218 protein-coding genes, 4 tRNA genes and 2 pseudogenes are annotated in these 228,303 nt (G+C 58.9%); 99 read left to right on the top strand and 125 right to left on the bottom strand.

Annotated features, from left to right (window positions below):
• Positions 1-473: 473 nt before the first annotated feature.
• Together MCUTH_RS01880 and MCUTH_RS01885 are read right to left on the bottom strand one after the other, a co-directional pair.
• On the bottom strand, positions 474-1,628 hold the full coding sequence (locus MCUTH_RS01880) for a cofactor-independent phosphoglycerate mutase (protein WP_066954730.1): 1,155 nt from the start codon (positions 1,626-1,628) through the stop codon (positions 474-476).
• An 84-nt stretch (positions 1,629-1,712) separates the two neighbouring features.
• Entirely contained in the window at positions 1,713-2,642 is a 930-nt protein-coding gene (locus MCUTH_RS01885; RefSeq protein ID WP_066955429.1) for an NAD-dependent epimerase/dehydratase family protein, read from the bottom strand.
• 474 nt (positions 2,643-3,116) lie between these two features.
• Between MCUTH_RS01885 and MCUTH_RS11685 the strand changes: the two genes are divergently transcribed.
• The 7 genes from MCUTH_RS11685 to MCUTH_RS01920 all read left to right on the top strand — a co-directional run bounded on the left by MCUTH_RS11685 (position 3,117) and on the right by MCUTH_RS01920 (position 8,852).
• Positions 3,117-4,190, top strand: coding sequence for a DUF368 domain-containing protein (locus MCUTH_RS11685; protein WP_066954734.1), 1,074 nt, complete (start codon positions 3,117-3,119; stop codon positions 4,188-4,190).
• Positions 4,191-4,254: 64 nt separating this feature from the next.
• Positions 4,255-5,127, top strand: coding sequence for a methanogenesis marker 12 protein (locus tag MCUTH_RS01895; RefSeq protein WP_066954737.1), 873 nt, complete (start codon positions 4,255-4,257; stop codon positions 5,125-5,127).
• A gap of 70 nt (positions 5,128-5,197) precedes the next feature.
• A complete protein-coding gene (hxlB, locus tag MCUTH_RS01900) occupies positions 5,198-5,815 on the top strand; it encodes a 6-phospho-3-hexuloisomerase (RefSeq protein WP_066954739.1) in 618 nt (205 codons plus the stop codon).
• A 165-nt stretch (positions 5,816-5,980) separates the two neighbouring features.
• Entirely contained in the window at positions 5,981-6,526 is a 546-nt protein-coding gene (locus MCUTH_RS01905) for a pyruvate ferredoxin oxidoreductase subunit gamma (RefSeq protein WP_066954741.1), read from the top strand.
• Positions 6,526-6,786 (top strand): 4Fe-4S binding protein, encoded by a 261-nt coding sequence (locus MCUTH_RS01910; RefSeq protein ID WP_066954744.1) that lies wholly within the window; start codon positions 6,526-6,528, stop codon positions 6,784-6,786. Before MCUTH_RS01905 ends, MCUTH_RS01910 begins: the two co-directional genes overlap by 1 nt.
• Positions 6,786-7,940, top strand: a complete 1,155-nt coding sequence (porA, locus tag MCUTH_RS01915; protein WP_066954748.1) for a pyruvate ferredoxin oxidoreductase — start codon at positions 6,786-6,788, stop codon at positions 7,938-7,940. Before MCUTH_RS01910 ends, porA begins: the two co-directional genes overlap by 1 nt.
• Entirely contained in the window at positions 7,941-8,852 is a 912-nt protein-coding gene (locus MCUTH_RS01920) for a thiamine pyrophosphate-dependent enzyme (RefSeq protein WP_066954751.1), read from the top strand. It begins immediately after the preceding gene.
• Here MCUTH_RS01920 and MCUTH_RS01925 read toward each other — a convergent pair.
• The 15 genes from MCUTH_RS01925 to MCUTH_RS01995 all read right to left on the bottom strand — a co-directional run bounded on the left by MCUTH_RS01925 (position 8,827) and on the right by MCUTH_RS01995 (position 20,233).
• Positions 8,827-9,402 carry a LysE family translocator gene (locus MCUTH_RS01925; RefSeq protein WP_066954754.1) on the bottom strand — a complete coding sequence of 192 codons (576 nt, stop codon included), beginning with the start codon at positions 9,400-9,402 and terminating at the stop codon, positions 8,827-8,829. The genes MCUTH_RS01920 and MCUTH_RS01925 overlap by 26 nt on opposite strands.
• Positions 9,399-10,013: a DUF5803 family protein gene (locus tag MCUTH_RS01930; RefSeq protein ID WP_083524722.1), complete on the bottom strand. Its 615-nt coding sequence runs from the start codon at positions 10,011-10,013 to the stop codon at positions 9,399-9,401. The genes MCUTH_RS01925 and MCUTH_RS01930 overlap by 4 nt, the downstream gene beginning before the upstream one ends.
• Complete coding sequence (gene thrC, locus MCUTH_RS01935; RefSeq protein WP_066954757.1) at positions 9,953-11,158, bottom strand: threonine synthase; 1,206 nt, start codon at positions 11,156-11,158, stop codon at positions 9,953-9,955. Before thrC ends, MCUTH_RS01930 begins: the two co-directional genes overlap by 61 nt.
• A 72-nt stretch (positions 11,159-11,230) precedes the next feature.
• Entirely contained in the window at positions 11,231-11,974 is a 744-nt protein-coding gene (locus MCUTH_RS01940) for a metal-dependent hydrolase (protein WP_066954761.1), read from the bottom strand.
• A gap of 9 nt (positions 11,975-11,983) precedes the next feature.
• Entirely contained in the window at positions 11,984-12,781 is a 798-nt protein-coding gene (locus MCUTH_RS01945) for a nitrilase-related carbon-nitrogen hydrolase (protein WP_066954765.1), read from the bottom strand.
• Positions 12,778-12,987, bottom strand: a complete 210-nt coding sequence (locus MCUTH_RS01950) for a hypothetical protein (protein ID WP_066954768.1) — start codon at positions 12,985-12,987, stop codon at positions 12,778-12,780. The genes MCUTH_RS01945 and MCUTH_RS01950 overlap by 4 nt, the downstream gene beginning before the upstream one ends.
• A complete protein-coding gene (locus MCUTH_RS01955) occupies positions 12,984-13,637 on the bottom strand; it encodes a MarC family protein (protein WP_066954771.1) in 654 nt (217 codons plus the stop codon). The genes MCUTH_RS01950 and MCUTH_RS01955 overlap by 4 nt, the downstream gene beginning before the upstream one ends.
• Positions 13,638-13,916: 279 nt before the next feature.
• Positions 13,917-14,366, bottom strand: a complete 450-nt coding sequence (ndk, locus tag MCUTH_RS01960) for a nucleoside-diphosphate kinase (RefSeq protein ID WP_066955434.1) — start codon at positions 14,364-14,366, stop codon at positions 13,917-13,919.
• Between the two features lie 5 nt (positions 14,367-14,371).
• On the bottom strand, positions 14,372-14,563 hold the full coding sequence (locus MCUTH_RS01965) for a 50S ribosomal protein L24e (protein WP_066954774.1): 192 nt from the start codon (positions 14,561-14,563) through the stop codon (positions 14,372-14,374).
• 2 nt (positions 14,564-14,565) lie between these two features.
• Positions 14,566-14,775: a 30S ribosomal protein S28e gene (locus MCUTH_RS01970; RefSeq protein WP_066954776.1), complete on the bottom strand. Its 210-nt coding sequence runs from the start codon at positions 14,773-14,775 to the stop codon at positions 14,566-14,568.
• Between the two features lie 7 nt (positions 14,776-14,782).
• On the bottom strand, positions 14,783-15,151 hold the full coding sequence (gene rpl7ae, locus MCUTH_RS01975; RefSeq protein ID WP_066954779.1) for a 50S ribosomal protein L7Ae: 369 nt from the start codon (positions 15,149-15,151) through the stop codon (positions 14,783-14,785).
• Between the two features lie 183 nt (positions 15,152-15,334).
• Positions 15,335-17,335, bottom strand: coding sequence for a DUF2298 domain-containing protein (locus tag MCUTH_RS01980; protein ID WP_066954782.1), 2,001 nt, complete (start codon positions 17,333-17,335; stop codon positions 15,335-15,337).
• Positions 17,325-18,305, bottom strand: coding sequence for a lysylphosphatidylglycerol synthase transmembrane domain-containing protein (locus tag MCUTH_RS01985; RefSeq protein ID WP_066954785.1), 981 nt, complete (start codon positions 18,303-18,305; stop codon positions 17,325-17,327). Before MCUTH_RS01985 ends, MCUTH_RS01980 begins: the two co-directional genes overlap by 11 nt.
• Positions 18,289-19,008 (bottom strand): dolichyl-phosphate beta-glucosyltransferase, encoded by a 720-nt coding sequence (locus MCUTH_RS01990; protein WP_066954788.1) that lies wholly within the window; start codon positions 19,006-19,008, stop codon positions 18,289-18,291. Before MCUTH_RS01990 ends, MCUTH_RS01985 begins: the two co-directional genes overlap by 17 nt.
• Complete coding sequence (locus MCUTH_RS01995; protein WP_066954791.1) at positions 19,001-20,233, bottom strand: NAD(P)/FAD-dependent oxidoreductase; 1,233 nt, start codon at positions 20,231-20,233, stop codon at positions 19,001-19,003. The genes MCUTH_RS01990 and MCUTH_RS01995 overlap by 8 nt, the downstream gene beginning before the upstream one ends.
• Before the next feature lie 111 nt (positions 20,234-20,344).
• Here MCUTH_RS01995 and MCUTH_RS02000 point away from each other — a divergent pair, with 111 nt between their 5' ends.
• Positions 20,345-21,511 carry a tubulin/FtsZ family protein gene (locus tag MCUTH_RS02000; protein WP_066954794.1) on the top strand — a complete coding sequence of 389 codons (1,167 nt, stop codon included), beginning with the start codon at positions 20,345-20,347 and terminating at the stop codon, positions 21,509-21,511.
• 8 nt (positions 21,512-21,519) lie between these two features.
• The gene (locus tag MCUTH_RS02005) at positions 21,520-22,626 is read left to right on the top strand and encodes a hypothetical protein (protein ID WP_066954797.1); all 1,107 of its coding nucleotides are present in this window, start codon (positions 21,520-21,522) and stop codon (positions 22,624-22,626) included.
• Between the two features lie 479 nt (positions 22,627-23,105).
• On the opposite strand, the gene MCUTH_RS02010 is transcribed toward MCUTH_RS02005, so the two are convergent.
• From MCUTH_RS02010 to tuf, 3 genes are read right to left on the bottom strand one after another with little or no spacing between them, the layout of a single operon-like run.
• The gene (locus MCUTH_RS02010; protein WP_066954800.1) at positions 23,106-24,785 is read right to left on the bottom strand and encodes a flippase activity-associated protein Agl23; all 1,680 of its coding nucleotides are present in this window, start codon (positions 24,783-24,785) and stop codon (positions 23,106-23,108) included.
• 12 nt (positions 24,786-24,797) lie between these two features.
• Complete coding sequence (gene rpsJ, locus MCUTH_RS02015) at positions 24,798-25,106, bottom strand: 30S ribosomal protein S10 (RefSeq protein ID WP_066954803.1); 309 nt, start codon at positions 25,104-25,106, stop codon at positions 24,798-24,800.
• A 31-nt stretch (positions 25,107-25,137) separates the two neighbouring features.
• On the bottom strand, positions 25,138-26,415 hold the full coding sequence (tuf, locus tag MCUTH_RS02020; protein ID WP_066954806.1) for a translation elongation factor EF-1 subunit alpha: 1,278 nt from the start codon (positions 26,413-26,415) through the stop codon (positions 25,138-25,140).
• 178 nt (positions 26,416-26,593) lie between these two features.
• On the opposite strand from tuf, the gene MCUTH_RS02025 reads away from it, so the two are divergent.
• A complete protein-coding gene (locus MCUTH_RS02025) occupies positions 26,594-26,896 on the top strand; it encodes a hypothetical protein (RefSeq protein ID WP_066954809.1) in 303 nt (100 codons plus the stop codon).
• A gap of 93 nt (positions 26,897-26,989) precedes the next feature.
• On the opposite strand, the gene MCUTH_RS02030 is transcribed toward MCUTH_RS02025, so the two are convergent.
• From MCUTH_RS02030 to MCUTH_RS02040, 3 genes are read right to left on the bottom strand one after another with little or no spacing between them, the layout of a single operon-like run.
• Entirely contained in the window at positions 26,990-27,868 is an 879-nt protein-coding gene (locus MCUTH_RS02030) for a 4Fe-4S binding protein (RefSeq protein WP_083524739.1), read from the bottom strand.
• 40 nt (positions 27,869-27,908) lie between these two features.
• The gene (gene cobS, locus MCUTH_RS02035; RefSeq protein ID WP_066954815.1) at positions 27,909-28,619 is read right to left on the bottom strand and encodes an adenosylcobinamide-GDP ribazoletransferase; all 711 of its coding nucleotides are present in this window, start codon (positions 28,617-28,619) and stop codon (positions 27,909-27,911) included.
• Positions 28,616-29,050 carry a phosphatidylglycerophosphatase A gene (locus MCUTH_RS02040; RefSeq protein ID WP_066954817.1) on the bottom strand — a complete coding sequence of 145 codons (435 nt, stop codon included), beginning with the start codon at positions 29,048-29,050 and terminating at the stop codon, positions 28,616-28,618. The genes cobS and MCUTH_RS02040 overlap by 4 nt, the downstream gene beginning before the upstream one ends.
• A gap of 406 nt (positions 29,051-29,456) precedes the next feature.
• Here MCUTH_RS02040 and cobT point away from each other — a divergent pair, with 406 nt between their 5' ends.
• From cobT to MCUTH_RS02065, 5 genes are all read left to right on the top strand, one after another.
• Positions 29,457-30,473 carry a nicotinate mononucleotide-dependent phosphoribosyltransferase CobT gene (cobT, locus tag MCUTH_RS02045; protein WP_066954821.1) on the top strand — a complete coding sequence of 339 codons (1,017 nt, stop codon included), beginning with the start codon at positions 29,457-29,459 and terminating at the stop codon, positions 30,471-30,473.
• A 36-nt stretch (positions 30,474-30,509) separates the two neighbouring features.
• Positions 30,510-31,064, top strand: coding sequence for a GMP synthase subunit A (locus tag MCUTH_RS02050; protein WP_066954823.1), 555 nt, complete (start codon positions 30,510-30,512; stop codon positions 31,062-31,064).
• The gene (locus MCUTH_RS02055; protein ID WP_066954826.1) at positions 31,052-31,594 is read left to right on the top strand and encodes a YkgJ family cysteine cluster protein; all 543 of its coding nucleotides are present in this window, start codon (positions 31,052-31,054) and stop codon (positions 31,592-31,594) included. The genes MCUTH_RS02050 and MCUTH_RS02055 overlap by 13 nt, the downstream gene beginning before the upstream one ends.
• Positions 31,587-32,783 (top strand): TraB/GumN family protein, encoded by a 1,197-nt coding sequence (locus MCUTH_RS02060; protein ID WP_066954829.1) that lies wholly within the window; start codon positions 31,587-31,589, stop codon positions 32,781-32,783. Before MCUTH_RS02055 ends, MCUTH_RS02060 begins: the two co-directional genes overlap by 8 nt.
• 76 nt (positions 32,784-32,859) lie before the next feature.
• Entirely contained in the window at positions 32,860-33,390 is a 531-nt protein-coding gene (locus MCUTH_RS02065; protein WP_066954832.1) for a nitroreductase family protein, read from the top strand.
• A 43-nt stretch (positions 33,391-33,433) separates the two neighbouring features.
• Here the strand turns inward: MCUTH_RS02065 and MCUTH_RS02070 are convergent, their stop codons facing one another.
• The gene (locus MCUTH_RS02070) at positions 33,434-33,922 is read right to left on the bottom strand and encodes a DUF2115 domain-containing protein (RefSeq protein WP_224732750.1); all 489 of its coding nucleotides are present in this window, start codon (positions 33,920-33,922) and stop codon (positions 33,434-33,436) included.
• 209 nt (positions 33,923-34,131) lie between these two features.
• On the opposite strand from MCUTH_RS02070, the gene MCUTH_RS02075 reads away from it, so the two are divergent.
• The gene (locus MCUTH_RS02075) at positions 34,132-35,325 is read left to right on the top strand and encodes an ammonium transporter (protein ID WP_066954837.1); all 1,194 of its coding nucleotides are present in this window, start codon (positions 34,132-34,134) and stop codon (positions 35,323-35,325) included.
• 13 nt (positions 35,326-35,338) lie between these two features.
• A complete protein-coding gene (locus MCUTH_RS02080; RefSeq protein ID WP_066954839.1) occupies positions 35,339-35,677 on the top strand; it encodes a P-II family nitrogen regulator in 339 nt (112 codons plus the stop codon).
• A 359-nt stretch (positions 35,678-36,036) separates the two neighbouring features.
• On the opposite strand, the gene MCUTH_RS02085 is transcribed toward MCUTH_RS02080, so the two are convergent.
• Entirely contained in the window at positions 36,037-36,999 is a 963-nt protein-coding gene (locus MCUTH_RS02085) for a TIGR03557 family F420-dependent LLM class oxidoreductase (protein ID WP_066954842.1), read from the bottom strand.
• A 157-nt stretch (positions 37,000-37,156) separates the two neighbouring features.
• On the opposite strand from MCUTH_RS02085, the gene hxlA reads away from it, so the two are divergent.
• The 4 genes from hxlA to MCUTH_RS02105 all read left to right on the top strand — a co-directional run bounded on the left by hxlA (position 37,157) and on the right by MCUTH_RS02105 (position 40,287).
• Positions 37,157-38,446, top strand: a complete 1,290-nt coding sequence (gene hxlA, locus MCUTH_RS02090) for a 3-hexulose-6-phosphate synthase (RefSeq protein WP_066954845.1) — start codon at positions 37,157-37,159, stop codon at positions 38,444-38,446.
• Positions 38,447-38,535: 89 nt separating this feature from the next.
• The gene (locus MCUTH_RS02095; protein WP_066954848.1) at positions 38,536-39,231 is read left to right on the top strand and encodes a DUF1538 domain-containing protein; all 696 of its coding nucleotides are present in this window, start codon (positions 38,536-38,538) and stop codon (positions 39,229-39,231) included.
• Positions 39,228-39,953 carry a DUF1538 domain-containing protein gene (locus MCUTH_RS02100; protein WP_066954851.1) on the top strand — a complete coding sequence of 242 codons (726 nt, stop codon included), beginning with the start codon at positions 39,228-39,230 and terminating at the stop codon, positions 39,951-39,953. The genes MCUTH_RS02095 and MCUTH_RS02100 overlap by 4 nt, the downstream gene beginning before the upstream one ends.
• Before the next feature lies 1 nt (position 39,954).
• Complete coding sequence (locus MCUTH_RS02105; RefSeq protein ID WP_066954854.1) at positions 39,955-40,287, top strand: P-II family nitrogen regulator; 333 nt, start codon at positions 39,955-39,957, stop codon at positions 40,285-40,287.
• Between the two features lie 30 nt (positions 40,288-40,317).
• Here MCUTH_RS02105 and MCUTH_RS02110 read toward each other — a convergent pair whose 3' ends face one another.
• The 10 genes from MCUTH_RS02110 to MCUTH_RS02155 form a co-directional block, all read right to left on the bottom strand.
• Positions 40,318-40,749 carry an ACT domain-containing protein gene (locus MCUTH_RS02110; RefSeq protein ID WP_066954855.1) on the bottom strand — a complete coding sequence of 144 codons (432 nt, stop codon included), beginning with the start codon at positions 40,747-40,749 and terminating at the stop codon, positions 40,318-40,320.
• A complete protein-coding gene (locus tag MCUTH_RS02115) occupies positions 40,749-42,050 on the bottom strand; it encodes a phenylacetate--CoA ligase family protein (protein ID WP_066954858.1) in 1,302 nt (433 codons plus the stop codon). Before MCUTH_RS02115 ends, MCUTH_RS02110 begins: the two co-directional genes overlap by 1 nt.
• Positions 42,050-43,339, bottom strand: a complete 1,290-nt coding sequence (locus MCUTH_RS02120; RefSeq protein WP_066954861.1) for a phenylacetate--CoA ligase family protein — start codon at positions 43,337-43,339, stop codon at positions 42,050-42,052. Before MCUTH_RS02120 ends, MCUTH_RS02115 begins: the two co-directional genes overlap by 1 nt.
• 174 nt (positions 43,340-43,513) lie before the next feature.
• Complete coding sequence (wtpA, locus tag MCUTH_RS02125) at positions 43,514-44,548, bottom strand: tungstate ABC transporter substrate-binding protein WtpA (protein ID WP_066954864.1); 1,035 nt, start codon at positions 44,546-44,548, stop codon at positions 43,514-43,516.
• The gene (locus MCUTH_RS02130) at positions 44,545-45,108 is read right to left on the bottom strand and encodes a molybdopterin-dependent oxidoreductase (protein ID WP_066954867.1); all 564 of its coding nucleotides are present in this window, start codon (positions 45,106-45,108) and stop codon (positions 44,545-44,547) included. Before MCUTH_RS02130 ends, wtpA begins: the two co-directional genes overlap by 4 nt.
• Positions 45,105-45,938 carry an argininosuccinate synthase gene (locus tag MCUTH_RS02135; protein ID WP_066955437.1) on the bottom strand — a complete coding sequence of 278 codons (834 nt, stop codon included), beginning with the start codon at positions 45,936-45,938 and terminating at the stop codon, positions 45,105-45,107. The genes MCUTH_RS02130 and MCUTH_RS02135 overlap by 4 nt, the downstream gene beginning before the upstream one ends.
• Positions 45,939-45,943: 5 nt before the next feature.
• Complete coding sequence (locus tag MCUTH_RS02140) at positions 45,944-47,140, bottom strand: purple acid phosphatase family protein (protein ID WP_083524724.1); 1,197 nt, start codon at positions 47,138-47,140, stop codon at positions 45,944-45,946.
• Positions 47,137-49,665, bottom strand: a complete 2,529-nt coding sequence (locus tag MCUTH_RS02145) for a PEGA domain-containing protein (protein ID WP_066954873.1) — start codon at positions 49,663-49,665, stop codon at positions 47,137-47,139. Before MCUTH_RS02145 ends, MCUTH_RS02140 begins: the two co-directional genes overlap by 4 nt.
• Before the next feature lie 33 nt (positions 49,666-49,698).
• Positions 49,699-50,811, bottom strand: a complete 1,113-nt coding sequence (locus tag MCUTH_RS02150) for a hypothetical protein (RefSeq protein WP_150468692.1) — start codon at positions 50,809-50,811, stop codon at positions 49,699-49,701.
• A 12-nt stretch (positions 50,812-50,823) separates the two neighbouring features.
• Positions 50,824-53,457: a PT domain-containing protein gene (locus MCUTH_RS02155; RefSeq protein ID WP_150468691.1), complete on the bottom strand. Its 2,634-nt coding sequence runs from the start codon at positions 53,455-53,457 to the stop codon at positions 50,824-50,826.
• 364 nt (positions 53,458-53,821) lie between these two features.
• On the opposite strand from MCUTH_RS02155, the gene cas1 reads away from it, so the two are divergent.
• The gene (cas1, locus tag MCUTH_RS02160; RefSeq protein ID WP_066954882.1) at positions 53,822-54,757 is read left to right on the top strand and encodes a CRISPR-associated endonuclease Cas1; all 936 of its coding nucleotides are present in this window, start codon (positions 53,822-53,824) and stop codon (positions 54,755-54,757) included.
• Here the strand turns inward: cas1 and MCUTH_RS02165 are convergent.
• The 5 genes from MCUTH_RS02165 to MCUTH_RS02185 all read right to left on the bottom strand — a co-directional run bounded on the left by MCUTH_RS02165 (position 54,739) and on the right by MCUTH_RS02185 (position 61,470).
• Entirely contained in the window at positions 54,739-55,029 is a 291-nt protein-coding gene (locus MCUTH_RS02165) for an acylphosphatase (RefSeq protein ID WP_066954885.1), read from the bottom strand. The two genes, cas1 and MCUTH_RS02165, sit on opposite strands and share 19 nt — an antisense overlap.
• Positions 55,026-58,592 (bottom strand): hypothetical protein, encoded by a 3,567-nt coding sequence (locus MCUTH_RS02170; RefSeq protein WP_066954888.1) that lies wholly within the window; start codon positions 58,590-58,592, stop codon positions 55,026-55,028. The genes MCUTH_RS02165 and MCUTH_RS02170 overlap by 4 nt, the downstream gene beginning before the upstream one ends.
• Positions 58,593-58,805: 213 nt before the next feature.
• A complete protein-coding gene (gene glmM / locus MCUTH_RS02175; RefSeq protein ID WP_066954891.1) occupies positions 58,806-60,164 on the bottom strand; it encodes a phosphoglucosamine mutase in 1,359 nt (452 codons plus the stop codon).
• A gap of 5 nt (positions 60,165-60,169) precedes the next feature.
• A complete protein-coding gene (gene mobB / locus MCUTH_RS02180; protein ID WP_066954894.1) occupies positions 60,170-60,925 on the bottom strand; it encodes a molybdopterin-guanine dinucleotide biosynthesis protein B in 756 nt (251 codons plus the stop codon).
• The gene (locus tag MCUTH_RS02185; protein WP_066954897.1) at positions 60,922-61,470 is read right to left on the bottom strand and encodes a DUF5806 family protein; all 549 of its coding nucleotides are present in this window, start codon (positions 61,468-61,470) and stop codon (positions 60,922-60,924) included. Before MCUTH_RS02185 ends, mobB begins: the two co-directional genes overlap by 4 nt.
• Before the next feature lie 1,332 nt (positions 61,471-62,802).
• On the opposite strand from MCUTH_RS02185, the gene xerA reads away from it, so the two are divergent.
• The 6 genes from xerA (at position 62,803) to MCUTH_RS02215 (ending at position 69,256) form a co-directional block, all read left to right on the top strand.
• Positions 62,803-63,750 (top strand): site-specific tyrosine recombinase/integron integrase, encoded by a 948-nt coding sequence (gene xerA, locus MCUTH_RS02190; RefSeq protein WP_066954900.1) that lies wholly within the window; start codon positions 62,803-62,805, stop codon positions 63,748-63,750.
• Positions 63,751-63,930: 180 nt separating this feature from the next.
• Positions 63,931-64,872, top strand: a complete 942-nt coding sequence (locus MCUTH_RS02195; protein WP_066954903.1) for an SDR family oxidoreductase — start codon at positions 63,931-63,933, stop codon at positions 64,870-64,872.
• A 129-nt stretch (positions 64,873-65,001) separates the two neighbouring features.
• On the top strand, positions 65,002-65,445 hold the full coding sequence (locus MCUTH_RS02200; protein ID WP_066954907.1) for a tetratricopeptide repeat protein: 444 nt from the start codon (positions 65,002-65,004) through the stop codon (positions 65,443-65,445).
• A 280-nt stretch (positions 65,446-65,725) separates the two neighbouring features.
• The gene (locus MCUTH_RS02205; RefSeq protein ID WP_066954909.1) at positions 65,726-67,078 is read left to right on the top strand and encodes a mannose-1-phosphate guanylyltransferase/mannose-6-phosphate isomerase; all 1,353 of its coding nucleotides are present in this window, start codon (positions 65,726-65,728) and stop codon (positions 67,076-67,078) included.
• A gap of 120 nt (positions 67,079-67,198) precedes the next feature.
• Positions 67,199-67,271: transfer RNA gene (locus MCUTH_RS02210), tRNA-Gln, on the top strand.
• A gap of 512 nt (positions 67,272-67,783) precedes the next feature.
• On the top strand, positions 67,784-69,256 hold the full coding sequence (locus MCUTH_RS02215; protein ID WP_161937562.1) for a lipopolysaccharide biosynthesis protein: 1,473 nt from the start codon (positions 67,784-67,786) through the stop codon (positions 69,254-69,256).
• A 211-nt stretch (positions 69,257-69,467) separates the two neighbouring features.
• Here the strand turns inward: MCUTH_RS02215 and MCUTH_RS02220 are convergent, their stop codons facing one another.
• Positions 69,468-70,457, bottom strand: coding sequence for a GNAT family N-acetyltransferase (locus tag MCUTH_RS02220; RefSeq protein WP_066954914.1), 990 nt, complete (start codon positions 70,455-70,457; stop codon positions 69,468-69,470).
• Positions 70,458-70,983: 526 nt separating this feature from the next.
• Here MCUTH_RS02220 and eno point away from each other — a divergent pair.
• Positions 70,984-72,291 carry a phosphopyruvate hydratase gene (gene eno / locus MCUTH_RS02225; RefSeq protein ID WP_150468690.1) on the top strand — a complete coding sequence of 436 codons (1,308 nt, stop codon included), beginning with the start codon at positions 70,984-70,986 and terminating at the stop codon, positions 72,289-72,291.
• A 105-nt stretch (positions 72,292-72,396) separates the two neighbouring features.
• Positions 72,397-73,584 carry a cation:proton antiporter gene (locus MCUTH_RS02230; protein ID WP_066954917.1) on the top strand — a complete coding sequence of 396 codons (1,188 nt, stop codon included), beginning with the start codon at positions 72,397-72,399 and terminating at the stop codon, positions 73,582-73,584.
• A 66-nt stretch (positions 73,585-73,650) separates the two neighbouring features.
• On the opposite strand, the gene MCUTH_RS02235 is transcribed toward MCUTH_RS02230, so the two are convergent.
• The 13 genes from MCUTH_RS02235 to MCUTH_RS02295 all read right to left on the bottom strand — a co-directional run bounded on the left by MCUTH_RS02235 (position 73,651) and on the right by MCUTH_RS02295 (position 89,058).
• Entirely contained in the window at positions 73,651-74,106 is a 456-nt protein-coding gene (locus MCUTH_RS02235) for a ferritin-like domain-containing protein (RefSeq protein ID WP_066954920.1), read from the bottom strand.
• 557 nt (positions 74,107-74,663) lie between these two features.
• Positions 74,664-76,499, bottom strand: a complete 1,836-nt coding sequence (locus tag MCUTH_RS02240) for a threonine--tRNA ligase (RefSeq protein ID WP_066954923.1) — start codon at positions 76,497-76,499, stop codon at positions 74,664-74,666.
• A 125-nt stretch (positions 76,500-76,624) separates the two neighbouring features.
• Positions 76,625-77,194 (bottom strand): dCTP deaminase, encoded by a 570-nt coding sequence (gene dcd / locus MCUTH_RS02245; protein ID WP_066954926.1) that lies wholly within the window; start codon positions 77,192-77,194, stop codon positions 76,625-76,627.
• A gap of 22 nt (positions 77,195-77,216) precedes the next feature.
• Entirely contained in the window at positions 77,217-77,915 is a 699-nt protein-coding gene (locus MCUTH_RS02250; RefSeq protein ID WP_066954929.1) for an RNA methyltransferase, read from the bottom strand.
• Positions 77,916-77,918: 3 nt separating this feature from the next.
• Positions 77,919-78,611 (bottom strand): phosphoglycerol geranylgeranyltransferase, encoded by a 693-nt coding sequence (locus tag MCUTH_RS02255; RefSeq protein ID WP_066954932.1) that lies wholly within the window; start codon positions 78,609-78,611, stop codon positions 77,919-77,921.
• Positions 78,612-78,615: 4 nt separating this feature from the next.
• A complete protein-coding gene (locus tag MCUTH_RS02260; protein ID WP_066954935.1) occupies positions 78,616-81,411 on the bottom strand; it encodes a DNA topoisomerase I in 2,796 nt (931 codons plus the stop codon).
• A gap of 6 nt (positions 81,412-81,417) precedes the next feature.
• Positions 81,418-82,833 carry an Asp-tRNA(Asn)/Glu-tRNA(Gln) amidotransferase subunit GatB gene (gatB, locus tag MCUTH_RS02265; RefSeq protein WP_066954936.1) on the bottom strand — a complete coding sequence of 472 codons (1,416 nt, stop codon included), beginning with the start codon at positions 82,831-82,833 and terminating at the stop codon, positions 81,418-81,420.
• Positions 82,830-84,131, bottom strand: coding sequence for an Asp-tRNA(Asn)/Glu-tRNA(Gln) amidotransferase subunit GatA (gene gatA, locus MCUTH_RS02270; protein ID WP_066954939.1), 1,302 nt, complete (start codon positions 84,129-84,131; stop codon positions 82,830-82,832). The genes gatB and gatA overlap by 4 nt, the downstream gene beginning before the upstream one ends.
• Positions 84,132-84,401: an Asp-tRNA(Asn)/Glu-tRNA(Gln) amidotransferase subunit GatC gene (gene gatC, locus MCUTH_RS02275; protein WP_066954941.1), complete on the bottom strand. Its 270-nt coding sequence runs from the start codon at positions 84,399-84,401 to the stop codon at positions 84,132-84,134.
• Entirely contained in the window at positions 84,391-85,398 is a 1,008-nt protein-coding gene (locus MCUTH_RS02280) for an asparagine synthase C-terminal domain-containing protein (RefSeq protein WP_066954943.1), read from the bottom strand. The genes gatC and MCUTH_RS02280 overlap by 11 nt, the downstream gene beginning before the upstream one ends.
• Positions 85,399-85,998: 600 nt before the next feature.
• Positions 85,999-87,339, bottom strand: coding sequence for an adenylosuccinate lyase (gene purB, locus MCUTH_RS02285; RefSeq protein WP_066954946.1), 1,341 nt, complete (start codon positions 87,337-87,339; stop codon positions 85,999-86,001).
• A gap of 355 nt (positions 87,340-87,694) precedes the next feature.
• On the bottom strand, positions 87,695-88,750 hold the full coding sequence (gene corA, locus MCUTH_RS02290; RefSeq protein ID WP_066954949.1) for a magnesium/cobalt transporter CorA: 1,056 nt from the start codon (positions 88,748-88,750) through the stop codon (positions 87,695-87,697).
• A 47-nt stretch (positions 88,751-88,797) separates the two neighbouring features.
• On the bottom strand, positions 88,798-89,058 hold the full coding sequence (locus MCUTH_RS02295; RefSeq protein ID WP_066954952.1) for a DUF5654 family protein: 261 nt from the start codon (positions 89,056-89,058) through the stop codon (positions 88,798-88,800).
• Between the two features lie 198 nt (positions 89,059-89,256).
• On the opposite strand from MCUTH_RS02295, the gene MCUTH_RS02300 reads away from it, so the two are divergent.
• The 5 genes from MCUTH_RS02300 (at position 89,257) to MCUTH_RS02320 (ending at position 94,852) form a co-directional block, all read left to right on the top strand.
• Positions 89,257-91,269, top strand: a complete 2,013-nt coding sequence (locus tag MCUTH_RS02300) for an ATP-dependent DNA helicase (RefSeq protein WP_066954955.1) — start codon at positions 89,257-89,259, stop codon at positions 91,267-91,269.
• Positions 91,257-91,727: a methylated-DNA--[protein]-cysteine S-methyltransferase gene (locus MCUTH_RS02305; RefSeq protein ID WP_066954958.1), complete on the top strand. Its 471-nt coding sequence runs from the start codon at positions 91,257-91,259 to the stop codon at positions 91,725-91,727. Before MCUTH_RS02300 ends, MCUTH_RS02305 begins: the two co-directional genes overlap by 13 nt.
• Positions 91,728-91,747: 20 nt before the next feature.
• Positions 91,748-92,659, top strand: a complete 912-nt coding sequence (locus MCUTH_RS02310; protein ID WP_066954961.1) for a ketopantoate reductase family protein — start codon at positions 91,748-91,750, stop codon at positions 92,657-92,659.
• A gap of 12 nt (positions 92,660-92,671) precedes the next feature.
• Positions 92,672-93,301 carry a molybdenum cofactor guanylyltransferase gene (gene mobA / locus MCUTH_RS02315; RefSeq protein ID WP_066954964.1) on the top strand — a complete coding sequence of 210 codons (630 nt, stop codon included), beginning with the start codon at positions 92,672-92,674 and terminating at the stop codon, positions 93,299-93,301.
• Positions 93,302-93,832: 531 nt separating this feature from the next.
• Entirely contained in the window at positions 93,833-94,852 is a 1,020-nt protein-coding gene (locus tag MCUTH_RS02320; RefSeq protein WP_224732749.1) for a WD40 repeat domain-containing protein, read from the top strand.
• A 38-nt stretch (positions 94,853-94,890) separates the two neighbouring features.
• Here MCUTH_RS02320 and MCUTH_RS02325 read toward each other — a convergent pair whose 3' ends face one another.
• The gene (locus MCUTH_RS02325; protein WP_066954970.1) at positions 94,891-95,655 is read right to left on the bottom strand and encodes a dihydroorotate dehydrogenase electron transfer subunit; all 765 of its coding nucleotides are present in this window, start codon (positions 95,653-95,655) and stop codon (positions 94,891-94,893) included.
• The gene (locus tag MCUTH_RS02330) at positions 95,648-96,535 is read right to left on the bottom strand and encodes a dihydroorotate dehydrogenase (RefSeq protein WP_066954973.1); all 888 of its coding nucleotides are present in this window, start codon (positions 96,533-96,535) and stop codon (positions 95,648-95,650) included. Before MCUTH_RS02330 ends, MCUTH_RS02325 begins: the two co-directional genes overlap by 8 nt.
• 201 nt (positions 96,536-96,736) lie before the next feature.
• On the opposite strand from MCUTH_RS02330, the gene MCUTH_RS02335 reads away from it, so the two are divergent.
• Together MCUTH_RS02335 and MCUTH_RS02340 are read left to right on the top strand one after the other, a co-directional pair.
• Positions 96,737-97,603: a malate dehydrogenase gene (locus MCUTH_RS02335; protein WP_066955442.1), complete on the top strand. Its 867-nt coding sequence runs from the start codon at positions 96,737-96,739 to the stop codon at positions 97,601-97,603.
• A gap of 4 nt (positions 97,604-97,607) precedes the next feature.
• Positions 97,608-100,043 carry a DNA-directed DNA polymerase gene (locus MCUTH_RS02340; protein ID WP_066954976.1) on the top strand — a complete coding sequence of 812 codons (2,436 nt, stop codon included), beginning with the start codon at positions 97,608-97,610 and terminating at the stop codon, positions 100,041-100,043.
• Between the two features lie 18 nt (positions 100,044-100,061).
• Here MCUTH_RS02340 and MCUTH_RS02345 read toward each other — a convergent pair whose 3' ends face one another.
• The gene (locus tag MCUTH_RS02345; RefSeq protein WP_066954979.1) at positions 100,062-100,475 is read right to left on the bottom strand and encodes a hypothetical protein; all 414 of its coding nucleotides are present in this window, start codon (positions 100,473-100,475) and stop codon (positions 100,062-100,064) included.
• 179 nt (positions 100,476-100,654) lie between these two features.
• Between MCUTH_RS02345 and MCUTH_RS02350 the strand changes: the two genes are divergently transcribed.
• Together MCUTH_RS02350 and MCUTH_RS02355 are read left to right on the top strand one after the other, a co-directional pair.
• Complete coding sequence (locus MCUTH_RS02350; protein ID WP_066954982.1) at positions 100,655-101,290, top strand: hypothetical protein; 636 nt, start codon at positions 100,655-100,657, stop codon at positions 101,288-101,290.
• Between the two features lie 133 nt (positions 101,291-101,423).
• Complete coding sequence (locus MCUTH_RS02355; RefSeq protein ID WP_066954984.1) at positions 101,424-102,404, top strand: bactofilin family protein; 981 nt, start codon at positions 101,424-101,426, stop codon at positions 102,402-102,404.
• A gap of 683 nt (positions 102,405-103,087) precedes the next feature.
• On the opposite strand, the gene MCUTH_RS02360 is transcribed toward MCUTH_RS02355, so the two are convergent.
• The 3 genes from MCUTH_RS02360 to iorA all read right to left on the bottom strand — a co-directional run bounded on the left by MCUTH_RS02360 (position 103,088) and on the right by iorA (position 107,054).
• On the bottom strand, positions 103,088-104,602 hold the full coding sequence (locus tag MCUTH_RS02360; protein ID WP_224732748.1) for a small ribosomal subunit Rsm22 family protein: 1,515 nt from the start codon (positions 104,600-104,602) through the stop codon (positions 103,088-103,090).
• Positions 104,603-104,691: 89 nt separating this feature from the next.
• Positions 104,692-105,288 (bottom strand): indolepyruvate oxidoreductase subunit beta, encoded by a 597-nt coding sequence (locus tag MCUTH_RS02365; protein WP_066954987.1) that lies wholly within the window; start codon positions 105,286-105,288, stop codon positions 104,692-104,694.
• Positions 105,285-107,054, bottom strand: a complete 1,770-nt coding sequence (iorA, locus tag MCUTH_RS02370; RefSeq protein ID WP_066954989.1) for an indolepyruvate ferredoxin oxidoreductase subunit alpha — start codon at positions 107,052-107,054, stop codon at positions 105,285-105,287. Before iorA ends, MCUTH_RS02365 begins: the two co-directional genes overlap by 4 nt.
• A gap of 106 nt (positions 107,055-107,160) precedes the next feature.
• Between iorA and MCUTH_RS02375 the strand changes: the two genes are divergently transcribed.
• From MCUTH_RS02375 to MCUTH_RS02390, 4 genes are all read left to right on the top strand, one after another.
• Positions 107,161-107,233, top strand: a tRNA-Ile gene (locus MCUTH_RS02375).
• A gap of 201 nt (positions 107,234-107,434) precedes the next feature.
• A tRNA-Ile gene (locus MCUTH_RS02380) sits at positions 107,435-107,507 on the top strand.
• A gap of 445 nt (positions 107,508-107,952) precedes the next feature.
• On the top strand, positions 107,953-108,885 hold the full coding sequence (locus MCUTH_RS02385; protein ID WP_066954992.1) for an ABC transporter ATP-binding protein: 933 nt from the start codon (positions 107,953-107,955) through the stop codon (positions 108,883-108,885).
• On the top strand, positions 108,882-109,583 hold the full coding sequence (locus MCUTH_RS02390) for an ABC transporter permease (RefSeq protein WP_066954994.1): 702 nt from the start codon (positions 108,882-108,884) through the stop codon (positions 109,581-109,583). Before MCUTH_RS02385 ends, MCUTH_RS02390 begins: the two co-directional genes overlap by 4 nt.
• A gap of 18 nt (positions 109,584-109,601) precedes the next feature.
• On the opposite strand, the gene MCUTH_RS02395 is transcribed toward MCUTH_RS02390, so the two are convergent.
• Both MCUTH_RS02395 and serS read right to left on the bottom strand, forming a co-directional pair.
• Positions 109,602-110,846 (bottom strand): serine hydrolase domain-containing protein, encoded by a 1,245-nt coding sequence (locus MCUTH_RS02395; RefSeq protein ID WP_083524726.1) that lies wholly within the window; start codon positions 110,844-110,846, stop codon positions 109,602-109,604.
• A 193-nt stretch (positions 110,847-111,039) separates the two neighbouring features.
• The gene (serS, locus tag MCUTH_RS02400; protein ID WP_066954996.1) at positions 111,040-112,317 is read right to left on the bottom strand and encodes a serine--tRNA ligase; all 1,278 of its coding nucleotides are present in this window, start codon (positions 112,315-112,317) and stop codon (positions 111,040-111,042) included.
• Positions 112,318-112,481: 164 nt separating this feature from the next.
• On the opposite strand from serS, the gene MCUTH_RS02405 reads away from it, so the two are divergent.
• Positions 112,482-112,934 carry a hypothetical protein gene (locus MCUTH_RS02405; RefSeq protein ID WP_066954998.1) on the top strand — a complete coding sequence of 151 codons (453 nt, stop codon included), beginning with the start codon at positions 112,482-112,484 and terminating at the stop codon, positions 112,932-112,934.
• A gap of 114 nt (positions 112,935-113,048) precedes the next feature.
• Here the strand turns inward: MCUTH_RS02405 and MCUTH_RS02410 are convergent, their stop codons facing one another.
• From MCUTH_RS02410 to MCUTH_RS02435, 6 genes are all read right to left on the bottom strand, one after another.
• Positions 113,049-113,573 (bottom strand): hypothetical protein, encoded by a 525-nt coding sequence (locus MCUTH_RS02410; protein WP_066955001.1) that lies wholly within the window; start codon positions 113,571-113,573, stop codon positions 113,049-113,051.
• 50 nt (positions 113,574-113,623) lie between these two features.
• The gene (locus MCUTH_RS02415) at positions 113,624-114,433 is read right to left on the bottom strand and encodes a metal ABC transporter permease (protein ID WP_066955005.1); all 810 of its coding nucleotides are present in this window, start codon (positions 114,431-114,433) and stop codon (positions 113,624-113,626) included.
• A 2-nt stretch (positions 114,434-114,435) separates the two neighbouring features.
• The gene (locus MCUTH_RS02420) at positions 114,436-115,206 is read right to left on the bottom strand and encodes a metal ABC transporter ATP-binding protein (RefSeq protein ID WP_066955008.1); all 771 of its coding nucleotides are present in this window, start codon (positions 115,204-115,206) and stop codon (positions 114,436-114,438) included.
• Entirely contained in the window at positions 115,203-116,105 is a 903-nt protein-coding gene (locus MCUTH_RS02425; protein ID WP_066955011.1) for a metal ABC transporter solute-binding protein, Zn/Mn family, read from the bottom strand. The genes MCUTH_RS02420 and MCUTH_RS02425 overlap by 4 nt, the downstream gene beginning before the upstream one ends.
• Positions 116,106-116,169: 64 nt before the next feature.
• Positions 116,170-116,610, bottom strand: a complete 441-nt coding sequence (locus MCUTH_RS02430) for a metal-dependent transcriptional regulator (protein WP_066955014.1) — start codon at positions 116,608-116,610, stop codon at positions 116,170-116,172.
• Positions 116,611-116,653: 43 nt separating this feature from the next.
• Positions 116,654-117,898 carry a tRNA (N(6)-L-threonylcarbamoyladenosine(37)-C(2))-methylthiotransferase gene (locus tag MCUTH_RS02435; protein WP_066955016.1) on the bottom strand — a complete coding sequence of 415 codons (1,245 nt, stop codon included), beginning with the start codon at positions 117,896-117,898 and terminating at the stop codon, positions 116,654-116,656.
• A 108-nt stretch (positions 117,899-118,006) separates the two neighbouring features.
• Between MCUTH_RS02435 and nadX the strand changes: the two genes are divergently transcribed.
• From nadX to nadC, 3 genes are read left to right on the top strand one after another with little or no spacing between them, the layout of a single operon-like run.
• Complete coding sequence (gene nadX / locus MCUTH_RS02440; protein WP_066955019.1) at positions 118,007-118,765, top strand: aspartate dehydrogenase; 759 nt, start codon at positions 118,007-118,009, stop codon at positions 118,763-118,765.
• 2 nt (positions 118,766-118,767) lie between these two features.
• Positions 118,768-119,661 (top strand): quinolinate synthase NadA, encoded by an 894-nt coding sequence (gene nadA, locus MCUTH_RS02445; RefSeq protein ID WP_066955023.1) that lies wholly within the window; start codon positions 118,768-118,770, stop codon positions 119,659-119,661.
• A 4-nt stretch (positions 119,662-119,665) separates the two neighbouring features.
• Positions 119,666-120,520 (top strand): carboxylating nicotinate-nucleotide diphosphorylase, encoded by an 855-nt coding sequence (gene nadC / locus MCUTH_RS02450; RefSeq protein ID WP_066955027.1) that lies wholly within the window; start codon positions 119,666-119,668, stop codon positions 120,518-120,520.
• Here the strand turns inward: nadC and MCUTH_RS02455 are convergent.
• Together MCUTH_RS02455 and MCUTH_RS02460 are read right to left on the bottom strand one after the other, a co-directional pair.
• Entirely contained in the window at positions 120,459-121,370 is a 912-nt protein-coding gene (locus MCUTH_RS02455) for an MEDS domain-containing protein (RefSeq protein ID WP_066955030.1), read from the bottom strand. The genes nadC and MCUTH_RS02455 overlap by 62 nt on opposite strands.
• A gap of 260 nt (positions 121,371-121,630) precedes the next feature.
• A complete protein-coding gene (locus MCUTH_RS02460; protein WP_066955033.1) occupies positions 121,631-122,056 on the bottom strand; it encodes a hypothetical protein in 426 nt (141 codons plus the stop codon).
• A 186-nt stretch (positions 122,057-122,242) separates the two neighbouring features.
• On the opposite strand from MCUTH_RS02460, the gene MCUTH_RS02465 reads away from it, so the two are divergent.
• The 3 genes and pseudogenes from MCUTH_RS02465 to budA all read left to right on the top strand — a co-directional run bounded on the left by MCUTH_RS02465 (position 122,243) and on the right by budA (position 124,333).
• The gene (locus MCUTH_RS02465) at positions 122,243-122,704 is read left to right on the top strand and encodes a HEAT repeat domain-containing protein (protein WP_224732746.1); all 462 of its coding nucleotides are present in this window, start codon (positions 122,243-122,245) and stop codon (positions 122,702-122,704) included.
• Between the two features lie 363 nt (positions 122,705-123,067).
• Positions 123,068-123,490 (top strand): nucleoside deaminase, encoded by a 423-nt coding sequence (locus MCUTH_RS02470; protein ID WP_201784928.1) that lies wholly within the window; start codon positions 123,068-123,070, stop codon positions 123,488-123,490.
• A gap of 193 nt (positions 123,491-123,683) precedes the next feature.
• Positions 123,684-124,333 (top strand): annotated as a pseudogene (gene budA / locus MCUTH_RS02475) (acetolactate decarboxylase).
• A gap of 3 nt (positions 124,334-124,336) precedes the next feature.
• On the opposite strand, the gene MCUTH_RS02480 reads toward budA, so the two are convergent.
• The 4 genes from MCUTH_RS02480 to MCUTH_RS02495 form a co-directional block, all read right to left on the bottom strand.
• Entirely contained in the window at positions 124,337-124,786 is a 450-nt protein-coding gene (locus MCUTH_RS02480; RefSeq protein WP_066955042.1) for a universal stress protein, read from the bottom strand.
• A gap of 5 nt (positions 124,787-124,791) precedes the next feature.
• Positions 124,792-126,114, bottom strand: a complete 1,323-nt coding sequence (locus tag MCUTH_RS02485) for an ArsB/NhaD family transporter (protein WP_066955045.1) — start codon at positions 126,112-126,114, stop codon at positions 124,792-124,794.
• An 11-nt stretch (positions 126,115-126,125) separates the two neighbouring features.
• The gene (locus tag MCUTH_RS02490; RefSeq protein ID WP_066955048.1) at positions 126,126-126,668 is read right to left on the bottom strand and encodes a universal stress protein; all 543 of its coding nucleotides are present in this window, start codon (positions 126,666-126,668) and stop codon (positions 126,126-126,128) included.
• A gap of 135 nt (positions 126,669-126,803) precedes the next feature.
• Positions 126,804-127,331: an archaemetzincin family Zn-dependent metalloprotease gene (locus MCUTH_RS02495; RefSeq protein WP_066955051.1), complete on the bottom strand. Its 528-nt coding sequence runs from the start codon at positions 127,329-127,331 to the stop codon at positions 126,804-126,806.
• Positions 127,332-127,348: 17 nt separating this feature from the next.
• Between MCUTH_RS02495 and MCUTH_RS02500 the strand changes: the two genes are divergently transcribed.
• Complete coding sequence (locus tag MCUTH_RS02500) at positions 127,349-127,753, top strand: UPF0146 family protein (protein WP_066955053.1); 405 nt, start codon at positions 127,349-127,351, stop codon at positions 127,751-127,753.
• Here the strand turns inward: MCUTH_RS02500 and MCUTH_RS02505 are convergent.
• Positions 127,750-129,114: a replication factor C large subunit gene (locus MCUTH_RS02505; protein ID WP_066955056.1), complete on the bottom strand. Its 1,365-nt coding sequence runs from the start codon at positions 129,112-129,114 to the stop codon at positions 127,750-127,752. The genes MCUTH_RS02500 and MCUTH_RS02505 overlap by 4 nt on opposite strands.
• 229 nt (positions 129,115-129,343) lie before the next feature.
• On the opposite strand from MCUTH_RS02505, the gene MCUTH_RS02515 reads away from it, so the two are divergent.
• The 3 genes from MCUTH_RS02515 to MCUTH_RS02525 all read left to right on the top strand — a co-directional run bounded on the left by MCUTH_RS02515 (position 129,344) and on the right by MCUTH_RS02525 (position 131,499).
• Entirely contained in the window at positions 129,344-130,354 is a 1,011-nt protein-coding gene (locus tag MCUTH_RS02515) for a methanogenesis marker 2 protein (protein ID WP_066955061.1), read from the top strand.
• Entirely contained in the window at positions 130,345-131,106 is a 762-nt protein-coding gene (gene mtxX / locus MCUTH_RS02520; RefSeq protein ID WP_066955064.1) for a methanogenesis marker protein Mmp4/MtxX, read from the top strand. Before MCUTH_RS02515 ends, mtxX begins: the two co-directional genes overlap by 10 nt.
• Positions 131,107-131,292: 186 nt before the next feature.
• Positions 131,293-131,499, top strand: coding sequence for a histone family protein (locus MCUTH_RS02525; RefSeq protein WP_066955067.1), 207 nt, complete (start codon positions 131,293-131,295; stop codon positions 131,497-131,499).
• A gap of 379 nt (positions 131,500-131,878) precedes the next feature.
• Here the strand turns inward: MCUTH_RS02525 and hisB are convergent, their stop codons facing one another.
• The 17 genes from hisB to MCUTH_RS02610 form a co-directional block, all read right to left on the bottom strand.
• A complete protein-coding gene (hisB, locus tag MCUTH_RS02530; protein ID WP_066955070.1) occupies positions 131,879-132,460 on the bottom strand; it encodes an imidazoleglycerol-phosphate dehydratase HisB in 582 nt (193 codons plus the stop codon).
• Positions 132,447-133,166 carry a 1-(5-phosphoribosyl)-5-[(5-phosphoribosylamino)methylideneamino]imidazole-4-carboxamide isomerase gene (hisA, locus tag MCUTH_RS02535; RefSeq protein ID WP_066955073.1) on the bottom strand — a complete coding sequence of 240 codons (720 nt, stop codon included), beginning with the start codon at positions 133,164-133,166 and terminating at the stop codon, positions 132,447-132,449. Before hisA ends, hisB begins: the two co-directional genes overlap by 14 nt.
• Positions 133,167-133,170: 4 nt before the next feature.
• Entirely contained in the window at positions 133,171-134,070 is a 900-nt protein-coding gene (hisG, locus tag MCUTH_RS02540; RefSeq protein WP_066955075.1) for an ATP phosphoribosyltransferase, read from the bottom strand.
• A 30-nt stretch (positions 134,071-134,100) separates the two neighbouring features.
• Positions 134,101-135,303, bottom strand: coding sequence for a methionine adenosyltransferase (locus tag MCUTH_RS02545; protein WP_066955078.1), 1,203 nt, complete (start codon positions 135,301-135,303; stop codon positions 134,101-134,103).
• 60 nt (positions 135,304-135,363) lie between these two features.
• Positions 135,364-136,176 carry a DNA integrity scanning protein DisA nucleotide-binding domain protein gene (locus MCUTH_RS02550; RefSeq protein WP_066955081.1) on the bottom strand — a complete coding sequence of 271 codons (813 nt, stop codon included), beginning with the start codon at positions 136,174-136,176 and terminating at the stop codon, positions 135,364-135,366.
• Positions 136,173-137,039 (bottom strand): succinate--CoA ligase subunit alpha, encoded by an 867-nt coding sequence (gene sucD, locus MCUTH_RS02555; RefSeq protein ID WP_066955084.1) that lies wholly within the window; start codon positions 137,037-137,039, stop codon positions 136,173-136,175. The genes MCUTH_RS02550 and sucD overlap by 4 nt, the downstream gene beginning before the upstream one ends.
• A complete protein-coding gene (locus MCUTH_RS02560; RefSeq protein ID WP_066955087.1) occupies positions 137,036-138,121 on the bottom strand; it encodes a succinate--CoA ligase subunit beta in 1,086 nt (361 codons plus the stop codon). Before MCUTH_RS02560 ends, sucD begins: the two co-directional genes overlap by 4 nt.
• The gene (locus MCUTH_RS02565) at positions 138,118-138,657 is read right to left on the bottom strand and encodes a 2-oxoacid:ferredoxin oxidoreductase subunit gamma (RefSeq protein ID WP_066955089.1); all 540 of its coding nucleotides are present in this window, start codon (positions 138,655-138,657) and stop codon (positions 138,118-138,120) included. The genes MCUTH_RS02560 and MCUTH_RS02565 overlap by 4 nt, the downstream gene beginning before the upstream one ends.
• Positions 138,654-139,442 carry a thiamine pyrophosphate-dependent enzyme gene (locus MCUTH_RS02570; RefSeq protein ID WP_066955092.1) on the bottom strand — a complete coding sequence of 263 codons (789 nt, stop codon included), beginning with the start codon at positions 139,440-139,442 and terminating at the stop codon, positions 138,654-138,656. The genes MCUTH_RS02565 and MCUTH_RS02570 overlap by 4 nt, the downstream gene beginning before the upstream one ends.
• Positions 139,439-140,539, bottom strand: a complete 1,101-nt coding sequence (locus tag MCUTH_RS02575) for a 2-oxoacid:acceptor oxidoreductase subunit alpha (protein WP_066955096.1) — start codon at positions 140,537-140,539, stop codon at positions 139,439-139,441. The genes MCUTH_RS02570 and MCUTH_RS02575 overlap by 4 nt, the downstream gene beginning before the upstream one ends.
• Positions 140,536-140,808 carry a 4Fe-4S dicluster domain-containing protein gene (locus MCUTH_RS02580; RefSeq protein WP_066955099.1) on the bottom strand — a complete coding sequence of 91 codons (273 nt, stop codon included), beginning with the start codon at positions 140,806-140,808 and terminating at the stop codon, positions 140,536-140,538. Before MCUTH_RS02580 ends, MCUTH_RS02575 begins: the two co-directional genes overlap by 4 nt.
• A gap of 11 nt (positions 140,809-140,819) precedes the next feature.
• Positions 140,820-141,365 carry a FumA C-terminus/TtdB family hydratase beta subunit gene (locus MCUTH_RS02585; RefSeq protein WP_066955102.1) on the bottom strand — a complete coding sequence of 182 codons (546 nt, stop codon included), beginning with the start codon at positions 141,363-141,365 and terminating at the stop codon, positions 140,820-140,822.
• Entirely contained in the window at positions 141,362-142,198 is an 837-nt protein-coding gene (locus MCUTH_RS02590) for a fumarate hydratase (protein WP_083524729.1), read from the bottom strand. The genes MCUTH_RS02585 and MCUTH_RS02590 overlap by 4 nt, the downstream gene beginning before the upstream one ends.
• 95 nt (positions 142,199-142,293) lie before the next feature.
• Positions 142,294-142,806: a 50S ribosomal protein L16 gene (locus tag MCUTH_RS02595; RefSeq protein WP_066955105.1), complete on the bottom strand. Its 513-nt coding sequence runs from the start codon at positions 142,804-142,806 to the stop codon at positions 142,294-142,296.
• A gap of 61 nt (positions 142,807-142,867) precedes the next feature.
• The gene (locus MCUTH_RS02600) at positions 142,868-143,629 is read right to left on the bottom strand and encodes an ABC transporter ATP-binding protein (RefSeq protein WP_066955108.1); all 762 of its coding nucleotides are present in this window, start codon (positions 143,627-143,629) and stop codon (positions 142,868-142,870) included.
• 1 nt (position 143,630) lies between these two features.
• Positions 143,631-144,407, bottom strand: coding sequence for an ABC transporter permease (locus tag MCUTH_RS02605; protein WP_066955111.1), 777 nt, complete (start codon positions 144,405-144,407; stop codon positions 143,631-143,633).
• Between the two features lie 135 nt (positions 144,408-144,542).
• Positions 144,543-145,523, bottom strand: coding sequence for an ABC transporter substrate-binding protein (locus MCUTH_RS02610; RefSeq protein WP_066955114.1), 981 nt, complete (start codon positions 145,521-145,523; stop codon positions 144,543-144,545).
• 687 nt (positions 145,524-146,210) lie between these two features.
• Between MCUTH_RS02610 and argH the strand changes: the two genes are divergently transcribed.
• From argH to MCUTH_RS02670, 13 genes are all read left to right on the top strand, one after another.
• Entirely contained in the window at positions 146,211-147,689 is a 1,479-nt protein-coding gene (gene argH, locus MCUTH_RS02615; RefSeq protein WP_066955117.1) for an argininosuccinate lyase, read from the top strand.
• Complete coding sequence (gene gatD, locus MCUTH_RS02620; RefSeq protein ID WP_066955120.1) at positions 147,689-148,918, top strand: Glu-tRNA(Gln) amidotransferase subunit GatD; 1,230 nt, start codon at positions 147,689-147,691, stop codon at positions 148,916-148,918. The genes argH and gatD overlap by 1 nt, the downstream gene beginning before the upstream one ends.
• Positions 148,918-150,777, top strand: coding sequence for a Glu-tRNA(Gln) amidotransferase subunit GatE (gene gatE, locus MCUTH_RS02625; protein ID WP_066955123.1), 1,860 nt, complete (start codon positions 148,918-148,920; stop codon positions 150,775-150,777). Before gatD ends, gatE begins: the two co-directional genes overlap by 1 nt.
• 90 nt (positions 150,778-150,867) lie before the next feature.
• Positions 150,868-151,179, top strand: a complete 312-nt coding sequence (locus MCUTH_RS11270; RefSeq protein ID WP_083524730.1) for a DUF5350 domain-containing protein — start codon at positions 150,868-150,870, stop codon at positions 151,177-151,179.
• 56 nt (positions 151,180-151,235) lie between these two features.
• On the top strand, positions 151,236-151,592 hold the full coding sequence (locus MCUTH_RS02630; RefSeq protein WP_066955125.1) for a hypothetical protein: 357 nt from the start codon (positions 151,236-151,238) through the stop codon (positions 151,590-151,592).
• Positions 151,579-152,106 (top strand): nitroreductase family protein, encoded by a 528-nt coding sequence (locus MCUTH_RS02635; protein ID WP_066955128.1) that lies wholly within the window; start codon positions 151,579-151,581, stop codon positions 152,104-152,106. The genes MCUTH_RS02630 and MCUTH_RS02635 overlap by 14 nt, the downstream gene beginning before the upstream one ends.
• Before the next feature lie 19 nt (positions 152,107-152,125).
• Complete coding sequence (locus MCUTH_RS02640) at positions 152,126-152,464, top strand: DUF555 domain-containing protein (RefSeq protein ID WP_066955131.1); 339 nt, start codon at positions 152,126-152,128, stop codon at positions 152,462-152,464.
• Positions 152,461-153,351, top strand: coding sequence for a carbohydrate kinase family protein (locus MCUTH_RS02645; RefSeq protein ID WP_066955134.1), 891 nt, complete (start codon positions 152,461-152,463; stop codon positions 153,349-153,351). Before MCUTH_RS02640 ends, MCUTH_RS02645 begins: the two co-directional genes overlap by 4 nt.
• Positions 153,352-153,434: 83 nt before the next feature.
• Positions 153,435-155,174, top strand: a complete 1,740-nt coding sequence (locus tag MCUTH_RS02650) for a DUF2070 family protein (protein WP_066955136.1) — start codon at positions 153,435-153,437, stop codon at positions 155,172-155,174.
• Between the two features lie 46 nt (positions 155,175-155,220).
• Positions 155,221-156,399: an aminotransferase-like domain-containing protein gene (locus MCUTH_RS02655; protein ID WP_066955139.1), complete on the top strand. Its 1,179-nt coding sequence runs from the start codon at positions 155,221-155,223 to the stop codon at positions 156,397-156,399.
• Between the two features lie 241 nt (positions 156,400-156,640).
• Positions 156,641-156,725, top strand: a tRNA-Leu gene (locus tag MCUTH_RS02660).
• 650 nt (positions 156,726-157,375) lie between these two features.
• Positions 157,376-158,239 carry an alpha/beta fold hydrolase gene (locus tag MCUTH_RS02665; protein WP_201784931.1) on the top strand — a complete coding sequence of 288 codons (864 nt, stop codon included), beginning with the start codon at positions 157,376-157,378 and terminating at the stop codon, positions 158,237-158,239.
• 963 nt (positions 158,240-159,202) lie between these two features.
• Complete coding sequence (locus MCUTH_RS02670; protein ID WP_161937563.1) at positions 159,203-162,721, top strand: tetratricopeptide repeat protein; 3,519 nt, start codon at positions 159,203-159,205, stop codon at positions 162,719-162,721.
• A gap of 687 nt (positions 162,722-163,408) precedes the next feature.
• Here MCUTH_RS02670 and MCUTH_RS02675 read toward each other — a convergent pair.
• Positions 163,409-163,963, bottom strand: a complete 555-nt coding sequence (locus MCUTH_RS02675) for a flavodoxin family protein (protein WP_066955148.1) — start codon at positions 163,961-163,963, stop codon at positions 163,409-163,411.
• Between the two features lie 59 nt (positions 163,964-164,022).
• Here MCUTH_RS02675 and MCUTH_RS02680 point away from each other — a divergent pair, with 59 nt between their 5' ends.
• The 3 genes from MCUTH_RS02680 (at position 164,023) to MCUTH_RS02690 (ending at position 167,598) form a co-directional block, all read left to right on the top strand.
• A complete protein-coding gene (locus MCUTH_RS02680) occupies positions 164,023-164,400 on the top strand; it encodes a RidA family protein (protein ID WP_066955150.1) in 378 nt (125 codons plus the stop codon).
• 228 nt (positions 164,401-164,628) lie between these two features.
• Complete coding sequence (locus MCUTH_RS02685) at positions 164,629-166,971, top strand: PAS domain S-box protein (protein ID WP_066955152.1); 2,343 nt, start codon at positions 164,629-164,631, stop codon at positions 166,969-166,971.
• Positions 166,972-167,151: 180 nt separating this feature from the next.
• Positions 167,152-167,598, top strand: a complete 447-nt coding sequence (locus MCUTH_RS02690; protein WP_169795891.1) for a DUF3887 domain-containing protein — start codon at positions 167,152-167,154, stop codon at positions 167,596-167,598.
• A gap of 69 nt (positions 167,599-167,667) precedes the next feature.
• On the opposite strand, the gene MCUTH_RS02695 is transcribed toward MCUTH_RS02690, so the two are convergent.
• Positions 167,668-169,791, bottom strand: a complete 2,124-nt coding sequence (locus MCUTH_RS02695) for a catalase (protein WP_066955155.1) — start codon at positions 169,789-169,791, stop codon at positions 167,668-167,670.
• Between the two features lie 401 nt (positions 169,792-170,192).
• On the opposite strand from MCUTH_RS02695, the gene MCUTH_RS02700 reads away from it, so the two are divergent.
• Entirely contained in the window at positions 170,193-171,266 is a 1,074-nt protein-coding gene (locus tag MCUTH_RS02700) for an NAD(P)-dependent alcohol dehydrogenase (protein ID WP_066955158.1), read from the top strand.
• A gap of 28 nt (positions 171,267-171,294) precedes the next feature.
• On the opposite strand, the gene MCUTH_RS02705 is transcribed toward MCUTH_RS02700, so the two are convergent.
• Both MCUTH_RS02705 and MCUTH_RS02710 read right to left on the bottom strand, forming a co-directional pair.
• Positions 171,295-172,125, bottom strand: coding sequence for a class I SAM-dependent methyltransferase (locus MCUTH_RS02705; protein ID WP_083524731.1), 831 nt, complete (start codon positions 172,123-172,125; stop codon positions 171,295-171,297).
• Positions 172,126-172,323: 198 nt separating this feature from the next.
• Positions 172,324-172,785, bottom strand: a complete 462-nt coding sequence (locus tag MCUTH_RS02710) for a hypothetical protein (RefSeq protein ID WP_066955164.1) — start codon at positions 172,783-172,785, stop codon at positions 172,324-172,326.
• Between the two features lie 180 nt (positions 172,786-172,965).
• Here MCUTH_RS02710 and MCUTH_RS02715 point away from each other — a divergent pair, with 180 nt between their 5' ends.
• On the top strand, positions 172,966-173,835 hold the full coding sequence (locus MCUTH_RS02715; RefSeq protein ID WP_066955167.1) for an alpha/beta fold hydrolase: 870 nt from the start codon (positions 172,966-172,968) through the stop codon (positions 173,833-173,835).
• Between the two features lie 15 nt (positions 173,836-173,850).
• On the opposite strand, the gene MCUTH_RS02720 is transcribed toward MCUTH_RS02715, so the two are convergent.
• On the bottom strand, positions 173,851-175,044 hold the full coding sequence (locus MCUTH_RS02720) for a M24 family metallopeptidase (protein WP_066955169.1): 1,194 nt from the start codon (positions 175,042-175,044) through the stop codon (positions 173,851-173,853).
• 85 nt (positions 175,045-175,129) lie between these two features.
• Between MCUTH_RS02720 and MCUTH_RS02725 the strand changes: the two genes are divergently transcribed.
• Positions 175,130-175,879: a class I SAM-dependent methyltransferase gene (locus MCUTH_RS02725; RefSeq protein ID WP_066955172.1), complete on the top strand. Its 750-nt coding sequence runs from the start codon at positions 175,130-175,132 to the stop codon at positions 175,877-175,879.
• A 12-nt stretch (positions 175,880-175,891) separates the two neighbouring features.
• Here the strand turns inward: MCUTH_RS02725 and rsgA are convergent, their stop codons facing one another.
• Entirely contained in the window at positions 175,892-176,986 is a 1,095-nt protein-coding gene (gene rsgA / locus MCUTH_RS02730) for a ribosome small subunit-dependent GTPase A (protein WP_066955175.1), read from the bottom strand.
• Between the two features lie 117 nt (positions 176,987-177,103).
• Between rsgA and MCUTH_RS12030 the strand changes: the two genes are divergently transcribed.
• A complete protein-coding gene (locus tag MCUTH_RS12030) occupies positions 177,104-177,235 on the top strand; it encodes a hypothetical protein (RefSeq protein WP_263478103.1) in 132 nt (43 codons plus the stop codon).
• A gap of 37 nt (positions 177,236-177,272) precedes the next feature.
• On the opposite strand, the gene MCUTH_RS02735 is transcribed toward MCUTH_RS12030, so the two are convergent.
• From MCUTH_RS02735 to MCUTH_RS02750, 4 genes are all read right to left on the bottom strand, one after another.
• Positions 177,273-179,003 carry a histidine kinase N-terminal 7TM domain-containing protein gene (locus tag MCUTH_RS02735; protein ID WP_066955178.1) on the bottom strand — a complete coding sequence of 577 codons (1,731 nt, stop codon included), beginning with the start codon at positions 179,001-179,003 and terminating at the stop codon, positions 177,273-177,275.
• Between the two features lie 482 nt (positions 179,004-179,485).
• Entirely contained in the window at positions 179,486-180,097 is a 612-nt protein-coding gene (locus tag MCUTH_RS02740; protein ID WP_066955181.1) for a DUF998 domain-containing protein, read from the bottom strand.
• A gap of 63 nt (positions 180,098-180,160) precedes the next feature.
• Complete coding sequence (locus MCUTH_RS02745) at positions 180,161-181,318, bottom strand: TIGR04083 family peptide-modifying radical SAM enzyme (RefSeq protein ID WP_066955183.1); 1,158 nt, start codon at positions 181,316-181,318, stop codon at positions 180,161-180,163.
• A gap of 216 nt (positions 181,319-181,534) precedes the next feature.
• A complete protein-coding gene (locus tag MCUTH_RS02750) occupies positions 181,535-182,500 on the bottom strand; it encodes a hypothetical protein (protein WP_066955186.1) in 966 nt (321 codons plus the stop codon).
• 276 nt (positions 182,501-182,776) lie between these two features.
• On the opposite strand from MCUTH_RS02750, the gene MCUTH_RS02755 reads away from it, so the two are divergent.
• Complete coding sequence (locus MCUTH_RS02755) at positions 182,777-183,205, top strand: pyridoxamine 5'-phosphate oxidase family protein (RefSeq protein ID WP_066955189.1); 429 nt, start codon at positions 182,777-182,779, stop codon at positions 183,203-183,205.
• 26 nt (positions 183,206-183,231) lie between these two features.
• Here the strand turns inward: MCUTH_RS02755 and MCUTH_RS11925 are convergent, their stop codons facing one another.
• The 4 genes and pseudogenes from MCUTH_RS11925 to MCUTH_RS02770 form a co-directional block, all read right to left on the bottom strand.
• Positions 183,232-183,474 (bottom strand): hypothetical protein, encoded by a 243-nt coding sequence (locus tag MCUTH_RS11925; protein WP_066955192.1) that lies wholly within the window; start codon positions 183,472-183,474, stop codon positions 183,232-183,234.
• Positions 183,475-183,525: 51 nt separating this feature from the next.
• Positions 183,526-183,726 (bottom strand): annotated as a pseudogene (locus MCUTH_RS12120) (hypothetical protein); the annotation flags it as partial.
• Positions 183,630-184,313 (bottom strand): PAS domain-containing protein, encoded by a 684-nt coding sequence (locus MCUTH_RS02765; RefSeq protein WP_066955195.1) that lies wholly within the window; start codon positions 184,311-184,313, stop codon positions 183,630-183,632. The pseudogene MCUTH_RS12120 and the gene MCUTH_RS02765, both read right to left, overlap by 97 nt.
• A 100-nt stretch (positions 184,314-184,413) precedes the next feature.
• On the bottom strand, positions 184,414-185,127 hold the full coding sequence (locus tag MCUTH_RS02770; RefSeq protein ID WP_066955198.1) for a DNA alkylation repair protein: 714 nt from the start codon (positions 185,125-185,127) through the stop codon (positions 184,414-184,416).
• A 203-nt stretch (positions 185,128-185,330) separates the two neighbouring features.
• On the opposite strand from MCUTH_RS02770, the gene MCUTH_RS02775 reads away from it, so the two are divergent.
• Genes MCUTH_RS02775 through MCUTH_RS02785 form a run of 3 tightly spaced genes read left to right on the top strand, consistent with a single transcriptional unit; the run spans position 185,331 to position 188,528 of the window.
• Positions 185,331-186,875 carry a radical SAM/SPASM domain-containing protein gene (locus tag MCUTH_RS02775; RefSeq protein ID WP_083524734.1) on the top strand — a complete coding sequence of 515 codons (1,545 nt, stop codon included), beginning with the start codon at positions 185,331-185,333 and terminating at the stop codon, positions 186,873-186,875.
• Positions 186,862-187,350: a siroheme decarboxylase subunit beta gene (ahbB, locus tag MCUTH_RS02780; RefSeq protein WP_066955201.1), complete on the top strand. Its 489-nt coding sequence runs from the start codon at positions 186,862-186,864 to the stop codon at positions 187,348-187,350. The genes MCUTH_RS02775 and ahbB overlap by 14 nt, the downstream gene beginning before the upstream one ends.
• Complete coding sequence (locus tag MCUTH_RS02785; protein WP_066955204.1) at positions 187,347-188,528, top strand: radical SAM/SPASM domain-containing protein; 1,182 nt, start codon at positions 187,347-187,349, stop codon at positions 188,526-188,528. Before ahbB ends, MCUTH_RS02785 begins: the two co-directional genes overlap by 4 nt.
• An 18-nt stretch (positions 188,529-188,546) precedes the next feature.
• Here MCUTH_RS02785 and MCUTH_RS11795 read toward each other — a convergent pair whose 3' ends face one another.
• On the bottom strand, positions 188,547-188,702 hold the full coding sequence (locus MCUTH_RS11795) for a hypothetical protein (protein ID WP_169795890.1): 156 nt from the start codon (positions 188,700-188,702) through the stop codon (positions 188,547-188,549).
• Complete coding sequence (locus MCUTH_RS02790) at positions 188,674-189,984, bottom strand: condensation protein (protein ID WP_224732745.1); 1,311 nt, start codon at positions 189,982-189,984, stop codon at positions 188,674-188,676. The genes MCUTH_RS11795 and MCUTH_RS02790 overlap by 29 nt, the downstream gene beginning before the upstream one ends.
• Before the next feature lie 136 nt (positions 189,985-190,120).
• Between MCUTH_RS02790 and MCUTH_RS02795 the strand changes: the two genes are divergently transcribed.
• A complete protein-coding gene (locus MCUTH_RS02795) occupies positions 190,121-191,071 on the top strand; it encodes a 4Fe-4S binding protein (RefSeq protein WP_066955459.1) in 951 nt (316 codons plus the stop codon).
• On the opposite strand, the gene MCUTH_RS02800 is transcribed toward MCUTH_RS02795, so the two are convergent.
• Complete coding sequence (locus MCUTH_RS02800) at positions 191,040-191,633, bottom strand: DNA-3-methyladenine glycosylase (RefSeq protein WP_066955207.1); 594 nt, start codon at positions 191,631-191,633, stop codon at positions 191,040-191,042. The two genes, MCUTH_RS02795 and MCUTH_RS02800, sit on opposite strands and share 32 nt — an antisense overlap.
• A gap of 334 nt (positions 191,634-191,967) precedes the next feature.
• Between MCUTH_RS02800 and MCUTH_RS02805 the strand changes: the two genes are divergently transcribed.
• Complete coding sequence (locus MCUTH_RS02805; RefSeq protein ID WP_066955211.1) at positions 191,968-192,369, top strand: cupin domain-containing protein; 402 nt, start codon at positions 191,968-191,970, stop codon at positions 192,367-192,369.
• 28 nt (positions 192,370-192,397) lie between these two features.
• Here the strand turns inward: MCUTH_RS02805 and MCUTH_RS02810 are convergent, their stop codons facing one another.
• Positions 192,398-192,661, bottom strand: a complete 264-nt coding sequence (locus MCUTH_RS02810) for a hypothetical protein (protein ID WP_066955214.1) — start codon at positions 192,659-192,661, stop codon at positions 192,398-192,400.
• A 66-nt stretch (positions 192,662-192,727) separates the two neighbouring features.
• Entirely contained in the window at positions 192,728-193,825 is a 1,098-nt protein-coding gene (locus tag MCUTH_RS02815; protein ID WP_224732744.1) for an AI-2E family transporter, read from the bottom strand.
• 166 nt (positions 193,826-193,991) lie between these two features.
• Here MCUTH_RS02815 and MCUTH_RS02820 point away from each other — a divergent pair, with 166 nt between their 5' ends.
• The gene (locus MCUTH_RS02820) at positions 193,992-195,794 is read left to right on the top strand and encodes a potassium/proton antiporter (RefSeq protein ID WP_150468687.1); all 1,803 of its coding nucleotides are present in this window, start codon (positions 193,992-193,994) and stop codon (positions 195,792-195,794) included.
• A gap of 120 nt (positions 195,795-195,914) precedes the next feature.
• Here MCUTH_RS02820 and MCUTH_RS02825 read toward each other — a convergent pair whose 3' ends face one another.
• Positions 195,915-198,866, bottom strand: coding sequence for a PAS domain S-box protein (locus tag MCUTH_RS02825; protein WP_066955220.1), 2,952 nt, complete (start codon positions 198,864-198,866; stop codon positions 195,915-195,917).
• 671 nt (positions 198,867-199,537) lie between these two features.
• Between MCUTH_RS02825 and MCUTH_RS02835 the strand changes: the two genes are divergently transcribed.
• Positions 199,538-200,305 carry a dienelactone hydrolase family protein gene (locus MCUTH_RS02835; RefSeq protein WP_066955226.1) on the top strand — a complete coding sequence of 256 codons (768 nt, stop codon included), beginning with the start codon at positions 199,538-199,540 and terminating at the stop codon, positions 200,303-200,305.
• Positions 200,306-200,440: 135 nt separating this feature from the next.
• Here MCUTH_RS02835 and MCUTH_RS02840 read toward each other — a convergent pair whose 3' ends face one another.
• Positions 200,441-201,217 carry a DUF169 domain-containing protein gene (locus tag MCUTH_RS02840; RefSeq protein ID WP_066955236.1) on the bottom strand — a complete coding sequence of 259 codons (777 nt, stop codon included), beginning with the start codon at positions 201,215-201,217 and terminating at the stop codon, positions 200,441-200,443.
• A 137-nt stretch (positions 201,218-201,354) separates the two neighbouring features.
• On the opposite strand from MCUTH_RS02840, the gene MCUTH_RS02845 reads away from it, so the two are divergent.
• From MCUTH_RS02845 to npdG, 10 genes are all read left to right on the top strand, one after another.
• Positions 201,355-201,801, top strand: a complete 447-nt coding sequence (locus MCUTH_RS02845) for a transcriptional regulator (RefSeq protein WP_066955239.1) — start codon at positions 201,355-201,357, stop codon at positions 201,799-201,801.
• The gene (locus MCUTH_RS02850; protein ID WP_224732743.1) at positions 201,798-202,376 is read left to right on the top strand and encodes a DUF1673 family protein; all 579 of its coding nucleotides are present in this window, start codon (positions 201,798-201,800) and stop codon (positions 202,374-202,376) included. Before MCUTH_RS02845 ends, MCUTH_RS02850 begins: the two co-directional genes overlap by 4 nt.
• Positions 202,373-203,098 carry a DUF1673 family protein gene (locus MCUTH_RS02855; RefSeq protein WP_066955245.1) on the top strand — a complete coding sequence of 242 codons (726 nt, stop codon included), beginning with the start codon at positions 202,373-202,375 and terminating at the stop codon, positions 203,096-203,098. The genes MCUTH_RS02850 and MCUTH_RS02855 overlap by 4 nt, the downstream gene beginning before the upstream one ends.
• Positions 203,098-203,841, top strand: coding sequence for a DUF1673 family protein (locus MCUTH_RS02860; RefSeq protein WP_066955248.1), 744 nt, complete (start codon positions 203,098-203,100; stop codon positions 203,839-203,841). The genes MCUTH_RS02855 and MCUTH_RS02860 overlap by 1 nt, the downstream gene beginning before the upstream one ends.
• A gap of 93 nt (positions 203,842-203,934) precedes the next feature.
• A complete protein-coding gene (locus MCUTH_RS02865; RefSeq protein WP_066955251.1) occupies positions 203,935-204,744 on the top strand; it encodes an ABC transporter ATP-binding protein in 810 nt (269 codons plus the stop codon).
• A 118-nt stretch (positions 204,745-204,862) separates the two neighbouring features.
• A complete protein-coding gene (locus MCUTH_RS02870) occupies positions 204,863-205,879 on the top strand; it encodes a TIGR03557 family F420-dependent LLM class oxidoreductase (protein WP_066955254.1) in 1,017 nt (338 codons plus the stop codon).
• 109 nt (positions 205,880-205,988) lie between these two features.
• The gene (locus MCUTH_RS02875) at positions 205,989-207,119 is read left to right on the top strand and encodes a glycoside hydrolase family protein (RefSeq protein ID WP_066955462.1); all 1,131 of its coding nucleotides are present in this window, start codon (positions 205,989-205,991) and stop codon (positions 207,117-207,119) included.
• A 134-nt stretch (positions 207,120-207,253) separates the two neighbouring features.
• Complete coding sequence (locus MCUTH_RS02880; protein WP_066955465.1) at positions 207,254-207,673, top strand: pyridoxamine 5-phosphate oxidase; 420 nt, start codon at positions 207,254-207,256, stop codon at positions 207,671-207,673.
• Between the two features lie 673 nt (positions 207,674-208,346).
• Complete coding sequence (locus MCUTH_RS12125) at positions 208,347-208,562, top strand: zinc ribbon domain-containing protein (RefSeq protein ID WP_083524735.1); 216 nt, start codon at positions 208,347-208,349, stop codon at positions 208,560-208,562.
• Positions 208,563-208,582: 20 nt separating this feature from the next.
• Positions 208,583-209,260, top strand: a complete 678-nt coding sequence (npdG, locus tag MCUTH_RS02885) for an NADPH-dependent F420 reductase (protein ID WP_066955257.1) — start codon at positions 208,583-208,585, stop codon at positions 209,258-209,260.
• 134 nt (positions 209,261-209,394) lie between these two features.
• Here the strand turns inward: npdG and pfkA are convergent, their stop codons facing one another.
• The 5 genes from pfkA to MCUTH_RS02910 form a co-directional block, all read right to left on the bottom strand.
• On the bottom strand, positions 209,395-210,366 hold the full coding sequence (gene pfkA / locus MCUTH_RS02890; protein WP_066955260.1) for a 6-phosphofructokinase: 972 nt from the start codon (positions 210,364-210,366) through the stop codon (positions 209,395-209,397).
• Complete coding sequence (locus tag MCUTH_RS02895; RefSeq protein WP_066955263.1) at positions 210,363-211,574, bottom strand: phosphoglycerate kinase; 1,212 nt, start codon at positions 211,572-211,574, stop codon at positions 210,363-210,365. The genes pfkA and MCUTH_RS02895 overlap by 4 nt, the downstream gene beginning before the upstream one ends.
• Before the next feature lie 216 nt (positions 211,575-211,790).
• Positions 211,791-212,147 carry a PRC-barrel domain-containing protein gene (locus MCUTH_RS02900; RefSeq protein WP_066955266.1) on the bottom strand — a complete coding sequence of 119 codons (357 nt, stop codon included), beginning with the start codon at positions 212,145-212,147 and terminating at the stop codon, positions 211,791-211,793.
• 152 nt (positions 212,148-212,299) lie between these two features.
• A complete protein-coding gene (locus MCUTH_RS02905) occupies positions 212,300-213,877 on the bottom strand; it encodes an aldehyde dehydrogenase family protein (RefSeq protein WP_066955270.1) in 1,578 nt (525 codons plus the stop codon).
• 4 nt (positions 213,878-213,881) lie between these two features.
• Positions 213,882-215,201, bottom strand: a complete 1,320-nt coding sequence (locus MCUTH_RS02910; RefSeq protein ID WP_066955273.1) for an acetyl ornithine aminotransferase family protein — start codon at positions 215,199-215,201, stop codon at positions 213,882-213,884.
• Between the two features lie 94 nt (positions 215,202-215,295).
• Here MCUTH_RS02910 and MCUTH_RS02915 point away from each other — a divergent pair, with 94 nt between their 5' ends.
• Both MCUTH_RS02915 and polX read left to right on the top strand, forming a co-directional pair.
• Positions 215,296-217,035, top strand: coding sequence for an ATP-dependent DNA ligase (locus tag MCUTH_RS02915; protein ID WP_066955277.1), 1,740 nt, complete (start codon positions 215,296-215,298; stop codon positions 217,033-217,035).
• A 4-nt stretch (positions 217,036-217,039) separates the two neighbouring features.
• On the top strand, positions 217,040-218,767 hold the full coding sequence (gene polX, locus MCUTH_RS02920; protein WP_066955280.1) for a DNA polymerase/3'-5' exonuclease PolX: 1,728 nt from the start codon (positions 217,040-217,042) through the stop codon (positions 218,765-218,767).
• On the opposite strand, the gene MCUTH_RS02925 is transcribed toward polX, so the two are convergent.
• From MCUTH_RS02925 to MCUTH_RS02935, 3 genes are all read right to left on the bottom strand, one after another.
• On the bottom strand, positions 218,768-219,223 hold the full coding sequence (locus MCUTH_RS02925; protein WP_066955283.1) for an FKBP-type peptidyl-prolyl cis-trans isomerase: 456 nt from the start codon (positions 219,221-219,223) through the stop codon (positions 218,768-218,770).
• Positions 219,224-219,339: 116 nt separating this feature from the next.
• Positions 219,340-219,945 carry an FkbM family methyltransferase gene (locus tag MCUTH_RS02930; RefSeq protein ID WP_066955286.1) on the bottom strand — a complete coding sequence of 202 codons (606 nt, stop codon included), beginning with the start codon at positions 219,943-219,945 and terminating at the stop codon, positions 219,340-219,342.
• A 934-nt stretch (positions 219,946-220,879) separates the two neighbouring features.
• Complete coding sequence (locus MCUTH_RS02935; protein WP_066955289.1) at positions 220,880-222,472, bottom strand: DEAD/DEAH box helicase; 1,593 nt, start codon at positions 222,470-222,472, stop codon at positions 220,880-220,882.
• 73 nt (positions 222,473-222,545) lie between these two features.
• Between MCUTH_RS02935 and MCUTH_RS02940 the strand changes: the two genes are divergently transcribed.
• Positions 222,546-223,268, top strand: coding sequence for a uracil-DNA glycosylase family protein (locus tag MCUTH_RS02940; RefSeq protein ID WP_066955292.1), 723 nt, complete (start codon positions 222,546-222,548; stop codon positions 223,266-223,268).
• A gap of 5 nt (positions 223,269-223,273) precedes the next feature.
• Here MCUTH_RS02940 and MCUTH_RS02945 read toward each other — a convergent pair whose 3' ends face one another.
• On the bottom strand, positions 223,274-223,954 hold the full coding sequence (locus MCUTH_RS02945; protein WP_066955295.1) for an Hsp20/alpha crystallin family protein: 681 nt from the start codon (positions 223,952-223,954) through the stop codon (positions 223,274-223,276).
• A gap of 252 nt (positions 223,955-224,206) precedes the next feature.
• Between MCUTH_RS02945 and MCUTH_RS02950 the strand changes: the two genes are divergently transcribed.
• A complete protein-coding gene (locus MCUTH_RS02950; protein ID WP_066955298.1) occupies positions 224,207-224,668 on the top strand; it encodes a peroxiredoxin in 462 nt (153 codons plus the stop codon).
• Between the two features lie 84 nt (positions 224,669-224,752).
• On the opposite strand, the gene MCUTH_RS02955 is transcribed toward MCUTH_RS02950, so the two are convergent.
• From MCUTH_RS02955 to MCUTH_RS11690, 3 genes are read right to left on the bottom strand one after another with little or no spacing between them, the layout of a single operon-like run.
• Entirely contained in the window at positions 224,753-225,013 is a 261-nt protein-coding gene (locus tag MCUTH_RS02955) for a type II toxin-antitoxin system RelE family toxin (RefSeq protein ID WP_066955302.1), read from the bottom strand.
• Positions 225,013-225,246: a DUF7557 family protein gene (locus tag MCUTH_RS02960; protein ID WP_066955305.1), complete on the bottom strand. Its 234-nt coding sequence runs from the start codon at positions 225,244-225,246 to the stop codon at positions 225,013-225,015. The genes MCUTH_RS02955 and MCUTH_RS02960 overlap by 1 nt, the downstream gene beginning before the upstream one ends.
• Before the next feature lie 8 nt (positions 225,247-225,254).
• The gene (locus MCUTH_RS11690; protein WP_161937564.1) at positions 225,255-225,407 is read right to left on the bottom strand and encodes a hypothetical protein; all 153 of its coding nucleotides are present in this window, start codon (positions 225,405-225,407) and stop codon (positions 225,255-225,257) included.
• Positions 225,408-225,942: 535 nt separating this feature from the next.
• Here MCUTH_RS11690 and MCUTH_RS11800 point away from each other — a divergent pair.
• The 3 genes from MCUTH_RS11800 (at position 225,943) to MCUTH_RS02965 (ending at position 228,301) form a co-directional block, all read left to right on the top strand.
• Positions 225,943-226,098, top strand: coding sequence for a hypothetical protein (locus MCUTH_RS11800; RefSeq protein WP_169795892.1), 156 nt, complete (start codon positions 225,943-225,945; stop codon positions 226,096-226,098).
• A gap of 500 nt (positions 226,099-226,598) precedes the next feature.
• Positions 226,599-226,946 carry an HNH endonuclease gene (locus MCUTH_RS12130; RefSeq protein WP_224732751.1) on the top strand — a complete coding sequence of 116 codons (348 nt, stop codon included), beginning with the start codon at positions 226,599-226,601 and terminating at the stop codon, positions 226,944-226,946.
• 131 nt (positions 226,947-227,077) lie between these two features.
• On the top strand, positions 227,078-228,301 hold the full coding sequence (locus MCUTH_RS02965; RefSeq protein ID WP_066955308.1) for a hypothetical protein: 1,224 nt from the start codon (positions 227,078-227,080) through the stop codon (positions 228,299-228,301).
• Positions 228,302-228,303: the final 2 nt, after the last annotated feature.

Here is a 228,303-nt window from a genome sequence, read left to right on the forward strand (position 1 = left end):
ATAGCCATTCGTCGACACTAACTCTGCTCCTTGTTGTTGGTTTCGTCATTAACACAAGGAGCAACGGTTTTATAGATCTTTCCCCTCAGATGGAGCCGACCCTCGACTAGAGGGTTTCAACAGAGCCGGAAAAACCATAATCGTGGGCGCATCTCAACTCTGAGAAGTCCTGCGTTCCCCTGCCTTTCATCCCTCCCGGACGCTTGCCTCGATGTTTTTTGCCGGCGCAAAACAGCACCGTCTCCTGGTCCCCGAGCACCTCCGCCGCAGCCCGGTCACATCCCCATGTTGGAACCCCCGATGGCGTAGACCATCGGACCGAGCGAACTCATGCCCGAACAGGCAGCGCCGGCCTCCCCCAGGTGCTGCATGGCTACCTTGTCCCTCTTGAATCCCCGTATCACACCTGATGGGCGGTTGACGAGGAGATTACATACAAAAATGGTATGGGGTTCGGGTGATTGCAGGGAAGTTTACTTTGAGAAGAGCCGAGTAAGGAAGTCCGTCGCCTGCATGAGTCCAAACGATCCCTCCCGTGCCTCGTTTTCAGAGAATCTCGAGACTTCGTCTCTTCCTTTCCCGAGCACCGCAAAAGGTACCGGATCTCTGGTATGGGTCTTGTATCGTATCGGTGTGGGGTGATCGGGAAGGACCGCAACGGTCGTGTCGGGCCGGTCGAGGATGATCCCGATCGCTTCGTCGAGCCGCTCAATCGCCCGCACCTTCTCCTCCACGCTTCCCATATGCCCTGCTTCGTCAGGGGCCTCAACGTGCATGTAGACGAAGTCAAGGCGGTCAAGGGCATCGACTGCGTATCGGGCCTTGGCCTCATAATCCGTATCGAGGAACCCGGTGGCGCCGGGGACGTGGATCACCTCCATTCCGGCAAGATGGGCGATCCCGCAGAGGAGATCGACTGCTGATATCATCCCGCCGGTAAGGCCGTACTTCTCATGGAAGGGTGTAAGCGACGGCCTCCTCCCGCCGCTCCACGGCCAGATCTCGGTGGCCGGTGCCTTCCCCTCCCGCAGGCGGCGCAGGTTGACCGGGTGGTCGGCAAAGATCGCCCGTGACCGCTCCATGCAGTCGAGGAGGATGTCGGCGTCGCCCCCCCTTGGGAGGTAATCTTCGATGGATCTACCGACGATATCGTGGGGGGCGGTGGTAACGGAGCCGCACGCTCCCGGGACCACCATCAGGTTCCGGTAACCGACCCCCGGGTAGACTCTGACACCCTCAAGCTGAGCGTCAAGGTCCCGGAGGAGTTCAGCACCCTCGGCGCTGGATATATGCCCGGCGTTGAAGTCCACCATCATGCCATCCAGGATCGTGACCAGATTGCACCGGTAGGCCATCTCTCCATTCTCGAGTTCGATCCCCATGCTGGCCGCTTCGAGCGGTCCCCTCGCGGTGTAGGATATGCGGGGGTCGTAGCCCAGAATGGAGAGGTTCGCGACGTCACTGCCCGGCTCGAATTCATCCGGCACGGTTCGGAGCATTCCAGATCGGCCTTCCCGGGCGATCCTGTCCATATTCGGTGTATCTGCATATTCAAGGGGCGTTTTACCCCCCAGTTCGGCAAGCGGCTCATCCGCCATGCCATCCCCGAGAATGACTATGTATTTCATGTAAATCCCTTATGCATCTCTGATGGTGCCTGAAATGTAGATTTGGCTGTTATTGAAGTAGATTGATTGGGTTGTCGCCCTCCCCTACCCGAGCATGGCGCGGACCGCTGTGCGCACGCTCTCTTCTGATGTAGTGTTGCACTTCCAGCCAAGAGCCTTGAGTTTCTCGACCGAGAGTTGCATCCTCGGCACATCGCCTACCCAGCCGCGAGCGCCGCCGGTGAACCGGTACCGAACACCGGAGAGACCCATCTCCTCTACAACGATATCAGCGATGGTGACGACGTCGATCCAGTCTTCTGAGCCGATGTTGAAGATGTTGACCGGGTCATGCGAGTGCTCGATCCCGAACTGGACGGCGCGGACGCACTCTCTGACCTCCAGGTAAGACTTAGTCTGTCTCCCGTCGCCGAGGATCTCGAGTTCCTGCGGGTTCTCGCGGAGTTTCCTGATGAAGTCGGAGATGACCCCATGCCCGCTCCTCTCACCGATGATGTTTGCAAACCGGTAGATCCACGACGTCATCTCAAACGAGTGACAGTATGCGGATATGAGCGCTTCGCAGGCAAGTTTCGTCGCGCCATAGACGGATATCGGTTCAAGAGGTGTGTAGGTCTCCGGTGTCGGGATGACAGCGGCATCCCCGTAAACGGTTGAGGTCGAGGTGAAGACCAGTTCCGGAACATCGTATGCCCGCATTGCCTCGAGCACCCGGTACGTGGCGATGACGTTGTTTCGCAACTGCGAGTCCGGGGTTACGGCGCTCTGACGCACATCGGGATCTGCAGCGATGTGGTAGACCCGGTCGGCTCCGTGGAAGCGCTCTTGCCAGCCATCATCGAGCAGGTTCTGCTTGATGAAGGTGACCTTTCCGCTTGCTGCGTGGTGTGCGAGGTTCTTCTCGGTGCCTGCGCTACAGTCGTCGATGACCAGTACGTCGTTCCCCGCCGCGACCAGAGCATCGACGACGTGGGAACCGATGAAGCCGGCACCACCCGTTACGATACAGAACATCATAGAATAGTATCTCTCCCATGCTATAGGGTTACTGGATGAGACCACTCATCCATCAGCGTTCGGTCGGTCGGCCGAATCGGAGAGCGAAGCCTCGAAGCCTGGTTGCCGTGAGTCCTGCAGGAAGGTGAAAGGAGCAGGGAGCGGTGATGGGATGTGGTGTGTCTTACTCTCTTCTCCTCCTCCTTTCGCAGCGAAAAGCGCCTCTCATGCGGGAACGCCGAACTCCTGTGAGTGGGGAAAGGTTAATGCTCGCGGATGAGTCATTCTACGTGAGTCATTCTACGATTTGGCGTCTCTCAATGGGAGCATATTTGTCGTGAGTCCATCTATATAGGTTTGATAAGGAGTAGTTGAATTGAGAGTGGTACACATCCTGAATGAGATCGGGCGTTCTTTGGCTGCCTTGGGCGCACAACTCTCCGTCAGTTGTAGTGATAATATTGCCTGCATAAAATCCCGGGGAGTTGGGTCATGAACCGGGGACAGGGCCTCCGGGAATATGCCGGGATCTACCTGCGCGGTCTCGCGATGGGGGCCTGCGATGTCATCCCTGGAGTGTCAGGTGGGACGATCGCTCTTATTACAGGAATTTATGAGCGGCTGGTCGGGGCCATCGGGAGTATCGACCCTGCCTCGGTAAAGCACCTCTTTCGAGGCGATTTTAGATCTTTCCGGGCCGATATCGAGAAGATTGACATCCCGTTCCTCATCGTTCTCCTTGCCGGCATCGGCACTGCATTCCTTCTGATGTCCGGGGTGATCCTTACCCTCCTCTCCGACTACCCGGTAGCAACCTACTCCTTCTTCCTTGGCCTGATCCTCGCTTCTGCGGTGGCTATATTCCTCGAGATCCGTTCTCCGAATGCAGCCACCGTCGCTTACCTCATCGTCGGGACTGGCGCCGGCTACCTCCTCGGGGGCCTCGGTCACCTTGATATAGGTCACTCCCTCCCGATCCTCTTCTTCACCGGAATGGTGGCGCTCTGCGCCATGGTCCTCCCCGGGATCTCAGGGGCTTACATGACCCTCGTCCTCAACCAGTACGAGTTCATGCTTGCGGCGCTCCGGTCATTCTCGCTCCCCGAGATCATCTCCTATATCGCCGGCTACCTCCTCGGGGGCCTCGGTCACCTTGATATAGGTCACTCCCTCCCGATCCTCTTCTTCACCGGAATGGTGGCGCTCTGCGCCATGGTCCTCCCCGGGATCTCAGGGGCTTACATGACCCTCGTCCTCAACCAGTACGAGTTCATGCTTGCGGCGCTCCGGTCATTCTCGCTCCCCGAGATCATCTCCTATATCGCCGGCGGTGTTGTGGGGCTCCTCCTCTTCACCAAAGCCCTCAAGTACCTCCTTGCAACCTATCCGGGGGCGATGCTTGCGCTGCTTACGGGGCTGATGCTCGGTTCGGCGAGGATGCTCTGGGATAAAGGGGCTGCGGCCGGTGATATGCTGACCGGTGGCTGGGTCTTCTTCCTCGTCGGTCTCGTCATCGTCGGCGCGGTGGAGTTCGCAAAGAGACGGTATCAGGCCAGGACGGCCTGATTCCTGTCTCAATGTACCGGACGATCCAGTAACTTACTTTCACCCAGAGGTGTAACGGAATATAATGTTCATTGGCATCGACCACGGCACTACTGCGATGCGTTTCTCCAGCGGAAGTGCGGAATTTAAGATCTCTCGCGAGGAGGCCCGGAATTTCTCGGTCGAAGACCTTGAGCGTCTCGCCCCCCTCGACGAGATCGAGGGTATCGCCGTCTGCTACTCAATGGGCGATGGTATCTCGGCCATCACCGATATCAGGAAGGTTCGCAACCGTGGCGTCGTATCTCAGGAGGGGGCCGGCAAGCACATCGGCGGCGGGACCCGGGTCTACGACGCGATCAAAGAGAGCGGTCTACCGGCCATCGTCATTCCCGGGCTTCACCGTGGGTCGCCGACCGATCCGCGGTTTAAGGTATACTCCCACCAGGCGAGCCCGGAAAAGATCGGGATCCTGTATGAGGTTGTTCACAATCTCGGTGAAGATGTCGTGGTCTGCGACGCGAGTTCGAACACCGTCACCCTTCTTGTGACCGGCGGCCGGATCACCGGCGCGTTCGATGCCTGCATCTTTGCGCCCGGCACGCAGCACGGTCCTCTTGACGTGGATGCTATCCGGCGGATTGATCATGGCGACTCCACCGCAAACGACGCCTTCCTCCATGCGGGCGTGGACCATACGATGCCTCCGGATCTACGGGTGGAGACGATGGCCATGTTTGCCGCAATGGAATGCGCCGCGATGCTTCTCCTAAACCCCGGGGCGAAAGTCGCTCTCGCGGGCTCCATGGCGCCCGCCATTGCGCCTGGTGTGGAAGCCCTCCTCTCCCGAAAGGTAACCGTCTATGACGAGTGGTGTGCGGCCCGGGGGCTCGCCCGGATCGCTCGCGATGTCTTCTCGGGTGCGACCGGGATCCTCGGACTCGCGGTGGAGCGGTGAACCCTTCCGGCTTCGTATTCCTTTATATGGTGCAGGGGTATAGTGAAATAACGGAGGATCCGCACGAAGCATGCCGCTCGACTGCCCCAGTATCGCTGATCTTATGCTCATGATGACGTCGCGCCTCGAAGAGGCGGCACGCTCTATAGATGAGGAGGGCGCAAACCAGTTCCTCAATGAGATTCTCAGCGCGAAACGGATATACCTCGCTGGCGCCGGCCGTTCCGGCCTCGTGGCACGGGCGTTCGCCCAGCGTTTGATGCACCTTGGGTTTGAGAGTTATGTCATCGGTGAGACGATCACACCCGCGTTTGGGCCGGAGGATGTCCTTGTCGCGGTCTCAGGCTCAGGGGAGACGCAGTCGGTTGTGGATGCCTGCGAGACCGCGAGAGAGATTGGGGGAAGGATCTGTCTTATCACATCAACACCCAACTCACATATCGGGCGCATAGCTGACTGCATCGTCGAGATCGGGAGTGATCGGTTCAAAAACCCGGATATCCCACGGGATTTTGAGATCCGTCAACTCACCGGGCAGTACCGATCGATATCGGGGTCGTTTGCCCCGCTTGGGACGCTCTTTGAGATAGCGGCGCTGGTATTCTCCGACGCAGTCGTATCAGCCCTGATGGAAGTGCGGCACTGTACCCCTGAGGATCTCAAGAGCCGGCTTGCGAATGTCCAGTGAACTGGGTTTACCTCGATATCTCCCCTGCACAGACTCCTGCCACCGGCAAAAGTTATGGTGTCTGCGAGGCAACGGATGTTTCAAGATGCCCACGACTCCGACGGGTCCAGATGGGTGTCAGTTTATTTATATTATTAATCATTAACATTTAAAGGGGGTTTTTGTTTGAGAGAGTTACGCATTCATGGCAGAGGGGGTCAGGGTTCCGTGACCGCCGCTGAACTCATTGCTTTTGCGGCATTCGAGGGCGGCATGTATGCCCAGGCATTCCCGGCCTTTGGCGTAGAGCGACGAGGTGCCCCTGTTCAGGCATTCGTCCGCTTCAGTGATAAAAAAATCCGGCTGCGCAGCCAGATATACGAGCCTGACTACATCATTGTGCAGGACCCAACCCTGATTGGAGATGTTGATGTCTTTATGGGCATGAAATCAGGGGGTGTCGCTATCATCAACACTGAGAAAACCGATTTCGATTCCCGGGTCCCGGAAGGCGTGAAGGTTTATACCATCGATGCGACGACCATTGCTCTCGAGGAACTGGGCGTGCCCATCACCAATACAACCCTGATGGGCGCTTTCGCCGCGGCCACCGGTGAGATCAAGTTCGAATCCCTTGAACATGCACTGCACAATCGGTTCTCAGGGAGTATGGCCGATAAGAATGTCCGAGCAGCAGAGCGCGCGTACCGCCAGCTCGGGGGTGCTGCATAATGGCGCTGCGGGTCGGGTGTGTCGCGGCTCCAGGCCGGGCGACTGAGAATAAGACCGGTGCATGGCGGGTCTTCAAACCGGTGTTTGAGCCTGAGAAGTGCTCGAGATGCGGGATGTGCGCTATGGTGTGCCCGGAAGGGTGCGTCCGCGAGACGGAAGAAGGCACATTTGAACCAGATCTCGACTACTGTAAGGGATGCGGCATTTGCGCGGAGATCTGTCCGAAGAAAAGCATCCGGATGGAGAAGGAGGAGAAATAATGCTGGAGTTTATGGAAGGGTCACATGCGGTGGCCGAGATCGTGAAACGTTGCCGCCCGCAGGTGATCGCAGCCTACCCGATCACACCGCAGACGCACATCGTCGAAGATCTTGCACAGATGGTGGCGAACTGTGAGCTCGATGCCGAGTACATCACGGTCGAGAGTGAGTTTTCAGCTCTCTCTGCCTGTCTTGGTGCAAGCGCTGCAGGTTCACGGGTCTACTCGGCAACGACCTCCCAGGGGCTTGCCCTGATGTTTGAGGTCTGCTTTAACGTGGCCGGTATGCGCCAGCCGGTCGTGATGACCATTGCAAATCGGTCCCTTGGTGCGCCGCTCTCGATCTGGAACGATCAGCAGGATTCGATTGCCCTGCGTGACTCCGGATGGATGCAGTTCTACGCGGAGGACAACCAGGAGACGGTCGATCTCCATATGATCGCGTACCGTGTCTGTGAAGACCATGACATCCTCCTCCCGGCGTTTGTCTGCTTTGATGGGTTCATCCTCTCGCATACCTACGAGCCGGTCGCTATGCCATCCCAGGAAGAGGTCGATGCCTACCTGCCTGCGTTCACCCCATACCAGAGGCTTGACGCTGCAAACCCGCTGAGTTTTGGGATGTATGCAACACCCGAGTACTACATGGAGTTCCGCTACGAGATCGACCGGGCGATGCAGCGGGCCAAGCAGGCGATCATCAGGGCCGGACGCGAGTTCGGTGAGCACTTCGGCAGGGACTACTCTGCTCTCGTCGAGGGTTACCGCCTCGATGACGCCGATACCGCGCTCGTCGCCATGGGCTCTATCTGTGGCACTGTAAAGGATGCTATCGACGAGATGCGCGAACAAGGACGAAAGGTCGGGCTCTTAAAGATCCGGACGTTCCGGCCGTTCCCGGCCCCTGAGATCGCGGCTGCCTTAAGCGGCGTCTCGACGGTGGCGGTGCTCGACAAGAACATCTCGCTAGGTAACGGCGGTGCGGTCGGCACCGAGGTGAAGGCGGCTCTCTATGGTTCTGGTGCGGCCGTCTACGACTACATCATTGCTCTCGGTGGACGTGACGTTCGGAAACGCGATATCGCTGCGATCGTCGACCTTGCTGAGAAGGGGAAAGGAGATATGTTCTATGGACTACGGACGGAGGTGCTCTGAATGGCCGAGGTAGAAGGAGGGGGATGTGAACTCTTCTCGGCAGGGCACCGGGCGTGCGCAGGATGCGGTCCGGCGCTTGCGGCCCGGCTCATCCTCAAGGCAACCGGGAAGAATGTCATCGTCGTCGCCGCGACGGGATGCATGGAGGTCTTCTCGACGCCCTACCCGGAGACCGCGTGGGGCGTTCCCTGGATCCACTCGCTCTTTGAGAACCCTGCGGCGGTTGCATCGGGCATCGAGGCTGCGCTGAAGAAGCAGGGCCGCAACGAGAAGGTCGTCTGCATCTGCGGCGATGGGTCCACGCTCGACATCGGGATGCTCTGTATCAGCGGAGCCTTCGAGCACGGTCATGACATCACCTACATCTGCTATGACAACGAGGCCTACATGAATACGGGTATCCAGCGTTCGGGCGCGACGCCGTATGGGGCGAGCACCACAACGAGCCCGGCCGGGTCGTGTTCGCTTGGCAACCCGCGTCCGAAGAAGGATATGCCCGCGATCCTCGCCGCTCATGGTGCGCCGTATGTCGCGACTGCATCGATCGCCTATCCGAACGACTTCGTTCAGAAGGTTGAGCGTGCTATCAACACCCCCGGTCCCTGCTACATCCAGGTGCACACACCCTGTTGCACAGGCTGGGGCTTTGAATCCGGCGAGACGCTTGCCATGGCCAAGCTCGCCATCGATACCGGTCTCTGGGTGAACTACGAGATGGTCAACGGCGTGGTCGAGAAGGCAAAGAAGGTGAGGCGCAAGCCGGTCGAGGAGTACCTCGCGAAACAGAAGCGTTTCCGGCACCTCTTCAAGCCATCACGACGTGACGACGTGATCGCGCAGATCCAGGCGATCGCCGATACCAACGCCGAGCGGTTCGGGATCGACATCAAGCGGAAAGAATCGTCAGAATAAAGTACAGCCCGAAGATAACCATGGCGAGTCCGCTCGCCTGCACTACTTTTTTGTAATGGCGGCCGAGCACGTTTGCTCCCCGTGAGACTGCAATGGCAAGGAGCCCGAGCCAGAGAATATCCGCACCGATGTGTCCGAGATAGAACTCGACGAACGACGGATGAAGTGCAAGAAATCCGACACCGAACGTGAGCCACCAGACCCACCAGTAGGGGTTGCCGAGTGTGCAGGCCATTCCGAAGACGACCGGTGCCCCGGTCTCCTCCTTCGCGACGACGTTCTCATTTGCATGGAGGAACTGCCCGACCCCGAGCGCGATGAGTACCCCTGACCCGAGAAGGGCAATGAGGTTGATATGCGGGATATCGCGCACGCCATAGGCTACGGCTGCGACCATAAGGGCTTCAGGAATGCCGTGCCCCGCAATAAGCCCCGCAACGAACGGCGCCGGTCGCCGCGCGCCAAGGCCGAGGACCGAGGCGGTCATGGGGCCGGGGGACGCGGCCCCGGAGATGCCTATCAGGAACGATGCGGCAATGACATCGATCATCCCTCTCTCCTCCACGATGATATGACGAGGGGGAGGAGCAGGACGAGCGCGATCGTGAGCCATATGGTGCCGAAGGTGGTGAGCAGGATCTCGCGTTCGGGGGAGTAGAAGCGAACCTCTGCAACCGCGATCTGATCCCAGGATACCTCCGTGGTGCCGTTTGGCCCGGATGAGATGGTGCCTCCCGGACTGATCATGCCAATGAGCGGATTTCTGACATCAAACCCTTCCGGGAGGCTGATAGTTATGGCATACGGCTTATCGAGCGCCGCAACAAGGTAGTTGTCCCTCACGGGAGCCCGGTAGGTAATGGTGTAGTTCCCTTCAGGGAAGGTGATGACACCCCGACCTGCGTCCTGGTACTCGACCGGGCCATCCGGACCGAGCACCTTCAGATCCTCGACCTGGAGCGGCACCCGCTCTCCGAGGACTCCCGGACTCCATAGTGTGTGCTCGCTTCCCGTGACCACGATCGAGGCTTCATAGGCAGTGCCGCCCGGGAGTACCCGGAAGGTGGCTTCCTCTGCCGCTGCCGGGGCGCAGATCAGTATCAGCGCAAGACAGAGAGTAGCGAGTGCAGGTCTGCGTCGATCTCGATGGGGGGCTCGCATTGTCGTATCACTGTTTCAGGATCTTTTAAGAGATGACCGGTCACCACACAAACGATCCGCTCATCCTTATCGATCAGTCCTTCTTCGGCGAGTTTCCTTACTCCGGCGACTGAGGCTGCGGAGGCGGGTTCGACCCCGATCCCCTCTTTTCTTGCAAGGTCGCGCTGCATGGCAAGGATCTCCTCATCGGTCACGGCCGCTGCCGTTCCACCGGTCGCCCGGATGGCGACGAGCGCTTTTTCTGCGTTCACCGGGGCCCCGATCCGTATTGCGGTCGCAACGGTCTCGGGCGCGGTCTCAGGGACCAGCACATCGAGGTTCTGCTGTATTGCTCTCACCACCGGTTGTGATCCGGCCGCCTGGATTCCGGTCATCATCGGCAGCCGGTCGATGAACCCGAGGGCTTCAAGTTCCTTAAGTCCTTTGTAGACAGCGGAGATGTTCCCTGCATTTCCGACGGGGAGGACCAGCCGGTCGGGCACCTCGCCGCCGAGTTGATCGATCGCTTCAAACCCGATTGTCTTCTGCCCCTCCAGTCGGTAGGGGTTGACCGAGTTTAAGAGGTAGATGCCCTGGCTGATACAGAGTTCGTGTACCATCTCGAGCGCCTTATCAAAGTTGCCGCGGATGGATATGACCCGGGCACCGTGCATCAGGGCCTGGGCGATCTTGCCGAGGGCCACTTTTCCCGCGGGCAGGAGGACGACACAGGGTATGCCACCCTTTGCCGCGTAGGCAGCAAGGCTTGCAGAGGTGTTCCCGGTACTTGCGCAGGCGACGGTCGACATCCCGAGTTCCCAGGCCATACTGACACCTACGGTCATCCCCCGGTCTTTAAACGAGCCGGTCGGGTTCATTCCCTCGTGTTTGGCGTAGAGTTCGGGGAGGCCAAGTTCCTTTCCTATATTCTTTAGGTGATAGAGCGGTGTGCCGCCTTCCTGAAGGGTTATCGGCTCGCCCTGAACCGGGAGGAGTTCACGATAGCGCCAGACTGAGATGGGGCGCCGGTTCCACTCGCTCCTAGAGACATCAATGCTGTCCAGGTCATACTCAACGGTCAGGAGGTGTCCGCAACGGTTGCACGTATAGATTATCTGGTCTGATGTGTAGGTTGCACCACAATGAACGCAGACGAGATGGTACATAAAAAATCGTTGATCGCCCAAATACGTATAGGTATGGTTCCTTGCCCTGGGCCGGGCCGCGCACGAATCTCCTCATCGGCGTCGTTGCGGCCGGACGCGGCTTACGAGTATGAAGAAGAGCCAGAGAATTGAGGTGGCGGCGAGCGCAAGATACCAGAGATCCTCCGGTGATGCGGTGGTCACGAGCGGCGCGATGAGTATCCCGACCGCCGTCAGGGCAAGTACGATGGTGAAGGCTGCTGGGCGAACCTCCAGGTTCCCCTGTGTCTTGACGTGGCCCGCTATCCGCCGCCGGGAGAAGGGGTAGAGCCAGGCAACACCGCCCGGGGTGCAGGTGTCCTCCATGAGGTGGAGGATGCACCCTGCAAAGAACGCGCATCCAAAGGCTGGAAGGAACCTCGGGGATACACCCAGCCAGGTGAAGATGAGGAGCAGGTATACGGTGAGGATGAGAGATGTCAGCCCGACACCTGGGAGCGAGTGGAGCAGTCCCCGGTGCCGATGATGGTAACTCTTCCGCAGGATCAGCGAGAATATCAGGGACAGTGGGTAATAAATGAGGTACCTGATGGTATAGCCGAAGATTGGAAGTACAACCGCAAAGCCGTTTAGAATCTGTCCTTTCTTCCCTCTCACCCCGCCGATCCGGCCGTTAAATATTGCCGCATCGGCGGCGTCGGCGTCCGGTGCAAGCGATCCGATGAAGACGCCGAAGAGGAGGACGGCGATCAGAACTGGGTCGATGGTGGTGACGAGAGGGGCGATAAGGAGCCCTGCCGTCGCGAGACTGAGCGATACGTGCTGATCACCCCGCATTGAATATCTCTACAGTTTTGAGAGCAGTCTCTGATAAAGGTCACTTTTGCGGTCTGAAAGTGAAGGAAGGCTTAATCGGGATTCATGAACCTTTGTCGGGTCGATCCTCGCCATGAGAAGTTCTTCTCCCTCCCCTCCGCGGGCTATGACTGTGCCGTCTGGATCTGTGGCGAGCGATCTGCCGCAGTAGGTCCCATCTGGACCTTGGGCTGTGTTGACCCCGGCCACGTAGTAACGGTTTTCGAGAGCCCGTGCAGGGAGCAGGATCTCCCAGTGGTGAATCCGGCAGCAAGGCCATGCGGCGGGGACCAGGACACACTCGACTCCGGCGAGTGCATAAATGCGGAAGAGTTCGGGGAAACGAAGGTCATAGCAGACGGCAAGTCCAAAGGTCGTCCCGTCAACGACGAAGGTCGCGATATGGTCGCCCGCCGTGTAGTTGCAGTCCTCCCTTCCGGGAGAAAAGAGGTGAATCTTTGCGTAGGTTGCAAGGATATCCCCGTCTGGACCGAGCACCACGACGGTATTCTTGGGACGGTCTCCCTGCCCAGTCTCGATGATGGATCCGACAATTGCTATGCCGTTTTTCTCGGCGATCTCGCCAAACGTGGTGGTGAGCGGCCCGCCCAGGGGCTCTCCAGCCTCGTTCGGGATCTTTGGGGACCACCCGGTCACGAACTGCTCGGGAAAGCAGATGAGCGACGCTCCGGCTGTTGCGGCCTCTTTGGCCATCCTGTCGACGACCCCTAGCATTGCAGGCCTGTTCTCACGACCACCGGCAACCTGGGCAAGCGCTATCTCTGTCATCGCTGCGGCGACTCTACCTCCAGGCTCCGGCTGGAGAGAACAAGCATTGTGGCCCCGATGACGACGAGAGCGGCGAGTATCACCATGATGTACGGGGTAAAGGGGATAGGGACTGCAAACGTCTGTGCTCCGATGAGGGCCCCCGCTATGATAATGCAGGTACTGACGAGGACCACCCCGGGAAGTATTAGGTCATGATACTTCATATGGTACCTCCAGATAGTATGGGGAACGCGGTTTTGAGTCCTATAATGATGAACTGGACCGCAATTGCGATGAGTAGCATACCCATCAGCCGGTTGACTGCACGGTACTCCCGCTGGCCGATGCGCCGGACGATATCGTCAGAGCGCTGCATCATGGCGTAGGTGAGTCCGATTGCCGTGACGGCGGCGAGTATCACGATTGCAATGGCAGCAGCTCCCATCACTATTGCCTCGTTCATCAGTACGATCACGGATGTGATGGCCCCGGGTCCCGCGATCATCGGGATAGCGAGCGGCATGATTGCAATATCGTCTGCATCCTGCCTCTCGTACTTCTCGGTTGCTGTCATCTTCGTCCGTGAGGTCTTTGCATAGACCATGTCCATGCCGATGCCGAAGAGGAGGAGACCACCGGCGATGCGGAATGCCTCGATGGTGATCCCAAAGAGTTGCAGTATCCAGCCGCCGGCGACGGCGAAGAGCAACAGAATGATCAGGGCGAACCGGTTTGCCTCACCTGCGATCTTGAGTCTTGCAACCTTATCCAGCGTCCCGGTGAGAGAGACGAAGATCAGGGTGGCTGCGAGCGGGTTCACTACGATGATGATCGAAGAGAAACTCAGCAGCGCAAAACTCAGGAGATCTGCCATTGATGATCAGGTATGCGGCGGATTCGATATTATCTGTTGTGGTTTAGCAGAAGGATGGTTGCTCTTTATTTTATCCGCGGAAATCGGCTTTGGCAAGGATTTTTCCACCGGCAGGCTCTAGCGTGCAGGGTTGCCGGTGCGACAAGCAATGCTTGCGGTTTGGGTGCGGTGGGACGATGGAGTTCCTGCTGGCATCTGGGTATTGCCCCATGCGCCGCTGCCCGACCGGACGCTCGTGAAAAAGGTTGTTTTTCCGCCGGCATTCGGCGGTTTCACTCTTTACTCGTAGAGAACGGATTCGTCGATCCGGGAGTAATCGATCAGCTCATCGGGAGCGAAGTGAATACCAAGCTCGCGGGCGGCGCTCTCGGGGGAGTCGGATGCGTGGATCACGTTCCGTCCGATATCAAGGGCGAAGTCACCCCGGATGGAGCCCGGTGCAGCCTCGGCAGGATTTGTGGCGCCGATCATCCTGCGGACGACCGCAACAGCATCTTTCCCTTCCCAGGCCATCAGGAAACAGGGTCCGCTCATTATGTAGGATGCAAGACCCGGGAAGAAGGGTTTCTCCAGGTGTTCCCGGTACTGCTCAATCACTCTCTCCTTGGAGAGACGTTCGAGTTTTGCCCCTACGAGTTTGAGCCCCTTTGCCTCAAACCGGGAGATGAACTCCCCGATAAGTCCGCGCTGGACACCGTCGGGTTTGACCATCACAAAGGTGCGATCCATGCTGATCACTCTTTGCCACGTGCCTTGCGTCCCGCTGCGGTCCACTCGACACGGCGGGGCACCCGGCCGAGCCGGTAATTGTTCTGGCACTTTGTGCTGCAGAAGTAGTAAACGGTCCCGTCTTTGCGGACAAACATCTTACCGGTACCGGGCTCGAGGGGCTCTCCACAGAAACTGCAGATGTATTTGTCGACCATGGTTACCGCCTCGAGAGTTTCTTGGCCTCACGTTCGGTCTCAAGCAGCGAGAGGATGTCACCTTCCCTGATGGGGCCCATGGTGTTGCGGGTGATGATCCGCCCCTTGTTCGGGCCATCGAGGACCCGGCACTTGACCTGCTTGGCTTCGCCATGCATGCCGGTCGTGCCGATGATCTCGATAACTTCTGCGGGCGTTCCGTCGTCTACCATAATTTACTCACTCTCTCAGCGCAGCAATCTGCTTTGCTATCTCTTCGACGAGGTCCTTTGCCTTGCCCGGCTTGACGATGGCGGCCGCAGCTGAGCCGACCTCAAGGCCGCTCGCGGAGCCGATATCGTTCTGCTTTGAAATGTAGACAAAGGGAATCTGTTTCTCTTCGCAGAGAAGCGGCAGATGCATCACAATTTCTTCGGGCTCAACATCGGCTCCGATGAGAACCAACTGGGCAATGTTTCGCTCGACTGCTTTTGTTGCCTCGTTGGATCCCTTCTTCACCTTACCGGTATCTCTTGCGATCTCAAGGGCCTCAAGGGCCTTATTCTGGATCTCTTCCGGAACTTCAAATTTTACGTATGCCTTTGCCATAACTCACCTCTTTCAGGGGCAGTTCCATGCTGCTCCATCATCATTCATCAGTAGCGTAGCTGATCGAATGCGCTCTATTATGTCACTAGGAAGAGTGATAAAGGTTTGTTATCATGCTCCTCCGAGAGAGGGAACTGTTTGACCATTTTCATGCCTGCCTCCCCGGCATGCAGGCCAGCGCTGTTAGGCGGGAATTCGGTAGATCTGGACACCCTGGGCATCATAGATGAGTTCAAGCGTCTCCGTTGGGATCGAGACGTTGTAGCGGTCGTGCTCCTCAGCACCCACATATAGGAGCGTGGCATTGTATGCCCGCGCAAGGTCGAGGGTCCGTGACGGCTCTTCGTAGATTGCCTGCACGTCAGCGCTCCGCTCGGGTATGCGTCCCTCATCTCCCCGCCACATGTACTCGTGGAACGGCATACCAATGATGGTCGGGATACCGGTAAACGACGATACCCGTGAGTAGTAGGTGTAGTCCCCCCCCTCCGCCTCGATGATGACGTGGTCCCCGGGAAGTTCCCGGAGAAACGCGATCGCCGCCGCATCCCCTGGGTGAGAGCTCTCAAGATACGCTGCCCCATCAAGTGTGTGGCTCCCGTAGCCGAAGTCGACGTTGATTGCAAAGGGTGCAATGAGTAGGATTCCCGCCGCGAGGACTGGTAGTACCCTATCTATCCTTGCGGGCATGCGCCGCTTGGTCTCAATATTCTCGAGCCACTTCCCGATGATGACGGAACTGGCCGTGCCAAGAAGAATCCAGGCAGGAAGGTAGAACTTAAAGACCGTGTTCATGCGGAAGTAGGTCTCCCCCATATTGTCCACAAGGTAGACGAGCTCGGGGAGAATGATGATCACGAGCCCGAGGATGGCAAGGGTATCGGCGGTCGAAAACTCGCGGCGGGCGAGGAGGTAGATGAGCGGGACGGCAGCGATGGCCGCAGCCGGGTAGCCGGCCAGGACGAACGGCACCGCGACGAGGAGAAGGTAGGGGCGCTGCTTGATCTCCGGTGCGCAATAGGCGACCAGCACCGCAAGGAAGAGGCCGTGGATCAGAAGGAACTCTACGGGTTCGGATGGTGTCGGGACGATCGCGATCCCCCCAATGCCGGGGCTGTTGAGTTGCAGATAGAACGGGAGGTAGGAGAGGATCGCGAGCGGCGGCACCGCCGCAAGCATCATCCAGGATCTCTCCCTGTCCCATGCAAGGTTCCCATAGCGCCACCAGACAAGGAGGCCGAAGACCAGCGTGACCGGTGCATAGACAAGTACATCCCAGGAATTGATCCCCGGCATGGAGCCGAGGGAGAGAGCGGCAAGCCCGCAGAGGAGTGCACGCCCCCGCATCGAGAGGGTCCCCCACCGCATATAGGCAAAGACCAGGAGGAAGAGCAGGAACCCCTGGTTGAAGATACTCATAACGTGCGGGTGCACATCGCCCCAGAGCATTGAGAAGATCGGGTACTCGTTGATGGTGTTTGTGATCGTCCGTGTGCTCATCCAGAGGACGTCGAACCACGTGTCTCCGATCAGGATGTGATAGATCGCGGAAGGGTTCGGGATGAAGAGAGCAAGCACCGGAAGCCACTGGTGGCGATCGAGGAGAAGGTGCCCTAGGGCGTAGAGCGAGACGACGGCGAGGCCAAGTACCGTCGGAAGGGCGAGGTTGAACGTGACCGTCGACGGCACCCCGGCCGTAAGCCCAAGCGCCCCGGTCATCCAGTAGCCGATGTAATAATAGACATCCAGCGTCCCTCCGGCATACCAGGGATCGAGCGGCGGCACGACCGGCTCGCGCATGATCGACGCGAGGATTGCGTGGTCCATGAACTTCTCGGCATAGGAGATGGTCGGGTTGATCCAGCGCACTTCAAGCATGAAGAGGAACGGGACCAGGAAGAGAAGGTCCCATGAAAGCCCTGATCGCAGGCGCTCCTGCGTGTAGAATCGCCGTGCTCCAGCGTAGACGATCACAGCGACGAACGGAAGAAGGGCAAGAATAATTGGAAGGCCTAACAGGCAGCAGTACCAGGAGACAAACGTGAAGAGGAGGACCGACGCCGGATACGCAGCGGCGGCCGCGAGGTTGCCAAGGGTGCGGTCAAGGATCGGCCAGATGGCAAGTTGGAGCAGTTTGATTACGGCAAGCCAGAGCAGCACATGAACGAAAAATTCACCCGCCAAACGTATCCTCCTTCTCAATCTCGCGGTTGAAGGCTTTCTTTAAGAGGTCCATCGACCAGTCGCCGAAGTAATAGATCGATCCGACGCCCCCTATAAGCGTGACCAGATTCTTGATCAGGTGGTCGATGACCGCGATCAACGTCGCCGTGACTGCCGGTGTTCCTGCAAGTCCGAAGGTTAGTGCGAGAGCGAGTTCGTACGTCCCCACCCCGCCCGGAGTGATCGGAACGGCTTTGACGAGGTTGCCGATGACGATCGCAAGAATGACGACACCGAATGGAACCGGCTCCTGGAACATCAGAACGACCGCAAAGCAGACCAGTACATCGACGAACCATATGAGAAGCGAGGACCCGCTGAGCGCGATGAGAGCCCGCGGGTTGAGGGAGGCCTGCTTCACCTCATCAAGCATCCTCTGAATGACAACGATGATCCTGTTCTCGGACTTTACCCGCCCTGATCCGAGGAGCACAAGAAAGAAGATTCCTCCTGCGGCGAGGGGGATGACGATGGCCGTGACGAACCAGTCGGGGACAGCGAGAACTGCCAGGATGAACGGGAGTGCGAGGGCACCAAGCACTGCGATCATGAGGATATCAAAGACACGCTCGACGACGAGTGATGAGAAGCCCTGTGAGTAGGTGGCGTCGTCCTCATGCTTGAGGATGAACATCCGCACAAGATCGCCGAGCCGTGCGGGGACAATGAGGTTCGCCGTCTGCGAGATGAAGATACAGGCGGTCGAGAACCCGAGGTTCTTTCTAATATCGAGCCCCTGCAGTATGAACCGGTAGCGCAGCCCCCGAAGGATCCAAGCAGCAACACAGATCCCGATGGCGGCAAAGAGGAAGGGCATCACGGCGTGCTCAAGCGTCAGCAGGAGGTCATCCCAGACACGGTAGAGCATGTAGGCGACGATCCCGACTGCGACCAGGGTGGGGATGACAATCGCGCTAATTTTTTTCCACATGGAGTCTCCACCAGAGACGCACGATCGCTGTTCCCATCTCGATTACATCCTTTCTACGCACCGTCGTCCCCTCGCCCTGCCGCCATTGTATGGGAAACTCGCATATCCGGTAGCCGCTCCTCTGCCCGCGCACTAAAACCTCGGTATCCCAGAACCAGTGATCGGCGGTCACGGAAGGCAGCAGGGCGAGAAGCCGTTCACGCCGGAACGCCTTGAACCCGCACTGGTGATCGTGGAGAGAACTTCCGAGGATCGTCCGTACGAGAAGGTTGTAGCCCCGGCTTGCAATCTCTCGCCCGCCGCTTCGGGTGATATCGCTCTCTGGAAGGAGGCGGGAGCCTGTTGCGATATCGTAGCCATCCCGAATGGCCCCGATCAGCTCGGCGAGGTGGTGCATATCGGTTGCGAGGTCGACATCGTAGTAGCAGACGATCGATCCCGACGCTTCGGCGAACGCACGGTTAAGCGCCCGGCCTCGTCCGAGCCGCTCGTCGCTATGCAGAAGTCGGACCCGGGAATCTTTCGCCTCGTATTCCCGTACGAACTCAGTGCTCCCGTCGGTGCTCCCGTCCTCAGCGACGATGAGTTCAAACCTCCCCGGTGCGATTGTCTCGAGTGCCTCCAGCGACTCTGGTATAGCCCTCTTAAGCGCCGCGAGATCGTTGTAGACCGGCAGGACGGCAGTTACCTCGATCTCACGCATCCGGGTACCTCGCAAGAACTCTCTTTGCCACTTCCTGCCCGGCGATGACCGATCCATTCATGCTCCGCTCAGGATAGTTCGGCGGGCTGAACATTCCGGCAAGATAGAGCCCATGCTCTTCGTAGGCCGGCAGACGATCCCGAAGACCTGTTGTGTAGATCGGGCCTGCGTATGGGTCCACGGCAAGCCGGTGCCAGTGCACCTCGTCTTCGCTGACGGAGAACCGTCTGCAGAAATCGCGAAGCATTGACTGCTCGAATCCCTCCGGGAGGCGCTTTGTAAAGTACGATGCAAGATAAACGATATGTTCGCCATACCAAGAGAGCGGGGCGAAGTTGGTGTGTGAGACCACAGCACCGTAGGGGGCTGTATCTTTCATGTTCAGCCAGTATATGCCATTGGTCACATCCCGGTCGAGAGCGAGAGTCATGCAAGCGGCGCCCTGATACGGTACCGGATTCATATCAACATTGGCCAATTCTGCAGTCACCTGCGGGGGGACAGTCGATATGACACAGTCGTAAGCGCTCCCGTCTACGACCCAGCCGTCTCCCTTCCGCCGGATCTCTTTGACGGGCGTATCAAGCATGATCGAGGCGCCCTTTCTCGTTGCTTCTTCTACAAGCCGTGCAACGAATTGCTGGAAGCCTCCTTTTAGATATCCCAGGCGCTCGCCTCCTGCGCCCCTGTCCGATCGGATGGCTATGCGGGATATGAGCCAGGCTGCAGAGACCTCATCGCGACGGTCCCCAAACTTGCTCTTTAGGAGCGGCTCGAAGAATGAGGCATAGATCCCGGGACCGAGGTTCTCCAGGATGAATTCCTTTGCAGTAATGCCATCAAGCGCAGATACATCAAGCCTCCGTGAACGCAAGGTCAGTAGGCCGAGGCGGGCCTTTTCGGTGAGTGTGAGGTGGGGGTAACGAAGGATCTCGATTGGGGTGGTGAGCGGGTGAACGATCCCATCGACGTAGTAGCCGGTGGACCCTCGGAGCCATTCCAGCCTATCGGTCACCTGTAATCTGTCAAAGAGATCAAGCAGGCTGACATCGCCGGCAAAGCAATGATGATAGTACTCCTCGATCCAGTAATCTCCGATCCGGTACGAACCAAGGCAGCCGCCCGGGATGGGCCTCTTCTCGAAGAGATCCACCTGATGCGTTCCGGCGAGTTCGAGAGCCGAGACCAGACCGGATAAACCTCCCCCCACAATGCAGATCTTCATCGCTCACTCCTATCTGGAATTAATAAATGACTTTTTGGCAATAATGTATGTATGGTCTTTATACATAAGTGTGGATATAATTAATTAGTCAATATGAGGGTGTGAAGCTGAATGAGGGTCTTCTTTATAGGGTTCGGTCAGGCTGGGGGCAAAATTGTCGATATGTTCTTAGAACAGGACAAACGCATGCAGACCCAGAGTTTCAGAGGCATTGCGGTGAATACCGCGCGCACCGACCTGATGGGACTCAAAAATATCGATCTCAAAGATCGGCTCCTGATCGGGCAGACCGTGGTCAAAGGCCATGGTGTCGGGACCGATAACGTGACCGGCGCGCGGGTCGCGGCTGATGAGATCGATTCAATCATCAACGCTATTGATTCTCGAGGAACGCATGATGTCGATGCCTTTGTCATCGTCGCCGGTCTTGGTGGCGGGACAGGCTCCGGGGGATCGCCGGTTCTTGCCAGACACTTAAAGCGCATTTACCGTGAGCCGGTCTATGCGATCGGCATCCTGCCGGCTCCGGAGGAAGGCAGGCTCTATTCGTATAATGCAGCGCGTTCCCTGAGTACGCTGGTGAACGAGGCGGACAACACTTTTATTTTCGACAACAGTGCCTGGAAGAACGAGGGAGAGAGCGTTAAAGACGCTTATAATCGATTGAACGACGAGATTGTCCGTCGGTTTGGCGTGCTCTTCCGCGCAGGTGAGGTTGGCAGGGCGGGCGTCGGTGAGATGGTCGTGGATTCGAGCGAGATCATCAACACTCTCCGCGGTGGGGGTATCAGTTCTGTGGGATACGCCATCAGCGAGAGGATCAGCCCCCGCACGAAGCAGAGTCAGGGGCTCCTCTCCGGCCTGATTCGCAAGAAGGAAAAGACCGAGGAAGTGCTGACCGGGGAGGATAAGTCGGCGAAGATCATCGCTCTTGTTCGGCGTGCGATGCTCGGGCGTCTCACCCTGCCATGCGATTACTCGACGGCTGAACGCGCTCTGGTCCTTCTCGCGGGGCCGCCCGAGGAGATGGACCGGAAGGGCGTTGAGAAATCGAAGAGCTGGGTGGAGGAGAATATCGCCGGCGTCGAGGTGCGTGGTGGGGATTACCCGGTGCAGAGCGATTACGTCGCTGCGGTGGTGGTCCTTGCGACGATCGGGAACGCTCCCCGGATCACCGAGCTCCTTGAGATTGCAAAGGCTACAAAGGAAGATGTTCTGAAGTCGAAAGAGAAGCGCTCGAGCATGTTTGACGACGGGATAGAACCACTGTTTGAGTGAGGGGCATTATGGAGACAGGCATCAACAGATGGATCATTCTCATGCTGGCACTCCTCTGTGCTGTGCAGGTGGCATCGGCGGCGGGCTTTGACGTCAAGAGTGAGACCATTAATCCTGCAAGTGGTCCTCTTGAGCCCGGCCAGCAGGTGACCGCGCGTTATGTGCTCACCTATGAGATGGCCACCAATGACGACGGAACCGATGAAACATTTGAGTTCAGTACCGGGCTGCAGGACCCTGTCTGGGACTTCAAGATTTACCGCGATGGAGTCGCCATCTATACCACCAAGAAGACCGGATTCTATCCCGTCCTGACGGAGTTTGAGATCTCCTACGGCGATGGGAAGACCGAACTGGATGTCCAGTTGCGCGGCAAGGTTCCCACGAGCACGTCTGGAAAGGTTCTGGTGACAAAGATCGAACACCTGCAGAAAGAAACCGTCAGGGATACTCACTCCGTGACCCGCGACGTCGTGACCTCGGCTCAGGTCCAGGGCTCTCTCTCCGCCCAGCAGCAGCGCCTCAAAGACCTGAAGGCCAACATGGACGAGAAATCTGCTCAGGGCGTGGACATCTCCGCCGTCCAGACCGAGTACAACGCTGCGAGCCAGGCCCTCGCCAGCGCTGCGGCGGCTGGTCCGGCACAGGCGGCGGGTTACATCTCCACAGCAACGAAGGCCCTTGACAAGGCTGAAGTGCTCCTCGATAAGGCATGGGCTGAGAAGGAGGTCTCCAACGCCGGTGCAGCAATCGAGACGCTTGATGAGATGATCACCTACTTTGTAGAGGAGCGCTCGATGAAGAGCGATGCGCAGGTGGTCGCCATCATAACCAAGCGCGAGAGCGCGGTTCAGTTCTATACGCAGGCGCAAGACAGCCTGAATGCCGCGAATTACTCTCAGGCTCGCTCGAAGGCGTCCGATGCCCTGAGCAAGGCGAACGACGCGCTGGCCGACGCAAATGCGCTGAAGGAGAAGATCGGCGAGGGATTCAACTTGGGCAACCTCCTGGGGGGTAATCTTCTTCTCTACATCGGTATCGGGATCGTCATCATCCTGGGTATCGTGGGAGTCGTTCTCTACCGTAGGAAGACCCGCTGGGATGAACTTGGATAATCATCGGTAAACTCTCATTTTTTAACCCATTGAAACGCCGTTGTTTCGATTCTGGTGTTCATCCCTATCTTAAAAGGTCGGAACTCTTTAAACTCCTGTCTTCGCGCTTTCTATACTCAATTTCCTGCTAATCTTTGCGCTCATAAGCATGCTATTGGCGAGTCCGGTACAGTGAACTGTGGCAACTCGCGTACTGAGGTATTCGGGGGTATATTTCAACAATAGATGGACTGCAGTCCGAAGCGCGATGGCTCGTTGGAGCGGGTGGGGTCTCGATAGGTAATAAGGTGATACTCTGACTGCAGGTTCCAGGTGCTTCCCGCCCTTCGGACAGTCGTTGAGCACGGGCCTTGTATGGGTCTGCGCAAGTCCAGCTGTTGTCATACCTAAAAATGGGGGCCTACCACCGTCAAACGGTGACGGGGCGGCGGGTCCCGGTTACTGAATCCGCAGTCCCAGACCGATGGCTCAAAAGGTATTCAGGCCGTCGTTCCGGCCGGAGCTTTCGTGAATACTTCTATAATCCGGTTACCCACGTTTCCGTTCCGCAGGAAGTAATACTCAAGCAGCCTGTCTTTGTTCTCCTCGTAGGAGAACCAGTAGTTCAACCGGTAGGCCTCTTTTGTGTAGCCCTCGAGAGCCGGGTAGGTGTCGTCGTCGCGGGTGATCACCACGTCGAAGTCTCCACTATATATCGTCGGTTCGCTCACCTTCTGGCTATAGTAACTGAGCTTCGAGGCATTCTCGCCCCGATAGTACCAGGGCAGCGGCCAATAGTTGTCGGTCGCGATCGCTACCCGGTCTGCAGCATCGATCTTGGCAAAGACCTCCCGCAGCTCTTCGGAGTTCTGCACCTGCACGATGGGTTCGTTGATGTCTGCCGGGGTGAATGCCACATGGAGCGTCATGCCGATCAGGAAGATGCTGGCGACGGCGGCGATGACTGCCTTCCTTGTGGTCATCGCATAGACCGCAACGAAGATCATGGGCAGGAGCTGGTGGAGGATCAGCCACGGCACCTTCTCGCCGATGTAGGCATAGGCCGCAAGTGAGAGGAACATCCAGAATATAGCAAAACGTGCGAACTCCCTCTGTCGGTCGACGGGCTGAATCTTCCCGGTACCTGAGAGTATCTCGCGGAGGTGATCTTTGAAGCCCAATCTTTGCTCGACAGGGAGAGGTTCTACCGTTGGGGGCACTTCCTCACGGTCCTCCGCACCATCTCCTATCTCCGGGGTTCCCGCACGGCCCATCCTTTGCTCTCTCCATCGGAAGATGATGCCGCGAATATCGATGAACTGCAGGATCCCTACTACGGCAAGGATCAGGATCGGTATCTCATAGAGTACAAAGAGCAGGATATAGAAGTACGGTGGTCCTCCGAGGCGCTGCATCTGGTGCATTGCCATCCAGTGATCGATAGCCTGGATCCACCAGGTCAGAGCCAGCTCCGGGTGGGCGCCGAACGATGAATAGAAGGCCACCATGATCCCGAACGCAACGAGGACGCCGAGCACGAGATCCCTGATCCAGTGGGTAGGGAGCTGTACCTTTCTTGTCCAGATCAGATAGAGGAGGTACACCCCAAAGATCAGGATGATGATCGGCATGTTCTCCTTTGCGGACATCCCAAAACCAATCGCCGCTCCGGCAATCAGCGCATATCGCATCTGTCGCCGCTCAAAGTAGTAGAGAAGGGCGACGAGGAGCACCATCGTGAAGAATGCGATGAAGATGTCGTTTCGGAGAAATCGTGAGAAATAGACCATATTTGGTGATACGGCAAGGAAGAGCGCCGCTACCAGGGTCTGTTTCTTATCGAGATACCCAAGTTTATAGATCGGATAGACCAGCAGGACAAGCAACGTACCGAGCAGTGCCGGGAAGAACCGGCCCACAATGTCGGAGTCCCCGAGGAGTGAGAAGAACCCGGCCGTCACATAGTAAAGGAACGGCCCGTGATACATGGGGTCGTACATGTAGACCCCTTCGGTCAGGAGCCGATATGAGAACCACGCGTGGATAGCCTCGTCGTGGTGGAAGAGTTTTAGATCTAAAAATAAAAAGCGCAGGGCAATTGTGGCCAGAAGTATGAGGAGAAAAACCCCCTCGAATGAGAGTCGTTCACGGAACCGTGTCGTGAACACGGCGGCCTTCACGCCGCTCCCACCTCAACTCTCCAGCACAATTTCGATGCCGATATCTTTTGGAACCTGAATACGCATCAACTGACGGAGTGCGCGTTCATCTGCATCGATATCGATGAGCCTCTTGTGCACCCGCATCTGCCAGCGGTCCCAGGTTGCAGTACCTTCGCCATCAGGGCTTTTCCTGGTGGGCACCACGAGTTTCTTCGTGGGCAGCGGAATCGGACCAGCCAGATTGACGCCGGTACGCTCTGCTATCTCTTTGATCCTATCGCAGACCATCTCAATTTCTTTGAAATCAGTTCCGGAAAGACGTATTCTGGCCTTCTGCATCTTCACCACCAAAAAAATTGTAGGTACTTTCTTATCTCATCTGCTTGGGCGTGATGTTGATACACATGCCTGCTGCAATGGTTGAGCCCATATCCCGGATAGCGAACCGCCCAAGCTGCGGGATCTCCTTGACCTTCTCGATGACCATGGGCTGGGTTGGCCGAATCTTGACGATAGCCGCATCGCCGGCCTTGAGGAACGTTGGGTTCTCCTCCTTGGTCTGGCCGGTGCGCGGGTCAAGTTTCTTCTGGAGCTCGACGAAGGAGCATGCGATCTGGGCGGTGTGGCAGTGGAAGACCGGGGTGTAGCCGGCGGTTATTGCGCTGGGGTGGTGGAGCACAACAATCTGTGCGACGAATTCCTCTGCAACGGTTGGAGGCACGTCGGCAGGACCACAGACGTCACCACGGCGGATATCGCCCTTGCCGATACCCCTGACGTTGAACCCGACGTTGTCGCCTGGAAGCGCCTGCGGGATCTCCTCGTGGTGCATCTCGATGGACTTAACCTCACCCTCCTTGTTTGCGGGCATGAAGCTGACCTTCATTCCCTTCTTCATGACACCGGTCTCGACACGGCCGACGGGCACAGTCCCGATACCGGAGATCGAGTAGACGTCCTGAATGGGAAGCCGCAGGGGCAGATTAACGGGTTTCTCCGGCTCCTTGAGTGCATTCAGCGCATCGAGGACCGTCGGGCCCTTGTACCAGGGGGTGTTCCCGCTGAGTTTTGCGATGTTGTCGCCGACAAACGAGCTCATCGGGATGAAGCTGATCTCATCAGGCTTGTATCCGACTACCTTGAGCAACTGGGAGAGCTGCTCCTTGACCTCGTTGTAGCGCTTCTCGTCGTACTTGACGACATCCATCTTGTTGATACCGACGATCAGCTGGGTGATGCCGAGGGTACGAGAGAGGAAGACGTGCTCCTTGGTCTGCTCCATCACACCGTCTGGTGCGGCGACGACCAGCAGCGCGGCATCTGCCTGGGACGCACCCGTGATCATGTTCTTGACGAAGTCACGGTGGCCGGGACAGTCCACGACGGTGAAGTAGAACTTGTCGGTATCGAACCGCTTGTGCGCGATATCGATGGTGATACCACGTTCACGCTCTTCCTTGAGGCTGTCCATAACCCAGGCGAACTCAAACGAGCCCTTACCCTTGGCTTCGGCCTCCTTCCTGTACGACTCGATGATATGGGTCGGTACGGCTCCAGTCTCAAAGAGCAACCGACCGACGGTAGTAGACTTTCCGTGGTCGATGTGTCCAATTACTGCTAAATTCATGTGGGGCTTTTCAGCTGCCATAAATTGTTTCCTCCACTCAGATAGGCCTGTCAGCACGAACAGCCTGCTTATGCGAGTAACTTATACGTAGGACGTTCTCAATATAAAGCATTTCTATGTGCTTGGTGAATATGCACTCCCCCAAAACTCCAGTTAATCGACAGAATCTTATCCTCCTGGAATCTACGTTCTTCATATCATGAAGACACTTGAATTTCACCGTGACGATGCGAAGGACCGGGTGACGGTCGCGTGCGCAGATCGTGAAGTTTCAGTTTACTCTTACTGCGGTTACTGTCGACACTGTGCAGGTGTCCGGGTCGGCAAGCGGGTGATCCCGACGCCGCAGCGCCAGGCGCTCTTTGGTGTCCGGCAGGGTGGAAGCCTGGACGAAAATCTGTTAAACGCTGCGGTCATGTTTAATACCCTCGTCCGTGACGGCAGCGCAATCGAGTGTGAGGATGACGCTGGTGAGGGGTTCCGCTCGATGTACCGCTTTTAGATTGGGGATGTGTGTCGCCGGGCCGGGTCGACCGATATCCGCCAGGATCCACCTGCCCGGTCCGGCTGAATGTTTTGGGCTATTGAGCTCCTCTTAATCCTCAGTTTTCTCTTCCTTTGGCCCGAACTCTCTCCTGATCTCCTCTGCAAACTTCTCAAACCCTATCTCATCCATCTGATCCGCGAGGAACCGGTCACTCCATGCGCTGCGGTAGACCCAGTAGACGATCTTATCAACCACCTCGACGACCTCATCCTCGGTCTCAACTGTGACGAGTTCCTGCCCAGCGCGCGGGGATGCTCCACGCCGTCCGCCGACTGTGATCTGATAGTGATCATACTCCGACTTCAGAAGGTGGTAGGGACAGGAGTGGATGCAGATGCCGCACTGAACGCATTTGTTCTCGTCAAGGACGGAGATGCCATTCTTCAGGGATATAGCGCATTCTTTGCAGTACTCTACGCAGGTTCCGCATCCTGTGCAGAGTCCGGGTATGCGCAATGGCCGGATCCGGCCGATGATCCCGATATCGTTCAGGAGCGGGCTGTTGCACATACGGGTACAGCCGGATATGGCGATGCGAAGCCGTATGGGGAGTTCTTTCCCAAAGACCCGCTGATCAATCTTCCGCGCGAGATCTATCGTCTCGCAGTTGGCGTACTTGCACCGCTCCGTCCCCGGGCACGCCATGATATTCACCACCTCGTTATACTCCGCCCCGATGGGTGTCCCATTCTTCTCGAGTGCTTTGGCGACCTTTGGAAGGTTCTCGGGGTTTATATGCGGGATCTCCACTGTCTGGCGCATGGTCAGATGGAGTGAGCCGTCCCCGAACTTCTCACTGATCTTTGCTAACTGCTTGATCTGGGTTGCAGAGAGAACGCCTGCCGGGATCCGTACCCGTACCGTCGCATAGTCTGCGTTCCGTTCAGTGATGACTCCTCCCCGGGAGTAGAGGGCCTGATCTTGCATCATCCTAAAGTAGTAACGGTCGCCAGCATAAAAAAGGTGATTACATGAGAGCAAGGAGGAGGATTGTTCCCGCCCTGACAATCTCGTTTGTAGCCCCGACAACGTCGCCGTTGACACCGCCAAAGAGCCGGCGGGAGAGGGCAAGCATGAGTGCGGCGATGATACCCGTGCCTGCGAGAGCAAGTGCGATCCCTAGCCGGGGCAATGGCAACAGGAAGAGCGGTAGCGCAAGAACGGTTGCCGGGATCAGGAACCAGGGTTTTGCATATCCATGGAGGTAGGAGTGGATCCCCTCCCGGAACGGCACGCCGAGGGTGGTCAGGTACGACATTGCGACCTTCGCGCAGACCTCAGCGACGAGGATGGCTGCCGGGAGATTCGCCACGCTCTGGAGCCCTGAGTACGCAAGAAGCGTGACGATGATCCCCGCCGCAACGGCGCCGGCCCCCGTGGTCCGGTCGGTCATGGCCGCGACCCTTTTCTCCCGGCTCCCGTGTGCCATAAGTCCGTCACCAAAGTCCAGCAGGCCGTCGAAGTGGTTGCACCCGGAGAGTATGAGTACTGCCGCGAGAGCTACGGTGGCAGCCACCGTAGGAGATGCTATCCAGTATACGATGCCGGCCGCAATCCCACCGATGACATAGCCCGCGAGCGGGTAGAGGTAAGAGCGGCGGGCGAAGTGCTCAAACTCGACTGGTCTCCCGAGGGGGAGCGATGTGCAGAACTGCAGGAGGGCTAGAACGGATTTCACATTGACTCACTGTAGAGACGCGATGTGCAGCCTGCGATCAGTCCGGCTATGGCGTCGTCGAGGAAGGGCCCGAGTTCCTTTAAGATGCCCGGTTTCTTCTGATCGTAACGGGTGAACTCGAATCGTGCGTAGGTCCCCCCGATCACCTCGGCGATGGCCATGCCGATGATCTCGTCCGAGAGCAAAAAGACCGGATCGTCGGCGATCTCTGAGTTCTTCCGCTTTACGTAGAGTTCGTCCTCAAGCAGTATGGCGCCGAGGAGGAGGGATGAAATGTTCGGGTCGTCCAGAGCCTTTCGGATCTTTTCATCGAGCCTGCGCACGGCCTCATCTGCTCCAACCCCGTGGGGAACGTAGAGTTCCATCGCCGTGGCGACGATATCATCTCTTTTGATGCCTCTCTCTTCCAGCCTGCGCTCTATTTCAAACATTGCTCAAGTATTGGCGATGTGAGGTATTTTGGCGTTTGTATTGGCGAGGCCCAAGAGATGGCCGAAGATCGTCGACGCGCGGGCGGGGCAAGCGTGTGGCACTGGCGATGCGAAGAGCAGAGTTTGGAGATCCCTTATGGTTTTTAGAGTAACTCCAGCCAAAAAGGGAGGTGTATGAGCACCGCAAGGTGCGGGTACCGGTGTTCACCAATGAATTGAAGCACCGAGTATCGAGTTCGGGATAACAGGCGAGACCTGAAGCCGAAAGATGCTGCAGCTGCCCGGGAAAGCCCTGTGACAAACCTCGTGGTCGATGCGCGCCCCGGACCTGTAACACCCGCCCCCGTATCTTCCAGTATCTTCCTGACAGCAACCTCTACTACCCCGCCCCCCTCACATTGTACTGATGTCTCGTCCATTTCTCTCAAATGATCCACAGTTCAGGCCCAAGCGCCCGATGATGGCGCTTATCCTCGGCAATACTCTGCTCTCCACCATCCCCGGCATATCCGGTGCCGGGCCGACCCCCGAAAAGACCCTGCTCACACCGAACCTGGACGCGGAACTCGTCACGACCGGCGCGATCACGAGCGTCTCGGCCAGGCCGAACACTCCTACCGGGTGCCCGACGCCGGCGAGCATCACCCGGTCAATGGTGGAGCTGACGGGCCTTGCTCCAATCTTCATCAATGCAGGGCTTGTCCATCCTCCAACCGTCCCCTGCCTGGACGTTTACGGGAGCCCGGGCGGCGACCCCCGGAAAGAGGATGCTGTGCCGCAGGCAGCGCAACTCTATGAGCGGGGTGAGATGATCGGGAGGCTCCTTTCGCAGTACAGCGACTTTTTGATGCTTGGCGAGTGTGTCCCCGGCGGCACCACCACTGCTCTCTGCGTCCTGCGGGCGCTCGGCTACAATGCCTCGGTCAGCAGCGCCTTTGCCGAGAACCCTCTCGGCCTGAAGGATTCTATCTGCAGGGAGGCGCTTGCCCGCATCGAGGCCGCCGGGGTCCACGAGCCGCTGGATATTCTCCGTGCTACGGGCGACCCCATGATGCCGGTGGCGGCGGGAATCGCAAGCACGTACACCGGAGAGATCTTCTTTGCCGGCGGGACCCAGATGCTTGCCGTCGCGGCTATCTTAAAAGGGCTCCATAAAAGGGTGCCGCGCCTTGCAACAACGGTCTATGTCAGGGACGACCCCTCCGCGGGATTTGTTCGTTCGGTCGCCGATGTCGGCGCTACCGCGTACTTCGTCGACCCGAACTTCGGCGATATTGGACATCCCGGGCTCGCTCGCTACTGCATCGGCGAGGTCAAAGAAGGTACGGGTGCTGGAGGTGCCCTGATGCTCGCCTATCTTATGGGTCACAAACCCGAGGAGATCACTCAAAAAGTCTATGATTTTGTCAGGCAGTATGCCTGAGGAAGGACTATACCTTTTTAAATCCACCTATATACAATGCTTCCACTCTATGTGGTTAATAATTACGGACAGTTCAACCACCTGATCCTCCGAACGCTTCGTGACATGGGTATTGAGACCAAGATGATCTCGAACGAGACGCCCCCGACCGAGGTCGCCCGGGGGTGCCGGGGGGTCATCCTTGGCGGCGGTCCAACTCTTGAGCGCATCGGCGTCGCCCCTAAATACCTGGATCTCGGTATTCCGGTTCTTGGTATCTGTCTTGGGTTGCACATCATGGCGACGGCCCGGGGAGGCATGGTCCGCCGGGGTGCTAGAGGAGGGTTCGGTGCGGTCGAGGTCGATATTCTCGAGCGAAACCCTCTCCTGGAGGGTTACCCGGACAGGATGCAGGTATGGGCATCCCACGCAGATGAGGTCTCGGTCGTTCCGGAAGGGTTCGTCCGGCTTGCAGAATCGGAGATCTGCAGTGTGGAGGCGATGGCCTCTCCCAATGAGCGTCTCTATGGTGTCCAATGGCATCCGGAGGTCAGTCATACTGTCAATGGACGGCTTCTCTTTGAGAATTTCAACCGAATATGCTTGGAATAGATGATGTTGCGAACCGGATCAGGTCCGTCGGGTTTCGTTGCCTGGGGTGTGGTGCCTGCTGTCGGCGGGTCGCCGAGGACTCGAACCTCGTGCTGGTGAGCCCTGCTGAGGTTAGAAAGATCATGGCGGCAACGAAGATGTCCTGGGATGAGGTTGCCGAGCCCTATCCGGACTTTATCGAGTCTGAATCTGGCGGCCAATATACCCTTGCCTGGTGCATCCGGCGCAATGAGGATGCATGTATCTTTCTTCGGGACGGCAGATGCTCAATCTATCCTCACCGCCCCTGGATCTGCCGCACGTACCCTTTTATGCTGGTCGACGACGACCTTTTGGTCTCGGAATGCCCTGGCCTTGGCACACCACTCTCTCTCCACGATGCGCATGTTGCAGCGGCCGACCTCTGCAGGAGGCAGGCCGCTGAGACCGCAGAGGAGATCGGCCTGCGCGCTGCCTATCAGAGGGCAGTGGTACCGCCGGGAAAGCGCGCCGTGATCGATAGTGAAGGCATGAAGGTGCTCAATGGCTGAGATTCGCCTTGTCGGGACGGCGCACGTCTCACAGAAGAGCATTGATGAAGTCCGGTCGGCTATCGAGGAGTTCCAGCCCGACATCGTCGGCGTAGAACTCGACCGGGGCCGATACATAGCGCTCACTCAGGAGGTGGCCGAACCTTCGGTCACAGATATCCTAAAGGGCGGGAACTTCGGGCAGCTCCTCGTCCAGTGGGTGCTTACCTTCATCCAGCAACGGATCGGCGCCGAGACTGGTGTTAAACCCGGCTCTGAGATGCTGGCCGCTATCGAGGAGGCCCAGGCGCATCAGATATCTGTGGGACTTATAGACCGGGATATTCGGATCACGCTTGCCCGGTTCTGGGGAAAGATGGGGATCTGGGAGAAGACCAAACTCATCGGTGCTCTGCTCTACTCGCTGGTGGGGGTTGAGGGCCAGGAACTTGATGTGGATGAGCTCACGAACCAGGATGTGGTGAGTGCCGCGATGGAGGAGTTCCGGAAGTTCTCCCCAAAGGGTGCACAGGCTCTCATCGATGAGCGGGATGCCTATCTTGCTCACCAGATCTTGATGCTCGGGACCCAGTACGAGAGGGTGCTTGCAGTCGTCGGTGCCGGACACATCCAGGGGGTGCAGCGTTACCTTGACGCACCGGAGACGCTGCCGCCGCTCCAGTCCCTGACGGGTGAGGTGAAGGGTCTGCCGTGGGCGAAGATCTTTGGAGCGGGCGTCACAGTCCTCTTCCTCCTCCTGATCGCTGCGATAGCCTTCTCCGGTGTGGGGCTCGATGTTCTGCTGGCCGCTCTCGTCTACTGGGTTCTGATCAATGGTATCTTGAGCGCCGCGTTCACGCTGCTTGCCGGTGGACATCCTCTCTCGGCGGCTACGGCGTTCGCCGTCTCCTGGATGACGTCGCTCAACCCCCTGCTTGCGGCCGGGTGGTTTGCAGCCTATGTTGAGGCAAAGATGCGAAAGCCTGCCATCGGAGATTTGAAACGGATCATCGTGGCGGAGACCTTCTCCGAGATGCGGAGGATCCCGCTCTTTAGGGTGGTGCTGGTTGCAGCTCTTGCGAACGTCGGGAGCACACTCGGGACTGTTGCCTATTTCCTCTTCATCTTCCCGTTCCTAGGGGTCGATCCAACCGTGGTCGTCACCGACGGTTTTACGAACATGCTGCAGATGATACAGGACCTCTTTTAGGGTCGGGTCCCGATCTGGACTACCTCTGCTTCCCTTTCCCCAAGGTATTTAGGCCTGGAGGGCCCACCATCGTTTCATGAGTCCGATTGGTGGAACGGTTAATCTTGCTGTCACCGTGATACGGAGTCGGCACAGCGTGCGGAAGTACAAGGACACCCCTATCGAGGAGAAGATCCTCAAAGATGCGCTCGACTGTGCACGCCTTGCACCGACCGCAAGGAACGAGCAGCCCTGGCTCTTTGGGGCCATCCGGAATCGCGAGACCCTTCAGGCGATCGCGAATCTCGCCGAGAACGCAAGATTCATCGCCGATGCGCCTGTCTGCTTTGCCATCTTCGGGAAGAAGGATGCAAAATACTACCTTGAAGACTGCTGTGCGGCGACGATGCAGCTCATCCTCGCGCTCCAGTCATGGGGGGTTGGGTCCTGCTGGGTTGCGGGGGAGAAGAAAGAGTATGCTGAAGACGTCAGAACCCTTCTCAATGTCCCGGACGAATATACGCTTGTCTCTCTCGTGCCTGCAGGGTACCCCGAGGAAGTCCAGATCAAGCAGAAGAAGATCCTTGATGAGGTCACGTTCTTCGAGCGCTACGAGGAGGAAGAGTGACCGCGTATAAATCGCGGGATATTCAAAATCTCTTTTTATACCCTTAAAGATCACTCTGCTTCGCCGGACAGTACGGACAGAGGGCATTCCCGACATCGTTGGCCCTCTCTCGAACGGGACAGAGGTACTCCCCGTTCTTTACCTCTACCTTGAGTCCGCCGGGAAATGGGGTGCCCACCGGATGGGCGGGGCGGTCGAGGACGAAGAGGTTGAAGGCGGCAAGGAGGAAGTAGAGGAGTTCGAAGTGCTGCTCCTCCGTATTGCTGGCAAGGCACGTCTTCTCGACCATGTTGCAGAAGTCCTGAAACTCACTGGAGATTGGTCCGTCTGGTATGCCTCGCTTGCCCTGGCGGACTGTTGAGATGAGCCTGTGGTGCGTCGCAAAGATCTGCTCCATGATCCATGGGTAGAGGCGCTGCCGGTATCCTGCAGGGACGCCCTTAAGATCCCGCTCCACCCGTTTGCGCATCTCCTGGAGATCCAGAAGCGAGTACTGCGAGACTGCCTGGTAGAGGACTTCTGCGAGTTCCATCCGCGTCTTTGCCGACCGCAAGCTGGAACAGATTTGGCGGACGCCCGAGGGACCCTGGATTGTGCTCATCGTCAGTGTATGATCTTTGATCGCCGGGGGTATCAGTTCTCCCCTGGGGTGTCGCGTAACAGAAATATTTATAATACATGGAAGGAAACTTCCTTCTGATATGTGGCGAGAACACGTTATGGTGAGCTGGGGGTCGGGGTATGATTGACTCCGGCGATACGGCGTTTATTCTGATCTGTACGGCACTGGTCATGCTGATGACGCCAGGAGTGGGACTCTTCTATGGCGGGCTCGTGCGCCGGAAGAATTTCATCTCCATGCTCGCACTGGCATTCATCGCACTTGCCCTCGTCAGCATCCAGTGGGTCATCTGCGGCTACAGCCTCGCCTTCGGCACCGACGTTCATGGGGTGATCGGAGGCCTTGAGTACGTCTTCCTGCAGGGTGTCGGGATGGATGGCGATGGGATCCCGGACCTGCTCTTTATGGCCTTCCAGATGGTCTTTGCGGGCCTCACGCTTGCAATCGTGACATCCGGGGTTGCGGAGCGGATAAAGATGAGTTCGTTCGTCGTCTTCGGCCTGCTCTGGACGACGCTGGTCTACGACCCGCTCGCCCACTGGGCTTGGGGCGGTGGATGGGCTGCCGAGCTCGGTGCGCTCGACTTTGCTGGCGGCACGGTCGTTCATATCAGTTCGGGCTTTGCGGCGCTTGCGCTCGCCCTCGTCATCGGGAAGCGTCTCGGGTTCGGTTCGCATGGCATGGAGCCGAACAACATCCCGATGGTCCTCCTCGGCGGGGCCCTCCTCTGGTTTGGATGGTTCGGGTTCAACGCCGGAAGCGCTCTTGCTGCGGACGGCCTTGCGGCGAACGCGTTTGTCGTAACAAACATCGCTGCCTCTGCCGGAGCGCTCGCCTGGCTCTGCGCCGCCTGGGTCCGCGGGAGACCTGGATCGGTTGGGATGATCAGCGGCGCAATTGCGGGCCTCGTCGCCATCACCCCGGCGGCCGGATTCGTCAGCCCCATGGCTGCCATTCCGATCGGTGCCCTCGCCGGCCTTGTCTGTTACGGAGCCCTGCTCCTCCGGATCAGATTGGGTCTTGACGAGAGCCTGGATGCCTGGGCGATCCACGGCATGGGGGGCATCTTTGGCGCTCTCGCGACCGGGATATTTGCTGTCGCCGCGGTTGGGGGCGTGGATGGCCTGTTCTACGGAAACCCAGGTCAGTTCCTCATCCAGTTCGTGGATGTTGCTGTGGTCGTAGCTTACTCATTCGGCGTGACCTATATCATTGCAAGGGCTGTGGATGCGGTGATGGGCCTGCGCGTTAGCGAGGAAGAGGAGTACGTCGGGCTGGACATCGCCCAGCACGGCGAGTCTGTCCGTGTATGATGGAGTGGTGCAGATGAAGATGGTAACTGCGGTTATCAGGCCCGAGATGTTTGATGCCGTGAAAACGGCACTCGAAACGAGCGGGATCTATGGAATGACCGTGAGCGAGGTGATGGGGCGAGGAGCCCAGAAGGGCATCGCCCTCCGGTTCCGGGGAAAGACGGTGCCGGTCGAACTCATCCCGAAGGTGAAGATCGAGATGGTGGTCCGGGATGCCGACGTCGATACGGTCCTCGGGATCGTCCGGGCAAACGGCCGGACCGGAAAGCCCGGAGATGGTCGGGTCTTTGTCTCATCGGTCGAGAGGATCTGCAAGGTGCGGACGGATGAGGAGGAGCCGGCCGACCAGTAGTCCTTCTTTTTGAGGCCGTCCGGGAACGCCTTTGCGCAGGGACAGCCTACATCTAGCAGCGTTCACGCGTTGACATGCTCTCTTTTGCAGTTTTGGCCGGTTGCTGTTTTCCCGGTCGGTGCTCAAACTCCATTCCTGGAGGAGCGTCGATCACCGATACATGGGATCGTATAATCGTATCTCATGGCACGGTATCCACGAGAGTATCGCCACGGTCCACTACTTCGGATTTTTATCGGTTGAAGGTGCTGGTTGTCACGATGGGGCAGTTTTCTGTACTGGTTCCCTCGCTCCTCACCTTCGCTATAGCGCTCCGGTGCGTGGAAGAATGGTTGGGCGTGGGGTGAAATGAGTTGTTTCTACTCCTGGAAATGCGGCAGAACCTCGTTTCTGTAGAACTCCATGAACTCCCGCTGCTGGTGCCCGATCTGGTGGATGCAGACGTGGTCGAACCCCATCCGGATCTTCTCCTCGATCTTTTTGATGTGCGCCTCCGCATCGGGACCGCAGACCACATGCTTTGCGACATCCTCCGGTGTCGCCATCTTTGCCAGCTGCTCGTAATGGGCCGGTGTGGGGAGGAGCCTGTTGAGTTCTCCGGTGTTTGCAGGGATCGGCCACTGCTCGTAGGCTGTTGTCTGCCCTTCCTCCTCGGTCTCCGCCCAGCAGACCGAGACCTCGATATACGCCGGTTTGTCTGCGCCCCCGGAATCCCGAAAGACAATGAGGGTTTCTTCGGCATTTGTCCCTGGGTTGATGAACCCGTCCCCTACCCGGGCGGCCATGGATGCGCTGATCGGGCCTTCGGATGCGATGTAGATCGGGGGGAGTTGTTCGGGAAGGGTGAAGATTTGCGCATTCTCCAGGGTGTAGAAGGTGCCGTAGTAACTCTGCATGCCCCCTTTCCAGAGCGTCCTGATCACTTCTACCGCCTCCTCGAGCATCTCAATCCGGACCCGCGCCGGAGGCCAGTAACTGTTGAAGATGTGTTCGTTGAGGTTCTCGCCCGATCCAAGCCCGAGAATGAACCGTCCCGGCATCATGGTCCCGGCAGTAGCTGCAGCCTGCGCAATGATGCCGGGGTGTATTCGCATCGTCGGGCAGGTGACTCCCGTTATCAGCTGCAGGTCTGCCGTCACCTGGGAGATGCCGCCGAGGACTCCCCAGACGAACGGACTCTCACCCTGCCGGTTTGTCCAGGGGTGGTAGTGATCTGATATCATGGCAAATGTAAACCCGGACTCTTCCGCCATTCGGGCGTTGCAGACGAGATCCTGGGGACCATGCTCCTCGCATGCCAGTTTATAACCGATTTCAACCATCCGTCATCACATCCGCACCATCGATACAGCCATTCCGGTTCTCAACTCTTTGAGACATGAGGTGTCATTGGCGCCGGCTACCTCAAGCATCCCGATGCATATATGTTTCCCCCGGGCCGGCACCAGATAAATACAATCTTTATCATACAGGTATTGTATGGCAACGCCAACTCTCCAGGTGGCGCTCGATCTCCTCGAGCTCGATCGTGCGGTAGAGATCGCAGAAGAAGCGGTTCGTGGCGGTGCGGATTGGATTGAAGCAGGCACACCCCTGATCAAGAGCGAGGGCATGCAGGCCGTGCGAGTGCTCCGGGAACGCTTCCCCGAGCATGAAATTGTGGCTGATATGAAGATCGCCGATACCGGGGCAGTTGAAGTGGAGATGGCGGCGAAGTCCGGTGCCGATATCATCTGCATCCTCGCCGACGCCGATGACACCGTGATCGCCGAAGCGGTCCGTTCGGCCCGCAAGTATGGCGTCCGGATCATGGCGGACCTCATCAATGTCGACGACCCGGTCACCCGGTCCCACGAACTGGCTAAACTCGGTGTCGATTACATCAACGCTCATGTTGGCATCGATCAGCAGATGATCGGCAGGTCGTCACTCGCCCTTCTCCGCCGCCTTGCCGGGGAGGTGAGCATCCCGATCGCCGTCGCCGGGGGGCTCGATGCAGAGACCGCATCCGAAGCGGTCGCTGCCGGGGCATCGATCGTGATCGTAGGCGGGAATATTACCAAGGCCGCCGACGTCACCGGGGCGGCGCAACGCATCCGAAACGCGATCGATCGGCCCGAGATCCGGCCGCGTGAAGAAGAGAGTCAGGAAGCCGTCATCCGTCGCCTCTTAGAGGGGGTTTCCGCACCGAACGTCACCGACGCCATGCACCGGAAAGGAGCCATGGCGGATCTCATCTCGATCTGCGGGAGGGTAAAAGCGGTCGGTCAGGCGGTGACGGTTCGGACTCTTGCTGGAGACTGGGCAAAACCCGTTGAGGCGATAGATGTTGCCGGGCCCGGTGATGTCCTCGTTATCAGCAACGAAGGACGGACGGATGTTGCGCCCTGGGGAGAACTGGCTACTCACTCGGCCCGGAACCGGGGTATCGCGGGCATCGTGATCGACGGGGCGGTCCGGGACGTCGATGATATCCGCGAGATGAAGTTCCCGGTCTTTGCCAAGGCGACCGTCCCGAACGCCGGCGAGCCCAAAGGTCTTGGAGAGATCAACACCGAGATCGTCTGCTGCGGCCAGGTAGTGCGGCCGGGCGACTGGATCGTCGCCGACGAGAGCGGTGTCGTGGTCGTTCCCCGGGAGCGGGCCTACGAGGTCGCTCGCCGGGCGATGGAGGTGAAGAAGACCGAAGAACGGATCCGCGAGGAGATCCGGCGTGGTCGGACGCTCTCGGAGGTGGCGGAACTCCTGAAGTGGGAGAAACGGCGCTGACCGACGACGATCCCTCTGTCTTTATCTGAACGCAAGACATAGTTATCGATCACTCGAAACCCTGGCGGTTTTCCGGGAGGAGCGGCGGCATGTTGCAGGGCATCAGGGAGGCGATCGTTGAGGTTGTCCAGGCGGTTCTTCCCATCATCCTGATCATCGTCGTCCTTGAGATTGTGGTGCTCCGTGCGACGCCGCCAGATCTCCTTCTGTTTCTGCTAGGGAGCGTCATGGTCGTCCTCGGGATCGCCCTCTTTCTCTCCGGTGTGAAGGCGGGCCTTCTTCCCATAGGTGAGGCGATCGGCTCCGAGTTTTCTGTCCGGGGTTCACTCGCGCTGATCATCGCTGGAACGTTCCTGTTTGGGTTTCTCACGATCGTCGCCGAGCCGAACATCCGTGTCCTTGGGGAGATGCTTGATACCGTCACGGGGGGTGGCATACCGTCCGGACCCCTGACCCTTGTGATCGCAGTCAGTGTTGGCTTCATAGTCACTGCAGGTGTCCTCAGAATCATCTTCGGAGTTCCTCTTGCTTACCTTTATGCCGTCAGTTATGCTGCCGTCATCGTCCTTGCACCATTTACATCTCCAGACTTCCTGGCTGTTGCGGTTGATGCAGGCGGCATAACGACCGGACTTTTGACGATCCCGATCATCCTGGCGCTCGGGACCGGCATCACTTCGGTTCTCGCCGGCCGTTCGGCTCTCACGGACGGTTTTGGGCTGGTCGGGCTTGCTTCCCTTGGTCCGATCCTCGGCGTCATGCTGATGGGGATGGTTTATTCATGATTCTGGAACTCTTCGAGGGGATGGATCAGGTCTTTCTTGAGGTTGCTCAGGCACTCCTTCCGCTGCTCATCTTCTTTGGGGTATTTCAGGTGGCCCTCCTGAAACTACCACGGGTTTATGTCATGAACCTCGGGCGGGGGATCCTGGTTGCATTTCTTGGAATGGTCCTCTTCCTTCAGGGTGTCAATGTCGCATTCCTTCCGGCAGGCCGCGAGATTGGGGAGGCCATCACTGCGTTCGGCCACCTGTGGCTTCTGATCCCGCTCGGGTTCCTTCTGGGGTTTGTTGCTACCTACGCAGAGCCTGCTGTCCGGGTCCTCGGCTACCAGGTTGCAGAGTCATCGAGCGGCTATATCAAAGAGTCCCTGATCGTCTATACCCTCTCGTTCGCGGTTGCGATCTCCGTCTCACTCGGTATGGCCCGTCTCGTCTACGGCATCCCGCTACTCTACATTCTCATTCCCGGCTATTCCCTCGTCATTATCCTTCTCTTTCTCACAGATCCGGAGTTTGCCGGGATTGCATTTGACTCCGGGGGTGTCGCCACCGGCCCGATGGCCGTCACCTTCCTCCTCTCCCTTGCTGTTGGGGTTGCTGCAGGGATCGAGGGACGCAACCCCGTCATCGACGGTTTCGGGCTGATCGCGCTGATAGCGCTTGCACCCATTCTCTCCGTGCTGGCGCTTGGTATCCTCTACCGGGGAACGCGAGGTGAAGAGTAATATGTCCGATAACGAACTGATTATCACGATTGTAAAACGGGGCTGGTCCGAGCCGGTGCTTGCGGCGGCCCGTGGCGCCGGGGCTGAGGGAGCGACCATTCTCCTCGGCCGTGGGACCGGTATTCATGAGGTTAGGTCACTTCTTGGGATTCCCATCGAGCCTGAGAAGGAGATCGTTCTGACGGTTGTCGCCGCCGACCGAACGGATGCGGTACTCGATGCGATCGTGGCCGCTGCCGAGCTGGACCGGCCTGGAATGGGCCTTGCATTTGTCATCCCTATCCGGCGGGTTGCGGGAAGGGTCCATATGTTCCTCAAAGGTGAAGATGGGTGACGAAGGGGTTTAGGTGGCCTGAACCCGGGATTATGGTGAAAGGGATGCTTTGAGGAGTTCTCCACCGTGGTCGAGGATCTGGCGAACGGCATCCTCAATCTGGTCCACCCGCAGGATCAGGACCGCTCCATCTTTTCCTGAGTATGCATAGGCATACTCGATGTTTATCCCTGCATCCCCGAGGATTGACGCGATATCTGAGAGACCACCCGGCTCGTCACGCATCTTCACACCGATGACATCGGTGAACGTGACCCGGAACCCGAGATCGGTCAGCCTCCTGTAGGCGTCATCCGGCCGATCAACGAGTGCGCGGACGACCCCGAATCCATTCGCTTCAGCGATGCTGAATGCGAAGATGTTTATTTCCGCATCCCGCAGCGCACTGGCGATCGCCGCGAGGCGCCCCGGGCGGTTCTCAGAAAAGATTGAGATCTGTTTGACAATATACGACTCTTCCATTACAAAGACCTCCTGTCAATGACCTTCTTAGACTTGCCTTCAAACCGCGGAAGGGTTCCCGGTTCGACCAGTTCCACATCCACACTCACGTTCAGGGAGCTCCGCAAGCGGTGCTCCACGTTCCGCTTGATCACCATAAGATCGGTGATCTTATCAGAGAATGCCTCCTCGCTCACCTCAACCCGCACGAGCATGGTATCGAGCGCACCCTTCCGGTCGACGACGATCTGGAAGTGTTTGCCGACGTCGGGAATCTCAAGCAGCGTATGCTCCACCTGCGATGGGAAGACGTTGATGCCGCGGACGATCAGCATATCATCCACCCGTCCCCGTATCCGGCCGATGCGGGGATGCGTCCGGCCGCAGGGGCAGATCCCGTCCTCAATGGCGGCAAGATCCCCGATCCGATATCGGACCATGGGAAGGGCCTCTTTCTGCAGCATGGTGATGGTCACCTCGCCCTGTTCTCCGGGTTCAAGCACCTCGTTGGTCTTGGGGTCCACAATCTCCACGAACGCTAGGTCGCCCCATATATGGATTCCTTGTTGCTCTGCACACTCGGTGAACAACGGGCCGGAGAGTTCGCTTGTCCCGTAGATATCGTAGGCGCGGATCCCGAGCCAGTCCTCTATCCGGACTCGCATCTGCTCCGACCAGGGTTCAGCGCCGAGGAAACCAAGGCGAAGGTCGGTGTCGTTCTTGATCGAGACCCCCATCTTCTCTGCCACCTCCCCGATGTGAAGGAGATACGATGGAGTGCAGGCGATGGCGGTGACGTGGAGGTCCTGCATCAGCTCAATCTGCCGTTCGGTGTTCCCGACGCTTGTGGGGAGGACGGTTGCACCAACGCGCTCAGCGCCGTAGTGGGCGCCGAGCCCGCCGGTAAAGAGGCCGTAGCCGTAACTCACCTGGATCACATCACCCCGCCCAAGACCGCAGGAGGAGAATGCGCGCGCCAGAGACTCACTCCAGTTCTCGATGTCGCGTGCCGTATAGCCGACGACTGTGGGTTTGCCTGTCGTTCCGGAGGAGACGTGGTAGCGGACGAGTTCGTTTCGGTCGGCGGAGAAGATTCCGTCCGGATAGTTATCCCGCAGATCCTGTTTGTACATGAACGGGAGTTTCGTGATATCCTCAAGCGTCCTGATATCGTCGGGGTGGACCTGCTGCTCCTTCATCCGGCGTCGGTAGAACTCGTTGAAACTGTAGAGCCGGTACACGAGGGTTTTTAGGAGTTTGAACTGGAGCCGCCGCAACTCATCGGGCGGCATCGTCTCCATTCGTGGGTTCCAGAGTACCATCAGAGTGCCCCCCGCCGGTCAATGACCCGCTTTGCCTTCCCTTCGAACCGGGGTAGCGATCCTGGCTCAACCAGTTTCACCGCGGTCCGAAGCCCGAGCGCGTTGTGGAGTTCGCTGGCGATCTTTTTCTGTATACGTGCGAGGTCCTGCAGTTCCCCGGAGAAAGATGCTCTGCTCATCTCGACTTCGATCGTCATCTCATCAAGATGTTTGACACGGTCGATATATACCATGTACTGTTCCCCAACCTCGGGAAGGGCTCGCAGAACGTGCTCGATCTGAGAGGGGAAGACATTGATTCCCCGGATGACCAGCATATCGTCGCTGCGTCCGGTGAGCCGGGCGATCTTCTGCCCGCGCCCGCAGGAGCACTCCTCGTCCATCAGCTGGGTCACGTCGCCGGTCCGGTAACGGACGAGCGGCATGGCCTCCTTGACGAGCGGGGTGATGACAAGTTCACCCCGTTCACCGGGTGCGAGCCTCTCACCAGTCTTGGGATCGATGATCTCTGCAAGGTAGCAGTCATGCCAGAGATGGAGCCCGTTGTGCTCCGGACACTCGAATGCCACTCCCGGCCCGTACATCTCCGAGAGCCCATAACTGTCATAGGCCTTCACACCGAGCCGCCGCTCGAGTTCTGCGCGCATGCTCTCCGACCAGGGTTCGGCCCCGAATATCCCTACCCTGAGAGTATCCAGTGTCTTTCCCATCGACTCGGCAACCTCGGCGAGGTGGAGGGCGTAACTTGGCGTACAGTGGATCGCGGTCACCCCGAAGTCCTCAATCATCTCGATCTGGCGCCGGGTGTTGCCTGTTGCGCTTGGGACCACCGTCGCCCCGATCTTCTCGGCTCCGTAATGGAACCCGAGTCCCCCGGTGAAGAGACCGTAGTTGACCGCGTTCTGAAAGACATCGTCTTCTCCAAGACCGATCATCGTCATGTTTCGCGCAATCAACTCCGACCAGTTCTCCAGATCCTGTCGGGTGTAACCGACGACGGTCGGTTTTCCGGTGGTGCCGGAGGTGGTGTGAATTCGTATGATCTCCCTCATCGGGACTGCAAAGAGGCCAAACGGGTATCCGGCCTGGAGCTCTTTTTTGTAGGTGAAGGGAAGTTTCTCCACGTCGTCGAGTGTCCTGATATCGTCCGGAGAGACGCCCGCTTCTTTGAATTTTCTCTGGTATAACCCAACCTTTTCTGCCTGATGAAGCGTCCATTTCAGCCGCTTGAGTTGAAGGTCTGCAAGTTCATCAGGCCGGATTGTCTCCATTGCTCTGTTCCAGAACATAGTATCCCATCGATCTTTCGCTGATTTGAGAGATGTGAGAGAAATACCTCTATCTCTCGTTTATTGCCCGGCATCCGGCATCCAGTACTCCCGGCGGCTGTCTGATAACGTATTGTAGCAGCTCCGCCGGGCATACTCTACCTCTACATAGGTGGGCGATGCGGAAAAGGTTTGTCAGTCTGTAGCATGGTACACCGTAGCAGTCTTCGGTTTCGCGCTCACCGGCTCGGGCCATCCGGCCTTTTTTTCACCGAATGCGTCCAGAACGAAGTCCACAAACATCTGCGCTTCATCTGGGTGGGGTGCGTTGCGGGGCACGGTGATGGCGTAGACGATTGGTTGGCCGATGCGTTCCCTCCCGATGGAACGGAACCGCTCAAACCCGAGAGTCACATGCACCCTCTGGTAGTCGTCGGCGTGTTCTGCAGAGCCCAGGTTGATCTCGGGAGGGAGGTTGATCCATTGCAGACCATGCTCTTCGGCTACGCTCCGATACTCGAAGGCATAGTCAATCCCGCCAGCATCAAGAAGCGAGAGAAGGTAGATACTCCCGTCCCGGATGGCGAGTTTCTCATCTGCCGGCCTCATCCGCTCCGGCAGGGTGATCATCGTTACGCCGTCTGTGTGGGTTGGCCTGAGCGGCGGGTCAAAAGATCCACCGATGATTGCCTCAAAGAGGCCCGGCTCACCGTAATGCTCCTCGGCAAGCGCTGTCACCATAAGCGCCCGGTAGCCGCAGGCGTCGAGCATGGGATTTGAGAACCCGACCCGCACATCCGGGCGGGCCAGGACCTGGTACCAGTTACCAGCCGTGATCTCATCCGCACCCGTGCTCCGGTCGGTATAGGCGATCACGATCTCGTTCTTTGCGAAGGGGATGTACCAGTCCGTGTAATTCTCACCCCCCTCTCTCATCGGGATGTACATCATATCCGGGATGAGCGAGGCATCCGCGACCGCGACGACATCGATACTCCGCCCGAGATCCGTTACCTGCCGAATCGCCTGGATACTCCCGTGACCTTCGAGCTGGACATCGATCTCCGGATGCTGACTCTCGAAAGCAGCCTCAATCTCCTCGAGCGGAACAAGAAGGCTTCCGGCCGGGACCACCGTGAGGACGGTACGTCCCGGGTCGGTCCCGGTGCAGCCCGCCGATACTGCAAGCACGACGAGCGCGATCATCACAAGTGTCGCGGGACGGCTCATTTCCTGTGAACCTCGATCCGGTCGACCCACTTCACCCAGGGGCTTCCTTCGGTAATGACGTCGTGTGTCTCGGTGATGACGACGAGGCGGAGCGGTCCACCGTCCTCATAGGCCAGAGGCTTCCCATCTTGCTCGTAAGCCAGGATGACCTGGAGCGGTGGTGACGGAATCTCCCGGAGTTCTTCACTGAAGGTGAAGAACTCCTTGCCCTGTAACTGAGCGGTATCAAAGACCCAGAGGTAACCGTCTTCTGCGGAGACGTAGATCAGGTCGTCTGCACCCACGCCTCCTACCATCTCAACGAGATCGGCGAGGAGCACGCCACGATACCTGTTTGGGCCGTACTTGATCCCGACCGTTGAGACCGAGTAACCATACCCCTCAACAGCAGGCATCTGCCGGAGTTCGGTGAGCGTAAGCACACTCTCTGTCTCTCCGGCAAGTGTCAGGTTCCAGGCCACATCATCGGGGCCGCTCGTTGCACCGATGCATCCCGAGGCAAGGACCACGATACCGATCAGCATCGCGACGACCGGGTAGATCCGGCACACCGGGATCACGCTCCTCTTCGGGCATGGAGCGCTGCCGCCCCTATGGCTGCAATGAGGGTTATCATGAGGGAAATCGGGGTTTTCAGCGGCTCCGTAGTCGCCTCCGTTGCAGGTCCGTCGAGAGAGCCAGCAAGTGCTCCTCGCTCGCCATGGTATCCGCCGGTGTAGATCCGGATCTCATCGATCCATTTCACGGTGAGACCTCCAGTGGAGGGGTAGAGGTCGCCGTAGAAGTGCTGTGTTGACTCTGGGAGTGTTTCATGCATGTCCCAGTTCCCATAGACATGGAGACCTTCCGAGTTGGTCGAGTTGTCGGCGAAGAAGACGAGGCGCATCCCCATATAGTATTCGGGGACGTAACCACGCCCCTGCCGCTCGCCTGCCTCTGTCTCATCACCGTTATACCAGCAGATCCCTATAGGGCCCTGGCGGGGGTCGGGCTCGTAGACGTTCTGGTAGGCAAACTCAACATGGTAGCCGTCGGCCGCCCGGATCATGATCTCATCCCCGGGCTCGGCGCCGCCGACCAGTTCAGCGAGGTCGCGGACATCCGTTCCTTTTACGGCCCCCCTGTCCTTGAAATTCGTCGTCTCTTCGGGGTCCCATTTGTCCCCCTCAAAGACCGGTCCTTGGTGGTAGTAGTGGGTCACCCCATCCCCGAGAACCGGGAGGTTTGCCTCCATCCACCGATAGTCAACTGTCTTCTCCGCAAGGATTGTCTCTCCATCTGCTGCGATCTTTACAATACGTAACTCTGTAGTCGGCGCCGCCGAGACGGCAGATGCCAGTATGCTCACGCAGAGAAGCGCAAGCAGGATTTGTGTCACTTTTGTATGCATAGTTATCATCTCCATAATTCTGAGAATTCGGATAAACCAGGGAGGGATATCAGCACCTCCCACCACTCGTCGGATGCAGGTGCCGAAAGGCGGACGGTGTCGATGACGGTTTCTCTTGGGTACATCGTCACCTCGCCGTTCTCTGCGAACTCCGCAACCGGCACCATCTCCATAATAACCGATTCCGGATTCACGGTGACCCGGATATATCCGAGGGTCTCTTCACGGCTCATCTGGTACCCTTTTGGTTTATCATCGGCGAGCGGGTAGAACGGTGCACCGCCGCACCCAATAACGATGTATTCCGTCCCTTCAATCCGGTAACGCTCGTAAGCATGGGTGTGTGCGTTATATACGGCGTTCACGCCGTTTTCAGAGAGGATGTCGCACCATTCGTCCCGGATCGCCAGGTTTCCTCCGGGTGATTTCCGGTCAGCGGTGAACGGTGGGTGGTGGAACGCTGCGAACTTCCAGGGTGAGGAGGATGCAAGGTCTCTCCTGAGCCATGCGGTCTGCGAGCCCATATCCGTCCATGCCCAGTCGTTGCTGTCAAGGACTGTCACATGGAGGCTGCCGGCATCGAAGGAGTAGTATGTCGGGAGAGAGAAGATGGCGGTGAAGACCTCTGCCGATCCTTCGTGGTTGCCCGCCACCGGGACCAGGGTTGTGTTCCCAAGCATCGGCCCCGCGGCTGCGAAGAACTCATCCCACTCGTCCTCCTCGCAGACGAAATCACCGGTATGAATGACGAAAAGGACATCCTCCTCTGCGGCTATCCTCTCCGCCACCAGACCGTGCCGCTCGGCCTGAGTGAAGAAGGGTTTTTGAGCCCGGGTGTCACCGTATACGATGCAGACGAACGATTGATCCCCGAATGTCCGAAACCTGCAGTCCTCTGTTGTTTCGTTCCCGATGCCGACACGGTAGCGGTAGGTGGTCGCCGGGGTAAGATTGGTGAGAAGCACATGGTGCATGCTCTCCTTCTCTGGAGAGGCTATGCGCTGGTAAGTCCCGCCACCCTCGGCTACGTACTCCACCCACCCCTCATCGGCAGAGGTCGTCTTCCAGCTGACCACCGCTGATTTATCCATGGTGTTTGTGACATACGGCCCCCAGATGATGGCGGCAGATGCCACCGGGAGGATGAGTGCGAGCAGCATGACCGTTACCACTACCAGACGGACACTCCGCCACCGGCTCATGGATTACCCTCCTTCAGGACCACCATGCACCGGGCTGTCTCCCCTGGTGTCACCAATACATCCATGACGGTCTTTGAGGCGTTCTCAGTGACGACCCGGACTTCATAGGTTCCGATGCTCATCCCCGTGAAGGTATGGGGCGTCTTTTCTCCGGTGTATCGGCCGTAGAGGTAGATCCGCCCATCCCGGACCGTGCTCTCGACGTGGAGATTCCCATTGGTGTACTCTCTGAGCGTGCATGTGACAGCCCCTCCGGTCTCGGCTCCCTCCGGGATCGTGATTGTATCTTCAGCGGGAATATACCCTGGTTTTGACACAAGGATGCGGTGCTGGCCGGGGGAGAGGCCTTCCACTCTGCACGGGGTAACCTCCCCTGTGGGGAACCCATCGATGAAGACTGCGGCGCCTCTGGGGCTTGAGTCGATCCTGAGCGGGACGGTGCTGCCGCTCCAGGGTTTTACTATGAACGTCTGACCGCTCTCAAGGGAGTTGGGAATCCTGTACGAGAGGTAGGTGCCATTCTGGGACACGGTGATCCAGGACTTCGGTCCATCGACCACGGCCTCCCCCGGGATGGTGCCTGGAGGGTAGCGTCCGTTCACTGTGAACTTTGCACCGCGATAATCCTCTGAATCTATCTTGACTGTCTTTTTGGTGATGATGGCTACGCCGTCAAGGCGGACAGGCGTGATCGCGTCCGGATAAACCCAGGCCTGAACGGTCTCGAAGTGGAAGTCGGAATCTTTGCCGCTCCGGCCGGGTTCAGTCTCTTCAACCCCGATGCTGTGCAGGCCTTCACGGAGGCCGTAGACGACATGTGGCGTCTGCCAGACCTGTCTTTTGTTGTCTATGACGATCGTCATACCCGGGGGATACGATTCGATGTAGAGCCCACCTGAGTGGTTTTTCGTGTTCAGGACGTCACCTGGTGTCGGTTTAGGAGGTGCAGGGGTGCCTGTCGGCGAGGAGGTTGCGATGTATTCGTCCGGGGTGGGAGTGCTCTCCGGCCCCTGCGTGGTCGGCAGGTCTTCCTCTGCCTCGAAGAACGGGAACACCGTGGCCAGGAGGTTGAGAACTGCGGCGATGAATGCCTCCAGGGGATTCTGTGTGGGGTGTGTGGTTGAGGTTCCATCCCGGCCTGCGGAGGCGTTCGCTCCTGTTTTACCGTCTACAGGGGAGAGGATCATCTCGAGGGTGCTGGATTCACCTGACTTCACAATGACGGTTCTGGTGACATTTCTGTAACCCGGCATCACGAGCTCGATCGTATGCTCTCCGGCAGGAACCGCATCCAGGGTTGCGTTGGTTCGGGTTCCCGTCTCCTTACCATCAATGAGGATGCTTGCGTTCGTTGGGACCGATGAGATGAATATACTCCCTGTTCCAGGGGTGACTTCGGTCGGGGTGGTGTTTTCAGAGAAGAGAACCAGGTCGATGGTGGTACACTCATCCTTCTCGACGACGACTTTCTGGGTGGCGTTTCGATATCCTGGCAGCACGAGCTCGACCATATGCTCACCGACAGGGACTTCTTCCAGGACCGCGTCAGTAAAGAGTCCTGTAACGTTGCCATCGAGGAGGATGCTCGCGTTGGTCGGGATCGTGGAGACGGCAATGCTTCCCGTCTCCGGGGTGAGGTTGAACGCGGCTTCCACGACCGTGTTTGCAACGACGTTGATCCAAACCTCGTCCGGTTGGATATATCCCTCTTTCTCGACCCTGACAGAATGTGTCCCGACCTCGATACCGGAGAGGGTGCAGGGAGTCGTATAACCGGTCTCTTCGTCGTCGATATAGACGACGGCCCCGGTGGGAGTTGAGTTTACGCGGATACTCCCGGTGGCCTCTTCTTCGCTGTAGATAATGACTTCACTCACAGACTGTACGGAGAGGCCTGTGGTTGTTGGATACTTCCCGTTGTAGAAATACCAGTACTCTGGATCGAAACATTCGCGCATATCCGTGACACCGAATGCATGGATCCCGTAGGGATTGGTCGATGTATCCGCGAAGAAGACAAGACGCATGCCGGTGTAGTAATCGGGGACGTAACCCTCATCGGCCTTATACCAGGTGATGACCATCGGCCCCTGCCGGGACTCCGGCTCGTAGACGTTCCGGTATGGGAACTCTCTTGACATCCCGTCTATCGCCTTGACTCTGACTATCTCACCTTCCTTCATCCCGCCTACGAGATCGCAGATGTCGGCGAGATTGGTTCCCTTCACCGCGCCCATATCCTTCTCTTCGACATTGGTATCCTCTTCAGGATTCCAGGGATCCCCCACAAAGACAGGCCCCTGGTGGTAGTAATGGGTCTCGCCGTCGCCCTGGACCGGGAGGTTCGCCTCAAGCCAGCGGTAATCGACTGTCTTCTCCCCGAGAACAGTAACGCCATCGGCTGCATACCTGACGACGTGAAGTTCGGTAGTGGCTGCAGTTACCGGGGCTACCAGTGCGAGGAGGATGCAGAGCGCAAAGAGGATTGTGTGCGGGGCCGTACCCCGCCGGTGCGTAATTACCATGCGTTGCTCCTTCTTGTCGCGAAAAAAGTGGGGTTACTTTCTCCTCATGAGGAGGGACGCTGCAAGTGCGATGACCAGCACGATGATGACGACCAGCGCCCAGGTCGGGAGTGCCGGGCCGGGTTCCCCGGCAGGTTCCCCGCCTGGAGTTACGGTGCCCTCAGCTCCTGCTGCCACCGTCTCCGGAGCGGTCCACACCAGGGCATAGATGCTGAAGTGTGAGACCTCTGCGGTGATCGTCCGCGTGGCGGGGTTCACCGTGGCGGCAATCTCCTGCCACTCGCCGCTCTCCGGGTTGTACCACATCACTTTCGGCGTGACACCTTCCTCGATCCGCGCCCACTCCTCGGCGGAGAGTGTGTAGGTGAGGAGTACCGGCGGGTCAAAGGTGGCGCCAGCAGGTCCGCACCTGAGCGCGACAGCGATGGTTGTTCCCGGCGGCGCCGGGGGAACTTCCGCGGGGGCGACCTTCGTGCAGGTCACTTCGGTAAGTGGGTTGCCTGCGCTGTCACGGGCGATGGTGCCCTCCTGTATCGTTACGGCGCCGACTTTGTCGTCGGTCCTGACCATCACTGACTCAAGCACCACCCCGGTCGATGACGTTGTGAGGGACGCGCTCTCGGTGAATACTTCCGGAGCGAGAGGAGCGTTCGGGTCGTAGGTTACCTCCGACCCGGGGTTTTTGGAGGAGGACCCTCCGCTGCCGGGACCGCTACCCCCTCCGCCCCCTCCTCCGCCGCCAGTGCTGGAAGTGGGGGTCGGCGTGGGCGTGATGGCGACTGCGCTCAGATCGAGGGCGGTCACCGCTCCGGATCTGAAGGTCGCTGTCTCCTGTGCGGCAACGCCGTTGACGTAGAACGTTATAATCGCCCCCTCCTGATCCGCGGTTCCCGTGACGATCAGACGGTTTCCGAGGCTTTCGTCGGGACTACCGTACTTTCCGGCATCCGTCGTTTGGATCGAGCCGCATTCGGTTCCGCCGATTTTTGCGGTGATCACGGTGCCGGCCGGTGCGGGAGATCCGCCGATCGTCACGTCTCCGTAAAACGCATGAGGCAGGACGGGGGGGGTGCCCCCGGCCGCCGCAGCCGCACCGGCCACGAGGCCGAGGAGGAGAATCAACGCGATGCCGTCTCGTATTTTCACCCTAGATCCCCCTCAGGCACTGATGCCCGCGAGCGTATCTGCTTCGGTCATGTAGATCCAGTAGCCCTGCATGGGCTGCATCATGCGCTCATCGCCGTGCCGGCCGTCGGCACCGCGGATGATCGATACCCCGTATTGCTGGACCTTCGCATCGTAGCCGATCAGGGTCGTCCAGTGGTCCCCGAGGGAGAGCAGGGTGTTTGCCGCTGACTCGGGGACGGTATCCGTGAAACCGATCGCATTCCAGCCTTTGCTGAGGGCCTTTGTCGGCGGGAGACCCGGCTCCCCGGAAGCGAAGATCAGGGGGACGGTGCAGGCCTCATTTGAGTAGACCCAGACGCCATCGAGCGGCCGGAATACGTCGGTCGAGGCTACGTCGTCCCACTTCTGCTCCAGGGCGTCATAGATCAGGATCGAGTTGCCCGCGGTATCGACAGTGTCAAAGAAGATCGCGAACGTGTTACTACCGTCGGCGAGCCGCTTGGGTGTCGAGACGAAGTTCCAGCCCGGTTCAAGCGAGATCACCGCGTCGGCCGTAGGCGGCTCTGCAATAATCGGCACACCCTCCAGGACGATCTCGTCGATGCTTCCGACCTTCTGCTTGTTGGAGGTCAGGGCGGAACCGACGAGTTTCAAGGGCCAGGGCGGTTTATCGCCGTCTTTGGGCAGCGGAGCGCCGTTGAGCTCGTCCGCTACGATGATGTTGTTGTTCCGTTTGACGAACGAACTGTGGAAGGTGGCGGAGAAGTCGTCATCGGTGCCTTTGATGCCATCCGGACCGTAATCGATGACGGTCACGTTGTAGCCTGCGTCTGCGAGGGTCTCATTGAAGCATTCTGTCCCGTAGTCATGGCTGTTCGCGTCGTCGACATAGCCGCAGAGGAGCCAGAGCGGCATTCCGGACCAGACGTCGTCGCCGTCGATCCATGTCGCGCCGTGTCCGGCCATGGCGCAGGCTTTGCCCTGTTCAAAGTAGGATCGGGTGATGGTCACGTTGATGGCGCCCGTCAGGATGAGGTTCCAGTCCTCCCGTGGTGCCTCATGGATCTCGATGGTTGCGACCTTCTGGTTGGAGCATCCGGCCGCTGAGGGGTAGTGGACACCGGCGTGATCGTAGTAGTGCCAGTATGGCTCGGCGAGGCATGCCCGCATGTCGTCGGCGCCAAAGACACCATCAGGGGAGTTGAAGAAGAGGCGCATACCCTCTTTGTATTCCGGCACGTACTTGCCGTTAGCCCACCAGGCGACGATAGGCTCGCCCTGCCGGTCGAGCGGCTCGTAGAGGTTGGTGTAGTTCATCTTTACCTCGTAGCCGTCGGATGCTATGAGGCAGACCTCACCACCCTCTGGAACCCCGCCAACGAGGTCACAGAGGTACCTGATTGCGGTCCCCCTTACAACATTATCGACCTTGCCGGGGTTTTTGTCTTCATCGGGGTTCCAGAGATCGTTCGGGTCGAATGTCGGGCCCTGGAACCGGAGCCGGACGCCGTCGTCACCGCCGATGATTGGGAACCGCTCCATCATCTCCTGGTAGGTGATCGTCGTCTCGTTCACAATGGTCACGCCGTCGGAGGCATACTTCACAACGCGTATCTCGGTTGTCCCACCATTTGGGGGCGGCGGGGTTGACCCTGCCTCTACACCGATCCGGATCGCCACGACGCCTTTTGCGCTGAGGTCACTGTTGACACCCGATCCGACCAGCCGCAGCGGCCATTGAGCATCGCTTGGGTCCAGCACAGCGCCGTTGACCTTGTAGCCAAGGATGAAATTGTTGTTGTCGATCCCGATCGAACTGTTGAAGGTCGTTTCACGTCCATCGATACTGATCAGGGTGATGTCATACCCTGCTGCTGCAAGTGCACTGTTGAACGCAGCGGAGGACATTCCGTAATTCCAGTCGTCGATCGCACCGATGATGTAGCGAAGCGGCATCCCTTCCCAGGTGTTGCTCTTGTGATCGGGGCCGGTTGCCCTATGGGACGACATGCTTGAGATCGTCTCCTCATAGTCGCTCCTGGGCAGGACAACGTTTCGGACACCGATGAGCGCGAGCGTCCAGTCGTCCTCGTCGATCTCGACGGTTGCGTTGATGATGGCGGTTGCAGTATCGGGGTTCGAACCGCTGCCGTAGTAGAAGGTGACTACGTCGCCGTCACTCAATTCCACGACGTTTAAGGCGCTTGTGTTGTCTGCGATTCCGTCATTGAGAACACCATTGACGTAACAGAACCACTCCTCGCTGCCTTTCTGATAACTCTCGATACCGTCGAGAAGGAAGATTCTCATTTCGGCGTATTTTTTGTCGGTCACGTTGTAGACCCAGCCTTCAGACTCCGCAATCGCATGCAAAACGCCGAGCGGGGTTGGGTTCATGACCGCATAACTCTTCCCGGAGTTGTATGCCGTCAGGACAAATGCCCCCCTTGGAAGCGTCACAGTTCCGTCAAAGAGGACTTCGGGTTCAGTTCCCGTTGTCGAAAATAGCGTTGGTGCCGCACTCAGGGACTCCGTCGGTGCGTCAACAGGCTCTTCCGTTGGTGTTCCTGTTGGCTCTTCCACCGGTGGATCAACAGACTCTTCCGTCGGTGTTGCCTGAGGCGTCTCCATCGCCGTCACCTCAGGAGTCACCGTATCATTCACAGTGCTCTCCCCGGGAGCCACGTTCCCGGGTGGGAACGCCTCCCCGGCTGCCGGCAGAACCAGCAGCGAACATATCACCAGTACAAATAAAATGTACTGCACTGATTTCCCGGTTCGTTTCATGAGATCAACCCGTTTTTGTTCATGTCTTTTCCCAGACCCCTGCCTGAGGAAATAACACTTTAAACTGGGAGTTGAGATGTAAAAACGTTACAGTTAATTAACTTACTTAAGTTAACTATATTACATTTATTCGATTCGGTCAAACCCCTTCAACTCAAGCCCCGGTAAGATCTCGCCAGATCCGGCATATCGATGCATTAATCACCAGAAACTGCCCAACACTCATTTCTAGAGTGATCGGATGACGGCGGCGGTACCCTGGCTCCCCGTCCTCGGCAACGGAGGGCACATCAAAGCGACGACACACGAACTGGTCATTGCATACGGGAATAAGACCCAGCGGTATCCCATCCAGGAGGTGAAGCACCTCCTGGTCGTCGGCGGCCATACCCTGCACACCTCAGCGGTGACGAACCTTCTCAAAGCCGGCGCTGTCATCACCTTCTTTGATGTCGACGGCACGCCCGTAGGACACCTCTCCCCCTACGGCTATCAGCCGGATGAGAGGGTGCGCCGCGCTCAGGAGCAGGCTTCGCCCCACCGGTTTGCGCAGTCTCTTGCAACGGCCAGCCTCCAGTCCCGGCTCCTCCTCCTTGAGGAACTCTACGGCCTCACCGGGCAGGATATCTTCTATGCAGGCGAACTCGACTTCCTCTACCAGGCCCGGGAGGAGCTTGCAGCCTCGGTCACCATGGATGAACTGCGGAGGCTCTCCCGCCTGACCAGCGATATGTACTATGAGATCCTCTCCCGCACGCTTCCGCCGGAGCTCGGGTTCCGGCGCAGGGCAGGCCGACCATACCAGGACCCAGTCAATGCCATGTTTTCACTGGGGTATGCAATGCTTTACGGCAACTGTTCTGTCTCTCTGATCGGGGCCCATCTCAATCTCGATCATGGCATGCTCCATGTGGGTCCAGGAAGCCTCGTCTACGATCTCATGGAACCGCTCAAAGCCACGATGGTGGACCGTACCGTCCTCCGATTTGTCCGAAGCGAGATCACGGATAAAGATTACGAGCGCAGTGAAAAACGATGTTACCTTGATGCGAACTTCTCATCCCGACTGGTTGCAGCGCTCCGTGAGTCTATCGACCAATCTCGAATCGATGCGCAGGTGCGTATCCTGCTGGATGCGCTTCTTACGAACGCGGAGTTTCATGTACTGTACTGGTAACCGCCCCGCTGAATAATGAACCCCGGGTATGGGGCTGCAGGGGAGATCTCCTGCTGCGAGAGGTCTCTGATGACGACCCGGGGGCACCCATACAGCATGGAGACGAACTTGTCGAGGATGACGGGTTCGCCGGTCGCAGTGATCAATACCGTCCCGTCAGGGAGGTTCATCACCTCCCCGCCGACGCCGAGATTGGTCGCAATCTTCTTGATGCACGCACGAAACCCAACGCCCTGGACTCGTCCCGATATCCGGATCTCGATCGTCTTCACAGCCAGTGCTCCTGGATGATCCTCATCGACATATCAAGTTCGTCGTAGACCTCGTCGCGGATTGTCGAGTCGCGAATATTGAGCGCCTCGCCCACAGCCATATCGAGGAGCTCCCTGGATCGGTCCTCGTAGCGCTCTGCATAAAGCCGGCATGCCATATCCCCGAGGACAAAGGCGCGTCGTGAGAGCGGTCTGATAATCCGTGCCTCTTCAAGCGCGCAAAGCAGCATTCTATCTGCAACCTCATGCTGCATTGCGCTCCTGGCGATGAGGTAGAGTTCCGTGTAGTATGTCGCTCGTTTTGCTCGATCCGGTACCGCGCGTATTGCCCGATCAAGCGCGACCATATCCTTCGTGGTGTAATTGCCGTTCCGGATCTTGTCTCGACAATCCAGGATCCTGCCATAAACCGTGTTCTTCCACGATTGGGGCATCTCCTGTTCGAGCTGAACCATCAGGTTGTATCGGATCCTGTCGTCGTCAATTGCGGAGACGATATCGACAGCCCGTTGTTGAATGATTGGTTTTCCGCTCTTCCGGTAGAACGAGAAGAGCATCTGGGCCATTCGTTGGCGGGTCATGGAGACGATGAATGGTATCTGTACGTATCCCGCAGTTTTCTCCATGCCGTCCAGCAGTTCGTCGATCTCTTCTTCATCTCCGTAGGTTTCAGCGAACTGCGCCACATCGTAGAGCATCGAGAGCCGGATATACGGGGAAGGGATGCTCACCACGGTGTGGCACATGGCCGAGAGGATCTCTTTTCGCTGTGTTGGTTCGCTGACCATATCAAAGACTGCAGCAAGGGCGTCCACATACTCGACCGGATCCTCGATCCCGCTGACCTGCTCAATTGCCCAGTCTATGTCCTGCTCCTGCCGGTTGATGGCGTTGATGCTTCTTGCAGCATAAATCAGGTTCTTCCTGATGAATGCCTCCTGTTCCGGTCCGACCAACTCGAGCATACCCTGTGCCTCGGTGAGGTAACCTCTTGCCGCATCGTGATCGATCCCGGCCATAAGCCCAGCAAGGTCGGAGAGCATGATTGCACTGATGGACGGCTCGGTGATGGTGCCGATGGTCTCATGCAGTCTTTTGATGATCTTTTCAGCCCGCTCGGCATTACCGAGGGCCGAGTAGGCGCTTACAATCCGGTACATCCCGGAGTATCGCGCATAGACATCGCCGGTGTGCTCGAGGAGACGGTACATCAACTCTAGGACCTGCGATGATGCAGTAGCTCCTTCGATCCCCTCGAGTAGATATGCAGTCACCTCGTAGGGGTCGGCCGAATCAAATTCTTTGACGTAATCGGTGAAGAACGTGAGGAGACGCTGGATCATGGCGGTCCGCTCATACTCTCCCTCTATCTCCAGGGAAAAGAGAGTCATAGGGACAGCAAAGATTGGACTCCTGTAGATCTGCGTATACTCGAGCATAATGTCGACGTAACTTGCTATCTTGATCGAGATCTCTTCACGCGGCGTATTGGTCTTGAGGAGATTGAGCGCAATTTCGAACGGCTCCATCATATTCTCAAAGATCTTGGCTTTCCCCTGGGAGAGCTGGTCTGCTGCCTGCAGGCTCCCAACGCGGACATAACCCTCGATGAGCGGATCAATCAACTGCCGCTGCAGGGAAGGATCGGTGATCTGTGAGAGTATCTGGGTTGCCTCATCGAGCGCCCGGAGCGAGAGCTGCTCGATTCCATACATGATCAGGCCGTGGATAACCTTGCCCATCGTGAAGAGACAGTAGTCCCGCTCCAGGAGTGATGAGGTAAGAACCCGCATCCCGTGGAGAAGGTCGAGGTCACTGTCCTCCACCGCGAGTATGGCTGCCTGGTCCACGATGCCGCCCAGCGCCTCTGCTCTGGCCCGCTGGTCCATGATCTCGCAGGTAAGCCCGGTTGAGCGCCGGAGAAGATCCCGGTCTTTCCGGGAGACCCCGGTCCGAGCCATCTCGACGACGATGGCCGAGATCGCCTGTTCACGCAGGGCCTGTTCCTCAATCTGGCTTACGAGATCCACAAGGGCGGATGGATCCTTCTGGCGAACGAACCCACGCTCGAGCAGGATGTTGTTGCACTCAAAGAGCAGATTGTCCTGCGCATGGTGCGGCCTGACAAGTTCTTTTATAGCCGGTATGTGCCTGACGACCTCGTCAAAGTCATACTCTTTGCAGAAGTCGGTCACCGCCTGGTGTACCAGCGAGTCGGCGATATCGATCTCCAGTGTGGCGAGGACATTCTCGCGAATGAGTTCGATCTCATCACGTCGGATCCCCTCTTTGATCAGGCGGACACTGGTATCGAAAAATTGGGCGTTGATCCTCTCTACCCTGGTGCTGGCTTTCCTCATGACCTCGATTGCATGATAGAAGTCACCCATCCGCGAGAGTGCGTCGGTGATCTGCCGATAGAGATGGGCAGCCTTTGCTGGGTCGCAGGACTCATCGATGAGCGGTATGATATCAAGGAGGATGGTCGGGTTCCCGCTCTTCTCGACGACCGCAATCCCGGAGAGCACGATCTCTTCAATGGGAAGTTGGGTCTCCACTCCGCCCCGGGCATTGAACTCGAACGCCTTCTCGAGGAACCAGCGCTCACCACTCCGCTCTGCCTTCTTTAAGAGCTCGATGACGAGGGTCTGACCTGCCCATGGCTTTTCGTCGTTGATCTTGAGCAGTTTGGTGTAGATCTGCTTCTTGTCCCGCTGGCGGTCGAGGAGATGTTCGGTCAGGATCGCGAGGACCTCTGTGCGCCGCTCATCCGTGATATCCGGGAGTGAGTCTATAATCCGCTCAATATCGGATATCTCTTTTTTAAGTGAGGATTTCCAGGCGGCATCCACAATATCTGCGATTGAATTGGTCCTCCGGATCTTTTGGTTGATCTCGGTGGCGCTTGCAAGACCCCGAATTACAAGGTCAATATTGCCGGACTCGATGCCGAAACCGGCGATCGCCCGGACGATATCGGCGTGGAGCTGTGATTGTTTAGATATATCGTTGATCTCAGAGAGTAACTGGAGAGCGTGCTGCATGATCTCGATATTCTGGTATTTCTGTCCGTACTGAATGAGGAGCGGGATTATATCGGAGAGTATTGCAGAGCGGTATTTACGAATGCTGATATTGTCAAATGTTTCCCCCCCTTTCTCGATATAGTGGATGTCTCCAGTATCGACTGCTGTCTGTATAAAGTCACGGGAGATCTCGGCGAGGATGTCGGACTGATGGCTCTTACGGTCAAGTTTGTCGATCAGGGTGAAGATTGCATTAAACCATGCTTCATCCTTATTCTGGATGTAAAGCGTGGTAGCACGCCGGATCAGGGAAAATATTTCATCTTTGGTCGGCTCGACGAGTTGACTTAAGAATTCTGGCTGGTTTCCTTCGAATGCAGCCTCAGTCAGGGCTGCGTTCATCTGCTCGTAGAGTGATTTCCTCTCCTTTCGTGTCTGGGTCTCTGAGATATCTGAAACTACCTTTTCAAGTTCACGCAGATCACCGGAAGAGATAGCCGAACTAATCTTCTGTTTTATCTGCAGTTTTCCGTTCATTTCAATCAACGCTCCCCAATGGCTTCTGCATCATGCATATTCATCATCAGATATATAGGTTGCCCCCCTCCAGCAAGAAATTTTTTTATGGAGAATTAGTGAGATCTTCCAAAATACTGGGGATATGTTAGATGATAAGAGTCTCTTGCTGCACCCTGAATGAAATGCTTATAGCAGGTTGGACTCATCTAACAAGACTCGATAAGGAAGTGATTATGCCTTCTTGATGGCCTGTATGACCTCCTGATACATGCTCTTTGCAACGTCTGGATCTTTTGATTCTATCATAATCCTGATCATCGGTTCCGTGCCTGACGCCCGCACCAGTGCCCAGACGCCGTCTCTGATGATCTTAATGCCATCAATCTTCTCGATGGTCTCCCCTGAAAATGCCTTTTCGATAGCGCGGACCAGCGTGGCAGGATCCTCTGTGTGATACTTCTCTTTGACCAGATGGTATGCTGGAAGTTCGTCGAGAATATCCGAGAGCCTTTTGCCGCGGTTATCCGCGAGAACTGCGACCATCATCGCGGCAGTCATGCCTCCGTCCCGGCAGAACTGGTGATCGGAATAGATCAGGCCGCCGTTTCCCTCACCCCCAAAGGAGACTTTCTTTCCCTTACCGATCAGTTCGATCATCCTGCGTGCGACATAGATGCTTCCCACGGGAGTATAATCAACACTGCACCCGTGTTTCTGCGCGATATCCTGGATAAGCCTGGAGGTGGCGACCGGGGTGACGATGAGTCCGCCGGGATTCCTGCGGCAGACGTAGTCCTCGATCAGGCCAAACTCGTAGTTCTCTTCTATATAGCGTCCTTTGTTATCGACAAAGACCGCCCGGTCGGCGTCACCGTCGTGCGCCACGCCAAAGTCGGCCCCCGTGGCGACAACCATCTCAGAGAGTGGTTTGAGCCCTTCGGGGGTCGGTTCGGGCAGCCGGCCCGGGAAGGTGCCATCGAGCTGGGCGTTGATGGTATGGACCCGGCAGCCCATCCTTGAGAGAATTATCGGTGTGGTTAACGCCGCAGGTCCGGAGCCCGGGTCGACGACGACGGTTATCCCCTCCCCGATCCCTGCCGGGAAGTGTTCCACAATGGCCTGGATGTACTCGTTGAGCCTCTCGGGGGCTGCGGTCTCTCTCCCCACGCTGTCCCAGGTGGCTGTCTCAAACAGATTGTTAAAGAACCGGTCCTCGAGCTGGATGATCTCATCATCGGACATCTCGGTACCGTCTGCCTCGATGATCTTGACACCGTTGTACTCTGGTGGGTTGTGGGATGCGGTTATCATCGCGCCGCCGGCAAACTCGTTGGTCTTTATGATATACTGCAGGGCCGGGGTGGGTAGAATGCCCATATCCACCACATCGCACCCGGTCATGAGGAGCCCGGCCTTGAGGGCGTGGACCAGGGCCTCGCCGGACGTCCGTGTATCTCTGCCGACTGCGATCGTTCCTTTTCTCATCGATCCGAGTGCGGCGCCGATCTTGAGGACAAGGGCCGGTGTCATCCTCTCACCGATCACGCCCCGCACCCCGTTCGTTCCAAACATTCGTTTTCCGTTTCGCATCAATCTCACTTCTCCACGTCGTGCAGTTCCCGTTTCAGTCGATCGATAGCGTTGCTGGCGGCAGCAAACGCTTCTGCTCTACGCTCTGAAAGTATAGCAATATATGCTATATCATCCCCTGCATAGAGCCGCCCTTTGCGGTGATAGGCCCGTGCGCCGATGATCCCGGGAGTGGACTCCATCTCCTGGCGGATATCCTCTATCAGGGCATCGACGGTCTCGTCGAACTCGAGGTCCTCGATATGCTCGGTGCCGATCCTCTCCCGGACGATCTCACTGAGCGTGAGGATGACCCCGGCATGCGAGACCCCATGCTCACGTCTCAGTTCTTTGACCAGTCCCTCGGTGGTATAGTAGTTCTCGAACCTCTCGAGTACGGCTATTACCTCATCGACGGTGGGGTTGCGGAGCACGACATTCTCGCTGGCGAGGTCGCCGATCACGATCCTTGGAAACTGCCGGGACTTGAACCCCTCAAGTATGGCGTAGTCAACCCCGGCATTGCAGAATACTTCCAGCGTGGAGTCCAGATCGTTCTCACGTCGGATGAGGACGGATTTGTCATCGTCAACACCGCAGGAGAGAGCAGCGTGTGAGTCATAATAGACGGTGGTGTCCTTCCCTGGTTCGAGCGCAAACCCGTGGTGTCCCAGGTGCTTGACCACCCCGACGACCCCGTGCGCGGAGAGCGCCGGGATCAGGCTCTTTATGAATGTGGTCTTTCCAGCATTCGATCGACCGACGATCTGAATGATCTTCATGAGTCCTCCTTCTCTATCTGCTCACCTTCTTCTTCTTCTTGGCCAGGCCTGGACTTCAGGATGACCGCCGCGGCTTCGGCCACGCCCCGCATCACCTCGGTGATCCTGTCCTCGATCTCAATCTCGTCATCGATATTCAGGCTCGTCCCTTCGACCTCGAGCAGGAACCGGGCGACTTCGCTTGCCTCAAAGAGGATCTCGTCGAGTTCTTCTGCAGTGAAAAAACCGCACATGGCCCCATAGAAGAATGTAGCACCTGCCTTCTTCACCTTCTTCTTAAACGAACTCCTTGCTTGGTTGACTGCCTGAGGGGTATATTTATCGAGCATAAACGGACAGAGATCCGGGAGGTTCTCGCCGATGAACGTCATCTCTGAGCCGCTGGTGGTCTTGAAGTCTGCACAGAGCCGTGCGATCGCCCATTCCCGGGCTGTGATGTGGGTATGTTTGCGTAAGAACTGGTTGACTCGCTGATAGGTGGCGCCGTCCACTTTCTTGAATTTCTGGTATTTATTTAGGTCTTTAAAATCGGTAGAGTCTTCCATTTTTCATATCCTCTTGTCTGTTTAGGTATTTCAATGGTGTTGGTCGAGTGAATGAGAATATCGGGTCATGCTAAGTTGAGGGCCTCGAAGTGTTCTGCAGGATCTGGTGGGAGATATCTCCCACTGGCTACATGACCGCCCATGTCCCTCTGATATGCATAGCATTATGCGGTTTATAGGTGCCCCTTCGATCTCGTGAATGGGGGAGCAGTTTAGGCTCCTTACACTGCAGCAAGGATCAATTACGGCCCTTCTCGGGCGATTGATCCCCTATACGCGGCTTGGGGATTGTCGGCCCTGTGTGGGTTTTCTCTGGGGTGCTTGGTGCCATCTTTTGGGGCGTTGTTCTGGATGGGTTTGCAGGTGATCTCTTCTTGGGGCATCTGCAAGTTCCAAATGGCTGGATAAATTGGCCTGGGCCGTAAGTGCTTGTGGGTGCGTACCTCCTCGGGGTGAAAGGGGCTTATGGTCGGCAAGCGGAACTCACGATAGGCGGATACGTGTCACTCGGCGTTAATTGGACGCTCCGCTCATTTGTATGCGATGTCCCGAAGGCCAGCAGGGGGTTCCGGGTGCCGTATTCTTGTGCTTGTGGGTGTTAACTGTCGGGCCGTCTTTGGTTCTCCACGTCTGTCCGGTTCGGGCGGCGCTATCTGCTTGTAATGGGGTAGCAACGTGGGCGGTATTTGGGATGCCTTAAGGTCCCTGATTGCCCTGGGTGTTGGTGGTTGTGATTGCGGGGCGATCTCGGGGGCTCGATGAGTTTTTTCGATCGCCGTATTGAGGTTGTGGCTCCCGATCGCGGACCTCGAGATGTAATGGATCATCTGAAACGACGATCGGGCGTAAAATCGCGTTTGTAACGATAATTTATATACTGGTCCGGGGGCTCCCTGTTGCTTGAGGTGTTCCGGCGTTCACTTTCTCCCCGCACGGTGGGGGCTTCATATGCTGGGGGAAGAATGTATTCATCAGGGTCTGTATCCCAATCCACCGGGATAGCAGCCCCCATACCTCCTAACACAGATACCTCCTGTATCCATCAGAAATACTTTTTTTGTTCTCCATTCTCTTATGGAATGGGTTCTCTCTATGGGTTTCGCGGCTATATGTGGGCGGTGCTTTGCGTCCCCGGTCTCTGACTGGCTTCACGCCACCTTCTGGCGTTCTGGCCTCGCAACGGGGTGGGGTTTCCTCCTCATGTGGGGGTCCGGGGTGGTCGCGACCGATACTTGTTGCCGGGGCCGCTTGGTTTGTCCCGGGAAAATGTGATTGCGGGGAATAGTGATTTACCGCAATTTTGATATGCTCCGTTATTCCATCTATTCTACAATGGAGAGTGCGCTTTTCTCTGAATGGCTGGATCGCTTCAGCAACTATCTTCGGATGCGTAATTACTCGCCCCGGACCATCAGAAAGTACGAGCAGACCATCCAGCGCTTTGCCCGGTACGCCTGGCTCCGGCAGCACTCGTCCCCGGACCTGGTCAATTTCGATGAAGAGTCGCTCAATACTGCACCTCTTGATGCGGATGTCAACGTCTCTGCGGCGCTGATCACCGATTTCTTCTCCAGTCTCTCAGAAGGGCGTGACTATAAGCCCAAGACCTTTCACCGCATGATATCGACTCTTTCTTCGTTCTACCGCTTCCTTTACGCTCAGGGGGTCGTTGTTGCAAACCCTATGCTCGGGGTGGAACGGCCCCGGATCAAGAATCAGGAACTGAAATACCTCAAACACAGCCAGGTGATTCGTCTTATCAAGTCGATTCCTGATGAGCGGGACCGGTTGATTGTTCGCTTGATCTACGCTACCGGCGTTCGTGTTTCGGAGCTCTGCTCAATTAACATCGAGGATATCGATTTTGAAGAGCAGACAATCCGGGTGAAAGGAAAAGGCGATAAAATCCGGATGGTGTTCATCGATGCTGAGACGCTTGATCTGATTGATCAATTCATCGGCAACAAGATTGAAGGGCCGCTCTTCGTGGGTCAGCAGGGCAACCACCTCTCTCCTAGGACGGTCCAGCATCTCTTCAGGAAATACGCTCCTCCGGGGATTACTCCTCACAAAATCCGGCATTCCTACGCGAGTGAACTCTACCGGCGGTCGAAGAACCTCCGTGTCGTGCAGGAGAACCTGGGGCACTCCTCCATCAAGACGACCGAGATTTATCTCCACACTGATATTGAGGAGCGCAAACGCGTCTACCAGCAGTATTTCCCGCTCTCAAACGGGAAAGATGGTATGCTGGATCGGTCTGATCAGGAATGGCGATAAACCATATGATGCTATATGGATTGGGTGTGGTGTTGGGTCCTGGCTGGAGCGTGGAGCCGGGTCGCTGGTACGTGACCTCATGCCGCAAAACCTCTGAAACCGCGCTCCCTTCTTTTGTTTTGGGTTCCTGCCTCTCCCTTTTGGCAACGCTCAAATTGCTGGGATGCCTATCGTATCAATATGCGTTACATTGTCACAGGTGGGGCAGGGTTCATCGGTTCCAACCTTGCAGAACAACTGGTGCGGGACGGGCATGAGGTTGTGATTGTCGATGACCTCTCCACCGGACGGAGCGAGAATATCAAGCATATCATCGATCACCCGAGGGTGACGTTCATCGAAGGGAGCGTCACTGACCTTGCTCTCCTTATCGATGCCTGTGGCGGGGCGGACGGCATCTTCCACCAGGCGGCCATTGCCTCAGTCCCCCGCTCCGTAAAAGACCCCCTTGAGACGAACGCAGTAAATATCGGAGGAACCGTGAACGTCCTCTGGGCCGCGAAGGAGTGCGGCGTTCCGGCCGTCGTGGCAGCCTCCACATCTGCGATCTACGGCGATGACCCGGTCTTCCCCAAACATGAAGAGATGAGGCCGACCCCCCTCTCGCCCTATGCGGTCTCGAAACTCGCGGGTGAGTACTACGGGAAGGTTTTCTCGGACCTCTACGGCATCCGGACGACGTTCCTCCGCTACTTCAATGTCTTTGGGCCCCGTCAGGACCCAAACTCGGAATATGCAGCAGTGATCCCGAAGTTCATCACCCGCCTGCTCGATGGAAAACCGCCGATCATCTACGGTGACGGGGAGCAGACCCGGGACTTTGTCTATGTTTTAGATGTGGTCCGGGCAAACATTCTCGCGATGGAGAGCGGTGCCACCGGTGTCTTCAATATCGCCGGGGGGCGCCGGATCAACCTTAACGAACTTGCCCGGAACCTTGGAGAGATCATGGGAGTGCACACGCCGCCTATATACGAACCTCCACGGTTGGGGGATGTGCGCGATTCTCTTGCCGATATATCCCGGGCTAGAGTTGCCTTTGGCTATTCCCCTCGTTACGCCCTCAAAGAGGGGCTCCGGGAGACGGTGATCTGGTTTAGGGACAGTGGCAGGTATCGATAGCTCTTCCCGGGTTTGGGGCCGTGTCTGGCGTCCTGCCCGAGAGATCCCTGCCCGCTCTATTTTCCGTGCGTTCTGCGGTAGGAACCTATATATTGTCTCCCCCCAGTATGGGGTGCGAGGTGCGAATGTATGCCCCGATTGATTTCACCAGAGGCTCCGCCTGCCGGAGATGACAGTAACGCGTTACGGGCGTACAGCAACGTAACAGCGGAGAATCCAAACGACTCTACAGCCTTAAACAACTGGGGTGTGGCGCTTGAACGGGAGGGCCGATACGAAGAAGCGCTCGCTGCATTCAATGCGGCGCTCCTATGCGACAACGAGGATGTCTACGCCTGGAACAACCGGGCTGTGATCCTCGCCCGGCTCGGTCGCCCCCGGGAAGCGGTGCTTGCATGCAGGCAGGCGCTCGCGATCGACCAGTCGTGCATCTTTGCCTGGGTTACCTACGGTATGGTGCTCGGCCGGCTTGGGAACTACCGGGAGGCTGAAGAGGCTCTTGCAATTGCAGAGGATCTTGATCCACAGGCCCGGGCGCTCTATCCCGGAAACTTGACGATGACCCGGGCATGAGCGGGTGTCTGCTCATCTTCTTGGCACAGCCGGTCCTGTGGGGGTAACTGCAGGCATTCCTTTGTCTCCCGGGTCGATACACCATATCATGCGATATGAGAGCACTGTTTGGCGGGTTGTCTCTCAGCGGCTCTGTTTCAGTATCACCCGCAGCCCGGACCCAATCCCTGCCCCCATCGAACTCGGCCCGGGTTTACTCAAACTCGGGTTGGGACCTTACGCTTTTATCTCCCTTATCACATAGTATAGTTGAGTGCCCCTCCGGCACGGAGTCGATCCCATGAAGACGCTCATACTTGCAGGCGGGAGCGGCACCCGTCTCTTCCCGCTCTCAAGGGAACACTACCCCAAACAGTTCATCCCGCTTATTGACGACGAATCCCTCTTTCAGAAGACTGTGAAGAGATCGCTCCTCTTCTCCTCTCCGCAGGAGATCGCGATTGTCACCAATACGGATCACCGGTTCCTGGTCCGGGACCAACTCGCTGCCATCGGGTGCGACTGCCAGGTCCTTGTGGAGCCGGTGGGCAAGAACACCCTGCCGGCAATCTACTACGGCGTCCATGAGGTCACCCGGGAGGACGGGCCGGACACGATCGCGGTTCTCCCCTCGGATCACCTGGTCACTGCGGACGAGAAGTTTCAAGAGGCCTTCCGTCGGGCAGGACAACTTGCAAAGGATTACCTGGTGGTCTTTGGAGTGCGGCCCACCTCGCCCCATACCGGCTACGGTTACATCCGCCCGGGTGAACCTCTCGCGGACGGTCTACTCGTGGATGCGTTCGTAGAAAAGCCCGATCTCGCGACCGCAGAGAAGTATGTTGCCAACGGCTACCTCTGGAACTCGGGGATGTTCTGCTTCGATGCCGACCTCTTCCTCGCCGAGTGCGAGCGATGCGCGCCGGAGGTGGCCCGGGCCTTCGAGCGCCCGGTCGATGAGGCATACGGGGTGGCCCCTGCCCTCTCCATCGACTATGGGATCATGGAAAAGACACGGCGGGCGGCTGTCGTCCCGCTTGAATGCGATTGGAACGACGTCGGGAACTTCGACGCGCTTTATGCCGCCCTGCCTAAGAACGAGAGTGGTAACGCCGTCAGAGGCGAGCATATTGGAATCGACTCCTCTGATAACCTGATCCTCTCCGACCGCCTGGTCGCCACTGTTGGGGTCCACGATCTCGCCATCGTTGAGACGAAGGATGCAATCCTCATCGCGAACCGTGACGAGGCTCAGCGGGTGGGTGAGATTGCAAAGGCCCTCCGGGAGAAGGGAGACTCCCGTGCCCTCTTCCACACACAGGTCCACCGGCCCTGGGGATCGTATACGAACCTCGAGGAGGGGCGGTCGTACAAGATCAAGCGCGTCACCGTCCCCCCGAAGCGGCGCCTCTCTCTGCAGATGCACCACCACCGGTCCGAGCACTGGGTGGTCGTCACCGGCTGCGCCGAGGTGACGATCGGGGGTGTGACCTCCCTCCTCCGGAACGGCGAATCCACGTTCGTTCCGGCGGGGACCGTTCACCGGCTCGCGAACCCCGGCCTCCTGCCGCTCGAACTGATTGAGGTTCAGATCGGCGAGTATACGGGCGAAGACGATATCGTCCGGTTTGAGGACGACTTCGAGCGGGCGTGAGCGGCGGCACCCCACCCCGCTCCCTGACCTCCTACGCGTGTCCTCTACCAAACCGATATAACCCCGAGACGCGTAGTACATAAGAGCTGGTACGGCAGGTATCGGTAGTTTCCTCTTCGCACCCCCGTGGTGTAGTGGTCAATCATGCAGGACTTTGGATCCGGCGACGGCGGTTCGAATCCGCCCGGGGGTACTCGTTTTAAACCGGGATGGTCGCCCCAAAAGGATCTCCCCTTCGATATTCTAATCGGAGTGCATACTCCCTAAGATCCGAACCATATTTCTGGTATCGAGGGTGAAACAGTTTCCCATTGGGTATCTCACCCCCAGTTCTCCAACTCTGGTACTCTGAACCATCGCATCTCGCCACTCTGAGGTTGGCCCGGGAGGAGGTATCTCCTCTGTATCTTTTCGGATCTCATACCTGGATCGGAGCAAGAGTTGAGGAAGAACGCTTGGTATACGCTTTTCTCCAATAATTCAAGATGATACCGGTGTAGCGGCGATTCAGCGCTGTAATTTTGCTGGATCGTCGTATCCGCTGCCGCCGGTATTTTGGATGTGCTGGTGCCGGTTTGCTCTCTACATCTGCACTTCGCTGTTATCTGAGTGGAATAAACCAGCGTACAGTCTCGACAGTGCTCTATCTGGATTCTCTGAGGTCAAGCGAAACGTATATTATCAGGCTAAGGAATGGACAGTTCCATGGTGAGCTTCCTCGGCAACGTCTTCAAACTTACGACAGGCACTACGCTCGCCCAAATAGCCGGTATCATTCTTATCCCAGTAATTACGCGGATCTACTCCCCAGAGTTCTTTGGAGTCAACCAACTCTTCATATCTATCGCAGCGTTGATCGTGGGCATCTCATCGCTCTCCTACGATTCAACCATCATGCTGCCGAAGCACGATGAAGACTCCATAAATATCTTCGCGCTATGTACACTCTGGATACTGGGCACATCTGCTGTAGTTGGCGTTATATTTATCGGATTTGGGGATTGGTTCGGAGACTTTTTCGGGGCTCCGGCGATCGTCGGTTATTTCATATGGCTGCCGTTTTTCGTCGTTCTCAGCAGTTTCTTCGAGCTCCTGAGGGAATGGCTCTCCCGGAGGGTGAAATTCGGTGCCCTTTCCAGGGGTATAGTTCTGAATACTGCATCAACAAAGCTCATACAAATCGGTGGCGGGTTGGTTGCAGCCTCTCCCCTTGGACTAATTCTGGGTAATGTGGGAGGCACGGGACTCGCTGTTCTCTTCATGCTTAGGGAGTTAAAGGATGATGTAGCACTCTTAAAGACTGTTACTCTGAAACGAATGAGAGAACTGGCTATACGCTACAAAGATTTCGCAATCTACGGTTCTGCAGGGGGCGTTGCAAACAGCATATCCTTGGAACTCCCTACCTTCATGCTCGCTTACTTCTTCAGCCCCGCTATTCTTGGGTACTATGCTCTTGCCACAATGGCGGTAAGGCTGCCAATGGGAATGGTAGGAACGGCAATCGCTCAGGTATTCTACCAGAAAGCGAGCGAGGAAAAGAATCGTACTGGGAGCGTTAAGGCTGTCATCCGGGAGGTCCACACCCGGCTCATCGCCATTGGTGTCTTTCCTTTCGTTGTCTTTGTCATTCTTGCTGAAGATCTCTTTACTTTCGTCTTCGGTATGAACTGGCTCACCGCCGGGACCTATGCACAGATCCTCGCCCCCTGGTTCTTTGCTGTCTTTATATTCACACCCATCTCGTCTCTGTTTGGAGTTCTTGAAAGGCAGAAGGGATATCTCTCTTTCGAGATCGTGACTCTCTGCACATGGGCACTCATCTTCTACGTTGGTGGTACTTTCGGTGACCCATTCTTTACACTTACCCTCTTCTCTCTCTGCGGCATGCTCATATGGGGGTCGAAGGCTGTATACCTCATAAGGGCGTCCGGCGCTGGATATCGAGATAGCGCCTTTAGCCTGTTCCGGCACCTTTTACTCAGCGTCATTGTCTCTCTTCCCCTCATGTTCGCGGTATACATGGGGCTTCCGCTTCTGATCCTGTTTGGGGTTGCAGGAATAACCACGGTTGTTTACTATCTTCTGCTCTTCTTCACGGATACACTGATCCGCAGGGAACTTATGGAGATGCTACAGGGAACGATTCCCATGAAATACATCGACTGGAGGGAGTAGTTAAGTATATTACGATGATGGGATCGATACCTCTCGGAAAGTCGGCTCGAAAGGATTATTCAGAAAAATCACAATAAATACCCGTACGTTGGCTCCTTCTTCGGAGGGGGCTCCTCCGCGGGCCCAGAGATGCCTGCACTCCATTTTTCTCCACCAGCTTCAATCATTTTGCCGCCTGCCATCCGGGCTCTCTCACTATTGGACTGAAGTTTCAGGACGACCTTAAAAGCGTTCTTCTCAGTCGGTATAATGTTGACATTGCTTTTGAAAATATGACTAACCTTGAATGGATTGGGATGTGTTCCGCCCCAAATTTTGCTTTGATTTGGAAACGAGGATTATCCGGATCCAGCCTCTGTCTTCCGAAAGAGACTTTCTCGTAGTCGTTATCCCATGCCCATTTGATCAGATCCCAGCTCAGATAATGATCTGGGGTATAATGCGGAAGATCACGGTTAAGAGCAAGGTACTCATAATAAACCGTTTTTCTGATTGGGTCCAGAAGTGCCAGCGCTCCGCCGGCGCAAAGAGCATCTTTTACTAAAATCGTGACTCTCAGTTCATTCGGCGAAAAAACATCCCAGATTCTCTCAAAAAAGGTTAATGGCAGGATTTCTCCTTTTATATGTGCTACATTCTTCGCATAATATCGATAAAATTGTTTAATGTCAGATCGCCTGGACAACTCATGAATCTCAAATCCCTCTTTGTCAAATCTCCGGATGCTTTTTGCTGTTTTCTTTGAGAGAGTGTCCCATATCTTCTCTGGAGGCTTTTGCTTCAGGTTTAACACCATGTTGCCTGAGTTTTCGCCAGGGAAATTGCTGTATGTTATGTTATTGAGGATATCAGGATTGTACGTATCTATGCAAAGGAATGAGCACTCTGTTGCGAAGAGCGACAGGAGATGATCGATCTGACCGGCGTCAAAAGAATCGTTCAGAATAACGTTAGTATATTCAGAGTAGGGTATGTTCTTTAGGCCTTGATAAAAGCCCACTGATTGACTGATAAATGGACATATTCCGACAACCTCCCGACCATCCCGGACAAGGTAGTACTTCGTCTTTAAATCAAATTCTTTCTCAAGAATCTCTTTCCATCTTAAATCATGGAACAGAGTCCCCTCATTGGAGTGGGTATTGTATTCCTGCCATTGGTGTGCGTTGCCCCCGGATAGCAACTCAATCGAATAAACCATTGAAGGCACTTTGCCGGACAACACCGATAATGTTTTCTCTTTATTTATCTTGCGGGGTTGAAGAATGGGGCAAAGCGAGATGATCTCGGTCAATAGGTACGGGGTAGATCACATATGGCAATCAGAACCCGTTTAATCTGGCAGTTCCTTTATGCTGGCTTTGAATGCCCGTGAAGATGAAGTATCTCCGTCATGGAAGTCGGGCGCAGATGCGGGAGGATGTCTCCATAATGTGATTAGTTGGGACTCCCGGAGCACCACACCGCTCTAGGATCATCTCTGCAGGTACCGTCGAACTCATTTCAAAACCCTCCAGACTGCCTGGCATTAACTGAATCTACCTGAAAAATGAGGCCTCATCGTGCTCGTATGGATCTGTCCCAGTATCCCGCGAGATCTGGAAATTGAACTCGTATCTTGGGAACAATAGGTAGATGGCCCATGTTGACGCCGCCCGGACGGACCCGACATCGTCCGATACTTTTTTTGCGCTCGATCCCCTCTCGCCTCCCGGGTGCCATCGAACATGACCGAGATTGATACGAGGATACGATCAATCCATGCCCGTGAGATACTTGACTCACGGGGGAACCCGACCGTTGAAGCGGATGTCACACTCGCCGGAGGAGCGTTCGGGCGTGCTGCAGTTCCGTCCGGTGCATCGACCGGAAAACACGAGGCCGTCGAGCTCCGGGACGGTGTAAAAGACCGTTACGGTGGCAAAGGAGTGCAGAGGCCCGTCACCAAGATCAACGGCGAGATCGCCTCGACCCTGCAGGGAATGGACGCCCGCGACCAGACGGCTGTGGACGCGGCCCTCTCCCTCCTGGACGGAACACCGAACAAGCGGAATCTGGGCGCCAACGCCACGCTCGCGGTCTCCATGGCCGTCGCCCGTGCTGCCGCCGCCGCAGAGGGCCTCTGGCTCTGGGAGTACCTGGGAGACCCGCTAAAGCCGCTCCTTCCCGTTCCCATGATGAACATCCTCAACGGCGGCGTCCATGCCAACTGGCAGGGTCCGGACTTCCAGGAATATATGATCGCCCCCTACGGCGCTCCGAGCGTCGCCGAAGCGATCCGGTGGGGGAGCGAGACCTACCATGCGCTCAGAGATATCCTTAAGGCGCGGGGCTACACGACCGGCGTCGGCGACGAGGGAGGGTTTGCCCCCGCAGTCTCCTCGAACACCGAGCCGCTCGACCTGATCGTGGAAGCAATCGAGCGGGCGGGGTATGCGCCCGACAGGGAGATCGGGATCGCCCTTGACCCGGCATCGAGCGCATTCTATAGCAACGACGCCTACAATCTCAGAACCGAAGGGCTGACCCTGACCGCCGCTGAGATGGTGGACCGGTATCGTGACCTTGTTGAGACGTATCCCATCATTGTCATCGAGGACGGCCTTGCCGAGGACGACTGGGACGGCTGGCGCCTGCTGACCAGGACGCTCGGGGACCGGGTGGAACTCGTCGGCGACGACCTTTTCGTCACGAACGTCGAGCGGATCGAGCAAGGGATTAAAAAGAGGGCCGCCAACGCAGTCCTGATCAAGCCCAACCAGATAGGGACGGTGACCGAGACGATCGCCGCAGTGCGCATGGCACAGCAGCAGCACTGGGGCGCGATGGTCTCTCACAGGAGCGGCGAGACTGTCGATACGTTCATCGCCGATCTCACCGTTGCCATGCAGACGGGCCACCTCAAGACCGGCGCACCTGCGCGGGGCGAGCGGGTGGAGAAGTACAATCAACTCATGAGGATCGAGGAGGCGGCCGGGGATACGGCCCGGTATGCCGGGCGGAGCGGGTTTGTCCGGCAGGGGCCGGCAAGATAGGCCGAAATAAGGCTTTCTTGTTGTTTCCCCGGGACCCGGGCAGGCGTGCAACCCCCCCGGGTTCCATGCAATTCTTAAGGCCTCCTCCCAAAATCATGGGTAACCATGGAAAGCGCTGCCCTAACAATTGAGATCCAGATGAGCCTCCTCCTCTTCCTCGCGCTCGCCGGTTACCTCGTGGCATCCCGGATCAACCAGTCGGCGACGATCGGGGCGATTCTCGTCGGGGTTCTGGTCGGACCGAGCGTGCTTGGCCTGATCACCTACACCGACTTCGTCGCGACCCTGGCGCATCTCGGGGCAATCATCCTCCTCTTCGTCATCGGGTTTGAGTTTAATATCAGGGATATTATTGATCCGCGTTACGGCGTCATCGGCCTTGTCGGCGTGATCATCCCGTGGATAGGCGGCTACGCCACGGCTGTCCTCTTCGGGTTCGACTTCGCGAGCGCGATCTTCGTCGGCACGGCCCTGACCGCGACGAGTATCGCCATAACCGCAAACGTGCTCAAAGAGATCGGCGTGCTCCAGACTGAGGCGGCACGGGCGATCATCGGCGCCGCGGTCATTGACGACGTCCTCTCCCTCCTGGTGCTTGCCGTCTCTACCGATCTCGTCGTGAGCGGGGATGTCTCGTTGACCCCGACCGTCCTGATGCTTGCCAGGGCCGTCGGGTTCATCGTCGTCGCCGGTGCCGTCGGGTACTTCGGCATCCGAAAGGTCATCGAACGGATGGACGCAACCCCCCTGGCGCGGAAGTATCCTGAGTTTGTCTTCATCTTCGCCATGATGGTGGCGTTCCTGTATGCGATGCTCGCCGACCTGGTGGGCCTATCAAGCATCATCGGTGCGTTCCTCGCCGGGGTTGCCTTTGCCCGCGTCGAACTCCGGCAGAGTAAGGGTGTCCACGAGGGCGCAGAATACTTCCAGATCGTCTTTGCCTCGATCTTCTTCGTATCCCTCGGCATTCTCGCAGACATTCGTGCGCTCACGTCCGACACGACCCTCTTCCTCCTGGTGCTGACCCTGGTCGCCATCGCCACCAAGGTCATCGGGTGCGCTCTCCCTGCCCGGTTGATGGGGATGTGCCGGGAGGACTCCCTCATCATCGGGTTCGGGATGGCGCCGCGGGGTGAGGTGGCGATGATCGTCGCCCTGATCGGCCTCGAGTCGGGGCTCATCGGCCAGGGGATCTTCGTTGCCATCGTCCTGATGAGTCTGTTGACGACCCTTATCACCCCGGTTATCTATCGGAACTGGTTCTTCAAGGGGGCCTACTGCGCTACGGAGTAAGCGGGGACTGAAGGTATGAAGAAGTGGGAAGAAGGTGTTGGAAAGGCAGATGGTCCTTTCCCGCCTTCACCAAACTTCAGGGAACGCCATGTTGGTATAGATATCCTCCAGGCGCGCCTTGTGACCCCGTTCCATTGCGGCGAGGCTCTCGAACAACTCGGCCTGTTCCGGATCCACACTCAGACTCGCGAGTTGGGTGTACATCTGCATTGCGTCGAGTTCCTTTCTGATCGCGAGAACCAGACCGTCGAGCGGCTTTAAGTCTGCCGAGAGCGGGGGGGTCTCCAGCATCTGGGCAATCTTGTAGTCCCTCTTCGTGTCGAACCTGAGTTTTCCGGGTTCTTTCATCAGAAATCCCTCAAGTGTCTTTCGATGCTTGCTCTCCTCACCGGCAAGTTCGTTGAAGAGGTTTTTCAGGTTCTCATCCTTGACCTTCTCTCTGACCGTGCGGTAGAAGGTGTAAGACTCGATCTCCCGCTCGATGGCATTCGATATGATTGAACGATATTCTTCAACATCCATGGGTTATGCACCGGTGGGCAATAGCATCTTGAGCGCCTTAAACCTTGTTGGAGGCAGGCTCTGGTGTGGTGTCGGGTTCGTGGGGTGTATGGGGGAGAGGGTTGGTGTTTTTCCTGTGTGACTATCCCGGGGTTGCCGGGAGGGATGACGTTTTTGCAGGAGTGGTGGTTGTGCGCTGTCAGGTGCTCGAACTCCGGACTTTCAATCCGTCGTTCCTTGAAACTCTTCGAGTTTCTCAAGCTCGCTTCGCTCGCACTCCCCGGTTCCCATTCCCAAAATGCGATATCCCCTCCAAATCCATGCAGGGCGTAACCTAATGTGTATGGGCATCCTCCCCGATCATCAGTGTCCGCCACCGCTACCAGAGAGGTGCGCAAGGCCACCACTGTCGACTTTACTGGAATTTCTCCTCGTGCAAACGCTCTGCCGCTGCCACGTGCGTGTGACGGTTCAAAGAATGAGGCAGTGAACACATCCATCTGCACGTTGCACCTGCGGACCTTGCGTGTGCTCCTGTGCTCCGGGTCGTCGCGTCCAGAAATTCCACAAAAAAAGATTTAGATAAACCGGGGCTTCTGCGAGAGAAGCCTCGGGGTGTAGAGCGGTCGGAATGGTTTTCCAGCGGTCTCCATCTGCACCGCTTGGATGAGCTCGTTCTCGGTCATTGACTCTTTGTAGGGCTTCTTCTTCTCGGAGAGCTTTCGGATGGTGACTGTGAGCCTGCCGGTCTCGGCTTCCTGGTCGCCGATCACCGCAACGTACGGTACCCAGTCCATCCCGGCTTCGCGGATCTTCTTGTTCACGCTCTCGTCCCGGTCGTCAACATCCGCCCTGATGTTGGCAGCGTTCAGGCGTGCACAGATATCTTCGGCGAAGCAGACGTGCCGCTCCGCCACCGGCACCAGCCTGACCTGGGTCGGTGCGAGCCAGGTCGGGAACGAGGGGACCTCCTGACTTGCAGTGCCCTCGAGCATCGCACAGATCACCCGCTCGATCGAGCCCGTCGGTGAGCAGTGGAGGATCGGGGGGTGGACTTCCGTCCCGTCGGGGGTGTAATACTTAATATCGAACCTATTGGCGCTCTCGACGTCGATCTGGACCGTCGGGTTCTCGATCGGTCTTCCCTGGGCATCGATTGCCGCAAGATCGACTTTAGCGATCCAGTAGTGAACCCGCTCCGAGAGGATCTCGATCAGCATTGGGACACCCGACTTTGCGACGATTCCCTTCACCCAGAGTTCGTACTGGTCATAGAAGTCGCGGGTGCACCGGAAGACCCCGACGAGCGGCGTCTCAAGATCTGCACCACTCTTCCAGCCTATCGCGAGCTGCTCCTCAAACGCCTTGAGTGCGTCGTCGACGTCGCGGCAGAGGGTGTGCATATCGGGCATCGTGAAGGCACGCAGACGCTTTAAGCCGATCACCTCGCCCTTCTGCTCGTGCCGGAACGAGTAGGTCGAGAGCTCATAGAGTTTCATCGGGAGGGTGTTCGGGGAGATATGCATATCGTGCATGGTGCAGAACATCCCGAAACATGCGGCGAAACGGAGCATCATATCGCGGTTGCCACTCTTGAACCGATACTGGCGTTCCCCGAACTTGGCCGCGTGCTCCGAGATCGCCTTATCGGCGAGGTCGTACATCACCGGCGTCTCCACCGGCATCCCGCCGTACTCGAGCACCCGTGCAAGGACGTAGTCGGAAAGAAGGTCCCGGATCAGTTTACCCCGCGGCATCCAGCGGAGGTGCCCGACATCCGAGCGCGGTTCATAATCCACAAGTTCCTTGGACCGCATCAGATCCACATGAACCGGTTCGCTCCCTTCCTGCCCCGGATATCCGAGTTCTTTTCGGATCAGCGCAGCGAAGGGGGTATTCTCCTTCACGTATTCGGCCGTGTCTTTGCGCTCCCCTTCGGGAGTGAGGACAAAGAACTCGTGCTCGATCTCTTTCTTCGGTGCGGCCGCCCCTTCTCCCGGGACGATCGTCCGCGAGAGCTCCGAGAGCGGGTGACCCTTGCAGGAGAGTGAGAATGCCTTGTACCAGCCGAACGGCGCCCGCTTTACGACAAAGCCCTCTTTTTCTTTGAGGGCCTCCTCAATGCCCTTTAGAACGCTCACCGCCGCTTCCGGCGACGCAAGGTCGGAGGAGAGGTGGGCATACGGGTAGATCATGATATTGGTGGTGCCGAGCTGCCGGGCGGTGGCGACGATCTCGTCTGTCGCCTGCCTGACGGCATCCTCGATATTCTCCTCGTCGACAGACTCAACCGCGCAGAAGACGGCGAGTGCCTCATCGAGGGCGTCCTTTGGGACCACATCCTCTTCGGCGACCTTCGTCTTCTTCCGGGCCTCGTATTCGATATGATCAGAGTGGATTAGAAGGAGTCGCATTGTTATCCCCAGTTGAATCGTTCAATATCTGTTTTCTTGCTATATAGTGCATGACGCTCTTTGGGCGTGAGTACCCTCTGCCTCGCCGTATGGCCCCCCTCGGGATAGAATTTGCTGGATTGTCATCAAGAGAGATCATGCTTGGCGCGCGCATTCTCATGGTAACGGGAGAGGGTCGCCTGCCGCTGGTCCATGTACTTTGCGTCTTTCTTCATATTGTACGGGCACGCTGCGCGATCCGTGCGATAGAAGACCAGTTGCCCAATCGGCATCCCTGCGTAGACCCGAACGGGTCTTGAGTTCACATTGCACATCTCGAGCGTGATTGTCCCGCGGAAACCCGCATCGATCCAGCCCCCCGTCTGGTGGAGTTCAATCCCGAGGCGCGCAATGCTGCTCTTCCCCTCAATGCTTGCCACGACGTCGTCGGGCAGTTCGATCTCCTCGAGTGTCTCAGCGAGGAGGAACTGCCCGGGGGCAAGGACGATCGAGTCAGCCACCAACTCTTCGGTCTTTGCACAGATTGTCTCTTTCTCGTAGGGGTCGATCACTGTATCTCCCGGGGTGTACCAGACGAAGTGAGAACCAAGTCTGATATCGAGGGAGTTGGGCTGGATCAGGCCGGGATCATAGGGATGCACCTTGATGTGCCCGCGCCTGATGCGGTCTTCTATCTGCCAGTCGACAAGAATCATTCTCTTAGATCTCTCCCGCAAACTATTCTTTGTTTTCGAGATGCCACTCCGTCCGGCGCATCAACCCATGAAGCGTACTCACCTCGCGGGTGGTGAGTTTGGTCCGGCCAAGCACCCGGCGGATGAGAAGCATCGTGTTCTCTCGCTTGAAATCCGGGTGGTCGATCTTATCGAGGAAGGTCTCGATGTGCTGGTAGAGCGAGTCCATCTCGATGGGTCCTGCAAGAGGATACGTCCCGCGAGGCAGATTCGCAAGTTCATAGCAGAGGATCCCGACCGCGTGAGAGAGGTTGAGGATGGGGTAGACCTTCGAGGTCGGGATGGTGCAGATGAGGTTTGCCCGCGCAAGTTCGGTGTTTGCAAGGCCCCAGTTCTCCCGCCCAAAGAGGATTGCAATCGAACCATCGATATCGGCGACGATCTCCCGGACCTCCGCCGGCGAGTAGTAGGGCATCCGCATCGGGGTGCAGACGGACTTGCTCACTTCGCCGGTCGTCGCGATCACAAAGTCAAACTCCCGGTAGATCTCCTCGATCGTCATCCGTTGAGCATTCTCCAGGACGTCGCGGGCATGGGAGGCGCGCATGATAGCATCGTCGCCAAGGGGACAGGGGTTGACGAGGACCAGCTGGGTGAATCCGAAGTTCTTCATCACCCGGGCGGTAAATCCGACATTCCCCTCATAGAGGGGTTCGACCAGGACGATTGAAATCTCAGGCATGTCTCACTGTACGGCCCGGACCGTCGCCCGGAGCACATCGATTCCCTCCTCGTAGACGGCATTCCCTACAACGATCGTGTCGGCAATACGGCCCATCTCCGCCGCCTGCTCCGCCGAGCGGATCCCGCCGCCATAGTATAGGGTAGCATGCTCGACTGCGTTGGCGGCCGCCTGCACGATCGAAGGGTCCCCGTAGGTCCCGCTGTACTCGATGTAGACGATCGGGAAGTGGAAGTAACGGTCTGCTACTTCCGCGAACGCGGCCACATCCTCAGCTGAGAGTGCGCAGTTTGCTCCCGTCACCCTCCCGACGGCGGAGTTCGGGTTGAGGACGATGTAGGCTTCAGGCACCACCATATCCCACATGATGCTGCTCGCATGGCGCAGCCAGGTGTGATGCTTTCCGACGATCCAGCGGACGTCGTCTGTATTCATCACGCTGGGCACAAAGAGGTAGTCGATCGCACCATCGAATATGGCGCATTCAGGACCTGCCGGCTCTACTACCAGCGGCAACCCGTATGCCGAGACCAGGTCCAGGAGTTCGGAGAGGTTCTCCGGAGTTACGTTCAGGGTGCCCGAGAGCATCAGAGCGTCAGTTCCGCTTGTTGCGATCTCCTCTATGGCTCCCTGCGGAAGGTGTTTGTCGGGGTCCAGTTTTGTCACGTGTGCCCAGGTCTTCCAGTTCGCGTGCATGGTGTCACTTCAGATGGCCGATGTAGTCGTGGAGTCTGGTCTTTGTGATGCCGGTGATCGAGGAAGCCTCATCCACGTCGGCCTCCCGCAGTGTTGCGGCGTCATATATGCCTGCAAGGTAGAGTTTCTCCACGGTCGCCTCCCCGATCCCGGGGATCTCCAGGAGCTCTTTTCGCCCGCGCTCAAGGGCGGCCTTGGTGACTTTCGGCGGGGTGGGGCGTCCAAGGCGCCTGCAGACCATATCCACATGTTTATGTACGGTCTCCGGATTAATGCCGGTTTTGCTTGCAAGGTATGGGATAGGGAGGTAGCAGAGGTCATCGGGTGTTGCAACACCACCGGCCTGGTATTTCTTCAGGCTGACCGCGGGGATCCCGGCCTCCCGAAGTGCGCGCTCGTTGCAGAGGCCGCGCGCTGCCTCAAGGAGCTCCGTAGCCGCCGCTTCAGGGATTCCGGCCTTCTTGAGCGCGGCAGGGTCGGCCCCGGAGAGCGCGCGGATATCCCCGATCCCCTGCTCGAGAAGGCTCTGCATGATCTTTGCATGGCTCCGGCCCTTCCTCGGCGGCACGATCTTTCTGATGAACTTTCGAAGTTCCGATCGGTGTCGAAGGATCTCGAGTGCATCTTTCGCCTCCTCTATGAGCCGATCGGCCTCGTTTTCGCCGACAGCAATAGCCTCCATGAGATCTTTTGGCCGCATGCCGGCGATCTCGGAGACTGTGTAGATGTGGCGCGCATGGAGGCGCTCAATGAGATCATCGGTCATCGAGGGCATCATCCGGAGCGCCTCAAGGTTTGAGGTAATGTGGCTGCAGAGCGGGCAGCCGAGATCCCATGGGCGAGATCCCTTCTGGATCAGGCGGACGTGGGCGAGCCCGTGTTTCTCACAGGTATCTTCGAGCCGGATTGCCCGTCCCCAGGTGCTGCCGGGTAGGCTGATGTTGAACCGGCACTCCGGATAGCCGGTGCAGCCTATAAACTGCGAGACACCCAGATGCCGGATCCGGAGTTCGTGCCCGCAGACCGGGCAGAGACCGACGGTATGTTCCTCTGCGGTCTGCTCCATGATCTCGCTGCCGATCTCCTCCTCGTGCGCCTCGAGCTTGTCAAAGACTTTATGGAGCATCTTGCGCGACTCTGCGATGACGTCGTCGCGGGTACGCTCACGCTGCTTGATGAGCTGCATATGCTCTTCAAGCGTCCGGGTCATCTCGGGCTCGGTGATCATCTCCGCGTGGTTGTCGAGAGCGTCCGTGACGGCTCTCCCGACGAGAGTGGGTCGGAGCGGGTTCCCCTCCACATAGCGACGGGCGATGAGTTTCCCGATCACCTCATGCCGGGTGCTCTTCGTACCGAGACCGAGTTCCTCCATCACCTGGATGAGACGGCTCTGGGAGTAGCGTGCCGGAGGCTGTGTCTGCTTCTCCTCGAGGTTTACCTTCTTTATTGGGAGGCGATCTCCCTCGGCAAGCACCGGGAGGATATTCTCCTTTGCCTCAGAGTATGGATAGATCCTGCGCCATCCGGGGGAGATGAGTCGGCCGCCTGTTGCCGTGTACGGCTCTCCAGATGCATCGAAGAGGCATTTGGTAGTCACCCACTGCGCATCGGGAGAGAGGGTCGCAAGGAACCGACGGACAACGAGTTCGTAGACCTTCCATTGGTCCTGCCCTAGAGCCTCGCGGGTTGCGGCGCCCGTCGGGTGGATCGGCGGATGGTCGGTGCTCTCCTTCTTGCCCCTGGTCGGGACCGGTCGCCGGTGCTGCTGCACCCAGGCGACGTCCGCATCAAACACCCCGCCCCGGAGGGTGTTTAAGATCGCGTCCAGATTCAGCGACTTCGGGTAGACCGTGTTGTCGGTCCTCGGATAGGAGATGTAACCGTTCATGTAGAGGTCTTCGGCGATCCTCATAGCATTCGCCGCGGAGAAGCCGAGACGGCTCGCCGCGACAATGAAGGTCGTGGTGTCGAACGGTGTCGGCGCCCGATCGTTCTTCTGACCTTCTTTTACGCTTGTGACCACAAGCGGCTCTTTTGTCCCCGCTTTCGCGGCAAGAGCCGCATCGTGGTCGGTGAACCGTCCGTTGGTATGCCGTGCCTCCACCTGCATGCCGTCTTTTTCGGTCTCAAGCGAGAGCATCCAGTATGTCTGTGGGACGAAGTTCTCGATCTCGCGCTCCCGATCGACGATCATCGCAAGCGTCGGGCTCTGGACCCGGCCGACGGAGAGGATGTTCTTGCCACCCCGCCGGGCCGCAAGGCTGATGAACCGGGTCAGCGACGCACCCCACATCAGGTCGACCGTCTGGCGTGCTTCGCCGGCGGCTGCGAGGGCGAAATCAAGATCGGTTGGGTTTTCAAAGGCGGCCCGGATCTCCGCCGGGGTAATTGCCGAGAATCGGGCCCGGTTGATCTTGACCGTCGGATTCACCGCACGGACAAGTTCGTAGGCCTCCTTGCCGATCAGTTCTCCCTCGGTATCGTAATCCGTCGCGATGGTGACGAGGTCTGCCTTCTTTGCAAGTTTCTGGATCAGGTTGACAATCTTCTTTTCAGTCGGTTTCTTGACGGTGCCCGCATCGATGAGGCTTCTGGGGGTGTGGACTTCGCTACGCCAGTTTGTGTAGCCGGGCTCGAAATCAATCTCCACCACGTGCCCTTTGAGGCCCACCACTGTCTTGGTGTCGAAGGAGTAGGTGTATACGTTCCCCTCTTTGACCGCCTTTACCTTCTCGTTGCCAGCGAGGATCTGTGCGATTCGGTTTGCTGAGATGTTCTTCTCTGCTATGATCAGGTGCACTGCGGATTACACCTCGCTTTTATCAATACACTCGGCTACGATGCGCCCAAGTTCCCGCGGGTCTGCCCGTCCACGGGTCTCCTTCATCACCTGGCCCACCAGGAAGTTCAGGGCGCCCTTCTTGCCGGCCCGGTAGTCACTCACTGCCTGGGGGTTTGCAGCGAGCACAGCCTGCACGATGGCGGTAAATTCGTCTCCAGCAGCCTTTGCCAGGTTTTCACGCTTAACGATCGTTGCAGGCGCTTCACAGGGCTTTCCTGCGGCGCAGGCATTGAGCATCTCTCTGAGGACCTGGACCCCGGCCTTGTCGGTGATCGTCCCCGACCGGAGAAGCGCGAGGAGTTCCATGAAACGCTCGGGCGGGACGGCGGATATGCTCATATCACGGTAGTTGAGTTCCCCGAGGAGGATATCGGCCACCCAGGTAGCGGAGAGGATCGGGTCCACGGGTGCGACATGTTCGTAGAAATCGGCGAGTTTCGGGTCGCCGGTCAGGGTTCGGGCATGGTTGAGTGATATACCGTACTGCTCCATGAACCGGTTCTTTCGTGCAGTGGGCAGTTCGGGAAGTTTGATCTTTTCCATCCAGTCCGCGACGCGGAGCGGCTGGAGATCGGGCTCCGGGAAGTAGCGGTAATCGTACTCCTCCTCTTTGCCGCGAGCGGAGGTGGTGATCCCGCGCCCTTCCATGAAGTGCCGGGTCTCCCTCACAACTTTCTGTCCACGCCGGAGCAGGTTCTTCTGCCGGGTCACCTCGAAGGTGAGGGCCTTCTCGACGCCTTTGTAGGAGGAGATGTTCTTGACCTCAACCCGTTCGGAGCCTTCAAGTGAGATGTTTGCATCCACACGGAGAGCACCTTCCCGATCGCCGTCAAAGACCCCGAGATACTCGAGGATTGCCCTGAGTTTGTTGAGGAACCGGCGAGCTTCCTGTGGTGACCGCAGATCCGGCTCGGTGACGATCTCAAGAAGCGGGATACCAGACCGGTTATAATCGACGAGCGAGTACTTCGAGGATCCCGTGACGTGGACGAGTCTTCCGGGATCCTCTTCGAGGTGAACCCGGGTGATCCGGACGATCTTCTCGTGCCCTTCGTCGTCCTCGATCTCGACGGTCCCCTCGACAGCGAGCGGTTTGTCGTACTGGGTGATCTGGTAGGCCTTTGGGAGGTCCGGGTAGAAGTAATTCTTCCGGGCAAACTCCGAGACTTCAGGAACTTTCATGTTGAGGGCTTTTGCGACGGAGAGACCATACTCGACCGCCTTCCTGTTTAAGCGGGGAAGCGCACCGGGTAGCCCGAGACAGATCGGGCAGCAGTGAGTGTTCGGCTCGTCGTCACGGTAGTCCGTCGAGCACCCGCAGAAGAGCTTCGTTGCGGTCGAGAGCTGGACGTGGATCTCAAGCCCGATGATCGTCTTCATGCCCGCACCTCCTGTTCGTAGGCATACGCGGTATCGACGACGCGCTCGTCCTCAAACTGCCTCCCCATAATCTGGAGCCCCACAGGTAGGCCGTCCACCTTGCCGCACGGAACCGATATCGCCGGGATTCCGGCGAGGTTTGCGGGCACCGTGAGGATATCCGAGAGGTACATCGAGAGCGGGTCGGTCTTCTCGCCGAGGCGGAAGGCCACGGTCGGCATCGTGGGTCCGGCGATGACATCGACCTCGCGGAAGGCCCGCTCGAAGTCATCTCTGATGTTTCGGCGGGCGATTTGCGCTTTTGCGTAGTATCGGCCGGCGTAGCCTGCAGAGAGCGCAAAGGTGCCGAGCATGATCCTGCGCCGGACCTCGGCCCCGAACAACTTCCCCCGCAGGTCCTGGTAGGCCTCGTGCCAGGTCTTCCTGGTATCTACCGCCGGGCCGTAACGGACGCCGTCGAACCGGGCGAGGTTCGAGGAGGCTTCACTCGTGCAGATGACGTAGTAGGCCGCAAGCGCGTGCTGCATGCCGGGAATGCTCACCGGGACGGTCTCGGCCCCGAGCCCTTCAAGGACTCCGATCGCGTCGCGGACCGTATCTGCGATACGGGGGTCCACGCCCTCGCCGAAGTATTCTTTCGGGATCCCTATCCGGAGCCCTTTGACATCGGCCGAAGGCTTGTGGTCATACGGGCGGTCAAGCATTGTCGAGTCGCGGGGATCGTACCGTGCGATCACCGACATCAGGCGCGATACATCCTCTACCGTCCGTGCCATCGGTCCGATCTGCTCAAGGGAGTTTGCGTAGGCAATGAGGCCGTAACGTGAGACCCGACCGTACGTGGGTTTGAGCCCTACGATCCCGCAAAACGCCGCAGGACATCGGATCGAGCCGCCGGTATCGGTGCCGAGCGCCATCGGGACGAGCCCCGCAGCCACGGCGGCGGCGCTTCCGCCGGATGACCCGCCCGGTACTCGCGTCGGGTCGACTGGATTTTTTGTGGGACCGAACGCGCTCGTCTCGGTGGTGGAGCCCATGCCGAACTCGTCCATGTTGGTCTTGCCGACGATCGCGGCTCCTGCTTTTCTGATGAGTTCGACGACGTAGGCGTCGTACGGCGGGATGTAGCCCTCGAGAATCCGTGACCCGCAGGTAGTCTGTATACCGGCCGTGGAGATGTTGTCTTTGATCGCGACGGCAACGCCGCCGAGCACGCCATCGCCATACGGTGCCTCGCGGCAGGTGGTGATGAATGCGTTGTACCGATCGTCCGGCGAGTAGTCAAGAATCCCCGTCACTCACATCACCCTCGGCGCTTTTATGAACCCATCCTCGGTAGAACCCGCGTTCGCGAGGGCATCCTGCTGTGAGAGACTTGGTCGGGGCTCATCCTCCCGAAAGACGTTGAAGATCCCGGCGGCCGGGGTGCTTTCATCGACTACGGTGTCAAGAACTTTAAAGTAGTCGAGGATTGCGTTGAACTGGGTGGTGAATTCCAGCACTTCGTCTTTTGATATGCCGATATCTGCAAGTTCTGCTATATGTTCAATATCTCTTTCAGTGATCATGTTCCGCCCTACTTATCTCCGTTAAGTACCCTTGTACCGACTTTTTATAACCATTCCTACGAGCGAGCCGCTGGATAACTTTCCAGATTCCGCTCCCGTATTGCATCGCTTTCTTCTCGGCCCAGGCCATTTCGGTGGGAATGTGGTGTTCTGCGACCACCCGCAGGGGGTGCTTTCTCACCCCGCCGCGCACCATCTCCTCGGCCGGGATCGCTCGTGCGGCGCGCACCACCCGGACATCCAGGTAGGGCAGCGAGAGGTTCGTCCCGAGAAGCGTCGCGACTGCCTGATCCCGCCTTCTCTGGCGCCCGAGATCAGCAAAGTCCCGGTCGAGGTCGCGAGCGAGGTCGAGCGAGGAGAGGTAGCGGGCATAACCGCCGAAGAGTTCGTCTGCTCCCTGCCCGGAGAGGATCCTGGTGTGCCCGTGTTCTGCTGCCCACTCAGCGGCAAAATACAGGGTCGTTGCGATTGAGACCTCGAGAGGGTTTGTGGGCTCGGGGATCACCCGGACCACCCGGTCGAGTGCCTCTGCGACTTCATTCTCTCTTGGTGTGACGATCTCAAGGTCTAGGTCCATCATCCTCGCTGCCTTTGCTGCCCAAGTCGCATCATGCGACCCTTCGACCCCCACCGTCACGCAGGGAAGACGGGCAAGCCCGGCAATGAGGGCCGAGTCGAGACCGCCGGAGAATGCCACCACGCCTTCATCGCTCCGGAGGCTGACCGCGGTGACGATTGCCTCTTCAAGGGTGCAGGGCGCCGGATCGGGATTTATCCTGAGGATCTCGCGTCCGTTGCAGGAGATGGTTCCCGGCGGGACCGGGCCAGGGATGATCCCGAAAGCGTCGCGGGCGATGCAGTCATCCCAGGTGAGCAGGAACTCACCGCCGCACCGGGTGATGGTCTCTGGCCCTTCTTTGAGCATCCGCTCCAGGTCGGCAGGAGAGAGCCGCATCCCGTCTTGTTCTATCCAGCCCTTCAAGTTCATGGTCGGCATATTCCGTAATCCAGCAGTTCTTGCCGTGAGGTTCACGCGGTGCGTGGTCACCTCAAAAAACGGATCCGTGTCAGTGTTTGCACTGTTGAACTATAAATGTGCGTACATCTGCCTAGGCGAAATGCTGGCGGTTTTTTGGGTTTCTGTCTAGATCTGTCATCCCCGGGCGGAGATGGCGACCCTGACCGGACGCAGCGTCATCTTGGCGTGTGATCTTGCCGCCTCTCTACGTCTTTGGTATCGAGGTGGTCGGGACGCAGTGCGTAACCGGTGCGTAATCCGGGAAATATCCACATCATCCGGGTTTTTGGTTCCCATAGCGACTCAATGTCGCAATTCCGGCCGCTACGATTTGGGGGTAGTCCTCGAACTCCTCTACCGGGAAGGGGGACACCCGGTCACACCTAACGGGTGCTACGGATGAAGGCTTGTCCCCATTTTGGGAGTGTTGAGCTCTCCTTGGCTTATTAAATGGGTTATATCGGCGCCGTCTGTGCCGCGCCGGTGGGAAAAAAGTGTGGTGCAGGAACTATTTGCGGTGATGGCCGTCGTTGCTGGCAAACGGGCGGGATGCGCCGCCGCACCCCACCCAAACTCCCTTTACCTGCAGAGCGGCGTGAGTTTCTTGATTAACCGCTCCACCTGCTGGACCGCAGTCCCTATATATGCATCCGGACTCAGGAGAGCCTTCAGGTCCTCGCGGGTGACGAATGCCGTGACCTCGGGCCGCTCACCGAGCACCTCGGCGAGATCGCGGTCTTCGGCGAGGGCCTGCAGGCTCGCCGTCCGCATTACCTCGTGAGCATCCTGCCGGTTCATGCCCCGCTTGGTGAGCTCGATCATCACCGACTCGGCAAGGTTCACGCCCCGGAGCAACATCAGGTTCCTCCTGATATTCTCCTTATTGAATTCAAGCCCCTCCAGTACGCCGATCATCACCTTGAGGATATGGTCGGTCAGCACCGAGGCTTCGGGGAAGAGCACCCGCTCGGGGGAGGAGTTTGTCAGGTCGCGCTCGTCCCAGAGTACGTTGTTTAACAGAGCCGGTTCAACCGAGGATCGCACAATTCGGGCAAGGCCGCAGACCTGCTCGCTCTTGATCGGGTTTCTCTTGTGGGGCATCGTGCTCGAGCCCACCTGCTTCTTGCCGAACGCCTCGGCAAGCTCCCCTATCTCGGAGCGCTGCATCAGACGGATCTCTAGCCCGATCTTGTCAAGCGTGGTCGCGACGTTTGCAAGGAACATGAAGTACTCCGCGTAGCGGTCCCGCGCTATAATCTGGTTAGAGACGTCCACCGGCTGGAGCCCGAGAAACTCCATCATCGTCTCCTGGACTGCTATGCCCGCTTCTCCGAGCGCTGCCTGGGTGCCCACCGCTCCCGTGAGCTGCCCGACGAGGAGGCGGGGGCGCATCTGGCGGAGTCGTTCGATGTGCCGGGAGACCTCGCTTGCCCAGATCGCGAACCGGAGGCCGTAGGTCGTGGGAACCCCGATCTGCCCATGTGTCCGCCCGGCGCAGACGAGGTTCTTCGTCTCCGCACTCCGGGCGAGAAGCACGCAGAGGAGTTTGCCGAGTTTCTCCTCGATGAGCGCGAGGCTATCGCGGAGCTGCAATGCGGTCGCCGTATCCAGGATATCGTTCGATGTTGCCCCGTAGTGGATCCATCGCCCGGCATCGCCGCAGACCTCTGTGACGGCTTTGACGATCGCCATCATATCGTGGTTGATCTCGGCCTCGATCTCCTTCGCCCTCTCTAGACTTGCCTTGCCTGCGCAGGCCGCAATCGTCTCGGCATCCTCGCGCGGAATGAGCCCGTGCACCGCTTCAGCCCGGGCCAGCGCCACTTCGGCCATGACGATCGCCCGGAACCGGTTCTCCTCACTCCAGACGGCACGCATCTCGGGAGTGCCGTACCGGTAGTCAATAGGATGGATTGCCATAGTTGGTACCTGTTTGCTCTGCCGCGTTAAAAAAGGGGTCGTGGCGCACCGGAGGTCGCCCGCGAACCGGCGTCATGCTCGCGTGCTCTCAAGGAATATCGCCGCCGTCCCGAGAGAGGGTGTGTCATCGCGAGACGTATGCACGACGAAGGGATACCCAGGGGAGTTTTCAAGCGATACACTCAGGTGGTAATGATGGCCGCGGTGATTGTGAGGAGCGTCGTGATCTCGGCTGGGCGGGTAATCTGGTTTGAGGGTATGGCAGATCCATCACGCCGGTTGTTAGCAGGTCTTTGGAGTGCTCCGCTAGTTTCGCTCCAGGATGGCAGATCCGGGCTCCGAACGCCCTATCCTTTCAGATCCACCCTTTCCTTTTGAAATAGAGGAGCATCACCCCGGCGACCGCCGCCATTGAAGCAAGGGCGATCGGGTAGCCCCAGGGGTGGCGGACCTCCGGCATATCGAAGTTCATACCGTAGACCCCGGCGATGAAGGTGAGCGGGATGAAGATGGTGGCGATGATCGTGAGGACCTTCATGATCTCGTTCGTCCGGCTGCTCTGGGTCGAGAGGTAGACGTCGAGGGTTCCCGACACCATATCCCGGTAGGTCTCCACGGTCTCGGCGACCTCTATGGTATGGTCGTAGACGTCGCGGAAGTAGGCGCGTGTCGATTCCTGGATCAGGGACGACTCCCCCCGCTCAAGTTCCGCCACCACGTCGCGGAGAGGCCAGGCAGACCGCCGGAGGGCGATCAAGGAACGCTTTAGGGCGTATATTGCCTGGAGGGTCCTCCTGTCGGGATCCGCCACCACCTCCTCCTCGACCGCCTCGATGCGTTCCCCGAAGTCCTCGATCACAGTGAAATACCCGTCAACGACTGCGTCAAGCAGCACGTAGAAGAGGTAATCCGGTCCCTCGCTCCGAAGCCTCCCTGCCCCGGTCCGCAGGCGCTCCCGAACGCGAAGAAAGACGTCACCCGGCTGCTCCTGGAACGACGCGACGTAACCTTCCCCTAGTACCAGGCTGACCAGTTCGCTCACAAACTCACCATCGCCGTTCGGGGAGAGCCTCCGAATCGCAACGTAGAGATAATCGCCATAATCTTCGATCTTCGGGCGCTGGCGGGTGTTCGCGATGTCCTCAAGCGTCAAGGGGTGGATCCCGATGGCATCTCCGATTGCCTGAAGCATCCCGGCATCGTGGATGCCGTCAACATCGATCCACGTGACTGTCGGGGGGGTGGTAGGGGCCGGGATCTCGGCGGGTCGGGTGGCAGTCCGCTCGTCGAGGTGCGAGGCGTCGTAATCGACGATCGTGACGGTAACCTGTCGTGCTCGGGAAGTGTTGGTATGGATGGACCTCTCTAGGGCCGACTCCTGTCCTCCTCTCTCGTTCTCACGCGGACTCATCGGATATATCGTTCAAATGGTCGTCTAAAAAGTGGGGTGATCCCGGATCACCGCTTTAATCCCTCACTTACTCTCTCGTCTTCTCTCTTTGCCTTCGCTGCGGCGCGTCCAATCAGGATCACCACGATCACCGCGATGATGGTCACGACGATGGCGTACACCAGCATCGCAACGAGCGTGCTCTGTTCACCGAAGATGAGTGAGAAGAGTTCCTGGATGGCGCCGTTCCATGCGAGAGCGGCGACCAGTCCGAATGCAGCCGTGACTAGGGCCGCAATTTTGTCAATAATCTCAGCCTTGAGCGACATGCAATCCCTCCAATGGGAGGAAAGCACGGTCGGTAGTATAATACTTTCGGGGGCGGGCGCCTGCTGTGTGCCGTTGGGGGGGCGTTCCCGGCGAGCGGGTTTCTTCTCCCACGATCGAGTCCCGTAAGTCCGGCCTCACATCACTTTCACCCCGGGCACCCAAACAACATTGATGTCAGCCGTCGACGTTATAACGCAATGGATACCCTCGACGACTGGTTCCCGTACCGGGAGTACCGGCCACACCAGCGCAAGATGCTCGAAGTGGCGGCGTCTGTCGCGCGCGACGGCGGCATCGCCATGATTGATGCACCGACCGGGAGCGGCAAGTCGAGTGTGGTCTCCGCGCTCCTTGCAGAGAGCCGGGGACGGAAAGTGCTCGTCGCCGTGAGGACTATCAGTCAACTTGCCACATTCATGCGCGAGCTCGATCTCATCCGGAAGAAGCGTGGCGGCCTCAAGTTTGCCTACCTCATCGGCAAGTCCGGCATGTGCCCGCTTGGCGGCGAGGGGGACGTTTACCGGCGGTGTGAGGGCGTCAAGGCCTTCTCGACGGCGCTGATGCGGGAGCGAGCGCAGAAAGGATCGCTCGTTCCGGCAAACGACCGCCAGATAAAACAGCAGATTCGGAAGATGGATCCGGACCACCCGCTTATCTGCCCGTACTTTATTCAAGGCAAATCGTTTGTTGAGACCGGAGACGCCGGGCTGAAGATGGTCCCGTCGGCTGCCCTGCGCGTCCGGGCCGAGCGGGTGAGCACCGAGTTGATCTGGCCTGACCAACTTGCCGAGTTTTGCGGCAATATCTGCCCGTACGATACGATGATGCACGCTGCCCGGGATGCCGATGTGGTGCTCGTGAACTTCTACCATCTCTTTGATGATACCATCCGGGAGCAGCTCTACCAGTCGCTCGGAGTTGAAGGGCACGATGCCATGCTGCTCATCGATGAGGCCCACAACTGTGGCGACGTTGTCCAGAGCATCGAGAGTGTGACGATCGAGGAGCGCGATATCGTCCAGGCCGAACACGAACTTGCCGGGCGACGCCGGTCCCAGCATCAGGCGGACGCGATCAGTCAGATCCTGCCGCAGATCACTCGATTCATGGAGGCGCTTAAAGCCTCGCTTGAGGCTGAGGACTGGTTTGATCCTGCCATCTTCCAGCGGATGGTCCTCTCCGGCACGCTCTATCGGCGCATGGAGGATGTCGTTGACGACCTCCTCAAGATCAGTGAGGGGATCCGTGAGAAGAACATGCAGGCGGGCGAGTTCAGGGAGAGCGCGATCGAGCGGCTGACCGAGTTCTTCTACCGGATCTTCCGGTCCGCTTCCGACCCTGCCTACCTTACGGTCTACCGGAAGGATGACGATGGCACAGTGGCGCTTGAGGTGCGAAACATCGACCCGAGCAACAAACTCCAGGAGATCGCCCAGGCGCATGCCTGCTGCGTCCTGATATCCGGAACACTCTCCCCCATCGAGAGTTACCGCCGCTACTATTTCGGCGATCTCCCCGTCACGACGCTATCGCTCCCGAACTCATTTCCTCCGGAGAACCGCCGCATCTTCTGTGCCAGCGATATCACCACTGCCTACTCAATGCGCCGGGACGCTCAGAACCTTGCCCGGACTGAGGACTACATCCTCACGTTTGCCCGCCTTCCAGGCAACCTTGCGTTCTACTTCCCGTCGTACGACCTGCTCAACACATTTGCAGACCGATGCGCCCCAAGAATCAGGGGCAAGCAGATCTATGTCGAGCCCAAGGATCCCGCCGCAGCCGCGGCGATGCTCCGGGAGTTCATGGGTCTTCCGGGGACTGGCCGCTCTGGCGTTCTCTTTGCAGTCTGCGGCGGGAAATGGAGCGAGGGCCTGGACTACCGGGGTGAGATGCTCTCTGGAGCGCTTGTCATCGGTCTTCCGCTTGCTCCGTTCAACCGCGTCCGCCGGATGGTTATCGACTACTTTAAGATGAAGTTCGGTGAGGAGGGTGAGTTCATCAGTTACACCCTCCCGGCAATCAACCGTGCCCTGCAGGCGCTCGGGAGAGTGCTCCGGACGCCAGAGGATCGGGGTATTCTCGTCCTTGGAGAGAAGCGGTTCCTTGAGCCCCGGGTTCACGCCGGGTTGCCGCCGTGGATGCAGGGGGAGATGACCGCGTGCACCATCGACGTCTTCAAAATGGAGGCAGGTAGATGGCGATCTTGACCGGGTCGTGTCGATTTGGCCTATGGTACGTCCATGTGGCATGGCAGGGCGACCTCGTCTACCGGGTACGGTTTGCCCCCACGGGAGTACCGGGTCCAGTTCCCGAGGTGATCCTGCGTTACTGTGCCGGACAGCCGGCAGATCCCACCTCGCTTCGGAGTATCGCAACCGAGGGGGACTCGACCTTTGCGAGGATCTATCGTGCCGTCTGTGCGGTTCCTTATGGTGAGACCGTCACCTACGGCGATATTGCCCGGGTTGTCGGGACCGCACCCCGGGCAGTCGGATCGGCAATGGCAAGAAATCCAACCCCGCTCGTGGTGCCCTGCCATCGGGTCGTTGCAAAGACCGGGCTAGGCGGGTTCTCTCCCGACTTGTCAATCAAGGAAGCATTGCTCGAGATGGAGCGTCGGGTGTCGGGGCGCTCCACACCGCAGAGGAGAGGAGTTAACAGGTAACTCCGCCATAGTATATTGGAATGAAGATCGCAGTCCTGGGTGCAGGGGCGGTCGGCCTGACCGTTGCCGCAAAATTGTCCCGTGTCGCGGAGGTCCATGCCGTTGCCAGGAGGCGGCATGCCGACGCGATACGTGAACGGGGTTTTCTGCTGACTGGAATCTGGGGGGAGGGTACATACCGCTTCAGCTGTTCTGACGACCTGCCGAGCGCATGGCAGGAGGCAGACTACTACATCATCACCTCAAAATCGACCGATACCGAGGCGATATGCCGCCAGTTTGCTGATGCTATCAAGGGGCGCGAGGTCGTGAGCCTCCAGAACGGGATCGGAAACGAGGAGATCATCGGGCGGTTCACCGACCGGATGATCGGCGGCATGATCATCACCGGGTTCGAGTGGCGGGGCGATGCATCGGTCCATGTCTCGGTCGAGGCGGCGCCTATGAAACTGGGGCGGTATCCATCCGGCACTGACGAAGCAGTCGAATCCCTTGCGGCCCTCATCAGGAAGGCCGGCATCAAGGCGGAGGCGACCGATAGTATCAGGGCCGATATATGGTCGAAGACTCTCTATAACTGCGCATTAAACCCGCTGGGCGCTGTGATGAATGTCCCTTACGGTGCGCTCACCGATCCGCATGCCTGGACGATCGTCACCGAGATCGTCAAGGAGGCCTATCGGGTGGTTGATGCCGAGGGTGTCTCCCTTCCCTGGAAGACGCCGGAGGCGTACTTAGAGTATCTCCGGACCCGTCAGCTCCCGGCGACGGCCGCCCATCATTCGTCGATGCTTCAGGACCTCTCCCTCGGACGGAGAACGGAGATCGATTTCATGAACGGCGCGATAGTGACTTTCGCCCGGAAACACGGAATCGATGCACCCTATAACTCCTGTATCGCTGAATTGATCCGTTTCCGGGAACGTCTCTAAAGGTAGTGCGGTATGCGGTCTGCGATTGTTCTCGTTGGAGGTGCGGCACGGCGTGCTGGTGGACGGGAGAAGTATTTCTTCACGTTCCAGGGCAAGACGTTCATCGAACGTCTCATCGATACTCTGCGGGAAGTAGTGGACGAGATTGTGGTAGTTGCACGCGACCCCGAGCAGTGCGAACGATTTAGCCACCTCCAGGGCGTCAGGTGCACATCGGACATCCGGCAGGGTCTTGGTCCCATCGGCGGCCTGCATGCGGGAACACTCGCAGTACATGGCGAGTATATCTTCGTTGCCGCCTGTGATATGCCCTGTGTTCACCCGGGAGTGGTGGAGATGCTCTTTGATGCTGCAGTCGGGTACGATGCTGCCATTCCCAGCTGGAACGCCGATATGCTCGAGCCGCTCCATGCGGTCTACCGACGTAGTGCGTTGATTGAATACCTGGAGGAGCATGAATCACTCTCTCTCCGGCCGATGATCTGGAGCCTGAACACCCGGTATGTGAGCGTGGAGGCGATCCGGCAGATCGATCCTGACCTGCTGACGTTCACAAACATCAATAACCTGGAAGACCTGGAGTCGATTGACCGGTCCGAGAGGCATTGTGAAGTCGATGGGACCGGGCAGTCCTCGCCGTGAGCGGGCCGGTATTTTTTCACCCTATTGTATTGCCCCGGGCGAGATTCCGGCATACTTCGCACAGGAAATAGAAACGGATTCACGCTTCGGCATCCTCAATCCTATCACCCATCAGGGTCCAGGAGCCGGGCTTCACGGATCCCCTTTGCTGAACCGATCACTCTTCTATAGTTTATCCGGGATACCCGGAACGCCCCTTGCATATGAAACGGAATGACGGGCGCGAGTTATAATCGGCCGGGGGTTTGGAGCAGGCATGATTTCCCAAAAGAATATATGTCTTCTCTGATAAGTCTGGGTCTGATGTCATCGGGGGAAGTGATTCCGGTATTCTCTACTCTCAGAGGTCGGGGAGATCCGGTGAGCGCGGAGCCCGCCGCATTCCCGATCCGCAGATCCCGGGCCAGCAGGCTTGCTACATCATTCCTGCTATTGTGCTGTCTTGTTGCTGTTCTGTGCGGGTTGGCTTCTGCTGCGGAGCAGACCTATGCCCCTCTATGGGAGAGAGGGGTCAACGATGCCGTGAGTTCTGTGGCAATCACACGGGACGGATCTCTCGTCGTTGCCAGTGCAGGCTCGATGGTATACCTTCTGGATCAGGATGGAACCGTTCTCTGGAAGACTACTGTCGGTTCGCGAGTAAAAGGTGTCGGAATATCGCCTGAAGGGGCATACATCGGTGTCGGTGCTGATAAACTCTATCTCTTTGAGAGAGGCGGAGACCTGCTCTGGACTGAAAAGACGAGGTTTGTCTACAATGACGTGGCAATCTCGTCTAACGGCACGTACATCGCTGCCGGGTGCGATAATGGTGCGGTCTATCTTTTTGACAAGAATAAGAAGACTCTCTGGGACTATGATATGGGGACCGATACTCACAGTATTGCAATATCGGATAACGGCCGCGTTATTGTTGTCGGTTGCGATAACCACGGAGTCTACTATCTCAATAGCCGGCAAGGAGAGTCCTGGAGTTACGGTACTGGAAAGCCCCTCGGAGGGGTCGCCCTCACCCCGGACGGCCGATTCGTCGCAGCAGGGTCGCTTGACCGGTGTGTTTACCTCTCCACAGGGCAGGGGGAGCATCTCTGGAAGTACCCCACCAACGATGCCGTCCTCTCGACGGCGCTGACAAACGAGGCCCGAGAGGTCTTCGCGGCGTCCGGCCGGACGGTCTATGTCCTCAACCGCACGGGAAGCAAGATCCAGGAGATCACCCTCAACAGCCGTGCGGATTCGATTGCTGCGACGCCTGATGGCACGTTCCTGGTTGTCGGGGGGAGTGATCGGTTCGTCCGTCTCTTCACGCGGGATGCTGCCCTGCTCAAGAGCGAGGAGCCGGAAGAGGTAACGGAAGATCCGGGTGAATTCCCCACTCCAGCGGAGAATAACGCGACACCAGTCCCAACCGAAAATGATACCTCTGAGGGCGTTGTCGGGGCAAATGCTCAGATCTCAGAGGGAGATGTCTCGTTTGCCTCAATGGTGCTTGGATGCGTGGAAAACGTCATCTCCCTCCTCCTGGAGCCGCAGAAGGATTTCATAGCCTGATCCCCCTCTCCAGGCTTTTTGGTTTTTTGGTTGGGTGGCTAGATCTTATGTTTGCTCCCGCTTGCATCGCGTGCATGGTGTCCAAACTCGCTCTCGAGCAGGAGATCTCCGGTGAAGACGGGGCCGTCTCTGCAGACCCGCAGGCCGTGCGGGTCGATACAGCACGAGCCGCAGAGACCTACTCCGCACTTCATGTAACGGTGAAGAGAGAACTGTCCCCGTTCGGCACACCCTTCCCGGTCAAGGATGGCGAGCACCGCCCTCATCATGGGTTCGGGCCCGCAGACGCAGATGTGGGCGAAATCAGCGAGGTCCACTCTGGATATGAGTTCGGTCACGAACCCGTGATGGCCGGCGGTGCCGTCGTCGGTCGCGACCATCAGCGTCGCATAATCACGTATCTTATCCGCAAAGAGGAGTTCTCGGGCCGTTCGTGCGCCGAGGAGGACGGTATCCGCCTGCCCTGCCGTGATGAGCGAAAGAAGCGGGGAAGCACCGACGCCGCCGGCGACAACAAGCGTCCGCCCCGAGACCGCAAATCCATTTCCGTATGGGCCCCGGAGACCTATCTTATCGCCCTCGTGCATGGCAAAGAGGGCAGCGGTTGCGTCCCCCACCTTCTGGACGGTTATCGAGGACGGCGTGGAGAGGGCCATCGGGATCTCATCCACACCAGGCACCCAGACCATCACGAACTGCCCCGGCCGGGCAACGATCTCTCGGTCGAAGATAAACGTCTTAATAGACGGTGTCTCCTCTACAATCTCTGTTATTTTAACCCCATGGGGCATCTGTTCATGCATGGGCGCACCCCACAATCTCACGTGCGTCGATCCCGTCTGGACTGTAGAGATCCTCTGCAATCGTGGCAAAGATACTGATGTCGTCGATGATAGCGCTCCCGATCTCAACGGCACTTGCCCCGGCCATCATCATCTCGATGACGTTATCGGCGGTGGAGACCCCACCGCACCCGATGATCGGGATGGAGCAGGACTCGTAGAGATCGTAGACGCACCGAACGGCGATGGGGAAGATCGCCTTCCCTGAGAGCCCTCCAAAGCGGTTCCCGAGCACCGGCCGGCGGAGAGCCGTCGAGATCCGCATTGCCTTCACCGTGTTTATCGCAACGATCGCATCCGCCCCGCCGCGCTCCGCGGCCGCCCCGATCTCGGTGATATCAGTGACGTTTGGCGTGAGTTTCACCCATGTAGGGACCCCGAGGGAGGCCACCGCCCTCGTGCACTCCTCCACGAGAGCCGGGTCGCTCCCGATTGCCGCCCCATACCCCTCCGCGTGGGGGCAGGAGAGGTTTAACTCGAATCCCGAGGCCTTCCCGACGAACCACCCGGCGACCGTCCGAAACTCTTCCGGCGTTCCCCCGAAGATGCTCACGATCACCGGCTCGCCGTGGAGGACAGCCAGTTCATCTACGAACGCAGTCGAGGGGTTCGGAAGACCCATGGCGTTGATGATCCCGCCGTCGACGACGACGAGGCAGGGTCCCGGATGCCCAACCTTTGGGCTCGGGCCGATGGACTTCGTGACCACGCCTCCCGCACCGTTCTGCAGGATCCGGGCGAGCGACGCCCCGGTGGTTCCGAGGATGCCGGCCGCCAGCAGAAGATGGTTCTTCAATTGGATACCACCAACCTCGATAGGGCCAGGATAAAGCGCAACCATTGAAAAAAGATGGGAGTAGAGTATTATTATATTCTCGCGCCAAGTGTACTAACAAAGAAGAAGTGAGCTTTCGCTCTCCGGAGCCCAGATGACGATACGGAAGGCGGTAAGACGTCCCTTTTCCCTGCCGGATCGTTATTCTCCGTGAAGCGTGATCTCTTTGCGCGCATAATCTTGGATATTAGGATCTGGATCGATACTATGACCTCGCTCGCAATATTAGGTGTAGGAAAGGTGGGGGGTGAGACGGCGTTCCTCTCTGCCGTGCTCGGTCTCGCTGACGAGATCGTCGTTTACGACGTCTACGAGCCCCTTCTACAGGCACAGGTGCTTGACCTGCAGCATACGGGAATCGATGTCACGATCTCTACCGATACGGCGGCGATGCGGGAGGCCGATATCTTCGTATTTGCGGCGGGCACCCCACGGACGCCCGAGATAAAGACACGGGCGGACCTTCTCGAAGCCAATGTGCCGGTGGTGAAGCGTTGCAGCGAGTTCTTGCGTGGATTTGACGGCGTAGTCATCACCATCACAAACCCCATGGATGCAAACAACTACGGCCTCTGGAAGATGATGGGCGTTGATCGGCAGCGGTGCATCGGGTTTGGCGGTCAACTCGATAGCGCCCGTCTTGCAACTTATCTCAATGAAGCCGGGGTATCCGGGCCCGCCTGGGTTATCGGAGAGCACGGGGAGCACCAGGTGCCCCTCTTCTCGAGGACCGGTGTGAACGTCGGCGTTGAGGAGCGGGAAGCAATCCTCTCCCGGATGCGGGGTGCAAGCATGGAGGTGATCCGCGGCAAGGGCGGCACGGTCTTTGGCCCGGCCTATCACATCACCATGCTGATCCGGGCGATCCTTGAGGACCGGCGTGAACTGCTCCCCTGTTCGTGCGTGCTGGATGGCGAATACGGCTTCTCCGGGTGCTCCCTCGGTGTCCCCGCGAGAATTGGCCGTGAGGGGGTTATTGGTATCGAGGAATGGGACCTCGACCCATGGGAGGAGGCGAAGATGGCCGAGGCAGGAGCATTTGTGCAGGACCTCTGCAGGAGACTTGATGGTTAATTCTATGCAAGAGTCAGATATTCCGACAACCCTGGACGACTTTGGAAAGACCCGGATCGCCATCCACCAGGTCGAGTACAGCGTTGGTGTCGATACTCCGATCATCCATATCTTCGGCCGGGATCCTTTGGGGAATGCAGCGAGGATCGACGTCACCGATTTTCGGCCCTACTTCTACGCCCCCGTGGCGCAGGTGGACAAAAAAGAACTCCCCCCGCTGATCGCCGAGGTGGAGTCGGAGAAGGTGTATTACTCCATCCGCGGCGAACCGTTGCGGCGGCTCTATACCCGGCGCCCAAGCGACGTGCGAGAGATCCGTGACCACTACCAGCCTCACTTTGAGGCAGACATCCCGTTTGCCACCCGATTCATGATAGACTGCGGTCTCTCCGCAGGCGTGGAACTCCCCGCCGGGGTCACCACCATAGACTACCGCGAACTCGTTCCGTGTGATGTTTCTGCTCCAGCACGCACCTGTATCATGGATATCGAGTGCGTGGACGAGAATGGTTTTCCTGAGGCTGAGCGTGACCCCATCATCTGCATCACCTGCTGGGACTCTTTTGATGAGGAGTATACAACCCTTCTCTGGCAGCCCGGCGGCGTGCCGGGCAGTGCACCCGTCGAGGATCCGCAGCTCCGCACCAATGAGCGTCACCGTGTCATCCGTTACCCGGACGAGAAGGCGATGCTTCTAGGGCTCATCGAGTACATCAGGGAACACGACCCGGACATCCTCTCAGGCTGGAACTTTGTGGAGTTCGATATCCCTTACATCCTGCAACGGATGGCTGTGCTCAAGCTCCGGGGCGAGGATCTCGCACGCCTACCCGGTCAGACCATGCGTGACGCCATTCGCGGACGGGCAATCTTCGATCTCCTCGCCGCCTACCGGAAGATGCACCAGGCCCAGAAGGAGTCCTACCGGCTCGATGCTATCGCCGAAGACGAACTCGGGGTGACGAAGATCCGCTACAGCGGAACGGTCACATCGCTCTGGCGCTCCGACCCTGCACGGCTTGTCGATTACAACTGCCGGGACGTCGAACTCTGTGTCGGGATCGATAAAAAGAACAATATCATCGAGTTTTACCGGGAGATCGCCCGGTATGTCGGATGCCCGCTCGATAGAACACTGAACTCGTCAAACGTCATCGATATCTACGTTCTTCGGAAGGCTTTTGGCAGGTTTGTCCTCCCCTCCAAGGGACTCGCCGCGGGGGACGAGTTTGAGGGCGCGACCGTCTTTGAACCGACCATCGGTCTACGGGAGAACGTGGTGGTCCTCGACTTAAAATCACTCTACCCTATGGCGATGATGACGATCAACGCCTCGCCCGAGACGAAGAACCCGGACGGCGAACTGCGTGCTCCAAACGGTATCCGATTCTCCCGGGAGCCCGACGGATTGACGCGGAGCATCCTCTCAGAACTCCTCCGCGAGCGGGATGACCGTAAACGCCTGCGCAACCAGTATCCTTTCGGCTCCCCGGAGTACGTCCTCTACGATCTCCAGCAGAACGTCCTGAAGGTGATCATGAACTCCTACTACGGGGTCTCGGGCTACGCCCGGTTCAGGCTCTATGACCGTGAGATCGGGTCCGCGGTCACCTCGGTCGGCCGGGCGATCATCCGGCACACCCGCAACGTCATCACCGATCTCGGCTATCAGGTCCTCTACGGTGACACCGACTCGTGTATGGTCGAGATGCCTCCGGGAACCCTCGAGGAGACCATCGCCCGGGCTAGGGCGATTGAGGCGCGGCTTAACGAGAGTTATGGCGACTTTGCGAGAGCTGAACTCGGTGCCGAGACACACTACTTCTCCATCAAGTTTGAGAAGGTCTACCGCCGCTTCTTCCAGGCAGGTAAGAAGAAGCGCTACGCCGGGCACCTGGTCTGGAAGGAGGGGAAAGACGTCGATGAGATCGATGTCGTCGGGTTCGAGATCCGGCGGAGCGACTCGCCGCAGATAACGCGGGAAGTGCAGCGAACCGTCATCGAGATGATCCTTCGCGGGGACGCATTTTCTGATATACAGAAGTACCTGCGTGATGTCATCAGGAAGTACCGCCGCGGGGAGTACTCGCTCGACGAGGTCGGTATCCCCGGCGGGATCGGGAAGAATCTGGATAACTACGAGAACGACGACGCCCATATCCGCGGCGCCAAGTACTCGAACAAGTATCTCGGGACCGACTTCAAGCGGGGCAGCAAGCCTAAACGCGTCTACATCAAGGCCGTCACGGCGAAGTACCCACGGACGGATGTGGTCTGTTTTGAGTACGCCGATCAGGTGCCGCCGGAGTTCGTCGTCGATTGGGAGACGATGCTCGAAAAGACGCTCAAAGGCCCTCTCTCACGGATCATCGAACCGCTTGGGTGGGACTGGCACGACGTCGATCCTTCAAGAACGACGCTCTTTGATTTCGGGATGTAAGAAAAATGGGTGGTCTCTTTACGCGAGACCCCTTTTTGCGCGCACTTCCTGGATGAACGCGCTCCTCTCGATATTCTTTGACCAGGCGATGCGGCCGTCGACGACCTGCCAGCTGGGCATCTCCATGATATCGATACCTTCCGGAACACAGGAGACATCCGCCCCGCAGGGGACGACAAGGACTGCTTTATCGAACCTGCCGGAGTCTGCGGCATCCTGAAGGGCCTTAACTGCATTCACTGGAATCTCTGGCGCCATCTTCACACTCACGGCCACGCGCTCCGTCTTGCCGGCGACCCGGCGGGAGAGCATACACTCCGGCTGCACGCTGCCGGCGGGGGACCATGTGAACTGCCATCCCTCACCGGGGGGGAACCGCCGGATAAGGGTCTTCTGGACATCATGATATGTAGAATCCTTTATGCCACCCATATCAATATCCTCTGCTTTACTGTATGGTCTCTGTCGAATATAAGTATTGTAGTTCTTTTGTCTTCCCGGTAGTCCCCCTCCCAGATACCGGTGTGGCGACCGGTTCGGGCGATGTATGAGAAAATCCCGAAGGAACACTTTTATGTTACTACCCATATTATTCGGCGGGGGTTGTCAGTATGACAGAAGCCACACAGATGGAAGCCGGAGTTGTGGAGGCGTACGAGAGGCTGGCACGTGAGGTGCTGAATCGGCCGGAGAGCATTCCGAGTGCCATCCACAATCTCCTCCTCAAGCTTGCAGAGACCCATCCGGGAGCGGTGTACTGGATTGTCCGGAAGTTCTACCAGGAGTATCTCCGGCTTTATGTCTCCGATACCGGGTACATCGGGATCGTAGACCGGTACGAGCCCGACCTGATGTATCCGGGTGACATCGCTCTCTACATGGTGCCTGAGAGCCCGCAACCGGGAGATGTGGTCCAGATCTCTTTCACCGATAAGAACGAGGTGAGTGTCTACGTCATTCATGGCCGGGTCCTCAGGTGCAACGATGACCGGTCGATACAGGTCGCGGATACCAGCACTGGAGAGGATTACAAGGTTGTCGACTGGAACATCCTCGGCAAACTGGTTAAAGTCATCCCGTTCGGAGCCGATGAATGGCAGGAGCTCTTCTCGGCATCCGGCGTCCCGAAGGAGTGGCTCACCACATCGATCGAGGAGAACATCAATTCGCTCCAGAACTCGGATGTTCGCGGGAGGGATGAGGCGATCGCCGAACTCAAGAGACGCCTTGCAGTCCTGATGAAGTGAGGATTGAGTTATCCGTTTTTTGCCGGGGGATGGGCGGGCCAATCTCCTCTCTCCTCACTCCAACGGGTATCAGTCGACTACCTGCCTTCTCGTTACACGAACCTTTTTGTGGCAAGTCTTCTATCCTTGCTGTATGAAGCATCTGCTACTGATCATCCTCTCTCTGCTGCTCATTCCGTCAGGGGTCCAGGCGCTTACCTTTCTTGGCGGAGATCCGCTGGTGCTTGATACGCCCATCCCGGACGATGTGGTCGCCTCGGGTGGGTCTGTGACCGTCAAAGCCCCCGTAGATAGTCTGACGGTCGCGGGCGGTACGGTGACGGTGGATGCCCCCGTCCGGGGTGATGTCATTGCGGCAGGTGGCACCCTCGTTGTCAATGGTGACGTCGGCGGGAAGGTGCTCGCCGCCGGTGGTGAGATCGAGTTGAACGGAAATGCAACGAACGCTCTCATCACCGGTGGCACGGTCAGGATCGGCGAAGGTGGCGTCATCGAGCGTGACGCTTTCATCAGTGCCGGAGAAGTCACCAACGCAGGATCGGTTCTCGGCAATCTCAGTGTCTCGGCCGGATCCTTCATCAACACCGGAACTGCCGGAAACGTCACGTTTGAAGAGCAGAGGAGCCCAGGACTCGCAATACCCGGGCTCTTCTCGATCCTTGTTGCAATCGGATTCCTGATCCTTGGGAATCTGCTGATCTGGGGATTCCCAGACCTGTTTGGTGCAGTGGTCCAGCAGATCGAGAGGAGCCCGGTCATTCTGACGATCGTCGGGTTTGTTGCGATCATTGTATCAGCGGTTCTCCTCCTCATCGTCGCGATCACGATCATCGGTCTCCCCATCGCGCTCGTTGGGGGCCTGCTCTTTATCGTCGCCATGCTGCTCTCGTCACTCTTTGTCGCATACGCCCTTGGAGACGTCATCATCACACGGACGAAGTGGAGGCCGGGACGTGTGTGGGTATTCGTCCTTGGGTTTGTGATTCTGCAGATCCTCATCCTCATTCCACTGCTCGGGGCAATCGTTTGGATCATCGCGGTCAGCCTCGGTTACGGCGGGATCCTGTATGCGCTCAGGGGCGCCTATCCGTTCCGTGGGGGAGGGGCGGCGTAGTCCTATTTTTGGTGGGTTTGTGGTGTGTGTTTGTGCCTGGCGGGGGGCGATGGCAAAAATGCGAATACAAAAACCCATGCACTGGACCGTGGGGGCATCGCATTTTGGGGGGAGGGGACAGGGGAGGGGGATACTCCCCCCTCCCCACCAGACGGTGGTCGAACTCAGGGCGTTCCGCCCCTCATTCTCCCCGTCAGCCCCACCCCCCCTAATGCGATGTCCAGCGGGAATCCGTGGGGAATCCGTGCCAGGTGAAGCCACTGGATGCTAGTACATTTCAAGTTGTCCTGGACAGGGGGTTTTGAGGGACGACGCTCCACAGGGGCGGGGTTCGAGCACTGTTAGGTGCGAGTTGCGACGCACCAGAGGAGCGGAGTTTGAGAACCTGTGGGGCCCGAGGGGCATGCCTCCATGCCTCTACCTCATACCCAGACACCTGCGCTGCTCAAATACCTGCAGTTTCTGGAAGAACGCGTATTTCCCGGCAGGCGGTACTATGTCTCAAAGGGCCACGCACCCCCTGGGTGGTGGAGGCTCCTTCCTTAGGCAGCGGTTGTTCATCATCCTCGGTACAAGGGAAGCAGTGCGTCAGGCGGCATTCCAGCAAAGACGGGGCCCGGGCACCTCTGGGCCCGTGCCCCCTCAAGACCCCATACATGCGAGTTGCAGTTCTCTTCATCGGTCTACGCTGCCTCCACCCCTTCCTCCACCGGGCATCCGACCGGCTCGATCCGGGTCCCCGGCAGGATGACAAGGTTGTATGCGCCATGATCCCGGTTGAAGCGGACGAGGACTCCGTAGAATTGGACGATTGCCCCATAGGTGAGCCCATCAAGTGCATCACGGTTTGCGCCGCGCAGCGTTGCCGGGATGATGGCGTAGGTCGGGTCTGCAGGCGTCCCGTCGCAGACCTTGTAGACCTTTGTTCGGGTATCGCCGAGGTTCCCGGACATCAGCGAAGCGACGACGTTGATCTTTCGATCCTGGTGGCGGCGGAGTTGAGAGAGCCGGGCGAACTTCGCTCCCGGCGGAACCCGGTAGGTGTGTTCCACTGTTCTATCCTTCCTGAGGAGCGCTGAGGAATACTTGATATCGACGTTGACGAACCGATATCCGTCTTTTTCCGCACCAAGCCGCTCCATCAGCCGCGTGGGCCGGATATTGCCCTTCTGCTCGAATGTCCAGCACCGTGCGGGGTTGCAGGTAGCGCCCCAGATGAACGAGCAGGGGCTGTGGATGGAGAACCCCCGATCCGCGATTGCGCGCACAGTCTGGCGCATCATGGTCGAATTGGCAAGGTCCGCCGGCTCCACGATGACGATCGTTCCGTCGGGTGCGAGGCGTTCGGCTAGACCTGCGACGAGGTCGGCCCGCCGGTCGATATCGATGCGGCGGAGTTCGTTTAAGACATTTGAGAAGATCATGAGATCTATTCTATCGGGCAGGTCTGCGACGTCGAGCGCTCCGATGTCTCCTCGGATGGGTTTATTCACTCGCACAGCGTTCCCTTTCGATGCCGCAGCGGCGGGGACGAGAGCGTTGTAGGCCTCAAGGTGCTCCTCCGACTGTTCGACGGCGTAGATCTCGGCCGAACCGCCCCCGATCCGCCCGTAGAGGTCGATGATTGCGAGCGGGACGACCCCCGGCCCGGTGCCGAGATCGAGGATACGCATGTGGGGCTTCGCGAGCCCCTGGGTGATGATCTGCCAGAGAATATGCTCGAACTGCACCAGGTAGACGGGCGCGTGGTAGGCGAGGTAGCCGAGGACCGAGTACGCTTTCCGGTAACTTACCTCCCGCCCCTTCCAGTACTGGCTCTTCTGGGCGAGGATGGCGTTTGCCATCCGGTTGAGGACGACTGGATCGTCCCATGACTTGCCGGTCTTCTGCTCGATGTAGGCCTCGACCAATCTCTGGATGTAGTCCGGCACCCCGGGATCCCGGAAGAATGCAAGTTGCCGTTCCCGCCCGGCTTCGCCTGGCATGAACGGTTCGGCTTTTGGGCGGCGGCTGATCACGTAATCGTCGCCGGCAGATGTGATCGTGAGGTCGAGGTCGCCGAGGTGCAGGCGGATATCTTCGGCAAGATCTTTAAGCGACTGCCCGTGCTCCAGGTCTTTTTGCAATTCCGAGAGCCGGAACTCGGATCTCGCCTCTGCAAGGCGCTTAAGTGCTGCAACAGTATCCCGCTCGCTCATGGCGTACCAGCTCGGCGGGGTGGGTTATACAGGTTGCGGCGTTTGCAGATCTAGAAAGAGTTGGGTGTGGGGGCGTTCTCCCTTCCCGCTTAAGGCGTGCTGGGATTCAGTCCAGCCGCCTCTCGCCCGAGCCGGAAGGCCCGTACGTTGACCTCGACGGTCTTAGGCGGCACGCATATCCGGACCGCCTCTTCAAGGCTTTCAGGCTTGAGCGGGATCTTGCCCGACGCTGCCCCGAGCATAACGATGTTCTGCGAGAGGATGCTCCCCGCTTCCTCTGCGAGGGCTGCGGCATCGATGCAGGTGACCTCGAGGTCGGCGAGTGCGGAGAGAATGCTCTCTTCATCGGGCACGTCTATGGCCTGCTGGTAGACCGATGTGGGGACCACCAGACGCCTGTTCACCACGAGCCTTCCGCCGGGCGGGAGGTAGTGGCGGTAGCGGAGGGCTTCGAGGAGGTCGAAGGCGATGAGAAGGTCGGCCGTTCCCGGGGCAATCAGGGACCCGAACTTCCCGTCGATCCGGACGTGGCTCTCCACCGATCCACCGCGCTGCGCCATACCATGGGTCTCGGCGCTCCGGACGGTACGGTTCTCGAGGATACACGCCTCGCCGAGGACGTTCGAGGCGAGGACCGTCCCCTGGCCTCCTATTCCCACGATCAGGATATCAAATGAAGACTTCATCGCCGTCCCTCCACACCAATTGCGCCCGATGGACATATATCCGCGCAGACGCCGCATCCTGCGCAAAGTTCGGTTATCGTTGCGCGATCATTGACAAACGCCATTGCAGGGCAGCCGAAGGGCCGGCAGACACCGCAGCCTGTGCACCGTTCGGGATCGACCTCGTAAGCCTTCCGCCTGATCCCGCTCTTTCGTGCGGTGATGACGCAGGGCTGCTTTGAGATGATCACCCGGACCCCTTTACGCTCCTTTGCCCTCCGGAAGGTGTCAAGAAGCACCGGAAGGTTATATGGGTCGACCGTCTCGACCCAGGAGACCCCGCACGCCCGGCAGAGCGCTTCAAGCGATATCGGAGTGCTCTCCTCCCCGGTGGCTGTGAGGCCCGTGTTGGGGTTTGGCTGGTGACCGGTCATGGCGGTGATCCGGTTGTCGAGGATGACGACAACCATATCGGCGCCGTTGTAGACGGCGTTCAAGAGCCCTGGAATGCCCGTGTGCAGGAACGTGGAGTCGCCGATGGTCGAGACCACGGGGCGCTCCTCCCCCGACCGGGCGATCCCGCTCCCGACGGTGATCGAGGCGCCCATGCAGATGGTGGTATCCACCGCACCGAGTTGGAGCCCGAGGGTGTAGCACCCGATGTCGCTCGGGAATATGCCGTCGCGGAAGACCTTCCGCATGGCATAGAACGTCGGCCGGTGCATGCACCCGGCGCAGAGGATCGGCGGGCGGGGCGGGACTCCCTGGACCGGGGTTGCCGCGGGGAAGGTCGTCGTGGGGGTGATCCCTGCGCTCTCGAGGGCGAAAGCGACGATCGCCGGGTTGAACTCCCCTTCGTATGGGACAGTACCGGTCATCTTTCCGAAGATCTCGGTCTTCGTCGCCACCTGGCGTACTGCTTCCTCGACGACCGGGTCGAGTTCCTCGACGACGAGGACCTTCTCGTGCTGGTCGACGAAGCCCTTGAGCCACTCCTCGTCGATGGGGTAGGCCCCGATGATCGCGAGCGAGACGTTCTCGGGCAGCACCTCCTGGACGTAGGAGGCGGCGACGCCGCTTGCGATGACGGCGGTCGTGCCCCGGATGGTATAGCGGTTGTAACCGAGTTCGACCAGGCGCCGCTTGAGTGCCGGTTGCTTCTCGTTCAGTCTTTTATGCAACACCCGGGTATGCGCGGGGATGACCACGTACTGCTTTGGGTCGCGCTGGAAGGTAGCGCTCCGGTGTTCGGTCCCGATCGCTCCAAGGTCGACGTCGCTCTTTGAGTGGCAGATCCGGGTGGTGGGGCGGAAGATGACCGGCAGGCCGAACTCCTCGGAGAGGGCGAAGGCGTCCCGCACCATGTCGTGCGCCTCTTGGACCGAGGCCGGGTCGAGGCAGGGGAGCCGGGCGAAATGAGCGTAGCGCCGGGTATCCTGCTCGTTCTGGGAACTGTGCGCAAAGGGGTCGTCTGCGGAGAGGATGACAAATCCGCCCGTCACTCCGGTGTATGCGCTCGTCATCAGGGGATCGGCCGCCACGTTCAGCCCGACGTGCTTCATCGTGCAGAGTGCCCGCAGGCCGCACCAGGCGGCGGCGAGCGCGTTCTCGAAGGCAACCTTCTCGTTCGTGGACCACTCCACGGTGAAGGGGCGCTCCTTCTGCACCCGGAGGACGTCGATCACTTCAGATGACGGCGTTCCCGGGTAGCCGCTGGCAAAATCAATATTTGCCTCCAGGCATGCGTGCGCAATGCCCTCATTCCCGAGTAGGTATCGTACTGCCATTGTTCAACTCAACTGTACTTTTATTGTCGGTTTTTAACATAGTGGTTTGGATATCGATCCAAAAAATTAAGTGTTTGAATGTCAGAAACTGCAGGGTAACTTTAGTGGGCCCGTAGCATAGCTGGTGGTGCACCCGGCTGATAACCGGGAGGTCGTGCGTTCGAATCGCATCGGGCCCATCATCTTTTCCGTATTTCTGCAGGGCTAGAGTGTGCGGTCTCATCCTGGCGCCGGGATCCCCATGTTGGCGGCTTGTTGCTACGGTATCTTCCGCGTGCTCGCCGCGGATCCCTGATATTGGACAATTCAGGAATAGAACTTAGCGCAACCTTTAAGGGGGTTGTAATACAACATTTGTAGGCACTAATACGAGTGCATTTGGGCCCGTAGCATAGCCGGTGGTGCACCCGGCTGATAACCGGGAGGTCGTGCGTTCGAATCGCATCGGGCCCACTGTTCTTTTTCAGTAGTTCTCCTCTGCGGTAAACTCTTTGAGGCTCCATCGTTGCTTTTTTTCGCGAAAACGAGGTCATTCAATATCTTGCTGTCGCCTGCGGTAGACGAGGTGCTCAAGCGCGATGACCGTGACGGTGCCCACCCAATGCCGCTTGTGATCAGAGATGAGAACCGGGGGCATACTCACCACCAGCCACTGCAGACCGAAGATGAGGCGGTGTGCCGATCCGGGCCGGTTGTCGATACCACAAGATGATCTATCATAAGGATCCCGTGCAGAGCCACAGATTCTACCGCCCACACAAAATCTATTCCTTTTGCGATTGAGAGGTACTCCCATGGTTTGTAACGGTCATGCGGGAGAATCTTCCCGCATAACCTCTGATATCTCCTATCTTCCCTCTCGCCCCCGCGTCGCGGGGGGCACAAGGGGGCGGCAGGTATGAATGCCGTCGAGGTCAGGGGTCTCTCGCGGTCCTTCGACGGCCGCGAGATCCTCCGCGATGTCTCGTTCTCCGTCGGGCATGGCGAGATCTTCGGCTACCTCGGCCCGAACGGGGCGGGGAAGACGACGACCATCCGGATCCTGCTCGGCCTCCTTGCGCCCGGCGCGGGGATGGTCCGGGTTCTTGGAGAAGACCTCACTTCCAACGATGAGGCGCGCAGGAGAGTGGGGGTGCTCTTTGAGAACAACGGCCTTTCCGATCGATTGAGCGCCGCGGACAACCTGGCCTATTATGCCGGGCTCTACGATGTCGAGGCTCCAAAGGAGCGGATCGACGAACTTCTCACCATCGTCGGTCTAGCCGACCGGCGTGACGACCTTGTCGGGACGTTCTCGACCGGCATGAAGCGGAAACTCGGGATCGCCCGTGCCATACTTCACCGGCCGGAGATCGTCTTTCTTGATGAGCCATCCTCCGGGCTCGATCCCGGGGCGCAGAGGATGGTCCGCGACCTCATCCTCGACCTCTCCCGGCGGGAGGAGATGACGGTCTTCTTAAACTCCCATCACCTCGACGAGGTCCAGCGCATCTGCTCGACGGTGGCGATCCTCGCGGGAGGGAGGATCCGGGCTTTTGATTCGGTGGCAAACCTCACCCGCGCCTCCGGCCGCCCGACCGTGACGGTCACCCTCACCGATCCGGGCGAGCACGCCCGTGCGCGCGATATCATCGTGAGCCTGCCGTACGTCGCGGAGTGCGATGCAGATAGCGGCGCCCTCCTCTGCACCCTCACCGACCCGGGTGCAACCCCGGACCTTGTCGAGGCACTCGTCAGGGCAGGGTTCCGCATAGAAGAGGTCCGCCGGTCATCCCGATCGCTTGAGGAGATCTATCTCGAGTATGTCAACCCGGCGGAGGGCAGGGTATGAGAACGCTCTCCGTTATCGCCCGCCGCGAGATGCGACTTGCCCTTCGGAACCGGAGCGCTCTGATCGCATCCCTCATCCTTGCCGTCTGGTTCCCGGTCATATCGGTCCTTGGTATTGCCGTGGGCGCCGGGGGAGATGCTGCCGCCGTTGCCGGCGGTATTGCCGCGATCACCCTCCCGGTCGGGGTCTTCATGGGTTACATCTTCTGCGCCGACACCTTCCTCCGCGAGAAGCGGGACGGAACCATCGAGACGCTTCTATGTGCCCCCGTCTCGCTCCGCCGCCTCTGGGAGGGGAAGGCAATCGGGGTCGCCGTCCCGGCGTACCTGATGATGCTCCTCTCTGCCGGCGTGGCCATTGCGGCGGCCTCCAACATCTTGGGAGCCTCCATCGCCACCGAACCCCTGCTCCTCCTCCACCTCGTGGTCATCGTCCCGGTCTGGATCCTCGCCGCGGCCGGACTCATCGGCGCGGCGCAGCTTGCGCTCGGGATGCGGGAGAATCAGATCCTCGGATTTATCCTCATCTTCGGGTTCATCTTCCTGGCCGGCGGGCTACAGGAAGTCGTGCCGGGTGGGGCGGGCATCTCGGTAACGTTAGAGGCGGTCCTTGGGGCGGTCGGGCTCGCGCTCCTCGTCCTCGCCCGGTTCATCGCTGGAATTGTGACGAAGGAGCGGATCGTCCGGACGATCCCGTAAGGGAGAAAACAGGCCGGCCTACCGTCCGGCCGCCTTCCTTTCCCTGAGGTACCGGAGTACCGGGACGAGAACCTCCTTGTTTATCGCGCCCGCTTTCGCCAAAACGTTGCTATTCATCGCGATGTAGGTGTCCCCTTCGGCCCAGTAGTACAATGCCGTATACAAGCCGTAGTACCCGCCGGTATGGCCGTAGAGGGTCAGGCCCTCCGATGCGTTCTGCTGCATGAAGTATCCGTAACCGCATCCGACGCTCATCTCTCCCAGTCCGGGCACCTGCTCGATCTTGTGGGACTGCGGGGAGACATTCTCCATCGCCGCAAACGACAGAGGATCGATCAGCGCACCCGTTCGGAGCGCACGGTGGAATTTGTTGAGGTCGGCCGTCGTGCTCACGATGTCCCCGGCGCCGCGGTCGAACTGGATGTAGAGGTCGCTGAAGTCCATGACGGTGCCGTCTTCCCCGCTCTCCAGAGTGCTCATAATTGCCTGTAAGCGGGAGGAAGGCGAGTTCGCATTTGCAATGAAGACGTCGCTCTCCAGAGCCCTCATGTGCGGGCCGGGGATGTGGTTGGTCCGATGAACGAACGTATTGTTCATCCCCACCGGGACGAGGATCTTGCGGGTGACGTAGTCCTCGTAGGGGATGCCGGCCGCCTTGTCGATGATCAGCGTCAAGAGTATGTAGTTCGCGTTTGAGTAGGTGAAGTCCGTTCCCGGCGGGTAGAGGGGGCCTGCATCGAGGGCCTGCCGCAGCCCCACCTGGTAAGGGACCGGCGTGTCGGGGTCTTCGTACTCTTTGAGGAGGATCGCATGCTCGTCGTAGTCCGCGATCCCGCTCGTGTGGTCGAGGAGGTGACGGACGGTGATCACGGAAGAGTTCGGGATCGCCTCCGCCACGTCCGCCGGGAGCCAGCGGTCGATGGGATCGTCGAGCGAGAGTTTTCCGTTCTCGGCGAGCTGCAGGATTGCGACGCTCGTGAAGGTCTTCGTCACGCTCGCGATGATGAACCGCATCTCCGGCGTTGCCGCCATTTCCGGGGAGAGCGAGGCCTTGCCGGCCGCGTGGTTCCAGGTCCACTCCGGTGTCGAGATCTCGATCAGGGCTCCGGGAACGCCGGCATTCCGGACGCCTGCCGAAACGATCGACTCAAGGTCGGAGGCCACCGCCGAGGGCGGAGGACTGCTATGGTCATCTGTCCCCTGCATGGGTCTGCTGTCCTGCAGATACCCGGAGTGAGGCTTTGTACGAGAAAAGGGGGCCATAACCTCCTATGTGCGGATTTTATGAAATATATCTGTCTATTTGCCCCAAAAGGCACCTGGGGCGTGCCTATAGTCGGGCAGCGGCTTTTCGGGCCTTCGGCGGGCACGATCCGCGCGGTTGAGGGTATATTGAAGGGGTGGGACTCCTGCAGGCCCCTTCCAAAAATTGTATTGATCGGATCTCTTAAACTGCCTACAGCGTCTCTTCGCCGTAGAGGTAGGGCCTGAGGACCTTCGGGATCGTGACCGACCCGTCCTCGTTCTGGTAGTTCTCGAGGATCGCCCGGATCGCGCGCGAGGTCGCGATCGCGGTGCTGTTTAGGGTGTGGACGTAGCGCTTCTTGGTGAACTCGGTCGGATCGCGCACCTTGATATTCAGCCTGACCGCCTGGTAAGCCGTGCAGTTCGAGCATGATACCGCCTCGCGGTAACGCTCCTCGCGGGGCATCCAGACCTCGAGGTCGTACTTCTTTGCGGCAACGGTCCCGATGTCCCCCGTGCAGATCAGGACGACCCGGTAGGGGAGGCCGAGCTGCTGGAAGACCTCCTCGGCGTTCGCCAGCAGTTCCTCGTGGAGGTCCCAGGACTGCTCCGGCGTCGCAAAGATGAACTGCTCTACTTTGTGGAACTGGTGAACGCGGAAGAGCCCCTTTGTATCGATCCCATGCGCCCCGATCTCGCGCCGGAAGCACGGGCTTAGGCCCGCCAGCCGGAGCGGAAGATCCTTCTCCTCGAAGATCTCACCGCTGTACATCGCGGCCATCGGGTGCTCGCTCGTTGCAATGAGATACTCGTCCTCGCCATCGATCTTATACATAACGTTCTCGAAGTCGGCGAGATCCGTCACGCCCTCGTATGCGGCCCGGTTCAGCATATACGGGGGAATTATCGGGGTGTAGCCGCGCTTGACAAGGAGGTCCATTGCAAACCGCTGAAGAGCCATATCGAGCAGAGCGAGCCTGCCCTTTAAGAAGTAAAACCCGGAGCCGGCGATCTTTGCCGCGCGTTCGAAGTCCGCCCAGTCATGCTCGACGGCGAGCGCGCCGTGGTTTTTCAGTTCAAACGGAGGAACCTTAGGCTCGCCCCACCGCCGTATCTCGACGTTATCAGTATCGTCCTTGCCGATGGGCACGCTCTCGTGGAGGATGTTCGGGAGCCGCATCAGGCGGTACTTCACAGCTTCAGTAAGGCGGTCGCGCTCCGCCTCCGCCTCCTTGACCCGTGCGGGAAGGTTCGCCGCCTCCGCTAGAAGACCCGCGGTATCCTGTCCGGCCTTCCTTGCCTGGCTGATCTCGCGAGATATAACGTTTTTCCGGTTGCGCAGGTCCCCAATCTCTACGGTGAGTTCCCGTACTCTCCGGTCCATCTCCAGCACCTCGTCGACCCAGGCCAGTTTCTCGGTGTCTCCTCTCTTCGTGAGGTCTGCCCTGACGATCTCGGGGTGCGCACGAACGAACTTCAACTCAAGCATACTGTCTCTGTATGTACATTTGGCATGACGGTATATGGTGGTGTTGCCCTCCTTGGCAGACGGGTTTTGCGCAGGTGTTCCAGTCCTTGCGCCCGGGTAGCATCCATCATGCCCTCTCCCCGGGAACTTACTCTTATAATCTCTGGAAAACCAACCATTCTTCTATGAATAAGAACCAGAGGATCGTCTTGGTGATTGGCGGCCTCATTACGCTCGGGCTGTTCTTCATCGACCCCTTCATCGCCCTCATTGCCCTGATCCTGGTGCTTGTTCTCCTGATGAGTCTTCGTATCATGGAGGAGACCGGCAACTATCCCCTCGTTACCGCAACTCTCTCAGAAGATGCACGCGAGATCATCGTCACCAATACGGGGACCGCAAAGGCGCAGAATATTCGGATTGCCCTTGTTCCCTTGAACATCGATTTCGAGCTTGCCTCGCTCGAACCGGATGAGGAGTCAGGATTCAGTCTCGAATCGATGATCTCTGAGGCGAAAGCGGTCGTCACGTATGAAAACACCGCCGGTCAGAAGCAGACACGATCGTACCCCCTCAAAGCGCTCGAGGCCGGGAGGGACCTCACCGAACCGATGTTCCCGATCTTCGGGCGCCGGTGAAGCGGAAAAGATGGAAAAACGGATATCCGGATCGATATACTGACTGCAGTACACGTGCCTGGGGGTGCGGTTGCCGGTCACCCCCGGCTTCTGTCGGGAGAGCGGTCACAGAAGTTATGACTGGATGTACTCGATCGTCCGTGCCAGTGCCGCCATCAGTTCCTGCTCTTTCTCTGCATACTCATACAGCGCCCGGTAGAGCATGAAGACGAGGTCGTAACCGTAGATCTCGAAAGCTTCCTCCGGTGTTAGCGAGCTGAGATATGAATCCGTCCGGATCTCGGTGTTCGTGTACATCAACTCATGGAAGATCCCGTCCTCGTCAAGGACGCACAACTGCGCATCGACGGGCATGCCCAGGTTGTCTGGGCGGTATGGGAGCGGGTCGGTTTTCCCGAGGAGGATCATCTTCTTCTCGTAAAACTCCTGATCGTAGAGGTCGCCGGATGCTTCCCTCTTTGCGCGCCGGAGCATCTCAAGCCCGATCTGCTTGATTACCGGCGCCGCATCGGCGGCCATCTTCCCAAGGAGGGCCCCTGAGTTCTCCCGAATCGTTTCGGCCGACTCTTCATTCTTTGCCCGCAGGTCCTCGATGACCTCAAGGAGCCTGGCGTATCCCTCTTCGATGATCGGATCCATTGCTCACCTATCTCTTGCGCGCGCCGGCATAAGGGCACCGGTTTGTCCCGTTAAGTCCCCTGTCGGAGGCGCTCAGCCCCAAGAGCACCCGCGTACGCGAGCGTGCTCACCAGAATGATCGTCGCCCCCGATGGGACATTCACGAGATACGATAGCCAGATCCCTGCCGTAGTGAATACGATCCCGAGAACGGCGGCGAGGAACATCATGCTCCAGATGCGGGTCGTATAAAGGCGGCTGATCGCCGCCGGGAGGGTGAGGAGGGCGATCACCAGGATGATCCCAACAACCCGAATCAGCATCACCACTGTTAGTGCGATCAGAACGAGAAGGAGGAGCGAGAGCCGCTCGACCGGCAGATTCATGACCGTTGCGTAATCCGGGTCGAAAGTGATCGCCTGGAGCTCCCGGTAGAGAAAGACCACGGTGACGATGATGACGGCCACAAGGATCGCCATCAGCAGGATATCCCCCCGCGGCACAAGGAGAATATTCCCAAAGAGGTAGGAGAAGAGGTCCGGGGCGAACCCGGGCGTTAGGTAGACGAAGAGGATGCCTACGGCCATCCCGGCCGCCCAGACTGCACCGATGAGCGTATCCATCTGCTGCCGGGCCCGGAGCTGGAGCGCCCCCATCCCGAGCGCTGTTGCGACGGTGAATCCGGTTGCACCAAGAAGGGGATCTATCCCGAGGAAGTAGCCAAGCCCGATCCCGCCGAAGGCCGCATGGGAGATCCCGCCGCTGACCGAGACCATCCGCCGAACCACAACATAGGTCCCGATGATCCCGCAGGCGATGCTCGCGAGAGCCCCTGCGATGAGAGCATTTCTGAAGAACTCAAAACCGAGCACCTCAAACATCTTCACTCCTCCTCCCGCGAGTGTTTTGAGAAGACCCGGTGGGGGATCCCGTGGGCGATCAGATCCACCGGGCAGCGGTATGCGGCTTCGAGCATATCCGGTGTGATCTCGTTTGTATCGTGAGTATAGAGGCGCCGGTTCAAACAGGCAACCCGGGTCACGTGTGCAGGAATGACACCGATATCGTGGGTTACCATGACGATCGCCATCCGTTCGCGGAGTTGGTCCAGGATTTTGTAGAACTGCGCCTCCGTCGGGGCATCCACGTAGACCGTCGGTTCGTCGAGGAGCAGGGCCTTTGGATCGCTGACGAGTGCACGGGCGATGATCGCCCGCTGCTGCTCGCCGCCCGAGAGATCCCGGATCTGCCGGTCGGCAAGATCGGCGATATGCATCGTCTCAAGCGCTTCCTCTGCCCGGGCATTGTCCTCCTTACTATAGCGGCGTGGATGGCGCTTGATGTGGCCAAGGCGGCCGGAGAGGACCATCTCGCGCACGGTTATGGGATACTCGAAGTCGAATGTCCGGAATTGAGGTACATAGCCGAGATCCTTTCGCATCTCCGCTCCCGTGGCACCAAGAATACGGACCTCCCCGCGGCAGGGGGTGAGGAGACCGAGGATCACCCGGAGGAGTGTCGTCTTCCCGCCGCCGTTCGGCCCGATGATTGCGTAGAAATCGTTTGAGTGGACCGCCAGGCTCACCCCCTCGAGCACGGTCTGGCCGCGCAGCCTGACCCAGACATCATCGACCTCGATGACGGGGCTCTTCATGGTTCGCTGCTCCCTGCAAAGACCGAGGCCACGTAGCGCATGTTTTCGATGTAGTCCTTTTCGAGGGAACTTATCGTCACCACCGTGCCGTCGATCTCGTCGGCGATCACCTCAGCGCTCCGGGTGGAGTGCTCGGGCGATGCGAATATCACCTTGATCCCCTCGTCCCTTGCCAGCGTGACGAGGCGCTCGATCCTCTGTGGGGAGGGTTCTTTCCCTTCGTCCTCGATGGGTACCTCGACAAGACCGTAGTCACGGGCTAGATAGGCCCATGACGAGTGGTAGACCATGATCTTTTCTACGCCCGACTCAGCAAGCGCGCGAGCGATCTCGGCATCAAGTCTGTCAAGTTCCTCCAGGTAGGCATCGGCATTTCGGCGATACTCATCGGCGTTTGCCGGATCTACCTCCATGAGCCCTTCACAGATATTCTCTACCATGACTTTCGCGTTCCTCGGGGAGACCCAGATATGCGGGTCGGTTCCCTGGTGGCTGCCTTCGCCTGTCGATATCAGGTCGACGCCGCGCGAGCAGTCAACGACCAGCATATTGCGGTTCAGTGAGGCGATCTTATCCATCCAGGCGAGTTCAAACTCGATCCCCGATCCTACCGCTGCATACATCTTTGCCTCTGCAACCCCGGCGAGGACTCCTGGCGGCGGTTCATAGGTATGCGGATCGGCTCCCTGCGGCACGAGCACGATCACCCGAACGTGGTCGCCTCCAACACGCTCCACAAATTCCTGTTCGGGCGGTATGGTGACCGCGACGACGATATCTTTCTCTCCCTCCTCCCCGGTTTCGGTACACCCTGCCGTGACTGCTGCAAGCAGGAGAACTGCAAGTATGGCTGCAACAGGGGATATTGGGGCGGTGTTGCCTTTGCGCTGCGACCTCATTGCTTTTCCTCTAAATTTGGTAGAGGTCTAAATTTTTCTGCACAGGAATACATACGTTCTGCTCTCACCGCCGGCCATCACTTGAAGGGCAGCAGCAGTGATCGTGCTCGATCTCGCCGCAGACGCTCATCATCGGATGTCCGAGCGAGGTGCACATTCGGTCGGTGAGGTCTTTTGAGAAATACTGCTCTATCTTTTTCGCCTCCCTGCATGCCTCGTCTGGCTCAAGACCGTGCCGGCTGAGCACCAGGGCGACGATCCGATGACGCCGGATCAGAAACCGGGCGTAGTCGCCACCGCGGGGAGTGAGTTTCACCCCGTGATATGGTGAGTGCTCGAGGTATCCTGCTTTTGCAATCTCCGTGAGCGCCTTTGTCACCGTCGAGGGCGCGACCGAGAAATGTGTGGCGATCTCGCTCGTTTTCGCGGTGCCGCCCTGCATATGGATGTATTTGAGATATTCTGCCTTTTTCGCAGAGAGCTCGTGCCCGGTGATCTCCTGCATGAGATATCAGTGCGCTTCACCGGTAGAAAAAGTTTCGGTGGGGCTAAACTTCGCCCCGATCATCGCCCGGGACCAACTCCCCGATGACATAGTGCCGGTGGTTCTCCGTGATCACCGCCCGGCCGGAGAATCCGAACGGCAGATCCTCTTTGATGACAACGTTGAGGTAGCACGGGTTCCGGCAGACGGTCGATCCGGGTGCGTTCTTCTCTGTTGCAACGATTGGAGTCTCTCTTCCAATCCAGGTTTCGTTGTACTGGTCGTAGATCCGGTCCCCCTCACGAAGGAGCGCCCGGGACCGGACTTTCCGCACCCGCTCGGGGAGGTCTTTCAAGGCTGCGGCGGGTGTGCCGGGTCGCCGGGAATAGCGGGTGATGTTCACCTTCACAAATGCTGCGCGTTGGAGGTGTTCGAGCGTTTCCTGGAACTCCGCCTCCGTCTCTCCGGGGAAGCCGGTGATGAAGTCCGATGAGATCATCATATCCGGGTAGCGTTCCCGGAACGTATCGACGATCGTCAAAACATCCGCCGCACGGTACCCGCGTTGCATCCGCTCTAGAACTGTATCTGAGCCTGACTGGACAGGGAGGTGGAGAAACCGAAAGACCTTCTCGCTCCCATAGGCATCAACCAGGGGATCGAGGATCCGAAGAACCGAGGCGGGGTGCATCATCCCCAGCCGGAGAGCGAACCGTCCGGGGACTTCTGAGATCGCCCTCAAAAGATCTGGGAGGGACTCGCCCCGGTCGAGTCCCCAGGCAGCCACGTCCTGTCCGGTCAGCTGGATCTCGTAGGCCCCCGATGCGGCAAGGTTTCGGACGGCATTGATGATCTCGTCGGGCGGCGCGCTCTTCAACCGTCCTCGCGCAAGTCGCGTGACGCAGTAACTGCACCGGCCGACGCATCCGCTTGCCACCTGCACCACACCGACAGCTCCAGGACTACGGGTTCCCACGCCGCTGGAGAGCCTGTGGATTTCGTCCGGGTGTATGATCTGTGGGGTGCAGACCGATCGTATCAACTCCTCCTGGACAAGCGGCATGCACCCGGTCACATAGAGGTCCCGGTCGGCGAACGCCGCAAGGCGTCGGAGAATCTTACGTTCCGTTGCACCAATCACCGTGCAGGTGTTTATGATCACAGCGTCCGCCTCGTCCGGCCCGGTCAATTGGCAGCCGAGACCTTCCAGTATCGCTTCAAGCCTCCGGGTGTCGGCGTGATTGTAGGTGCACCCATAACTCTCGATGTAAACCTTCTTTCCTTGTAAGTTATCCAGGGTAATGACCATCGACTCCCCTGCGCGTATTCAGCGACGGGTCTATTCGCCGTCGTAGGATGCGTTTTTTTCTGCGTGGAGCACAATACTTAACCGCTGATATTACAATTTCTTTATTTGATGATTAAAATAGGGTTGCTGGGATGCGGCAACGTTGGACATATCATCGCCACGCACGCTGAGAGCATCCAGGTTGTTGCGGTCTTCGATATTATTCCTGAGCGGGCGGAAAGGTTAGCGGCACTCTGTCACGCCCGCCCCTATACGGACTTTGACGCCTTCATGCGAGAGGACTTCTCGATCGTTGTGGAAGCCGCCTCCGTCGACGCTGTCAGGAACTACGCGGAAAAGGTCCTCCGTTCCGGGCGAGATATCATCCTTCTCTCAAGCGGAGCCCTTGCGGATGCGGAGTTCCGTGATCATCTCGTCGGGGTTGCGCGAGAGGCGGGAAGGAAGATCCGGATCCCGAGCGGCGCAATCCTCGGGCTTGATAACCTCAAGATAGGCCAGGTTTCACCTCCGACAAAACTCCTCCTGCGAACGACAAAACCGCCTTCGTCGCTTGGGATGTCGGCTACGAGGCGGATGGAGATATTTAAGGGCCTGGCGCACGACTGTATTAGGCAATACCCGAAAAACATCAATGTCGCAGTAGCGTTGGGACTCGCTGCCGGCAGGGATGCCGATGTGGAACTCTGGGTTGACCCCGAGGCAGAGAGGAACACTCATGAGATATTCGTCGAGGGCGACTTCGGGGATATTTATGTCCGGGTCAGGAACGTCCCGAGCCCCGATAACCCTGCAACAAGTTATATGGCTGCCCTCTCCATCCTGACGCTCCTAAAGAACCTCGAGAACCCTCTGGTGGTGGGTACGTAACAATGGAGACGGAGATCCGTGCTCTCAAATCTGCGAAGAATGCCGTCGTCTTGGTGCACAACTACCAGCCCGTAGCTATTCAGGCACTCGGCGATGTGGTGGGCGATAGCCTCGAGCTTGCAGTGAAAGCGAAGGAGACCCGTGCGGAGTTGCTCGTCGTCTGCGGTGTCCGGTTTATGGCCGAGACGGCGAAGATCCTCAACCCTGAACGGAAAGTGATCATGCCAATTAAGGATGCGGGATGCCCTCTCGCCGATTTCCTGACCCCGGATCTTCTCCTGGAGGCAAAAGAGCGGTATCCTGATGCGGCCGTTGTAGTCTACGTCAACAGCACGGCAGAGGTCAAGGCACTTGCCGACATCACCTGTACTTCTGCAAACGCAGTCAGCGTCGTTCGATCGCTACCGAATGATACAATCCTCTTTGGGCCGGATGCAAACCTTGCAGCGTACGTTCAGCGGGAAGTTCCCGAAAAGACTATCATTCCGGTACCGCCCTATGGCCACTGCTATGTCCATGCCGGATTCACCCTTGCCGACGTTGAGGCGGCACGAAAGAAAGGCGGTATGATCGTCTGTCATCCCGAATGCCCGCCGGAGGTCCTGGAGCAGGCCGACCTGATTGCGTCCACCGGGGGCATGCTCCGGAACGCTGCAGGTACGGATGAGCCCTGGTCGGTCTTCACCGAGCGTGAGCTGGTCGCCCGCCTCCGGATGCTCTACCCGGGAAGGGTCTTTTACGAGAAACCGGAGGCAGTATGCGCGGATATGAAGAAGATAACCCTCGCTGACCTTCGTAGAGCACTCGAGCACGAGGAGCACGAGGTCGTCCTGCCGCTTGAGGTCATGGACCGGGCACGGCGAGCCATCGAACGGATGCTTGCTGTCGGGAGGTGAGCCTGTGATCCCGATCGAAGATCTCCTCAGGTTTATTCAAGAAGACGCACCGTGGGGCGACGTCACTTCCGATGCGGTTGTTCCCGAGGTAACCTGCCGGGCAGTTATTCAGGCGAAGGATTCAGGAATCATCGCCGGTCTTGCGGAGGCACGGGCGCTTTTTGAGCATTTTGGGGTCACGGTTCGAGCACGCTCAGCCGACGGTCGGCCGGTCAGGCCGGGGACCACCCTTCTCGAACTCGACGGTCCTGCGAGGGCGATCCTTCTTGTTGAGCGGACAGCGCTCAATATCATCGGGCGCATGAGCGGGATAGCGACCCGGACCCGTGAAGCGGTCGATGCGGTCAGAGCAGTCTCGCCTACCGTGCGGGTTGCAGCGACCCGAAAGACGGCACCGGGGCTGCGGTTGCTGGACAAGAAGGCGGTGGTTCTTGGCGGGGGAGACCCACACCGCTACACGCTCTCGGACATGATCCTGATCAAGGATAATCACCTCGCGCTGGTGCCATTGCCGGAAGCAGTTCGAAGAGCGAAAGAAAAGAGTCTCTACCGTGCCGTCGAGGTGGAGGTCGAGACGGCTGAGGATGCGGTCACGGCCGCCAATGCCGGAGCCGACATCATCCTGCTCGACAATATGGGGCCGGATGCGGTCGAGGAGGCAGTCCGTACACTCAAAGAGCGGGGTCTTCGGGAATGGGTGATCCTCGAGGTTTCCGGAGGGGTTTCTGCCGCTGACCTTGCCAGGTATGCCATGACCGGGATCGACATCATCAGCATGGGCGCCCTCACCCATACGGTCAGGAATTTTGATGTGAGTCTGGATATCCTGAAGGGTGCAGGCACGATCCGGCTCCCCTGACTGATCCCGGATGGCTCCTCGCGAGATCGTGGTTCAGGAGATACTCCCTGACCACCCTCGTATCGGCCCAGCCGGCGTCGAGCTGCCGGACGACTGCATTGATGCTCTGGACCTGCTTGCGGATCGTCTCAGAGTGTTCACTCTCATGTAGGTCGGCTATCGCCATGAGCATCTGAAGGGGATGGCGGATTCGGTCGGCAAGGGTTGCGAATTGCCCGATGTTCGTCTCAAGCTGGTCAATAACGCTTTGTTCTATAAAGGATGCCGGTTCATCCTGCATGCTGATCTGCTGCCATCCGTCGTCCCGCCGGATGATAACCACCTGGTGCCTGGAAGCGACTTCCAACAGTTCGCATGGCCCGCAGGTCTCAAGCGAATAATCACAGAGGGCAGCTATCCGGCAATCACCTATTGTCCGGTTAACCGACGTCTCGTAATTCATGAAGGCATCCCATTCTGCTTCTGTCAGCCAGGAGAGGATACCTGTAATGAACATGCCTTCGTAGCCCCTCTCCTGGGCGTCGAGGCCTTTCTGGAGACAGTTCTCCAACGCTGTAGAGCACGAGAATTTGCCGCCCCGTAAATACCAATCGTGGATATCCAGGATCTCGATCTCTCCTCGCCTCAGGCGTCGGTCCAGGTCTTTAATCCTCCTTGCAAGGGCCTTCCTTAATGAGTCGACCGGCAGAGGCTCTGTCGCGATACAGAGACAATATGCGTCCTGATCCAATCCACTCTGGACATAGGGCACCAGAGTCTTGACGATCTCATGCTGGTTCTGGTAGAAGAGGCAGGCATGCGTACCCCAGGATATTTCTGGTAGGTCCGTTGGGCAATAACTCTCTGTCACTGTGGCAACATTCCTATACAATAATTAAGATCCCTTTCCGGGGGATCGGGGTGCACTACATCCTGTCTGCTTGAGTGAGTGGACTGTAGTTTTGAGATAATTATGGCATAGGGTTTTCGATCTCGCACTAAAATATGCTTCCGATCTTTATATAATGTAGAACCGCTCCTTCTCGGGCCAGAGCGGCGTTAAAATGTCGATCAGGCACCTTCCTTCATCTGGATGTCCTTAAGGTGCCTGCGGATCAAGCGACAGGGGGATCAGGATACGCCCGGCGTATCCTCCATCGTGAGTTCGTCCAGGAACGGCATCACTCCTTTTATGTATGGGATGGATCTCCCTTCCCGTATGTTGAGTTCCCCGTAGGCGATGACCTCGATGACCAGCGGAAGTTCGTTCAGGCGCTGGACAAAGTAAGGGTCCGACTCGGTGGCGAACCGGAGGAACGCATCCAGTCTGATGAACGGGCGCTCAAGGTCGGGGACGTCGCTATACTCCTGCAGGTCTTTTGGGAGTGTGGAGTCCCGGGCCAGGTCTTCCTCGAAGTAAAGGTAGACATGGAAGTTACGCTGCTTACTCAGCGTGTCAAGGTCTCTGATATCAATCTTCGCTCCGGGAACGATGCCGATGCTTTCCAGGTCCTTTGGGAATGCTGTGCCCTCCGGTTTACCGGTCGAACTCTCCATACTATGGTGAAGGCAGGGAAAGTAGAAAAATGCACCTCATGAGAGGCATACTTCTCCGGGGCAAAACCTTATACTTGGGCGGCCCAAGTGAGCGCAAGATGGCCTATGGTGGGAGAGGGTTCGTCAGTAACTGGAGGAGAGATAGGAAGCCTCAACAGGGAGAAGAGGCTTCATCGGTACCTCTTGATGCTGGAGTCCGAGAATCTCAACGACCGATGGCGAGCTGCTGATGCGCTTGGTGAGTTGGGCGATAGTCGTGCGGTGCAGCCCCTGATCCAGGCGCTGGATGACGAGTATGTCGATGTTCGGTGGAAGGCGGCGAAGGCACTCGGGCATCTCGATGGACGCGAAGCCGTTCTCCCGCTGATAGATTGCCTTGCGGATGAGAGCCCCTGGGTTCGGGCGGGTGCAGCGTGGGCGCTCGGGAATATCGGCGACCCCCGGGCGGTCGAGCCGCTGATCCGGGTGCTCAACGATCCAAAGCCGCGAGTCCGGAAGATGGCTGCATGGGCGCTCGGGCGGATAGGAAATCTGCGTGCCAGGGGACCCCTGGTCAACCTTCTCGGCGACGCCGACCGCGAGGTCAGGCTTGCTGCCCGGGAGGCGCTTGATGAGATTGTAACCGAGCGAGAGATCCCAACCATCTGACAGGATGCTGCCCTCTTTGGGGCCTTGCTCGTTACGGGAGAGACGATCTGTTTATGGCCAGCAAAGCCCCCTGCCGGGGATCGTGTTACCGCTCCTCGATACTGGTTATGCCATAGGTTGCATGAAGCATCTCACCGAAGTTCCGGTTCTTGGAGCCTTGCGCGGTGCGGATTTCGTTGCACCGTTCCATCCTGGATGCATTTCTTCTTGCGGGAGTCATACCGACTCCTGATCTTTGGGTGCACCACTCTCGACTCCTATGGGTTTATAATCTTGGAACAACCTCATTTACTTATTTGGCCGTTGCGATCAGGTTATATACTGAATTAGGCGCCAGGGTGGTGTGGTGAGTTGGATCTATTCATGAAGTGTGCCATTGAGGAGGCAGAGGCGGGGCTGAGAGAAGGCGGGATCCCTATAGGGGCGGTGCTGGTCCGCGATGGTCGGATCATAGGGCGGGGCCGGAACCGGCGTGTCCAGTGTAACGACCCCCTCCTCCACGCCGAGATCGACTGTCTGAGAAACGCCGGGAGGATCCTGAACTACTCGGACTGCACCCTCTACTCCACGCTGATGCCCTGCTATCTCTGTGCGGGAGCGGTTGTCCAGTTCGGGATTGGGAAGGTCGTGGCGGGGGAGTCGGAGAACTTCCCGGGAGCACGGGAGTTTCTTGAGTCCCATGGGGTTGAGGTGCTCGATCTGGATCTTGATGTCTGCAAGACGATGATGCATGCGTTCATCGAGGCTCATCCCGACCTCTGGTATGAGGATATCGGGCTATTATGAGCGGTTTTACATGAATAAACGGACATTATTTTATTATGGCGCTGCTGCTCTTGCCATCTCATTCTTTGCCGGGGTCTGCATCACCCTTATGATCGCACCAATCTTTGCCGGGCCCGATGACGAGATCGACCGTGAGAGGCTCTTTCAGGTCTCGACGATCGATGCGCTCCTGCAGGGCGTGTATGACGGGAGCATGACCTACGACGAACTCGCAACCTATGGGGACCTCGGGATCGGGTGCGCGATCGGCTCGACGGGGAACTCGTTGGGGTGGACGGCGAGTGGTATCTGATACGGGTCGATGGACGGGCCTACCCTGTCGCCGGGAACGCGACGACGCCGTTTGCAGCGACGACGTTCTTTAACCCGGATCTCTTTCTCGTTACCAGCGAGCCGATGAACCTCACCAGTCTCGGGCGCTGCCTGGAGGCGGAGCTCCCCTCAAAGAACCTCTTTTATGCGATCCGGATGGACGGCACCTTCCCGCGGGCGGTAACCCGGAGCGTGCCCGCCCAGGATAAGCCCTACCCGCGGCTGGCGGACGTGACGGCAAACCAGACGGTCTTTACCTTAGAGAACGTCACCGGAACCGCCGTCGGGTTCTGGGCACCCAGGTTCGCAGAGGGTATCAACGTTCCCGGCTACCATCTCCACTTCATCACCGCCGACCGCACCGCCGGTGGGCACCTGCTTGAGATCGTTGTGCCCGCTGGCAGCATCGTTTCGGTCGACACTACGACGAGTTTCACCATGAGGCTTCCGGCGAGCGGAGACTTCTGGACGGTTGACCTATCCGAAGACCTCACAGATGATCTCAAACAGGTGGAGTCTGTCAAAAAATGAGGGTTATCTGACGACGAGCAGCGGCGGCTTGACCGCGCCGCCGATCTGTTCGAGCAGGGCGCTGATCCGGTTCTTTCCGCTCCGACCGAAAGCGCCCATCACGACCAGACCGTATCCGCCGGAGTTTGCCTCCTTGATGACCTCATCCCGGATATTGCCCTCGACAATCTTTCCCGAACAGAGGATCTTCTCCCCCCGGTATCGTGTGAGGATGTTGTTCTGATCGTCCGCGATGCTCTTCTTCATATCGTTCCAGATCCGGCCCTCATAATCCTTCAACATCTCGCAGATACCGCTTTGCGTGCAGAAGTTGAACGCCATCGCTTTGGCCTCAGCGATATCCAGGACTGAGAAGAGGACGACCTCGGCATTCTTCCGCTTTGCCAGTTTGATCGCGTGGAGAGCCGCTTTCTGGCTCCACTTTGACCCATCGATGAGCACGAGTATCTTCATACTATTCACACCACAAATTTCAACCAGAGTATTCCAAACCCTACCGCTACCGTCAGGAAGAGCACGAGCATTCCAACTTTGAGGAAGTCAATGAACGTGATGCCGATCCCTTCCCGCTCGGCGATACCGATGACGACGACGTTTGCCGATGCTCCAATGGCGGTGCCGTTGCCGCCAAGGCACGCACCGAGGGCAAGCGACCACCAGAGCGGGTAGATGTCCATCGTCGATCCGAGGTCGTGGATGAGCGGGATCATCGCCGCGGTCAGGGGGATGTTGTCCACGATTGCCGAGGCGATGGCCGCAAACCAGGTCACTATGAACATCGCCTCCCCGGTCGAGTCGACGTTCTCGATCATGATCGCGGCGATGCTCGATATGACGCCGGTCTCGACGAGGGCGCCGACGATGACGAAGAGTCCGCCGAAGAAGAAGAGGGCGGGCCACTCGACTTTCTCAAAGATCTCCTCAGGCGACTGCCGGCTCCAGAAGAGGAGGATCGCCGCCCCGATAAGGGCCACCTCTGCGGGTTCAAGCCCCATCGCCGGGTCGACGAACGGCAGTACAATATGCAGGATCTCCCCGATTCGGTCGTGGACAAAGAAGAGGAGAACCACGAAGGCGATCACGGCCACCGACTTGTTGAAGAGGGACCGGTCGACGATAGCCGCCCGTTCGTCAAGTCCCTCAAGTACCCTGATCATCTCCTGGCGCTCACTGGGGTTCACCTTCATGGACCGACCATAGATGGCGTACATCAACCCGATGAGGATGACCATATCGATGACCATGATGGGCCCAAGGTGGATCAGGAACTCGTTGAACGTCAGTCCTGCAGAGGATGCAATCATGATGTTCGGCGGGTCCCCGATGAGCGTCGCCGCCCCGCCAATGTTCGAGGCAAAGATCTCCGTGACCAGGAACGGGACGGGGTTGAGGTTCATCACCCTCGCGATGTAGAGGAGCATCGGGGTGAGAAGAAGAACAGTGGTGACGTTGTCAAGAAACGCGCTCACGATCGCCGTTACGGCCGCAAAGAGGACGAGAACCTTGATCGGGCTGCCTTTAGCGAGTTTTGCTGTCCGTATTGCAATATATTCAAAGAGACCGCTGCCGCGGGCGGTATTGACGATGATCATCATCCCGAGGAGCAGAAAGATTGTCCCGAAGTCGATATGGTGAAGAAGTGCATCCCAGGGGACGATCCCGACGAAGACGACGATCGCGCCGCCGAGCATGGCGGCGACCGCCCGGTGGATCCGCTCGTCGATGATGAGCGCGTAGGTGAAGAGAAAGACCGCTACCGCGATCAGTGCAACCGTATCCATCTCGGCACCCGTCAGTAGATGAACGCAGGGATCTCTACCCGCTGGCAGATGCGCAGGACGGTCGGGCTGATCGAGGGATCGGTCTCCGTACCATGGGCATAGCGCCGGGAGAGCGCAACCATATCAAAGTTACTTGCCATTCGGACGACATCATCACCCTTACGCCCGACAAACATCCTTGACTGTGTTGAAAAACCGTGTTCCTCAAGTCTTGCTGCGATTTGCTTGAGCAACTTCTGGCCCTCCTCTTCTTTCTTTGCCAGAAACTCTTTCATCGATTCATGGTCGAGTGTCTCTTCAATGAGTTCGATAACCCTGGCATCGGTAATGTAGGCGAGCGAGATGGTGGCATCGTAGGCGGAGAGGACATCGATGGCTTCATCGGTGATATCCTGGACGAAGAGATCGAGCGGCATCAGGATGGAGCGGACCTCCGGGATGATCATCTCCTCGTCGGTAAGCAGGAATTCGCCATATTCCTTGAGAACTGCCTCGTAGCGCCTCCCGACAATATCTTTGAACTTTCGCTGGATCAAGGAAGAAGAGTAGCCCATACTAACTCACTTCTAGGTTTCCCAGACCCTCGTTTAATACTTTCCTTTATCCTTCCCCGCCGCTCGCTTCTGAACGCCGGTAGTACTCGGAGCGTGAGTTTTTGGTGTCTTTGATGCACATAGACACCTTCTTTCTCACGAGTCTAGGGCTTCCTTGCAGGCGGGGCAGAGCATCTTTCTCTTTCGGTCCAGTTCGTCCAGTGTCCGCGGCCGGAACATGACACACTCGGGGTTGTCACAGTGTCCAAGCCCAAGAAGGTGCCCGAGTTCGTGTGCTCCCTCTTTTGCTGTCCGATCGATCAGATCGGCATCATCCGGTCTTCTGCCGTAGTATTCATTACCAAGTCGGGCGGTCGAGACGACCGCGACACTGCTTGCCGATCGTGCAAGGCCGAAGACGAAGTCGCACCCGGTGACGTAGAGGTCGCGGGAGGTCACAAGCAGCAGGGGGCCATTGATCGAATACCTGCGGGTGAACGTATCCTGCAGGCGATCAAGGATCTTTTGAGCATCGTGCTGGTCTCGGTCCCTGTTGTAGCCATCGATGAGGAACGGGTGTTCGAGGAGTCTGGTCTCTCGCCCGAGGATCATCTCGATCATCCGGGCGACGGGGAGCTCGATACCTCTTGGTGCCTGCTGATCCCAAAGAATATTGATGCTCATTACCTAATTTCTGGGTAATGTGTCGGTATAAACGTATTGAACGATGTATTGGGGAGTATATTGCCGATCATTACCGGCGGGCCGTGGAAGTGGGCATCGGGAATAATCCCGAGGCCGCAAGGATGGTCGCTTCTGCCGGCGCCCTCATGCTCTGCACCGACATACGATCCGATATCCGACACGAGGGCCTCCCCGTTGTGACCGATGACATCTTCGAGCCCAAACGTGAACTTTATGCGGGTGCGGACGTGATCTATGCCGTCCGCCCCGGTGTGGAGATGATCCCGCCGCTGATCGCGCTTGCAAGATCGGTCAACAGCGATCTCCTGGTTTACCATCTGGGATGCGAGATTTATGAGGGCGGCGGAGAACTCGTGAACTGTGGTCCCGTTCTCCTTCACCGCTACCACCGCCGAACTTAGAAGAGCGTTGCCTGGCCCGGGGGTAGGTCCTGCCGCACCTCATCGGGTTCGTCGGGAGGATCATCGTCTCTTGGCTTCTGCCCTTTTTTCAAGGTCTTCTCTTTTCTGGAAGCCTTCTTGGCTTTATCCTTCTCCTCCTTTGCAACACCTTTGACCACCTTCGTAGCCAGGGCTTTGTCGTGAACGAAGAGGACGAGCTCGTCGGCATCCAGCTGGAACTCGCGGACGTAAGCAGCGGGATCTGCCTCAACGAGGAGGCTGATTGCGGTGAAGAACTCTTCGCGCAGGAGATTCTCCGGGATATGCATCATCTCGCTGAGTTTCCTGGTCAAACCCGCTCTGATTGCCTTCTGCTTCCTGGATGATGCCATCTTCTGCCAGCGCGCCGGCGGCATGATGCGGCTATGGATTCCGTGCCCTCCCGCAGCATCGGCGATGCCAAGGAGCATCACAGCGCTCGCGTATCGCCAGAGGGTGTAGTATTGCCGCCGATAGGTGCGGCCGATATACTCGTCGGCCCTTGAGAGGTAAGCATAACCCTTTGCCTGGGAAGCGAGATCGGGCATCTGATCGATATTCCCTTCGAGCCACTGTGCGATGGTATCCGGGGTATCCTCGACCTCCAAAGCCATGCGAATCAGATCGGCATCTCTACGACCCTTGAATGCCTCCCCGATGAGTTCGAAGATGGTGGAGCGCTCATCCTTTGCGGAGGTCTGGAGATCGTCCATCGTGAGGCTGTCCTTACCTATGGCTGCGGCGTAGAGCATATTCACAGCGGCCCGCATGTCACCGCTGGCGCGGTTTGCAATCTCGTCGAGTGCGGCAGGGTCGCATGCCAGGTTCTCTGCAGCGCAGATATGGCGGAGGCGGGGTACGATCGAGCGGGCCTGAAGAGCCCGGAATTGGACGGGTTCGGTGGCTGCTTTGAGCTCTTTTGAGAGAGCGTAGTAATCGTTTGCGATCAGAATCATTGGCTGCTTCGACTCGGCGATGATCTCTATGATCGCCTTTGCCCCGCCCCGGTCAGCCTGCCCATGCAGGTTGTCGGCTTCATCGAGCAGGATGAGTTTACGGGACGCCCCGGAGAGGCTGGCTGTTGTAGATCCCGACCCCGCCACCCGCTCGAGCGCCGATTTTGTTCGCTGGTCGGAGGCGTTCAGTTCTACCACCTCCCAGTTCATATCATTTGCAAGGGCATAAGCGCTCGAGGTCTTGCCGATGCCGGGCTTTCCGTACAGGACGAGCGGTTTTTTCTCTCGCGACCAGTCCCGCGCCCACTCGTACATCTGCCTGATGGCGCTCGAGTTCCCCACAATGTCCGAGAGATGCTGTGGTCTGTACTTCTCCGCCCAGTCCATGCTGATCTATTCGTCGCGGTGGAACAAAAATTCAACTCTGTATCAGAACACGTGGATTGGACTCGTCCCTGCGCGGCAACAGTCCGCGGTTCTTCTTGCAAAACGAGATGACCCGGATCTCTGCCGCCCTGATCATCATCGGGAACAGAGTGCATAATACCGGGGAATCAAATACATTATCTCTGATGAGGCAGAATACCATAAAGAAAAGTGGAGTGTTGGTGTTCCTGTGGTGAAGGATTGCTCCACCGATACGGTAGCACAGGCCGTCAGAGAGTATGAGGGCGTTATCCGGAAGAAAGTTATTGGAGACGTGATTCGTTCCCTCCGTATAGAGAGCCCCGATGTCGTCGCCTCGTTTGGTGAGGATGCTGCAGTTATCAGGCATAATACAGATGATGCACTGCTGCTTGCGGCTGACGGCATCTGGAGCAAACTCATGGAAGCGGACCCTTTCTGGGCTGGGTATTGTGCCGTGCTCGTGAACGTTCACGATATCGCTGCCATGGGAGGGAGGCCTGTTGCGATAGTCGATATCCTCTCAGTCACGAACGACCGGATCCGCGATGAGGTGACCCGGGGTATGGTCACGGCATCGGCGCAGTTCGGCGTTCCGATCGTGGGTGGGCATCTGCACCCCGATACACCATACAACGTTGTGGACGTGGCGATCCTCGGAACAGCCAGGATGGATCAGATCATCTTCTCGAATACAGCGGAGGAGGGCGACCGGGTGATCGCGGCGATAGACCTCGATGGCCGGATACACCCTTCATGCTGCTACAATTGGGATTCGGTCACGATGAAGTCCGCAGAAGTGGTCCGCGCCCAGATCCGGCTGATGGAGGATCTCGGGAGAGAGCATCTGGTGACGGCCGGAAAAGACATCAGCAACCCTGGTGTCATCGGGACACTCGGTATGCTCCTTGAGGTAAGCGAAAAGGGTGCAGTGATTGACCTGGAGGCGATACCCCGACCGGATCTCGCCGCGCTCAAGCTGCCCTTCGAGCAGTGGGTGCGCATGTACCCGGGTATGGGGTTCATCCTGACCGCGAAGGAGGAGAATGTGGAGGAGGTTTGCCATCGGTTTGCCGACGTCGGCATCACTGCGGCCCCAATCGGGAAGGTCGACGGAAGCCGAAGACTGGCTGTCAGGTACCTGGGCCGTGAGACACAGGTCTTTGATCTGGACCAGGAGGGTATCATGCGGATCTTCTCCGAAGGTGGAGCATGCCGGTAACGGTTGGGCTTGGAGCGGCATCCCCCACAGAGAGCATCCTTTCAACTGTCAGGGCGGTCGGTCATGAGGTCGACCTCGTTCTTTTTTCCCAGCCGGGGACTGCTGGCTCGTTCGGAGATGCTGTGAAGGTCATCGAGGCGGAGCAACCAGAGGAGGCCCTTGTTGCGGCTCTCACCGACGGCAGGATTGACGCCGCCGTCAGGGGCACGCTGCCTGCGTCCTCCACCCTGAAGGCTCTCAAACGAGTCGCAGGCGTCGATCAACTGGAGCGGATTGCCCTTCTTGAGACCGCCGACGGGCGCCTCTTTCTCCTCGCCCCGGTCGGAGTCGACGAGGGCTGGACCGTCACAGAGAAGATGCGGTTCGTAGAGCGTGGCCGTCTTATTGCCCGAAATTTCGGTCTCCCGGAGAAGGTGGCGGTCCTCTCGGGCGGAAGGCTCGGAGATGTCGGGCGGCATCCGACCGTCGACCGGAGCATGGCGGATGCTGAACTTGTCGCTCGCCTGACCGGTGCGGAGCATGCCGAGATCCTGATCGAGGATGTGGTGGGGCGGTATGGGATGATTCTCGCTCCCGATGGGATATCGGGGAACCTGATCTTTCGCACGCTCACGTTCCTCGGAGCGGGGACGGGGCATGGTGCACCGGTGGTAAATATCGATGATATTTTCGTAGATACGTCGCGCGCCTCAGCAAATTATACCAATGCAGTAATGCTCGCAAAATCTTTGGCGGAATTTAAGAAATCGTAGATATTCGTTTATTTTGCTAAAGGAGGCTGTATCCACATTTATTTGAATTGCCTCAATTATCTGCCGGGTATCAAGATGCACTCCCCATATGTAATTCCGATAGGAAAGAGGAACGCAAATTTTTGAGATAATCCCGAAACGTTTAAATATTAACTCGTACACCTCTTTTTAGAGGTGAATTTGACTATGGCAGATCTACCTATTGCTGCGGTTGTACGTATCGCAAAGAAGAATGGTGCTGAGAGAGTAGGCAGCGATGCTGCTGCTGCGCTGGTTACCAAGGCTGAGGCGTATATCGCTGAGCTGACCAAGGAAGCCAACAGGCTTGCCCAGCACGCCGGACGCAAGACGATCAAGGCAGAAGACGTCGAGCTTGCGGTTAAATCCGCGTAACTCGATCATCCCTCTTTATGGGGGTTGATCAAACCCCCTTCTCTGGTCTCTCTATTCTGTGGGTTTTTGCTGGGGTGCACTGGATCGTGGGGACTTATGCACCTGCGGTGCTCGAACTTCCGCCTGCACCTTTGGTTCACGCGTCGTTTGTTGCCATAGGGGGCTTGGCTCGTCTCTTCCAATGTCAGACGTGCGACCGCCACCAGGATGCCACACAAAGCCATCTCCTGGCGATTCTAGCCGGGCTATAGTTGAGGGATGGTAATTTAACGATCCCGTCGTGACAGGTGCCCTATGAGCCGCTACGTCGCTCTGATGCCAATGGCTGCCGTATGCTCCCGGGAGACCCCGAAAAATAGTTGGTATGCTTGATGCTTGTTTAAAGTGTCCCTTTGGTGCTCGGGACGTCGCTTATCAAGGGATCGATCGCCACGGCCGCCCGTAATGCACGTCCAAACGCCTTGAATGCCGCCTCGCAGATGTGGTGATCGTTCCTGCCCGTGACCGTGATGTGCGCGGTGATCCCGGCGTGGTTACAGAGACTGTAGAAGAAATGCTCGATAAGGTCGCCGGGGATGCCGCCCGGGCCCACCGGCGAGAACGTTCCTTCGAAGACGAGGTATCCCCGCCCGCCTACATCGAGTGCCACCCGGGCGAGCGCCTCGTCCATCGGGACGGCGGCATCGGCAAACCGGGTGATCCCGCGTCCATCTCCGACCGCTTCGGCAAGTGCCATTCCAAGGACAATCCCGATATCCTCAATAGTGTGGTGGGCATCCACCGCAAGGTCCCCGATCGCCCGGATGCTGAGATCCATTCTGCCGTGCCGGGCAAAAGAGTTCAGCATGTGGTCAAAGAACGGTATCCCCGTCTCGATCGTCCCCGCTCCGGAGCCATCGAGGTCGAGAGAGAGGCTGATATCGGTCTCCTTCGTGGTCCGGTGGACCTCACTTATCCTCATCTGCTGCCTCCAGAAGTTCTGATAGTCGCACTTTACCGGCATAGAGGGCCGAGCCGATGACTGCACCTGCCGCCCCGATCGCGCGGAGCGCACGGACATCCGCCGGACTCGATATCCCGCCCGAGACGACGACCGGGACCTTTGTTCTCGCAAGGAGGTCCGCCACCGGGGCAACCGCGATTCCTCCCTGAAGCCCCTCCACGTCCACATTTGTGTAGAGGAGCGCTCCGGCGCCGAGGTTCTCGAACCGCTCAGCCCACGCTAGGTAACTGCCAGCCGGGCGTTTCCAGCCCTCGATCATCACCTCACCCCCCCGGGCGTCAATCCCGGCCATGATCCGTTCGCTGCCGAACTCTTCGGCGAGCGTACGGATCGTCTCCGGCTCCCGGACAGCCAGCGTTGAGAGGATGACCCGGTCGACGCCGGTATCAAGCCATCCGGCGGCGTCCTCGACGCTCCTGATACCGCCCCCGAGTTCGACGAAGGCGCTGGTCTCTCTAATAAAGGATCGGATCAGGTCGGCGTTCTTCTGCGCCTGGCCGAAAGCGCCATCAAGATTGACGATATGGATGCCGTCCGCGCCCTCGTCGAGCCACCGGTATGCCCAGGCGGCCGGTTCCCCGTATACCGTCGCTGCCTCCGGCCGCCCCTGCACGAGCTGGACGCATCGCCCATCCAGGATATCGACTGCGGGATAGATCTCCATGCTCTCAGCGTATGATCCGTTCAATGGGCATGACTAATATGTCTTTTGCGCCCGCACGCTTCAACTGGTTGATCAGCTGATATACCCGCTCCTCTTTGACGACGGCGTGAACTGCGACCAGGTTCTCGTCGGATGCAACGTCCATCACCGTAGGGCCGGAGAGGCCGGGCAGCACCTCTCTAACGTCCGCAAGAGCGCTTCTATGGACGTTCATCATCAGATAACACTGACCCTTCGCCCTGATGACGCTCTCGAGAGCAAGAACGATCTCGTCGATCTTCTCCCTCTTTTCTGCAAGCGATATGGGGTTTGCAATCAGGATCGTCGTGGAGGTAAGAATCTCCTCAATGACTCGAAGATGGTTCGTCCGAAGCGTCGTCCCTGAGGAGGAGAGATCGACGATGGCGTCGGCGATTCCTAGATGCGGCGTCGCTTCGCATGCCCCCCCGACCGTCACGATCGTTACATCAATCCCGTGCTCCGCAAAGAACGAGCGCGTGATCCCCGGAAACTCGGTCGCCACCTTCGCTCCCGCAAGGTCGGCGACGGTCTCGATCCTGGACTCTTCCGGCACCGCGACGACGAGGGTTGCCCTGCCGGTCTGCAGGTCGAGCACCTGCTCGACTACTGAGCCCCGTTCCATGACCATATCCCTCCCGGTAATGCCGATATCGGCAACACCGTTTGCCACGTACTCCGGTATATCGATCGGCCGGGCAAAGAGGATCTCAACGTTCGGGTCACGAGTCCGTGTGATGAGTCTTCGCTCCCCTCCGTCAACCAGATGGAGACCGCTCTTCTCGATCAACTCGTTGATGGGCTGGGCGATTCTTCCCTTGTTAGGGATGACGAGACGAACAAGAGCGGGCCCTGGTTTAGGCCTTTGGGATGATGGGTCACTCATGGATTGTGAACTCCAAAAAGTTAGAAAGTATTAGAAGGTGGAGAGTTCTCCCTTGATAACCTTCTCGGTGATGGTTGTGGTCCTCTCCAGCCACTCATCGATGATACCCTCAACATCGGGCTTGATGGACTCGATCTTCACGCCGGGCTTTGTGAGAATCTGAGCGCTTGCTACGTGCGGCTGGTCGATCGGGTAGCCGATCTGTGAGAGGAGCCGGATATATATCTCCTCGATGCCGTCGATCTCAGCTACACAGTCCTGTGCAATCTGCGTTGCGAGAAGATTGTAGATCTTGCCGATGTGGTTGATCGGGTTCTTTCCGCTCGTTGCCTCCATGCTCATGGGGCGGTTTGGTGTGATCAGTCCGTTTGCGCGGTTGCCGCGGCCAACCGATCCATCGTCGCCCATCTCGGCGGAAGTGCCCGAGACTGTAAGGAAAACACTGCCGTTCTCGAGGTCGTCAGCGGTGTTGATGGCGACGTTGACGGATCTCTTGGTAAACTGCTGAGCGATATTGGCTATCTGCTCGGTAAAGATGTTCTTTTGCTCGATGTACTCCGTGAGGCTTGAGCAGTAGCGGTCTACAAATGCCATCGCGATCGTGAGGGTGATTGAATCGCCGTCACGCAGGCACATGATCTTGCAGTCCTGGCCGATGACCGGGTATCTTGGGCGGAGTGTTTCGTCGATGTACGCGGCTACTCCCCGAACGATGCTCTCCGCCTCGCTAAACGGCGCATATCCAACACCGAAGGAGGTGTCGTTCGCCCGCGGTACCTTTCCCTCGCAGGTCCTAAAGACGTCCTGCAGGTCGGTCGACCCCTTACCCATCCGGCAGTCGACGATGACGTCGCGGTTCATATTGATGGTTGGGAGGATCTTCTGGATGTAGTCGCGTGCCGCCTCGACGGCGATCGCGTCCGCGGGGATGTTTGCGCCGTTGAAGGTCTTGGTCGCCCGACCAGATATGAGGAAGTAGATCGGCCTTGTGATCAGGCCTCCGCCAAACTTCGGGAGCGACTCGCCTGCCACGACTTCGCCCTGATCGGTGTTGTGGTGCAGGACGCTGCCGCATTCCTCCAGGTATGCCTTGCTGAGCGCCCGGCTGATCGACTCTGCAATGCCGTCCGCAAGGCTATCGGGGTGTCCAAGGCACTTCCTCTCCACGAGTTCAATTTGCTGCTTCTCGATCGGGATCTGGTCAAGCCCTTCAACGCAGATGTTTCTGGTCATCAAATCCACCGTAGTTCTAAAGTATTATATATGGAATGACTGCAATTCATATAACCATTTCTAACCATTGCTCCGAACCCTGATGTCGGAACGGATGACTATCTTGCAGGAGCCGTCTCTAAAGACACGCACCATGCCTCCGCTCTCCGAGACCGTGATGCCGACGGCCGGGATCTCGTGCGTGATTGATGCGGTTGCGCGGTGCCGCCCCCCAAGACCACTCGGAAGGGAGATCCCCCGCCCGGTGACGTCGAGATAGCGTCCTGCCGCCCGCACCTCGCCGTTTTTGTCGATGACGAAGACACCGTCGAGTTGGGCAAATTCCTTGATGCTCTCCCAGTTGTTCCTGTTCTTGATGTCCCGGAGGGCTGCGGGCTGCCCCTGGTAAGGATTGAGGATCGCCTGGTGCGAGTGCTTGAAGATCTCTTCGGGGTCACCTATGATGAACGCGGTCCCGATCGACCGTCCTTCACGGCCTTCGACCGCGATCTCGAGGGCCAGTGTGAGGGCTGCGTGGAGGACGTCGCGTGGGACGATATCGGTGAAGTCCTTGAGGCTGATGAAGTTCTTTCCTTCTTCTATATCGTAGATGATGATAGCATAGGGAAAAGCACCGACGACAAGGCCGCTCTCCAGGTTTCTTCGGAGATAGAGGTGGACTGCGGCATCGAGCATATGCCGCTCGCTCACCTCCAGGATGTCGTGCATGGTAAGGTCCTTTAGGACGTCGAGCTGGAGTTCCTGCACCTGGATGATCGGGATCTCGGGCGTTTCCGCAAGGACCGGGATCGGCTCGATGAATGAGACGACCGCCCGCGCGCCAATCTTTACCGCCACATCACAGGCGGTTGCAAGCATCAGATCGCCATTCATAACATCTCACGGATAAGGCCTGGTATCTCTGAGGGCCGGGATGCGACCGGGACACCGAGAGCCGAGAGCCGCCGCACCTTGGAGCGCGCGTCGCCCTCACCCCCTTCGATGATCGCCCCCGCATGGCCCATCCTCTTCTCTGGAGGAGCGCTCACACCGGCGATATAAGCGACGACCGGGAGATCGGTCGACCGGACACCTTCCTCCTCCAGGTTGCCTCCCACCTCGCCGATGACGACGACGGCTTTGGTCTGCGGGTCCTCCTCAAACCGTGCGAGGACGTCCACAAACGTCTGGCCGATCACCGGATCGCCCCCGATCCCGACGACCGTGCTCTGGCCGATACCGGCGCGGGTGAGTTCGTCGACGACCTCGTAGGTGAGGGTGCCGCTCCGGGAGACGACACCGACACTTCCCCGGGTGGCAAGATGGGCAGGCATGATCCCGAGTTTACACTCCCCCGGCGAGAGGAGGCCCGGGCAGTTCGGGCCGATGACCGTGCAGTCGTGGAGTTTTGCGTAGGCGAGGGCCTTCATCGTGTCGTGGACCGGGATATGTTCGGTGATGACGACGGCTAGTTCAATCCCCGCGTGTGCCGCCTCCATGATCGCGTCGCATGCGGCGGGCGCCGGAACGAAGATGACGCTTGCGGTCGCGTCGTGCTCGGCGAGCGCCTCCTTTACCGTGTTGTAGACCGGGGCGCCGTGGACCTCCCGACCGGCCTTGCCGGGCGCAACCCCCGCAACGACTCCCCGTCCGCCGACCTCGCGGGCATAGGCGTTCATCAGTTCCGTGTGGAACGTGCCCTGTTTGCCGGTGATGTTCTGAACGATCACCCCGAGATTCTTGTCCCCGTAGATCATTGTGTGGCCTCCATCGCTGCCTTTACGGCTGCATCCATGCTCTCAAGCATCCGGTAGCCGCATTCCGCGAGCAACTTCCGGCCTTCCTCCTCGTTCGTCCCGGCCATTCGGACTATGACCGGTGGTGCGACGCCGGCGGCGATGATGCCTCTCGCCACCTCGTCACACCGGGTGATGCCACCAAGGAGGTTGACCACGATCACCTTCACCTTCGGCATGCTCGCGACGAGCCGGACGGCATGCATCACACGCTCCTGGTCGGCACCGCCGCCGACGTCGAGGAAGTTCGCCGCCCGGCCGTGGTAGTACTCGATGAGGTCGAGCGTCGACATCGTGAGTCCGGCACCGTTCCCGATGACCCCGATGGTCCCGTCGAGTTCCACGTAGGAGAAGCCGTGCTGCTCGGCCTCACGTTCGCGCTCGGAGAGGTCGCGGTTGATCTCAATCCCCTGGCGGGCAAGGGCGTTGTCGTCGATGATCAACTTCGCGTCTGCCGCATAGACTCCCCGCGGTGTCGTCACGAGCGGATTTATCTCTGCGAGCATGGCGTCTTTCTCCTGGAATACATGATAGAGGCTGTTTATGACGGGGGCGAGTTCCTTAGGGGCGCCACCAAGGAGTTCTCGCATGAGAAACGCAGGGATATCGTGGAGGAGTGGGGATACGACGATCTTCCTCACGGCGGACTCGTCTGCCAGCGCCATATTCTCGATCTCCACACCGCCGGCATCGGCAAAGAGGACCACCGGTTGTTTGCTCGACCGGTCGATGGCAATGCTGACGTAATACTCGTGCTCGATGGGGAGCCGCTCCTCGAGAAGGATCTCCCTGACCGGAACTCCTTTGATCGTTCGCGAGAAGAGTTCCCGGGCGGTCTCGACCGCAGTCGTGCGATCGGCCATCAGGACTCCACCGGCCTTCCCCCGCCCGCCGACGTCCACCTGTGCCTTCAGCACCACGCCGTCGCCGAACTCCGGCAGATGTTTCGTGATCTCTTCCGCCGTCCGAATGAGAATTCCCTTCGGGACTGGCACCCCATACTTAGAAAAGATAGATTTTGCCTCGTACTCCAGCATCTTCATGATCTACACGCTCGCTCTCCAAGTTCAAATCCTCGTTTCAGTGCTTTTACGTTCAACTCCTCGGTGCCTTTCGGGACGCTGTCAAGGACCGCACGTTCGATTGCTTCTCTGCTTACGACTCCGGTTGCCGCCACGAGGGCCCCGATCATGACGATATTCGCCACGATCTCACGACCGAGATTCATCTTTGCCTCAGTCGTTGCCGGGATCTCATAGTAACGGGAGGCCGGGCGGGACCGGACCAGGTCCGAATCGAGGAGCATGACGGAATCCTTGCCTGCCCGAACCCCGTACTTCTCAAACCCCTGCTGGGACATGATGACGTAGATATCGGGGTCCGTCACCTCTGGATAGAGGATCGGGTCGTCGTCGATCACCACCTGCCCCATCGAGGCCCCGCCCCGGGCCTCCGGGCCGTAGACCTGCGTCTGGACAGCATACTTGTTGTCGTAGAGCGCCGCCGCCCGCCCGAGAATGACTGCTGAGAGGATGATCCCCTGACCGCCATATCCCGAGAACCTTACTTCGTGCCTCACGGTTTCACCCCCATCGCCGGCCGCTTCCGTCGGACCAGTTCTCCCACGGTGAAGGTCCCGTCCGGGATCGGCTTACCCTCTGCAACCAGTCGGTTGTACTTCTGGACAAGCATCGCGTGGCTCCGGAGGTACTCTATCATATCCGAGACCCGCCGGAGTTTGTTGTGACGGCCGTAGTTCGTCGGGCACTGGGTCCGTACCTCGATGAACGAAAGCCCCGGGGTCTGCATCCCGGTGGCGATGGCCTTTGTGAGTTCCTTGACGTGATAGGACGTCCAGCGGGCGACGTAGTTTGCGCCGGCGGCGACGGCAAGTTCAGCAAGGTCAAAGGCCGGCTCACTCATACCGTAGGGCGTCGTTGTTGAGTATGCTCCCCTTGGGGTCGTCGGGCTCCCCTGTCCGCCGGTCATGCCGTAGATGTGGTTGTTCATGCAGACCACTGTCATGTCCACGTTCCGGCGGCAGGCGTGGATGAAGTGGTTCCCGCCGATGGCGGCAAGATCTCCGTCTCCTGTGAAGACGACGACGTTTAAGTCCGGCTTTGCCATCTTCACCCCGGTGGCGAATGCGAGCGCCCGCCCGTGGGTGGTGTGGAGCGAGTCGGAGAGGATGTAGCCGGGAGCACGGGATGAGCATCCAATCCCGGAGATGAAGATCGTCTCGTCGCGCTTCCATCCCATCTCCTCCACTGCGGCAAGAGTGCAGTTGATGACCGTTCCGTTGCCGCATCCGGTGCAGTAGATGTGGGGGAGGCGGTCAGCTCTCAACCACTCTGGCGCGATCATCGGTGCACCTCCAGTGCCCGGACGAGTTCGGCAGGGGTGTGCAGTTCGCCGCCGATCTTCGGTAGGGAGATGACCGGCTGGTCTACGTGGCGCTGGACCTCCCGCACCATCTGGCCCATGTTCAGCTCCGGCATCAGGAAGACCTTGGCGTTAGGGAATCTCTGGAGAGCCTGCTCCGGGAACGGCCAGACAACCCGAAGCCGCAGGTGGCCGATTGAGTCGTCCTGGCGGTCGCGCATCACCTGCTCGACCGTCCGAGACGGGGGACCGTAGGTGACAAAGACCGTCTCTGCATCGGGGTTTGTTACCTCGTAGTCGGCAATCTCGTGGCGTGCCGACTCGACCTTGGCAACCAGCCGACGGACGAGGCGGTCGTGAGCACCTGGGTCGGTCGTGTCCGGGTAGCCCCGCTCATCGTGGGTGAGGCCGGTCACGTGGATGGCTCGACCCGACCCGAAGGGTGCGAACCCCGGGATTCCGTCATCGTCTGCTTCGTATGGGAGGCAGCCCTCTGCGAGCGGGCGACGGGGAGCGATCTCGACCGAATCGCGAAGGGTCACCCTCTCTCGCATATGGCCGACAATCTCGTCGGACATCAGGAAGGTGGGAACTCTGAACCGGTCGGCAAGGTCGAATGCCTTCACGGTCAGGTCAAACATCTCCTGCACGGAGTTCGGGGTGAGTGCAATGGTGCTGTAGTCGCCGTGTGAACCGAACCGGCACTGGAGCATATCCCCCTGCGCCGCCCGCGTCGGCTGGCCGGTGCTCGGTCCGCCCCGCTGAACGTTGACGATGACGCACGGCGTCTCGGTCATGACGGCGTAACCGATATTCTCCATCATCAGCGAGAACCCGGGACCGCTTGTCGCGGTCATGGCGCGAACACCCGTCCAGGCGGCGCCGATCACCGCGGCGATGCTTGCGATCTCATCCTCCATGGAGATGAAGACGCCGTTGACCTTGGGGAGTCGCCGTGCCATCATCTCGGCTATCTCGGTCGACGGCGTGATCGGGTAGCCGCCAAAGAACCGGCACCCGGCGGCGAGTGCACCTTCAGCGCAGGCGGCGTTCCCCTGCATGAACTCCGTCCTGCTCAAAACTCCACCTCCACGCGGTGCGGTTCAAACGGCTTCTCCTCGACCCAGGAGATTGCCTGGTCGGGACAGATCATGTGGCAGACGCCGCAGAGCATCCGTCCGTAGAGGGCCTGCAACCTGCAGTTCGTGCACCGTTCGGGTCGGTCGAGGACCGGGGTGACGATCCCCCGGCTGTTGAGTTCCTTTCCCTCCCGAAAGATCTTGTAGGGGCAGACCAGAACGCAGAGGTTGCATCCTTTACAGCGGCTTTCATCGATGACGAGTTTCATGAGACGGTATCCTATTTGATATTGAATTGCTGGTGAAATTGTGTTTTCGCTTTCTCATGTACGGTGTGGAAGAGGTCGCCGCCGTGGGCATCGATCCCGACCGTCAGCGGCAGGCGATCGGCTTTGAGGACCCAGACCGCCTCGGCCATCCCGAGGTCTTCGAAATAGACGCCGGATAGGCTCATCCGGGCGGCAGCGAGCGCGGCGCATCCTCCCGTGAGCGCGAGGTAGACGGCGCGCCCCCGGAGTTGCTCGACCACCTCTGGGCCCATTCCCCCTTTGCCGATGAGGGCCCGGACACCAGCATCGATGAGGAACCCCGTGAGCGCGTTCATCCGTGCGGACGTCGTGGGCCCGGCAACGACGAGGCGATCGCCCTGCACCACCGGGCCGCAGTGATAGATTGCGGCGCCCTCTGGATCGAAGGGTATTCCTTCCTTTATCATACGGAGGTGTGCCTCGTCCCGGGCGGTGTAGATCGTCCCCGAGAGGGTGACCTGATCGCCGGCCCGGAGCGAGAGGATTTCGTCGCCGAGCGGTGTTGTAAGGTCTATCATCGTTCCACCTCCACGGTCGCCCGTCGGCAGGCCCAGCACTGCACGTTCACCGCCACCGGAAGGGAGGCGGTGTGGCAATCGGCCCGTTTCACCTTCACCGCGAGCGCTGTCGTATCCCCACCGAGTCCCATCGGGCCGATCCCGAGGGCGTTCACCGCGTCGCAGAGTTCCTGCTCGTAGTCGTCCATGACGTCGATCGGGAGGAGCAGGGCCTCCTTTGCGAGCGCTGCAGCCAGATCGAACGTCCCGCCGATCCCGACGCCGAGGATCACAGGGGGGCAGGGCCGCCCACCTGCAAGGAGCACCGTCTCCGCGACGAATCGCTTGATCTCCGCCACCTGCGAGGGGAGGAGCATCCCGATCCTTGAGACGTTCTCGGATCCCGCGCCCTTCGGGAGGACCGTTACCGTGAACCGATCACCGGGTGCCACGTGGATTGCCGGCATCCCCGCGCCGGTGTTGTCGTTGGTGTTCTCCCGGGAGAGGGGATCGACGACGTTCGGACGGAGCGGAACTGTGGCTGTCGCCCGGCGCACCCCCTCCCGGACCCCCTGATAGAGATCCGGAGAGAGCGGGATGTCGGGTGGCAGGGTGAGATAGACCACCGGCACACCGGTATCCTGGCATATAGGCACCTGCCGTTCCTCTGCAAGTGCGATATTCTCCAGAATATTGGCCAACTCTTGCCGTGCGACCTCGTTCCTCTCGGCTTCTGCGGCCTTTCTCAGCGCCGCGAGAACATCGGGGGGGAGCCGGATCTCTGCCTCCCGCAATGCTCTCTCTGTAGCGTCTGCCAGTGCTCCTGCAAGCCGCGCAGTTTCCGGATGCATCATGTAATACTGGTGGGAAGAGACTATAAATACCTGTATTCCTGCAGGTATGCACTCGGGGATTGGGTTTCAAAAAAAGGACGAGAACGGCTGTGGTTTTATGCAGTCACAGTCCGCTCTTCGACGATCCTTGCGGGAGTCGGGATCTTATATATGCCACGTTTGAGGGAGATCTTTGCCTTCTCTGCATACTGTGGGGTTGTCCAGACCGTGAAGACCTTCTGGCCCCTCTCAACCCGTGCTGCGGTGCCGACGGCCTTCCCGAAGGCGAGACGCATGCCTTCCGAGACACGGTCAGCACCTGCGCCGGTTGCCTGCTTGTTCTCACGGAGAACATGGTGCGGGTAGGTCCGGATCTTGAGGTGATAGTTTGCCCTCCCGACTTCCTTCATGAGCTGCCTGTTGATACTGGTACGGGCAGCTTCAAGAGCCGTGTGGCGTATCTGGCAGGCCTCGTCGACGACGACGGAGAGCTCGACCGGGAAGTCCTGGCTGAGGTTGCCCATATCGAACTGCACGACCTTGCTGCCCGGTACGCCGCCCATATATTCTCTGCGTGTATATGCTTTCTTTGCGAGGTTCCTGTACATCTTCGCTGGTTTTCTTACCATGGTTAAAAACTCCTGCCGATCTATAGGTGCTTTATAAAATGGGGATTTCCTCTAATAAACCTTACTGGCCGTTTTCAGTCTCGTCGATCATTCTGAGTACCCGTCGCCGGACCTCTGCAAACTCGGCGTTGGTGCGATCTCGTGGCCGTGACCAGGGTATCTCCATGACCTCCCGAACCGTTCCGGGCCGGGGCGAGAGGACGACGATCCGGTCGGATAGGTAGACCGCCTCGTCGACACTGTGCGTGACAAAGATGATTGTCTTCTTCGTCTGCTCCCAGAGGGAGAGGAGTTCTTTCTGCATCCTGTTGCGTGTCTGGGCGTCCAGCGCCCCGAATGGCTCATCCATGAGGAGGACGTCGGGGTCGTTTGCGAGCGCTCTTGCGATCGCCACCCGTTGCCGCATCCCGCCGGAGAGTTCATAGGGGTAAGCGTTCCGGAACTGGGCAAGACCGACCATCTCGATGTAGTGTTCCGCAATTCTATGGCGCTCTTCCTTTGCGATGCCCTTCATCTCAAGGCCGAAGGCGACGTTATCGATCACCTTTCGCCAGGGAAAGAGGGAGTACTCCTGAAAGACCATCCCCCGCTTTGGGTCCGGGCCGATGACCGGATGACCGTCAACGGTCACGCTCCCGGAGGTTGCCGTCTCAAGCCCGGCGATGATCCGCAGAAGCGTAGTCTTTCCGCATCCCGAGGGGCCGACCAGACAGACGAACTCTTTGTCGCGGATCTCGAGGTTTACGCCGGATAGTGCCTGCGTCGCTGTGCCGTCTTCCTTCGGGAATGCCTTGTTGACGTCCTTTATACTTACCGCGCCCATTCTAGGCCACCTCCCCGGCATGCCAGCGCAGGAGCCGCTGGTCTACGTAGTTTCTAAAGATCCGGTCGATGACAAGGCCTATGATGCCGAGGATCAGCATGTACGCGACGACTTCGGACATCTGGTGGAGGTAGTAGTTATGCCAGAGCTGGTAGCCGAGACCATACGCGGAGACGCCGAACATCTCGGCGGCGACAAGACACATCCACCCGACGCCCATGGCGGTTCTGATGCCGGAGACGATAGCCGGGATGGCGGCGGGAAGGGCAACATGACGGATCAGTTCTAGTGAAGTGTCGCACCCGAGCACCTTGCCCGCCTCGACGTAGACCTTCGGGACGCTCCGGAACGCGGAGTACGTCGCGATCAAGATCGGGAAGAACGCTCCGGCAAAGATGACGAATCCTGCTGCCTGGGTGGTGAGCCCGAACCAGATGATGGCGAACGGGATCCAGGCGAGCGGTGGGATTGGGCGGAGGATCTCGATGATCGGGTCGAGCAGGAAGTCCGCCACTCTGAACCATCCCATCAGGATCCCGATCGGGATGCCGAGGAGGAGCGCCGCAATAAGTCCGATCCCAAAGTGCTCAAGACTTGCCGTGATATCGGCAAGAAGGGTTCCGGACTCGAAGAGGTCAACGAACGCGATGGCGACGTCGGTGACGCTCGGGAGGATGAAGGATCGGCCGACGACGTATTCAGCGACGATCTGCCAGATCACTGCAGCCACAACGAGCGCTGTAATGCCGAGTACTCGTTTCTTTGTTTTAAGGTTCATGTCTCTGTTCCATTGCCTGATTTTTCCTGTCGGAAGGTGTGGTATGGGCCGCATCTCTCCGGGAGTTTCTCCCTTATTTCATCAGCATCTCGCTAAAAGATACTTTTGGCGGTAAAAATGAGTGGGGTTTAGGAGTTACGCCTGAGCCTTCTCGTAGAATGAGAGATCGAAGAGGTCATCCTGTGTCAGGGGTTTGTTGATGTAGCCAAGTTCATACTGGAGGTTCGTGTACTCGACGACCGACTCAGTAATGACGTTCGGATCAGCGGTCCAGGTGCCGTCCCATTCCTCAAAGGATGCCTTCACGGTCTCGACGTTCTGACCGGTCTTGTTCGAGTAGAGGGCTGCGGCCTCGTCCTGGTGCTCAAAATTGTACTCCGTCGCCCTGATGTGCGTCTTCACGATCTGCTCGACGAGCTCAGGGTGCTCGCGGATCAGAGAACCGCTCGCCACGAGGACACAGCAGGCGTGGTCTTTCATCATCTCGCCCGAGTGCACGACGGTCCTTCCCACGCCTTCCGCTGCGATGATGGATGGGGACGGGTGGGGAAGGAAGACGCCGTCGACCTGGCCTGCGGAGATTGCGGTGGTTGCGGCGCCGGGGTCCATGGGGACGATGTTGACGCTTGCCGGGTCGACGCCGTTCTCCTCAAGCCAGGTCCGGAGGATGGTGTCCTGGATGGTTCCCGGCGGGAAGGTGGCTATCTTCTTGCCGACGAGATCTGCAGGGCTCGAGTAGGACACATCGTTCCTGAGCACGAGGTCGGACCCTTGGGTCTGCACCGCTGCAATGATCTTGGCATCAAGTCCGCTGCTCACGGCTGCGATGAACGGGGCGGAGCCGACGTAGGCGATATCAAGGTCGCCGGCAAGCATCGCCTGCATCTCGGGCGCACCGGTCCCGAACTGGTAGTCGGTCACCTGCGTAATACCGTAGGGCGCGAGGTCTTCCTGCCACCATCCCTTCTCCATCGCGGTGGTGTGGGCGACCTGGTGGGTGCTTGGCTGGTAGCCGATGCGCAGGTGCGTTACATCGCTGGTTCCGGTGCACCCGGCAGCAAACGTGAACGCCGCGACCAGGGCCACGGCCAGGAGAATTGCGGTTACTGCTCTCATGAGTCTCCACCTAAAAGTAACTGTATATGGCCTAATCTTCACGCTATGGGTATATAGTATTGTCGAAAATTGACAATATTATTATACCATAGTTGAAAATCCTGCAATTTATTTTTCCTTATGTTGACAATTTGTGTGGTAGAAATCGGTCGGGAGGTATGCTTGCGTATGGCTGGCTGCCGGCGTGGGCCGGGAACTGGTGGGAAAAACCCGATACACTGGACCGTGGGGGCATCACAATATAGGGGGGAGGGGACAGGGGAGGGGGGATGCTCCCCCCCGTCAGCCCCACCCCCAAGCGTGATGTCCCCACGGAATCCGTGTCAGGTGGAGCCATATAGGTATCAGCACGTTTCAAGTTGTCCTGAACGGATGGCGGTTTTCGAGTGCGACGGTCGAAGGACCGGAGTTCGAGCACCGGGGGTGCGAGTTGCGATAGTCCGAAGGACCGGAGCTTAAGCACCACCAGATGAAAAACCGGTGAAAACCCCTGTATGGGTCTCGCATTATCGAAATGCGGCCGGCTGAAACGATTCAACGCTTGAGAGATGCCATCAGGTTCGCAGCCACGGGACTGCGCACCCCCGGATGAGGACCTGCCCCTCCTCCACTCGCCCCCCTTCCTCACCCCGTGCGTGGTTTTAATCTCTTCTCCGGCCAAACGGTACAGACAGGATTGTTGATAGAATGCGTTCGGATCAGATTCGGCAGGGCCGTCTCTCCGGCGAGCGTTCGGGCGATATCGAGCACTTCCTTGCATCGATGGAGGCCGACCGCTGGATTGCAGAGGCGGATCTCCTCGTGGATATGGCTCACCTCCTCGGGCTTCGCCGGCAGGGGATCATCGACGAGGCTCCGGCCCGGGCGCTGATGGCGGCGCTCCTCGATCTTCACGATCATGGTATCCCAAAGGAGGCGTTCGACGAGAAGTTCGAGGACGTCCACGCGGGCAAGGAGGCCTACCTCATCGACCGAGTCGGGGAGGATTATGGCGGCCGCCTCCACATGGGGAGGTCGCGGAACGACGAAGTCGCTACCTGCATACGGATTCGGTTGAAACAGGAGATCATCGCCCTCGTGCGGTCGCTCACCGAACTCCGGCGGACCCTGCTCGACGTTGCCGCCGCCCATATCGAGACGGTGATGCCGGGCTTCACCCACCTCCAGCACGCCCAGCCCACGACACTGGCGCACTACCTTCTCGCCTACGAGCAGGCTTTCTCGCGAGATACGGCCCGGCTCCGGGAGGCATACGCCCGGTTGGATGTATCGCCGCTCGGCTCCGCGGCCTTTGCCTCGACCGGATTTCCGCTCGACCGCGCCTACACCGCGAGGCTCCTCGGCTTCTCCCGCCCGGCGCCAAACAGCATGGATGCGGTTGCCACTCGTGACTTTGCGATCGAGGTGCTCTCCGATGCCGCCATCTGCATGACGACGGCGAGCCGCCTCTGTGAGGAGCTTGTCCTCTGGAGCACTGCATTCGTCGGGTTCGTCCAGCTCGACGACGTCTACTGCTCCTCCTCCTCGATCATGCCCCAGAAGAAGAACCCGGATGTGGCGGAGATCATGCGGGCGAAGGCCGGGACGGTTGCCGGTGAGCTTGCCGCGGCGATCACGATCACAAAGGGTCTCCCCATGAGTTACAACCGCGACCTCCAGGAACTGACCCCGCACCTCTGGCGGGGAGTGGAGGCCGCCCGGCAGAGCATCCCGCTCCTCTCTGGTATGATCGGGTCTGCGACCTTCAATGCGGAGCGGATGGCGGCCGAGGCGGGAAGAGGCTTTTCTACCGCAACGGATCTCGCGGATCTTCTCGTCCGTGAGTATGGACTGCCCTTCCGCACCGCCCACCGGATCGTAGGGCGGGCGGTCAGGTATGGCTCGCTCGATCTGGCCACGCTCGATGCCGCCGCCCGGGAGGCTGCCGGCATCTCGGTCGTGGAGCTGGGGGTGACCGAGGAGAAGATCACCACGGTGCTCGACCCACGCCATGCCGTCGCGCTGCGCAGCATCACCGGCGGTCCGGCGCCCGCAGCGGTCGCGGTGCAACTCTCCGAGCAGAAAGACCTTCTTGCCCGCGACGCGGCATGGGTGGAGGAGACCGACGCGGCGTTATCAAACGCCTTTAGAGACCTGATCCTTGAATCACGGAGGTTTGCAGCATAATGGAGACGCTTCTGACTGGAGACCTGGTGCGCTACGCGAAGGGTGCGGTCACGATCACCGGGACCTACATTGCCGAACGAGATGGAATGGCCGTCATCAAACTGAAGAGCGGCTACAATATTGGAGTATCCCCCGAAAAACTAGAACTGATCGAACGACCCGCTCCGCAACCGCCGGCAGGCGCCGGGGTGGTCATCCAGAACCCGGGCCTTCCGGAGCTCGCCATCATCTCCACCGGCGGGACGATCGCAAGCAGGGTGGACTACCGGACCGGGGCGGTGATGAGCCAGTTCTCGGCAAACGATATCCTGCGGGCGATCCCGGAACTCGGCGATCTTGCCCGCTATCGCGATCGCCAGATTGCAAACATCCTCTCCGAGAACATGCGCCCCGCCCTCTGGCAGGATCTTGCCCGGGCAATCTATGAGGAGATCCGGGCCGGCGCCGCCGGGGTGATCGTCACTCACGGTACCGATACCATGACCTACTCGGCCGCAGCGGTCAGGTTCATGCTCAAGACTCCGGTGCCGATCGTCTTTGTCGGGTCGCAGCGGTCCGCCGACCGCCCGAGTTCCGACAACGCCATGAACGCCCTCTGCAGCGCTGCGGTCGCTACCGGCGACCTCGGTGAAGTGGCGGTGGTGATGCACGCAACGACGAGCGATGACCGCTGCGCCGTCCATCGGGCGACGCGGGTAAGAAAGATGCACACCTCCCGGCGCGACGCCTTCCTGAGCATCGGGATGGAGCCGCTTGGCTACGTCGACTACCCGTCCCTCTCAGTCACCCTCTCGGACGAGGCGGTCCGGCGGGGTGCAGAAAACCTCGAGATCCACGATGCGCTCGAGGAGCGCTGCGCTCTCCTCCACTTCTATCCCGGAATGCCTCCTGCGGTCCTTGATGCCTTTGAGGGCTATGCGGGACTGGTCATATCGGGGACCGGGCTAGGACATGTTTCGACAGAGTGGATTGCCCCGCTCCAGGAGATGATCGATGGCGGGACGACCGTCGTCATGACCTCCCAGTGCCTGCACGGCCGGGTCTGCGACCGTGTCTACAACACAGGCAGAGACCTTCTTGCCATCGGCGTCGTTGAGGGGGAGGATATGCTCCCTGAAGCGGCGCTCGTGAAACTGATGTGGGTGCTCGGGAATGAGAACGATCCTGAGAAGGCACGTCTGCTCATGCAGACCGATCTTGCGGGTGAGATCCGGCGGAGGTCGCTATAATGGACTACAAAGAACTCGGGCTCAAGGCCGGTATCGAGATCCACCAGCAACTCGATACGGCCGAGAAACTCTTCTGCCGCTGCCCCACGTGTCTGCGGGATATTGACGAGCGGACCGGGGAGTTCTACCGTTACCTCCGGGCGACGGAGAGCGAACTTGGAGAGATCGACCAGGCGGCACGTGAGGAGATGCGGCTTGTGCGGAAGTTCTGCTACTACACCTACGATACAGTCTGCCTGGTGGAGCACGACGAGGAGCCCCCGGCCCCGATGAACCCCGAGGCGCTCGAGATCTGTCTTACAATAGCAAAGATGCTCGGGATGACGCCCGTCGAGCAGGTGCACACGATGCGGAAACTCGTCATCGACGGCTCGAACACCAGCGGATTCCAGCGGACGGCCCTCGTAGCGCTCTCCGGGGCTCTTCCTAACGGCTGCCGGATCGAGACGATCTGCCTTGAGGAGGAGGCGGCCCAGCGGGTGAAGGATGAGACCTTCTCTCTTGACCGCCTCGGGATCCCGCTCGTTGAGATCACCACCGCACCCTGCATGCACACGCCTGAGGCCGTCGCCGAGGTTGCCGAGTACATCGGGATGGTCCTCCGCTCGACCGGCCGGGTGAAACGGGGGCTTGGGACGATCCGGCAGGACATCAACGTCTCGATCGCGGACGGCGCCCGGGTGGAGATCAAGGGTGTCCAGGACCTCGATCTCATCGCCGAGGTGGTCCGCCGTGAGGTGCAGCGGCAGACAAACCTCCTTGCCATCCGCGACGAACTCGTAAAGCGGGGCGCCCGGGTAGACCACAACGTCATCGACGTCACTTCCATCTTTGCCGAAACGAAATCTTCTATCTTGAAGAAGGCGAAGGCCATCCTCGCAGTCAAACTCTGTGGGTTTGCAGGACTGGTCGGACGGGAGATCCAGCCCGGCCGCCGTCTTGGAAGCGAGATGTCGGACTACGCGAAGAAGTGCGGGGTCGGAGGGATCTTCCACACCGACGAGCTCCCAGCCTATGGCGTCACGGCAGAAGAGGTGGCACGCCTGCGCGAGTTCGTCGGTGCCGGGGAGAACGACGCGGTCGTCATCGTGGCGGCCGGGCGGGAGCGTGCCGGCTGTGCGATCGAGCAGGTGCTGATCCGCGCGGAGATGGCTCTCTCCGGGGTTCCCGAGGAGACTCGGAAGATGCTTGAGGGTGGAAGTACAGCTTACATGCGCCCGCTCCCGGGAGCCGCCCGGATGTACCCCGAGACCGATGTCTTTGCGGTCACGATCGATGCGGACCGCTGGGAGAGCATCAAGGTCCCTGAACTCCTCACCGACCGGGCCGCCCGGTTCGTCCGCGAGTTCGGGCTTGATGAGGCTCTGGCACGGCAGGTGGCGTTCTCCGAGAGACTGCCGCTCTTCGAGAAAGCGGTCGCCGCCGGTGTCCGTCCCACCCTCGCGGCCAGGACACTCCTTGCCACCTGCCGCGAGCTTGCCCGCGACGGCGTTGCCGTCGATCGGGTGAGCGAGGGCGAACTCCTTGCCCTTCTCGTGGCGGTCGAGGCCGGTCGGGCTGCAAAGGAGGCGATCCCGGATCTCATCACCGAACTCGCGCGGACGGCAGACGGTGCGGTTGGGGGACCGGAAGAACGGGTGAATGCGGCTATCGAGAAGGTGAGTCCTGCAGTCTCGCAGGCCGATGTTGAGGCGATCGTTCATCGTATCGTAACCGAACGGCAGGAGTTTGCCCGCGAGAGGGGCATGGGCGCGCTTGGCCCCCTGATGGGTGTCGTCATGCAGGAACTCCGGGGAAGCGTGGATGGAAAAGTCGTCAGCGAGATCCTTCGACGAGAGCTAAAGCAGTTGCTCTCCTGATCTGCATTTGCTCTCTATCGGGACCGGCCCTGGCCGGCTCCCGGTAACTTTTATCAACGGGTCTGCTCATAAATATAAAGGAGTTTTATCATGGGAAAGACAGGAAGCGTTCTATGGGCCCAGGTTAAGGGCGTGAAGGGACAGATACGGCTCGTCCCTGCAAGTGAAGGCGAAGTGAAGAAGCCCGGTCCGAACCAGCGGTTCAAGCCTGCGGCGGACATCTACAAGCGGACAAGCAGAGATGGGCAGGACCCGCGGCGCGGTGGCCGGGGTGGACGTGGCCGGAGCGCAAGCGGGAGCGGGCGCGGCAGAGGTAGTGCCCCCACTATGGACGTGCGGGTACGCCGGTGCATACGGCGCGCCAAAGTGTCGGCTCTCGGAACCAAGCAGAAATCGAGATAATTGGGTCTCCTCTTCTCCTTCAATACTTTTTATACTTGCGAGTTCCAGTATGTGGTATGGATCTCAAAACCGCCATCAAGACCTATCAGTTCGCCGAACGGGCGAAATCTGAGCTGGTTGTCGGATCGCAGTTGATGACTGCCCTGATCCAGTTCCCAATCCAGGAGAAACCCGGTGGGAAGCGGATGCTTTTGATGGTGCTCGAGTCTATTCGCTCGGAACTCGATTTTGCTTATGGCGATACCGGGAATGGCGAGTTTAAGAAAGCCATCGACCACCTCAACGAAGCGATCAGCCTGACCGAGAGCATGGAACTCGGCACTGCTTCAGAGAGGATGGGCCGAGCCGTCAGCGCCGTTACAACTGCAGCCCAGGCCGCGTGGGAGACGCTCAAAGAGCATGAACTCATCTGATCTCCTTCACTTTCTAAAGACGCGGTCGTCGGTCCGGAGTTACTCCGCAGAGCCGCTCGAACCGGAGGATATCGAGTATATCCTTGCCTGTGCGAGTACGGCGCCGAGCGCCGGCAACCGTGAGTCCTGGGACGTTGTTCTCGTCACCGATGAGGATCTCCGGATGGATCTTGCACTTGCGGCCTTTGAACAGCAGCAGATCCAGGATGCGCCTGCGATCTTTGTGGTCTGCGCAAACTACGTTCGGTCTATGTCGCACTATGGGGAGCGAGGAATCCTCTATGCACTCGAGGACGCCACCATTGCCTGTACGTATATGATGCTCGCCGCACACGCCCGGGGTCTGCACTCATGCTGGACAGGGGCGTTCAGCGACGACGATATCCGCGAGATCCTTGGTCTTCCGCAACACGTCCGGCCGGTCGCGCTTCTCTCTGTGGGCAGGGGGACGCCACCGCTCGAGCCCATGGAGCGGATGCCGGTGAATGAGCACCTGCACCGTGAGACCTGGTAGGAACTACATTGGAGAGATTATGCCGGATTATTTGGTTACGCTTGAGTCAGCGTGGATAATTAAGGATGTTAAATCCATGGACGATGCCGTGAGCATCGCAATCAGCGAGGCGGGGAAACGGCTCAACCCCTCGGCAAAGTTTGTTGAGATCGAGGCGGGGATGGTCGCCTGCCCTTACTGTGAGGGAGAACTGAACACCGCTCTGGTCGTGGCGAATACCGCCCTGGTTGGGCTTGTGCTCCAGATGAAGGTCTTCCGCGCGGAGTCTGCGGAACATGCAGCAAGGATTGCAAAGTCGGTCATCGGGAAAGCGCTGCGCGATGTCCCGCTGAAGGTTCAGGATGTGCAGGAGATATGATAGCCGTCGTCGGGCATACGGCCATTGATCACCTCTTCCGGGTCCCGAAGATCCCGGGAAGACATAATTCGACCTATATCATCGGTCATGACGTCTACTTCGGCGGCGGAGCGGCGAACATCGCTGCCGGGATTGCGACGCTTGGCGAGCGGTGCCGGCTGGTCTCCTCGGTCGGCGGGGACTTTCCGGGCAGCGACTACGACCTCTGGATGCACAATCTCGGGATCATGCAGGACTTTATCCTGGTCAAAGACGCCCGCACCGCGACCGCGTATGTCTTTACGGACGATGACGGCGACCAGGAGACCTTCTTTGAGTGGGGCGCGTCAGTAGCGTTTGCCAAGGCCGAACCTCCCGCTCTCGACTTTGTCCATATGGCGACGGCCGACCCCGATTACAATGTCCGGGTAGCCCAGAAGAGCAAGTTCGCCTCCTTCGACCCGGGTCAGGACCTTCTCCGGTATACCCCCGATCAACTTGAGATCATCCTTGCGAATATCGATATCCTCTTCTCAAACAATCACGAGATGGACCGGATGTGCGATATGCTGGGGCTGGAGCGGGAGGCGCTTGTCGCATCGGTCCCGATGGTGGTCACGACCCGCGGGGCAGAGGGGAGCCTCCTCTGCATGGACGGCGAGGAGCACCATATTCCGGCCGTCAAGGTGAACGCCGTCGATCCCACCGGGGCCGGCGACGGCTATCGGGCCGGGTTCCTTGTGGCGTTTGCGAGGGGTTACGCGCCGCTCGACTGCTGCCGTGTGGGGGCGGTAGTATCATCCTTCGTCGTTGAGAAGGCCGGCACTCAGACGAACCTCCCGGACTGGGACAAAATGCTCGAACGGTATCGGAAGGTCTTTGGCGAGATCGGAGAAACATTTAACTGAGTTATGGGGTATGTTACACAGTTTGCCGGCGCAATCGTGCCGGCTCCTGCCCCCGGTATGAGAGCGGCAGCGGGGGGCGGCTGATGGACTCCGGCCCCGATGTGCGCGTCGAGGGGCTTACCCGATACATCTTCTCGGCCCCCTCCTGGCCGCGTTCACTTGCGCTCATCGTTGTGCTCGGCTTCATCATCGATGCCGCCACCTACCGGGCGGGGAACGAGTTCTTCCTGCTCGGCACCCTCGGCTTCTCGGTCCCGGCACTGATCGCATTCCTGCTGACAGTTCCGCTGGTGCAGGCATCCGGCCGACTGATAACCTGGAACCGCTCGGCTCTTCTTGCGCTGACCTGTACGGTTCTCTCGGTTATCCTGAGCCTCTCGCCGATTCTGGTGTTCGGTCGCGGCATCCTCCCCTCCCTCTACGCGGTCGCACTCGGCCTGACCTCCGGCCTCCGGCTGCTGGTCCTTGTTGCCGTGGCCGACTACCGGGTAGGCCGGATGGTTCCCCCTGCGTTTCTTCAGGGGGCTGCAGGGATAGCGGTAGGTGCCTGGCTCTTTGATCCAGGATTCGTCCCCTATGCCCTCCTCCTCCAGGTAGTCTTCGGTCTGATCTTCGTCTTCCTGATCTGGCTCATCGAGCGGCCGCTAAAGCGCGCTTTTCAGATCAGCGGGCTTAACTTCCTCAATACCTTCATCGCCCACCTGACCGACGGCTCAAAGAATATGGAGGACTTCTTCCGGGAGATCGGCGAGGAGGTCTATGTCCCGCAGGTCTCGCTCTTCTTCTCCCGGGAGTCGGGAAAGGACGTCCTTTTTACGGTCCCGAACGTCCACCCCGGCCCGATGGGCGACGTCGGCGGCGGCAACCTCCCCCGAATCCTCCATGACACGTTCCCCGAGGAGACGCTGGTCGCCCACGGTTGCGCCACGCACGACTTCAACCTGGTCTCGGAGAGCGAGATCACGAAGATCGCCCGCGCCGTTGATGCGTCCCGAAAGGATGTCACCTTCACCGGGACTGCGAGCCCCCCGGTCAGGGTCAGAGCGGGATCGGTATCGATCCTCTGCCAGCGGTTCGGGGATGCCCTCCTGATGGTGAGCACCCGCTCACCTGAGCGGACGGAGGATCTCGATTACTCGATAGGCCTTGCCATCATGGCCGAAGGGCGGTGCGCCTTCTCAGAGGTCGCTTTCGTGGACGCCCACAACTGTATGATCAGTGTGGAGTCCCCTGTCCTCCCGGCAACACGGGTCGCGACGGAGTACATCGCCGCAGCTCGAGAGGGGTTCCGGGTCGCAAAGGATATCCCCTGTGGGCCGCTCGCGGTTGGGGTCTCCCACGTCCGGGTCCCGTTCACCCGCGAGCAGGGGTTTGGGTCGCTCGGGGTGCAGGTGCTGGCGACCGAGGTCGGCGGGAGGCGGGCGGCCTATGTCCTGATCGACGGGAACAACATGGCCCCGGGTGTTCGGGAGCGCCTGCTCTCCGTGGCGCTCGCCCACGTCGATGAGGCCGAGATCATGACCACCGATACCCACACGGTGAACACCGTCAGCGGCAAGAACCCGGTCGGCTACAGGGTGCCGGTGGAGGAGATCGTCCCATATGTGGAGAGAGCGGTCACCGAAGCGGTCGCCGATCTTGCGGCCGCCCGAGTCGGGGCGGCGACGGCCTCGTGCGAGGGGATCGTCGTCTTTGGGTCGCAGCGGGTCTCGCAGCTTGCAAGCACCGTGAATGCAATGCTTGCGTTCATCGCACCCATTAGTTTCATGATCCTCGTCCTTGCGTTTCTGCTCTCGGTCTTCCTCTACATCGCCCTCCAGTAGGGCGAAATCCCCGGCATTTTTCTCTCTATACGCCCAAACCTTCATCATGAGTTACCGGTTCGCTGGTCGGATGGGACGGATTCCTGAGTCGTTCCTCGACGAACTCTTCCGGGTCTCGGGAGCGCCCGGGGTGATAACGTTTGCCGGCGGTCTGCCGGCCTCGGCCTACATCGATGTTGCCGGGATCCGGGAGGCGGCCTGTGAGGTCTTTGATGAGATGGGCAGCAAAGCCCTGCAGTACACGACGACGGATGGCTACCTGCCGCTCCGGGAGTTCATCGCCGACCGCTATCGGCAGCGACTTGGTCTTCCGGCGAGACCAGAGGAGATCCAGATCGTGAACGGCTCACAGCAGTGCCTGGATCTCGTCGCAAAGATCTTCCTTGACCCGGGCGACGCCGTCGGGATGGAGCGGCCCGGCTATCTCGGGGCGATCGAGGCCTTCTCTCTCTACGAACCGGTGTTCCACGCAGTCCCGCTCGAGGAGGATGGGCCGGACCTTGCGGCGTTTGCATCGCTCGTCCGGGACTATGCGCCGAAGTTCTTCTACGGTATCCCTAACTCTCAGAACCCCTCGGGGAGGACGTATTCGCAGGATAAACGCCGCGGTATCGCGGAGATCCTGGATGGGACGGATACGGTCTTCTACGAGGACGACGCTTTCGGGGAACTCTTCTTCGACGGGAGGCCGCGGCTGCCGGTGAAGCGTTATCTGCCGGAACAGACGGTGATGACCGGGTCGTTTTCCAAGATCGTCGCCCCCGGGATGCGGATAGGCTGGATCTATGCGCCGGAGCCGATCCTTCAGGAATTCAACGTTGCAAAACAGGCGGCCGACCTTCACTCGAACTTCCTCTCCCAGGTGATCCTCCACCGCTATCTCGTGACACACGATCTCGACGCCCATGTCCGCCGCGTTGCGGCGGTCTACGGGGAGCGCTGCCGGCTGGTCTGCGACCTCCTCGACGACCTGATGCCGCCGGGGATGACCCACACCACGCCTGAGGGCGGGATGTTCATGACCGCGACCCTGCCGGACGGTCTCTCGTCGATGGAGGTCTTCTACGAGGGAATCAAGGAGGGCGTCGCGGTCCTTCCCGGGGTGCCGTTCTACGTCGACGGCGGGGGAGAGGATACGATCCGGCTGAACTTCTCGGCGGCGTGTGAGGAGGAGATCGTCGAGGGGATGCACCGGCTGGCGAGGGTGGTCCGGAGGCTGGAATGAGAAACTGCGCGAAGCCGGGCGCGCGAGGGATACCGCGTCATCGGGCGAAGATGCCTGATTGTAGCCTCTAAGAGGGCCGAGCCGCTTCGGGACGCGTCTCCAATCATCCGTGCTCGGCCTTCAGATCACCTCCGGCTCCGGGGTTATGGCGGGGGAGGTTGCCGGACTTGATCTTCGCCAGAGACCCCGCCGGGCGTCGGACTTAATACCTTCGGTTGACAATAGGTACAGGATCCTTTGAGCGAGGGTAGCTAAGCCTGGCCAAAGGCGCCGGACTTAAGATCCGGTCCCGAAGGGGTCCGTGGGTTCGAATCCCACCCCTCGCATCCCGTAAATGGGCTATGGTTATTTGAACAAAATTTGTTACCCCTCCACCATTGAAACCAATCCATGCATGGGGCACTATCCTACTATTGTGGTCACCCGTCCATCTAAAGAGTACACGGCTCTGTTGTTCCGTTCTAACGGATTGTAGAGGGGTTGTATTCTTGAGGTCATCACGAAATCCTCTGAGAAAGGTGATTTCCCCCGTTCCCTCCCCCTGATCGCGGATGGTGGCTGAAAACTGTGAACCGTCGTGAGTCACGATCATTTCCGGGATAAGGTCTTCACTTGTTATGATTCCTCCAGGAGGAAGTGAGCCTGCCCTCTTGTATTGGAAGTATAACGAAAACCCGCCCTTGTCAACATGGGGGTTCAACAGGGCCAAAAATTGACAGTTCATCGTTCGCAAGGAATATCAATTCCGGATTCGGCTCGCCTATCGCCTGCGAAACCTATTTATAATGAACAGTTACCTGGGGTCTGCCTACCAGGAGGATCTTCTGTCTTAAGCATCAAAGGTCTGTTTGGGATAAGAGGGGCTTCTCATCGGAGGCGGACAAGAGACCTTCCAGCGCCATTGGCTGACTGTCCCGGCACTGGAGCCGGATGAAATAATGCAACCAGGACGGTGAGTACGATGCCTACTATCAGGATGAAAGATAACACCCAGATTTACTATAAGGATTGGGGAAGCGGACAGCCGGTGGTCTTCAGTCATGGCTGGCCGCTGAGTTCGGATGCCTGGGAGGACCAGATGTTCTTCCTGGCAGAACATGGATATCGTTGCATTGCCCATGATCGCCGCGGTCATGGACGATCTGACCAGCCCTGGAACGGGAACGACATGGACACCTACGCGGATGACCTCGCGACCCTGGTCGAAGCGCTCGATCTTGGGGATGCGATCCACGTCGGCCATTCCACAGGGGGTGGCGAAGTCGCCCGTTACATCGGTCGCCACGGCACGGATCGTGTGGCGAAAGTGGTGTTGATCGACGCGGTGCCGCCTTTTCTGCTGAAAACGGCTGCCAATCCCGGCGGGATACCACGAGAGACCTTCGATGAGATCCGCGCTGCCGTCCTCGCCGACCGTTCGCAGTTCTTCAAGGACTTCAGTTCCCCGTTTTATGGTGCCAATCGGCCGGGTTCCAGAGTCTCGCAGGGTCTTCGTGACACGTTCTGGCTTCAGAGCATGATGGCCGGACATAATGCCGTGTACGAATGCATCAAGGCCTTCTCCGAGACCGATTTTACGGAAGACCTCAAAAAGTTCGATGTCCCGACCCTCATTATCCACGGCGAAGACGATCAGATAGTACCCATCGGAGTCTCTGCAATGCTTTCATCCAAGATAATCAGAGGTGCCATCCTCAAAGTATACCCGGGCGCTCCGCACGGCATCTGTTCAACCCACAAAGACCAGATCAATGCGGATCTGCTCGCATTCATCAAGGGCGAGGCGGTCCCTGATACATCCATGGAGTCCGGGATGAAACCGGCCGCAGGGGCGAGATAGAATCATTCAATTTTTGACTCCCTGCTGATTGATATGGTTATACTTGAACGAAAGGCGGTGAACGTTTCAGATGCCTGTGCCCGCTGATCTCCTCGCGACTCTAGATACCTATGGGAATTACGGCACGCCTCATTGCTCCAATCCCTCTATCCCATGTTTGCTCAGCGTAAACGGTTTCCCGCCCTTGGTGTTCCGCTTCATAAGCGGAGCGTTCCCTTTGAGAACCCCGTCCTTTCTCACTCAGTATACGGAATCGCAAGTATCTTCCGGCGCATCTCGCGGAGTCCTGGCAGTCGATCTCGTGGGACGGCGTTGCAAAGTCAAGCTCCCGCTTCTTCCCGGTGAGGGTGGTGCGCCAGTTCTCTGGTCTTGAGGAATATGACATAACACCATGCAGATTCCGTCCCCTGGTACTCGGCTGCCTTGTTGAACCAGCGGTTCATTCCCTCGGTAACTCTACGCGCGCCGGCCGCGACAAGAAGGGCAATGCATATTTCTTCCCGGATGTCTCGGTGAACATTGACTGCCGGTTTGACGACGAGGGCATCGGCCGGTACAGGAGAAGAGGGCACGTCGCAGTGATTCGGATATGATAAATCGTTTGGGTAAGTTGTGTGGAGCGTCAAGACTGTAAGTCTTCTGGAATCGTGATATACCTCAAAGGGTGCCTCCCAATCTGGAGGTTGAAAGAAGATCGTTGTGTTCAAGACTCCATGCAGACCACTAACGGGTTTTTGGGCAGTTGGTATACATGCTGCGGCCCCTCCGGTGGTCCAAGAGTAAAGTATATCTACTCCATTAGATGAGGGGGTTCAGGATGTGGTCATAGAGGATGCTGCCAGATGGGATAGGGTGAGACCCTTTTGATGTGGCCTCGTTTGATGTGGGGGCAATATCTGCTAACTAGGGTCTGGAGGGCAGATGAATTGGAAGGGGGTAAAGTTCCTTCTGGGGTTACTCCCCATGCTGATTGCGGCCTATTTTCGGGGCTTGGAGTATGCCTCCAGCCGTATTGTCAAATGGTTCTGCCAAAAAATATACACATTACTTAATTGGCGCTTTTTAACCCTTCTTTTAATCGTAACAATTGCCCTGTTCTTCCATTACCTGATATTTAGTTTAAATTTAGTTTCGGTAGCCGATATCCTCGCGGGAAATCTGGTCTGGATGCCTTCTGGCGTACTTGTATGGATTCGAGATTTTACCCCGATTACGCTCCTTGAATTATGCGGGATCATTTTACTTGCTTACCTGCTCGTTGAATTCATCCGCTATGCGAGAACCGCTTCGACGAACGTGGCCATTGATGAGTTCAAGGATTTCCGCAAGAGAGCTCCTGGGCGTAATCCGAAGGGGTCCCCTCCTCTTGCCGAGGATCTCAATGACAGGCTGGTAGTTGAACTGGACCGGATCTGCACCCTATACCATAACATAGCGGAATCAATGTACTCAGTGTCTGGTTCGCCCGGTATGCGACCCCAGCCTCCTCGAATTATAGTCGAAACGCCGGATAATATGCAGACTGCATCTCAAGTCAGCCAATCGCTGACCGTGGGGCCGGTCAACATTCCTATGGGCCTGATCCGGGGGATCATATCGTCGTTTATGAAAGGTGTACGGGTAGTTGGGTTTCTTTTTGAGGAGGACAACCGATTGCAACTGGTCGTCCACAAGATCGGCCCAAAAGAGCAACTCAGTTGGACCGTTACGGGCCCGGAAAAGGCTGGAAATGCTACTCTTCCGGCTGCCCCGGTTCTTGACAGCATGATTCAGGAATTGGCATGTAAAATGTTCGCATCTATGGAATTGAAAGGCTCCCACGAGTGGAAGGCAGTCCGGAGTTTTAATCAAGGTCTTGAAGAATACCTCCACAGTAAAACGAAGCCGCACTATCGTGTTGTTGGGTTAAGGCGAGCCGAAAAAAAGTTTATTGAGGCTCTTTCCGAGGATAAAAGGTACCATAAGGCGTATTATAATCTTGGGGTTATCTACTACGAGCAGAAGAAATGGCAGGCGGCTGAGAGGGCTTTTATCTCAAGCCTCCAAGCAAATCCGAATGATGAGAACTCATATTATGCCTTGGCACTGAACTACTTTCAGGAGGCATATGAGGTTCTCTCGAAGGGAGAGATCAACAAAGAAAATGGCCTTGGTAAGGAACAACTTCGAAGCGTCTATTGTGATTTATGCCGCGTAATCGAACTCTGCGATGTCTGTTTGTCGCTCCAGTGGCCTAACCCGGAAGCCTATGAGTTGAAAGGGTTCGCATATCGTCTTAGATGTTGTATCACCGATAAGTGCTTGGACTTAGATCGAGGCTGTTCCTTGGATACAGTTCTGACCGAGAGGTGTGGTGTCGACGATCTGGAGAATGCGATACGATATCGCCGTACTGCGGTGCAACAGTCCTGGGGGTGTTTACGCAAGCGTTTCATAAAAGCCTCTCTGCTGCCCAGTCAGGATAGGTCTGCCAGGGAGTTCGAGGTGACTAAAGATCTGACGTACAAATGTCTGAATAACTTTGCGTATACGCTTCAACAGAAATGTATCGAGATAAAGACCCATTCACAATTAGGAAATCTTGGAAGGGTAAATGACCTGACTTGGATAGATCATCTATCTTTCTGGTTGCTATCCCATATTCTGATAAGGATGTATCGGCAGGCCTTGGATCTGAAACCTTCAAAAGCAAATCCTCATCTTGGTATAGGGGTTGTATATCTCACCGCGGATCGTCCAGATATCGCAGCCAGGTATTTTAGGAATGCAGTATCGATTGATTGCACTCTTACGTCTGCCTGGGTATATCTTGCTCTGGCGTATAGCAAGTTGCTCGATGATATCGATAACGCCCAAAAGAGCGGCTCGGAAGGTCGTGTGAAATGCTCCGGTTTGAACGGTTGTACATCTGATAGAGAGAATATCTCTCAGAGTAAACGGAATGAGCAGAAACAGGATTTCCTTGACAAACGTAATTACGCGCTCAAGCAGATCTTGAATTATATTGAGGTCGAAAAACCATTTCATCTGTATCGAATCATTGAGGATCATAAGGACTGTAAAGAACGTCCAGAAAGCCAGAGATGCTGGGAGGTTATCTGGTTAGTTGATAAAGCACTTAAGTTTCTGGAATATGCCAGAGCACTTGATGCATCTAACGAATTCGTTCTCCCTTCACTCGATTTTATGCGAGATGAGTCAGGTGAGGAGCCAAATGTGGATTCAAACCTCAAATCAATCTTTGAAAATTGGCTGATGGGAGAGTGGTATCGTATACACGGGGTTTTCTTACTAAAGTGCGGTAAGCCGGTTCTTGTCGAACAGATGTTTCAAAAGTCTCTTGACATGTTGAAGTCGACGTATCCTGAGAGAGTTCGAAAGAATTCCATCCATGCGTCTCTGTCTCATGCCCAGATCCGGCAGAAGGACTATCTTAAAGCGATTACTGCCGCAGATAATGGTTTATCGCTCGATCCGAGGTGCTTCTATGCTCATCTGCGCAGAGGACAGGGGTTTTACGGTATCAACGATCTCGACCGGTGTGTTGAAGAGTACTACTTTGCACTTCAGTGCGATCCGGAACAACCTGAAGTTTATTTTCGCATAGGCCAGGTAAACCTGCTGCGTGCACAGCGTTCTCACGACCCTAACGAAAAGCGGGAACTTCTATCGGAGGCATTTAAGTACTTCAAAATGGCTCTGGATTTCCATGAGAGCGGCGATAGAGATTATGCAAAAATGCACTACTGGCTTGGAAAGTCTTCCTTGATCATGGGCTCTTACAACGAAGCGCGAACATTCTTCGAAACAGCAGAAGCGGTCTTCAAAACCGTAGATCCAGCCGATATTGCTTCAATTAAAACCACATTTCACCTCGGTGAAGCGCATCTTGGTATGGGAATGTTTGCGAGCAGTTCGTTCCATTTTAAGCGCGTACATCACAGTTTGGAGAAATTCCTCTGTCTTGATGACTCCCTCTACGGAAATTCCCTCCTGCCGGAAGTTGAGGATTTCCTGGAGGATGGCATATGCACCTGCGCTCTTAGGGCTCTTTGTCATATTCGATGTGCGATCATGACTGAATTGTGCAAATCAGATGGCATAGGGGCTGCACAAAGGCACCTCGACGCCGCTGAACCGTTAATACAAAAGATCTCAAACCCAACAGCATCGCACGAGGTACGATCGGAATACCTGTGTGCAAAAGGTTGGTTGCTGCTGAAAGGGGGAGAGTATTCCGAAGCTATCGAGGCGTTTCAACAGGCTCATATATGGAAATCCATGGCGCAAAGTTATTGGTATATGGCCCGTGCCTATTATGAACGGGGAATGCGGTTGCATAATCCTCAACTTCGGAAAGAGCAGTTCCTTCTGGCGAGTGAGTGTTGTGACTACGTGAAAGCCCTTGATTTCACTGGTCGTTATACGGTTAGGGCGGAGCAGATGCTCTCCAAGTTGAAATGCTCTTTAGGTCAAACATAACTGATAGTAGGATTACTTGAACTGCAACAATGACTCCAATACGAGCAACTTTTGTTAATCCGTACCCGTTTAGAGAGACAATCCGAAACACCCAGTGTGCCGTATGGAGTAACCGGGGAATGTAAACAAGCGGCTGGGGTGAAAGTTGTCTCTTAGATATCTCGTCTCTCTTCGACCTCCAGCGACATTCTTGATTAGCGTCGTTAAACGAGTTACACAGCTGGGTTATCGTGGACCCCCTGCCACAGGACTCCGCAAGCACCTATCTATGGCCGTCCCAAGACACAGAGGGTCGAGCTCGCTACCTACTCATCCTGTTGGACGGGGCTTCAGTTCTTCTTCGCGGAAGTGATCGACTCTCCCCGAATTGCACGATCGATGTTCATCTCTGTATAGAGGTTCGAGACGTTCTCGGTGTTCCCGATATCGTGGGTCAAGATATCCGGTGATTACTTGTTTTTTCGACTCTGCTGGAACCCTCTTGTCGGGGATCGACCACATCTGAAGAGAAAGACCTACAAAACCGTTGCTCCTTGTGTTAATGATCAAACCAACAGCAGCCTTTATTTGAAAAGTACTGAGTTCCAGCCCACTCGTGGGTCACTATCCTGCCGTTGCGGTCACCATCCATCTAAAAAGCATGCCGCTCGGTCATTCCCGGGCTGACCTCAAAACCAAAAAAAAGAATTATTGAATCAGCGACCGCCCCAGCGCCTTTGCCTCTTCAATCTTCTCGGGATATTTCGCGAGGTCGTCGAGCTGGTAGCACTGGCCCTGCCAGATGAACCCTGCATCGACAAATCCCAGGAATGAGAAGACATTCTTCAGGTAATCGTTGAGCGGGTTTAAGACCTCGGGACCGACGCCCCCACAGGTAAACGCAGTCACGAACTTCTTGCCCTTCGGGAAGTCGGTGGTGAAATCCGGTTTTAAGTATGCGTAAAACCGGTCAATGAACGGGTAAGCCTGTGCGTTCAGCCGGAACCAGTAGACTGGGGAGCCGAAGACGACAGCATCGGCGTCGGCCAGCTTCTCGTAGAGCTCCCCCATATCATCCTGTATGACGCAGGGTTGCCCGGTTTTACAGGTGTTACATCCCTTGCAGGGCTGGATATCAAGGTCGCAAAGCCGTACCAGCTCAGTCGTCGCTCCGGCTTCCCGTGCGCCGGAAAGAATGTGCTCGACCAGCGTCTGGCTGTTCCCCCCTTTTCGAGGACTGGATGCAATGCCAATGACCTTCATGAGTACTACATTCTGTTTGGCGCAATTAATCCTTTTCTCCCTCTCGTATCGCCAAAGACCTGTACAATCCTCATTGTTTTCCGCATTGCCCCTCTCGGTTCGGGCAGTACAGCCAGGCCGTGCCGTGCGGGGGCTATCTCTTCATGTCAGGCCAGATCGGGCTCGACCCGGCAACCGGCACCCTCCTAGATACCGTCGAAGGTGAAGCGAGGCAGGCCATGGAGAACCCCTGGGCCGTGCTCCTCGAAGCAGGCCTCGACTTCTCGGACGCCGTGCAGACCAGGATCTACTTACCGGACCTCGCGAACTTTGAGACGGTCAACGCCGTCTACGCCGCGTACTTCGAGGAACCCTTCCCCGTTCGGTCGACGGTAGAGATCTCCGCTCTCCCACGAGGTGCTAGGGTCGAGATTGAGATGATCGCGAGGGTGCGATAACCGGCCTCGATTATGCCAACCCTGGCACTCCCAACCCGGGAATGCCGATCCCCAAGGTCATGGCCGTGTTTTCATGGGTAATGACTGCCCGATATCGTTGCCGGAGCATAATCCGTTTTTGAATAAAATCACCTTTTTTAACTGGTTGTAAATCAATAATCCAAACTAATTGGGCGCTTCACATACGAAATATTTTTTATACTATACATCTCTTTTAATAAGGCAACTGTGCAGACCGTCACCAATCCCTATCGCATCCTCTACGTCGACGACGAGGAGGGACTTCTCGATATCGGCCGTTTCTACCTTGAACAGGCAGGCGGCATCACCGTCGATGTCACCGCAAGCCCGCACGAGGCACTCCACATGATCCTCTCCGGTCGCTACGACGCGGTCGTCTCGGATTACCAGATGCCGGAGATGAACGGCATCGAACTCTTAAAGCGGGTCCGGGAGGCGGGGTCCCGGGTGCCCTTCATCATCTTCACCGGGAAGGGGCGCGAGGAGGTGGTGATCGAGGCGCTGAACAGCGGCGCTGACTTCTATATCCAGAAGGGCGGTAATCCGGGGGCGCAGTTCGCGGAACTCGCAAACGCTGTTCGGCAGCTGGCTGGAAGGCAAAGGGCGGAGGCCGCAGTCCGCAAGGGCGAAGAGATGCTGCATAAGGCGCAGAAACTTGCCCATCTCGGCAGCTGGGAGTTCGACCACGAGTCCCGACGTCTGATCTGGTCGGACGAGGTCTACCGCATCTTTGGTCTCGATCCCGGAAAACCGCCGACCTATGAGGAGTTCCTCGCAATGGTCCACCCGGACGATCGGGCCGCGGTCGATGCTGCTTATTCTACCTCGGTCGCGGAGGCGAAGGCCGGCTACGAGGTCAAGCATCGGATCATCCGCAAGGACACCGGGGAGGTCCGGTATCTCGTTGAACGGTGCGAACACCAGCGGGACGAATCCGGCCAGATCGTCCGCTCCGTTGGGATGGTGCACGACATCACGGAACTCAAACTCGCCGAACTCGAGCTGCGGTCCCAGCACGAGAAACTCCAGGTGGCATACGAGCAGCTCGCCGTCGTCGAGAAGGAACTCCGGTCAAGCTTCGACGACCTCGCCGAGAGTCAGCGCCAGCTCCAGGCAAGCGAAGAACGCTACCGGCGGATCTCCGAGAGCATCTCTGACGTCGTATATTCCTGTGTCCTCAAGCATTCGGGCAATTACAGGTTCGACTGGGTTGCCGGAGCGGTGCACGAGATCACCGGGTATACCGAGGACGAGATCCTCGCGATGCGGTGCTGGAGGAAGATCATCCACCCGGATGATATGCCAATCTTTGAGCGCGAGACTCTCCGGCTCCCCCCGGGAACGTCGTCGCTCTTTGAGATCCGAATTGTCCGCCGGGATAGTCGGGTCCGGTGGCTCCGTGTCTCGGCCAACTGCACCGATACCGCGGACGGCGAGATACGGTTATACGGCGGGTGGCAGGATATCACGGACCAAAAGGAGGCCGAGGAGAGGTTGCGGAAGACCGCGGAGAAGATGGAGAGCATCTTCCGTGCCGCTCCCACTGGCATAGGTATGGCTGTGGACGGAGTCATGACGGAGGTTAACGGCCGACTCTGCGAGATCTTAGGTTACACCCGCGATGAACTCATCGGCCAGCACGTACAGTTGCTTTGCCCGGACGACACAGTGTATGAGTCTGCTTTGCAGCAGATGCATGCCCGGGTTGAGGTGACTGGGAAGTGTACGCTTGAGACCCGGTTCCGGCGCAAAGACGGCGCGATCATCGATGTGCTCCTCTCCATAACACCTCTCGACCCGATGCACTTCTCCTGGGGCGTGACGTTCACCGTCCAGGATATCACGGAACGTAAAGCGATGGAGAGGGAGATCGAATATCATGCCAGGGAACTTGCCCGGCAGACGAACAGCCTCGCCATCGCGAATAGGAAACTCAATCTGATGAGCAGCATCACCCGGCACGATATCCTGAACCAGCTGACGATCCTTCTCGGCAATCTCTGGATTGCGGAGGAGACCGGGGCAGGACAGAACATCTCGGAGTATCTTGCCCGGGTGAAGGGCGCCGCCGGCCGGATACACCGCCAGATCGAGTTCACCAGGGACTACACGGATCTCGGCGTCCGGTCGCCGGAGTGGCAGCGTGTTTCGGATCTGATCCGGTCGGCAGTGCACCAGGATTTGCCGGTTGACGATGAAACTCGTGACCTGGTCATCTACGCGGATCCGATGCTTGAGACGGTCTTTGCCAACCTGATGGACAACACGCTCCGGCACGGTGAGTCGGCGACCGGGGTCCGCGTCCGGTATCGCCTGGAGGAGAACGGGGACCTCACCCTCATCTGGGAGGACGACGGCGTAGGTATTCCTGTCGAGGAGAAGGAGCGGATCTTCCAGCGGGGCGTCGGGAAGAACACGGGTCTTGGCCTCTTCCTGATCCGGGAAATCCTCGCGATCACCGGGATCAACATCGCTGAGACGGGTGAGCCCGGGAAAGGAGCACGGTTTGAGATGCTCGTGCCCCGCGGGGCATACAAGATCCTGGGGTGAAACCCTCGCGTACCTCCCCTGACCAGATATCTCCTGTGGTATCCCGGCGGCGCGCGGCGTTCACCAGACTGCATGAGTGGACGGCGACGGCCTTATCTTTGTACCGTTTCGCTAACCGTTACATCCTCCCCTCGACAACCCGATCCCTACATTCATCTCCTGCCGGTTCGACATTTTAGCATGAATCGTTCTCAGATCCCACTCATCGTCGTCCTCGTGGTCTTCGCTCTGGTCCTGGCGTGCGGCTGCATGGGCCAGGAGACCGTGGTCTCTGGGGAGGAGGCGGCAGCGGTGCTCGCCTATGCCGACCCGGTCGCCGACAACCTCATGCAGGGCTTCAATGAGCATAACTACACGAAGTACTCCCGTGACTTCGGCCCGGAGATGCGGCAGGCTCTCAATGAAGCCGCGTTTGAAGAGAACCGCGAGTTCGTAACGTCCCGGATTGGGCTCTATGAGTCCCGGAGCGATCCCGTTGTCACGGAGACCGGCGAGTTCGTCGCCGTGACTTACCGGGCGAAGTTCGAGCAGGAGGACGGTGTGGCGCTCAGGTTTGTCTTCAAGAAGGATGATCCGTCGCACCAGCTCCAGGGGCTCTGGTTCACCTCGCCGATGCTGCGCAGTTAAAGCGCTCCATCAGAATTAAAAATGAACCCCGGGGAGGTTTTCCCCCGGTTCTTCTTCCACCATCCCGCATCAGGCGGGCACCTGCTCCATCTTCTCCCGGTCCCAGTGGCGGTGCCGGGCGATGGCCGTCTTGAACTGCTCGACAAACGAGCTCACATTCCCCTGGCTCCCGCAGGTCACGACCCCCATCTCGGAGACGGCTTCTCCTCCGGCACTGGCATCGACGAAGGCCACCCCCTTGATACCGGAGGCCTTCAGGAGTTCGATCCCCTCTCCTATCGCCCCGATCGGCTTGCAGTGCTTGAAGGCCTCGTTGACGAAGTGGATCGCGTAGCCCTGGTTCTTCAGGGTCTCCGCGTGCCTCCCGCCCGGGACGTACACGGCGTCGTACACGACCGATGCGGTGGTGACGTAGCTCTTGTCCACCTCCATCTCCTTGCCGTCGGCGGACCTGACCGTGCCGAGGAACTGCGAGACGATCTGCGGGTGAGCCCCCGCATCTTTCAACGCCTTCTTGACCTGCATCACCTCGTCGTGGTTGTAGCCCTCCATCGCGAGGATCGCAATCTTGCGGCTCTTGATGGTGTCCATGACGGTCCTCTCCTGGCTGAGGTTCGGGGACTTCTTTGTGCCGGAGGACGCGCCCTTCTCCGCCGGGGGCGGCACCCCGATCCCTTCGGCGATCCGTATCGCAAGATCGCCGTCGACGTTGTTTATGAGGTCGACCACCCTCTTCCTGACCCCGAAGTCCGAGACCTTCCCGAGTTCGAAGTGGAAGGCCTTGATGATATGCTCCTTCTCTGCATCCGACATGCTGTTCCAGAAGAGCTTCGCCTGGCTGAAGTGGTCGTTGAACTTCTCGCTCCGTGCACGGATCTTCTTCGCGTCGATCTTCTCCTGGTGGTGGGCGTAGCCGCCCTCCTCAACCCGGGCCGGCCGGGGCTTGTTATCGCCGAGCGAGTTTGGGAAGTAACTCGCAGCGCCCTTATCGATCGTCATCCGGTGGTAGCCCTCCCGCTGGTTGTTCGCGACCGGTGCGAGCGGCCGGTTGATCGGGATCTCGTGGAAGTTCGGGCCGCCGAGGCGTATCAGCTGGGTGTCCAGGTACGAGAAGAGCCGGCCCTGGAGGAGCGGGTCGTTTGAGAAGTCGATCCCCGGCACGACGTTCGCCGGGCAGAAGGCGACCTGCTCGGTCTCGGCGAAGAAGTTGTCCGGATTTCTGTTTAAGACCATCTTCCCGATCCACCGGATCGGCACCTCCTCCTCGGGCCAGATCTTCGTCGCGTCAAGGATATCGAAGTCGAAGTTGTGCTCGTCTTCCTCCTCGATCATCTGGACCCCTAACTCGTACTCCGGGTAGTCCCCCATCTCGATCGCCTCCCAGAGGTCGCGGCGGTTGAAGTCCGGGTCCATTCCGGCCAGTTTCTGCGCCTCGTCCCAGACGAGCGAGTGGATGCCGAGGAGCGGCCGCCAGTGGAACTTGACGAACCGCGCCTTTCCTTTGGCGTTGATGAACCGGAAGGTATTGACCCCGAAGCCCTGCATCATCCGGTAACTCCGCGGGAGCGCACGGTCCGAGAGGACCCACATGATCATGTGCGTGATCTCGGGGAGATTCCCGACGAAGTCCCAGAACGTGTCGTGGGCGGCGGAGGCCTGCGGCATCTGGTGGTGCTGCTCCGGCTTGATGGCGTGGACGAGGTCGGGGAACTTGATGGCGTCAACGATGAAGAAGATCGGCATGTTGTTGCCGACGAGGTCGTAGTTCCCTTCCTCGGTGTAGAACTTCGTCGCAAACCCCCGGACGTCCCGGACCGTGTCTGCCGACCCCCGGAACCCGACGACGGTCGAGAATCGCACGAAGACCGGCGTCTTCTTCTCCGGATCCTGGAGAAACGCTGCCTTCGTATACTCGGTCATCGGCTCGTAGACCTGGAAGTAGCCGTGGGCGCCCGAACCCCGGGCGTGGACGACCCGCTCGGGGATCCGCTCGTGATCAAAATGCGTCAACTTCTCGCGGAAGTGAAAGTCTTCGAGGAGCGTCGGCCCCCGCTCCCCCGCCTTTAACGCATCATCGGTGTGGCTCACCCGGACACCCTGGTTCGTTGTCAGGTACTCGCGTTCCGGGTCGTGACGGAATTCGTCGAGTTGCTCCTGCTTGCTCTTCTCATCCACTTTTCTCCTCTGATCCATACTCCCTCACCTGCAACTCTCGCGCCCAGGCCGGTCGTGCTCCGCTGCTCCTCCCGGGGGCGTGCCCCCACATCCCGGCCAGCCGTCATAAAAGTAACTGCGTGCCGGAGGCTGGCGTGCTGTGCGGTTGTTCTTACCCGGATCCCGCCAGAGATCGGTCGTGCAGGTGGAGGCTCTGCGCCCCTCAGGTGCTCCTCGTTATCGGGTTCATCGAGCGCGATGGTCCGGTTCCCTGGATGTATCGGGTTTCGCGTCGCAACGATCGAGTCCAAGGGCTGAGTTCTCCATCATCGTTGCCCGAAAGGGCTGCCGGGACCCCTGAGTCTAACCGACGGATGCACGACGACCTCAATTAATATACTATACTGCCATCACTGCCTGGCTGAAGGGAGGCAGGAAGAATGAAAGGCCTGGCTATGCTGAAGATCGGGGAGATCGGATGGATCGAGAAAGAGCGGCCCGCCTGCGGTCCGCGGGACGCTATCGTCAGACCGCTGGCGCTCGCGCCCTGCACGTCCGACGTCCACACCGTCTGGGAGGGGGCGATCGGCGAGCGGCGCAACCTCATCCTGGGGCACGAAGCGCTCGGGATCGTCGACGAAGTGGGGGATGAGGTCAAAGACTTCAAACCCGGCGACCGGGTCATCGTCCCGGCGATCACCCCCGACTGGGAGACGGAAGCAGCACAGCGCGGATTCCCGTCGCAGACCGGCGGCCCGCTTGGAGGCTGGAAGTTCTCGAATACCAAGGACGGTGTATTCGCCGAGTACTTCCACGTGAACCTGGCTGACTACAACCTCGCGCACCTCCCGGAGGGGATGTCCCTTGAGGCCGGGGTCATGCTCCCGGACATGCTTAGCACCGGGTTCATGGGCGCGGAGAATGCCAGGATCGGGTTCGGCTCCACGGTGGCCGTCCTCGGCATCGGGCCAGTCGGCCTCTCCGCCGTCGCCGGAGCGAGGCTTCGGGGAGCGGGGAGGATCTTTGCCGTCGGCACGAGGCCCGCCGCTGTTAAGGTGGCGAAGGAGTACGGCGCGACGGATATCATCAGTTACAGGGAGGGAAGCACCGTCGACCAGATCCTCGATAAGACCGGCGGTGCGGGCGTCGACGCCGTGATCGTCGCCGGCGGCGGGCCGGAGGTCATGATGGACGCAATCAACGTGGCAAAACCCGGTTCGGTCATCTCGAACATCAACTACTTCGGTTCGGGCATCGGCGACCAGGACATCATACCCCTCCCGCGGGTCGGCTGGGGGTACGGCATGGCCGACAAGAACATCGTAACAGGGCTCTGCCCCGGTGGACGGGTGAGGATGGAGCGGCTGGCCGACGTCGTGATGTGCGGGCGGATGGACCCCTCGCTCATGGCGACGCACGTCTTCAAGGGTTTCGACAGACTAAAAGATGCCCTTCTCCTGATGAAGGAGAAGCCGAGAGACCTGATCAAGCCGGTCGTCATCGTGGAGGAATAGAGGCCCGGGGCACTCTCTTTTTGAGGCCCTACGTCTGGATAGCCGGCTTTTCAAAGCAGAGGAAGCGGTGTCGGCACCAGAAGAAATCCCGCTCGGGCAGGATCTGCATCAGCCCTGTTGTCAGCCCCTCGGTCGCAAGGCTCACGGAGACGAAGAGCGGTGCCATGGGCGACAGGAGGTCCGGCAGGTCTCGGCGTCGTGCGGCGTTGCGGGCGGCGAAATAAAACCAGTAGAGGGGCGATGCGCTTGAGATCGCGTTCTCCTTCATTGTCATACCACACTCCTCGAAGAGCGATTGATACTGCTCCCATCTCCGGTATACCCTCGGTGCGCTGGACTCATCATCGTGTGTCTTGAATACCGGTTCTCCCCTTGTGGTTAACTCAATGAGCGTGACATAGCCGCCCGGCCGGATCACGCGGCAGATCTCTTGAACAGTGCGTGTCAGTTCATCGCCGTCGGTGATATACCGCAAGACCCAGACGACATTAACCAGGTCGAACATACCGTCCCTGAAGGGAAGCGGAAGGTCATCGATGACGTGGTGTTCGACGTTGCGGATGCCTGCTTCGTCCGCTGCCTGCCGTGCCACTTCCACCATCTTCGGTGAGATGTCCACACCGACAACATGGTGGACCTGCTGGGCGAACCAGAGCGTCCACCGGCCAACTCCGCACCCATAATCGAGTACCGTAAAGTGTGGCTCTATCTGGACTGCTTTTGAAATGAGACGTTTCTGGCTGCTATCGATGTAGACATTATTCAGGTCTTCGTCATCAATCACAGCTCTAAGCGGGTGACGATGATGCCGTGTAATTTCCTCGTCCCAGGCATCGCGTTGACGGGCTAAATTCTGCATGACCACACCGTTTGCCTCGTTCCAGAGTTTATATGAGTATTTAATGTTTTCACTACCACAGCGCCCCGATCGCTACCGAGGTATCACCGCGGTCTCTCCGCTGGAGAGGATCATCGGTATACGCCCTCGCCTGTTATGAGGATCCCCCTCACAGGATAGGTGCCGTTAAACGGGCCCCTGAACTCGTGGCTCCCCCGCTCAAAGTATGTGTTCGCCACCCCATGACCCACCAGTCGTTCCTCCCGTGAAACTCCAATGAGAAGATGGTGAGGAGATTCTCTTCGGCCGCATTAAACGACAGGATGAACGGCACCTCGATGATATTCCCGGAGGCTCCGGGAGTTCCGGCTCGCTCTGCCCCGGCGAACGGGTGAGCATGGGGACCCCGCCGACGCCCCCGATCCGTACCGATACGTTGCTCCTGTCGAAGTTGCTGAAACTTGCGAGGGAGAGGTCGATGGGAGTGACGTTTCTCCCGGTCTTTGGGTCGTAGCGAGACGGGATGGGGATGAGGAGGACCACATCCGTGAGGGGTCCGGTCGTCGAGACCTTCTGTTCGTAGTTGTACGATGACTGGAAACTCTCTGCCGCGGACCGGTTCAGGGACCCCATGATCTGCACTATGAACCCGAACAGGAGTGCAGCGAGGATAACTCCCACGACAAATACCGCCTTTTGGCGTCTTTGATAGACTCGCCATCGCCTATCCGGGTGTCGGGGCGTTGCCGGTGTTATGTCCTTCGATTCTCTCCCGGCCCTACCTCACCCGGAGGACGATGCTGCCACCCCACATTATATATGGCATGACCGGTGTCGTGACCCCGTAGAGGAGGTTATCCTATGCCGTACATCACCGTCGGTAAAGAAAACTCAGGCCCTATCGACCTCTACTACGAGGACCATGGTTCGGGCAAACCTGTCGTCCTGATCCACGGCTGGCCGCTCTCGAGCAAGTCCTGGGAAAAGCAGGTGCCGGTGCTGGTTGATGCGGGCTACCGCGTCATCGCCTACGACCGCAGGGGGTTCGGCAACTCCGCCAAACCGACCTTCGGCTATGACTACGACACCCTGGCCGAAGACCTGCACAGACTCATGACGGAACTCGATCTTGATGACGCAACGCTCGTCGGATTCTCGATGGGCGGCGGCGAGGTCGCCCGTTACCTAGGGACATACGGGAGCGACCGCGTGGAGAAAGCCGTCTTCATATCCGCGATCCCGCCGTTCCTCTTGAAGACGGCCGATAACCCCGAGGGCATCGAGGGCAGCGTCTTTGACGGGCTCATGGAGAGCATCGCCGCCGACCGTCCGGCCTTCCTCTCCAGGTTCTTTTCGGACTTTTACAACGTCGACGTCTTTATGGGCGACCGCGTGAGCGACGAGGTCGTCCGCCTCAGCTGGAACATCGCGGCCACCGCTTCCCCTGTGGGCACGCTCGACTGCGTCTCTGGGTGGCTGACCGACTTCCGTAGCGATCTTGAGAGTATCGACGTCCCGGCCCTCGTGATCCACGGCGACGCCGACCGGATCGTCCCCTTCCTCGCCTCGGGCAAGCGGATCCCGGGGCTCGTCAAAGAGAGCCGTCTTGTGGTGATCGAGGGCGGGCCGCACGGGATCACCTGGACACACCCCGAGGTGGTCAACCGCGAGCTGCTGGACTTCCTCGAGCAGCGGGTCGAGCCGTTGCAGCCGGTTACCGGGCTCTCCTGAAGGGGCGGGAGCCCCTCACTCGACCGGGATCAGGCCGGGGTTCGTCCCGGTGATGCACCGCCCGCCCCCACGGGTGACGACGAAGGTGTTCTCTACCCCGACCATCCCGACACCCCTAATTCCTTTCTTGGGTTCGAGGGCGATGACCATCCCCTCTTCGAGCGGCTCATGAAAGCCGCGGGCGATGACCGGCATCTCGTCCACGACGAGACCGATGCCGTGGCCCAGGAACTGCACCCGCCGCTCCCCATAGCCCATGAAGTTCTCGAGGAACGCGGGTTCGAGGCTGCCGATGATCGTATCGTAGATCTCTTCCGGGGTAATCCCGGGCCGAAGCATCGCGGCCGCCTCGTTCTGGATCTCCACGCATCGGTGATGCGCCTCGATTGCCTCGCGAGGCAGCGATCCGCGAAAGACGTACGTCATAGTCTTGTCGGTGTGGTAGCCCTGCACCCCGCACGCGCAGTCGAGGAAGACCAGATCTCCGGGCTTGAGTTTTCGCTCCCGGCTGCCGAGGACCGGGGCGCCGGGGGCCATCCCGCGGGAACCCCCCGGCCCATCGAAACTGGTCGGATAGATGGAGTTCTCCCCAAAGCCGAGCTGCCCAAGGACCATCTCCGTCCCGAACATACCAAACCGCGCAATCCCGTGATGCCCCTCCCGGACCAGGAGCGAGTAGACCTCCCCGCCGAGTTCGGCCTCGCTCAATCCTTCCGCAAGCATCGCGGGAACGCAGTCCTCGAGGACGCGCCGGTGGATCTTCCCCGCTTGCTCCATGATCGCAAGTTCATAGGCGCTCTTCCTCGCCCGGACCGCTGCTGCCTGTGCATCGAGCGGTTTTACCTCATGGAAGGGGAAGTGCTTTCGGAACCGCTCAAGCAGCGCAAGAGGGACGACCTCCGTCTCGACGTGGACCGTCGCCGGGCATGCCCCCATCCCGGCCGCCGCGTCGCGGAAACTTCTCATCGGCCGAATCTCGGAAAAGAGCGACTCGTCGAGCGCCCGCTCGTAACTCCGGCGCACCCAGAGGACGGCCTCATCGCCGCGCGGGATGAGGAGGACGGCGTCCTGCATCGTCCCGGTGAAGTAGAACTGGTTCACCCTCCCAAAGATCGCGGCAAACTCCCATAACGGGTTCTCGGCATCCATGCGGTCCCGAAAGCGCTCCATGCGGTTGCGGAGTTCTGAGGCGGGGGTCTTACACTCCATACGCATAGGTGGACTGCGATGGTATTTAGCTCTCGCGGAGGCCCGCTCTGCAGGGGTTTATAATGCCACACGGCGTAGTATGGCTATGGAGATACCTTTTGTCTTCACCATGCACGAGGGCCTGCCCCGTCAGGGACCGGGGAGCAATGCGTGCACAAGAAAGGCCTTCTCGATGCTTACCAATCTTCCCGCCCGGCCGGAGATCCTGGATATCGGGTGCGGATCGGGGATGCAAACCATCGAACTTGCCCGGACCTGCCCCAGTTGTCGTATCACCGCCACTGATATCCACCAGCCGTTCCTTGCTGACCTCGTCCGGCGGGCGGCATCGGCGGGGTTGGGGGACCGTATCACCACCGTCCGCGCCTCGATGGACGATCTGCCGTTCTCTGATGCGTCGTTCAACGTCCTCTGGGCGGAAGGCTCGATCTTCATTGTAGGGTTTAAGGAGGGACTTCTCTCGTGGCGGCGGCTCCTCCGTCCCGGCGGCTACCTCTGCCTCACTGAATCGGTCTGGTTTACTGAAGATCCCTCACCGGAGGCGGCGGCGTTCTGGAACGACTGCTACCCGGCGATAACGACGGTCGCGGCAAACCGTGCGATCGCCGAGGACGCCGGTTACAAGGTCGTCGCGACCTTCCCGCTCCCTGCATCTGCATGGTGGGAGAATTACTATGTACCGGTCCTCAAGCGGATAGATGACCTGCGGCCGAAAGTCACCGGAAATCCAGAGGCGAAGGCGCAGATTGAGTTCGCCGAGCGGGAGATCGCCGTCTACCGGGAGCACGGGAACGAGTACGGCTACGAGTTCTTCATCCTCCGGAAGGAGGAGTGAGCCGGCCGGCCATCACCTCCCCTTTGTCTTCCTGATATCCCGTGCGAGTTTTCCAATCCCTTTCCAGCGCTTCTTTTCGAGCCGGACCAGCCCGATCTCCGCTTTCTCCTCTTCAAAGGCGAGTTCTCGCATGAGCCTCCGGTAACTCTCCAGCCGTGCCGCGGGAAGAGTCCCGTCCGCGACGGCCGCCTGCACCGCACAGCCCGGCTCCCCCTCGTGTCGGCAGTTCGAGAACCTGCAGCCTTCCGCGAGCTCGAGGATCTCGGGGAACGTCCCGGCGATACCGGCGGATGTCGTCCCGATCCCGACCTCCCGCAGTCCGGGGTTGTCGATCATGAGCGCCCCGCCGGGAAGGACGAAAAGCTGGCGGACGGTCGTGGTGTGCCGCCCTCTCTCGTCGTACTCCCGGACGTCTGAGGTCTCCTGGACCGGCCTATCCATGAGCCGGTTGATCAGGGTGGACTTGCCGACGCCCGACGAGCCGATGAGGGCGATCGTCGTTCGCGGCGAAAGATAGGGACCGAGCCGGTCGACGCCCTCCCCGCTCACGGCGCTGATGGGGATGACCGGTATGCCGGTCGCGACCGCGGCGAGGTCGCCAGCGAGCGCTGCGGGGTCGTCTGCGAGGTCGGACTTGTTGATGACGATGACCGGCCGGGCGCCGGATGCGCGGGCGATCGCGAGGTAGCGCTCGATCCTGCGAGCGTTGAGGTCGCGGCCGGCGGCGGTCACGATGAAGACCGTATCGATGTTCGCCGCGATGACCTGGTCGGCGCCGTCACGCCCCGTGCTCCCCCGCTCAAAGAGGGTCTTTCGTGGGAGGATATCGACGATCGTCGATGTACCGGCCTTTGGCTGATGGAGCAGGACGACAAAGTCCCCCACTGCCGGGAAGCGGCCGAGTCTCCGGAGTGCCCCGGAGATCCCGACCGTGACCGATCCACCGTCGATGAGCACGTCCCACACCGTCTTCTGCCGGCAGGCCACGCGACCGGGGAGGTACGGCCCGGTGTACTTCGCGAAGGTTCGTTCGTGCTCTTCCGTCCAGCCGAGGTCTTTCAGCGTATAGGGATACGATTCTCCGCATCGGGGCGTGGGTTGGCTCATAGTGACCGTACAGGGGTGGCCTGCGATGCGACAAGTCCTTTGTGGTCGCGATTCCTGGTTGCAGGGTGAGATGCACGTGCAGGGGAGTACCGGGGCCTGGAAGGCGACCGGTTCATCATGGATTCCATGGACCCGGCAGTTCCCTTGAGGTTCGTCTGGGATGCAACCAATCCGGATGCAAGTGCATGGCAAAACGAGATCATGACGGGGTCCTGGTGGCTCATCGAGGAGTACGTTATCCGACCGTAGGGGTCGGTTTCCTGCCGGATGCGCAGCAGGATCGGGATCAATCTCCCTGAAGCGGCCTCCACGCCCCGGGAGGAACCAGGATCTCAAACCGGGCCCCCCGGCCTGCCGTCCCCGTTTCATGGATCCTGATATCGGTCACGGAGAGGATATCCCGGGCAAAGGCGAGCCCGAACCCGGTGTTCTTGCCGTGGCCGTACCTAAAGATCCGCTCCTTCTCGTCGTCCGGGACTCCCGCGCCGTCGTCCTCGAAGACCACCGTGAGCGTCCCGTCAGCCAGTTCATCGGTCGAGATGCAGATCCGGGTGACGCTGCTCCCGTGCTGGATTGCATTCTCAATCAGGTTGTACGCGACTTTCTGTGCGAGAGGGTCGGCGTAGATCTCCACCGGGGCGACCCGGGTCGATATATCGACCTTTGCAAGGTGCATGCTGCCGATAGCCCTGGTGATCATCGGTTCGAGCGGCTGCCAGATCGGCTGGTAGGTGCCGAGCGTCTGGTACTCGCGTGAGAACTGGAGGTGTTTCTTGATATCCTCCACGATCTCGATCGAGCGGGAGAGATGCGTCTCGGCGTCGGGGTGCATTCGGTCCTCCGAAAGGAGTGTCAGGTGCCAGGCAAGCCCGGTGATCTCGTTGCCGATGTCATGGCAGGTTACCTGCGATAGGAGGGATAACTTCTGGTTTGCCGTTCGAAGGGCAGTCTCCGCCGCCTTCTGGTCGGTGATGTCTCTCGCGATCAGGACGATGCCGGCAGGCTCCCCTGCCGGGTTTCTGACGAGCGCCCCGGCGATACAGATGGTGCTGCCCCTGCCGTTGTGTGTCACCTCGATATCCGAGACCCGCCCCTCTTTTGCGACAGCAGTCCGGATCGCGGTACACACCGTATCGGGGATGAACCGGGTAATTGGCTGCCCCACGAGGCCTGATTCAGCCACGCCGAAGATTTCGGCAGCCGACGCATTCGCCGTGACGATCCTGCCCTCGGCGTCGACGAGGATCAGGCCTTCGGGTATCGTCCTGACGATATCGTCGGCCGCAGTCTGGGGGCTCAGGGTGAACAGCCTATGTCTTAAGATCGCATAGGCGATGAGCAGAGAGAAGATTCCGATCCCGATGAAGGTGGCATTGACGGTGTAGATCCCGAGGGGTGTGAGGACCAACTCGGAGAGAATGCTTAACCCGACGGCGGTTATGATGCCGATACAAAAAAGCAGGTTCTGACGCCGTTTTCTCCCAGGAGGTGCTTTCAGCCAGGATGATATGCCGGTGTATATCACCCAGCCAATTGCCAGGGTGATATAGGCCTTCTCCACCAGGTAGACGGGACTAGTGAATGCCGGGAGGTGGACATACCCAGTTCCGGGCTGGAAGGTCACCGTAACGAGCAGATCGGTGAAGAGCCCTACCAGAGCAAAGAGCAGGGCAGGTAGGTACAGGGCAGCGAGGAGAATGCCGTGCTTCTTCTCCCGTGTGAGGGGGTGGTCGGTGAAGACGAGGGTGAAATGGGTGGCGAGCGCAATGACGAAGATCCAGAAGGCGCCGGCCTTCAGCCAGAACATGAAGCAACCTTCATCACTGGCGAAGCGCCAGAGAAGAAATTCGTCCAGGGCCCAGTAGGTTGTGGCGAGCGTCAGCACGAGGAAGAGGCGGTTAACGGCCGATGAGGCGTTCCGCGCAAAGACGTACATCCCGAGGCTGTAGGTGATGAGTGCTGAGATGATGCAGAACCCGGCCAGGACTGGAGAGAGTACGTTGATGAGATCAGGCACGGCTGCTCACGCCCTTGCACCGTTGAGCCTTGTCCGGGTCATCCTGTGCTGTTCCAGATTACCATGGGGGATCATCGAAGAAATGCCTGTATATATTGACCTGTTCTATGGAAAAACGCTTTGATTTTCAATTAACGCTATCGGTCTAAGATCTATAAAAAATAAGCCCGCCATGCCCTTGCGGATCTTGTCCGAGCAGGTGCGTGCGGTCTTCCCGGACCGCGTCCGGCTGCCGCAGACGCTTAATAACGGGCTCACGTTACAGTTCCTGCCGGGAAAGAAGGAATGAGCGGCAAGTATGTCCTCGGCTACACGGAGCGGGAGGCGGCGACCCTAATCGGGCTCCTCCACGGCGACACCCGGTACCCGGCAGGTTCACGGATGCTCGAGGCGGGGTGTTGCACCGGCTACCTCGACGTCCATGCTCACCATGGTAGGTCTACGCGGACGACTCCTGGCCGGGGGCTTCTGCTACACGTCCTTCAAGGTGACCGGGAGGATGTAGCCGGCGCCATGAGGTAGCCCCCGAACGCTGCAAGCCAGAAGAGCGCAGGGTAAACGATCATCCGCTCCGAACCGCCGTGACCGATGGGGCCGTAGAGATCCAGGACCCCGAAGTCGCTTGCCGCATGGGCCGCGAGGAAGATGAGGCCGAGAGTCCCAGCGATGATCGCTATCGCCTTCAGCGGTCCCTGGACGAGAGTGGAGCCGGCGATCGCCTCGAGGTTGAAGAAGAGGAAGGCCGCGAGCGCGAAGAGACCATGGATTCCGGGGATATCCAGCGTAAAGACGGCGGCGCCGATCGCCCCGATGCCTGCAATGACAAAGACGGGGAGGATCCAGCCTTTCCCGTAGGAGCGGTAGAGGAAGTAGCCGCCGGCGATGTTTAAGAGGCCGGCTACAAAGAGCGAGGCGTTGAAGAGCCATGCCGTCGCGGCGATCACACCGAGGTCGCTGATCGCGTTCGTGTAGATACTGTAGCCGGACGCCATGGCCGCGCCCGCCATGAGAACGGTCATAAACTGGACAGGGAGGAGGAAGAGCAGTACCCCTGCTATCGTCCGGGAGCCGTCTGCGGGATCAGTTCTATACATGCAGAGGAGGTAGAGCCTCTTTCTTGATATCTCCCGCGCATGCCGGGATCCAGTTCATGGTGTCTACTTCGTCGCCATCGTCCGGAGGATCGCCATGATGCCGGGCTTTGTATTTCTCACGAACGGCGAGCCGAACCCGCCCATCTCCATATCCCCGGACCCGAAGATCTCCTCGTTTAATCGGGTGGTGATCTCGTCGAATATCCGCTTATACGCGACACAGTGGGGGTCGACGCCCCGGACCTCACCGTCCGTGGGGGCGATCGCGTTGTAGGGGCACCCGCCCCGGCAATATTTGATATGAGCACACCCGGCGCATTCCTGATCGACGTAGTCCTTGAAGGCGTGCATCAACTTCCAGGCCTTCGACCGGGCGAGGTCTTCGGCCGTAGGGCGGTCGCGGACGTTCCCCATCACGTACTTCGGCATCCCGACGAAGCGGTAGCAGGGGTATATGCTCCCGTCAGGGCCGATTGCGAGGGTGGTTCCCATGCAGTCCACGAACGTGCAGACGGTTCCGTGCCGGGTGAATATGCCCCTGCAGAGGTCGTTGATGTTCATAACCTCGATCCGGCCCAGGTTATCGAGATACCTGTCGAGGAGGTAGACCAGGAGTTCCCCGTACTCCTCCGGCTCGAGCGCCCACTCCTTAGGATCTTTGCTTCGGAGCGACGGCAGTGCAGGGTGGAGTTTGAGGGGGAACCCTTGCTTGAGGAAGAAGTCAAAGATCGTCTCCTTCTCCTTGACCGACCGGTTGGTGAACGTGCAGATAAACCGGACCTCAAGCCCGTTTTCCCGTGCTATCTCGTAGCCCCGCATGGTCTTTGCAAAGTAGCCCTTTCCTCTCTGCGCATCGGTTATCTCCTCGGGGCCGTCGATGCTCGAACCGATGGGAATCTGATATTCTGCGAGGATCTCTGCCAATTCCGGGGTGAGCAGCCAGAGGTTGCTCTGCAGGGCGAACGTCGGTGCAAGATGGGCGAGCCCCTCGGAGAGGATCGGGAGGGCCTGCCGGTAGAATTCAGCGCCGGCAAGGAGCGGTTCGCCGCCATGAAAGGTGATCGTGACCTGGTTGGACTGATAGTCTTTGAGCCATTCGGCAATCTCCCGGACCGTCTCGATGCTCATCCTCGGCGACCCTTCATCAGAACTCCAGCAGTAGTGGCATTTTGAGGGGCAGCCGAGTGTGGGGATGATCATGACATGGAAAGGGCTCTTCATGTACTGAACTCTCTCTAATGACGTTAAAATCTATTCATAGGGTCGCTTGCGCCTGCAATCCTGGCGGGATTTCATCACCCTGGAGAATCTTTGCAAGAATTGGTAGACCTCTTTGAGGATTGCAGCGGATGAGTGCACCGCGGGCCGCGGTGGAGGTCGCGTGAGAGGGGATCGGGGGATCCCCGCCGCGAGTATGTTCGCCTGCCTCGCTGATGACTAGTGGGCAGTCGTGCTCCCGATATCGACGCCCACTATCCCGACGACAGCGCCGGTCGCGTCCTTGATGGGAGCATACCCGGATATGATGATGGCGGTGGTGTTGTCCCACTCTTCGGTAGAGAGTTCGCTCTCTGCGGAGGGTCCGACAAACCCGGCGAGGAGCTTGGAGTCATCTCCCGTAGTCTGGTAGATGCTGCCTATCGCGGGTGTGTCGCCGGGTTTGTAGTCGGCATCAACGACATACTCGATGGTATCATTGACTTTGCGCATTGTATAGACGTAGAGGACCCCGGGGTTTTCGTCCCGGAAGGCGGCGAGTCTGTCGCGGATGGCGATGAACTCCGGTGTGGTCTCATCGCCCGGCTTGAGTGCGGCGAGGGCGTCGCCATCGATCTGGGCCGCAATCTCCGTTGCGAGGCCTTTCAACATATCTTCGGTGATCACGCTGCCGATGTCAACGCCGACAAGCCCGACGATGGAGCCGCTCGCGTCCTTGATGGGGGCATACCCGGAGATGATATAGGCAACGACACCGCCCCACTCTTCGATGTAATACTCGGGCTCAGCCGAGGGTTCTTCGAACCCGGCGAGGAACGCGGTGTCATCATCCGTGGGATAGTAGACCTCGCCTACTGCGGGCGCATAGCCTCTGCCGTAGTCTGCATCCACAACGTACTCGGTGGCGTTCCCGACCTTGCGCATCGTATAGACGTAGAGGACCCCGGGGTTTGCATCCCGGAAGGCGGCGAGCCGGTCGCGGATGGCGATGAACTCCGGTGTGGTCTCGTCGCCCGGCTTGAGTGCGGCGAAGGCGTCACCGTCGATCTGGGTTGCAATCTCCGCTGCGAGGGCCTTCAACTCTTCTTGTGTATTCTTTTCCGGAACCGGTTCAGCTCCCCCTTGCGAGAATACGACCCAGACTCCTGCTACTACAATGATCAGGGCAATGACGCCGATTAGCATGATAATCGGACTGCGTTGCTGCGTCAAAGAAATCAACTCCAGTTCAGACTACGAACAGAGTATATTAAAATATTTCCAAATGTTTATAAACAAACTGTTGTGTTCTGGAAATTTTGGCGCCAGATCGTTCGATTAATGGGAAAAACCCTCGATACTATGAATGTTTCGACACCGTGCAGCAGTAGTTGCTGGGGCCATGGGATCCGGGATGTCACCGTTGACCAATCCCGGAACCCTTTTCTGCTCTGCTTCTATATGGGTGTACGAGGTAGGAGAATGGACTTTTCCGAATGCGTGAAATTCGCAAACGACAACCCTGTGACCTACATCGCGACAGCGGACGGCGACCAGCCCCGGGTGCGGGCGTTTGCCATGTGGTTTGCCGATGAGACCGGGTTCTATTACCATACCGGGACACCGAAGGCCGTCTGGCAGCAGCTTACGAAGAACCCGAAGGTCGAACTCTGTTTCTACAACCCGGAGGGCGCCGGAAGGATGATGCGAGTGGCGGGTTCGGTCGAGTTCATCGACGATCCCGCCTTAAAAGAGCGACTCGTCGCGGAGCGGCCGTGGCTTCTCCAGATCGGTATCTCCGGCCCGGACGACCCGAAACTTGCCGTCTTCCGCGTGGCACACGGCGAGGCATACTTCTGGACGATGGAGAACAATATGCGGGAGGCCGAGGCCCCCCGCGTCAGGTTCTAGGCGTACAGGGATCGCTCCCCTCCTTTTTAGTAGTGCCGCCGGAGGACGCTGCAGACCTTCTCCGACTCGATCCATCCCTGGCTAAGTCGGTCGACGAGGGCATTGATGACGGCGGCCTGCCGGGCGATCTCCCTCGAATTCGCTGATCCCTCCATCGCGGCGAGCCCCATGATCATCTGCAGGGGCTGGCGGATCTGGTCGCTGAGGGCGGCAGACTGTTCGATGCTCTGCTCGATCCGGGAGAATACCTTCCGCCGGAGTTCCTCCATCTTTTTCCGCTCCGAGATATCGCGGGAGATCGAGAGGACGGTCGTCTTCCCCTGCAGGGGGAAATGGAGCGAGTTGATCTCGACCGGTACCCGGTTCCCGCCCTTCGCGACGTGCTCGCTTTCGTAGAGGATCCGGTCGTTTAAGCGGAACTGCTTTAAGATGGCAAGGACCTCGCCGAGCCTCTCCGGGGGGACAATATCGAGCGGCGAACGGGCAGCAGTTCGTCGCGGGAGTAGCCGAGCCGTCTGCAGGCGACCTCGTTTGCTTCGACGAACCGGGTCGGCACCGACTCGGGGGAGAGTTCGAAGACAAGGATGGCATCGTTCCCCTTCTCAAAGAGCGTCCGATACCGCTTCTCGCTCTCGACGAGGCACCGCTCCGTGAGTTTCCAGCGCGTGATCTTCCGGTATATCTCAAGCCTATTGTTGCGCACCGGGTAGATCTGCATCGGCCGGCTTGAGTATTCAAGCCAGCATTCCTCGCCGTTAGGCTTACGAAGGTGCAGTTCACGGGTGCCGGCGGTCGCTATAACCTTCTCAGCATCCTCGACCAGCGGGTTGATGAACCGGTGCGTAAATACCCCGGCGGGCATCCCGGCGACGTCGGCCTCGTTCAGGTCAAAGAGCCGCCGCATGCTCGCGTTTACCCACCTGACTCGGTTCTGCTCGTCGATGAGAGCGATCCCGTCCTCAAACTCATTGAGCACCTGGTAAATGGTGAAGAGGAGGAAGTTCTGCATGCGTGAGTGCGGGTCAGTGCCCGTTTCGGGGCAGGTCGCTCCGCTCCGCCTGGTCTGGGGATCCGGGGGAGTCTCGGTTGCCGAATCGTCGTTCAGCATAGGTGGAAGTATACTTCCATGTTCTTATATTATAATGCTTCTATTTTGTGCAACCTCCCCAGGCTCCTGTACGGCTACAGGCCCCATTATTCCCCGCTATTTACCAGTCTTTCTTCATTGCTTCCGCCCGGAGTTCCTTTGGCATCAGTTCGATCGCGTACCGAAGCGCCGTCCGGGACATCTTCTGCTTCTTTGCCATGACATAGGAGAAGACCTCGTCGGTGTGCTTTCTGCTCCCCTCCTTGAGGAGCCAGCCGTAGCCCTTCTGGACCATGTCGTCTGTATTGGTAAGGAGGAGATCGGCGATCGCGAGGGCCTCGTCGAGGAATTCTCCGTGCTTTGCGGGCACGATGAGCGAGACCGCCGCTGCCCGCCGCATCCAGCGGTTCTCCGACTGCGTCCAGCGCTTCAGTTCCTCGATCTCTTCCGGGTAGCGCACGATATAATCTCCGACGGCGTGGTTGCAGAGGCCATCGCAGGTGGCCCAGTTCGTGATGTAGGTCTCGATCCAGCGGCGGAAGACGGCGATATCATCGGGCTCGTAGCGGTCCGCGAGCCTTGATGCCCACTCGGAGACGACGAACGCCTCTTCAAGCATCCCGGACCGGTAGAGTTCCTCGCAGAGGGCGAAGATCTCCGGTTTTTCGCGGGATTTTACCTCTTTCCAGTACTTCTTTGCGATTGCGGTCACGGTTGCCGTCCTTATCCCGTAGCACCGGACCCCCTCCTTGAAGAAGCGCTGACTCTTTGCGCATGTCTCAGGATCTGCGTGCGCCGCAAACTCCCGCCGTATCGCCTCGATGACCGGATCCATATTCTGGTGTACGGGGGGAAGGGGAATAAGCAATGCGGCACTTGTTCTGCCGCTCAATCTGTACGCAGAACCTGCTCGATAGCGGCATGCAGATCCTCGGTCGGATTCTGCTCCAGCGGTCCCCTCTCCCCGGTCGGGCGCCGGGATTGATATGCCCCCCGGTTGTCCAAAGGTTGATGTCGAAAGCAACTGAGATGGGGTGCATGGAGCGCACGAAGGGCCCGGCCCTGATCTCGTGGAACGTCACCCTCCGTTGTCCGCTGATGTGCGCCCACTGCTACGCGGACGCTGGCGTTGACGAAGCGGAAGGTGTCCTCTCGACCGCCGAAGCGCTCTCGGTCATCGATCAACTCGCGAACACCGGAAGGCCCATCGTCGTCCTCTCCGGGGGAGAACCCCTGATGCGGGAGGATATCTTCGAGATCGCCCGCTACGGGACTGAACGGGGACTCGTGATGGCGATGGGCACGAGCGGGTACCTCCTCGATAAGGCGACGGCGAAGCGGCTCAGAGACGCAGGAATCCGGTCGGTGGCGGTCAGCATCGACTCCGCCGACCCGGATACCCACGACGCGTTTCGCGGCGTTGCCGGCGTATGGGAGCGGGCGGTCGCGGCGATCAAGCACTGCCGAGACGCGGGGCTCGGCGTCCGGATCAACATGACGGTCATGCGCCCCGTCCTCGCCGACGTCGAGGAGGTCATCGCTCTCGGCGAATCCCTGGGTGTCCGCGACTACCAGGTCTTCCTCCCGGTGGAGACCGGGAGGGGACGCGGACCCGGGCAGGGCAGCCCCCGCGAGTACGAGGACCTGATCCGGGCTCTCCTCCTCCGGTACCGGGAGAGCAATCTCCGGATCCGGCCGACGTGCTCACCCCAGTTCCGCCGGATTGCCGACGAAGTCGGGATTGAGAATCGCGGCTGGAGTCGGGGCTGCATGGCCGCCATCAGTTACTGCCGGATCTACGCGACCGGGGAGGTGACGCCCTGCCCCTATCTGCCGGTGAGCGCGGGCAACCTCCGCACCACGCCGTTTTCTGAGATCTGGAATAATTCGGAACTCTTTCTCGCCCTCCGCGACCCGGACCGGCTTGCCGGGAAGTGCGGCCGGTGCGGCTACAAGACGGTCTGCGGCGGGTGCCGGGCGCGGGCCTGCCGCGGGGTTGATTTCGTTCCGGCCCGGTGGTGCGACGGACTCATGCGGCCCGATGACCCCTGCGGGGAGATCACCCGCGAAGACCCGTGGTGCCCCTACGAGCCCGGGGGCCCCGACCGGACCGATCTTGCGATCCTCGACGCCCTCCAGGGCGACCTCCCCCTGGTCTCGCGCCCGTGGGCCGTCATCGCGGAGAGAGTCGGGCTTGCGGAGGATGAGGTCGTCGCAAGGATGCGGCGGCTTCAGTCCTTGGGCGTCCTCCGCAGTGTCTCGCCGGTCTATGAATCGCGGAAGTTCGGGCTTGCCGCCGCGACCCTGGTCGCCCTCCGCGTCCCGGAGGACCGGGTGAGCGAGGTGGCGGAGGTCGTCAGCACCTACCCGGAGGTCTCGCACAACTTCCGGCGTGACCACGCCTACTCTCTCTGGTTCACCCTCTCCGCCCCGACAGAGGAGCGGCTCTCCGCGGTGCTCGCGGAGATCCTCTCCCGAACCGGCATCCCAAAGGAGGACACGCTCAACCTCCCCACCGTCCGGGCCTATAAGATCGACGTGCGGTTCCCGCTCTCGGAGGAGGGGTCGTATGGATCCGACTGATCTCGCCCTTCTTTCAGAACTTGAGAAGGGGCTCCCTCTGGTCACCGAGCCGTTTGCAGAGATCGGGCGATGGCTCGGCATCCCGGAGGCGGAGGTGCTCCACCGGGCGCAACGCCTCCGCGAAGAGGGGGCGATCCGGAAGATACGGGCGCGGATCAACCAGCGGCTCCTCGGGATCACGGCAAACGCCCTCGTCGCCTGGCGCCCGCCCGGGGGGTGGGACGGGGAGGACTTCTCCCGGTTCGCGTCCGCTCCCGGGATCTCCCACTGCTACCTGCGCCGGCCGGTGCCGGGGAGGTGGGAGTACACCCTGTATACCGTGCACCACGGGAGGAGCCGGGAGGGGGTGCTCGCCGCGGTCGAGGAGATGGCCCGGGCGGCGGGGTGCAGCGATTATATCGTGCTCTTCAGCACCGAGGAGTACAAGAGGGTGCCGAACGTGCGCATCAACGAGAACGGAGGCGGTCTACCATGAACAGGATCACACAGTGCATGCACGGACGGGGAACGGTCAGCAGCGTTATGCACCACCGAGACAGGCCTCTTTCAGAGGTGCCGGGAAAGTACCTCGCGTTCATGCAGGACTACCGGCCTGTCGTCTTCTGGAACCTCACCGACCGGTGCAACCTCGCCTGCGCCCACTGCTACAGCCGGTCCCGGCCGGACTTGATGACAGACGACGAACTCTCGACCGGCGAAGCCCTCGCGCTCATCGACGACCTCGCCGCGGCGGGCGTCCCGCTCATCCTCTTCTCCGGCGGCGAACCCCTCCTCCGCGAGGACCTGCCGGAGTTCGCGCGTGCGGCGGCGGAACGCGGGATCAGGACCGCGCTCAGCACGAACGGCACGCTGATCACCTCCGATGTCGCCCGGATGATCAAGGAAACCGGGATCGGCTACGTCGGGATATCGCTCGACGGCGCGGGGCCGGAGACTCACGACACGTTTCGGGGGTGTGAGGGTGCGTTTGCAAGGGCTGTTGAAGGGTTTGCCCGGTGCCGGGAGGCTGGCATCCGGACCGGCCTCCGGGTCACCCTGACGAGGGAGAACATGGGGGAACTCGAGGCCCTACTCGACCTTGCGGGGACGCTCGGAGCCTCGCGGTTCTGCCTCTACTGGCTTGTGCCGAGCGGGCGGGGAAGCGAGGCCTACGACCGGCTCCAGGTGGGGCCAAAAGAGGTTGACGAGGCGCTCACGCTCCTCTACCGGAGGGCGCAGGAGACCGATCCCGGGTCGCTGGAGATCCTGACCGTCGATGCCCCGCAGGACTGCATTCACCTCCTCCGGGCCATGGAGCGGGACGGGTCGCCCGACGTCCGCGAGGCCGAGGCGCTCGTCCGGTCCCTGAACGGCGGGTGCAGCGCGGGTAAGCGGGTGGCAAACATCGATCCACGGGGTAACGTCTACCCCTGCCAGTTCGCCCGGTTGCCCGAATACCTCGTCGGCAACATCCGGGATCGGCCGTTCTCGCGCCTCTGGCAGGACGCGGAGAACCCGGTCCTCTCCTGGTTTCGGGCAACACCGCGGGACCTCTCGGGGAAGTGCGGCCGGTGCGGCTATCGCGACCTCTGCGGGGGAGGCTGCCGGGTGCGGGCATATGCGGCAGGCGGGCACCTTTCCGCAGAAGACCCGTTCTGTTTCGTCGAGGAGTAAAAAAGAGGGGATCCGCTGCTACTGGACCCGGTCGAGCGAAATGCCGAGCGCATCCGCGACACCCTTCCCGTAGGCCGGATCGGCCTTTAAGCAGTTTTTGATGGGCGGATCTTGATGAGATGTGGTCTCTTGCAGGTTCTGCGGGTTAGGGGAGGTATCCGTCCACGTACTCAAGGAACCGCTCCACGACAGCCGTCGAGTAGGGTCCTTCCTCGTAGGCCGTCGTAAGCGTCAGATGATCGCGAAAGGTGGAGGCGATCATCAGAAACCCGTAGGGCCAGCAGACGCAGGGAAGATACTGGATGTCCCGGATCCCGAGATCTGCACCGTCCTTTCCGGGAATTGGGAAGTATTCATCGGGATCGAATATCCCGAGGTTCGAGAGGACCGGGTTTTTCAGGCCTGATTGCCAGTAGCGCTCGATCATCTCGTCAAAGAACGCGAGGACCGCCGGCATCCCGCCGGCCATGATCTCCTCGTAAAAGAGGATGGTGGCAACGCCGAGGCTCCCGGCCTTTTTTCGGGTCGTCGTTTCCGTAACCTGGTCGATGATATCCTCAAGCCTCTCTCCCTCTCCAAGAGAGAGGGTGAGTTCGTAGGCGACGGAGAGGTTCGTGAGCAGGGAGTCCTCGTAGAGGCCGGGATACCTCCTCCGGAGATCAGCCGAGGTGAGGATCGAGCGGGGCTCATTTCTGTCGGCGGGATCGCCCCGGATCTTCGCAAGCGCAAGGAAGAATGCACCGATCAGGACGTCGTTCACCGTGGCCCCGTGCTCCCTCCCGAACGCCTTTATGCTCCCAAGCCGCTCGGGGGCGAGCGTCCGGCGGGCGACCCTGGGCACCCCCCGCCCGGTGCGCTCGATCGGGAAGCGCCATCGGTCGACGAAACGCTCCTCCTCGCTAAGTGCCTGTTTTTGCTCCTCATCGGAGTAGAGATCAAGGATTCTTGCCGTGCTCCGCTCGTATGGATTGCGGGGAGCCGGCCGGAAGTCGGAGTCGTCCATGACGCCCCGGTAGGCCGCAAGGAGTTCCTGTGCAAGCGTAAGTGCGCCAGCGGCGTCGCAGAAGCCGTGGTGACAGGTGACGGCTAAAAGATCCCCTCCCGCTCTTCGGTAAAGAGTGACCCGCACCTGCGGCCCCGAACGGACATCGAGCGGTGGCGGTGGCACATGATGTGGCTGGTCTTCACACTCGCCGGACGGAACGAGGATGAACGCTCCATCCCAGAGCCCTTTCGGGATCTCCTCCCAGGCCGGCCGGTCGTTTACCTCCGCAAACTTCGACCGAAGGTACGGATCGGAGGCGATCAGCCTCATCGTCGCCGTCCTCATGGCTTCTTCGTCGACTTCGCCGTCGAGGCAGATGACGACATGCATCGTCGGGTCGTAGAGGCGCTCGAAGTAGATGTTGAAGACGTCGAACGCGGGTGCAGGGTATCGGGGCGGCAACGTGGACATCAGTCTATAACTCTCTTGTTTCAGGAATAACTGCTTTCCTGTCCATCGTAGTGCTCTTCTGGTTCCAGATGCCTGGAGCGGCAAACGTTTTTGGACATGGACCGGGTAGATGATCTTTCATAGAGAGGGATCCCGGATGAAGAGAAAGATCATTGAGATCGACGAGGAGAAGTGCACCGGGTGCGGTCTCTGCATACCCGACTGTCCGGAAGGAGCGCTCCAGATCATCGACGGGAAGGCAAGGCTCGTGAGCGATCTCTTCTGCGACGGGCTCGGCGCCTGCGTCGGGACGTGCCCGGAAGGCGCAATCTGCGTCGTTGAGCGGGAGGCCGGGCCGTATGATGAGAGGGCCGTGATGGCAAGGATCGTTCCGCAGGGGGAGGCCGTCATCAAGGCGCACCTGGAGCACCTCCTCGGCCACGGGGAGGAGGGGCTCTATCGGCAGGCGATCGAGTACTTAAACGAGAATAACATTCCCGTCCCCGAGCACAGGGTTGCGGAGACAGAACCTGCGGCGTGCCCTGGTACCGTGGCCCAAAGCCTCCTCGGCAAAGAGGCCGCGGAGACGGAACCTGCGGCATGTCCGGGTACAGTTGCCCGGAGCATCCTCGCGAAGGAGGCCACGGAGGCTGAGCGTGCCGCACGGATCGAGTCTGCCTTGCGGCAGTGGCCGATTCAGTTAACGCTCGTCAACCCTGCGGCCGGCTATTTCGACGATGCAGACCTCCTCGTCTCCGGCGACTGCGTCCCCTTTGCCTACCCGGAGTTCCACCGGGACTTCCTGCGGGGGAAGATCGTGCTCGTCTTCTGCCCGAAACTGGATGCGGACGTCGCCGGATACGTCACGAAGCTTGCCGAGATCTTCTCGCGGCACACGATCCGGTCTATCACCGTCATGCATATGGAGGTGCCCTGCTGCGGCGGGGTGCGCTACGTCGTGGACGAGGCCCTGAAACGTGCGGGCAAAGAGATCCCGGTCTCCGAGTATACCGTGACGCTCCAGGGCGAAGTGGTCGAAGGGAGCCGGGTCCGGCGCCGCGGGCCGGGTGGGGGACTCAACGCCGCGAGACATGCCGGTTCCCCTTGAGGTAGAACCGGAGAGGGAGGTCCGCCGCCTTTGTGATCCCGATCCGTGTCGTCTGAACAATCTCCCCGTCAATCCCCTCAGGCCGGCGGCCCGGCAGACTCTCGGGCGACCAGACCTGCAGGGGGCCGTCGATGAGTGAGGTCCCGTCGAGATCCATGGTGATCTTGAGCGCCTGCGTCAGTTTCCCGGGGCCGCTCGCGAGCGCGAGCGGGTCGTCGGTCCCCCGCCGCGCCTGCATGAGATCGATCCCGACTGCCGGTTCGAGCGCCCGGATGAGGACCGCCTCCCCTATCCCTTCCGGACCGGTCACGACATTGAAACAGGTGTGCAGGCCGTAAATCCGGTAGACGTAGGCATGACCCGGCGGGCCAAACATGGCGCGGTTCCTTTTCGTCTCTCCCCGATATGAATGGGCCGCCGGGTCGCCCTGGAGGTAGGCCTCGTCCTCGACGATCCAGCCCATCGTCGTTCCTGTCTCGTCCTGATGCACAAGCAGACATCCCAGCAGGTCTTTTGCAACAGTCACAGTGTCTCGATCGTAGAATTCGGGCGGAAGGATCATGGGGATCTCTAACTGTATCTCTCCTAAAAGTCTCCATTCGCCTGCCCATCAAAGTTCCGGGCGACGACAGAGGTGACCCGGCACAGAAGTCTCGTTATCCTGTAACCCACCTTCCCGGAGAAGCGATCCCACGGTGGCGATCTCAGCGTCACGCCTGTGGTCAAGGCGTGGTGACCGGACAATGCCGGTGTAAATGGACGTCGATGCCGTCAGGTACTTGCTTTGAGTGCCCCTTTCGGCTGTTTGGCTAATGCCATGCCCTGAAACGACCTAATGGTTAAATACTGGTGCCTCCATATTCTGGATTTGTAACCGACTACTGGGAGGTTGTGTGATGAAGAAAGGCTTTATGATTGATATTGAGACCGAGACGGTAAAGAATACTGACTTCCGCAGAGTTCTCTACACGAGCAACTTCAGCCAGCTCGTGCTGATGAGCCTCAAGCCCGGCGAAGAGATCGGCGAGGAGGTTCACGACGACGTCGACCAGTTCTTCCGGTTCGAAGAAGGAGAAGGCGTCGTCATCATCAACGATATAGAGTACCCTGTCAAGGACGGCAGCGCTGTGATCGTGCCGAACGGTGCGAAGCACAACGTGGTGAACACCTCAAAGACTGCCGCCCTCAAGCTCTACACAATCTACTCGCCGCCGGAGCACCGGGATAAGGTCGTGCACAAGACCCGCGACGATGCCATGGCTGATGAAGAGCACTTCGACGGAAAGACGACCGAATAAATTCTCTAAACCAATTATCTTTTTTCGATTAATCCCGCTCAATCTCGCCTCCCGCTTCCCGGATTGTTGCCTCGATGTGCTCCAGCAGACCTGTGTCGTGGAGGGCAAAGTCCAACATTGAGAATCCTGCCACGAGAGGAATGGGCTTAAAGATTGCAAGCGGCGCTTTCCCGTCCTTTTTGGGGCTCTCTCCCGGGGTGATGACGGCGGTCGTTCCGTCTTCCCAGACGGCGAGGTTACCGTAACCCTGCGCGTCCCAGAGTTTCTGGACAATCTTTCGAGTATGCAACATTCATGTTCCCCGGGGGAGGGATGTGCAAAAAAGGTATCAACCTTCCGGCGCGCCGGGGCCGTCCTCTCATCTCGCCGGGGGCGCCTCCGTCCTCCGGATCACGGTCGAATCCTCGCCTTTTCCCGTAAAGAGGTGATCGACGCCGAGAATCGTGTTAATCCATGCCAAATCATCGCTGAACTGGACGACCATCAGGACGATGAGCGTGAGCGGAACGGCAAAGATCATCCCGGCGACGCCGAGAGCCCATCCCCAGAAGATGACCGAGAGGATGACCACAAGGGCAGGGATATCAAAGCGTCTGGCTGCGAAATGCGCAAAGATCGGGTTCTCTACCAGTGCGTTCAGGACCGCGACGACCGTAATCACCACGATCGCGCCCCAGACCCCGAACTGCAGCCAGGCAAAGAAGATTGCCGGGATTGCCGCGACGATCAGGCCGATGTAGGGGATATACGAGAGTAGAAACGTCAGGACTCCCCAGAGGAGGGCTGCATGCACCCCCATAACCCAGAGGACGGCGCCAAAGAGGAGACCATGGACGAGGTTGGCTTCGGTCCTGACGATGACGAAATCGATCAGGAATCTGCTCATGCGGGAGAACGCCTCGACGGTCTTTGGCTGGTCCGTAACTCTCCGTATGCGTTCAGGCATCCGTGGTGCCTCAAGGAGCATGAAGATCGTCGTGACCGCTATGAAGAAGAGATAGAGGAGGAGATCTGCAAGGCTTATGGCGGAAGAGGAGAGGAACCCGGCAAAGGCCTGCAGGTCTATTGAGGATGGGGTGAACGAACCTGTACTGATCCCGTACCTCTCTAAGAGGGCGAGGATCTCTGATAGTCTGGCGGTCAATTCCTGCTGGTAAAGGGGGAGGGCCGAGATCAGGTTTTCGAACGAGAAGAAGACGAGGTAACAGATGAAAAGGATCAGAAGAGTGGCAAAGACAGTGACCGCACCAACTGCAGCGACCTCAGGAATCCCCCTTGACCGAAGCGCTTTTGTCGCAGGATAGGCGATCATGGCGAGGATCACCGATACAACCATGATTGTGACAAGATAGGAGATCTGCCGAATCCCGAGGATCAGGAATACCACTGCCGTCAGCAGGAATATCGTGAGCAGAGATCGGGGAAGAACTGGAGCGTCTGCCATTGTGGGTTTCATCTGATAAACTGTCTTTTCATCAACCATATCAATCCCGCGAATCACACCGGCACAAGATCCAATGAACTATCCTGGTAATCCCTGGTTTATTCAGGGAATATTCGCCTCAAGCAAATTTAACCAAGGGACAGTTTTAAGGCACATTAATCACGAACCGTAGTCTTAAATGGTGCTCACCCTTGAAATCATATTTATTGGCATAGCAGTGCTTTTTTTAATTAGTATCATCGCAAATAAGTTTTCGGAGCGGCTCGGGGTCCCCGCACTCCTTATCTTCCTTGTCGTCGGGATGCTCGCGGGTTCGGAAGGACCGGGCGGCATCCCGTTTGACGACCCCACGCTTGCGCAACTCATCGGGATTGTAGCACTTGTATACATTCTCTTCTCAGGCGGTCTCGACACCCGGTGGGAGGAGATCCAGCCCGTGCTCTGGCCGGGGATCGCTCTTTCGACGGTCGGCGTCATCCTGACTGCAGTCCTGCTCGGCGCATTTGCCGTCCTGGTCCTTGGGTTCCCCCCGCTTGTAGGCTTCCTCCTCGGCGCGGTCGTCTCGTCGACCGATGCAGCGGCGGTCTTCTCGGTCCTCAGAACCGCCAGGGCCCGCCTGAAAGGAAACCTCCGGCCGTTCCTTGAGTTAGAGTCGGGGAGCAACGACCCCATGGCGGTTCTGCTCACGACGGGGATCATCGGTCTGATCCTTGCCCCGGGTTCGTCGATCTTCGATCTCGTCCCGACGTTCGCACAGCAGATGGCGGTCGGCGGTCTCATGGGTTACGGGCTGGGGCGGTTCACGGTCTGGTTCATCAACCGTATCAAACTGGAGACCGAGGGGCTGTACCCGGTGCTCACCCTCGCGATGGTGCTGCTGATCTATGGGCTGACCTCCGTCATCGGCGGAAATGGGTTCATTGCGGTCTACCTTGCCGGCCTTATCATTGGTAACAGTGTCATCGTTCACAAAAAGAGCCTGATCCGGTTCTACGACGGGATCGCGTGGCTGATGCAGATCGTGATGTTCCTTGCGCTAGGTCTTCTTGTCTTCCCATCGCAGCTTGTATCAGCGTTCGTTCCCGGCCTTCTCGCTGCCGTCTTCCTGATCCTGGTTGCACGACCGGTTGCCGTCATGCTCACGCTTATTCCCTGGAAGATGCCGATGAACGAGAAGGTTCTGGTCTCCTGGGTGGGACTGCGGGGCGCTGTCCCGATCATCCTCGCAACCTATCCTCTCGTCGCAGGGGTGCCGAACGCGGATGCGATCTTTAATATAGTCTTTTTCATCGTCATCTTCTCGGCGCTCGTGCACGGAACCTCGATCCCCTCAGTCGCCCGGTGGCTCGGTCTCTCCGCCCCGCTCGCAGAGACGGGCAAACTCTCTCGTGAGTTCGATGTGGACCCCGACACCTCAAGCGAGCTGGTCGAACTGGTCATCCCCCCCGACGCATCTGCGGTGGGTAAGCAGGTCGTCGACCTCGGGCTGCCGAAGGGCACCCTTATCATCCTGATGCAGAAAGGAGACGAGCGCTTCGTCCCGGTCGGCAGCACAGTCATTGGAGCCAACGATACGCTCCTCATCCTGACGACGGATGAGATGGTGGAGTCCGTCCGCGCCTGTCTCCTCACCTGCAAAGAACCGCGCAGTGTTTCCAGCTCGCCGTCTCTCGCTGAGAGTTTCTCCTGTACAGCGGTAATCGAGAAGGACCCCGACCGTGCCGAGCCGGATCAGCCGGTTGTCTTCAGGGGCCTGGCTACGGTCTCCGGGGACTGCACCGCAACCGTCTCGGAGATGGCCTGGGACTTCGGCGACGGGACGACAGACAAGGGCGAGACCGTCAGCCACGCCTACGCCGCGGCGGGAACCTACACGATCACGCTGGTTGTCACTCTCAGCGACAATACCGCCTGCCGGGCAACGACGGATATCACAGTCTACTCTGCCGAAGCGTCCGAGGGAGAGGAACAGGGTAGATAGCACCACGTCTTTTTTTGGATCACGGCCCGGCGACCGTAATCCAGGTCGTCTCTTCTCCAAAATTCTCGGCGTGAGCCTCGTTGCGGCTCAAAATGGGCAAAGGGTGGTGCACTGTTCTGTTTACGGAGTTGGATCCTGATTTGCCAGTTTGAGCGTGAACCGGAAAGCCGCTCCTTCATCCGGGCGTCCAGGCACGCGATCCTCGATCCAGATCCGTCCCCCGTAGCGCTCGATGAGTCTTCTGCAGATGTAGAGTCCAAGCCCCTCACCCTTCTTCCGTGCATTGCCCCGTTCGAACCGGTGAAAGAGTTTCTCCTTCACGTCGTCGGGCACACCGGGTCCATTGTCTTCAACTGAGACCAGCACCTCGCTCTCTCGCTCCTCGGCCCGGATGGTGATCTCTACATCCGGTCCGCCAAACTTAACGCTGTTGCCGATGAGGTTTGTGAATATCGTCGGCAGGAGATTGTCTGCCAGCACCATGAGCCCCGGAACATCCTGCCGTATTGATGCACCACGGAAGTTTCTGATCTCCTCATTCACGATCGCGTTGAGATTTACCGGCACAAACCTCGGCAGTTCTGTATGTATTCGTCGGATTGCCGCCACGTTTATAAGGATCTCAGTGCTTCGAGCGATGCTGTCGCGGAGTTTCTGGGCGTAGATCCTCTCGGTGCCATCAAGCAGATCGAGCATGAGATCGGCGTAGAGGCTCGCGACGTTGTTTGAGTTTCGGATGTCGTGCGTCATTATGTCAAGATAGAGGTTTGCCTCGCGATGCGCCTTCTCCAGACTGGCGATCTGCCTGTTTCGCTCTTCTTCGCTCCGTTTTTGATCGGTGACGTCGCGTGCGTTCACAATGAACCCCAGATCGCTCTTCCCCCGGGAGATGCTGGCACCCGTAACGTCGAGGAAGATCCACTGTCCAGCAGAATCGCGGATTCTGACCTCGAAATGAAGTCTTGCCACGTGCTGTGCTGTTGCGATCCTCATTGCATCCACTACCGTCGAGACATCATCGGGATGTATCAGGTCGAGTATGTCCCTGCCGATGAGTCTCTCGGGATCGTAGCCCCCGATCCGCTTCATTGAGGGGTTCGCATAGGTGATCTGCCCTTTCGCATCGAGGAGCAGGATGATGTCCGACGTATTCTCGATGAGTGACCGGAAGTGCATCTCGCTCTCCAGCAGGGCGCGGTTGAGTCGGACCAGTTCATTCCTTTTCTGCTGGAGCTGCTCGGTGGTGCGCTGCAGTTCTTCATTCTGAGTCTCCATCTCTTTGGCGAACTGTTGCAATCGCTCCAGAAGATTCTGCTTCTGCGCTTCCGCCCGCTTCAGTTCCGTGATCTCTGTTCCGACAATGATGGCGCCGGTGACCTCTCCCCGTGCATCTCGCATGGGCGTCTTTATGGAGTAGAAGACCCGATCGCCAACCGTCTCCTCGAAGGTCTCGGTGTTCCCGGTCATTATCACGTGCTGGATGTTGGTTGTGATGGATCCGCCGACCTCCGGACCGAGGAGTTCTATCAGCGTTCTGCCGAGCACTTCGCTGGTCGGTCTACCGATAATCTTGAGCATGGCGGGGTTGCACATGACAAAACGGCCCTCGCGGTCGGTAACGTAGATGGGTGCCGGTGTGTTTTCGGTGATGGCGTTGAGGATGGCGTTGGCCTTTGCGAGTTCGTCCGTACGCTCGATCACTCGCTGCTCAAGCGTCTCATTTAACCTCCTCAATGCCTCCTCGGCCCGCTTGCGTTTGGTGATATCGATACCCACCTGCAGGATACGTGGCGAGCCGTCTGTGTCGGTGAAGGGGAAGTCGAATATATCGTAATCATGACCGTCCGGACCGGTCGTCTCCCAGCGATGGGGCGCACCCGTCTTCATCACGCTGAAGGCTTCGCAGTTCTCGCAGGGCTTGGTGCGTCCAAAGAGATAATCGAAGCAGCGCCGGCCATCGGCCTCACCAAACCGTTTCCTAAAGAAGCGATTGGAAAAGGATACGTGATAGTCGGAAGATAACAGTATCACGTACACAGGCAGCGTCTCCAGAACGTCGTAGAGGCGTTTTCGCTCCATCTTCGCTGCCTCCTCCGCCCGGATACGCTCAGTTATCTCGGTTTGTAGGGCCGTATTCATCTCCTGGAGCCTCAGCGTGCGTTCCATGACGCGTACCTCCAGTTCGTCGTGCGCTCTCTGTAACGTTTCTTCGGCCAACTTGCGTTCGGTAATATCCTGGCCCTGAGCGATCACCGAGGAGACTGCCATTTGGTCATCCCCATACACGGCTGCCGAATTCCAGAGAAGTATCCTGATTTCACCGTCTTTTGTGATTATGGGGATCTCGACGGATTCCCATCGCTTCCCGGTCGTCGCCCGTCGAATATGATCCATCAACTCGTCCCGCTGTCCCTCGGGAAAGAGGATTGCCGGGGATTGACCGATGACGTCGTTTGCGGCATAGCCTGTCAGGCGTTCAAAGGCGTTGTTGAACCTGGTGATCTTGAGATCTGCGTCCCAGACGATGATGGGAGCGTTCGCGTAGGTGATCAGATTCTCCAGGTACTGAGTCATCTCGCGCAGTGAGCGTTCGCTCTCCCTCAGTTCGTCCAGGTTCTGCCTCAACTTTCCTTGCGTCTCCGCCAGGTCCTTGTAGGCATTGCTGAGTTCTCTATTCTTGCGGACCAATTCCTGTTCAGTACGGATGCGTTCCTGCGCGTAACGTATCGATCGTGCAAGCGACAGACTCGTCAACTGGTCTTTTGCAAGATAATCCTGCGCCCCCATCTGATGTGCCGCAAAGTAGGTCTCTTCATCGTTGCGTTCGGAGAGGACCACGATGGGGGTGCCAGGTGCGTGCCTTCGCACGGCCCTGACCGTATCGATGCCCTGGCTGTCCGGGAGGTCCAGATCGAGGAGGATGAGATCGAGTTCTTCTTTCTGCAGGATGGATAGCCCGGACGAGAGGTCCTGCGCGGACCTGATCTCGCTATCGGGCAACTGTGGGCTGGCGAGCAACTGGTGTATCGTCTTTAGATCAGCCGGATTATACACAATTACCAGGATCTTCATGCTGGAGCCCCACTTAGGGACAATAGGGTTCTGGCCGAGAGTCCGCTCTCCTCGACTGAGTGCGTCGCTGTTGCAGACCTCGCGTGTTGTAGCGACGCTAGGGTGCAATCGGTTGCGAGGGATTGGTCCAGTATTCGCGCGTTCCGAAAAGCAGCCTTGATCTCCCAAGGGATTTTGCACTCCTCCCTTTCCGGGTGCTTTAGGTCGAGAGATGTGACCTCAAGCGACGCGAGATCCATGGATTTTGTTTCGATGCTCCGATAGAACGCGAAACCTGCCTGGGTCTGAGTGCGGAACGCTCGTCGTCCTTCCCGCAGAAAACGCCGTTCGGGTCTGCTGCAATAAAGCAGTTGGTGAACGCCCGGCTGTAGCCTCAACGTCGATCATTGGTGTATCACCTGGGGCTTTGTTGATGTTCGCCGTATACGCCGCAAAGAACTCTTCCATCATTCTCCAGCGCGCACCAGGCTCCATACCCTTCTTGGGCGAGTGCAACTCTTAATATTTTTTTATTTCTTCCGCTCCATCCGACTTCTCTATTCTCCTGGTCGTTAATCGTGTCAGGGTCATCAGAGACAGCTCTATTGATCCCCGTAGATCACCTCCAGGTCGGACAGAATCGTTATATGTGGTGAGTTGGATGGGGGTGCACCCATGGTGGGAGGAGACTCATGAGAAACGCCATCCTGCTTGTAGTGATTGTATCCCTGCTCTTCCTTGCCGGCTTCGCCGGTGCCAGCGATGTGGGCACAGCAGGGATGCAGAACGGAACGACGGTAAACATCCAGAGCGGCGGCCAGAGTTATCCGGCCTACATCACGACACCCGGGGACGGCGGGCCGTACCCGGCCGTGGTGCTGATCCACTCCTTCAACGGGCTTGAGCCCGGTTACCAGGTTATGGCCGACCGGCTTGCTACGGAAGGGTTTGTCGTCATCGCCCCCGAGTGGCAGACCTTCGCACAGACGCCGGAGGATGCCGTGATGGAGGGGTTGATCCGGGATACGGTCGCGTATCTTGAGACCCGGCCGGAGGTCAACTCAAGCAGCATCGGGCTTACGGGGTTCTGCGCGGGCGGACGCTACACGATGCTCTTCCTGCCGCTGATCGAGGAGTTCAGTGCGGGTGTCGCCTGGTACGGCTTCCCCTACTCCGGAGGGCAGGCGAACGGAACTCCTCCGGCGGAGTTCATCGAGAACATCACCGACCCGATGCTGATCATCCACGGCACTGCGGATGAGGCGAGCCCCGTGGGCGATATCTATCGGTATGCAACCGATCTCGATGCGGCCGGGAAGTACTTCGAGCTCAAGGTCTACCAAGGCGAGCCGCATGGGTTCATGATCGGGGGGGACGGGCAACTGGTGGAGACGCCCGTTGCGGAGAGCGCCTATCTGGAGATGGTGGGGTTCTTTAAGCAACGACTCTCAGGCACGTAAGTGCCTGAGAGGAGTTCGAGAAAAATGCTCTGCATTTTTCGAGTGGCGCCTGGCGGGTGCGTGAGCACCGGCTGGCGTTGGAGGAAAATGCGCAAGCATTTCCGCTCGGACTCTTGGCTGATCCCCACTATCCGGTCATTTTTCAGATGAATAGAGCCTGTTGCTCCGTTCGATCTTTTTCAGCACTTTTCCCCACGACTCCGTGATGAGGAAACTCTCCTCCATGAAGCCGACCACCTTCTCAAACTTCTTCATGGGAAAAGCCATCGTCAGGACGTCTGTCGGGACGCAAGGCCGTGCCGAGGGGTCGAACATCCCGAGGACCGCCCGCGGGTTCTCGCTCTGCTGCTCAAGCCACGGGAAGTAAAAGATAGAACTGCACCCGGCGCCAAAGGGGCAGAAGACGCCGTTCGGGTCGGCCCGGTCGAAGTTTGCAAGCGTGAAGAGACCGGAGAGCACCTCGGGCCGCGCGAAGAATACGACGGCGTCCGGGTTGTCGGCGTCCGTGAGGTTATCCCAGCGCTTGAAGACGATGCTCTTCCCCGCCGTCGGGACCCGGACGGTCCCCTTGTCGAGTTCGTCGACGATCTCCGGCGTCTGCTTGTAGCGCTCCCCCTCGATCTCGCCGGGTTTTCCGTAGGAGAGGAAGTAGCGAAAGCCAGGGAACCGCTCGGCGTCGTAGCCGAGGTAGAACCTCCCGCCGCGGCACCCGATAGACTCTTCAGAGAAGACGAGGTTTTTGCCGTTTCGCACCCTTGCAAGGTCGCAGACGAAGCACCTCCAGCCCTTCGGGGTGGGGGCCTTCTCCACCCCGTCGGTCGGACCACCGACCTCGAAGGCGATCGGGAGTTCCGTCCCCGGGAAGTATTTTTCGTGGAGCTTAATGTAGGTGTCACGCAATGCAGTGTCCATACGGGTCACTTCCGGGGGAACGGCAATGAATGTTCTGATCCGCCTCCCGGGATGGTGCGTGTGCGGCCGGCGGCAGCCCGGAGGTCTACCCGGAACGAATCAAAACGTTAATATTGTCAACCTCTGAATGTTGACGCATGCCACTCCCCTTAAACGACCGGCAGTTCGCGTTCTGGAGGCTTCGCCGGAGCGGTCTTCCCAACATCCAGATCGCGGACCGCTTCAAGATATCCCGCCAGGCGGTCTCGAAGGCGCTGCTTGCCATGGACCGGAAGGTCGAGGAGACGCTTATCGATATGGCGCGGGCAAACCGGATCGAGGTCGAGCGCCTGAACGCGGAACTTGGTGTCCTCTTCGGGCGCTCTGTCCCGTTTGACACTGCGGCCGTCGTCTTTGTCTCGGCAGACCACGGGGTGCAGGTCTGGTACGAGCACGAGGGCGACTGCGGCACATGCTCTCAGTATGCCCGGTGCATCGAGCTCCTCTGGGGATACGCGGACGAACTGGGGATTACGCTTGAAAAGACCGACGATCCGACCAGGCTGGCCGACGAACTCTTTGCAAAACTCCGGGAGATGGTATGATGCCCCTCCTGGAGACGATCCGGGCCTACCTGGGCTGGTGCCCCCTGCAGGCGTCGATGCGGACGGATCTCGCAATCCGGCCGGCAGCGACCGCAGCGGCGGGCGGGAAGGACTGGGCCCCGGGACTGAAACCCGGGTGGCGGCACCGCTACCACAACCAGATTCTCGTCGCGGCGCTCTTTATTTTTGTCGAGGATGCTTTCGGGTACCCTGCCGTATGGACGGGCCTCGCCATTGGGGTGGGAGCGGCCCTCGGTTTCCTGCTCAGTTACCGGAAGCAGTATGCACGGGTTGCCGCCGGCGAGTTCGTCAGGGACAACATGACCCGGAGACAGCGCATCGTCCGGTCTCTGAGTCTGCCGGTGGCCTCCGTTCTCCTCGCCGCCGTTATGGCGTATTTTGTTCTGGGCGGGATGTTCGACCGGATTCTCGGGCTCATGCTGGGCATGTGTCTCATCTGCTGGACCTGGTACGGCCTCACGACCCTCTGGGAGCGCCGGCACAAGGCGATCATGATCGCGGAGTGGGGGTCGGTGTATACCGTGGATACGGCAACAGAGGGTGAACGCGTATGATGAAGTTCTCCGAGACGATACGGAGATGGATGGGCTGGTGCCCGAACGCAGCAATGGTCGGCACCGGCAGGCGATATGCCGCGCCGGAGGGCGAGGTCGGTATGGCGACAGGAGGCGGCCGGGAGGTGGTGGAGGGTGCACTGGTGGACTACGGCCCAATCGGCACCCCGGGGAGGCTCTTCCTGCTGCTTGCCGGCGCCTCTCTCATCGGGATCCTCCTTGTTACGGCTCCGGCAGCCCTCGTTACGGTTCCGACATTCATTATCCCTCCTGCAGGGAGGCTGTTCCTGCCGGCGATCGTTCTGGGCTACGCCGCCCTGGAGTTATACGGGGCCATACGAAGAGCCTGCATCGAGGTCGCTCGCGACGCCGTCGTCATCCAGCGGCCGCTCTTTTCGCCTATCGTCATTCCAAAGGATGCCATCGTGAAGGCGGAGGTGAAGGAGAACCGACCTCCCCTCTCACCCCGGCTTCTCACGGCAGCGTTCACGGCGCTTTTCATATCGGCGGCCGGCAGTATATACGCTGGATTTTCAGATCCATCTTCCATGCGGTTCATCTTCGGGCTTGCCGCCGCGATCTTCTTTCCGGTGCTCTTCTACCGCACCTACGTGCGGACCCGCTACCTGCAGGTCCTGGTGATAACGACCACGAAGAAGAGGATTGCTGTGATCTACACGGACGATCCCAAACGGATAGCCCGAGTGCTGGAGGTTTCCTGATGACGGTCTTTCTGGAGTATATCCGAAAGAAGCTCGGCTGGTGCCCGAACGCGGCAGCTGCCGGCACCGGTCGGCGGCGGTACGCCGCGCCGGACGGCGTGGTCGGGCTCGGGACGGCGGCAGACGGCAGTCGGGAGGTGGTGGAGGACGTGTTCGTGGAGTATACCAGTCCTCGCTTCTTTGTGCTGATGCCGTTTGCCGTCCTCGTTTTCCTCCTCCTCTTCGTGATATCCGTCCTGATCCCCTCCCTGTGGCCGGGGCTCATCTTTACCTTCATGGCTGTTTCCCTTCTGGCATGGACTGCATGGCGCATCTACTTCGATTCCTATCGAGCCGTGATAAAATTCTCCGGGAACTCCGTCATCGTCCGGAGACCGCGTTCCCGGCCCCTCGTCTTTGGAAAGGACACGGTAAGGTCGGTCGAGGTTAAGCGCCCCTACCTCTCCATACCCCGCTGGTTGTCCGCACTGCTCCTGGTACTCATGACTGCAGCGATATTCTTTGCCGGCGTAGGGAACTGGTTGATGTGCTATTTCGGCGACCAGGCCTTCAACCCCTATTTCGGCTTTCAGATTCTCCTGGCGGTCAGCTGGCTGGTGTTCATGCTGGAGTTGCTCTATCGTGCCCTGGTCAGTCTGCGGTATCCCGGCCACGTCAGGGTGAGGCTCGAGCCCGCCGGGTTCCTCAACATCTACGCGGACGACCCGGAGAGGGTTGCCGCGCTGCTCGACAGCCCGCGGTGACGGAGCATACCTTTTGAGGTGAACCGTCCAACATATGGAGCGACATCCGATGAAACTCCTGTACCCCAATCTCCACCCGACGGAGCAGCCGGCATGACCGATAACACTCACTCCTCTCCCCCGCCGCTCATCGAGTTCAAAAACGTCAGCGTCGTCCGGGACGGCCACAGACTCCTCGACCGGGTTTCGCTCACGATCCGCGAGGGTGAGCATATCGCCATCCTCGGCCCGAACGGCGCCGGGAAATCGTCGCTCATCCGGGCGATCACCCGCGAGTACTACCCATCCTCGCCGGGCCCGGATACCGTCTTCCGGTTCCGGGGGCGGGACCGGTGGGACGCCTTTGACCTTCGGTCCCACCTCGGGCTCGTCTCCGGAGACCTCCAGCAGACCTTCACCCGCCGGATATCTGGCCGCGAAGTCGTCCTCTCGGGGTTCTTCTCAAGCATCGGGCTCTTTTTCTCCCACAATGTCACCCCCGCGATGGAGCGAAAGGCCGATGAGATCCTCGAGTTCCTCGAGGTCGCGCACCTCGCCGACCGCCCTATGACCGAGATCTCCACAGGCGAGGCCCGCCGGCTCCTGATCGGGAGAGCGCTCGTCCACGACCCCGGCACGCTCGTCCTCGACGAGCCCACGAACAGCCTCGACCTCCACGCGCTCCACACGCTCCGAAAGACCCTCCGAAAGATTGCACAATCGGGGACCGGGATCATCCTCGTGACCCACAACCTCCACGACATTATCCCCGAGATCTCCCGGGTCGTCCTGATGCGGGACGGCGCCGTCCGGAAAGACGGCCCGAAGGCCGAAGTCCTGACCAGTGAAGCCATCGGCGCCCTCTTCCGCGTCCCGGTCCGCGTCCGCGAGGAGGACGGCTACTACTATGCGACGGGCTACTGAACGGCCCCTCAACCTTGCTTTTTCCGATCGGCATAACACTTAAGTCCGGTGACGATCTCTCCCGCCGCTCATACCCCTGCCGCGGAGGTGCCGGGGGACCTGAGAGGGGAGAGATGAAATGGTCGAGATAGGCTACAAACTTTTCACCGAGGCGCACAGCGCGCCCGAACTGGTCAAGAACGCAAGACTCGCCGAAGACGCCGGGTTCTCGTTTGTGAGCATCAGCGACCACTACCTCCCGTGGATCTCAAACCACGGGCATGCGGGGTTTGCCTGGTGTATCCTCGGCGCGGTCTCGCAGGCCACCTCGCGGGTCAGGGTCGCCACCGGCGTGACCTGTCCGTTGGTGCGCTACCACCCGGCGATCGTCGCACAGGCCGCCGCAACCGCCGCCACGATGATGCCGGGAAGGTTCGAGCTCGGGCTCGGGACGGGGGAGAACTTAAACGAACATGTCACCGGGGGCATCTTTCCTATATCCGAGCAGTTGCGCCTGGATATGCTTCGAGAAGCAGTGAAGATCATCAGGACGCTCTGGAAGGGAGAGATGCAGGACTACTACGGCATCTACTACACCGTCGATAACGCGCGGATCTACGAACTGCCGCAAGAGCTTCCAGAGATCCGCATCTCGGCGGAAGGCCCGATGGCAGCTGAGGTGGCCGGCGAGATCGGGGACGCGCTCATCCACTTCGAGCAAAAGCCAGAGGAGGTGATCGAGACGTTCCGTGCATCGGGCGGCGAAGGAAAATCATGCATGATCGAGACCGTGGTCTGCTACGGCAGGAGTGAGGAGGAGGCGAAGCGCACGGCGTACGAGTGGTTCCCCGTCGCTGCAAACAAGGGTGAACTGAACTGGGTCGTCCCCACCCCGACGCATTTTGAGCAGATGCAGCAGATGGTGACGCCTGAGGATGTCGCAAAGACTGTCCTCTGCGGGCCAGACCCGGAGAAGATCATAGAGAAGGTGGGCAAATTTGTCGATATGGGTTACGACAGCGTCCTGATCCACCAGGTCGGCCCCGAGCAGGAGGCGTTCATCAATCTTGCGCACGACGTCATCCTGCCCGAGTTCGGGATCAGGCCCCCGCGGCCAGAGGCCACAGGGAGGATGGTCCCCGGTCCGGCGAGGTGAGGGGAGGACGCCAGATACCTCTTTTTTTGGCTCCATAGAGCCTCTTTCGTGCGAGACCGGAGCGTCGACCTATACATTTATGAAGCCGGTGCCGCATCCCGTTCCCGGGATGACAGAGGATGCCAGTACCACAGCCGCCCGCGACCTCATGGCGGAGTTCGCCGACCTGACCGGGCTTGACCCGCCCCGAGCCCACCCGCGCCGCTATCTCTGGACGGATGCCTATGCGGTCTGCAACTACCTCGAACTCTTCCGCCGGACGGGTGACGAAGACTATCGCGACCTCGCCCTCCGCCTCGTCGACCAGGTGCACCACACCCTCGGCCGGCATCGCGACGACGATTCGCGGACCGGCTGGATCAGCGGTCTATCCGAGGAGGAGGGGGAGGCTCACCCGACCCGGGGAGGTCTTCGGATTGGAAAACCGCTCCCCGAGCGGAGGCTGGATGAACCGTTCGATGAGCAACTCGAGTGGGAGCGGGACGGGCAGTACTACCACTACCTCACCAAGTGGATGCACGCGCTCAACCGGACAAGCAGGGTGACCGGGGATCCGGTCTATCTTTCGTGGGCGGTGGACCTCGCAAAGGCCGCCCACGCCGCGTTCACATACACCCCTTCCTCCGGCGGCAAAAGGATGTACTGGAAGATGAGTATCGACCTCTCCCGGCCGCTCGTACCTTCAATGGGCCTGCACGACCCCCTCGATGGGTTCGTCACCTACAGCGAACTCCAGGCGGCCGCCGGGGGGACCGAACTTGCGACCGAGATCGCCGATATGGCCCGTCTCTGCCGGGCAGGGGTCCCTGCCATCGACGACCCGCTCGGGATCGGCGGGCTTCTGTTTGACTCCGTAAGGATCGTCCAGATCGCAAGCCAGAACGTATCTGCATACGAAGAACTGCTCGCGTCCATCCTCGACGCAGCCCTCGTGGGCCTTGCACGATTTGCCGGGAGCGGGACGCTCCGCAATCCTCCCGAATACCGCCTGGCCTTCCGTGAACTCGGGCTCTCGATCGGTCTACGGGGGATGGAGGTCATCGTCGAGCGGGTCCGGAAGAACCCGGCCCTCGCCCGGCGAGCGGAGGGTCTTGTACGGTATGTGCCGCTCGCCGCTGCGATCGAGCGCTTCTGGATGGATCCGAACAACCAGAAGGCCGGCACCTGGACCGGAAATCGGGAGATCAATATGGTGATGCTTGCTACCAGCCTCGCTCCCGGGGAGTTCCTGACTGTTTGAGGAGAATCTCGAACGGTCTCAGAACCGGTCAGGAGTCGCGGGGCGGTGAGGAGGTATCCTCTGCAGGTGTCTTCTCCCACCCATACGTTTTTTAAGCAGAGATGATGAGGCTGGATTCAAACTGGGGAATGATCATGCCAGCCAGGTTAATTGATTACTTCAACAAGCAGCCAAGGATCGGTCTGCTCAGCACCGCGAATAAGGAGGGGAAGGTCGATGCAGCTGTCTTTGGCTCGCCGATGATGACTGATGAAAAGACTGTTGTCATGGGGCTTGGGCAGAATCGCACGTTCGCGTATCTGCAGGAGAATCCAAACGCCGTCTACACGATTGTGGAGGCGGGAGAGACGATAATGGACTGGAAAGGGCTCCGGGTCTATCTGAAGATGAAGGACTACGCGACATCGGGGGAGACGCTGGAGACCTATCGAAGACAGATCGCACAGGTTGCGGGTGAAGATGCGGCAGCGATGATCCACGCTACGGTGACGTTTGAGGTCACCGAAGTGCGCCCCCTCATCGATATGGGCCAGGGCTGGGAGAAGTCTATCTGATCGTGAATGTTCGTGAGCGGGTTCTCCCGCTCTGCTCTCAATAATCCTGGATATCCATCGCATCAAGACAGAGAGGTCTCCTGGATGTCTTCCATCGGGTCTTCATACGTGGAACAAGGCTGAGGACCATAGGGCAACAACATACTAGGCTGTTCGTGAGTGCTACACCCTCGGCCACCTCATATTGATCGAGAGGAACGAGTTTTCTGTCTCCACGTTTCGACGGACCATCCAGACGTAGAGCCGTTACTGGTGACCAAGTAGGATTGGGCCGGGGCATCGTTGATGTCGCGGTCTGCTCCGATAACACATTTTCCACCTCCAGGCGCCTCAAAAATGCGCGAGCACAGTACGCGCACCTTCGTACGGCGTTGAAGTCAAAAGGCACCCGGTCGGCAAAGTGGAAACTTCGCACGATCTCTCGCCGGGAAAGATGGTTTGCGACCGATACCCGGCATTGAATCTCGGAGCAACTTGTCACTTTGGATTACACGATCTTCGCTCTGGATGATTTGAGCAAGATTCGGTTTGGAAGCGACGCAGCAGGTCGTTCAACTGGAAATTGAACTCCTGGGCACTCTCCAAACTCGAACAATTTATCCGGTATAAAGCCAAGACTCTTGGTAAGAGCGTTGTTCCTGTCGATGCCCTATAGACTTCGTAGAAGTGCTCCGTGTGCGGACATACCTCTAAAGGAGGTCGGGATGGTTCGTCGTTCCGATACCGGAGATGTGGGTTTCAACTCCACGCTGATCTCAATGCTGCTCGTAACAATCGCTCAAGCCGGCATATCCGGTTTGAGTGGGCTGCCCGTCAACCAGCCGAATGTAGCGCGTCTCTGACACGGTTACAAGCCCCGGCCAACAGGCGCAGGGTTGTTGACAACTGATTGATCAAGGTGAATGTTACATGACTACAATTGGAGTGATCGGTGGAACGGGGGGTCAGGGGTTCGGAATCGCCCTCCGGTTTGCACAGGTGGGAGAGAACGTCATCATCGGATCCCGGACGATTGACAAAGCCTTGGCCGCCGTGGAGAAGGCAAAGGAACTCCTTGGCGATATCCCGAACATCCAGGCCGCGACAAACCCCGAAGCGGCGAAAGCCGCCGACGTCCTGGTCCTCACGGTGCCGCTCGCGGCCCAGAGGGATATCCTGCTCTCGATCAAGGAGGGTGCAGCCGGGAAACCGCTTCTGGACGCTACGGGGCCGCTGGAGTCCTGCATCGGCGGGTCGGCGACGAGGTACATCGACCTCCCGGAGGGCTCGGCCGCGGAGCGGTCCCAGTCGATCCTGCCGGATGCGAAGGTGATCTGCGCCTTCAACACCATCTCCCAGAGTTGGTGGCTGCAGCTCGACGAGCCGATCGACTGCGACTGCCTCATTTCCGGCAACGACGAGGATGCCAAGGCGTTCGTGACGCCGCTCATCGAGAAGATCCCGGGCATAAAAGTCGTCGACTGCGGCAAACTTGAGCGGGCCCGGATCATCGAGAAGATCACCCCGCTTCTGATTGGCTTGAACATCAAGAATAAGTGCCAGTTCGGCGGCATCCGGATCACCGGCCTCGACAAAGGCCGAGCCTAGAGAATGGAGTAACCGTCATTGGGAATACTTGATGGAAAAGTCGTAATTGCGACCGGAGCGAGCTCCGGGATGGGTGCGGCTCGCTCGAAACAACTCTGTCTCTTTTTGATCACACTCACCCGGTGAGCTCCTGTCTACTCCGAGAGAAACGGGAATATCCGCCATAAGTCCTCATCGAGCGGCTTCTTCCTCTGCCAGGTCTCCTCAAGCGGTGTGTATGCAAGGTCTCCCCCGATCTCTCCCACCATGCACCCGCTCCGCCCCTCGAGCAGCGCCTCGACGGCGGCGACACCGAGGAGACTCCCGAGCACCCGGTCACGCAGCGTCGGCGGCCCGCCCCGCTGGAGGTGACCGAGGACAACGACCCGGGTATCGAAGTTGAGGCGCTCACCGATCTGGCGGGCAATCTCAAAGGAGATCCCCGGGGTCTTTCCCTCCGCCACCACGACGATCGCGCTCTTCTTCCCGATAGTAAACCCTCTGCGTATGCGCTCGCTTATCCGGTCGATCGAGACCTCTTCCTCGGGGATGACGAGTTCTTCGGCACCTCCGGCGATACCGCTCTCGAGCGCCAAAAACCCCGCCGTGCGCCCCATCACCTCGATGAAGAAGATGCGCTCATGGGACCGGGCCGTGTCGCGGATGCGGTCTATCGCCTCGACCGCGCAGTTTGCGGCGGTATCGAACCCGATACAGTAGTCGGTTCCGTAAATGTCGTTATCGATGCTCCCCGGCACACCGATGAGTGCTGCCGGGTCCGTCTCGGCCGCAAGCAGGCTTGCACCGTGAAACGTCCCCTCCCCTCCGATCAGGATGATGCCGTCGAGACCCATCTTCTCGATGGACGCTGCCGCTTTAAGCCGCCCGTCCTTTGTGTAAAACTCGCTGTTCCGCGAGGTCTCAAGGATTGTGCCGCCCAGATGAATGGTATTTCTGATCGCCGTCCGGTCGAGCGGCACTGCGTCGCCGTCGATGAGCCCGGTATATCCCCGGCGTATCCCGAAGACCGAGAGGTTGTGTGCGAGCGCTGTGCGCACCGCCGCCCGTATACAGGCGTTCATACCCGGAGCGTCACCGCCGCTGGTGAGAATCCCGATCCGCTTCATGCCTCCTCCAGATCATCGAGCGCTTCCACACCCGGGAGCGGTTTTCCTGCAAGCATCACGAGCGCTGCCCCGCCGCCCGTCGAGACATGAGTCATCTCGTCGGCAAGCCCAAACCGCCTTACGGCATCCGCAGTCGAGCCGCCGCCGACGACTGTGGTGCCGTTGAGGTTGGCAAGGGCCGCAGCAACCCGGCGTGTCCCCTCGGCAAATGCCGGGATCTCATAGACGCCCATCGGCCCGTTCCAGATGACGGATCGCATGCCTGCAAGTTCACGGCAGAACTCGTCGGCGGTCTTGGGCCCGATATCGGCGACTGCCCAGCCATCCGGGATTGCATCGGCGGAGACGACCTGAAATGGGGTGCCTGCTTCCAGCCGCTCTGCAACAACGACGTCCCGGGGCAGAAGGAGGCGGACGCCGCGCTCCGCTGCCTTCGCCTCAAGGAATCTTGCGGCATCCAGGCAGTCGGTCTCGACGTAGGACGCACCGGTCCCGTACCCCCTTCCTGCAAGGAATGTCGTCGCCATGCCTCCCCCGATGAGGAGGAGGTTCACCCGGGAGATGATATTCTCTAGGACCTCCAGTTTCTCGCTCACCTTGGCCCCGCCGATCACGGCAGCAGACGGCCGCTCAGGATCTTTGAGGATCCGCGCAAACGTGTTCACCTCCCTCTCGAGCAGGAGCCCCGCCACGGCGGGGAGGTATTTTGGGACGCCCACGATCGATGCATGGGCCCTGTGTGAGGCTCCGAAAGCGTCGTTGACGTAGATATCCGCAAGCCCGGCGAGATTCTGTGCGAATGAAGCGTCATCCGCCTTCTCCTCCGGATGGAACCGGAGGTTCTCGAGAATGATGATATCCCCGCCGCTCATCCCGGCGACCGTGCTCTCGACCTCCGGCCCGATGCAGTCCTGGAGCGCCATGACCGGCCGACCGAGAAGCAGGGAGAGCCTGTTTGCGACGAGGGCAAGACGCAGCCGTTCAACGACCACACCCTGCGGCCGGTCCAGGTGGGAGCATATGATGACCCGTGCGTCCCGTTCGCAGAGGTAGCGTATCGTGGGCAGACTGGCTCTGATCCTGGTGTCATCGGCGATGGTGCCGTCTTCATCGAGCGGCACGTTGAGATCGGCACGAAGAAGCACCCGTTTACCTCTGACGTCGATATCCCGGATAGTCTTCTTTCTCCCAGGAATCACGTTCTGCATACTGGTACCCCCGGGTCAGCAGGAAGCTGTGCCGGGACTTGATGGGTCATATGAGCGGCACTCCCCTCCGTCTGGCTCCTCTTCGCTCTTCCCAAAAATTGCTGTGCATGCGTTCGCCGCTGCAAGATCGGGCGGCGTATCAGACGAGACTGCCTCGTTGGCCGGCCCCGGGTCTAGCGTGCGCCGACCAGACCCGGGACCGTTCTCTCCGGTCGTTCACCGCTCCCAGTAGGGTGTGTAGCCGTAGTGGCTGTACACGCCGGTGAGCCACTCGCGGTCGGCGGTCGTCGGCCAGTTATCTTTGTCAAACCCGGGTGCGTTCTCCAGTCTCTCCTTTGAGATGTCTAAAACGAACGACTCATCTGCGGCGTTGTATCTAAGGGCCTCCCAGGGGATGGCAAAGAGCTTGTCGCCCAACCCCATGAAGCCCCCAAACGAGAGTGCGGCGTAGGCGATGCAACCCGCCGAGGTATCGATCATGATATCCTTGATGCTCCCTAGGTCTTCGCCCTGCGGGTTCCTGACCCGGGCATCCTCAATATCACTCGCCCGTATGATGTTTCGCCTCTCCATCTCTGCTACAGTTCCTCTCATGCGTATCACGTCTCCAGTATCTGTGGGACAGAATGCCCCACGGCAAGAGGGTCAATACCGGCCGTACCATATTTAATTTTTGTGACAATATGTTTGATACTGGATAAAATTTGGTGGGGGGTCTTTTGAGGTCAATACCGCTCCGTCACCAGGGTCTGCGCCTGCTCGCGGACGAACGAGAGGAGGTAGTAGGGCCCCCCTGCCCCCCTGCCCGTCGAGCCGCTCGCCTTCCAGCCGCCGAACGGCTGTGCCCCCGGCCAGGCCCCGGTCGTCGCCCCCCCGCGTCGGTTGGCGTAGACGACCCCGGACTGGATGTGGTCGAAGAAGTAGCGGATCTCCGCCGGGTCTTCTGAGAATATCCCGGCCGTCAGGCCGTAGTCGGTTGCGTTTGCGAGGCGGAGTCCCTCCTCCAGGCTCTCGAAGGTCCCAAGGAGGAGGATCGGAACGAAGAGCTCATCCCCAAAGAGCCGGTGGTTGTGGGGAAGACCGGTGATGACCGTGGGCAGGACGTAGGCACCCAGGCCGTAGAGCCCGCCTTCAAGCACCTCCCCGCCGGCAACCAGCCTCCCGCCGTCCCGGATCGCCTCCTCGATCGCCCTCTGGAACGTTAAGCGTGCATCATCATCGATCAGGGGGCCGTACGTGACCTCCCGCCGCCGGGGATCCCCGACCTCAATCCGGTTCACCCGGTCGCGTAGCGCCTCGATGAACCGCTCGGCCACCGATGACTGGACGTAGACCCGGGACGTGGCGCTGCACTTCTGCCCCCCAAATCCGTAGGCGGCCCGGACGACACCTTCGACGGCTTTCTCAATATCCGCGCTCGCGGTGACGATGACCGGATTCTTGCTCCCGAGTTCCGCAACGACCGGCTTGTGGTACGGCTGCTCTGCGGTGCTCTCTCTAAGCAGCCACTCACCGACGGCCCGCGACCCCGTGAACGCGATCCCGGCGACGTCCGGGTGGGCGACCACGACCTCGCCGAAGGGGCCGCCGGGGCCGGTCACCAGGTTGATTGCACCGGGAGCGACCCCTGCCTCCACAAAGAGCCTATAGAGAATCACCCCGGAGAGCGGCGTCTTGCTCGTCGGTTTGAAGACGACCGTGTTCCCGGTCAAGAGCGCGCCCGTGATCATCCCGGCAGCCAGGGCTATCGGGAAGTTGAACGGGGAGATGACCGCCCAGGCGCCGTACGGGCGCATGACGCTCCGGCACTCCTCCCCGGGCGCCGGGGAGTGCATGGAAGAGACGTAGCCGTTGCTCTGCTCGTAGATGCTGCAGTAATACCGGAGCATATCGACCGCCTCGCCGACTTCGGCCAGGGCCTCGTAACGGGTCTTTCCCGCCTCGTAGGTGATGAGGGCCGCAAGCCAAAAGCGCCGGTCCTCGATCAGCCCGGCCGCCCGCCTGATGATCGCGACCCGATCCTGCCAGTCCCTTCCGCTCCAGTCGGGAAAGGCCTCGTTTGCCGCGGCGATCGCCTCCCGCGCGGCCTCCTCTCCCCCCTCCTGAAAGGTCCCGAGCAGGATGCCCGGGTCGATCGGGGAGCGCGCCTCAAACTCCCTTCGGGCGGTGACCTCCCTCCCGCCGATGTAGATCGGGTGGCGTTCCCCGAACTCCCGCTCGACCTCGATCAGCGCGGCCTCGTACTCGCCGTGAATCCTCTCGTCCGACTCGAGCGATACGTAGGTAAATTTGGATTCCAGCATACAATCAACCTCCATTAATCTCCTCAAGCACCCGGCCGATGATCCCGATCCCCGCATCGATATCACTCCTCTCGATGACCAGGGGAGGGCTTACCCGGATCACCGACTCCCCCGCGGGGAGGAGGACGAGACCGCGCTCGAATGCACCCCGGAGCATCTGTTTCCTCTCGTTCGGAGCAGGCTCCTTTCTCTCCCGGTCCCGGACGAGCTCGACCCCGATCATCAGCCCGAGGCCGCGGACATCCCCGATGATCGGGTGGCGCTCCGCGAGCTCTCGCAGGCGCTCTACCAGGTACCCGCCCCTCGCCATCACCCGCTCGCCGAACCCCTCCTCGCGGAGGAGGTTCATTGTGGCGAGCGACGCGGCACAGGCAAGGTTGTTGCCGCCGAAGGTGCTTGCGTGCGACCCGGGCGGCCAGTTCATGACCTCGCTTGAGGCGACGGTGACCCCGAACGGAAGCCCCCCGCCGATCGCCTTTCCAAGGCAGAGGATATCGGGGACGACGCCGGTATGCGTGGAAGCGAGGAACCGCCCGGTCCTGAAGCACCCCGTCTGCACCTCGTCCACCACGAGGAGGATCCCGTGCTCGTCGCAGAGCCGCCGCAGCCGGGGGAGGAAATCCGGCGGCGGAACGACGTAGCCCCCCTCCCCGAGCACGGGCTCGACGACGATCGCAGCGACCTCGTCGGGCGCGACCTCGTAACGAAAGACCGTATCCTCGATGTAAGCCACGACGTCGGCACCGCAGGTCGCAGGGTCGCCGCCGAACGGGCGGTAGGGGTCCGGGTAGGGTACGTGGACCACCGGGAGGAGCGGTCCAAAGCCGCGCCGCTGGACCACCTTCCCTGCCGTGAGACTGAGGGCGCCGTAGGTCCGCCCGTGGAACCCGCGGTGAAACGCGATGAAGTACTTTCGCCCCGAATGGTAGCGCGCTAGTTTTAATGCCGCCTCAACGCTCTCCGCCCCGGAGTTGCTGAAATAGACCCTATCGAGCCCCGCCGGGAGAAACTCGACCAGATCTTCGGCGCACCGAACCGGGAGTTCCGATCCGAAGTCCATGAACGCCCCGTGCGAGAGGCGGCCTGCCTGCTCCCTGATCGCGGCGACGATATCCGGATGGTTCCAGCCCATATTCATCACGGCGATCCCGGCTGTAAAGTCGAGGTAACGGTTCCCATCGACGTCCCAGAGGTTTACGCCGCTTGCCCTCTCCAGCACGAGGGGATACTCCCGCATGACCGACGGGGAGATGACCGCCGCATCCCGCCGGAGCACGTTTTTGGCTCTCTCGCCCGGGGGCTTGGTGAGCATCAGGGGTTCCATGCACCAACCCTGCCGCCGTCATAAATAAAGCCCCCGCCCGGGGGTACCGCAAGGTTCAAGTAGCGTTTGAGAGTGACTCACTCCCGGGGATTTCGTGAAATTCGCTACTCTCGCCTCCTGCTTTGAGAGACTCCAGGCCACGACGTCAAGAATCGAGATGACCGCCCTTCTTGCCCGGCTGCTTGGCGGGGCAGCCCCGGACGAGATCGGGCTTGTCTGTTACTTCGTGCTCGGGGAGATCGGGCCCGGCTACAAGAGGGTCAGCCTGAATATCGGGGACCGGGCCGCCGCGGCAGCAATCGCTCTTGCGGCGGGGACCGATCTCTCTGCCGTTGAGGCGGCGGTGCGCGAGTTTGGCGACTACGGCGATGTCGCCTACCACCTGATCGAGGCGCCGGCCGCGGAATCGCTCTCGGTCACCGACGTTCACCGGAGCCTCTCCGCGATCGCCGGTGCTTCCGGCCCGGGCTCGGCCGAGGAGAAGAAGAGCATCCTTGCCCGACTGCTTGCAGCGGCCACCCCGGTCGAGCGGCGTTACCTCGTCCGGCTTGCCACCGGGAATATGCGGCTCGGTGCCGGGGATATGACCTTGCTTGATGCTCTGGCTGAGGCGTTCCTGGGTTCGAGGGCCGAGCGGCGGGCGCTTGAGCACGCCTACAACATCTCCTCCGATATCGGCCTTGTGGCCCGGACGCTCCGGGAAGGCGGTCTACCTGCGGTGCAGGCGATCACCATCACCCTGCACCGCCCCATCCGGCCGATGCTCACGCAGCGGGTCGCCCGGATATCGGAGATCCTCGAGCGAATCGGCTCTCCCGTCATCGCCGTCGAGGAGAAGTACGACGGCGAGCGGATCCAGGCACACAAGGACGGTAACGACGTCACCCTCTTTTCGCGCCGGCTGACCGACGTCACCGACCAGTACCCCGATATCGCCCGCCATATCCGGCGGTGCGTTGCGGCCGATACGGCGATCCTCGACGGAGAGGCGGTCGCGTTCGATCACGAGACGGGGACGTACCGGCCGTTTCAAGCGCTGATGCGGCGGCGCCGGAAGTACCAAATCAGCGAGGTCGCAGCCGAGATCCCGGCAACCTACCGGGTCTTCGACCTCCTCTACGTAAACGGTGAGTCGTATCTCCATCGGAGTTATCCCGACCGGCGGGCGAAGCTCGAAGAGATCCTTTCCCGCGACGACCACCTCTCCCCGGCCGACCGGATCATAACCGATAATACCGACGGGATCACGGAGTTCTACCTCGCCTGCATCGAGCGGGGGCTTGAGGGGATCGTCTGCAAGTCGTGCGCCGACGACTCGTTCTACCGGGCAGGTGCGCGGGAGTGGCAGTGGATCAAGTGGAAGAGCGACTACGCCCCGGGGCTTTCTGATACCCTCGATCTTGTCATCGTCGGCGCCAACGCCGGGCGGGGAAAGCGGGCCGGGACCTACGGCTCGGTCCTCTGCGCCGCCTACAACAGCGAGAAGGACGTCTTCCAGACGGTCTGCGGCATGGGGACAGGGTTCTCGGACCCGGACCTCGCAGATCTCCCTCGCCGGCTGGCCGGCGCGAGGGCGGACCGGCAGCCGGCCCGGGTGATGGCGAACCCCCAGGCGGCGCCCGACTTCTGGTTTCTGCCGGCCCAGGTCGTCGAGGTGCTGGGCCTCGAGATCACCGAAAGCCCAATCCATACCTGCAACTGGGATCCTGTGCGACGGCGGGGGCTTGCCCTGCGGTTCCCACGGTTCGTCCGCTGGCGGGACGAGAAAAGTCCCGAGCAGGCGACGACGACCGCCGAGGTCGCGGCGATCTTTCACCGGCAGCGGGAGGTGTAGCGGCATGGAGACGATCGTGACGAACATCGAGGTCGCGGCGATCCTCTATGAAGTCGCCGATCTTCTGGAGATCAAGGGTGTCGGGTTCAAACCGCATGCCTACCGGCGGGCGGCGCAGGCGATCGAGACCCTTCCGGAGAGTATCGCCGACATCGCACGGAGAGGGGACCTCGATGCGATTCCCGGCGTGGGAAAAGGGATCGCTACCAAGATCCAGGAGATCGTCGAGACCGGCGACCTCAAATACCTCACCGACCTTCGCGAGGAGCTCCCGGAGGGCGTGCAGTACCTGATCCGGCTTCCCGGGATCGGGCCGAAGAAGGCGATTGCACTCTCCCGGGAACTCGGGGTCCGGACCATCGACGACCTGGAGGCGGCCGCGCTGGCCGGCCGGATCCGGGATCTTCCGGGATTCGGGGAGAAGACCGAATCAAACATCCTCGAGAGCATCCGCCTCCACCGAACCGCAAAAGAGCGCCGGTTGCTTGGCCAGATCCTGCCCGTCGCCCGGGATATCGAACAGAACCTCCGCTCGATCCCCTCGGTCCGGCAGGTGAGCCTCGCCGGCTCGATCCGGAGGATGAAGGAGACGATCGGGGATGTCGATATCCTCGTGACCTCCTCGGATCCCCGGGAGGTGATGGAGGTCTTTGTCACCCTCCCCGGGGTCGAGCGGGTCCTCGCCCGTGGGTTGACAAAGACCTCGGTGCTGCTCGCGACGGAGATCCAGGTCGACCTCCGGGTCGTGGAGGAGAGGCAGTTTGGGGCCGCTCTCCAGTACTTCACCGGCTCAAAGGAGCACAACATCGCTCTCCGAAAGATCGCGATCGCGAAGAACTGGCGGTTGAGCGAGTACGGGCTCGTGGATCTTGCCACCGGCCGGACGGTCGCAGGCGAGGACGAGGCCTCTGTCTACCGGGCATTGGGTCTAGCCTGGATCGAGCCGGAACTCCGGGAGGACCGGGGCGAGATCGAGGCCGCCCGGGCCGGGACCCTTCCCGACCTCGTCGGCTACGACGAGATCCGGGGCGACCTCCATGTCCACACCCGCTGGAGCGAGGGCGCCCATTCCATCGAGGAGATGGCGCAGGCGGCCCGGGAGCTCGGCTACGAGTATATTGCCATCTGCGACCATGCGGAGACCCTGCATATCGCACGCGGCCTCTCTCCCGAGCGACTTTGCGACCAGATGCGCGAGATTGAACGGATCAACAGGGCGGCCGAAGATGACTTCACCATCCTTACCGGTACCGAGTGCAACATCGGCATGGACGGAAAGATCGATCTTCCGGACAGCATCCTTGCCGATCTCGACGTCGTGATCGCGAGCGTCCACTCGGGGTTCAAGCAGACCGAGAAGGAGATGACGGAGCGCGTCATCACGGCGATGGGAAACGACCACGTCGATATCATCGGCCACCCGACGGGGAGGATCATCTTCGAGCGTGAGCCCTACCGGATAGACCTCCCTGCGGTCTTTGATGCCGCAGCAAAATTAGGAGTCTTGATGGAGATCAATGCCTTCCCCGGGAGGCTGGATCTTTCCGATGCCAACTGCCGTCTCGCCCGCGAGCATAACGTCCGTTTCTCGCTCGGTTCGGATGCACACAGGCGGGAAAACCTCCGCTACATGGAGTTCGGGGTTGCGACCGCCCGGCGGGGCTGGGTCTCGGCGAACGATATCGCGAACACCCGCCCGCTCCCGGAACTGCGAAGGTTCCTTCGATCGTAGTTACCCGACCGTCTGCTTCGGCGCAGCGGAGACGATATCCACAAGTTGGATATCGAACGTCAGGGGTTTTCCCGCGAGGGGGTGGTTTGCGTCCAGCGTCACGGTCGATTCCGAGACCTCGCTTATGGTGACGATGGCCGCCCTGCCGTCCGGCTGCTGGATCTGGAGTTGCTGGCCCCGTTCGGGCTGGATCTCCTCAGGAAACTCACTCCGGTCCACGGTGAGCGTCATGTCTTCGCGCCGTGGGCCGTACGCATCCTCCGGCTGGATCGTGGCTGTCTTTTTCTCACCCGGTTCCATGCCGACCACGGCCCGCTCGAACCCGGGGATGATCTGTCCGCTGCCTATGGTGAACTCCAGGGGGTCTCGATCCATGGAGGAGTCAAAGACCGTTCCATCTTCGAGTTTTCCCGTGTAGTGTACCTTGACGGTATCGCCTTCTTTTGCCTGCACCATTATTGATTCACCGGCGGGGTGGTGATCCCGGAATCCTATTTATGTGTGCCGGCCAGGCATGGGTTGCCGAGATTTTGGGCGATCACGCGTAATTTTTAGGGAATCCCGGGGAACTGTTACCGGCCGCTCTTCCTCGTAGCGTGCAGAACCCCAAGCACGCCCTTCACGTCGTAGCCGGGTGTCCGATCGATTGTAAAGTCGTAGTACTTGCCAATATAGTCGAGGAGCGCCCTGTTCACCGGCCCTCCGATCGGGGGCATGTGAAGTTCCATCTCGATCCTGCGCACCCCGTCGAGATCCTCCGGTCGGATCGACCATTCTGCCCCTTCGCAGTCGCACTTCAAAAAGTCGCACCCCCCGGCCATGCTGATGAACTCCGCAAGCGGCCGGGTCGCCACGGTGACGGTCTCGCCTCCCCAGGTGATCCGCTCGAGCCTCCCGTCACCGAGCGCCCCGTCGATCACCGTGACATTGACCCCGTTTGTCCGGATGTTCTCCCGGAGAGCAGCCCCGAGAACGGGCTCGACGGCCAGCACGTGCTTTGAGCGCCGGGCGGCACGGATGCAGAACGCGCCGATGTTCGCCCCGATGTCAATGACGATATCGCTGGATCGGATGTCGTCGTAGTAATACTCTCCGACAACGTAGACGGCGTCGGCCCCATCCGGCATTCTCCGAAAGGTTATCCCGTCGGGGGTGATGACATGTGACTCGGGGTGCATCTGAGATATACCGTTAGGATCCCGGCGTATATGGGCGTTCCTCTGTGTCGCTCTCTTAGAATAGGGCCACCGCGCTCAACAAATCATACTGATGGGGGGCCGGACGCTCGAGGACCACCGGCCCATCGTCGGCGACGTTCTCATCGCCGAGATCTACCGCAAGGCGGCGTTGCGGAGATGTTCCTCTCCCTCGTCCCGCTCATGAACGAGGCCGGGATCAAGACCGGTGGAACATCTCTTCCTGATCGCCCGCCTCCTCTCTGACTACCTAGATACGCTCACCACAGAACTCGTGGCCCCTGCCACGGTTGACGGGGGAACCTGTTAAAAAAGTATACTCTTTAATCTTCACGGAGGGTGGACCGTGCACCGATCTCACGGTCCACCCCCGTCCGGGTTGCCCGACTCACGCATGGCTCCAGGCAACCCGGTCTCTCTCCCGTATTTTTGTGAGGGGGCGCTTCTGATCGGCGGGATCCCCCTCCCTCACCCAAAGCAAGGGCAGATGGCACAGATGGCTGGCAGAACCCGGGCAGGAGTTTGCAGACGCACCTATCTTCTGGTTATTTACGAGTATGCGGGTCAAGGGCAGATAATTTAGGTTCTATTCAATGGCGATGAGACTCCGGAAGATTCTGTGATCGCAACCATATACCGACTGACGTCACCACCCCCCTAACGATGGTAACCTATGCCCCAGAATATATAAGGTTTTCCCAGTGCGGTGATCGATGCCGCCGCTCTCGAATACCTCTCCGCGCTCCCGGTTGCCCAGAGGTATCTTCACCGGCTCGCATCCGATGAGACTCTAGCATCCTGGAAAGTGTTATGGATGCGTGGCCGTTCTGTTCAGGGGCGCTATGGGTGCGGTTTGAACCTACCATTACCATGCCCCTCGGTAAAAAATAGACTTCCGGAACCGGTCCGGATACCCTTACTGATCGTCGGAACGTCCGACGATCTCGATTGGGCGACTCAGCCTGATCCGTGCGATGCTCTTTCCTTTCATCCCCTCGACGACCTGCTCGGCAAGTTCGGACGGCACATCGACGGTAGAGTATGTCTCGTAGATGTTGATCGCGCCGATGGCGCTGCCGGGGATTCCGGTCTCTCCTGCGAGTGCCCCGACAATATCCTTCGGCCTGATCTGGTCTTCTCTCCCGACGGGGATCTTGAGGAGTGCCTGCCCCGGGGCCAGTCTGACCTCCTGCGACTGGGTCAGACTCTTATCGGTAGAACCACTGAGTTCCAGTTTCAGGAGGGCCGCGGCAACCTCAAGCGAGGTGTAGTCCTCGGCGATGATCCGCTCGACGAGATTCACGTAGCGGTCGAGGTTCCCCTCGTTTATGATGTGCTGCACCCGGTCAATGAGTTTGCGTGTCCGACTCTCCTCGACGTCTCCCGGTGTCGGGAGCGGGATGCGGGCAATCTTGATCCTGGTGTAGTTCTGGATCGTCCGGAGTTTGAAGTATTCCTTCGGGCCTACGAACGTGATGGCCCGGCCGGTTCGCCCGGCACGCGCCGTCCGGCCGATGCGGTGGATGTAATACTCGATGTCCTGCGGAACGTCGTAGTTGATGACGAGATCGACATCCTCGACATCGATGCCCCGGGCGGCGACGTCCGTTGCGACCAGAACGTCGATGCTCCCTGCACGGAACTTCGCCATCACCCGGTCGCGGAGGCTCTGCTTCATGTCCCCATGGAGGCCTTCGGCGAAGTAGCCCCGGGCCTGGAGGTGGGCGGTCAGGTCGTCGACACCCTTTTTGGTGTTCGAGAAGACGAGCGTCAGTTCGGGATCGTACATATCGAGCAGCCGGGAGAGGATCTCGAGTTTGTCGCGGCTCCGGACCTCCAGGTAGAGCTGCTCGATCTGCGGGACGGTCACCTCCCGGCGTGTGACGGATATGAACTCCGGGTCTTTCTGGAACTTTCTTGAGATCTCGAGGATTGGTTTTGGGAGGGTTGCCGAGAAGAGGACTGTCTGGCGGTCGTCCGGGGTCTCGGCAAGGATCTTCTCGATATCCTCGCGAAAGCCCATATCGAGCATCTGGTCCGCCTCGTCGAGGACAACGATGCGCACCTTCTCAAGCGTCAGCGTCCCGCGGTCGAGGTGATCGATCACCCGGCCCGGCGTCCCGACAACGATCTGGGCACCGCGCTCCAGTCCTTTGAACTGCCGCTCGATCGGCTGACCGCCGTAGATCGGGAGGATCAGGATCCCTTTGCGGTACTTCGCCAGGCGAGCGAACTCCTCGGCGGTCTGGATGGCAAGTTCGCGGGTGGGGGAGAGGACGAGAACCTGTGTATCCCGGCTGTCGGCGTCGACCTGCTCGATCGCCGGGACGCCGAATGCGGCTGTCTTTCCGGTCCCGGTCTGAGCCTGGCCTGTCACGTCGCGCCCTTCAAGTATCACCGGTATTGTGCGTATCTGAATCGGCGTGGGCTCCTCAAAGCCCATATCTTCTATTGCGCGGAGCATCTCCTGTGAGATATTGAGATCCTGGAAGGTTACGCTGTTTTCCATTCTTGTATACCTTGGTGTTCACGTCTCTTTATATGTCGCATTGTATTTCCCTTCTGCGGGTACACCTAGCGGGGTGATTGCCCGAACCCCTCCACCAATTGCCGCCGCAATGATGCGGGAGGTTTACCGCCGCTACTTTGCCGCCCGTCCCGATCTCTTTGGGGTGTTGCTCCCGGACCTCCTGCCCCACGAGGTCTGTGGGGCTGCGCCTCCCGGTCGTGTGAAGGTGCTCTTTCTCGCGGAATCCCCGCCCTGGGTCGCCGGAAGGCACGAAGTCGCCGTGGCCGCCGACTGCAGACGTCCGGACTATCCCTACTTCTGGAACGACCGCTACGAGGCCGGGGCCCTCCGGGGCCCGCTTGCCGGAGGGCTTGCCGAGAACCTCTTTTACCTCCTCGGGCTCGATGGCGAGTCGCGCCGCGAGAACCTTGCGCTCTTCATTGAGGATGGGTTCTTCCTCGTCGATACGGTGAAGTGCATCTTTCGGAAGAACCGGAAGGGAGTCATCCCGGTGGACCTCGTCCGGCTGAGCGCCCGCGAGATCCTGGAGGCCGAGATCGCCGCCCTCGCCCCGGAGTACGTCGTCGCCCTCGGGGGCACGGCGCTTTCAGGGCTTCGCATGATCGAGCCGTACGCGACGGCGCTCGCCGGCGCCGGAACGATCATTGAGGTCTCACGAGAGGGCCTCCTTGAAAAGCCCCGTCTTCTCTGTCTGCCCTACCCGGGCTGGCGCAACCGGCAACACCAGGATCTGATCGAGTCGGGATTCTCAACCCTCCGCGATCTCGTGGCCTGACTGCCTCACCGGAGTTTCCTCTTCCCCTCCTCGTACATCCTCTCCTTCTGCCGGCGAAGCTCTGCGGCCGTCCTCTGCTCCTCAGGGGTCCCTCTCTCCTCGATCTGGATCTTCTGCGCCTCTGCCTCTATCTCGCGTGGGCTCTGGTACCCGGATGGTCTCACCAGTTCTCTGTCCTCCCGGTACTCGCCCTCGATCTGCTCCCGGCGCTCGGCTGCGACTGTTTCGGCCCCTGTAGCCACCGGGATCTCCTTGCCGCGAGCCTCGGCGACCTTCTTTAGCCGCACCTCAAGGACACCGTTCTTGAAGGTGGCGCGTGCCCCCTCTTCCCTGACGTCGGTGGGGAGGGAGACCGTCCGGGCGATCGCGCCGAACCTTCGTTCGCGCATGTGGTACCCGGCTTCCTTCTCCTCGTGGGATTCTTCCCGCCGGGCGGCGATCCGGAGCGTCCTTGGGTCCAGGAGCCGGACGGTTATCTCTTTCCTCTCGACGCCGGGAAGATCCGCGACGACCATGACGTCGTCCTCGTGCTCGACGACGTCGATCATCGTCCCTGCCCCCGGGACGGGTACCTGCTGCATAGACCCGGATATCCGCTCCATCGTGTCCCGAAACTGCCGCTGCATATTCGCGAGCATATCCTCAAACTCGCTCCAGGGCCCGCGGCCCGTTCTTCGCCATGCCATGGTTGCTCTCTCCTGCTCGTTGGCGGTCCCTGGTTGTGAGCACTTCATATATATGTAACTGTGCGCCGTGTGGCGAGCATATCATCCGACCCGGGACCGAGACGATCGACGGCATTGCGTTCGCTTAGAGGCCTGACGTCCACCTTGTCATCCGGGTTCCCCGGAGAGCCGCGTTTCCCTCATACAGGCCATCGTCGCCTCAAATCAATCGCCGTTTTGGCATCCTTTTATCCCCCGATGCCACCCTCCGGTATGAGCGAACTCTCGCCGGGCATGCCGGCACCCGATTTCTGCCTTCCGGATGCGGACGAGGAGACGGTCTGCCTCGGCGATCTTTCGGGCCGCTACGTTGTCGTTTACATCTACCCGAAGGATAACTCTTCGGAGTATACCCTCGAGGCCAGGTCGTTCTCCCGACTGGATACCCGGGTCTTCGGCATCAGCCCGGACTCTCCCGGGAGCAACAGGCGGTTTGCTGCAAAGCACAACCTCACCGTCCGCCTCCTCTCCGACCCCGACCACCGCGTCATCGAGGCCTATGGCGCCTGGGTCTTGAAGAAACTCTACGGGAGGGAGTACATGGGCGTCGAGCGGAGCACCTTCATCATCGATCCCGAGGGGAGAATTGCCGCCGTCTGGCGGAAGGTGAAGGTGAAAGGGCACGTGGCCGAGGTGCTGGCGAGGCTTGAGGCTCTCAAGGCTGTCGCCCGGTAGTGCGGCCTGGGGTCTCTTTTCCTGCCTCCCAGAGGTCGAGCTCCGGGCTCTACGAGTAGGGTCCGGAGAATATCTGTAGATCACCTACTTGTAGATGGCGCTCCGGTGCCCCACCTCGAGGACTAATATCAGGAGGCGCTCGTCCTCAATGGTGAGCACGACCCTGTACATGCCCACCCTGAGCCGGTAGACAGGCGTCCTGGAGAATCCGGCCAGTTTCTTAAGATGCCGATATGGGTTTTCCCGGAGCCCGGCGACGGACAAGATGATTCGGCGAGCTGCTGTGGGGGGGAGGCTTTTGAGATCTCGCCGAGCCCTGGCGGTGTAGATAACCGTGTAGGTCATCACTCTACACCGAACTCTTTCTTGATCTCGTCCTCGGAGTAGAGCCGGCCTGCCCGGATGTCCTCGAGAGCCTCCTCGATGCCCCTGATGGCCTCCTCTGAGAGGGGCTCGTCATCGATGGCCATATCGAGCAGGCGGGCAATAACATCGTTATAGGACTCTTTTGGGTGGCGTTTCAGGGCTTCCAAGCGGCTCTTGTTCTCGGGCGTGATCCAGACGGTGGTGGCAGACATATTAGTGTCTATAGGTCGTTGTAGGTTATGATATATTTGGTCTGGGGACCGGGCTCCTCATGACCGGCGCCCCCAGCCCGGTTGAGTTCTGCGAACTCTTCTCTTTCTTGCCCGCCTTCTCCGGCCTTCTCCAGCAGGTAGGCGACCGTCTCCCTCCTCAAACCCCTCCCCAACCGGGGGTTTGCCCGTGCACACAAACCCGTTCTTCTCGAGCACCCGTATGGACCCGATGAGTTGGGGGTCGGTCGCGGGGACCAGGTCCTGGCGTTCAGTGTGGATGCGGTGGGGGTCCCATCGGGGTCACTCCGGGTACATTTCGGTGCATACAACGACTCTTCCCCGGTGGCGCCATCCCCTCATCCCCCCTTGCACCCTCACATCCTCCTGCCCCCACGATCCGGCTCCGGGGGTGAGATGGCCGATACTCGCTTTACAGCCATCAGTTCTTTATTTCCGGCGTAAAAATTCCGATAAAAAGAATATCTCACCCTTCATCGAGTGCCTTGACAGGGCTGCCGCTCGCAACTCCCGGCGCCCGGATGAGGATTCATATGCCCCTCAACTTCCCGTTTCCAAAGACCGGGCTGATCCTGGCCCTCACTTGCCTGTATTGCCACGCTTGCCATCGCTTCTGCAGGTTGCACCGCCACGACCGACCCCGACCCCGACCCCGCCGACATCGCCCTCGTCGAGAAGATGCTCGACCTGAACAGGCGCCTCGCGGCGGCCCCGCATGAGAAGGAGGTGCTCGCCGGGATGATCGACGCGACCGACCAGGAGATCGATCGGCTGGTGTATGAGTTGTACGGGCTGACGGAAGAGGAGATCGCGGTTGTGGAGGGGGCCGTGTGAGATTTTACAACGATCCGTTAGAGATCAGCGTTGACGCCTGGGCAGAATTATTGGTAGATAGAACGGTGACAGAAGAACGCGATTTGATTGTGTTACGGTTGGTATATGAGAGCGAAAACCACGAAATGCATGCATCTGATATAGCGCCTTATTTAAATTATAGGGGACATGGACCGGTGAATTCTCAAATTGCTCGATTTAGGGCTCTGTTGAAACCCTCTTCCTTGAAGGCCATACTGCCTACTATCTTTGGTATCCGGGCGGCAGCTGGAGGTTATCCAGGGCATTTCAACAGAGCCCGATTTAGCAAACGTGTTGTTGAAAAGACTGGTGTTCAGCCGCCTAAACGAAAAAATGGATCAACTCGATGGTGGCACGTACCCTTTTTAGGTTACGATAAAAAGGATGGCACGTGTGCCTGGATCATGCGGCCTGAATTGGTGGGGGCGTGTGAACAGGTTTTCGGTCAAAGAGACTCAAAACTGGTTTACCCTGGAGAAATGGCTATCAAAGATAGCACTTTACTATCTGAAGGTGCTGTGAGTCAGATCTTTGTAAACCGTTACGAACGGAACCAACAGGCAAGAACCGCATGTATAGAACATTACGGCTGTCGTTGTGCCATTTGCGGTTTTGATTTTGAGGAGGTATACGGGCCGATAGGGCATAATAAAATTCATGTGCATCACCTCGTGCCTCTATCGGGAATACGACAGGAGTATAAGATCGACCCCGTGCGAGATCTACGTCCCGTATGCCCGAATTGCCATCTCATAATTCACAGTAAGAAAGAACCTTTCACAATAGATGAGGTAAGGGAACTGATCAGGTCCAGTAACAGGCAATAAGTGCTTTATATTGGTTCTCGTCTGTCCCGTCAGCAATCGATCTGATTGCTCAGGCACCTTTAGTGGCTGCAATATGTAGATCCCTTATTGTCTGGGAGAGAATTATTTATATTGAGAAAAAAGAACTCTCTATGTCACTCTACGACCGGTGGCAGGGATCAGAACTATCCGTTCTGGAAAAGGAGCTCATTTTTAACAGGGACAATACCGGTTTCGTTGAGTATGATACAAAAGACGGAAAATACTTTTACCTCCATCCTTCTCCGTTCCTGAACACTCCAAAAAGGGAGATCTTCTGTGCCGAGTCGTGCGATCCGCCGGCAGAACATACCTTCGTTGAGGTCGAGGTCGAATCCGAACGAGAATATACGCTCAAAGGACCCCATGACCGTATCACCGTGAAAACGATTTGCGGCTGGAAACCTTTCGATCCAAGTCCTCTGGCTGAGCGCAGAAAAATTATGGACTATGAAGAGATTGTGCATTATTTCACTCAGCCGTTCCGGGGGGAGGAGGAGACAATCGAACAGATTGCAAAATGTTCTGCACTCTTTTCGCTTCCTTCTCCTCCGATCGCCGATGAGGTGGGAGGAATCAACGCTGCCATCCTCGGGAAAAAGACACAATGGAACACTTTCAGAGGATTGATGAAGGTTATCCCTCAGGACTTCTTCCGGCCAGGCTCGCGGTATTACTACTACATATCCGATCAGGAGAGGTGTACAATCAAAAGAGGATGCGAGGAGGCGAACCGGGCGATCTACCGTCCAGATGAATACATCATGGATATTCCGCTCGTTGTCGAGGAAACCACACTTAACACACTCTCAAAAGATTACAAAGAACTCATACGCGAAGAACAGCCCCTCATAACGTCCTATATTCTTGATGCTCTTATCATCAAACCCGACCCGATGAGCACGGTTGAGAAGACGATAACCGACGCAGTACATACCATCCGCGAAGAGTACAAGCGAACCGGATACTCTCCTTACAAGCAAAACCTGGGCGATGCGGTCCCGAAACTGACTTCATCGCTCGCTCGACTCCAACAAACCTCGAAAGCCACCCCGTCCGACGTTAAGAATGTCGTCGAACTCTGGCTTGACATGCACTCGAAAGCGAACAAGATCTACTCTTCTCCGCTCAAAGTCGCAAAGCGATATGATCTACTCGACACCGCACGGAAATTGTACGTAGAACTCCATGACATCTATGGACTCGAATTCTGGATTCCACTCAACGAGGCTACGACCCAGACAACGTTGCATCCGGAGGAGTTCATGGTCTCTCTTGAATCACTGGTCTGGGCAGGATATGCCATGAGAAAATCAGGAGCCATAATGCTCCTCTAGGA

Source organism: Methanoculleus thermophilus, assembly GCF_001571405.1.
Taxonomy (GTDB): Archaea; Halobacteriota; Methanomicrobia; order Methanomicrobiales; family Methanoculleaceae; genus Methanoculleus; species Methanoculleus thermophilus.

Coding starts and splice junctions, on each gene's coding strand:
- MCUTH_RS02050 (WP_066954823.1), top strand. CDS start 30,510: ATGCTTCCACTCTATGTGGTTAATAATTACGGACAGTTCAACCACCTG.
- MCUTH_RS02390 (WP_066954994.1), top strand. CDS start 108,882: ATGAGAACGCTCTCCGTTATCGCCCGCCGCGAGATGCGACTTGCCCTT.
- MCUTH_RS02700 (WP_066955158.1), top strand. CDS start 170,193: ATGAAAGGCCTGGCTATGCTGAAGATCGGGGAGATCGGATGGATCGAG.
- MCUTH_RS02040 (WP_066954817.1), bottom strand. CDS start 29,050: ATGTTTGAAATAGAGCGCAGGCTGGAAGAGAGAGGCATCAAAAGAGAT.
- MCUTH_RS02080 (WP_066954839.1), top strand. CDS start 35,339: ATGAAGATGGTAACTGCGGTTATCAGGCCCGAGATGTTTGATGCCGTG.
- MCUTH_RS02305 (WP_066954958.1), top strand. CDS start 91,257: ATGGCGATCTTGACCGGGTCGTGTCGATTTGGCCTATGGTACGTCCAT.
- MCUTH_RS02490 (WP_066955048.1), bottom strand. CDS start 126,668: ATGGGCTACTCTTCTTCCTTGATCCAGCGAAAGTTCAAAGATATTGTC.
- MCUTH_RS02645 (WP_066955134.1), top strand. CDS start 152,461: ATGATAGCCGTCGTCGGGCATACGGCCATTGATCACCTCTTCCGGGTC.
- MCUTH_RS02230 (WP_066954917.1), top strand. CDS start 72,397: ATGGAAAGCGCTGCCCTAACAATTGAGATCCAGATGAGCCTCCTCCTC.
- MCUTH_RS02065 (WP_066954832.1), top strand. CDS start 32,860: ATGAGTCCGATTGGTGGAACGGTTAATCTTGCTGTCACCGTGATACGG.
- MCUTH_RS02835 (WP_066955226.1), top strand. CDS start 199,538: ATGAGAAACGCCATCCTGCTTGTAGTGATTGTATCCCTGCTCTTCCTT.
- MCUTH_RS02695 (WP_066955155.1), bottom strand. CDS start 169,791: ATGGATCAGAGGAGAAAAGTGGATGAGAAGAGCAAGCAGGAGCAACTC.
- cas1 (WP_066954882.1), top strand. CDS start 53,822: ATGACGGCGGCGGTACCCTGGCTCCCCGTCCTCGGCAACGGAGGGCAC.
- MCUTH_RS02750 (WP_066955186.1), bottom strand. CDS start 182,500: ATGCTAATCGGCGTCATTGCCCTGATCATTGTAGTAGCAGGAGTCTGG.
- MCUTH_RS02870 (WP_066955254.1), top strand. CDS start 204,863: ATGGTCGAGATAGGCTACAAACTTTTCACCGAGGCGCACAGCGCGCCC.
- MCUTH_RS11800 (WP_169795892.1), top strand. CDS start 225,943: ATGCTCGACCTGAACAGGCGCCTCGCGGCGGCCCCGCATGAGAAGGAG.
- MCUTH_RS01940 (WP_066954761.1), bottom strand. CDS start 11,974: ATGCGGGGTGATCAGCACGTATCGCTCAGTCTCGCGACGGCAGGGCTC.
- MCUTH_RS02355 (WP_066954984.1), top strand. CDS start 101,424: ATGAAGCATCTGCTACTGATCATCCTCTCTCTGCTGCTCATTCCGTCA.
- MCUTH_RS02930 (WP_066955286.1), bottom strand. CDS start 219,945: ATGCACCCCGAGTCACATGTCATCACCCCCGACGGGATAACCTTTCGG.
- MCUTH_RS02650 (WP_066955136.1), top strand. CDS start 153,435: ATGGACTCCGGCCCCGATGTGCGCGTCGAGGGGCTTACCCGATACATC.
- MCUTH_RS02385 (WP_066954992.1), top strand. CDS start 107,953: ATGAATGCCGTCGAGGTCAGGGGTCTCTCGCGGTCCTTCGACGGCCGC.
- dcd (WP_066954926.1), bottom strand. CDS start 77,194: ATGATTCTTGTCGACTGGCAGATAGAAGACCGCATCAGGCGCGGGCAC.
- MCUTH_RS02655 (WP_066955139.1), top strand. CDS start 155,221: ATGAGTTACCGGTTCGCTGGTCGGATGGGACGGATTCCTGAGTCGTTC.
- MCUTH_RS02935 (WP_066955289.1), bottom strand. CDS start 222,472: ATGGAAAACAGCGTAACCTTCCAGGATCTCAATATCTCACAGGAGATG.
- MCUTH_RS01965 (WP_066954774.1), bottom strand. CDS start 14,563: ATGGTCGACAAATACATCTGCAGTTTCTGTGGAGAGCCCCTCGAGCCC.
- MCUTH_RS02500 (WP_066955053.1), top strand. CDS start 127,349: ATGTGTCGGTATAAACGTATTGAACGATGTATTGGGGAGTATATTGCC.
- MCUTH_RS02950 (WP_066955298.1), top strand. CDS start 224,207: ATGAGCGAACTCTCGCCGGGCATGCCGGCACCCGATTTCTGCCTTCCG.
- MCUTH_RS02365 (WP_066954987.1), bottom strand. CDS start 105,288: ATGAAGTCTTCATTTGATATCCTGATCGTGGGAATAGGAGGCCAGGGG.
- MCUTH_RS02545 (WP_066955078.1), bottom strand. CDS start 135,303: ATGACCAGAAACATCTGCGTTGAAGGGCTTGACCAGATCCCGATCGAG.
- glmM (WP_066954891.1), bottom strand. CDS start 60,164: ATGCGAAACGGAAAACGAATGTTTGGAACGAACGGGGTGCGGGGCGTG.
- hisA (WP_066955073.1), bottom strand. CDS start 133,166: ATGGAGATCTATCCCGCAGTCGATATCCTGGATGGGCGATGCGTCCAG.
- MCUTH_RS02100 (WP_066954851.1), top strand. CDS start 39,228: ATGATTCTGGAACTCTTCGAGGGGATGGATCAGGTCTTTCTTGAGGTT.
- MCUTH_RS02580 (WP_066955099.1), bottom strand. CDS start 140,808: ATGAAACTCGTCATCGATGAAAGCCGCTGTAAAGGATGCAACCTCTGC.
- argH (WP_066955117.1), top strand. CDS start 146,211: ATGCGTTCGGATCAGATTCGGCAGGGCCGTCTCTCCGGCGAGCGTTCG.
- MCUTH_RS02785 (WP_066955204.1), top strand. CDS start 187,347: ATGAACAGGATCACACAGTGCATGCACGGACGGGGAACGGTCAGCAGC.
- MCUTH_RS11685 (WP_066954734.1), top strand. CDS start 3,117: ATGAACCGGGGACAGGGCCTCCGGGAATATGCCGGGATCTACCTGCGC.
- MCUTH_RS02205 (WP_066954909.1), top strand. CDS start 65,726: ATGAAGACGCTCATACTTGCAGGCGGGAGCGGCACCCGTCTCTTCCCG.
- MCUTH_RS02470 (WP_201784928.1), top strand. CDS start 123,068: ATGAAGTGTGCCATTGAGGAGGCAGAGGCGGGGCTGAGAGAAGGCGGG.
- MCUTH_RS02600 (WP_066955108.1), bottom strand. CDS start 143,629: ATGGGCGCGGTAAGTATAAAGGACGTCAACAAGGCATTCCCGAAGGAA.
- MCUTH_RS02610 (WP_066955114.1), bottom strand. CDS start 145,523: ATGAGAGCAGTAACCGCAATTCTCCTGGCCGTGGCCCTGGTCGCGGCG.
- MCUTH_RS02560 (WP_066955087.1), bottom strand. CDS start 138,121: ATGAAGATGCTGGAGTACGAGGCAAAATCTATCTTTTCTAAGTATGGG.
- MCUTH_RS02790 (WP_224732745.1), bottom strand. CDS start 189,984: ATGTCCACGTTGCCGCCCCGATACCCTGCACCCGCGTTCGACGTCTTC.
- MCUTH_RS02855 (WP_066955245.1), top strand. CDS start 202,373: ATGATGAAGTTCTCCGAGACGATACGGAGATGGATGGGCTGGTGCCCG.
- MCUTH_RS02415 (WP_066955005.1), bottom strand. CDS start 114,433: ATGTTTGAGGTGCTCGGTTTTGAGTTCTTCAGAAATGCTCTCATCGCA.
- MCUTH_RS02875 (WP_066955462.1), top strand. CDS start 205,989: ATGACAGAGGATGCCAGTACCACAGCCGCCCGCGACCTCATGGCGGAG.
- wtpA (WP_066954864.1), bottom strand. CDS start 44,548: ATGAGCCGTCCCGCGACACTTGTGATGATCGCGCTCGTCGTGCTTGCA.
- MCUTH_RS02820 (WP_150468687.1), top strand. CDS start 193,992: ATGGTGCTCACCCTTGAAATCATATTTATTGGCATAGCAGTGCTTTTT.
- MCUTH_RS02135 (WP_066955437.1), bottom strand. CDS start 45,938: ATGCATACAAAAGTGACACAAATCCTGCTTGCGCTTCTCTGCGTGAGC.
- MCUTH_RS01895 (WP_066954737.1), top strand. CDS start 4,255: ATGTTCATTGGCATCGACCACGGCACTACTGCGATGCGTTTCTCCAGC.
- gatD (WP_066955120.1), top strand. CDS start 147,689: ATGGAGACGCTTCTGACTGGAGACCTGGTGCGCTACGCGAAGGGTGCG.
- MCUTH_RS02060 (WP_066954829.1), top strand. CDS start 31,587: ATGGCTGAGATTCGCCTTGTCGGGACGGCGCACGTCTCACAGAAGAGC.
- MCUTH_RS01910 (WP_066954744.1), top strand. CDS start 6,526: ATGGCGCTGCGGGTCGGGTGTGTCGCGGCTCCAGGCCGGGCGACTGAG.
- rpl7ae (WP_066954779.1), bottom strand. CDS start 15,151: ATGGCAAAGGCATACGTAAAATTTGAAGTTCCGGAAGAGATCCAGAAT.
- MCUTH_RS02670 (WP_161937563.1), top strand. CDS start 159,203: ATGCTGATTGCGGCCTATTTTCGGGGCTTGGAGTATGCCTCCAGCCGT.
- cobT (WP_066954821.1), top strand. CDS start 29,457: ATGTCTCGTCCATTTCTCTCAAATGATCCACAGTTCAGGCCCAAGCGC.
- MCUTH_RS02505 (WP_066955056.1), bottom strand. CDS start 129,114: ATGGACTGGGCGGAGAAGTACAGACCACAGCATCTCTCGGACATTGTG.
- MCUTH_RS02570 (WP_066955092.1), bottom strand. CDS start 139,442: ATGATCGCGCCAGAGTGGTTGAGAGCTGACCGCCTCCCCCACATCTAC.
- MCUTH_RS02115 (WP_066954858.1), bottom strand. CDS start 42,050: ATGGTACTCTGGAACCCACGAATGGAGACGATGCCGCCCGATGAGTTG.
- MCUTH_RS02325 (WP_066954970.1), bottom strand. CDS start 95,655: ATGCATGAACAGATGCCCCATGGGGTTAAAATAACAGAGATTGTAGAG.
- MCUTH_RS01885 (WP_066955429.1), bottom strand. CDS start 2,642: ATGTTCTGTATCGTAACGGGTGGTGCCGGCTTCATCGGTTCCCACGTC.
- MCUTH_RS02005 (WP_066954797.1), top strand. CDS start 21,520: ATGGAGACAGGCATCAACAGATGGATCATTCTCATGCTGGCACTCCTC.
- MCUTH_RS02965 (WP_066955308.1), top strand. CDS start 227,078: ATGTCACTCTACGACCGGTGGCAGGGATCAGAACTATCCGTTCTGGAA.
- ndk (WP_066955434.1), bottom strand. CDS start 14,366: ATGGATCGCACCTTTGTGATGGTCAAACCCGACGGTGTCCAGCGCGGA.
- MCUTH_RS02000 (WP_066954794.1), top strand. CDS start 20,345: ATGAGGGTCTTCTTTATAGGGTTCGGTCAGGCTGGGGGCAAAATTGTC.
- MCUTH_RS02170 (WP_066954888.1), bottom strand. CDS start 58,592: ATGAACGGAAAACTGCAGATAAAACAGAAGATTAGTTCGGCTATCTCT.
- MCUTH_RS02030 (WP_083524739.1), bottom strand. CDS start 27,868: ATGCAAGATCAGGCCCTCTACTCCCGGGGAGGAGTCATCACTGAACGG.
- MCUTH_RS02900 (WP_066955266.1), bottom strand. CDS start 212,147: ATGGAGAGGCGAAACATCATACGGGCGAGTGATATTGAGGATGCCCGG.
- MCUTH_RS02605 (WP_066955111.1), bottom strand. CDS start 144,407: ATGAACCTTAAAACAAAGAAACGAGTACTCGGCATTACAGCGCTCGTT.
- MCUTH_RS02665 (WP_201784931.1), top strand. CDS start 157,376: ATGAAAGATAACACCCAGATTTACTATAAGGATTGGGGAAGCGGACAG.
- MCUTH_RS01945 (WP_066954765.1), bottom strand. CDS start 12,781: ATGACAGAGATAGCGCTTGCCCAGGTTGCCGGTGGTCGTGAGAACAGG.
- MCUTH_RS02410 (WP_066955001.1), bottom strand. CDS start 113,573: ATGGATCCGATCATCGAAGAGGGATACGCCAGGCTCCTTGAGGTCATC.
- MCUTH_RS01970 (WP_066954776.1), bottom strand. CDS start 14,775: ATGGTAGACGACGGAACGCCCGCAGAAGTTATCGAGATCATCGGCACG.
- MCUTH_RS02825 (WP_066955220.1), bottom strand. CDS start 198,866: ATGAAGATCCTGGTAATTGTGTATAATCCGGCTGATCTAAAGACGATA.
- MCUTH_RS02955 (WP_066955302.1), bottom strand. CDS start 225,013: ATGACCTACACGGTTATCTACACCGCCAGGGCTCGGCGAGATCTCAAA.
- MCUTH_RS02585 (WP_066955102.1), bottom strand. CDS start 141,365: ATGATAGACCTTACAACACCGCTCGGCGACGAAATCCTCTCGCTCCGG.
- gatB (WP_066954936.1), bottom strand. CDS start 82,833: ATGAAGACGATCATCGGGCTTGAGATCCACGTCCAGCTCTCGACCGCA.
- MCUTH_RS02300 (WP_066954955.1), top strand. CDS start 89,257: ATGGATACCCTCGACGACTGGTTCCCGTACCGGGAGTACCGGCCACAC.
- MCUTH_RS02905 (WP_066955270.1), bottom strand. CDS start 213,877: ATGCTGGAATCCAAATTTACCTACGTATCGCTCGAGTCGGACGAGAGG.
- MCUTH_RS02200 (WP_066954907.1), top strand. CDS start 65,002: ATGCCCCGATTGATTTCACCAGAGGCTCCGCCTGCCGGAGATGACAGT.
- MCUTH_RS02095 (WP_066954848.1), top strand. CDS start 38,536: ATGTTGCAGGGCATCAGGGAGGCGATCGTTGAGGTTGTCCAGGCGGTT.
- MCUTH_RS02105 (WP_066954854.1), top strand. CDS start 39,955: ATGTCCGATAACGAACTGATTATCACGATTGTAAAACGGGGCTGGTCC.
- MCUTH_RS02215 (WP_161937562.1), top strand. CDS start 67,784: ATGGTGAGCTTCCTCGGCAACGTCTTCAAACTTACGACAGGCACTACG.
- MCUTH_RS02435 (WP_066955016.1), bottom strand. CDS start 117,898: ATGGTCATTACCCTGGATAACTTACAAGGAAAGAAGGTTTACATCGAG.
- MCUTH_RS02280 (WP_066954943.1), bottom strand. CDS start 85,398: ATGCCGACCATGAACTTGAAGGGCTGGATAGAACAAGACGGGATGCGG.
- MCUTH_RS01955 (WP_066954771.1), bottom strand. CDS start 13,637: ATGGCAGATCTCCTGAGTTTTGCGCTGCTGAGTTTCTCTTCGATCATC.
- xerA (WP_066954900.1), top strand. CDS start 62,803: ATGGAGAGTGCGCTTTTCTCTGAATGGCTGGATCGCTTCAGCAACTAT.
- MCUTH_RS02425 (WP_066955011.1), bottom strand. CDS start 116,105: ATGAGGTCGCAGCGCAAAGGCAACACCGCCCCAATATCCCCTGTTGCA.
- ahbB (WP_066955201.1), top strand. CDS start 186,862: ATGGATCCGACTGATCTCGCCCTTCTTTCAGAACTTGAGAAGGGGCTC.
- MCUTH_RS02460 (WP_066955033.1), bottom strand. CDS start 122,056: ATGGAGAGTTCGACCGGTAAACCGGAGGGCACAGCATTCCCAAAGGAC.
- MCUTH_RS12130 (WP_224732751.1), top strand. CDS start 226,599: ATGGCTATCAAAGATAGCACTTTACTATCTGAAGGTGCTGTGAGTCAG.
- MCUTH_RS02715 (WP_066955167.1), top strand. CDS start 172,966: ATGCCGTACATCACCGTCGGTAAAGAAAACTCAGGCCCTATCGACCTC.
- nadX (WP_066955019.1), top strand. CDS start 118,007: ATGATTAAAATAGGGTTGCTGGGATGCGGCAACGTTGGACATATCATC.
- MCUTH_RS02815 (WP_224732744.1), bottom strand. CDS start 193,825: ATGAAACCCACAATGGCAGACGCTCCAGTTCTTCCCCGATCTCTGCTC.
- MCUTH_RS01880 (WP_066954730.1), bottom strand. CDS start 1,628: ATGAAATACATAGTCATTCTCGGGGATGGCATGGCGGATGAGCCGCTT.
- gatE (WP_066955123.1), top strand. CDS start 148,918: ATGGACTACAAAGAACTCGGGCTCAAGGCCGGTATCGAGATCCACCAG.
- MCUTH_RS02945 (WP_066955295.1), bottom strand. CDS start 223,954: ATGGCATGGCGAAGAACGGGCCGCGGGCCCTGGAGCGAGTTTGAGGAT.
- serS (WP_066954996.1), bottom strand. CDS start 112,317: ATGCTTGAGTTGAAGTTCGTTCGTGCGCACCCCGAGATCGTCAGGGCA.
- MCUTH_RS02235 (WP_066954920.1), bottom strand. CDS start 74,106: ATGGATGTTGAAGAATATCGTTCAATCATATCGAATGCCATCGAGCGG.
- MCUTH_RS02705 (WP_083524731.1), bottom strand. CDS start 172,125: ATGCAGAATTTAGCCCGTCAACGCGATGCCTGGGACGAGGAAATTACA.
- MCUTH_RS02350 (WP_066954982.1), top strand. CDS start 100,655: ATGACAGAAGCCACACAGATGGAAGCCGGAGTTGTGGAGGCGTACGAG.
- MCUTH_RS02145 (WP_066954873.1), bottom strand. CDS start 49,665: ATGGTAATTACGCACCGGCGGGGTACGGCCCCGCACACAATCCTCTTT.
- npdG (WP_066955257.1), top strand. CDS start 208,583: ATGACTACAATTGGAGTGATCGGTGGAACGGGGGGTCAGGGGTTCGGA.
- hxlB (WP_066954739.1), top strand. CDS start 5,198: ATGCCGCTCGACTGCCCCAGTATCGCTGATCTTATGCTCATGATGACG.
- MCUTH_RS02675 (WP_066955148.1), bottom strand. CDS start 163,963: ATGAAGGTCATTGGCATTGCATCCAGTCCTCGAAAAGGGGGGAACAGC.
- MCUTH_RS02745 (WP_066955183.1), bottom strand. CDS start 181,318: ATGAAGAGCCCTTTCCATGTCATGATCATCCCCACACTCGGCTGCCCC.
- MCUTH_RS02805 (WP_066955211.1), top strand. CDS start 191,968: ATGAAGAAAGGCTTTATGATTGATATTGAGACCGAGACGGTAAAGAAT.
- MCUTH_RS12030 (WP_263478103.1), top strand. CDS start 177,104: ATGGATTCCATGGACCCGGCAGTTCCCTTGAGGTTCGTCTGGGATGCA.
- MCUTH_RS02085 (WP_066954842.1), bottom strand. CDS start 36,999: ATGGTTGAAATCGGTTATAAACTGGCATGCGAGGAGCATGGTCCCCAG.
- MCUTH_RS02185 (WP_066954897.1), bottom strand. CDS start 61,470: ATGGAAGACTCTACCGATTTTAAAGACCTAAATAAATACCAGAAATTC.
- MCUTH_RS02195 (WP_066954903.1), top strand. CDS start 63,931: ATGCGTTACATTGTCACAGGTGGGGCAGGGTTCATCGGTTCCAACCTT.
- MCUTH_RS02880 (WP_066955465.1), top strand. CDS start 207,254: ATGCCAGCCAGGTTAATTGATTACTTCAACAAGCAGCCAAGGATCGGT.
- MCUTH_RS02865 (WP_066955251.1), top strand. CDS start 203,935: ATGACCGATAACACTCACTCCTCTCCCCCGCCGCTCATCGAGTTCAAA.
- MCUTH_RS02220 (WP_066954914.1), bottom strand. CDS start 70,457: ATGGTTTATTCGATTGAGTTGCTATCCGGGGGCAACGCACACCAATGG.
- hxlA (WP_066954845.1), top strand. CDS start 37,157: ATGGCAACGCCAACTCTCCAGGTGGCGCTCGATCTCCTCGAGCTCGAT.
- MCUTH_RS02840 (WP_066955236.1), bottom strand. CDS start 201,217: ATGGACACTGCATTGCGTGACACCTACATTAAGCTCCACGAAAAATAC.
- MCUTH_RS01985 (WP_066954785.1), bottom strand. CDS start 18,305: ATGTGGAAAAAAATTAGCGCGATTGTCATCCCCACCCTGGTCGCAGTC.
- iorA (WP_066954989.1), bottom strand. CDS start 107,054: ATGGCAGTACGATACCTACTCGGGAATGAGGGCATTGCGCACGCATGC.
- purB (WP_066954946.1), bottom strand. CDS start 87,339: ATGGCAATCCATCCTATTGACTACCGGTACGGCACTCCCGAGATGCGT.
- pfkA (WP_066955260.1), bottom strand. CDS start 210,366: ATGAAGCGGATCGGGATTCTCACCAGCGGCGGTGACGCTCCGGGTATG.
- mtxX (WP_066955064.1), top strand. CDS start 130,345: ATGCCGGTAACGGTTGGGCTTGGAGCGGCATCCCCCACAGAGAGCATC.
- MCUTH_RS02860 (WP_066955248.1), top strand. CDS start 203,098: ATGACGGTCTTTCTGGAGTATATCCGAAAGAAGCTCGGCTGGTGCCCG.
- MCUTH_RS02335 (WP_066955442.1), top strand. CDS start 96,737: ATGACCTCGCTCGCAATATTAGGTGTAGGAAAGGTGGGGGGTGAGACG.
- MCUTH_RS02465 (WP_224732746.1), top strand. CDS start 122,243: ATGCTGGAGTCCGAGAATCTCAACGACCGATGGCGAGCTGCTGATGCG.
- MCUTH_RS02330 (WP_066954973.1), bottom strand. CDS start 96,535: ATGGTTGCGCTTTATCCTGGCCCTATCGAGGTTGGTGGTATCCAATTG.
- MCUTH_RS01990 (WP_066954788.1), bottom strand. CDS start 19,008: ATGCGTGAGATCGAGGTAACTGCCGTCCTGCCGGTCTACAACGATCTC.
- MCUTH_RS02495 (WP_066955051.1), bottom strand. CDS start 127,331: ATGAGCATCAATATTCTTTGGGATCAGCAGGCACCAAGAGGTATCGAG.
- corA (WP_066954949.1), bottom strand. CDS start 88,750: ATGAGTCCGCGTGAGAACGAGAGAGGAGGACAGGAGTCGGCCCTAGAG.
- porA (WP_066954748.1), top strand. CDS start 6,786: ATGCTGGAGTTTATGGAAGGGTCACATGCGGTGGCCGAGATCGTGAAA.
- MCUTH_RS02070 (WP_224732750.1), bottom strand. CDS start 33,922: ATGGAACTCGCAGAAGTCCTCTACCAGGCAGTCTCGCAGTACTCGCTT.
- MCUTH_RS02360 (WP_224732748.1), bottom strand. CDS start 104,602: ATGAGCGAGCGGGATACTGTTGCAGCACTTAAGCGCCTTGCAGAGGCG.
- rsgA (WP_066955175.1), bottom strand. CDS start 176,986: ATGAGCCAACCCACGCCCCGATGCGGAGAATCGTATCCCTATACGCTG.
- MCUTH_RS02405 (WP_066954998.1), top strand. CDS start 112,482: ATGAATAAGAACCAGAGGATCGTCTTGGTGATTGGCGGCCTCATTACG.
- MCUTH_RS02140 (WP_083524724.1), bottom strand. CDS start 47,140: ATGAGCCGGTGGCGGAGTGTCCGTCTGGTAGTGGTAACGGTCATGCTG.
- MCUTH_RS02295 (WP_066954952.1), bottom strand. CDS start 89,058: ATGTCGCTCAAGGCTGAGATTATTGACAAAATTGCGGCCCTAGTCACG.
- mobA (WP_066954964.1), top strand. CDS start 92,672: ATGCGGTCTGCGATTGTTCTCGTTGGAGGTGCGGCACGGCGTGCTGGT.
- MCUTH_RS02740 (WP_066955181.1), bottom strand. CDS start 180,097: ATGTATAGAACTGATCCCGCAGACGGCTCCCGGACGATAGCAGGGGTA.
- MCUTH_RS11270 (WP_083524730.1), top strand. CDS start 150,868: ATGGGAAAGACAGGAAGCGTTCTATGGGCCCAGGTTAAGGGCGTGAAG.
- MCUTH_RS01930 (WP_083524722.1), bottom strand. CDS start 10,013: ATGCGAGCCCCCCATCGAGATCGACGCAGACCTGCACTCGCTACTCTC.
- MCUTH_RS02345 (WP_066954979.1), bottom strand. CDS start 100,475: ATGGGTGGCATAAAGGATTCTACATATCATGATGTCCAGAAGACCCTT.
- MCUTH_RS02590 (WP_083524729.1), bottom strand. CDS start 142,198: ATGATGCATCCGGAAACTGCGCGGCTTGCAGGAGCACTGGCAGACGCT.
- thrC (WP_066954757.1), bottom strand. CDS start 11,158: ATGTACCATCTCGTCTGCGTTCATTGTGGTGCAACCTACACATCAGAC.
- MCUTH_RS02310 (WP_066954961.1), top strand. CDS start 91,748: ATGAAGATCGCAGTCCTGGGTGCAGGGGCGGTCGGCCTGACCGTTGCC.
- MCUTH_RS02925 (WP_066955283.1), bottom strand. CDS start 219,223: ATGGTGCAGGCAAAAGAAGGCGATACCGTCAAGGTACACTACACGGGA.
- hisG (WP_066955075.1), bottom strand. CDS start 134,070: ATGAGTGACCCATCATCCCAAAGGCCTAAACCAGGGCCCGCTCTTGTT.
- MCUTH_RS02075 (WP_066954837.1), top strand. CDS start 34,132: ATGATTGACTCCGGCGATACGGCGTTTATTCTGATCTGTACGGCACTG.
- MCUTH_RS02810 (WP_066955214.1), bottom strand. CDS start 192,661: ATGTTGCATACTCGAAAGATTGTCCAGAAACTCTGGGACGCGCAGGGT.
- eno (WP_150468690.1), top strand. CDS start 70,984: ATGACCGAGATTGATACGAGGATACGATCAATCCATGCCCGTGAGATA.
- MCUTH_RS02430 (WP_066955014.1), bottom strand. CDS start 116,610: ATGCAGGAGATCACCGGGCACGAGCTCTCTGCGAAAAAGGCAGAATAT.
- MCUTH_RS02110 (WP_066954855.1), bottom strand. CDS start 40,749: ATGGAAGAGTCGTATATTGTCAAACAGATCTCAATCTTTTCTGAGAAC.
- MCUTH_RS02720 (WP_066955169.1), bottom strand. CDS start 175,044: ATGGAGTGTAAGACCCCCGCCTCAGAACTCCGCAACCGCATGGAGCGC.
- MCUTH_RS02775 (WP_083524734.1), top strand. CDS start 185,331: ATGGAGCGCACGAAGGGCCCGGCCCTGATCTCGTGGAACGTCACCCTC.
- MCUTH_RS02250 (WP_066954929.1), bottom strand. CDS start 77,915: ATGCCTGAGATTTCAATCGTCCTGGTCGAACCCCTCTATGAGGGGAAT.
- MCUTH_RS11925 (WP_066955192.1), bottom strand. CDS start 183,474: ATGGAGGAACTCCGGCGGAAGGTATTCTCCCGGATCGAGCAGAGCATC.
- tuf (WP_066954806.1), bottom strand. CDS start 26,415: ATGGCAGCTGAAAAGCCCCACATGAATTTAGCAGTAATTGGACACATC.
- MCUTH_RS01920 (WP_066954751.1), top strand. CDS start 7,941: ATGGCCGAGGTAGAAGGAGGGGGATGTGAACTCTTCTCGGCAGGGCAC.
- MCUTH_RS02795 (WP_066955459.1), top strand. CDS start 190,121: ATGAAGAGAAAGATCATTGAGATCGACGAGGAGAAGTGCACCGGGTGC.
- MCUTH_RS02395 (WP_083524726.1), bottom strand. CDS start 110,846: ATGGCCCCCTTTTCTCGTACAAAGCCTCACTCCGGGTATCTGCAGGAC.
- MCUTH_RS01925 (WP_066954754.1), bottom strand. CDS start 9,402: ATGATCGATGTCATTGCCGCATCGTTCCTGATAGGCATCTCCGGGGCC.
- MCUTH_RS02765 (WP_066955195.1), bottom strand. CDS start 184,313: ATGCTGAACGACGATTCGGCAACCGAGACTCCCCCGGATCCCCAGACC.
- MCUTH_RS02485 (WP_066955045.1), bottom strand. CDS start 126,114: ATGGATACGGTTGCACTGATCGCGGTAGCGGTCTTTCTCTTCACCTAC.
- MCUTH_RS02120 (WP_066954861.1), bottom strand. CDS start 43,339: ATGTTCTGGAACAGAGCAATGGAGACAATCCGGCCTGATGAACTTGCA.
- polX (WP_066955280.1), top strand. CDS start 217,040: ATGGAGACGATCGTGACGAACATCGAGGTCGCGGCGATCCTCTATGAA.
- MCUTH_RS02640 (WP_066955131.1), top strand. CDS start 152,126: ATGCCGGATTATTTGGTTACGCTTGAGTCAGCGTGGATAATTAAGGAT.
- nadA (WP_066955023.1), top strand. CDS start 118,768: ATGGAGACGGAGATCCGTGCTCTCAAATCTGCGAAGAATGCCGTCGTC.
- mobB (WP_066954894.1), bottom strand. CDS start 60,925: ATGAAGATCATTCAGATCGTCGGTCGATCGAATGCTGGAAAGACCACA.
- gatC (WP_066954941.1), bottom strand. CDS start 84,401: ATGATCACTGAAAGAGATATTGAACATATAGCAGAACTTGCAGATATC.
- MCUTH_RS02525 (WP_066955067.1), top strand. CDS start 131,293: ATGGCAGATCTACCTATTGCTGCGGTTGTACGTATCGCAAAGAAGAAT.
- MCUTH_RS02755 (WP_066955189.1), top strand. CDS start 182,777: ATGGACTTTTCCGAATGCGTGAAATTCGCAAACGACAACCCTGTGACC.
- MCUTH_RS02770 (WP_066955198.1), bottom strand. CDS start 185,127: ATGGATCCGGTCATCGAGGCGATACGGCGGGAGTTTGCGGCGCACGCA.
- MCUTH_RS02630 (WP_066955125.1), top strand. CDS start 151,236: ATGGATCTCAAAACCGCCATCAAGACCTATCAGTTCGCCGAACGGGCG.
- MCUTH_RS02240 (WP_066954923.1), bottom strand. CDS start 76,499: ATGCGACTCCTTCTAATCCACTCTGATCATATCGAATACGAGGCCCGG.
- MCUTH_RS02255 (WP_066954932.1), bottom strand. CDS start 78,611: ATGCACGCGAACTGGAAGACCTGGGCACACGTGACAAAACTGGACCCC.
- MCUTH_RS02025 (WP_066954809.1), top strand. CDS start 26,594: ATGAAGACACTTGAATTTCACCGTGACGATGCGAAGGACCGGGTGACG.
- MCUTH_RS02960 (WP_066955305.1), bottom strand. CDS start 225,246: ATGTCTGCCACCACCGTCTGGATCACGCCCGAGAACAAGAGCCGCTTG.
- MCUTH_RS02850 (WP_224732743.1), top strand. CDS start 201,798: ATGATGCCCCTCCTGGAGACGATCCGGGCCTACCTGGGCTGGTGCCCC.
- MCUTH_RS01950 (WP_066954768.1), bottom strand. CDS start 12,987: ATGAAGTATCATGACCTAATACTTCCCGGGGTGGTCCTCGTCAGTACC.
- hisB (WP_066955070.1), bottom strand. CDS start 132,460: ATGAGGATAAGTGAGGTCCACCGGACCACGAAGGAGACCGATATCAGC.
- MCUTH_RS02635 (WP_066955128.1), top strand. CDS start 151,579: ATGAACTCATCTGATCTCCTTCACTTTCTAAAGACGCGGTCGTCGGTC.
- MCUTH_RS02690 (WP_169795891.1), top strand. CDS start 167,152: ATGAATCGTTCTCAGATCCCACTCATCGTCGTCCTCGTGGTCTTCGCT.
- MCUTH_RS02055 (WP_066954826.1), top strand. CDS start 31,052: ATGCTTGGAATAGATGATGTTGCGAACCGGATCAGGTCCGTCGGGTTT.
- MCUTH_RS02340 (WP_066954976.1), top strand. CDS start 97,608: ATGCAAGAGTCAGATATTCCGACAACCCTGGACGACTTTGGAAAGACC.
- sucD (WP_066955084.1), bottom strand. CDS start 137,039: ATGATCTACGGGGACAAGAATCTCGGGGTGATCGTTCAGAACATCACC.
- MCUTH_RS02595 (WP_066955105.1), bottom strand. CDS start 142,806: ATGGTAAGAAAACCAGCGAAGATGTACAGGAACCTCGCAAAGAAAGCA.
- rpsJ (WP_066954803.1), bottom strand. CDS start 25,106: ATGCAGAAGGCCAGAATACGTCTTTCCGGAACTGATTTCAAAGAAATT.
- MCUTH_RS02480 (WP_066955042.1), bottom strand. CDS start 124,786: ATGAAGATACTCGTGCTCATCGATGGGTCAAAGTGGAGCCAGAAAGCG.
- MCUTH_RS02420 (WP_066955008.1), bottom strand. CDS start 115,206: ATGAAGAGCCCCGTCATCGAGGTCGATGATGTCTGGGTCAGGCTGCGC.
- MCUTH_RS02895 (WP_066955263.1), bottom strand. CDS start 211,574: ATGCAGAACGTGATTCCTGGGAGAAAGAAGACTATCCGGGATATCGAC.
- MCUTH_RS02725 (WP_066955172.1), top strand. CDS start 175,130: ATGGAGATACCTTTTGTCTTCACCATGCACGAGGGCCTGCCCCGTCAG.
- MCUTH_RS02800 (WP_066955207.1), bottom strand. CDS start 191,633: ATGATCCTTCCGCCCGAATTCTACGATCGAGACACTGTGACTGTTGCA.
- MCUTH_RS01995 (WP_066954791.1), bottom strand. CDS start 20,233: ATGAAGATCTGCATTGTGGGGGGAGGTTTATCCGGTCTGGTCTCGGCT.
- MCUTH_RS02550 (WP_066955081.1), bottom strand. CDS start 136,176: ATGAATGGCGATCTGATGCTTGCAACCGCCTGTGATGTGGCGGTAAAG.
- MCUTH_RS02845 (WP_066955239.1), top strand. CDS start 201,355: ATGCCACTCCCCTTAAACGACCGGCAGTTCGCGTTCTGGAGGCTTCGC.
- MCUTH_RS02910 (WP_066955273.1), bottom strand. CDS start 215,201: ATGGAACCCCTGATGCTCACCAAGCCCCCGGGCGAGAGAGCCAAAAAC.